Origin of the sequence: Variovorax sp. JS1663 (genome assembly GCF_002157355.1) — a bacterium.
GTDB lineage: Bacteria > Pseudomonadota > Gammaproteobacteria > Burkholderiales > Burkholderiaceae_C > Variovorax.
Map to the genome: position 1 here is coordinate 1 of NZ_LYMK01000001.1, position 221,074 is coordinate 221,074.

Below are 221,074 nucleotides of genomic sequence, written 5' to 3' on the forward strand. Positions count from 1 at the left end.
GAGGGACACGCGCAGTGGGGTCGCCTTTCTTTGGTTACTTTCTTTGGCGAAGCAAAGAAAGTGACTCGCCCGCCGGGGCGAATTCCCGGCTCCTGCACTGAACAAACAGCAAGGCCAAAACAAAGCCCAGACGCTGTCCCCCAAGGAGAGAGGCAATAGACATGCAGATCATCGCCAACCCTTTCCCCTTCGAATTCCAGCTCGATCGAACGGCGCTGGTCATCATCGACATGCAGCGCGACTTCATCGAACCCGGCGGCTTCGGCGAAACGCTGGGCAACGATGTGTCGCTGCTGCAGGCCATCGTTCCTGCCACGCAGGCGGTGCTCCAGGCCTGGCGAAGACGGGGCGGGCTGGTGATCCACACGCGCGAGGCCCATCGCCCCGACCTGGCCGACTGCCCGCCGGCCAAGCGCAACCGCGGCACGCCGGCGCTGCGCATCGGTGACGAGGGCCCCATGGGCCGCATCCTCATCGCCGGCGAGCCCGGCAACCAGATCATCGAGGCGCTGGCGCCCATCGAGGGCGAGATCGTGATCGACAAGCCCGGCAAGGGCGCCTTCTACGCCACCGGCCTGCAGAGCGAGCTGCGGGGGCGCGGCATCCGCAGCCTGGTCTTCATGGGCGTCACCACCGAGGTCTGCGTACAGACCAGCATGCGCGAGGCCAACGACCGCGGCTATGACTGCCTGCTGCTGGAGGACTGCACCGAGAGCTACTTTCCCGCCTTCAAGGCCGCGGCCCTGGAGATGATCCGCGCCCAGGGCGCGATCGTCGGATGGACTGCGCCGAGCGCCAGCTTGCTCGCCGCGCTGGAGGGCTAACATCTTTCCCGTGCCCAACCCCGTCAAGACCCGCCCCGCCGCCGAGGATGCCGCCTTTCGCACCCGCGCGGACGAAGTCTATGCCCAGCTCAAGCGCGACGTGGCCGAGTTCAGCCTGGTGCCGGGCGACCGCTTCACCGAAGGCGAGATCAGCGAGCGCCTGGGCGTCTCGCGCACGCCGGTGCGCCAGGCGCTGTTCCGGCTGCAGCAGGAAGGCTATGTCGAGGTGCTGTTCCGCAGCGGCTGGCGCGTACTGCCCTTCGACTTCGACCAGTTCGAGCAGCTCTACGACCTGCGCATGGTGCTGGAGACCACCGCGGTGCACCGCCTGTGCGAGAGCGACGGCCGCATCGACCGCCGCCTGCTCGACAGCCTGGCCGACACCTGGCTGGTGCCCGCGGCACAGCGCAGCGCCGACGGCGTGCAGGTCGCGCAATGGGACGAGGCCTTCCACTGCGCCCTGGTCGCCGCCGCCGGCAATGCCGAGATGGCGCGCGTACACCGCGACGTGACCGACCGCATCCGCATCATTCGCCGGCTCGACTTCACCCAGCAGCCGCGCATCGACGCCACCTACGACGAGCATGCCAAGATCCTGAAGGCGGTGCGCGCCAACCGCGGCGAGCAGGCGGCGATGCTGCTGCGCGCCCACATCGAGACCAGCCAGGCGGAGGTGCGCAAGATCACGCTGCACCAGGTCCACATGGCCAGAACCGCCAGCCGGCGATAGGGAACCTCACTCTGCGGTGATGTTGCCCCGTTGGACCACGCCGGCCCAGCGCTGCGCGTCTTTCGCGATCAGGTCCTTGAATTCGCCCGGTGCCGAACTCGCCGGCACCATGCCCTGCGCCTCGAAGGCGGTCGCCACCTCCGGCTGCCGGAGGATCGCGCCGATCTCCTTGTTGAGCCGCGCCACCACCGGCGCGGGCGTGCCCTTGGGCGCCAGCACGCCGTACCACATGTCGACGTTGCCGGCCTGGATGCCGGCCTCGGCCAGCGTGGGCACGTCCGGCAGCTGCGGCAGGCGCTTGTCGCTGCCGGTGGCGATGGCGCGCAGCTTGCCGGCCTGGATGTGCTGCAGCGCCACGTGCACCGGCAGGAACATGTAGTCGATGCGCCCGCCCAGCAGGTCGGTCACCGCGCCGGCCGTGCCCTTGTAGGGCACGTGCAGCATCTCGGTGCCGGTGCTCTGCATCAGCAGTGCCATCGACAGGTGGTGCGGCGTGCCCACGCCCGGCGTGGCGTAGGTGAACTTGCCCGGGCTGGCCTTGGCCGCCGCGACCACCTGCGCGACCGAGGTGGTCTTCTGCACGTTCGGGTTGGTCACCAGCAGCAGCGTGCCCCAGGAGGCGAGCGAGACCGGCGTGAAGTCGTTGACCGGGTCGTAGGCCAGCGACTTGTAGAGGCTCTTGTTCATCACCAGCGTGTTCACCTGCACCAGCAGCGTGTAGCCGTCGGGCCTGGCGCGCGCCACCTTCTCGCTGCCGATGTTGCCGCTGGCGCCGGCCACGTTGTCCACCACCACCGGCTGGCCCAGCACGGCCGGCAGCCGCGCCGAGAGCTGGCGCGCGATCAGGTCGATGCCGGTGCCGGGCGTATAGGGCACGACCAGGGTGATGGCCTGGTCGGGCCAGGCCTGGGCGGCCGTCGCGCCGGCGGCCAGCAGCAGGGTGGCGAGGATCTTCTTCAAGGAACGCATGAGGTGGTCTCCTTCTTGTGGGTCTTTTGTCGGTTCAGAGGTACGAAGGCCGTGCCTTCAGGCCGGCCGGGTCGTAGCCGGCCACGCGCTTGTAGTGGTCGGAGATGGCCTGCAGCTCCGCGGTGCTGACGATGTCCTCCAGACTGTCGAAGCGCTGGCCGCCGGAGCGCTGGAAGACCTCGCGCAGGATGGTGTCGGGCGGGTTGCTGCGGTTGGTCAGCACCACGTCGGTGGTCGCCTTCACGCGGACGCGGTCGTAGTCCTCCAGCGCGTCGGTGCCCACGCCGAGCCGGCGCAGGGCGCCCGCGAGATGGCGGGCATCGATGATGGCCTGGCCCGCGCCGTTGGAGCCGCGCGGCACCATCGGGTGCGCGGCGTCTCCCAGCAGCGTGAGGCGGCCATGGGTCCACTTGGGCAGCGGGTCCTGGTCCACCATCGGGTACTCGAGGATGGCGTCGGAAGAGCGGATCAGCGCCGGCACGTCGAGCCAGTCGAAATGCCAGTCCTCGAAGGCGGGCAGGAAGTCCTCCAGCCGACCGGGGCGGCTCCAGTCCTGCAGTGCCGGCTGCGGCGCGTGTATCTCGGCCACCCAGTTGATCAGCTGGTTCCCTTCGGCATCGACGTTGTCGCGGATGGGGTAGATCACCATCTTGCCCTGGTCCAGCCAGCCCGCGCGCACCATGCTCGCGCCGGAGAGGAAGGGCTTGTGCTTCGCGGTGCCGCGCCACATGTTGACGCCCGAGTAGCGCGGCGCACCCTCGTTCGGATAGAGCTGCTTGCGCAGCACCGAGTGGATGCCGTCGCAGCCCACGGCCAGCGCAGCGCGCACCGGGGGCAGGGCCGTGCCGTCGGGTGCGGTGAAGCGGGCGGTGACGCCGTGCTCGTCCTGATCGACGCCGGCACAGCGGTGGCCGCAGACCACGGCATCGGCACCGAGCCGCTCGCGCACCGCGCTCAGCAGCACCGTGTGCAGGTCGCCGCGGTGGATCGAGTACTGGGGCCAGTCGTAGCCGGCCGCGGTGCCCGCCGCCTCGCGGAACACCAGTTGGCCGTGCGCGTTGAAGAACACTGCCTCCCGGGTGCGCACGCCGACGGCATCGAGCGCCGGCAGCAGGCCCAGCTCGGCCAGCTCGCGTGCCGCATGCGGCAGCAGGTTGATGCCCACGCCCAGGGGCTTGAGTTCGGGCACGGCCTCGTACACGCGGCAGGCAATGCCGGCCTGGTGCAGGCTCAGGGCCAGGGTCAGGCCGCCGATGCCGGCGCCCAGGACGATCACTTCGGTGGATGGCTCGCTCATGTCTCGTTGTCTCTCGATTCAGGGGATGGCTCGATTACAGCGGCCTGGCAGTCATATGGGAAATTTAGATGTCATATGGATTTATCATGAATTAAGATGAATTTGTCCATGCGCCAGATGCGCGCCTTCCTGCACGTGGCGCGCATCGGCAACTTCACCCGCGCCGCCGAGCAGGCCCACATGACGCAGGCCGGGCTCAGCACGCTGGTGCGCGAGATGGAGCGCCAACTGGGCACGCGCCTGTTCGACCGCACCACGCGCATGGTGGTGCTCACCGCGGCGGGGCGGCGCCTGTTGCCGGTGGCGCAGCGCGTGCTGGGCGAGCTGGACGAAGTGACGGCGCGCCTGGGCGCCGAGGGCGACGAGGCGCGCCAGACGCTGCGCATCGCGGCCACGCCGCTGGTGTCCTCGCACCTGCTGCCGCAGGTCTTTGCCGGCTTCCGGGACAGCCATCCGCGGATCCGGCTCAAGCTCTTCGACGCCGACCTGCGCGGCGTCGAGGCGATGGTGGCCCAGGACGAGGCCGACATGGGCCTGGGCTTCTTCTTCAAGGCCGCGCCGGGGCTGGAGCGCACGCCGGTGGGCCGCTTCCAGCTGATGCGGGTGGCGCCGAGCGGGGGCGATGATGCGGCGCCGCGGGCGAGCGTGCCCTGGTCCTCGCTGCGCGGGGCGCAACTGCTGGGCCTGCCGCCCGACAACCCGATCCAGAAGCTGATCGACCGGCACCTGGCTGCCATCGGCCCGGCCGATCCCGAGCGGCCAGCCTTCAATTTCTTCGGCACGCTGATCTCGATGGTGGAGGCCGGCTTCGGCAGCGCCGTCATGCCTACCTTCGCGCTTGCCGCCTGCCGGCGCCATCGCGTGGACACGGCGCTGCTGGTCAAGCCCAAGGTCGAGCTGGATTTCTTCCGCGTCACCCGCCGCGGCGTGCAGGAGACCGAGGCCATGCAGGCCTTCTGCGGCACGCTGACCCAGGCGCTGCCGGCACTGTCACGCTAGGGTTTCACCTGGGCTTGTTACTAGTTTTTACAAATCAAAATCCACGCCTTCGAGAGTGCGCCGCATGGCGGGGCGTTCTCATGCCCCTGTCCGGAGAAAAGAGATGAAGGCACGCACCTTGGCCCGCTGGATCCTGGGGGCCACCGTCGGAAGCGCCCTGTGCGCCGGCGCGTTCGCAGCCGAGATCGTGGTCGGCCAGGTGGCGCCGCACACCGGGCTGGAAGCCAAGCAGGGCCTGGGCTATGCCGCCGGGCTGCGGCTGGCCTTCGACAGCATCAACAAGCAGGGCGGCGTGAATGGCAACACCTTCACGCTGGCGCGCCTCGATGACCGCAACGACCCCGCGACCACCGTCGAGCAGACGCGCAAGCTGGTGGCGGAGCAACGCCCGGTCGTGCTGGCCGGCTACTTCGGCAGCCGCAACCTCGCCGAGCTGCTGAACTCCGGCCTCCTGGAGCGGCAGCGCCTGGCGCTGGTGGGCTACCGAACGACCGAGATCCCGCCTGCGAATCCCCTGCTGTTCAGCGTGCGGGCCGATGTCCGCGACGAACTCGTCAAGCTCACCGGCCACCTCGCGACCGTGGGCATCACCCGGCTCGGCCTGCTCCACGAGGCCGGGGCCGACGCCGTGGTCGCTGCGGCCGACGAGGCGGCCGGCCGGGCGAAGGCCTCCTTCGTCGTTCGCGCTTCCTATGCCGAGAACGGCCGGAACACCGGCGCGCTGGTGTCGGCCTTCCTCAAGACACCGCCGCAGGCCATCATCATGGTGGCGAACGGCGCCACCACGGCGGCCTTCATCGAGCGCTACCGCTCGGAGGGCGGCGCGGCGCAACTGTTCGCCTATTCCGGGGCGGACATCGAGCAGCTGTCGCAGCGGCTGGGCGAGGAGCAGATGAAGGGCGTCGTCATCTCGCAGGTCACGCCCAACCCCTACAAGAACACCAGCCGCCTGACGCGGGAGTTCGCCGAGGCCGCCAAGGCCCACAAGCCCGACACGCCGGTCAGCTACGTGATGATGGAGGGCTACATCGCGGGCCGGGTGATCATCGAGGCGGCGCGCCGGCAGGGCCGCGCGCCCACGCGCGAAGGCATGGTGGCGGCGCTGAATGCCATGAGCGACTACGACCTCGGCGGCTACGCCGTCGGCTTCAAGCCCGGCGCGCGGGCCGGCTCGAAATACGTCGAGCTCTCGATCATCAGCAGCGAGGGCAAGATCCAGCAGTAGGGCTCAGAGCGTGAGCTCGTAGTCCACCGTGATCGGCGCATGGTCACTGAATTTGATGGTCTTGAAGATCTGCTCGCTGCGCGCGAGCTTCGCGATCGCCGGCGTGGCCAGGTGGTAGTCCAGGCGCCAGCCCACGTTCTTCGCGTAGGCCTGGCCGCGGTTGCTCCACCAGGTGTAGGCCTCGTCGGTGGTGTCGGGCTTGAGCATGCGGTAGACGTCGACCAGGCCGGCGCCCTCCGCGCCCTCGTCGAGCAGCCGGGTCATCCAGGCGCGCTCCTCGGGCAGAAAGCCGCTGTTCTTCTGGTTGCCGCGCCAGTTCTTGAGGTCGATCTCCTTGTGCGCGATGTTGATGTCGCCGCACAGCACGAATTCGCGCTCGCGCTTGAGTGCCAACAGGTGCGGAAAGAAGCCCTTCAGGAAGCGGAACTTCGCCGCCTGCCGCTCCTCGCCCGAGGAGCCGCTGGGGAAGTAGCAGCTGATGACGGAGAACTTGCGCTTCTTCGTGTCGAAGCGCAGCTCCAGGTAGCGGCCCTCGGCGTCGAACTCCTTGTCGCCCCAGCCGATGACCACCTCGGTCGGCGCGTGCCGGGAGTAGATGGCCGTGCCCGCGTAGCCTTTCTTCTCCGCAAAATGGAAGTGGCCCTTGAGGCCGGCCATGGCCTCGAAGCGCCCCTCGATGTCGCTGGCCTGGACGCGGATTTCCTGCATGCAAATACAATCCGGCGCCAGCTCGGCCACCCAGTCGGCGACGCCCTTGGTCGCCGCCGAGCGCAGGCCGTTGAGGTTGAGGCTGGTGAGTTTGAACACGAGGACGTTCCCGATGGCTGAAGAGGTGGCAATGACAGGAGAAGAGGGTGCACTGGCGCAGGCCTTCGTGCAATTCGCGCTCGAGTCCGGCGTGCTGCGCTTCGGGCAGTTCAAGACCAAGGCCGGGCGCATGAGCCCCTACTTCTTCAACGCGGGCCTGTTCGACGACGGCGCCAAGCTCGCGCGGCTCGCGGGATTTTATGCAGACCGGCTGATCGCCAGCGGGCTGGAGTTCGACATGATCTTCGGGCCCGCCTACAAGGGCATCCCGCTGGGCGCCACGGTCGCCGCCGAGCTGGCCCGGCGCGGGCGCAACGTGCCCTTTGCCTACAACCGCAAGGAAGCCAAGGACCACGGCGAGGGCGGCACCCTGGTCGGTGCACCGCTGCAGGGGCGGGTGCTGATCGTCGACGACGTGATGTCGGCAGGCACCGCGGTGCGCGAGTCGATCGCCGCCATCCGTGGCGCCGGCGCCACGCCGCACGCGGTGGCCATCGCGCTGGACCGCCAGGAGAAGGCGACCGAGAACGGCGTCGACGTGGACCACAGCGCCGTGCAGTATGTCCGCAACCAGCTCGGCATGCAGGTGGTGGCGATCGCGACCCTTGACGACTTGTTACAGTATCTCTCGGGCCGCGCCGATGACGCGTTGAGTGCCCACCGGCAGGGCGTGCTGGATTACCGGGCACGCTACGGCGCCGGGTGAACCTGTCACACGAAGGATCGGCATTGGCCCACACGTTGCTGCAGCAGAAACGCATCGGAAGCCTGACTCTCCTGCTGCTGGCTGCAGCGGGCGCACCGCATGCCGAAGCCCAGTCCACCGCCGGTCCGGGCATCTATACCTGTGTCGATTCCCGCGGCCGCACGATCACGGCAGACCGGCCGATTGCCGACTGTGCCGACCGCGAGCAGCGAGAGCTCGGCCCGAGCGGCACCACGCGGCGCAAGCTCGAGCCCACCTACACGGCGCGCGAGCAGGCCGAGCGCGAGGAGCGCGAGCGCCAGGCGCAGTTGCAGGCGCAGCGCCTGCAGGAGGAGCGCCGGCGTGAGCGGGCGCTGCTGATCCGCTACCCCAATGCCGCCGCGCATGACCGCGAGCGCGCCGAGGCGCTGGTCCAGATCGATGCCGTGATCCAGGCTGCCAGGAAGCGCGTGAGCGAGCTCGCCGAGGAGCGCCGCAGGATCGACGACGAACTTGAGTTCTATGCCAAGGATGTCGGCAAGGCGCCCGATTCCTTGCGCCGCAAGGTCGAGGACAACGGCAAGAGCGCGATGGTGCAGAACCGCTTCATCGCCGACCAGGAAGAAGAGAAGAAGCGCGTGAACGCGCGCTTCGACGAGGAGCGGGCGCGCCTGCGGCCGCTATGGTCCGGCACCGTGCCGGCCACGACCTCGCGTTAGACGACCTCGCGCCAGGCTTCTTCAGCCCAGCTTCGCCTTCAGCAGCGCATTCACCTGCGCCGGGTTGGCCTTGCCCTGGCTGGCCTTCATGACCTGGCCGACCAGCGCGTTGAAGGCCTTGTCCTTGCCGGCGCGGTATTCGTCGATGTTCTTCTGGTTGGCGGCCAGCACCGTGTCGACGATCTTCTCCAGCGCGCCGGTGTCGCTCATCTGCTTCAGGCCCTTGGCTTCGATGAGCTGGTCGACGTCCTGGCCTTCGCCGGTCCACAGTGCCTCGAAGACCTGGCGAGCGGCGTTGTTGGAGACGGTGCCGTCGCCGATGCGCTGGATCAGGGCCGCGAGCTGGGCGGCCGAGACCGGCGCCTGCGTGATGTCGATGTCCTGCAGGTTGAGCCGGCGCGCGATCTCGCCGGTGATCCAGTTGCTCGCCAGCTTGGGCGCGGCGCCGGCGGCCACGGCATCGTCGAAGTAGCGGGCCAGGGCCGGGCTCTGCGTGAGCTGCGCTGCGTCGTAGGCCGACAGGCCGTGCTCGCGCCCGTAACGCTCGGCCATCGCGCGCGGCAGCTCGGGCATGTCGTTGCGCACCCGCTCGATCCACTCCGGCGCGATCGCCAGCGGCGGCAGGTCAGGATCGGGGAAGTAGCGGTAGTCGGCCGCATCCTCCTTGGTGCGCATGGCGCGGGTCTCGCCGGTCTCGGGGTCGAACAGCACGGTGGCCTGCTGGATCGCACGGCCGTCCTCCAGCTCGCCGATCTGCCAGCGGATCTCGTAGTCGATCGCCTGCTGCATGAACTTGAAGCTGTTGAGGTTCTTGATCTCGCGCCGCGTGCCCAGCGGCTGGCCGGGCCTGCGCACCGAGACGTTGGCGTCGCATCGGAAGCTGCCTTCCTGCATGTTGCCGTCGCAGATGCCGATCCAGGTCACGATCTTGTGCAGCTCGCGGGCGTAGGCCACGGCCTCGGCGGTGGAGCGCATGTCGGGCTCGGTCACGATCTCCAGCAGGGGCGTGCCGGCGCGGTTCAGGTCGATGCCCGACTGGCCGACGAAGTCCTCGTGCAGCGACTTGCCGGCATCTTCCTCGAGGTGGGCACGCACCAGGCGCACGGTTTTCTGCTCGTCGCCGAGGAAGAAGCTGACCGAGCCGCCCTGCACCACCGGGATCTCGTACTGGCTGATCTGGTAGCCCTTGGGCAGGTCGGGGTAGAAGTAGTTCTTGCGCGCGAACACGCTGCGCGGCGCGATGTGCGAGCCCAGCGCCAGGCCGAGCTTGATGGCGCGCTCGACCGCGCCCTTGTTCATCACCGGCAGGGTGCCCGGCAGCGCCAGGTCCACGGCGCAGGCCTGGGTGTTGGGCTCGGCGCCGAAGGCGGTGGAGGCGCGGCTGAAGATCTTGCTCGCGGTGGAGAGCTGGGCATGGGTCTCGAAGCCGATGATGACTTCGTAGCCCTGCACCAGCGGGCCGGTGGGGCGGCCTTCCTGCATCTGTTCGAAACTGCTGCTCATCTCAGTATCCCTGGGGGGCACGCTGGTGCCAATCGGTGGCCTGCTGGAAGCGGTGCGCCGCATTCAGCAGCTTCGCCTCGCTGAAGTAGTTGCCGATCAGCTGCAGGCCCACGGGCATGCCGGCGTCGAAGCCCGCCGGCACGCTCATGCCGGGCAGGCCGGCCAGGGAGCCGGGCAGCGTGAAGATGTCGGCGAGGTAGTCCGCCACCGGGTCGCCGCCGTGCTCGCCCAGCTTCCATGCCACCGTCGGGGCCGCGGGGCCGGCGATCAGGTCGCAGTGCGCGAAGGCCTGCCGGAAGTCGTCGGCGATCATGCGCCGCACCTTCTGCGCCTGCAGGTAGTAGGCGTCGTAGTAGCCGTGCGAGAGCACGTAGGTGCCGATCATGATGCGGCGCTTGACCTCGTCGCCGAAGCCTTCCTCCCGGGTCTTGGCGTACATGTCAGCCAGATCGCGGTAGTTCTTCGCACGATGGCCGAACTTGACGCCGTCGAAGCGGCTCAGGTTCGAACTCGACTCGGCCGCGGCGATGATGTAGTAGACGGGGATCGAGAGCTCGGTGCGCGGCAGCGTCACCTCGACGCGCTGGGCGCCCAGCTTCTCGTATTCGGCCAGCGCGGCGTCGATGGCGGCGCGCACGCCGGGGGCCACGCCATCGCCGAGGAATTCGCGCGGCACGCCGATGCGCAAGCCTTCGAGCGAATCGCCCAGGGTGCGCGAGAAATCCTCGGCCGGGCGGTCCAGCGAGGTCGAATCGCGTTCGGGGTCGGGGCCGCACAGGGCCGACAGCATCAGTGCGCAGTCCTCGGCCGAGCGGGCGAAGGGGCCGGCCTGGTCCAGGCTGGAGGCGAAAGCCACCATGCCGTAGCGCGAGGCGCGGCCGTACGTGGGCTTGATGCCGGTGACGCCGCAGAAGGAGGCCGGCTGGCGGATCGAGCCGCCGGTGTCGGTGCCGGTGGCGGCCGGCACCAGGCGCGCGGCCACGGCGACGGCGCTGCCGCCGGAGGAGCCGCCGGGAATGCGGTCGCGGTCCCAGGGGTTGCGCACCGGCACCGCATGGTCGAAGCCGATAGCGGGCACGGCCACGTTCTCGTTGGAGGAACCCATCGCGAACTCGTCGCAGCTGAGCTTGCCCAGCGTCACGGTGCCGGCCTCGGCCAGCTTGCGCACCACGGTCGCGTCGAAGGGCGAGCGGTAGCCGGCCAGGATGCGGGAGCCGGCGGTGGTCGGCAGGTCTGCGGTGACGAAGATGTCCTTGTGCGCGATCGGCACGCCGGCCAGGGCCCGGCCGGTGCCGGCGGCGATCTGCGCATCGGCAGCCCGGGCCTGGGACAGGGCGAAGTCCTCGTCCAGGGCCACGAAGGCGCCGAGGTCCTGGTGTTGCTTGATGCGCCCCAGCTGGTGCTGCGCGGCCTCCACGGCCGAGACCTTGCGTTCGCGCAGGGCGCCCGCCAGCTCGGCGACGCCCATCTGATGCAGATCCCGCGTGCTCATTCGATCACCTTCGGCACCAGGAACAGCCCGCCCTCGACCGCCGGGGCGCTGCGCTGGTTGAGCTCACGCCGGTTCGGCTCGCTGGCCACGTCCTCGGCCAGTCGGAGCGTGACGTCCTCGAAGGCAGCGACCGGATGCGCGAGCGGCTCGACGCCGGTGGTGTCGACCGCGCGCATGCGCTCGACCAGTTCGAAGAAGCCGTTGATCTGGCCGAGCATACGCTCGCTCTCGTCGGGCGCGAGCTCGAGCCTGGCGAGCGATGCGATGCGCGCGATATCTGTGGAGGTGAGGGACATCGGAAGCTGCGAGAAAAAACAAGGCCCTGCGCGCTTACCAAAGGCGTACTTTGCCCCTCGAAGGGGTGCGCCGGAGGCGGGATGCGCAGGGGATTCGGGTATTATCCCGCCTTTGCCGCAACCCCCGCGAACGCGCCGGCATTTGCTGCAAAAACGTCCACCCATCCCGTCTAAAAACGACCCAGCAAGAGGGCGACGACATGCCGACGCGCATGCCGTGCTCCAGAGGATTCCAGAATGTTCGGAGCTTTCCGTCGGTACTTCTCGACCGACCTCGCGATCGACCTCGGCACCGCCAACACCCTGATCTTTGCCCGCAACAAGGGCATCGTGCTCGACGAGCCCTCGGTCGTCGCCATCCGCCACGAAGGCGGCCCGCACGGCAAGAAGGTGATCCAGGCGGTGGGCCGCGAAGCCAAGGCCATGCTCGGCAAGGTGCCCGGCAACATCGAGGCGATCCGGCCCATGAAGGATGGCGTGATCGCCGACTTCGTGATCACCGAACAGATGATCAAGCAGTTCATCAAGATGGTGCACCCGCGCTCGCTGCTCACGCCCAGCCCGCGCATCATCATCTGCGTGCCCTGCGGCTCGACCCAGGTCGAGCGCCGCGCCATCAAGGATGCGGCCGAGGCGGCCGGCGCGACCTCGGTCTACCTGATCGAGGAACCCATGGCCGCCGCCATCGGCGCCGGCCTGCCGGTGTCGGAAGCCAGCGGCTCGATGGTGGTGGACATCGGAGGCGGCACCACCGAAGTGGGCGTGATCTCGCTGGGCGGCATGGTCTACAAGGGCAGCGTGCGGGTGGGCGGCGACCGCTTCGACGAGGCCATCATCAACTACATCCGCCGCAACTACGGCATGCTGATCGGCGAGCCCACGGCCGAAGTCATCAAGAAGAGCATCGGCTCTGCCTTCCCGGGCTCCGAGGTCAAGGAGATGGAGGTCAAGGGCCGCAACCTCAGCGAGGGCGTGCCGCGCAGCTTCACCATCAGCAGCAACGAGGTGCTGGAAGCGCTGACCGATCCGCTCAACAACATCGTCTCGGCCGTCAAGAATGCGCTGGAGCAGACCCCGCCCGAACTGGGCGCCGACATCGCCGAGCGCGGCATGATGCTGACCGGCGGCGGCGCCCTGCTGCGGGACCTGGACCGCCTGCTGGCCGAGGAAACCGGCCTGCCCGTGCTGGTGGCCGAAGACCCGCTGACCTGCGTGGTGCGCGGCTGCGGCATCGCGCTGGAGCGGATGGACCGCCTGGGCAGCATCTTCACCAGCGAATAGTGCACCCTTTGCATATCCGGCCGGCCCGTGTCAGCATCGGCCGGCTTTTTCATATCTAGCTAGAACGCGCCGCTCACACCATGCCCCTGGGCACGCTGGACCGTACCGCGCCGCCCCTGTTCAACCAGGGACCTTCGGCGCTCAGCAAGCTGATCTTCTTCAGCGCGCTGGCGCTGTTCCTGATGGTGGCGGACGCCCGCTTCAACATCGTGCAGCCGCTGCGCGCCGGCATCGGGGCGGTGCTCTATCCGATCCAGTGGCTGGCGCTCAAGCCGGTGCAGCTGGCCATGGGCGGGGGACGCTACCTGGAGGACCTGCAGACCGCGCAGACCAAGGAGGCGGAGGCGCGCAAGGCACTGGCCCTCCAATCCGAGCGTGCCAGCCAGGCCGACACCCTGGCGCAGGAGAACGCGCGCCTGCGCTCCCTCCTGGAGCTGCGCCAGACCACGCAGACGCCCGGCCGCGCGGCCGAGGTGCTGTACGACGCGGCCGATCCCTACACCCGCAAGCTGGTGATCGACCAGGGGCTCACCAACGGCATCGCGCCCGGCTCGCCGGTGATCGACGAGCACGGGGTGGTGGGCCAGGTCACGCAGGTCCAGCCCTTCACCAGCGAGATCACGCTGGTGATCGACCGTGACCTGTCGATCCCGGTGCAGAACGTGCGCACGGGTGCCCGCAGCGTGGCTTTCGGCGACGCCAGCGCGCACGGCGGCGGGCTGGAACTGCGCTTCACCGCCGCCAACGCGGACGTGCAGGAGGGCGACCTGCTCACCACCAGCGGGGTCGATGGCGTTTATCCGCCGGGCCTGCCGGTGGCGAAGATCGACCGCATCGACCGGCGCGCCGATTCGGCCTTCGCCCGTATCCACTGCGCGCCGATGGCCCATGTGACGGCCGCGCGCTACGTGCTGGTGCTCGCGCCGGTCGGGGGGCAGGCGCCCAAGCCCGCGCCGGCGTCTGCTGCGGACGCGACGCCGTCGAAGAAGAAAGGCGACAAGGCCAAGGGCGACAAGCCCGCGAAGGCTGACGCCAAGGCCGACAAGCCGGCAAAGGCTGAAACCAAGAAGGAAGGCCGCACCCCATGATCATGCGCCCCGGCCACCAGCAGCTGCTGCTGCCCGTCAACCCCTTCTTCCTGTGGGCCAGCCTGATTGTCGCGCTGCTGCTCAACATGGTGCCGCTGGGCCGGGCCGCCTGGCTGCCCGACCTGCTGGCGCTGGCGATCGTGTTCTGGAGCGTGCATCAGCCGGCGCGCATCGGCATCGGCGCGGCCTTCGTGTTCGGCCTGCTGATGGACGTGCACCAGACGGCGCTGCTGGGCCAGCATGCGCTGTCCTACACCACGCTGGGCTTCTTCGCGATCATGATCCACCGGCGGCTGCTCTGGTATCCGCTCATCTCGCAGGCGCTGCAGGTGCTTCCGCTGTTCGCGATCTCGCACCTGATCGAGGTGGCGATCCGCCTGATGGGCGGCGGCATCTTCCCCGGCTGGGACTTCCTCATCTCGCCCGCCATCGAGGCCGCCCTCTGGCCGCTGGCGAGCCTGCTTCTGCTGGCGCCGCAGCGGCGCGCACCCGAACCCGATGCCAACCGCCCGCTGTAACAGCCTTCGCTGTGGCTTTTTCGGCTTGTCCGGCCCGCGCGGGCGGCGTAGGCTTGCGCGCGCCTCATGACCGAACTGCGCAACATCGCCGCCGACCTCGCCCGCTTCAGGCGCCGCGTGATCGTGATCGGCCTGGTGGTCCTGGTCGCCTTCAGCCTGTTGTGCGCGCGGCTCTTCTTTCTCCAGGTGGTGCGCCACGAAGACCTGGCGGAGCAGGCCGAGAGCAACCGCACGGCGGTGGTGCCGGTGGTGCCCAACCGCGGCTTGATCCTCGACCGCAACGGCATCGTGCTGGCCTCCAACTACTCGGCCTACACGCTGGAGATCACCCCCTCCAAGGTCGGCAGCCTGGAAGACACCATCGACAGCCTGGGCGAGGTGCTGGAAATCTCGCAGCGCGACCGCCGCCGCTTCAAGCGCCTGCGCGAGGACTCGCGCAGCTTCGACTCCATCCCGATCCGCACCCGCCTGAGCGACGAGGAGGTCGCCCGCTTCGCGGCCCAGCGGTACCGCTTCCCCGGTGTCGAGATCAAGGCGCGCCTGTTCCGCAACTACCCCAACGGCGAACTCGCCGCGCACGTGCTGGGCTACATCGGCCGCATCAACCAGCGCGAGAAGGCCGCGATGGAGGACTGGAGCGAGGAAGACCAGGCCAACTACAAGGGCACCGACTACATCGGCAAGCTGGGCGTCGAGCAGAGTTATGAGAAGACCCTGCACGGCCACACCGGCGTCGAGCAGATGGAGACCTCCGCCGGCGGCCGTGCCGTGCGCCGCCTCGGCAGCCACCCGGCCACGCCGGGCAACACGGTCATGCTCTCACTGGACATCAAGCTGCAGAAGCTGGTGGAGGACATGTTCGGCGAGCGCCGCGGCGCACTGGTGGCCGTCGATCCCACCACCGGCGAGATCCTGGCCTTCGTCTCCAAGCCCACCTTCGACCCGAACCTGTTCGTCGAGGGCATCGACAGCGAGAGCTGGCAGGCGCTCAACGAGTCCATCGACAAGCCGCTGCTGAACCGCGCGCTGCGGGGGACCTACCCGCCGGGCTCCACCTACAAGCCCTTCATGGCCCTGGCCGCGCTGCAGCTGGGCAAGCGCGCGCCCAGCGTGGTGGTCAACGATCCCGGCTTCTATACCTTCGGCGGCCATACCTTCCGCAGCCACGAGGGCGGCCTGGGTGGCGTGGACATGCACCGCGCGATCCAGATGTCGAGCAACACGTACTTCTATTCGCTCGCCGTCGAAATGGGTGTGGACACCATCCACGACTTCATGAAGCCCCTGGGCTTCGGCCAGATCACCGGCATCGACCTCCAGGGCGAGGTGCGCGGCCTGTTGCCCAGCACCACCTGGAAGCGCGAAGCCTACAAGCGCCCCGAGATGAAGAAATGGTTCCCGGGCGAGACCGTCTCCCTGGGCATCGGTCAGGGCTACAACAACTTCACCATGCTGCAACTGGCGGTGGCCGAGGGGATTCTGGCCAACGGCGGCATCAAGTACCGTCCGCACCTCGTCAAGGCCGTCAAGGACACGGTGACTGGCCAGGTGACCGAGGTCGTGCAGCCGCCGGGCGAGAACCTGGGCTATCAGCCCAAGCACGTGGACCTGGTGCGCAATGCGCTGGTGGCCGTGAACAAAGGCGGCACCGGCACCCGGGTATTCGCCGGCGCGCCGTACACGTCGGCCGGCAAGACCGGCACCGCCCAGGCCGTCGCCTGGGGCCAGGGCAAGTACAACGCCAAGGCGCTGGAGGAGCACCAGCGCGACCACTCGCTGTTCGCGGCCTTCGCGCCGGCCGAGGCGCCGAAGATCGCGATTGCCGTGATCGTCGAGAACGCCGGCTTCGGCGCGGCCGCGGCAGCGCCCATCGTGCGCCGGGTGTTCGACTATTGGCTGGCGAACCAGTACCCCAACGAACAGGACCTGGCGGCCGTGCAGGCCGGCAAGGCTGGGGCGCCCATGGGCAAGCCGCGGGTCGCCAGCGAGATGGGCTGGCCGATCGTCAGCGGCGCCGCGACGGCGCCCTGAGGCAGCGCCCCATCCGGGGGCACTTGCCCGGAAGACGGGGGGCAAAAAAAAAAGCGCCGACCAGCGGCGCTTGATTCAAAAAAACGGCATCTCGTGCGGATGCCTCGTGTCTTGTCTGTTCTGGTTCTTCGAGATGTCTCCTCGGTCCCCCGCGCTGCGGGCAGGCCCGTTTGCGAGTGGCGAGACTTTAGGCGGATGCACCGTGCCAGTGCATCGGGGATTACCCGCCACTTGCAACAAGCGGAAACAAGATGACGCCACTCAGGCGCCTGCCGCCTCGCGAATCCAGCCGGCCGCCTTCTCCGCCATCATCAAGGTCGGGCTGTTGGTGTTGCCGCTGGTGATGGTCGGCATGGCGCCGGCATCGACCACGCGCAGCCCGGTGATGCCGCGCACCCGCAGGCGCGCATCGAGCACGGCCGTCGGATCGCCGTCGGCACCCATCCGCGTGGTGCCCACCGGGTGGAAGATGGTCGTGGCGATGTCGCCGGCCAGGCGCGCCAGTTCCTCGTCGCTCTGGTACTGCGGGCCGGGCTTCCATTCCTCGGGCGCGTACTTCGCGAGCGCGGGCTGGGCCGCGATGCGGCGCGTCACCCGCAGCGAGTCGGCCGCCACCTTGCGGTCTTCCTCGGTGCTCAGGTAGCAGGGCGCGATCGCCGGCGCGTCCGTGAAGCGGTGGCTCTTGATGTGCACCGTGCCGCGGCTGGTCGGGTTCAGGTTGCACACGCTGGCGGTGAAGGCCGGGAAGCTGTGCAGCGGCTCGCCGAAGGCGTCGAGCGAGAGCGGCTGCACGTGGTATTCGAGGTTGGGCCAGTCACGCTCGGGCGAACTGCGCGTGAAGGCGCCGAGCTGCGAGGGCGCCATGCTCATGGGGCCGCTGCGCTTGAGCAGGTACTCCAGGCCGATCCGCGCCTTGCCGAAGGAAGACGCGGCCAGCACGTTCAGCGTGGGCGCGTCCTTGATCTTGAAGACCGCGCGGATCTGCAGGTGGTCCTGCAGGTTGGCGCCGACCCCCGGCGCGTCCAGCAGCACGTCGATGCCGTGGCGGCGCAGCAGCTCGGCCGGGCCGATGCCCGAGAGCTGCAGGATCTGCGGCGAGCCGATGCTGCCGGCGCACAGGATCACCTCGCGCGTCGCGTGCGCGACCACCATCTCGTGGCCGTCCCACACCTGCACGCCGTTGCAGTGCCGCCGCCCGTCCGGGGCGGTGTCGAGCAGCAGGCGCGACACCTGCGCGCCCGTCCACAGCTCGAAGTTGGGCCGGCCGTAGCAGGTGGGCCGCAGGAAGGCCTTGGCGGTGTTCCAGCGCCAGCCGTTCTTCTGGTTGACCTGGAAGTAGCCCACGCCCTCGTTGCTGCCGCGGTTGAAGTCCGTCGAATGCGGGATGCCGGCCTGCTGCGCGGCCTGGGCGAAGGCGTCGAGGATGTCCCAGCGCAGGCGCTGCTTCTCCACCCGCCATTCGCCGCCGGCGCCGTGCAGCTCGTCGGCGCCCAGGTAGTAGTCCTCGTGCTGCTTGAAGGCGGGCAGCACGTTCTCCCAGCGCCAGGTGTCGTCGCCGGTCATCGCGGCCCACTGGTCGTAGTCGCGCGACTGGCCGCGCATGTAGATCATGCCGTTGATGGAGGAGGAGCCGCCCAGCGTCTTGCCGCGGGGGTAGCGCAGCGTACGGCCGTTGAGGCCGGCGTCGGGCTCGGTCGTGTAGAGCCAGTCGGTGCGCGGGTTGCCGATGCAGTAGAGGTAGCCCACCGGGATGTGGATCCAGTGGTAGTCGTCCTTTCGGCCGGCCTCGATCAGCAGCACGCGGCGATTCCTGTCGGCGCTCAGGCGGTTGGCGATCAGTGCCCCGGCGGTGCCGGCGCCGACGATGACGTAGTCGAAGGTGGTGTCGCTCATGCGTGTCTGGTCTCTCGCTCCTTGTACGCGGGCCGGCCGCAGCCGAGCCCGGCGCCGGGCAGGCCATTGTGTGGCAAAGGTCCGCCGATTGCGCGACCGCCTACGCCGGCGGGCGGCGATCCGGCCTTGGACTGTCAAGCGCCCCGGTTACGATGTCGCGATCTCCGCCTTGCAGCCGCACCCACCCTCCATGCCGATCGACCCCCTGCCGCCCGCTGACGCGCAAGACGCCGACAGCGTGCGTCCGCGCGTCGAGCAGCGCGAGGAGGCCGGCGGCAGCCGCTGGGTGGTGGCCCGGGGGTGCTGGACCTCGATGGCCATGTCCTCCCGGACCACCTGGGATGCGCTCGAGAAGAGCCTTCAAGGCGCGCCGGCGCAGGACGGCCGCGCCTGGGACCTGCGCCCCATCGACCAACTCGACCACATCGGCGCCCAGCTGCTGTGGAATCACTGGCAGCGCGCCTGGCCCGCGCGGCTGGAAATGGAGTCGCGCCACAAGGCCGTGCTGGACCAGGTGGCGCAATACACCTGCAGCGCGCCGGCCGAGCCGGGCAAGACGCTGTCGGAGCATCTGCGCAGCTTCGCCCACAACGGCCCGCGCATCATGTTCGTGGCGAGGGACTTCCTGCGCCTGATCGGCCAACTCACCCTCGACGTCGGCAAGCTGCTGCGCGCGCCGCACCGCGCGCCCTGGCGCGACTTCTCGGGGCATCTCTATCACTTCGGCGCCACCTCGCTGCCCATCACCGCACTGGTGGGCCTGCTGATCGGGGTGGTGCTGGCCTACCTGACATCGCAGCAGCTGCGCCAGTACGGCGGCGAGGCCTTCATCGTCAACATCCTCGGCCTGTCGCTGATCCGTGAGCTGGGCCCGGTGCTGGCGGCGGTGCTGATCGCGGGCCGCTCGGGCTCGGCGATCACGGCGCAGATCGGCGTGATGCGCGTGACCGAGGAGCTCGACGCCATGCGCGTGATGGGCATCCCGCATGGCTTCCGCCTGGTCATGCCGCGCGTGCTGGCGCTCGCCATCGCGATGCCGCTGATCAGCATGTGGACTTCGATGGCGGCCCTCTTCGGCGGCATGATCGCCGCCGACCTCACGCTGGACATCGGACCGGCCTATTTCATGAGCGCGCTGCCGCGCGCGGTGCCGCTGACCAACCTGTGGCTGGCGATGGGCAAGTCGGCCGTCTTCGGCGTGCTGATCGCGCTGATCGCCTGCTACTACGGACTGAAGGTGAAGCCGAACACCGAAAGCCTCGGGCGCGGCACCACCTCCTCCGTGGTGGCGTCGATCACGATGGTGATCCTGGTCGATGCGTTGTTCGCGGTGCTGTTCAAGGGCGTGGGGTTCCGGGCATGAGCCGCACGGCCGCTCCGAAGGCGAATACCGCAGCCGCAGGCGAAGGTATTCCAGCGAACGGCAGCTGTAACGTGAACGGCGGCGGCAACGGCGAGGCGGTCGTCGAGATCCGCAATCTCTGGACCGTGTTCAAGTCCCCCGAGGGCGAGCAGGTGGTGCACCGCGACCTCGACCTGGCGATCTACCGGGGCGAGGTGCTCTCGCTGGTGGGCGGCTCGGGCACCGGCAAGACAGTGCTGCTGCGCCAGATCCTCGGCCTGGAGCATCCCGCGAAGGGCCGGGTCTCGGTGCTCGGCCACCCGCCCGGGCGGATGACGGCCACCAGCGCGGCCGAGGTCGGCATGCTGTTCCAGCACGGCGCGCTGTTCTCGGCCTTCAGTGTCTTGGACAACATCGCCTTCCCGCTGCGCGAGCTCAAGCTGCTGCCCGAGGATCTGATCCGCGACGCTGCCCTGGTCAAGCTGCAGATGGTCGGCCTCGAGCCGCAGCACGCCACCAAGAGCCCGGCCGACCTCTCGGGCGGCATGATCAAGCGGGTGGCCCTGGCACGCGCGCTGATCATGGACCCGCCGCTGCTGCTGCTCGACGAGCCGACCGCGGGGCTGGACCCGGAGGGCGCCGACGGCTTCTGCGACCTGCTGCGCAGCCTGCACCGCGAGCTGGGGCTCACGGTGGTGATGGTCACGCACGACCTGGACACCCTGTTCGACCTGAGCACGCGCATTGCCGTGCTGGCCGACCAGCGCGTGATCGTGGCCGGCACGGCCCGCGACGTGATCGCCTATCCGCATCCCTTCATCCACGAATACTTCCTCGGCGGCCGCGGCCAGCGCGCCATGGAGGCCCTGCACGAAGGCGCGCCCTCGCCGCTCGTCGCGGGGCGTCCCGGTGCGGGCCCGGTCCCTTCCACTGAAAGGTAGCTGCCATGGAAAACAAGGCCCATGCCTTCGCCGCCGGCGTCTTCGTGCTCGGCCTGATCGCCGCGCTGGTCGCGCTGGTGGTCTGGCTCACCCGCGACAACACGGTGCGCAACATCTACGAGCTCTCCACCCGCGACGCGGTCAGCGGCCTGCAGCCGCAGGCCACGGTGCGCTACCGCGGCATCGCGGTGGGCAAGGTGGCCTCGATCGACTTCGATCCCAAGGTCAAGGGCAACGTGCGGGTGCGCATCACGGTCGACGAACGCGTGCCCCTCACCACGTCGAGCTATGCCTCGCTGGCTTACCAGGGCGTGACCGGGCTGGCCTTCATCGCGCTGGACGACAAGGGCGGATCGCAGACGCCGCTCGTGCCCAACAACGACGACCCGCCGCGCATCCCGCTCAGGCCCTCGGCGCTGGCGCAGCTGCAGGACCGCGGCGAGGCGATCATCAACCAGGTCGAAGAGGTGACGCGGCGCGCCAACGTGCTGCTGGGCGACGACAACCAGAAGCGCATCGCGGATGCGCTGGAAAGCATCGCGCAGGCCACCAACAGCGCCAACCAGCTCACCCGCTCGCTGGACAACACCGTGAAGAACGGGCTCAACCCGGCGCTGGCCGCACTGCCGCCGCTGATCGACCGCACCAAGGACACCATGGGCACGGTGAAGACGGCGGCGGGCGACGTCTCGCGCGTGGCGAACAATCTGAACTCCACCGTGGGCCGGCTCAATGCCAAGGACGGCCCGATCGACCGTCTGAGCGACGGCACCAAATCGCTGGCGCAGGCGGTGGACTCCTTCAACGCTGCCACGCTGCCGCGTGTGAACCGGGTGGCCGACGACACCTCGCGTGCGGTGCGCCGCCTGGGCCGGGCGGCCGACAGCATCAACGACAACCCGCAATCGCTGCTCTTCGGCAACGGCGGCGTGGTGGCCGGGCCGGGCGAGCCGGGCTTCTCGGCGCCGGCCGCGCGTCCCTGATCTGGAAGACCATGCAGAACAACGTACAAGCCCATCCGCGATCGACCCTCCGGCGCCATTTCCTTCTTGCCGTGCCGGCGGCGGCGCTGCTCGCAGCGGGTTGCGGCGCGCTGCCCGACAAGCCCAGCCGCGCGACCCTCTACGACTTCGGGCCCAACCTCGCGGCCGTTGCGCCGGCGCCAGCCGGTGCGGCGCAGATGCCGCCGATCGCGCTGGCCGAGATCGACGCCAGCGCGCGGCTGGAAAGCACGCAGCTTCTCTACCGCCTGGGCTATGCCGATGCGAACGAGCTGCGCCCCTATGGCCAGGCCCGCTGGAGCCTGGCGCCGGCGCAACTGCTGCACCAGCGACTGCGCGACGCGCTCGCGCAGCGGCGGACCGTGCTCGGCGCGGAGGAGGCGGCCATGCTCGCGCGCACCGAGGGCCAGGTGCCGGACACCCTGCGCGTGACGCTCGACGAGTTCAGCCACTACTTCGAGTCGCCTGCCGGCAGCGTGGGCCTGGTGCGGCTGCGCGCGACGCTGATCCGCCGCGGCAGTGGCGGTGACCGGGTGATGGCGCAGCGCAGTTTCGCCGTGCAGCGGCCGGCGCCCAGCGCCGACGCTGCCGGCGGCGTGAAAGGCCTGGCGGCGGCGAGCGACGCTGCGGTGGCCGAGCTCGTCGCCTGGGTGGACCAGCTGCGCTGAGGCGAAGGCCGGCCATGCGCCGCATCGGGCTCATCTCCGACACGCACGGGCTGCTGCGGCCCGAAGCGCTGGCCTTCCTGCAAGGTTGCGAGCACATCGTGCACGCCGGCGACATCGGCGACCCGCGCATCCTCTCCCAGCTCGAGGCCTTGGCGCCCGTGAGCGCCGTGCGGGGCAACAACGACCGCGGGGCCTGGGCCGAGACAGTGCCCGCAACCGCCCTGGCGGCGCTCGAGGGTCTGCGGCTCTACGCCGTGCACGACCTGGCGGACCTGGCGATCGATCCGATCGCCGAAGGTGTGCAGGTCGTGGTCTGCGGCCATTCGCACCGGCCCAGGGCCGAGATGCGAGGTGGCATCTGGTACGTCAATCCCGGCAGCGCCGGGCCGCCGCGCTTTCGGCTGCCGATCTCGGCGGCTGAACTGCAATTGGAGGGCGGCGCCATCACGCCGCGCATCGTCGAGCTCGTGAAGCGCTAATGCGTCCGCGCGAGGGCGGGGAAGAGGGTCGACAGCCCGTCGGCCATCACCTCCACCGCCAATGCCGCGAGGATCAAGCCCATCAGCCGCGTCATGACGTTGATGCCGGTCTTGCCCAGCACCCGCGCGATCGGGTCGGCCAGGGAGAAGACGAGGCCGGTCACCAGCCCCACCACGACGCCATAGGCCACCAGAACGGCGAGCTCCCAGATGTGCTGCGTCTTGTCGGCGTAGATGACCACGGTCGACATCGTGGCCGGGCCGGTCAGCAGCGGAATGGTCAGCGGCACTACCGCGATCGAGGCGCCGAGCGAGGCCTTGACCTCGGCGGCCCGGATCTCTTCCTGGTTGCCCTTCGACTCTGCCGGCTGCGCGTTGAGCATGTTGAGCGAGCTGATCAGGAGCAGCATGCCGCCGCCGACCTGGAAGCTGGCGATCGAGATGCCGAAGAAGGCCAGCAACTGCAGCCCGAGCAGGGCGCTGATCGCGATCACCACGAAGGCGCTGAAGGCCGAGACCCAGGCCGTTCGCTTGCGCTGCGCCTCGGTGTAGCCCTGCGTGTAGTGGATGAAGAAGGGCACGATCGCCAGCGGGTTCACGATGGCTACGAGCGTGATCAGCGGTTTGACCAGGTCCATCGCGGGTGTCGCCATCTCAATGCCCGCCCGGCCGCCCGAAGGGCATTGAGCTCCCCCTCGGGGGGCAGCGAACGAAGTGAGCGTGGGGGCCGTCCATCATCTTCCTCCCGTGATGTCCAGGAAGGTCCCGGTCACATAGCTGGCCTCTTCGGACAGCAGCCACACGATGCCGTTGGCCACTTCCTGCGCCGTGCCGGTCCGCTTCATCGGTACGGTGCCGGCCAGCTGGAAGGCCCGGTCGGGCATGCCGCCGGAAGCGTGGATCTCGGTGTCGATCAGGCCCGGACGCACCGCGTTGACGCGGATGCCTTCGTCCGCCACCTCCTTCGCGAGGCCGACGGTGAAGCTGTCGATCGCGCCCTTGCTGGCCGCATAGTCCACGTACTGGCCGGGTGACCCGAGCCGCGCTGCCGCGCTGGAGAGATTGACGATCGCACCGCCGCTGCCGCCATGCCGGGTGCTCATGCGCCGCACCGCCTCGCGCGCGCAGAGGAAGCTGCCGATCACGTTGATGCGGAACATGCGTTCCAGGCGCAGGGCGCTCATGTCGTCCACGCGGGCCTGCATGTCCACCACGCCGGCGTTGTTGACCAACGCGCCGAGGCGGCCGAACTTGGCGTCGATCTTCTCGAACATGGCCTTCACCTGCGCCTCGTCGCCGACGTCGGCCTGCACGCTCATCGCGCGGCCGCCCCCGTCGCGGATGGTGCGCACCACCTCGTCGGCGGCCAGCGAATTGCTGGCATAGTTGACGGCCACCGCGAAGCCGCGCTGCGCGGCGAGCAGCGCGGCCGCGGCACCGATGCCGCGGCTCGCGCCCGTGATCAAGAGCACCTGGTCCAAATCCCGCCTCCTGCACGAAAGCCGTGCCTCAGTTAAAACCGTTCGCGTCGATTACATCACCGAGGAGAGGCCCGTGACTCGCAGCGTCGACTACTACTTCACCCCTCAGAGTCCCTGGACCTACCTGGGGCACGCGCGTTTCACCGCGCTCGCCAAGGCGGCCGGTGCCACGGTCCGGCTGCGGCCGGTCGACTTCGGCGCCATCTTCCCGGTGTCCGGCGGGCTGCCGCTGGGCAAGCGCGCGCCGCAGCGCCAGGCCTACCGGCTGGTGGAACTGGCGCGCTTCTCGCAGCACCTGGACCTTCCGCTGAATCCGAAGCCGAAGTTCTTTCCGGTCGTCGGCGACGATGCGGCCAAGCTCATCATCGCGGTCGACCTGAACGACGGCACCGAGGCCGCGTTGAAGCTGTGCGGCGCGATCTTCGCTGCGGTCTGGGTGCAGGAGCGCAACATCGCGGACCCGAAGGTGCTGGAGGCGTTGACCGCCGAATGCGGGCTGCCGGCCAAGCGCATCGAGCAGTCGCTGAGCCAGGCCGTGCAGGAGCGCTACGAGGACTACACCCAGCAAGCCATCGACGCCAAGGTCTTCGGCGCGCCCAGCTACGTGATCGGCGGCGAGATCTTCTGGGGCCAGGATCGGCTGGACTTCGTGGCCCGCGCATTGAAACAACCCCAACCCACCATCACAGGAGCATGACCATGGGCCAATTCATCGACCTCACTGCCAAGGACGGCGTCGCCTTCCCCGCCTACGTGGCAGAACCCGCCGGCAAGCCCAAGGGCGCGGTGGTCGTCGTGCAGGAGATCTTCGGCGTCAACTCGCACATCCGCTCGGTGGCCGACGGCTACGCGGCCGAGGGGTACCTTGCGGTGGCGCCGGCGACCTTCCATCGTGTCAAGCCCGGCGTCGAGCTGGGCTACAGCGAAGACGACATGAAGGCCGGTTTTTCGCTCAAGACCGCGGTCGAGGCGCTGCCGGCGCCGGGCGTGCTGCAGGACCTCCAGGCCGCAGTTGACTACGCGGCGCGTGCTGGCAAGGTGGGCATCGTCGGCTATTGCTGGGGCGGCCTTTTGACCTGGCGGGCCTCGGCCAAGGTGTCGGGTCTGTCGGCCGCGGCGCCCTACTACGGCGGCGGGATGACCACGCCGGAGGAAAGCGCGATCACGCCCAAGGTCCCGGTGCTCGCGCATTTCGGCAACAACGACCACTGGATTCCGCTCGACACCATCGAGACCTTCAAGAAGGCGCATCCGGAGGTGGAGGTGCACGTGTACGAGTGCGGCCACGGCTTCAATTGCGACCAGCGCGGTTCCTACAACGCCGAGGCCGCCAAGCTGGCCCGCGAGCGCACGCTGGCCTTCTTCGCCAAGCACCTGGCCTGACGGTCGCGGCATGGGCCGGCGGCATCCGATGCGCTTCGCCGCGGCCCTGCTGGCATTGGCGGCGGCCTGCCCTGGGGCGCAGGCGGCCGACTACAGCGGGCCGCTGTTCGACGCGCATCTGCACTACAACGAGGAAGCCTGGGACGGCGACACCGGGCCCTATCCGCCGGCCGAGGCCTTGGCGCGCATGCAGCGCAACGGGGTGAAGGCCATCATCGCCAACTCGCGGCCCAACGCGGGCACGCAGACCCTGGCCGCGGCGCGCGAGACCCGCGCGGCCGGCGTGACGGTGGTGCCCTTCGTGCGGCTCTATCGCAACCGTGACGACTACAACAACTGGTTCCGCGACGAGAGCATCTACGAGATGGTGCAGTCCGAGCTCGCGCGCGGCACGGCGAGCGGGCCGTACCGCGGGCTGGGCGAATTCCACCTCTACGACAGCGTGAACGCCAACGGCCCGGTGGCCCGCAAGCTGATCGTGCTGGCGGAGCAGAAGAAGCTGGCAGTGCTCGCGCACGTGGACGACACGGCGATCGACCTGCTGATGGCGCATGCGCCGTCCAAGGGGCAGGCGCTGCGCCTCATCTGGGCGCACACCGGCATCGGCGGGCCGTCGGTAGCGCGGGTGCGGGCCTTGCTGGAGCGCTACCCGTTGCTGATGGGCGAGCTGTCCTATCGGCCTGGCCTGACCTGCGAGGGAGGCGCGCTCTGTCCCGAGTGGCGAGAGCTGATCCTCCGCTACCCCGACCGCTTCCTGGTCGGCTCTGACACCTGGGTGAACCAGCGCTGGAGCGCCTACGACGAGATCATGGGCGGCTACCGGCGCTGGCTCGCGGACCTGCCGCCGGAGGTGGCCCAGCGCATTGCCTGGGGCAATGCGGCGGCGCTGTTCGGGCTGCGTTGAGTGGCGGCTTCAGGCCGCCATCGGCTGCCGCTTGCGCCGGCCGGCAGGCTTGGCGGCGACAGCGGCGGGCGCCTCGACCAGGACCGGCGGCTCGTAGGTCTTGCCGTGCGTCTCGAGGAAGTCGAGCAGGGCGCGCAGCGCGGCACTGTTGTGGCGGCGCTGCGAGTAGGCCGCGTACAGCCACAGGTCGCGCGGCATGTATTCCTTGAGCACCGGCACCAGCGCGCCGCGCTCCACGTGGGCCTGCGCCATCATGGCCGGCACGCAGATCGCGCCCAGCCCGGCGAGCGCGGCGCCGATCAGCGGCGCGGCGTCGTTGGCGTCCATGCGGCTGTGCACGGGCACCACATACGGCTTGCCGTCGACCTCGAAGGGCAGGTGCGGGCCGCCTTCCGCCAGCGAATAGGTCAGCACGTCGTGGCGCCGCATGTCGTCCGGCGTCGTCGGCAGGCCGCGCCGCGCCCAGTAGGTGGGTGCGGCGCACAGCACCAGGTCCATCTGGCGCAGGCGCCGCACGATCAGGTTCTCGTCGCGGATGCGGCCCAGGCGCAGGGCGATGTCCACGCCTTCCTCGACCAGGTCGATCACGCGGTTGCTCAGGTGCAGGCTCACGTGCACGTCGGGGTAGGTCTTCATGAACTCGCCCAGGATGCCCGGGAAGGCACTCTGGGCGAAGCCGTGCGGTGCGGTGATCCTCAGGCGCCCCTGTGGGCGGCCCGCGTGCGCCTGCAACTCGTTCTGGGTGAGCTCGACCATCTCCATCAGCGGCTTGCTGCGCTCGAGCAGCAACTGGCCCGCATCGGTCAGGCTGACCGAGCGGGTGGAACGGTTGAGCAGGCGCACGCCGAAGCGCTCTTCCAGTTGCGCGACGTATTTACTCACCGTGGCCTTCGAGGTGCCGAGCACCCGGGCCGCACGGGAGAAGCTGCCGCGCTCGGCGACTTCACGAAACGCTTTCAGCAGATCCAGGCCGTCCATAGGTTTCCATTGTTTCAAATTCATGAACGCGGCGGTTTCAAGGCCCTAGGGTTTTTACTTAGATTCGGCGCACACTGCGTTCGACAGGGCCCTTACCCGCGTTCTCCGGATTGTTTCGATCCGGGAAACGCCGTGTCTCTTTTGTAGGTGGTTTCCCGAGGTTGTTCGACCGGACACTTCCTCGCACAGGCAGCCCTGCGCGAGCCTGGTTTGGAACCACTTCCGACGAAACCCAAGGACCTGACATGAAGACCTCTCGCCTCCTCGCCGCCGCTGCGCTGTCCCTGATCGCCGCCGCTGGCGCCCATGCCGAAACCTACCATGGCGTGCAAGCGCCGGTCTCCGCGCTCAGCCGCGCCGACGTCGAAGCCGAAGCCGCTCGCACGGCCGCCGCGCCGAACCAGAACGTGGTGCGCGGCTCGCGCGGCGCGGAGCCGTTCAAGGCGGTCGCCGACGCCAACGCCGTCTACGCTCAGGCCGTTGCCACCGCCAACGCCCCGGACCAGAACGTGACCAGCGGCTCGCGCGTCAACAGCCGCGTGATCTCGACGATGCCGAACCGCGCTGACGCGCTGCAGCAAGCTCAGAAGCAGGGCACGCCCGCCGCCAAGTAATCCGGCCAGGCTGATCGAAGAGCCGTGCAGCGCGCCCGCGCTGCGCGGCTTTTTTCTATCTGTTCCTCGCCAGGTAGCGCTTGCGCCAGAAGACGAGCACCAGCAGCAGCGCGATCCCGGCCATGGAGGCCATGGCGATCCAGAAGCCGTCGGCCTTGTGCACCAACGGGATGAACTCGAAGTTCATGCCGAAGATGCCGGCGATGAGGTTCAGCGGCAGGAAGACCGCAGTGAGCACCGTGAGCACCCGCATGATGTCGTTGGCGCGGTGACTCTGGACGCTGAAGTGCAGTTGCACCGCGGTCTCCGCGTTCTGCTCGAGCCGCCGTACGTGATGCACCACGCGCTGGATGTGCTCCAGCACGTCGCGGCTGCGCACCATGATGAGCTCGCGCTCTCGCAATTCGGCGGTGCCATCGGGTGAAGGGAGGGTTTCCAAGGCGTCGATCCAGTCCTGAACCGCGGCGCGCTGGTCCTCGCAGATCTCGTCGAGGTGGTGCAGCGACTGGCGCGCCTCCATCAGCGCGCTCCAGTTGGTGAAGCGGCTGCGCGGGTCGATCAGCTCGGCCTGCCAGTGATCCAGCTGGCGGGTCAGGTCGCGGCGCAAGTCCAGGTAGGCGTCGACGATCAGGTTGACCACGCGCAGCATCAGGTCTGCGGGGCTGGTCGGCAGACGGGCGGAGACCGCGCGCACGTCGAGAGCTGGGGCCGCCCCGGCACCACGTGCGTCGGGCGACGCTGCGCTCAGCAGGCGGGCGGCGAAGGCGTCGCGCACCGAGCCGTCTTCCGGATGCACGGACAGCAGCACCCGGTCGAAGACGGCGAAGCCCACCGGCCGCGTGTCGATGCGGCGCAGAACGGGCGGGCCGCTGCCGCGCGGCGGAAGGGGATCGGCGCCGGCCGGCTTCGGGCCGTTGGTGGCGGCAAGACGGCGGAACACCAGCACGTCGTACTGCGAGGTGTAGTCGTAGCGCGAAGGCAACTGGTCGTTGAGCAGGTCGGCCACGTGCAGGTCGACCAGGTGGGTGCCGCAGAGCGATTGCAGCGTGCCCTGCACCTCGGCCAGCGATGCGCGCAGCTCGTCGCGCGTGAGCGACAGCCACAGGTAGCCGGCGCAGGCCCCGGGCACCGACAGCGGCGCCAGGGCGGGATGCTCGACGACGCGGCTGCCGTGGATCTCGAAGATGCGCATGCGGGGCGCCGGCCGCTCAAGGCCTGGGCAGCAGGCGCGCGGCGTCCAGCGCGAAATAGGTGAGCACGCCGTCGGCGCCGGCGCGCTTGAAGGCCAGCAGGCTTTCCAGCATCACGGCGTCATGGTCCAGCCAGCCGTTCTGCGCCGCCGCCTTGAGCATGGCGTACTCGCCGCTGACCTGGTAGGCGAAGGTCGGCACCTGGAATTCGTCCTTCACCCGGCGCACGATGTCCAGGTAGGGCATGCCGGGCTTCACCATCACCATGTCGGCGCCCTCGGCGATGTCGATGCCGACCTCGCGCAGCGCCTCGTCGCTGTTGCCCGGGTCCATCTGGTAAACCTTCTTGTTGCTCTTGCCGAGGTTGGCGGCCGAGCCCACCGCGTCTCGGAAGGGGCCGTAGAAGGCGCTCGCGTACTTGGCGCTGTAGGCCATGATCCGCGTATGGAGGTGGCCAGCCGATTCGAGAGCACTCCGGATCGCGCCGATGCGGCCGTCCATCATGTCGCTGGGCGCCACGATGTCCACGCCCGCCTGGGCCTGGGCCAGGGCCTGCTTGACCAGTACCTCGACGGTCGGATCGTTGAGGATGTAGCCGGTCTCGTCCAGCAGGCCGTCCTGCCCGTGGCTGGTGTAGGGGTCCAGGGCGACGTCGGTCATCACGCCCAGTTCCGGAAAGCGCGACTTGAGCCCGGCCACAACGCGCGGGATCAAGCCCTCGGCATTGAAGGCCTCGTCCCCGGCCGGTGTCTTGAGGCCAGCGTCGATCACCGGGAACAGCGCCATGGCCGGAATGCCGAGCGACAGGCATTGCTCGGCGACCGGCAGCAGCAGGTCCAGGCTGAGCCGCTCGACGCCGGGCATGGAGGGCACCGCGTCGCGCTTCTTGTCGCCTTCCTGCACGAACACCGGATAAATGAGGTCATGAACGCTGAGCGTACGCTCACGTACGAGGTTGCGTGTGAAGGCGTCCCGGCGCAGCCGGCGCGGCCGGCCTGCAGGAAATGGGGCATGAAGGGTCATGCGGAAAATTGTGCCCCAACTGCTTTCAGGCGCCGACGGGTGGGGCCGGCGTGCTACATGACTAGTACCTTAGATCTACATGAGTTATGAAATTCATCAAAATCCTAGAACTGGCTTGATCGCGGTTAATGCCTTTGTTAAATTCCGCGGTGGGCGGCTTGCCGCTCCCCGCTTTTCCTCCCTGAGCGGGTGCCTTGATGTGTGACAGCAAAAGGGCTTCCCAGCCCGGCGTTTTGGCGCCGGGCTTTTTTTTGCCCTGGCGTTGCCCGGCCCTCGACGGGCCCGCCACTAAACTGCCGCCATGCTCTGGGTCAAGTCGCTGCACATCGTTTTCGTCGCGAGCTGGTTCGCTGGGCTGTTCTACCTGCCGCGCATCTTCGTGAACCTGGCGATGGTGCCGCCCGAGTCGGTGGCGGAACGGGAGCGGCTCCTGCTCATGGCCCGCAAGCTGTGGCGCTTCACCACCTTCCTGGCCGTGCCGGCGGTCGGCTTCGGGCTCTGGCTCTGGCTGGGTTATGGCATCGGGCGGGGCCCCGGCAGCGGATGGATGCATGCGAAGCTGGCGTTGGTGCTGGCAGTCATCGGCTACCACCACGGCTGCGGCGTGCTGCTGCGCAAGTTCGTGGCGGGCCAGGACCGGCGCAGCGAGCGCTGGTATCGCTGGTTCAACGAGGCGCCGGTGCTGCTGCTGCTGGTGATCGTGGTGCTGGTGGTGGTCAAGCCTTTCTGAGCGGTGGCCAACCCCCACAAGTCCACGGCCCTGCCTCTCGCGTTCGCCTATGCGGCGCTGATCGTCTACGCCAGTCTCTATCCCTTCGCCGACTGGCGCGACCAGGGCATCGCGCCCTGGTCCTTTCTGGCGGCCCCCTGGCCCAAGTACTGGACCGGCTTCGATTTCGGCATCAACGTGGCTGGCTACATGCCGCTGGGCTTCCTGACGGCCATCGCCGCGCTGCGCACCTGGCCCGGCAGCGGGCCGGTGCGCGCGGTGCTCGTCGCGGCGCTGGCGGGCGTGGCGATCTCCTTTGCCATGGAAACGCTGCAGAGCTACCTGCCGGCGCGAATTCCGTCCAATGTGGACCTGGGCCTCAACAGCGCGGGTGCCCTGGCGGGCGCGGTGCTGGCGGCCGCGCTGGAGCGGCTGGGTGCGGTGGCGCACTGGCACCGGGCGCGCTCCAACTGGTTCGTCGAGGATTCGCGCGGCGCGTTGGTGCTGCTGGCGCTGTGGCCGCTGGCGCTCCTCTTCCCGGCCGCCGTCACCTTCGGGCTGGGCCAGGTGTTCGAGCGGCTGGAGGCGGCGATTTCCGAATGGCTGCTCGACACGCCCTTCATCGACTGGTTGCCCGTGCGTCAGTTCGAGCTGGAGCCCCTGGTGCCGGGCGTCGAACTGCTGTGCGTGATGCTGGGCGCACTTGTGCCTTGCCTGCTGGCCTTCCTGGTGACGCGCCCGGTCGCGCGCCGGGCCGTGCTGCTGCCGCTGGTGCTGCTGGCCGGCGTGGGTGCCTCGGCCTTGTCCGCGGCGCTGAGCTACGGGCCCGAGCACGCCTGGGCTTGGCTGAGCCTGCCGGTGCAGGTCGGCATCGCGGCCGCCTTCTTCCTCGGCGTGGCGCTGCTGCCCGCGCCGCGCCGGTTGTGCGCCGCCCTGTTGCTGGTCGCGCTGGTCGTGCACCTGAGCCTGCTCAATCAGGCGCCGGAGAGCGCCTATTTCGCCCAGACGCTGGCGACCTGGGAGCAAGGGCGCTTCATCCGCTTCCATGGCCTCGCACAGTGGCTGGGCTGGCTCTGGCCCTTCGCCACGCTGGCCTATGTGCTGGCGGCCCTGTCGCGCCGTGCGCGGCCCTGATGGCCACGTGCATGGGGCGTGCTCAATAGAATGAGCCGATGTCCAGTTCCAGCACTGCGCCGCCGCGCGGCTACTACGGCCGCCACATCTTCTTCTGCCTGAACGAACGTACCAACGGCGAGGACTCCTGCTCGCACCACAACGCGCAGGAAGGCTTTGCCCGCTGCAAGGCGCGCGTCAAGGAAGCGGGGCTGGCCGGGCCCGGCAAGGTACGGGTCAACAAGGCGGGCTGCCTGGACCGCTGCGCCGGCGGACCGGTGGCGGTGGTCTACCCGGAGGCTGTCTGGTACACCTTCGTCGACGAGGAGGACATCGACGAGATCGTCGATTCGCACCTCCGCAATGGCCAGGTGGTCGAGCGGCTGCTGTTGCCGCCGGACGTGGGACGCTGATGAAGCCATGAATTCGCAAACCGAGAAACTCGCGCTTCAGGGCGCCGCCGGTACCATCGCCGCGCTGCGGGATGCGGCGGCCCAGGACGTGCCTGCGCGCGGCGTGGCGGTGATCGCCCATCCGCATCCGCTCTTCGGCGGCACCATGGACAACAAGGTGGTGCAGACGCTGGCGCGCGCCTTCGTCGCCTGTGGCTGGACCGCGGTGCGCTTCAATTTCCGCGGCGTGGGCGGCACTGAAGGCGTGCACGACGAGGGCCGCGGCGAACGCGAGGACATGCTGAAGGTCATCGAGCAGGTGGCGCCCGAGGGCCCCCTCGCCATCGCCGGCTTCTCCTTCGGCGCCTTCGTCGCGAGCTGTACGGCCGAGCCCTTGTGGGCGCGGCGCGATATCCGCCAGATGGTGCTGGTCGGCACGGCCGCCTCCCGTTTCTCGGTGGCGGCGCTGCCGCCCGAAGCGCACGAGCGCACCCTGGTCGTGCATGGCGAGCAGGACGACACGGTGCCGCTGGCCGCGGTGCTGGACTGGGCCCGGCCGCAGTCACTTCCTGTTACGGTCGTTCCCGGAGGCGGTCATTTCTTTCACGGACAATTGCCGCTGCTCAAAGGTCTGGTCGTTCGCCATCTGCGCGCCGGCTAGTGTTCGTTTCTTCCCGCATCTCCATGAATCGTCTACTCGGCGCGCTGCGCGCCTTCGCAGCGGCCGCTGCCGCATCCTTCTGCCTGATCGCCGGCGCCCAGGTGCCGCAACCCCCCGAGGTCGCCGCCCGCAGTTACCTGCTGCTGGACGTGACCGCCAACCAGTTGCTCGCACAGAAGGACATCGACACGCCGGTGGAGCCGGCCTCGCTCACCAAGCTGATGTCGGCCTACCTGGTCTTCGATGCGCTCAAGGCGAAGAAGATCACGCTGCAGCAGACCCTGCCGGTCAGCACCCGGGCCTGGAAGATGCCCGGTTCGCGCATGTTCATCGATCCGAAGATGCAGGTGCCGGTCGAAGACCTCATCAAGGGCCTGATCGTGCAATCGGGCAACGACGCCACCGTCGCGCTGGCCGAGGGCGTGGGCGGCACGGTCGAGCATTTCGTCGAGCTCATGAACGAGCAGGCCAAGGCGCTCGGCATGAAGAACACGGCCTACAAGAATCCCGAGGGCCTCACGGCGCCCGGGCACACCACGACGGCACGTGATCTCAGCATTCTGGCGACCCGCCTGATGCGCGATTTTCCCGACTACGTGCACTACTACTCGATCAAGAAGTACCGCTATCCGGGCACGCCCTCGACCAACGACACCAACCGCAACCTGCTGCTGTTTCGTGACCCCACCGTCGACGGGCTGAAGACTGGCCACACCGACGCCGCGGGCTATTGCATGATCGTGACCTCCAAGCGCGACTTTCCGAACCTGAATGGCGGCCGGCGTCTGTTGTCGATCGTGCTTGGGGCGGCCAGCGAGAACGCACGGGCCAACGAGTCCCAGAAACTGCTGAACTGGGGTTACACCGCCTATGACGCGGTCCGCCTGTTCGATGCCAATCAGGCGGTCGCGACGCCGCAGGTCTGGAAGGGCAAGGAGAACACCGTCAAGCTCGGCCGGACGGAGCCGATCGTGGTGGCCGTGCCTGCCGGGTCGGCCAGCAAGATCAAGACGCAGGTCGCTCGCCCCGACCCGCTGGTTGCGCCCTTTGCCCGCAACCAGCAGATCGGCTCGCTCAAGATCACCCTGGCCGAACAGCCGGTGGCGGAAGTGCCCCTGCTCGCCCTGGAGCCGGTCGAGCAGGCTGGCGTCCTCGGTCGTGCCTGGGACGCGGTGCGGCTCTGGATCAAGTAGCCCCCAACCTGGGGGAGTGCTATACTCGCGGGCTTTTCGGAAAAATCCGAAGGGTTTCACGTTTTCGTCATTCCCCGGCTGCCTCATGTCACGATGAGGTCACGGTGAGGCGCCGAGCCGGGGTGTTTTGGGACTAATTCATTCATGCCAACCATCAATCAACTGGTGCGTCAGGGCCGCGAGGTCGAAAAGACCAAGTCGAAGAGCCCTGCCATGCAGAACTCGCCGCAGCGTCGCGGTGTCTGCACCCGGGTCTACACCACGACCCCCAAGAAGCCGAACTCGGCGCTGCGCAAGGTCGCCAAGGTGCGCCTGACCAACGGCTTCGAGGTCATTTCCTACATCGGCGGTGAAGGCCACAATCTGCAGGAACACAGCGTGGTGCTGGTTCGCGGCGGTCGTGTCAAGGATCTGCCCGGCGTGCGCTACCACATCGTGCGCGGCTCGCTGGACCTGCAGGGCGTGAAGGATCGCAAGCAGTCGCGTTCCAAGTACGGCGCGAAGCGCCCCAAGAAGGCCTGATCCTTCCTGTCGTCAATCAACGGTGTTCGGCGCGCCCCTGGCGGGTGCATCGAGCGTAGTGACCCGGTATTGGGTCGAGTAAGTGAGAGCTCTCGTCGGTTCTCGCGGTGCCGGAAACGGTGCCAACTGAAGCAAAGAGGTTAGAAAAATGCCACGTCGTCGCGAAGTCCCCAAACGTGAAATCCTGCCGGATCCCAAGTACGGCAATGTCGAGCTGTCCAAATTCATGAACGTGATCATGGAGGGCGGCAAGAAGGCTGTGGCCGAGCGCATCATCTACGGTGCCCTCGACCAGATCGAGAAGAAGAACCCGGGCAAGGATCCGCTCGAAGCCTTCACCATCGCCATCAACAACGTCAAGCCGATGGTCGAAGTGAAGTCGCGCCGCGTCGGTGGTGCGAATTACCAGGTTCCGGTGGAAGTGCGCCCGGTGCGCCGCCTGGCGCTGTCGATGCGCTGGATCAAGGAAGCCGCCCGCAAGCGCGGCGAGAAGTCGATGGCTCTGCGCCTGGCCAACGAACTCATGGAAGCCACCGAAGGTCGTGGCGGCGCCATGAAGAAGCGCGATGAAGTGCATCGCATGGCCGAAGCGAACAAGGCCTTCAGCCACTTCCGCTTCTAAGAAGACCAAGCCCTATTCAGACAGGCTGGAAGCCCGATCCACCGATTGCGGTGGGCGGGCTTTCATCCGTTAACGGAGTAATTTTCATGTCCCGCAAGACCCCCATCGAGCGCTACCGCAACATCGGTATTTCCGCGCACATCGACGCCGGCAAGACCACGACGACCGAGCGTATCCTGTTCTATACCGGGGTGAACCACAAGATCGGTGAAGTGCACGACGGCGCTGCCACCATGGACTGGATGGAGCAGGAGCAGGAGCGTGGCATCACGATCACCTCGGCCGCCACCACCTGCTTCTGGAAGGGCATGGACATGTCTTTCCCCGAGCATCGCATCAACATCATCGACACCCCCGGCCACGTGGACTTCACCATCGAGGTGGAGCGTTCCATGCGCGTGCTGGACGGCGCGGTGATGGTGTACGACTCGGTGGGCGGCGTGCAGCCCCAGTCGGAGACCGTCTGGCGCCAGGCCAACAAGTACAAAGTGCCCCGTCTCGCGTTCGTCAACAAGATGGACCGCGTCGGCGCTGACTTCTTCCGCGTGCGCCAGATGATGGTGGACCGCCTGAAGGCCAACCCCGTGCCCATCGTCATCCCGATCGGCGCCGAGGACAATTTCAGGGGCGTGGTCGACCTGCGCAAGATGAAGGCCATCATCTGGGACGAAGCCTCCCAGGGCATGAAGTTCACCTTCGAGGACATCCCCGCCGACCTCGTCGCCTCCGCCAAGGAATGGCGCGAGAAGATGGTCGAGTCCGCCGCAGAGGCCTCGGAAGAGCTGATGAACAAGTACCTCGAGGAAGGTGACCTGACCGAGGAAGAGATCACGCTAGGCCTGCGCACGCGCACGATCGCCGGCGAGATCCAGCCGATGCTGTGCGGCACCGCCTTCAAGAACAAGGGTGTGCAGCGCATGCTCGACGCCGTGATCGAGCTGATGCCGTCGCCGCTGGACATCCCGCCGGTGCAGGGCACCGACGAGGACGAGAAGGAAGCCAGCCGCAAGCCAGACGACAACGAGAAATTCTCCGCGCTCGCGTTCAAGCTCATGACCGACCCCTACGTCGGCCAGCTGACCTTCGTGCGTGTCTACTCGGGCGTGCTCTCAAAGGGCGACAGCGTCTTCAACCCGGTCAAGGGCAAGAAGGAGCGTATCGGCCGTATCGTCCAGATGCACGCCAACGAACGCCAGGAAGTGGACGAAATCCGCGCCGGCGACATCGCCGCATGCGTGGGCCTCAAGGACGTGACGACCGGCGAGACGCTGTGCGATCCCGACTCCGTCATCACGCTGGAGCGCATGGAGTTCCCGGAACCCGTGATCGCGCAGGCCGTGGAGCCCAAGACTAAGGCCGACCAGGAAAAGATGGGCATCGCGCTGCAGCGCCTGGCCCAGGAAGACCCGTCGTTCCGCGTGCGGACCGACGAGGAGTCTGGCCAGACCATCATTTCGGGCATGGGCGAACTGCACCTCGAAATCATCGTGGACCGCATGAAGCGTGAGTTCGGCGTGGAAGCCAACGTGGGCAAGCCGCAGGTGGCCTATCGCGAGACGATCCGCAAGACCGTCACCGACGTCGAAGGCAAGTTCGTTCGCCAGTCGGGCGGCAAGGGCCAGTACGGCCACGTCGTGTTCACGATCGAGCCGCAGGAGCCTGGCAAGGGCTTCGAGTTCGTCGACGCCATCAAGGGCGGCGTGGTGCCGCGCGAGTACATCCCGGCGGTCGAGAAGGGCGTGATCGAAGCGCTCAACACCGGCGTGCTGGCCGGGTACCCGGTGGTGGACGTCAAGACGACGCTGACCTTCGGTTCTTACCACGACGTGGACTCGTCCGAGCAGGCCTTCAAGATGGCTGCCATCTTCGGCTTCAAGGAAGGTTGCAAGAAGGCGTCGCCCGTCATCCTCGAGCCGATGATGGCCGTGGAAGTCGAGACGCCCGAGGACTACGCCGGCAACGTGATGGGCGACCTGTCGTCCCGCCGCGGCATGGTGCAGGGCATGGAAGACATGGTCGGCGGTGGCAAGACCATCAAGGCAGAGGTGCCGCTGTCCGAAATGTTCGGCTACTCGACCACGCTGCGCTCGATGTCGCAAGGTCGTGCCACCTACACGATGGAATTCAAGCACTACGCGGAAGCGCCGCGCAACGTGTCGGAAGCCATCGTCGCCGCCCGCGCCAAGTAATTGCATCTGTCTGCGACCGCGTGCCTCTCGTTGCCCGTGGCGAGGGATCCAGCAACGCGGTGCAGACGTTAAACCAACACACGGGCATTGCTCTTTCAAGGATTGAAAAATGGCAAAAGGAAAATTCACCCGCACGAAGCCGCACGTGAACGTCGGCACGATCGGTCACGTGGACCACGGCAAGACCACCCTGACGGCGGCGATCGCCACCGTGTTGTCGGCCAAGTTCGGCGGTGAAGCCAAGGCCTACGACCAGATTGATGCGGCGCCCGAAGAAAAGGCCCGCGGCATCACCATCAACACCGCGCACGTCGAGTACGAGACCGCCAATCGCCACTACGCGCACGTCGACTGCCCCGGTCACGCCGACTACGTCAAGAACATGATCACCGGTGCCGCCCAGATGGACGGCGCCATCCTGGTGTGCTCGGCCGCCGACGGCCCGATGCCCCAGACCCGTGAGCACATCCTGCTGGCCCGCCAGGTCGGCGTCGGCTACATCATCGTCTACTTGAACAAGTGCGACATGGTTGACGACAAGGAGCTGCTCGAGCTCGTCGAGATGGAAGTGCGCGAGCTGCTGGACAAGTATGAATTCCCCGGTGACGCCACCCCCATCATCCATGGCTCGGCCAAGCTGGCCCTGGAAGGCGACAAGGGCGACCTGGGCGAAGGCTCCATCATGAAGCTGGCCGAAGCCCTGGACACCTACATCCCCACGCCTGAGCGCGCGGTGGACGGCACCTTCCTGATGCCCGTGGAAGACGTTTTCTCCATCTCCGGCCGTGGCACCGTGGTGACCGGCGCCGTCGAGCGCGGTGTCATCAAGGTCGGCGAGGAAATCGAGATCGTCGGTATCCGCCCGACCCAGAAGACCACCTGCACTGGCGTGGAAATGTTCCGCAAGCTGCTGGATCAGGGTCAGGCCGGCGACAACGTGGGCGTGCTGCTGCGCGGCACCAAGCGCGAGGAAGTCGAGCGCGGCCAGGTGCTGTGCAAGCCCGGCTCGATCAAGCCGCACACCCACTTCACCGCCGAGGTGTACGTGCTGAGCAAGGACGAGGGTGGCCGTCACACGCCGTTCTTCAACAACTACCGTCCGCAGTTCTACTTCCGCACCACCGACGTCACTGGCGCCATCGAGCTGCCCAAGGACAAGGAAATGGTGATGCCTGGGGACAACGTGTCCATCACGGTGAAGCTGATCAACCCCATCGCCATGGAAGAGGGGCTGCGCTTCGCCATCCGCGAGGGTGGCCGCACCGTGGGTTCGGGCGTGGTGGCGAAGATCCTGGACGTCTAAAGCGATCGCACGAAGGAATCACCATGGCAGCCAAGCAAAAAATCCGCATCCGCCTCAAGGCTTTCGACTACAAGCTGATCGACCAGTCGGCCGCCGAGATCGTGGACACCGCCAAGCGCACCGGCGCCATCGTCAAGGGCCCCGTGCCCCTGCCGACGCGCATGAAGCGTTTCGACATCCTGCGCTCGCCGCACGTCAACAAGTCGAGCCGCGACCAGTTCGAAATCCGCACTCACCAGCGTCTGATGGACATCGTCGACCCGACCGACAAGACCGTGGACGCGCTGATGAAGCTCGACCTGCCAGCTGGCGTGGACGTCGAGATCAAGCTGCAATAAGCCCTGCGGCCTTGTAGGAAAAAGCCCGCGTGCAGAAATGCGCGCGGGCTTATTTTTTGACTTGCGAATGTGGCATCCTTCGGCGACGGCGATCGGCCGGATTGGACGCTCCTGGGGTGAGATCATGAAGACTTGGTTGCTGCGGACCTCGGCACTGATTGCCGTGGCCCTGCTGGGGGCGTGCGGCGGCGGCGGTGGTGGGGTCTTCTTCCCCATCGTGGGGTTGCCCGTCCCTGGCTCTGGGTCTGGCGCGACGACGGTGACATTGACCGGAAACGCGACTTTCGACTCCGTGCCCAACACCACCGGCGGGCTGAACTACGGGGCCATTGCCGCCAAGCCGGTTCGGGGCGCGGTCGTCGAAATCCTGGATGCCAACGCGGCTGTGCTGGCCAGTACGGCCACGGACGGCAGCGGCGCCTATTCCGTATCCGTACCCGCCAACACGACAGTCAGCGTGCGCGTCAAGGCCCAGATGCTGCAGGGCGGCTCCGCAGCGAGCTGGGACGTCAGCGTGCGCGACAACACCCAGGGCGACGCCCTCTACTCGATGGACAGCGGCAGCTTCTCCACTGGGAGCGCGGCGTTGACGCGAAACGTGCATGCGCCCTCCGGCTGGAACGGCTCGAGCTACGCATCGGCCCGCGTCGCCGGACCGTTCGCGGTGCTCGACGCCGTCTACGCGACTCAGGCGAAAGTCCTCTCCGTTGCGCCGAGCACTGCCTTTCCACCGCTGCGTGTGTTCTGGAGCGTCAATAACGTGCCGGCTTCAGGCAATACGGCGCTGGGCCAGATCGGCACGACCTTCTTCACCAACTCGACCGCGGCGGGCGCGACCCGTGCCATCTATGTGCTGGGCAAGGAGAACGTCGATACCGACGAATACGACAGCTCGGTGGTCGCGCACGAATGGGGCCACTACTACCAGTCGGCCTTCAGCCGTGACGATTCGCCCGGTGGCGGCCATTCATTGACCGACCTGCTGGACCGCCGCGTCGCCTTTTCGGAGGGCTGGGGTAATGCCTGGTCCGGCATCGCGCTGGCACGCAGCAACTACACTGATTCGGTGGGCGCGAGCCAGGCCGTCGGATCGAACCTCGACCTGAGCGCGGGCGCAGCGTCACCTGCCGGGTGGTATCGCGAGGCCTCGATCCAGTCGATCCTCTGGAATCTGAACAGTCAGGTCGGCTTCAAGCCGATCCACGACGCCCTCACCGGCGCGTCATTCAAGAGCGGCGTGGCGGTGACCTCGATCCACCCCTTCTCCGTGGCCTTCAATGCCGCGGCGCCCGGCAGCGCCTCAGCCCTCAACACGCTGCTGTCGGGCCAGAGCATCGCCGTTCCCAACGACCCCTTTGCTGGGAACGAGACGAACAATGGCGGCGTCGCGGTTGCGTTGCCGATGTACACGTCCGTTGCGGTGGGGGGCGGGGCCACGCAGGCCTGCGTGACGAACCAGGCGGACGCGGGGGGTGCCGGCAACAAGCTGGGCAGCTACGCCTACCTTCGATTCACCGCGCCCGCGCAGCGCAACTACGCCATCGCTCTTTCGGTCACCGGTGGGACGCCGGGCACCGATCCGGACTTCGTGGTCTATCAGGGCCGACGCGTCGGTCAGGGCCTTTCCATCGTCGCCGGGAGCGAATCGGGTTCCGTCAGCCTGTCGCAGGGCGAGGCCGTTATCGTCGTCAACGACTTCAAAAACGTGTCGACGAACACGTGCTTCAACGTCACCATCAACTAAGGAGCGCAGCCATGCGTGCATCTCGCAGCCTCGGAGCCATCGCCATGGCGGCGCTGGCCATGGGCGTGTCACTGCAGGCTTGTGCGCACAACACAAAGCCCGCGCGCGACATTTCTTCCCAAAAGATGACGACCGCCCCCATGAAGCCCGGCGGCTCCGGCATTGCCGTCCAGTACCGCATCGACGGCACGCCCGAGTCCGGCAGCGCCGTCCCGGTCGTGCTGAGCTTCGACGGCATCACGGACCCGGCCGGCGGCACAGTCAAGCTCAGGCCCGACGGCGGCCTGGCCATCACCGGCTCGTCCGGACCGTACACGCTGCCGGCAGGCAGGACTTCGACGCTGACCGTCCAGGTCGTCCCCGACGCCGACGGCATCGGCTACCTGCATGTGTTCACCACCCAGAACGGGGCGACCAGCGCGACCTCCATCACCGTCCAGGTCGGCAAGGAACCCTCCACCCTCCCCGCCAGCAGCGGGCTGAAGCAGACGCCCGGCGGGGACAAGATCCTCTCCATGCCGGTGAAGTGAGCCCAGCCGGCCTGATCGGCCGGCGCCTTGCGCTCCCAAAGACTTGCGGGCTATAATGTCCGGCTCTGCCCGATTTGCGCCTTGGCGCTTGCCGTACAGAGCTTTATCAACCTTCTTCCGCATACCAAACGCTGTCGCCAATTGAAGTGGCAGCGGCGGGAGTCTTGGAGAAAAAACCATGAGTCTGAGCAACTCCCTCGGGTTGCTGGGCCGCAAGGTGGGGATGATGCGTCTCTTCACCGATGACGGTGACGCCGTTCCCGTCACGGTGGTGGACGTGTCCAACAACCGTGTGACCCAGATCAAAACCCAAGAGACCGATGGCTACGTCGCCCTGCAGGTGACCTTCGGCTCACGCAAGGCATCGCGCGTGACCAAGCCCGAAGCCGGCCATCTCGCCAAGGCTGGCGTCGAAGCCGGCGAAATCATCCAGGAATTCCGCGTCACCGCCGATACGGCCGCCCAGCACAAGGCTGGTGGCGCGATCGCCGCAGCCAGCGTATTCACGGTGGGCCAGAAGGTCGACGTGCAAGGTACCTCGATCGGCAAGGGCTATGCCGGCACCATCAAGCGCCACAACATGGGCTCGCAGCGTGCCTCGCACGGTAACAGCCGTTCGCACAACGTGCCCGGCTCGATCGGCATGGCGCAGGACCCCGGTCGCGTCTTCCCCGGCAAGCGCATGACGGGCCACCTGGGCGACGTCACCGTGACCACCCAGAATCTCGACCTGATCCGCATCGATGAAGCGCGCCAGCTGCTTCTGATCAAGGGTGCGATCCCCGGTGCCAAGGGTGGCTTCGTCACCATTCGCCCGGCCGTCAAGGCCAAGGCGGCGCCCGCGGCCTAAGGAGCAACAGCAATGCAACTCGAACTCCTGAACGAGCAAGGCCAGGCCGCGTCGAAGTACGACGCGCCCGAGACCGTGTTCGGCCGTGACTACAACGAAGACCTGGTGCACCAGATCGTCGTCGCCTACCAGGCCAATGCCCGCCAGGGCACGCGCGCCCAGAAGGACCGCGAGCAGGTCAAGCACTCGACCAAGAAGCCGTTCAAGCAAAAGGGAACGGGCCGCGCCCGTGCCGGTATGACTTCCTCGCCGCTGTGGCGTGGGGGCGGTCGCATCTTCCCGAACATGCCGGACGAGAACTTCACGCAGAAGATCAACAAGAAGATGTACCGCGCCGGCATGGCGTCCATCTTCTCCCAACTGGCGCGCGAAGGTCGCCTGGCTGTGGTCGACTCCATCAAGGTCGACTCGCCCAAGACCAAGGCGCTGGCCGCCAAGTTCAAGGCGATGAACCTCGAGTCCGTGCTCGTGATCGCCGAGGAAGTCGACGAGAACCTGTACTTGGCCTCGCGCAACCTGGTGAACGTGCTCGTGGTGGAGCCGCGTTACGCCGATCCGGTTTCGCTGGTGCACTACAAGAAGGTGCTGGTCACCAAGGGCGCTGTCGACAAGCTCAAGGAGATGTTCGCATGAGCCGCATCAATCCCACTCCCCAGCAGCGTCAGTTCGACGAAGGTCGGCTGATGAACGTGCTGGTCGCCCCGATCGTGTCCGAGAAGGCCACGATGGTTGGCGAGAAGTCGAATGCAGTCACTTTCAAGGTGCTGCAGGACGCCACCAAGCCCGAGATCAAGGCCGCCGTCGAACTGATGTTCAAGGTCGAGGTGAAGGGCGTGTCCGTGGCCAACATCAAGGGCAAGACCAAGCGCTTTGGGAAGTCGGTCGGCCGTCGCGACAACGTTCGCAAGGCCTACGTGACGCTCAAGGCCGGTCAGGAGCTCAACCTGGTTGGGGAAGGCGCTTAAATCATGGCCGTCATCAAGATGAAACCCACTTCGCCGGGCCAGCGTGGCGCGGTGAAGATCTCGCGGGACCACCTGCACAAGGGCGCCGGCTTCGCTCCGCTGCTGGAGCCCCAGTTCCAGAAGTCCGGCCGCAACAACAACGGCCACATCACGACCCGCCACAAGGGCGGTGGCCACAAGCACCACTACCGCGTGGTGGACTTCGTGCGCAACAAGGACGGCATCCCGGCCAAGGTCGAACGCATCGAGTACGACCCGAACCGCACCGCCCACATCGCGCTCGTGTGCTACGCCGATGGCGAGCGCCGCTACATCATCGCCCCGCGCGGCCTGGAAACCGGCGCCACACTGCTGAGCGGCTCGGAAGCCCCGATCCGCGCCGGCAACACGCTGCCGATCCGCAACATCCCGGTGGGTTCGACGATCCACTGCATCGAGCTGCAGCCTGGCAAGGGCGCGCAGATCGCCCGCTCGGCCGGCACCTCGGCGACGCTGCTGGCCCGCGAAGGCGTCTACGCCCAGGTTCGCATGCGCTCGGGCGAAGTGCGCCGCGTGCACGTCGAGTGCCGCGCCACCATCGGTGAAGTCGCCAACGAAGAGCACAGCCTGCGCCAGCTCGGCAAGGCTGGCGTGAAGCGCCACATGGGCATCCGCCCGACCGTGCGCGGCGTGGTGATGAACCCGGTCGACCATCCGCACGGTGGCGGCGAAGGCAAGACCGGCGAAGGCCGCCATCCTGTCGACCCGTGGGGCAATCTCACCAAGGGCTACCGGACCCGCAACAACAAGCGCACGCAGGTCTTCATCGTGTCGCGTCGGAAGAAGTAAGGGACAGCCACATGACTCGCTCTCTCAAGAAAGGTCCCTTCGTCGACCACCATCTGTTGGCCAAGGCCGACAAGGCCGTGACGACCAAGGACAAGAAGCCGATCAAGACCTGGTCGCGCCGCTCGATGGTCCTGCCCGAGTTCATCGGCCTGACCATCGCCGTGCACAACGGCAAGCAGCACGTGCCTGTCTACATCACCGACCAGATGGTCGGCCACAAGCTCGGCGAATTTGCGCTCACTCGCACGTTCAAGGGGCACCCCGCGGACAAGAAAGTCCAGAAGAAGTAAGGAACGACCATGTCTGAAACACGTGCAGTCCTCCGCGGTGTCCGCCTCTCGGTCGACAAGGGCCGACTGGTCGCCGACCTGATCCGCGGCAAGAAGGTCGATCAGGCGCTCAACATCCTGCAGTTCACGCAGAAGAAGGCCGCCGTGATCGTGAAGAAGGTGCTCGAGTCGGCCATCGCCAACGCCGAGCACAACGATGGTGCCGACATCGACGAGCTGAAGGTCAAGACCATCTACGTCGAGCAGGGCGCCACGCTCAAGCGCTTCACGGCGCGCGCCAAGGGTCGCGGCAACCGCATCAGCAAGCCCACGTGCCATGTGTACGTGACGGTGGGCAACTAACAGGCTGGAAGATTTATGGGACAGAAAATCCACCCGACCGGCTTCCGCCTCGCGGTCAGCCGCAACTGGTCCAGCCGCTGGTACGCCAGCAACCGCGACTTCGCCGGCATGCTGGCCGAAGACATCAAGGTGCGCGAGTACCTGAAGAAGAAGCTCAAGAACGCGTCCGTGTCGCGCGTCATGATCGAGCGCCCCGCCAAGAACGCCCGCATCACGATCTACTCGGCTCGTCCGGGCGTCGTGATCGGCAAGAAGGGCGAGGACATCGAGAACCTGAAGCGCGAGCTGGGCAAGCAGCTCGGCGTGCCGGTCGCCGTGAACATCGAGGAAGTGCGCAAGCCCGAAATCGATGCACAGCTGATCGCCGACAGCATCACGCAGCAGCTCGAGAAGCGCATCATGTTCCGCCGCGCCATGAAGCGTGCCATGCAGAACGCCATGCGTCTGGGTGCCCAGGGCATCAAGATCATGTCGGCAGGGCGCCTGAACGGCATCGAAATCGCCCGCACCGAGTGGTACCGTGAAGGCCGCGTGCCGCTGCATACGCTGCGCGCCGACATCGACTATGGCACCTCGGAAGCGAAGACCACCTACGGCGTCATCGGCGTCAAGGTCTGGGTCTACAAGGGCGACACGCTGGGCCGCAACGACCTGCCGGTCGTCGAGACCCCGCGTCCCGAAGAAGAGCGCCGCCCGCGTGGCCCGCGCCGTGATGGCCGTCCTGGTGGCGACCGTCCGGGCTCGGACCGTCGCGGTCCGCGCGCCGGTGCCCGCGGCCCGATCGGCGGCAACGTCGCCCCGGCCGATGGCAGCGACAAGCCCGCAGAAGCCGGCGGTGCAGACTCGAAACCCGCCGTTAAGCGCGTCCGCAAGGCCGCGCCCGCTGCAGCAGCGGACGGTGCCAAGACCGAGTGACATCGGTCTTAGAACTACGGAGTAACTAACATGCTGCAACCTGCACGCAGAAAGTTCCGCAAGGAACAGAAGGGCCGCAACACCGGCATCGCGACCCGCGGCAACGCGGTGTCCTTCGGTGATTTCGGCCTCAAGTCGATCGACCGCGGCCGCCTGACGGCGCGCCAGATCGAAGCCGCCCGCCGCGCGATCTCGCGTCACGTCAAGCGGGGCGGCCGCATCTGGATTCGTGTGTTCCCCGACAAGCCGATCTCCACCAAGCCCGCCGAAGTGCGGATGGGTAACGGCAAGGGCAACCCCGAGTACTACGTCGCCGAGATCCAGCCCGGCAAGGTGATCTACGAGATCGTCGGCGTGCCCGAGGAACTCGCGCGCGAAGCGTTCCGCCTGGCTGCCGCCAAGCTGCCGCTGCGCACCACCTTCGTCGCTCGCCAGCTCGGCGCCTGATCGGGAGGAACACACATGGCAACCCGTAAGAAAAAGGACGCCGCGGCTTCGGCCAAGGTGTCGAAGGCCGCCACGCTGCGCGACAAGGACGTCGCCGGCCTGCAGGCCGAGATCAAGGATCTGCAGAAGGCCCATTTCGGCCTGCGCATGCAGAAGGCCACGCAACAGCTGTCGAACACGGCCACGCTGCGCATCACGCGCCGTGACATCGCCCGTGCGAAGACCATTCTTGCGCAAAAGCAGCAAGAAGCCGCCAAGTAAGGAGTGACCATGACGGAAGCTAAAAAATCCCTCAAGCGCACCCTGATCGGCAAGGTGGTCAGCGACAAGCGCGCGAAAACGGTGACGGTGCTCGTCGAGCGCCGCGTGAAGCACCCGATCTACGACAAGGTCGTGACTCGCTCGAGCAAGTACCACGCCCATGACGAAAAGGGCGAGTACAAGATGGGCGACACCATCGAGATCACCGAGAGCCGCCCGATCTCCAAGACCAAGAACTGGGTGGTGACCCGTCTGGTCGAGAAGGCCGTCACGGTCTGATCGCTGGCGACGCAGCCAATCCCAAAGCGGCCCACAATGTGGGCCGCTTTTATTTTTTCAGGAGCAAACCATGATCAAAGTCGGTGACACCCTTCCTGCCGCAACCCTGCAGGAGTATTCCGAAGTCGAGGGGGAGGGCTGCAGCATCGGCCCGAACCCGGTCGACGTGAACCAGGCCTCGGCGGGCAAGACCATCGCCCTGTTCGCGCTGCCCGGCGCCTTCACGCCGACCTGTTCGGCCAAGCACGTGCCCGGCTATGTGCAGCGCTTCGACGAACTCAAGGCGGCTGGCGTGGACGAGATCTGGTGCGTGAGCGTCAACGATGCCTTCGTGATGGGCGCCTGGGCGCGCGACCAGAAGACCGATGGCAAGGTGCGCATGCTGGCCGACGGCAGCGGCGTGTTCGCGAACGCCACCGGCCTGACGCTCGACCTCACGGCACGCGGTATGGGCGTGCGCAGCAACCGCTACTCGATGCTGGTGAAAGACGGCAAGGTGGCCTCGCTCAACGTGGAGGCGCCTGGCAAGTTCGAGGTCAGCGACGCCGAGACGCTGCTGAAGCAGGCCCGCGGCTGAGCACGCCGGGACGAATCAAAGATCCACCTTGAGGTAGTGCGACCCCGCGATGGGGTTGTGGTAGTAGGGCGGGACTTCGACGAAACCGAGGTCTTCGTAGAGGGCCCGCGCCGACTCCATGTCATCCAGCGTGTCCAGCAGGACACAGGCATACCCGGCACCGCGTGCCGCATCCAGGATGGCTTCTGCCAGTTGGCGGCCGAGGCCGAGTCCTCGGAACTGCGGACGAACGTAGAGCCGTTTCATCTCCGCCGCGTTGGGATAGTCGGCCGCATCCAGTGGACGCAGTGCGCAGCAGCCGGCGACGACAGCCGCGGCGCCGTTGGCGCGCTGCAGCGTCGGCACACCGGCGCGCGCAGCCTCTGCGCCCCCGAGCGCGGGATCGACCAGCGCGAGCAGCAATGCACCGCGTGGCTCCGCATAGTCGCCGGGAAGCCCGGCCAGCTCGGCGTCGAAGTCCTGGAAGCACAGGTCGATGCCCAGCGAGGCCGCGTACTCGAGAAAGATGGTCCGTGTGATGTCGAGCTCGTCGCCCGGATCGGGCGTCACCAGCACGATGTCGGGCGTGCCCGCCAGCGGAAGCGGCCTGGAAACAGAGAAGCTCATGGTCGCAACGACGCGATCCACGCCGCGAAGGTGGCGCAGGCCGCGAACACCATCAGCGCCAACAGGCGGGACGCGGCATCGTCGCGGCTCGCAGCCGCACGGCCGTCCGTGACCAGCTTGTCGCCGGAGATCATCGGCCGCACCAGCCGGTGGCGCTTGACCGCCACGTAGAAAAGCACCGCCAGCACATGCAGGCTCACCAGCGCGATCACGATCCACTTGCCGAACAGGGTGTGCCAGCCCGTGGCAAGGCTCACCGTCGCACCCGAGACGAAACGCGTGAGCGGCCCCGCCGCCATGACTTCGTCGTCGGCCACCAGGCCCGTCGCCACCTGCAACCCCAGGATCGCGAGCAGCGCGAAAACCGAGAATGCGCCGAGCGGCGTGTGACCGATGAGATGGTCTGGATGTGGGCGCCCGCGCAGGTAGTTCATGACCGATCCCGGCGAATAGGCAAAAGCGGCGAAACGCGACCAGCGCCCGCCGATGAAGCCCCAGATCACGCGAAACAACAGCAGCGAAAGCACCGCGTAGCCGATCCGGAAGTGCCACTCCATCGCGCCACCGAAGCCGGTCGCGAGTTGGCCGACCACCGCGACCGCGAGCGCCCAGTGAAACACGCGCGTCGGCAGATCCCAGACACGCGTGCGGATCGCGCTGGCGTCGTCCAGGCTCACAGGGCGCGTGGCGGACTCAGGGGCGGGGGGCATCGAGGGAGGCGGGGCGCGAAGCGTCGGAAGGTGCAGATTAGCAAAGTCGGCGCCATCGCGCCTACGGGTTGTCGCTATGCATGGTGGGCTGTCGCACGCCCCTAAACTGGCCCGCGCCGCCAGTCTGCGGCGCTGCCCCCACAACAAGGAACCCCGATGAATCGCTTTGCCTCGTTGACTCTGGCTGCGGCCGGCGCCGTGCTGTGCCTGCCGGCCCTGGCCCAGTTCGCCAAGACCGAAGACGCCATCAAGTATCGCCAGAGCGCGATGTTCATCCAGAACTACCACATGAGCCGTCTGGGCGCCATGGCCAGCGGCCGCGTGCCCTACGACGCCGCGAGTGCGACGATGAATGCCGAGGTGGTGGCGGAGATCTCGAAACTGCCGTGGATCGGCTTCGGCCCGGGCACCGAAGGCGGCAAGGCCAAGCCGGAGATCTGGAAGGAGCAGGCGAAATTCAAGGAGCTCAGCGACAAGCTGGTCAGCGAGACCGGCAAGCTCCTCGTTGCTTCGAAAGCCGGCAACCTGGACGCACTCAAGGCCGCGGTCTCGTCCGTGGGCCAGACTTGCAAGTCCTGCCACGACACTTTCCAGAGCAATTAGAGGGCAAGGGCGCTGTCGAATGACATCGCCCTGCTTCCAGACTACGCCTCGGCCAGCAGCTTCTCGATGAGCCGGTGCAGCTCGGCGAAGTCTGGTTCGCCCACGTAGCGCTTCACGATCTCGCCGCGCTTGTTCACGATGTAGGTCGTGGGCGTGAGCTTCACGTCGCCCCAGGCCTTGGCCACCGCGCCGGTGTTGTCGATCGCCACCTTGAAGGGCAGCTTGCGGGTCTCGGCGAAATTCACGACGTAGCTGGGTGGGTCGTAGCTCATCGCCACGGCCAGGGTGTCGTAGCCCTGGGCCTTGTACTTGTCGTAGGTGGCGATCACCTTGGGCATCTCGGCCACGCAGGTAACGCAGCTGGTGGCCCAGAAATTGACCAGCGTGACCTTGCCCTTGAGGTCCTCGGTGCTCTTCTTGCTGCCATCCAGCAGCACGAAGGTCGAGGTCGGCGCGGCCGACACGCCGGTATTCAGGTACACGCCCACGCCGGCGGCCAGGGCGATCACGATGGCGGCGGCGGGAATCAGCTTCTTCATGGGACAACGATGGAGGGGGCGCCGCGATTTTAGTTCCGCTCGTCCGATCTCGCCCGCACCGGGGCTGGCCCTGGGGAAAGGAAGGCGGTTCGATAATCGGCATCCGATGCGCTTGACCCTTCGTTCACGACTCGCGGCGCCCGTCGTGGCGGCCTCCCTGCTTGGCGCCTGCAGCCCGGTCTTCAACTGGCGCGAGGTCCCGATCGCGGGCGACGGTCTGGTGGCGCTGCTGCCCTGCAAGCCCGACCGCGCGACCCGCAGCCTGCCGCTCGGCGCCGGCGCCTCGATCGCCGTCGACATGACCGGGTGCGAAGCCGGCGGAGCCACCTTCGCCGTGGCCCACGCGACCGCCGAGGACGCGGCCCAGGCCGAACGCTGGATGGCGGCCTGGCGTGCCGCCACCCGGAGCCAGCTGGCCGGCAGGCCGGCCGCCGAGGCGCCGGCGACATTGCCCCGGGCCGCGGCCATGCCCGAACCGGTGCGGCTGGACGTTCAGGGCGCGGCGGGCGGCCCGGCGCCCGCCCACATGCTCTGGTTCGCCCAGCAGCGGGCCGGAAAGATGGCGCTCTACCAGGCAACTGTGCTCGGGCAGCCGGTCTCGGCCGACGCGCGCGTCACTTTCTTCGAGGGACTGCGTCTGCCATGAGCAGCTTGCTGACGAGCCGCGGCCGCATCGCCGCGGTGTTCCTGGCCTTCGCCTTCGCCTACTTTCTCTCGACGCTCATTCGTGGGATCACCGCCACCCTGTCGCCCGTGCTGACGGCGGAGTTCCGCCTGCACGCCAGCGACCTCGGCCTCCTGGCCGGCGGTTACTTCCTGGGCTTTGCCTTCACCCAGCTGCCCATGGGCGCCTGGCTGGATCGTCACGGTCCCGGGCGCGTGGTCCTGTGCTTCCTGTCGGTCGCGGTAGCCGGCTGCCTATTGTTCTGCGTGGCCACGCAGTTCTGGCTGCTGCTGGCCGCGCGCGTGCTGACCGGTGTCGGCGTCAGCGCCTGCCTGATGGCACCGCTGACCGGCTACCGGCGCTGGTACGACCCGCCGATGCAACTGCGCGCCAACGCCTGGATGCTGATGGTCGGCTCGCTCGGCCTGGTCGGCGCCACGCTGCCGGTGACCTGGCTGATGCCGCTGACCGGCTGGCGGCCGCTGTTCTGGCTGCTCGCTGCCGGGGTGTTCGTGTCCATGCTGCTGATCGCCTGGTCCACCCCGGGCTGGGATCGCGCCACCGGAGAAGGCCCCGCGCTGCCGGCCCGCGGCAGCGGCTACGCCGAAGTCTGGCGCGATCCCTTCTTCCGCAGGCTGATGCCCATCGGCTTCTTCTGCCACGGCGGTTTCGTCGCCATGCTGACCCTCTGGGTTGTCCCCTGGCTCACGCGGGTGGGCGGCTGCACGCCGGGCGAGGCCGCCGATGGGTTGTTTGTGATCAGCAGCGCCATGCTCGTCACCTACTGGGTCTGGGGGGCCGTCAACCCCTGGCTGGCGCGGCGCGGCATTGCCGCCGAGCGCCTGATCGCCTGGGGCACGCCGGTCGGCTTGCTGGCACTGGCCATCATCCTGCTGCTCGGCCCGGACGCCGGCGCGGCCGCGTGGACCGTCTACCTGTGCTGCGCCACCGTCGTCACCCTGGGCCAGCCCGCCGTCGCCATGGCATTGCCGCCGGCACTGGCCGGACGGGCGTTGTCGGCGTACAACCTTGTCGTGTTTGTGGGCGTCTTTCTGATCCAGTGGTGCGTGGGCCTGCTGATCGACCTGTTCGAGCGTGCCGGCCTCGACACGGCGGGCGCCTTCCGTGGTGCGCTGGGGCTGTTCCTGGGATGCTGTTTGTTGTCTTATTTCTACTTCCTCTGGGCGCCCCCGCATAATCGACGGACCCGCCTTCGACCCGCATGAACAGCATCTTCATCATCGCCCATTCGCCGCTCGCCCAGGCGCTGCGGCAATGTGCGCTGCATGTGTTCCCCGACAGCGAGGCTTCGATCGCGGCACTGGACGTGCTGCCCAACGTGTCGCCCGACGAAACCCTGGCGGCGGCGCGAATCACCCTGGCCCAGCTGCAGCGCACGCCCCGCTCGCAGGTGCTGGTGCTGGCCGACGTGTTCGGCGCCACCCCCTGCAACGTCGCGCAGAAGCTGGTGGACGGGGTGCGCTCCCGGCTGGTGGCCGGCGTCAACCTGCCGATGCTGCTGCGTGCCGTAAGCTACCGCAACGAGCCGCTCGAGACGCTGGTCCAGCGCGCGCTCACCGGCGGCACCGCGGGCGTGATGCAGGTGGCGGTGGCGGCACCCCAGAACCAGGCAAGAAGAAAGCACAGTGATCAAGACATCCGTGACCATCAGCAATAAGCTGGGCCTGCATGCACGGGCCTCGGCCAAGCTCACCAAGCTCGCGGGCAGCTACCCTTGCGAGGTCTGGCTCTCGCGCGGCGACCGTCGCGTCAATGCGAAGAGCATCATGGGCGTGATGATGCTGGCCGCCGGCATCGGGGTCACGGTGGAGATCGAGACGAACGGCGAGCGCGAGCAGGAGGCGCTCGACGCCATCGTTGCATTGATGAACGACAAGTTCGGAGAAGGCGAATGACCTTTGCCGTCCATGGGCTGCCCGTCGCCCGTGGCATCGCGATCGGACGCGCCGTGCTCGTGGTGTCCAGCCGGCTGGACGTCGCGCACTACTTCATCAAGCCGGAAGAAGTCGAAGCCGAAATCGATCGCTTGCGCGTCGCCCGCAACGCGGTGGCCGAGGAACTGCAGAAGCTTCAGGCCAGCGTGGCCCTGATGGGCCCGAACGAGGCGCCCCACGAACTCAGCGCACTGCTCGAGGTGCACCTGATGCTGCTCCAGGACGAGGTGCTCACCTCCGGCGTCAAGCACTGGATCGTCGAGCGCCTCTACAACGCCGAGTGGGCGCTGACCACGCAGCTGGAGGTGGTGGCGCGCCAGTTCGACGAGATGGAGGACGAGTACCTGCGCGAGCGCAAGGCCGACCTCGAGCAGGTGGTCGAGCGCCTGCTGCACCGCATGAAGGGCACCGCCGCGGTGCTGGCGCCCACGCCTCCGCGGCGCAAGCGCACCGCCGAGGACGATGACAGCGATCCCACCGCCGGCGACGCCATCGACGCCCCGCTGGTGCTCATCGCGCACGATCTCTCGCCGGCCGACATGCTGCAGTTCAAGAAGAGCGTGTTCGCCGGCTTCGTCACCGACGTGGGCGGGCGCACCTCGCACACCGCCATCGTCGCGCGCAGCATGGACATCCCGGCCGTGGTCGGTGCGCGCAGCGCCAGCCAACTGGTGCGGCAGGACGACTGGGTCATCATCGACGGCGATGCCGGCGTGGTGATCGTCGACCCTTCGCCCATCATCCTGGCCGAGTACGGCTTCAAGCAGCGCCAGGGCGACCTGGAGCGCGGCCGCCTGGCGCGCCTGCGCCACAAGCCCGCCGTCACCCTCGACGGCCAGCGTGTGGACCTGCTTGCCAACATCGAGTTGCCGGAGGACACGCTGGGCGCCGTCAAGGCCGGCGCAGTCGGCGTCGGCCTGTTCCGCAGCGAGTTCCTGTTCATGGGCCGCGAGGCCCAGCGCCTGACGCGGCTGCCCGACGAGGAGGAGCAGTACCAGGCCTACAAGCGCGCGGTCGAGGGCATGCAGGGCATGCCGGTCACCATCCGCACCATCGACGTGGGCGCCGACAAGCCGCTGGACGGCAAGTCGGTTCGCGACGACGCCCACCTCAACCCGGCGCTGGGCCTGCGCGCGATCCGCTGGAGCCTGGCCGACCCGGCCATGTTCCTGACCCAGATCCGCGCCATCCTGCGCGCGGCGGCGCACGGCGAGATCCACCTGCTGATCCCCATGCTCGCGCACGCCACCGAGATCCGCCAGACCCTCTCGCTCATCGACTTCGCGCGCGCCGAGCTCGACAACCGCGGCACGGTGTACGGCAACGTCAAGCTGGGAGCGATGATCGAAGTGCCGGCCGCCGCGCTCACGCTGCGCATCTTCCTCAAGCATTTCGACTTCCTCTCGATCGGCACCAACGACCTGATCCAGTACACGCTGGCCATCGATCGCGCGGACGAGTCGGTCGCCCATCTCTACGACCCGGCCCATCCGGCCGTCCTGCGTCTGGTGGCCGAGACCATCGCCGAGTGCCGACGGCAGGGCAAGGGCGTGAGCGTGTGCGGCGAGATGGCGGGCGACGTCGCCTTCACGCGTCTGCTGCTGGGCATGGGCCTGCGCAGCTTCTCCATGCACCCCTCGCAGATCCTGGCGGTCAAGCAGGAGGTGCTGCGCGCCGACACCAGCAAGCTCTCGGGCTGGGTGCAGCAGGTGCTGGAGGCCGACGATCCGGCCAGCCTACTGACGCCGGCACCGCAATAAAACGAAACACGCCGAAACTGCCGCGAAAGGACGCCGCGGCCGGCGGATCGCACCATCGGGTCTCCCTGATCGATTCAGATCGCACTGAAGGAAGACCCTCATGAAACCCTGGTTCAAACGATCCCTCTTCGGCTTTGCCGGCGCCGCGCTGCTGGCCGGCAGCCTGGCCGGCTGCTCCAGCCATCGCCACGGCTGGGGCGGCGGCTACTCCGAGCAGGACCGCGCCGAGTTCCGCGCCCGCATGGTCGAACGCGTGGGCAGCAAGCTCGAGCTCGATGCTGCCCAGAAGCAGAAGCTCAACGTCCTGGCAGAGAAGATCCAGGCCCAGCGCACAGCGCTGCGCGGCGGCGGCGATCCGCGCGCCGAGTTCCGTTCCCTCTTCGCCGGTGCCAAGCTCGACCAGGAGCGCGCGAAAAAGCTGGTCGATGACAAGACCGCCGCCGTCCAGTCCGGCAGCCCCGAGGTGATCGCCGCAGCGGCCGACTTCTTCGACAACCTGAACCCGACGCAGCAGCAGAAGGTGCGCGAGTTCATGGAGCGCGGCGGCCGCCGCTTTGGCCACCGTGGCTGAGCTGTCCGCGCCGCGCCTCTCGTCCCCGAGGGCATCGGACCCGCCGTGGGTGCGCCAGGGAGCCGAGGAACAACGCCAGCTCCCGGGCGCCACCCGCGGCGGCGTGCGCGCCATGCTGCGGCTGGAAGGCCTGGCCGTGCTGGCTGCGGCGCTCGCCGCCTACCAGTACCTCGGCGCGAGCTGGGGCGCCTTCGCGATGCTGTTCCTGCTGCCCGACCTGTCCTTCCTGGGCTATCTGGCCGGCGCGCGCGTCGGTGCGATCGCGTACAACGCCGCGCATTCGTACGTCGGCCCGGTCGCGCTGCTCGCGCTGGGGCTGGTCGGCGAGATGCCCGCCGTGCTCGCCCTCGGACTGGTCTGGGCGGCCCACATCGGCCTCGACCGCGCGCTGGGCTACGGCCTCAAGTACGGCAGCGAGTTCGGCGCCACCCACCTAGGCCGCATCGGCCGCGCCGATCCGTGGTGAACGCCGGCCCACCCCGCGCGCAATGGCGTCCGGCCTGATCGCGAGCTTCGTTTTCGGCGCCCGTATGCACAATGGTCGCATGCCCCGCATCCTGCTGATCGACGACGACGAGCACCTCGCTGCGCCGCTGGCGAGCTACTTCGCGCGCTTCGACTGCGTGCTGGACAGCGCATCGCGGCCCAGCGAGGGTTTGGCCCGCCTGCGGGCCCAGCCCTACGACGCCGCCATCCTCGACGTGATGCTGCCCGAGATGGACGGCTTCGCCCTGTGCCGCGAGATCCGCAAGGAGAGCGACATCCCGATCGTGATGCTGACCGCGCGCGGCGACGTGATGGATCGCGTGGTCGGCCTCGAGCTGGGCGCCGACGATTACCTGCCCAAGCCCTTCGAGCCGCGCGAGCTGGTGGCGCGGGTACAGACCATCCTGCGCCGCCAGCGCGCCGTGCCCGCCGCGCCGCCCGCGCAGCGCCGCGAGTTCGAGGGCCTGGTGATCGACCTCGACCGGCGCGAGGTGCTGCGTCAGGGCGAGCGGGTGGAGCTCACCGGCACCGAATTCGAGTTGCTGGCGCTGCTGGCCGATTCGCCCGGCAAGGTCTGGAGCCGCGACGACATCCTGAACCGGCTGCGCGGCCACGAGGCCGAGCTCTACACGCGCGCGGTCGACATCGTCGTGAGCCGGCTGCGCAAGAAGCTGGAACCGCTGGACTGCATCAAGACGCTGCGCAACGCAGGCTACACGCTCGCGGTCGGCAAGAGCGGCGGCCCGTGACCCGGCGTCCGCATCCGCATCGGCACTGGCGCCACCGCTGGCGCCATTCGCTGCGCCTGCGGCTGATCACCGTCTTCGTGCTGCTGGCCATGGCCATGGCGGCGGTGTTTCTCGGCGGTATGCAGCGCGCCTTTTCCGACGGCTGGCGCGGCGCCGCCCAGCCGATCGTCGGCGACTACATGGACCGGCTGGTGGCCGAGCTGGGCACGCCGCCCGACGTGGCGCGCGCCGAGGCGCTGGTGAAGCGCCTGCCCATCTCCATTCGCATCGAGGGCCCGGCGGTCAACTGGGACTCGCATCCGCAGCGCCGCTGGCGCGGCTTCGGCCCGGGCAGTGGCCGGGGTGACTGGCTGACGCGCAGCACTGCCGATGGCCACCGCGTGAGTTTCGGGCTGGGCACCTTGCCGTGGCAGCGCGAGCCGCATGGCATCGGCGGCCTGACGCTGGCGCTGCTGCTGCTCCTGATCGTGATCGCCTACGTCTACGTGCGGCGCCTGCTGCGCCCGCTCGACGACATCCGTGCCGGCGCCGAGCGCTTCGGCCGCGGCGCCTTCGACCAGCCGATCCCGCTGCGGCGGCGCGACGAGCTGGGCGACCTGGCGCAGCGCATCAACACCATGGCGCACGACATCCAGGGCATGCTCGATGCCAAGCGCGCGCTGCTGCTGGCGCTGAGCCACGAGCTGCGCTCGCCGCTCACGCGTGCGCGCCTCAACGCCGAGCTGCTGCCCGCCACGCCCGAGGGCGTGGCTGAACGCGCCGCACTGCTGCGCGACCTGGCCGAGATGCGCGACCTGATCAGCGACCTGCTGGAGAGCGAGCGCCTCGCCAGCCCGCACGTGGCCCTGCAGCGCGAGCCGGTCGATCTGCCCGCGCTGGTGCGCGAGGTGGTGGCGGAGCATCCCGAAGGCGGCCGTGTCGTGCTCGACCTGGCCGAAGGTCTGCCTCTGCTCGCGCTGGACCGCCTGCGCATCCGACTGCTGGTGCGCAATCTGCTGGAGAACGCCCTGCGCTACGGCGGCGACGCGGCCGAGCCGCCGCGCATCGCGCTGCGTGCTGTGGCGCCAAGTGGCATCGAGCTGGAAGTGCGCGACTTCGGCCCCGGCGTCGATGCCGCCCAGCTCGAGCGCCTCACCGAGCCCTTCTACCGCACCGACAGCGCGCGCCAGCGCGCCACCGGCGGCGTGGGCCTGGGCATGTACCTGTGCCGCCTGGTGGCCGAGGCGCATGGCGGCACGCTGGCCGTGCGCAACGCGCAGCCCGGCCTGGTGGTCACGGCGCGCCTGATGCCGTAGCCGCAGGCACGGTGTGCCCGCGCCCCTTCGCCGCCTGCCGCACCGCGTCGTCCACGCTCCAGGCCGTGTAGGCCGCGGGCGGCAGGTCCTCGCAATTCACCGAAGATCGCCGCGCGCTCGCGGGGCCGCACTTCGTCGGTCGACAGCAGCAGGGAGGCGGTCATGCGATCCATGTTGTCCGGGCCGCCCCCGGCCGCAGCACTTGCGGGTTAACGTGCGCGCTGGATCAAGCGCATTGTGCGCAGCCGGCACAGCGCGGCGCGCGCGTGCTTCCTACGATCGCACAAGCGGCCCGGCCCGACGGGGCTCGGAGCTGTGCCCGCAGACCCATGCGCTGATCGTGGAGGCAGTAACGAGGCCGGACTGCCGCCGGGCGTGCTCAACTTCGTCGCCAACGCACCCGCTGGTGGTGCTCGACGATGCCGGCATCGAGGCCGCCGTCGGGCGCCTTCGCCAACTCGGGCCAGATCTGCATGTCGACCGAGCGCATCGTGGTGGACCGGCGCGTGGCCGACGAATTCGTCGAGCGCTTCGTGGCCAAGGCGCAGCGCCTGCCGCTGGGCGACCCGCGCGAAGGGCCGGTGGCGCTGGACTCGGTGGTCGACCACGCCGACAGCACGCTGATGCCGGCCACCGTGCTCGATCACCGAACGCCGCGCCGCTACCCCTTCTGACGGCTTGTGAGCTGTCGCCTGCGCTACCCGGGCGCATGGAGCCCGGCGCTACGATGCCAGCCCCCGACCACCGCAGGAGACAGCCCATGAGCAGCACCGTCAGCAACCGCCAGGTCCGCCTCGCCAAGCGCCCCGAGGGCGCCGCCACCCGCGACAACTGGAAGTTCACCACCGAGCCCGTGGGCGAGCCGGCCGAGGGCGGCGTCGTGGTCAAGACCCTGTCGCTCTCGCTCGACCCCGCCATGCGCGGCTGGATGAACGAGGGCAAGAGCTACATCCCGCCGGTGGAGATCGGCGCGGTGATGCGCGCCGGCGGCATCGGCCGCGTGGTCGCCTCGCGCAACCCGGCCTTTGCGGTCGGCGACACCGTCTACGGCACGCTGGGCGTGCAGGAATACATCCTGATTCCCCAGGAAGACATCAAGCGCAATGGCCTCGTGAAGATCGACCTGCGCGCCGGCACCATCACGCAATGGCTCAACGTGCTCGGCATGCCGGGCATGACCGGCTATTTTGGCCTGATGGACATCGGCGAGCCCCAGCCCGGCGAGACGGTCGTGGTCTCCGGCGCTGCCGGCGCGGTCGGCCAGACCGTGGGCCAGCTCGCGAAGATCAAGGGCTGCCGCGCGATCGGCATCGCCGGCGGCCAGGCCAAGTGCGACTGGGTCGTCAATGAGCTGGGCTTCGACGCCTGCATCGACTACAAGGCCGGCCCCTCCGCCGTGCGCGACGGCCTGAAGGCGCACTGCCCCAAGGGCATCGACATCTACTTCGACAACGTCGGCGGCGAGATCCTCGACGCGGCCCTGGCGCGCCTCGCGCGCGGCGCGCGCATCATCATCTGCGGCGCCATCAGCCAGTACAACAATGCCAACAGCGCGCCGGCGCAGGGCCCGAAGAACTACCTGAGCCTGCTGGTGAACCGGGCGCGCATGCAGGGCATGGTGGTGTTCGACTACGCCGACCGCTACCACGTGGCGGTGGCAGAGATGGCCGGCTACCTGAAGGACGGCCGCATGAAGAGCCGCGAAGATGTCGTCGAGGGGCTGGATACTTTCCCCGAGGCGCTGAACAGGCTCTTCAGCGGGCAGAACTTCGGCAAGCTGGTGTTGAAAGTGGCGGACGCGTAGCCTTTCCAGGCGGCGTCAGTGCCTGATGGCGGGGCCACGCATTGTTTCGATGCAGGCAATACGGCGTTGCCGGCAGCCGTCTTGGTTCGCGAAGCAGCCTTCCGTACGATCAGGCCATGAAGCACGAACACCCGCGCGCCGAACACCTGGCCTCGTCCCCTGCAGGCAGTGAGCCTTCGCCCCTGGACGCCGAACCGAATCCTTCGTCCGTCGCGGCGAATGACAAGCATCGCGAGCCTGATTCGAATCCCACGGTCTGGGACGACTGGAAGTCGGTGCGGGACGTCGCCTGAGGCGGCCCGCAGCCGGACCTGAACCTGGGTTTCGCGTAGCTCTCAGGCCCTGACCCGCGTGCCCATCAGGGCCGCCGTGATGATCAGGATCGCCGCCAGCGCAATGGTCCAGCTCATCGGCCGCTGCGTGACCAGCATCAGCAGCGCCGTCGACGCCAGCGGCGTGATGTAGCTCAGGATTCCGATCTGCCGCGCGTCGCCGCGCTTGAGTGCCAGGTCCCAGAGAAAGAAGGCCGCCCCCAGCGGGCCCAGCCCGCACAACGTGACCAGCAGCCAGTCGCGCGCCGACAGCGTGGCCTGCGGCTCCAGCAGGGCGTGGCAGGCGAGGGCCAGGGCGCCCGAGAGCAGGCCGAACAGGCCAATCGCGCTCGTCGGAAAGGCCGCCACCCGTTTCGTCCACAGCGAGTAGCTGGCCCAGATGAAGGCCGAGCCCAGCGCCGGCACGAAGCCCCGGTAGCCGAGATCGACGGCGTCGGCCGATGCACCGCGCGCACCCAGGATCGCGATCGCGGCACCCGCGAAGCCCAGCATGGCCGCCACCAGGTGCAGGGGGCGCAGCGACAGGCCCGGCAGCAGCAGCGGCGCCAGCACCACGATCAGCAGCGGCCACAGGTAGTTGACCAGGTTGACCTCCACCGGGGGCGCGTGCCGCAGCGCGGTGAACAGCAGGAAGTGGAAGCCGAAGAGGCCGTAGATGCCCAGTGCCAGCGTGCGCGGCGGCACGGCCCAGGCCTGGCGGTCGCGCAGCACCCGGGGCCAGCTCATGACGCTGCCGATGATCAGTGCCAGTCCGGTGAGCAGGAAGGGCGGCAGGTGCGAGAGCGCAGTGCCCAGCGAGGCCAGCGTGGCCCACAGGGCGATGGCGGCGAGGGCGTAGAGCGTGGACGACATGGCCACGAGCTTAAGCTGCGCGGCCGTCGTGCGATGCCGGTCGTTCGTCGCGCGGCGACGGTTTGGGTGGGTTTCAGTCGCAGTAGCGGCGCAGCGCGGCGGTCAGCGCCGAGGGCGAGCGATAGCCGCTGCGGCGCGCAGTCTCCGCCACGCTCAGGCCCGCGCTGCGCAGCTGCCGCGCATGCAGCAGCCGTTGCGCGCGCAGCCAGTGCATGGGGCTCATGCCCTGTTCCTCGCGGCAGCGCTGCGCGAATTGGCTGGGGCCGAGGCAGGCGACGGCGGCGAGATCGGCCACGCCCAGCGGCTGGTGCCAGCGCGCCTGGGCCCAGGCAGCCAGTGCAGCCCAGTCGATCGCGCGTCCGCGCAGCTTGGGCGCGGCGGGCCCCCAGGCTTCCAGCAGCAGCGCGGGCGCATGGTGCAGCGCCAGCGGCGACGGTGCAGGCGATGCCAGGCACTCGGCAAGGTAGCGGGCCAGGGGCAGCAGGCGCGGCGCATGAGGGCCCTGGCCGGCAAAAGGCGTCCACAGGGCCAGGGGCGTGTCGAGCACCAGGCAGTGGCTGCCGCCCTGCGATTCGAAGTCGTGCCGGTCGCCGGGTGCCACCACGTGGCCCTCCCCAGCGCCGAGGCGCAGGCCGCGGCCTTCCACCTCCAGCTCGAGCACGCCGTCCAGGCCGACCAGCACCTGGAAGTGCTCGTGCGCATGGCTGCCGCGCGACCCGCCGTAATGGCGCAGCGACAACGGTGGCGGCGGGGCCGTGGGGGCGCGATGGGACATGGCGGTGGCCATTGTCCCTTGCGGGGTCTGCCCCTGTCACGCCGCGGGATGCGGCCGCATCACCCGATCGCCTGCAGCAGGGCCTGCGGATCCACCGGCTTCACCAGGTGCGAGGCGAAGCCGTGCGCCTGGCTGCGCTCCATGTCGCTGCGCTGGCCGTAGCCGGTCATCGCGATCAGGCGGATGGCCCGGTCCGGGTCCAACTTGCGGATCTGCGTGGCCAGCTCGAAGCCGTCCATGACGGGCAGGCCGATGTCCAGCAGTGCGACCTCCACCCGCTGGCGCGCCAGCAACGCCAGCGCGCTCGGGCCGTCATGGGCGATGAAGGGCGTGAAGCCGGAGAGCGCGAGCAGCTCGCCCAGGGCCTGCGCGCCATCGACGTTGTCCTCGACCACCAGCACGCGTTTGTGGCGGATGTCGACGGCCGGCACCGCGGCTGCCTGCGCCTTCGCCGCGGCCGCGAGCGGCAGCCGCAGCGTGAACTCGCTGCCGAGGCCGCGGCCCGGGCTGGCTGCATCGAGGGTGCCTCCATGCAGTCGGGTCAGGTTGCGCGCGATGGTCAGGCCGAGCCCGAGGCCGCCTTGTGGCCGATGGATGCCCTGGACGCCCTGCACGAACAGGTCGAAGACGATGTCCAGCTCCTGCTGCGTCATGCCCGCGCCGTTGTCGCGGACGGTGAGCACCACCTCGTCGTCGCTGCGCATCGCCCGGATCTCGACGCATCCGCCGGTATCGGTGTAGCGCCCCGCGTTGACGAGCAGGTTGGCGATCACCTGGCGCAGCCGCGCCTCGTCGGCGAAGACCGGCAGGCCCTGCGCGGGCACCTCCAGCGCCAGCCGGTGCCGCTTGTTCTCGAGGACGGGGCTGGCGGTCTCGATCGCGCTGTCGACCACCGTGCGCAGCTCCAGCGTCGTGCGCCGCAGCTCGAGGCTGCCGCGGGCGATGCGCGGGATGTCGAGCAGGTCATCGACCAGGCGCGCCATGTGCCGGGCCTGCCGCTCGATGATCGCGCGGTGCGGGGAATCGCCATCGCGCAGCTTCATGATCTGCACGGCGGTGAGGATCGGCGCCAGCGGATTGCGCAGCTCGTGGCCGAGCATGGCGATGAATTCGTCCTTGGCCCGGTTCGCGGCCTCGGCCGCCTCGCGGGCGAGGGTTGCCTGCTGGTGCGCGCGCGCACGCATGATCTGGACCTCCACGCGGGCCAGCAGCTCGGCCGTCGAGAACGGCTTGATCAGGTAATCGTCGGCGCCCTGCTGCAGGCCCGCCACCCGTGCTTCCTCGCCCGCCTGCGCGGACAGCACCAGCACCGGCAGGTCCCGCGTGCGCGTGCCTTCGCGCAGCCGCTGCAGCAGGGCCCGGCCGTCGATGCCGGGCATCATCATGTCGGTCACCACCAGGTCGGGCTGCCGGCGCTCGATGGCGGCGAGCGCCTCCTCGCCGTCGGCGGCGGTCTCGACCTGCCAGTGGGGATCCAGCAACTGGCGGACGTAGTCGCGCATGTCGGGGTTGTCGTCGACCACGAGCACCCGTTCGGGCTTGCGGCGGCTCAGCGACGTCGGCGCCTCGTGCGCGGAGCGCCGCGCGAGCCACGTGGTTTCGGCTCTCAATGCCTCATCGAGGTAGCGCGATCTCTGCGCGGCCTGGGCCGCGGTGTCCGCCTCCACGATGCTCGATGCGGGGAGGTGATCGGCGCCCAGCGGTATCTCCACCGTGAAGCGCGTGCCTTGCCCGGGCGTGCTGTCGACGCCGATGCTGCCGCCGTGCAGCCGCACCAGCTCCTTCACCAGCGCCAGGCCGATGCCGGTGCCCTCGTGGGTGCGGGAACGTGTGCCGTGCACACGGTGGAAGCGGTCGAAGATGTGCGCCAAGGCCGACGGCTCGATGCCCACGCCGGTATCCCGCACCGTCAGCCTGGCGCGGTGGCCCACCTCGGCCACGGCCACCTCGATCTCGCCTTCGAAGGTGAACTTGAAGGCGTTCGAAAGCAGGTTGAAGACCACCTTCTCCCACATCTCGCGGTCCACGTAGGCCGGCAGCGGTCGCTCGCCGCCCTGCACGACCAGGCGCAGGCCGGCCTGCTCGAAGGCGGAGCGGAAGACCGAGGCCAGCTCTGCCGTGTAGCGCGCCAGGTCGGTGGCGGCGTAGCGGGCCTGCACCTGGCCGCCCTCGATGCGGGAGAAGTCGAGCAGGGTGTTGACCAGCTTGCGCAGGCGCAGCCCGTTGCGCTGCACGCGCTCCAGCGGCTCGCGTGCATCGGCGGGCAGCGCCGTGCGGGCCAGGAGGTCGTCGACCGGGCCGAGCATGAGGGTCAGGGGCGTGCGCAGCTCGTGGCTGACATTGCTGAAGAACAGGTTCTTGGCCCGGTCCAGCTCGGCCAGCGCCTCGGCCCGCTGCTGCGCTTCGAGCCGTGTGCGCGTGTCGTTGAGCTGCGAGGCGAACTGGCTGGCCACCAGGCGCAGGAAGCTGCGGTAGGCGTCGTCGAGCCGCCGCCGGGTGCTGATGCCCAGCACGATGGCGCCGACGGGCGCTTCGCCGCCGCGGCCTGCCAGCGGGAGGACCAGGGCCTCCTCGACGGGCTCTGGCCAGGCGCCGCGCAGCTCGCCCCAGAGCGCCTGAACACGGTGCGTGAGTTCCTCGCGGCCGGTGTGCTGCACGCGCAGCGCGACGGCCCGGGCGTCCGCGTCGGTGCCATCGATGGGGCCGACAGGCTGGCGCGGGAGGGGGTGGACACGCCGCATGTCGTCCGCCGCGTCGCCGGCGAGGTACAGCGCGGCGAAGGGCACGTCGTGCAACTCGGTGCCGAGCGCCGCCAGCATCAGCCGGCCCGCCTCATCGAGGCTGCCGGCCTCGCCGTCGGACACGCCGGCCAGATCGTGCAGCAGGGCCAGGCGGCGCGCGCCGAGGACGCGCTCGGTTTCCTCCACCACCACGCACAGCATGCCGGCCACGCGGTCCGATTCGTCGTAGACCGGGCTGTAGGAGAAGGTGTGGAAGGTCTCTTCCTCGTAGCCGCTGCGGCGCAGGAACAGGCGCAGTCCCTCGTCCCAGGTGGCCTCGCCGGTGGCGAGCACGTGCGCGATGCGAGGCCCGGCCGCGTCCCACGCTTCTTCCCACACCCGGTCGGCCCGCGCGCCGAGCACCCAGTCGCGCTTGATGCCCACCGTGGGCAGGTAGGCGTCGTTGCAGAAGAAGATGCCCTCCGGGCCCCAGGCCATCCACATCGCGAAACGGGAGTCCAGCATGGTCCGGATGGTCGTCTTCAGGCTCTGCGGCCAGCCGGCCGGATCGCCCAGGGACGTGCTGCGCCAGTCGAAGTCGCGCATGCGCGCGCCCATCTCTCCGCCGCCTTTCAGAAAATCCGTGGACGCGAGGGACATGGAACGGAGCTGGGTCGTTGGGACCGCCAAATTATGCAAAGGCCTCCGTCCGCGAGCGCCGCCGAAAGGACGATGGCGGCGTTGTCCGTCAGAGCCGCAGCGTGATCGCTGACAGGGCGCAGACCAGCAGGAACGGGATCGCGATGCGGTGGAACTCGCGCAGGCCGTGCGGCACCTTCGCCAGCCGCAGCGCGATCAGGTTGGCCAGCGAGCCCAGCACGCAGCCGAAGCCGCCCACGCTCACGCCCGCGGCCAGCGCCGGCAGGTCGTGCACGTAGCGGTCCAGCAGGATGGTGGCCGGCACGTTGCTGATGAACTGCGAGACGGCGATGGCGGCCAGGTAGGCGCGCCAGCCCTCGTCGATCGGCCACTGCTGCAGCAGGGCGGCGATGGTCGGCAGTTCGGCGAACTGGCGCAGGTCCACGAACATCAGCGCGATGATCAGCAGCAGCGTCCAGTCGATGCCCAGCAGCACGCGTGGGCGCAGCAGCAGGAAGGCGCCGAACACCAGGCCCAGGCCGGCCGGCAGCCAGCGTTGGTCGAGCGCGACCACGAAGGCGACGAAAAGCAGGGCAGACAGTGCCAGCAGCCGCGGCTGTGCGGGCGCGGCCTCGCCGGCCGGCTTGAGCTGGATCTCCACGCGCGGCACCAGGAAGCGCACCGCGGCGAAGAGCCAGAACAGCATCACGGCCACGGTGGGCGCCATCATGCCCATGAAGCCGATGAAGCTCTCGCCCGAGCGGTGCCACAGGTAGAGGTTCTGCGGATTGCCGATCGGCGTGAGGGCCGAGCCCGCGTTGACGGCCAGCGCCTCCAGCACCACCAGCCGCGCCAGCGGCAGATGGGCCTGGGCCGCCAGCACGCGCGTGAGCGGCACCAGCAGGAACAGGCTCACGTCGTTGGTGACCAGGGCCGACAGGCCGGCCGCGGCAGCCACCAGGAAGAAGACCAGATGGCGCAGCTCGGTGGTCTGCGCCAGGAGCCGCGCGGCCACGGATTGCAGCACGCCGCTCTTCTCGACGCCCTGCGTGATGGCCAGCAGGCCGGCCAGCGCGCCGAGCGTCTGCCAGTCGACCAGCTTCAGGTAGTCCAGCGGCGCGCGCGGGCGCATGACGGCGAAGACGATCGCCACGGCCAGCAGCACCCACAGCAGGCCGTTGCCGCCGCCGTGCTCGGCGCCGGCGTCAGGAGGCGTCGCGTTCACGCAGCTCGCGCTTGAGCACCTTGCCGATCGCGCTGCGCGGCAGCTCCTCGATCAGGTGCAGGCGCGCCAGCCGCTGGGTCTTGCCGACCTGCGCATTGGCCCATTGCAGCAACGCCTCGGCCGGCGTGCCGTCGCCCGCACGGCGCACGACAAAGGCGACCGGGGTCTCGCCCCATTGCTCGGAGGGGACGCCGACCACGGCGGCCTCGGCCACCGCGGCGTGGCCGCGCAGCACGGCCTCCAGGTCGCTCGGGTAGATGTTGAAGCCGCCGCTGATGATCATGTCCTTCTTGCGGTCGAACAGCGTGAGGAAGCCGTCCTCGTCGAAGCGGCCGATGTCGCCGGTGCGGATGAAGCGCTTGCCCGTGGCGTCGAACCACTCGGCCTCGCGCGTCTTCTCGGGCTGGCGGTGGTAGCCGACCATCATGCCGGCCGAATGGCCCACCACCTCGCCGGCCTCGCCGCGCGGCACCTCGTGGCCCGATTCGTCGATCAGCCGGATGTCGCTGCCCTCGGCCGGCTGGCCCACGGTGTGCAGCTTGTCCGGGTGCAGGTGGGCTTCCAGGATGCAGGTGCCGCCGCCCTCGGTCATGCCGTAGAACTCGACCAGGCCGCCCGGCCAGCGCTTCAGGACGTCGGCCTTGAGCGCGGCGCCGAAGGGGGCGCTGGTGCTGAACTTGAAGCGGAAGCGCGAGAGGTCGTGGCGGTCGAAGTCCGGGTGTGCCATCAGGCGCTGGTACTGAACCGGCACCAGCATCGTGTGTGTCGCGCGGTACCGCTCGGCCAGGGCGAGGTAGGCGGTTGCGTCGAACTTGGGCATCAGCACCACGCAGCCGCCGTAGGCCAGCGTGGGGAAGAAGACTACCAGCGTGGTGTTGGAGTACAGCGGCGTCGACAGCAGCGTGACCGTCTCGGGGCCGTACTCGTACTTCGCCCCGCGGCGCACGTGGGCCCAGCGCATGCCGTGGCCCTGCACGATGCCCTTGGGCTCGCCGGTGGTGCCGGAGGAATAGATGATGTTGAAGGGCCAGGAGGGCTGCGGCTCGACCGGCAGCGGACGCGTGCCCGCCGGCGCCAGCCAGGCGTCGAAGTCCGATCCGGCCGCACTGCCGTCGATCGCCACGCGCGGGATCACGCCTTCGGCGGGCACGCCGAACAGGCCCGTGGTCGTGGCATCGAGGAAGAGGAGGCGCGCCTGCGCGTCTTCCGTCATCCGTGCCAGGCTGGCTGGCGTGGCACTCGGTGCCAGCGGCGCGACGGCGACGCCGGCACGCAGCGCGCCCAGGAACAGCGCCGCGTAGCGCGTGCCGGAGCCGGCGCAGACCGCGATCGCATCGCCCGCGCGCAGGCCGTCGCGCTGCAGGGCCGCGGCGACGCGGTCCATCAGCGCGTCCAGCGCGCGGTAGTCGAGGCTGTGCTCGGGATCGACCAGCGCTGGGCGCTGCGGGGCTTCCTGCGCATGTAGCCGGATCAGGTCGGCGATCACGCCGAACTCGCAGGCCGTGAGGGCCTCGATGCCGCTCATCACGACCCTCCTTTTTCGGTCAGACGCCGGCAGCGTGCGCCTGCTGGTCCGCGTGGTAGCTGCTGCGCACCATCGCGCCCACCGCGGCGTGGCTGAAGCCCATCTTGTAGGCCTCTTCCTCGAACAACTTGAAGGTGTCGGGGTGCACGTAGCGGCGCACCGGCAGGTGGCTGTTGCTGGGGGAGAGGTACTGGCCGATGGTCAGCATGTCGATGTCGTGCGCGCGCATGTCGCGCATGACCTGAAGGATCTCCTCGTCGGTCTCGCCCAGGCCGACCATGATGCCGCTCTTGGTCGGCACGTTCGGATGCAGGGCCTTGAACTTCTTCAGCAGGCTCAGGCTGAACTGGTAGTCGCTGCCGGGGCGTGCTTCCTTGTAGAGACGGGGGATGGTCTCGAGGTTGTGGTTCATCACGTCCGGCGGGGCGGCCTTGAGGATCTCCAGCGCGCGGTCGTCGCGGCCGCGGAAGTCGGGCACCAGGATCTCGATCTGGGTCTGCGGCGAGAGCTCGCGCGTGTGGCGGATGCAGTCCACGAAGTGCTGGCTGCCGCCGTCGCGCAGGTCGTCGCGGTCCACGCTGGTGATCACCACGTACTTCAGGCGCAGCTTCGCGATGGTCTTCGCAAGGTTGAGCGGCTCGTCCTTGTCCAGCGGGTCGGGGCGGCCATGGCCCACGTCGCAGAAGGGGCAGCGCCGCGTGCACTTGTCGCCCATGATCATGAAGGTGGCGGTGCCCTTGCCAAAGCACTCGCCGATGTTGGGGCAGGAGGCCTCTTCGCAGACCGTGTGCAGGTTGCTCTCGCGCAGGATCTGCTTGATCTCGTAGAAGCGGGTGCTGGGGCTGCCGGCCTTGACGCGGATCCACTCGGGCTTCTTGAGCACCTCGGCCTGCACCACCTTGACCGGGATGCGCGAGAGCTTGGCCGCGGCCTTTTGCTTGGCCAGCGGGTTGTAGGTGTCGGCGCCTTGGGCGTCGCGGACGACTTCGGTGGTGCTCATGGCGGTGCGTGGGTGGTGGTCAGCGGGCGAGGTAGACGGCGAGCTTGGCAGCCAGTACTTGCGCGGCCTCGTCCCAGGTTGTTTGGACGCCGATTGTAGAAAGATCGACGGTTTTCAGGCCAGCGTAGCCGCAGGGGTCGATGCGGGTGAAGGGTTCCAGGTCCATCGCCACGTTGAGCGCGACGCCGTGGTAGGTGCAGTGCCGGCTGATCTTGATGCCCAGCGCGGCGATCTTGCCGAGACCGCGGAAGGGGTCGGCCGGATGGGCCGGGCCGGTCAGCGCCGCGTGCGAGAACGGGTCGTCCAGGCGCACGTAGATGCCGGGGGCGCCGCCCACGCGGTGGCCGGTGACGCCGAAATGCGACAGCGTGCGGATCACCGATTCCTCGATCCGGTAGACGTATTCCTTGACGTAGTAGCCAGCGCGCTTGAGGTCGATCAACGGATAGGCCACCACCTGGCCCGGGCCGTGGTAGGTGACCTGGCCGCCGCGGTCGGTCTGAATCACCGGGATCGCGCCCGGGGCCAGCACGTGGCCTGCGCGGCCGGCCAGGCCCTGGGTGTAGACCGGCGGGTGCTCGCACAGCCACAGCAAGTCGGCCGATTCGGGCGTGCGCCCTTGCGTGAGGCGCTGCATCGCGGCGAAGGTAGGCAGGTAGTCGACCCGGCCGAGCCAGTCGACCTCCAGCGTCACAACACCACCTTGACCATCGGATGCGCGGTCAGCGCCCGGTAGATGTCGTCGAGCTGCTCGCGGCTGGTGGCGGTCACCGTGATGGTCACGCCCAGGTAGTTGCCGGCCGAGCTGGGGCGCAGCTCGACGGTGCTGGCGTCGAAGTCCGGATCGAAGCGCTCGGCGATCTGGGTGATCGCGTGCACGAAGCCGTCCGCCTTCGCGCCCATCACCTTGATCGGGAATTTCGAGGGGTACTCGATCAGCGAATCCTTGCGTGCGTCGATCGGCTTGTCGGTGGGTTGATCGGTGGGCTTGTCCGTGGGCTCGCTCATGCTGTGACTCCTTGTTCCTGTGCGCTGCGTTCCTTGGCGCGCTGATAACCGGCATCGATGGCCTGGAACACCGGCCCCACGCGGCCGCTGCCGATGGGCCGGCCATCGAGTGTGACGACCGGCTGCACCTCCTTGCTGGCCGAGGAGATCAACAGCTCGTCGGCGCCGAAGACCTCCTCGCGCGCGATGCGGCGCAGCGTGAAGGGAATGCCGGCCTCGACGCAGATGCGCTCGATCAGGCCGTAGCGGATGCCGGCGAGCACCATCTCGTCCTTCAGAGGGCCGGACACCGCGCCATCCTTCACCACCCAGACGTTGCTGGACGAGGCTTCGCTCAGCCAGTCGCCGCGGAACATGATGGTCTCGGCCGCGCCGGCCTCCACGCTGATCTGCCGCGCCAGCACCGCGCCCAGCAGGCTGGTGCTCTTGATGTGCGCCTTCTGCCAGCGGAAGTCATGCGCACTGACGCAGGCCACGCCCTTGGCACGCACCGCATCGGGCACCGGCTTCATCGGGTTGAGCATCATGAACACGGTGGGCGTGAGCCCCTTCGGCATCGCATGCTCGCGCGGCGCCACGCCGCGCGTGACCTGGATGTAGATGGCCTGCACGGCCGCGCGCTCGGCCGGCGGGCTGGCCTCGATCAGGCGCATCGCGGTCGCGCGCCATGCGCCATGCGACAGCGGGTTGGGCACGCGCAGCTCGGCCAGCGAGCGGCCCAGCCGGGCCATGTGCTCCTCGAAGCAGAAAGGTGCGCCGCCGTAGACCGGCACCACTTCGTACACGCCGTCGCCGAAGATGAAGCCGCGGTCGAGCACGCTGATCCGCGCATCGCGCAGCGGCGTGTAGTCGCCGTCGAGGTAGCAGAGAGAATCGGGGAGGGCGTCGACGATCGGATGCATGAGGGATTATGGTGGGGGCATGGGCGCGCTTTCCAACGTGCCCATCTTCATCCGCCCCGCGCGCAAGGGCGTTGCGCGAGCTGACTGGAAGCTGGCGGAGGGCCGTGGGTTTCTACTTATAATCAGTGGCTTTGTGAAAATTCTGGGTCGTCATCCGGGCTTCATTACGATATGAAAACAATGGCCCGCGATGACCGAGACAGGGATGTCCATGAGGACGGACAGGACCTGGATGCCGACTTCAAGCCGCTGAGTGCCGAAGAGGCGCAGCGGCTGCGCGAACGGAAGCCGTTGATCTCGCCTTGGCGCGTGATCGCGATCCAGGTCGTGGCGGGGCTGCTGGTGGCTTTGGTCGCCTGGGGCTTGTCGGGGAGGCTGAGTGTGGGATGGTCCGCCGGCTACGGCGCACTGGCGGTGGTGATTCCCTCCGCGGTGTTCGCAAGAGGGCTGACCGGGAGGTTTTCTTCGTTGAATGCGGGCACCGCGGTGTTCGGATTCTTCTTGTGGGAAATGGTCAAGTTGGTCTTGTCGGTGGCGATGCTGCTCGCCGCGCCAAGACTGATAACGGCGCTGAGCTGGCCGGCAATGCTGGTCGGCCTGGTGGTGACAATGAAGGCGGCCTGGGTGGCAGTGATGCTGGCACCCAAGGGCCGGAAAATTTAAAGACGAGTAACGGATGGCTGCTGAAAACGCTGCGGAACATGGGGGTCAGACCGCTGGTGAATACATCGTTCACCACTTGACCCATCTTCAAAGCTCCAAGCCGGCAGGTGTTGCCGATTTCTCGGTTTTCAACTTCGATTCCATCTTCTTCGCGATCCTGCTGGGCGTGATCGGCTGCTGGCTGCTCTGGCTGGGTGCGCGCAAGGCGACCTCGGGCGTGCCAGGGCGCTTCCAGGCCGCCGTGGAGATCCTGGTCGAGGTGGTCGACCAGCAGGCCAAGGGCATCGTGCACAACGCGACCAGCCGCAAGTTCGTCGCTCCGCTCGCGCTCACCGTCTTCGTGTGGATCTTCATGCTCAACGCGATGGATCTCTTGCCGGTCGATCTGCTGCCCTGGATCTTCGGCTTGATCCATGGCGATCCGCATCACGCCTACCTGCGCGTGGTCCCCACGGCTGACCTGTCGGTCGCCATGGGCCTGTCGGTTTCGGTACTGCTGATCTGCCTGTACTACAACATCAAGATCAAGGGCGCCGGCGGCTGGGTGCACGAGTTGTTCACCGCGCCCTTCGGCAACCACTGGGCGCTCTATCCCTTCAATTTCGCGATGCAGCTCATCGAGTTCGTCGCCAAGACGGTCTCGCACGGCATGCGTCTGTTCGGCAACATGTATGCCGGCGAACTGATCTTCCTGCTGATCGCACTGATGGGCGGCGCCTTCACGCTGTCGGCCACCGGCGTCCTCCTTGCGCTGGGCCACATCATCGCCGGCACCGCGTGGGCCATCTTCCACATCCTGATCATCACCCTGCAGGCCTTCGTGTTCATGATGCTCACGCTCGTGTACGTCGGCCAGGCGCACGATGCCCACTGATTGGGCGTTGATCGCGCGCTGATCCCCCGTTTCGTTTTTTCCTTTCTCTTCAACCAAAGTCCTTAGGAGTCATCATGGAAGTTATTAGCTTTGTCGCTCTGGCCGCCGGCCTGATCATCGGTCTCGGCGCCGTGGGTGCCTGTATCGGCATCGGCATCATGGGCAGCAAGTACCTCGAGTCGGCCGCCCGCCAGCCCGAGCTGATGGGTGAACTCCAGACCAAGATGTTCCTGCTGGCCGGTCTGATCGACGCCGCGTTCATCATCGGTACCGGTATCGCGCTGTGGTTCGCCACCGCCAACCCCTTCCTCGCGCAGATCGCCAACCTGCCGAAGTAATCGGCTGAGACTTTCTCGTCGAACCCCTGTCGTTCCCTCGGAGCGGCTTCGGATTCAAACCCAATGAGAGGGTAAAAAGTGAGCATTACCGGTACCCTGATCGTCCAGATGATCGTGTTCCTGATTCTTGTCGGGTTCACGATGAAGTACGTGTGGCCGCCGATCGCCAAGGCGCTGGACGACCGTGCCCAGAAGATCGCCGACGGCCTGGCCGCCGCAGACAAGGCCAAGGCCGCGCTGTCCGAGGCGGACAAGCGGGTGGAAGTCGAACTGGGCAAGGCGCGCAACGAATCCGCGCAGCGTCTTGCCGATGCCGAACGTCGTGCGCAGGCCATCGTTGAAGAGGCCAAGGCCCGCGCCACGGAAGAAGGCAACAAGATCGTCGCCGCCGCCCGCGCCGAAGCAGATCAGCAGGCCGTGAAGGCACGCGAGGCCCTGCGCGAGCAGGTGGCCGTGCTGGCCGTCAAGGGCGCCGAGCAGATCCTGCGCAAGGAAGTCAACCCGGCCGTGCACGCCGACCTGCTGGCCCGCCTGCAGACCGAACTCTGACCGCACGCCATGGCTGAACTCGCTACCATCGCACGCCCCTACGCCGAGGCCCTGTTCAAGGCGTCCTCGTCGGACCTCGCCGGCGCCAGCGCCTGGCTCGAAAGGGTCGCGGCCATCGCCGCCAACCCCGAGCTTCAGCAGTTCGCCGACAACCCCAAGGTGACGCCCGAGCAGGTGCTGGGCGTGATCGCCGGCGCCAACGGCGCGGAGCTTCCGAAGGCTGCCAGCAACTTCCTGATGGCGCTGCTGGACAACGGCCGCTTCACCGCGCTGCCGGAGATCGCCAAGCAGTTCCGCGCCCTCGCGAATGCGCAGAGCGGCTCTTCCGACGCCATCGTCTACAGCGCCTTCCCGATCGACGGCGCGGCCCTCGATGGCGTGGCCGCCGCGCTCGAGAAGCGCTTCGGCCGCAAGCTGCAGGTCAGCGTGCAGCAGGACCCTTCGCTCATCGGCGGCATCCGCGTGGTGGTCGGCGACGAGGTGCTCGACACCTCCGTCAAGGCTCGCCTCGAACAAATGAAAGTTGCGCTGGCAGCCTGAGGCCGCCAGCCCCCTCAACGAAAGAAGGAAAGAGTCATGCAACTCAATCCCGCAGAAATTTCCGAGCTGATCAAGAGCCGCATCGAGGGCCTGGGCGTCAGTGCGAACATCCGCAACGAAGGCACCGTGGTGTCGGTGACCGACGGCATCGTGCGCGTGCACGGCCTGTCGGACGCGATGCAGGGCGAAATGCTCGAGTTCCCGCCCACGGCCGACGGCACCCCCTCGTTCGGCCTGGCGCTGAACCTCGAGCGCGACTCGGTCGGCGCCGTGATTCTGGGCGAGTACGAGCACATCTCCGAAGGCGACACCGTCAAGTGCACGGGCCGCATCCTGGAAGTGCCGGTCGGCCCCGAACTGGTCGGCCGCGTGGTGAACGCCCTGGGCCAGCCCATCGACGGCAAGGGCCCGGTCAACGCCAAGCTGACGGACGTGATCGAAAAGGTCGCCCCCGGCGTGATCGCCCGGAAGTCGGTGGACCAGCCGATGCAGACCGGCCTGAAGTCCATCGACTCCATGGTGCCGATCGGCCGCGGCCAGCGCGAGCTGATCATCGGCGACCGCCAGACCGGCAAGACCGCGGTGGCGATCGACGCGATCATCAACCAGAAGGGTCAGAACATGACCTGCGTCTACGTCGCGATCGGCCAGAAGGCTTCGTCGATCAAGAACGTGGTGCGCGCGCTGGAGCAGGCCGGTGCGATGGACTACACGATCGTGGTGGCGGCTTCCGCTTCCGAATCGGCCGCGATGCAGTACGTGGCCGCCTACTCTGGCTGCACGATGGGCGAGTACTTCCGCGACCGCGGTCAGGACGCACTGATCATCTATGACGACCTGTCCAAGCAGGCCGTGGCCTACCGCCAGGTCTCGCTGCTGCTGCGCCGCCCGCCGGGCCGCGAAGCCTACCCCGGCGACGTGTTCTACCTGCACAGCCGCCTGCTGGAGCGCGCCGCGCGCGTGAACGCCGAGTACGTCGAAGCCTTCACCAAGGGTGAAGTCAAGGGCAAGACCGGCTCGCTCACGGCGCTGCCGATCATCGAGACGCAGGCCGGCGACGTGTCCGCCTTCGTGCCGACCAACGTGATCTCGATCACCGACGGCCAGATCTTCCTGGAAACCAACCTGTTCAACGCCGGCATCCGGCCCGCCATCAACGCGGGTATCTCGGTGTCGCGGGTCGGCTCGTCTGCGCAGACCAAGGTCATCAAGGGCCTGTCGGGCGGTATCCGTACCGACCTCGCGCAGTACCGCGAGCTGGCTGCCTTCGCGCAGTTCGCTTCCGACCTGGACGAAGCCACCCGCAAGCAGCTGGACCGCGGTGCCCGCGTGACCGAACTGCTGAAGCAGGCCCAGTACAGCCCGCTGCCGATCTCGCTGATGGGCGCCTCGCTGTTCGCGGTGAACAAGGGTTTCATGGACGACCTCGAGGTCAAGCAGGTGCTGCCTTTCGAGCACGGCCTGCACCAGTTCCTGAAGTCCAGCCACGGCGCACTGCTCGACAAGATCGAGCAGGCCCGGGCTCTCGACAAGGATTCCGAAGCCGAGCTGACCGCCGCGATCACTTCCTTCAAGAAGTCCTTCGCCTGATCGAGAAGGAGTAGTCCTATGGCAGCCGGCAAGGAAATCCGCGGCAAGATCAAATCGGTGGAGAACACCAAGAAGATCACCAAGGCCATGGAAATGGTGGCCGCGTCGAAGATGCGCAAGGCGCAGGACCGCATGCGCGCCGCCCGGCCGTACAGCGAGAAGATCCGCAACATCGCGGCCAACCTCGGCCAGGCGAACCCGGAGTACACCCACGCCTTCATGAAGACCCACGACGCCAAGGCGGTGGGCTTCATCGTGGTCACCACCGACAAGGGTCTGTGCGGCGGCATGAACACCAACGTGCTGCGTGCCGTGACCACCAAGCTGCGCGAGCAGCAGCAGGCCGGCAACAAGGTCGAGGCGGTGGCGATCGGCAACAAGGGCCTGGGCTTCCTCAACCGCATCGGTGCGCGCGTGGTCTCGCATGTCACCCAGCTGGGCGACACGCCGCACCTCGACAAGCTGATCGGCCCGGTCAAGGTGCTGCTCGACGCCTACGCCGAGGGCAAGCTCAGCGCGGTCTACCTCTGCTACACCAAGTTCATCAACACGATGCGCCAGGAGTCGGTGGTGGAGCAGCTGCTGCCGCTGGCGGCCGACTCGCTGAAGATGGAGAAGGGCCAGCACTCGTGGGACTACATCTACGAGCCCGACGCGCAGAGCGTGATCGACGAGCTGCTGGTGCGCTACGTGGAGTCGCTGGCCTACCAGGCGGTGGCGGAGAACATGGCCTCGGAGCAGTCGGCGCGCATGGTCGCGATGAAGGCGGCCACCGACAACGCGGGCAACGTGATCGACGAGCTCAAGCTGGTCTACAACAAGACCCGTCAGGCCGGCATCACCAAGGAGTTGTCGGAGATCGTGTCGGGCGCCGCGGCGGCCGCGGGCGTTTGAGCGCCTGTTCAAGCGTTCAACTGACGACAACCAGATTCAATTTTTATCGGAGCGAATGATGGCTCAAGAAACAGCAGTTCAAGGCAAGATCGTCCAGTGCATCGGCGCCGTGGTCGACGTGGAGTTCCCGCGCGACCGGATGCCCAAGGTGTACGACGCCCTGAAGTACGAAGAAGGCGGCCTGACGCTCGAAGTGCAGCAGCAGCTGGGCGACGGCGTGGTGCGCACGATTGCGCTGGGCTCGTCCGACGGCCTGCGCCGCGGTATCGTGGTCACCAGCACCGGCGCGCCGATCACGGTGCCCGTGGGCAAGGCCACGCTGGGCCGCATCATGGACGTGCTGGGCCGCCCGATCGACGAGCGCGGCGACGTGGACCAGACGCTCACCGCCTCCATCCACCGCAAGGCGCCCGTGTACGACGAGCTCTCGCCTTCGCAGGACCTGCTCGAGACCGGCATCAAGGTGATCGACCTGGTCTGCCCCTTCGCCAAGGGCGGCAAGGTGGGCCTGTTCGGCGGCGCCGGCGTGGGCAAGACCGTGAACATGATGGAGCTCATCAACAACATCGCCAAGGCGCACTCGGGCCTGTCGGTGTTCGCCGGCGTGGGTGAGCGCACCCGCGAGGGCAACGACTTCTATCACGAGATGGCCGACTCCGGCGTCGTGAACCTGGAGAACCTCGGCGAGTCGAAGGTGGCCATGGTCTACGGCCAGATGAACGAGCCCCCGGGCAACCGCCTGCGCGTGGCACTGACCGGCCTGACCATCGCCGAATCGTTCCGCGACGAAGGCCGCGACGTGCTCTTCTTCGTCGACAACATCTACCGCTACACGCTGGCCGGTACCGAAGTGTCGGCGCTGCTGGGCCGCATGCCTTCCGCCGTGGGCTACCAGCCGACGCTGGCCGAGGAAATGGGCCGCCTGCAGGAGCGCATCACGTCCACCAAGGTGGGCTCGATCACCTCGATCCAGGCCGTGTACGTGCCGGCGGATGACTTGACCGACCCCTCGCCCGCCACGACCTTCGCCCACCTGGACTCCACCGTGGTGCTGTCGCGTGACATCGCCTCGCTTGGCATCTACCCTGCCGTGGACCCGCTGGACTCGACCTCGCGCCAGCTCGACCCGCACGTGGTCGGCGAAGAGCACTACAACGTGGCCCGCGCCGTGCAGGGCACGCTGCAGCGCTACAAGGAACTGCGCGACATCATCGCCATTCTGGGTATGGACGAACTGGCGCCCGACGACAAGCTGGCCGTGGCCCGCGCCCGGAAGATCCAGCGCTTCCTGTCGCAACCCTTCCACGTGGCCGAAGTGTTCACCGGCTCGCCCGGCAAGTACGTGCCGCTGGCCGAGACCATCCGCGGCTTCAAGATGATCGTCAATGGCGAAGCCGACCACCTGCCCGAGCAGGCCTTCTACATGGTCGGCTCGATCGACGAGGCCTTCGAGAAGGCCAAGAAGGTCGCTTAAGGAAAGATCACCATGGCAGGCACCATTCATGTGGACGTGGTCAGCGCCGAGGAGTCCATCTTCTCGGGCGAGGCCAGGTTCGTCGCGCTGCCGGGTGAAGCCGGCGAGCTCGGCATCTATCCGCGCCACACGCCGCTGATCACGCGCATCCGGCCCGGCGCCGTGCGCATCGAGACGGCCGACGGCAACGAGGAGTTCGTCTTCGTGGCCGGCGGCATCCTGGAGGTGCAGCCCAACACCGTCACCGTGCTGTCCGACACCGCCATCCGCGGCAAGGACCTCGACGAGGAAAAGGCCAACAAGTCCAAGGCCGCAGCCGAGGAAGCGCTGAAGAAGGCCAAGAGCGACATCGACATCGCGATGGCCCAGTCCGAGCTGGCCGTGATGGCCGCGCAGATTGCTGCGTTGCGCAAATATCGCCAGAAGAAATAGAGAGGCTGAGCCTCATCGAAAAAGCCGCCCTCGGGCGGCTTTTCCTTTGTTATTCGAACCAAAATAGGCCGAAGTTAAATCTTGTTCGGCTGAAGCGGGCCGCCTAGTATTCGCCTTCGCCCAGCGGCCCCGTGCCGCGGGTCGATGACGACAAGGACGGAGACAAGACGCTTGGCACCCTGGAGCGGCCTCACTGCCGACGAGATGGCGCTGCTGGAGACCACCTTCTGGTCCGCCGGCGGCTCGCGCCATGCCATGGCCGAGCGTCTGGCCTTCTCCAAGAGCAAGGCCAATGCGCTGATCGCCGGCCTGGTGGACCAGGGTCTCCTGGCCGAAGCCGGCCTGCAGCGCTCCTCCGGTGGCCGCCGCGCCGAAAACCTCCAACTGCATGCCGGCCTGGGCGTGCTGGTCGGCGTGGACATCGGCGCCACCAGCCTCGACGTGGCGGTACTGCGGCCGGACCTCTCGGTGCTGGCCCAGCACGCCGAAGCCGCCGATGTTCGCGAAGGCCCGGGCACGGTGCTGGCACGGGTGCGCCAGCTCATGCGCGAGCTGCTTGGGCGCTGCGGCTTCGCGCCCCGGCAGGTGATCGGCATCGGCATCGGCGTGCCGGGCCCGGTCAACTTCGAGATCGGCCAACTGGTCAATCCGCCGCTGATGCCGGCCTGGGACAGTTTCTCCATCCGCGACTACCTGCGCGAGGACTACGCGGCGCCGGTCTTCGTCGACAACGACGTGAACCTGATGGCGCTGGGTGAGCTCTGGCGGCTGAAGCGCTCGCTCTCCAACTTCCTGGTGATCAAGGTCGGCACCGGCATCGGCTGCGGCATCGTCTGCCATGGCGAGGTGTACCGGGGCGCAGCCGGCTCGGCCGGCGACGTGGGCCACATCTGCGTGGACCAGGACGGGCCGCTGTGCCACTGCGGCAACGTGGGCTGCGTCGAGGCGATGGCCGCCGGCCCCGCCATCACGCGCATGGCCGTGCAGGCGGCCGAGGCCGGCGAGAGCAATGCGCTGGCCGAACGGCTGCGCACGCAGGGCCGCATCGATGCGGTGGACGTGGGCCAGGCCAGCCGCGCCGGCGATGCCGCGGCCAACGCCATCGTGCAGAAGGCCGGCCAGCTGATCGGGCAGATGCTGGCCTCCGTCGTCAACTTCTTCAATCCCTCGCATGTGTTCATCGGCGGGGGCATCACCCACATCGGGCCGCTGTTCCTGGCGGCGCTGCGCCAGAGCGTCTACCACCGGTCGCTGGCGCTGTCGACGCGCCACCTCGAGATCCAGTACACGCCATTGGGCGGGCAGGCCGGCCTCGTGGGCGCGGGGGTCCTGGCGATGCACGAGACGCTCAAGGCACGGGGAGTCGCGCCATGAAGCCCGGCGTCGCGGTCGAGTTCGAGCAGGTCGTGAAGGCCTTCGGGCCGGTGCAGGTGTTGCACGGCGTGAGCTTCCCGCTGGCACCCGGCCGCGTCTACGGCCTGCTCGGCGAGAACGGCGCCGGCAAGTCCACCTTGATGAAGATCCTGGCCGGCTACGAGCCCGTCACCGGCGGCGTGGTGCGCGTCAACGGCGAGCCGCAGGTCTTCGCCAGCTCGCGCGAGGCCGAGGCGCTCGGCATCGTGCTGATCCACCAGGAGTTCAACCTGGCCGAAGACCTGAGCGTGGCGCAGAACATCTTCCTCGGCCATGAAAAGAAGAAAGGCTGGCTGCTCGACGACGCCGCGATGGAGCGCGACGCCGCCTCGGCCCTCGCGCAGGTCGGCCTCAAGGTCGATCCGCGCACCAAGGTCCGCCGCCTGATCGTGGCCGAGAAGCAGCTGGTCGAGATCGCCAAGGCCGTCTCGCGTCACGCGCGCCTCCTGATCATGGACGAGCCCACCGCCACCCTCACGCCCGGCGAGACCGAGCGCCTCTTCCGGCTGATCGCCCAGCTGCGCGAGGATGGCGTGACCATCGTCTACATCTCGCACAAGCTGGACGAGGTCGAGCGCGTCACCGACGAGGTGATCGTCATGCGCGACGGCCGCTTCGTCACGCGCGCGCCCACCGCCAAGCTCACGCGCCACCAGATGGCCAACCTGATGGTGGGGCGCGAGCTGGCGGACCTCTACCCGCCACGCGATCCGGTCACGACCGGCCAGGCACCCGCGATGCGGGTGCGTGGCTTCGGCGTGCCCGGCTGGGCGGAGGATGCGGGTTTCGAGGTGCGTCCCGGCGAGATCCTTGGCTTCGCCGGCCTGGTGGGCGCCGGCCGCACCGAGCTCTTCGAGGGCCTGCTGGGCCTGCGGCCCGCGAGCGGCAGCGTGGAGATCGGCGGCCAGGGCGTGCTGCTGCGCAATCCGCGCGACGCGGCGCGCCACGGCTTCACCTACCTCAGCGAGGACCGCAAGGGCAAGGGCCTGCACGTGCACCTGGGCCTGCGCCAGAACCTCACGCTGATGGCGCTGGAGCGCTATGCCGCGCCCTGGCTGAAGCCCGAGGCGGAGCGCGAGGCGCTCGCTGCCGCGGTCAAGGAATACGGCATCCGCACCGGCGACCTCGATGCACGGGCCTCGTCGTTGTCGGGCGGCAACCAGCAGAAGCTCGCGCTCGCCAAGGTGCTGCAGCCGCGGCCGAAGGTGGTCGTCCTAGACGAGCCCACGCGCGGCGTCGACGTCGGCGCCAAGCGCGACATCTATTTCCTGATCCAGCGGCTGGCCCGGGAGGGGCTGGCCGTGATCGTGATCTCTTCCGAGCTGATGGAGCTGATCGGCCTGTGCCATCGCGTGGCGGTGATGCGTGCCGGCCGGATCGTCGCCACGCTCGATGCCGACCAATTGACCGAAGAGGTGTTGATCTCCCATGCCACCGGAACCGCAACAAGCCACGCCTGAGGCCGCGGGCGCGATGCACCGCAGCGAATCGAAGCCGCGGTGGACCGAGCGCCTCCACGGCCTCGGCCCCGTGATCGGACTGGTGCTGCTGTGCATCGCCGGCACGCTGCTCAACAGCGACTTCGCCACGCTCGACAACGTGATGAACGTGCTGACCCGCACGGCCTTCATCGGCATCATCGCGGTGGGCATGTGCTTCGTCATCATCTCGGGCGGCATCGACCTGTCGGTGGGCTCGATGGCGGCGCTCATCGCCGGCTGCGTGATCATGTTCATCAACGCGATGGGGCCGGCGCTGGGCTCGCCGCTCTTGGCGGTGGTGCTCGGCGCGGTGCTGGCGGTGGTGCTCGGCGCCGTCTTCGGGCTGGCGCACGGCCTGCTCATCACCAAAGGCCGCATCGAGCCCTTCATCGTCACACTCGGCACGCTGGGCATCTTCCGCGCCTACCTGACCTACTTCGCCGACGGTGGCGCGCTCACGCTGGACAACGAGCTCTCCGACCTCTACGCGCCGGTCTACTACGCCAGCCTGCTGGGCATCCCGGTGCCGGTGTGGGTGTTCCTGGTGGTTGCCCTGATCGGCGGGCTGATCCTCAACCGCACCGCCTATGGCCGCTACGTGCAGGCCATCGGCTCCAACGAGCAGGTCGCGCGCTACGCGGCCGTGGGCGTGGACAACGTGAAGATCCTCACCTACGTACTGCTGGGCGTGTGCGTGGGCATCGCCACGCTGCTGTACGTGCCGCGCCTGGGCTCGGCCTCGCCCACCACCGGGCTGCTGTGGGAGCTCGAAGCCATCGCCGCGGTGATCGTCGGCGGCACCGCGCTCAAGGGCGGCGCGGGCAGCATCACCGGCACCGTCATCGGCGCGATCCTGCTCTCGGTCATCAGCAACATCCTCAATCTCACGAGCATCATCAGCGTGTACCTCAATGCCGCGGTACAGGGCTTCGTGATCATCGTGGTCGCTTTCCTCCAGCGCGGGCGCCGTTAGCGCGCCCATTTCCAACGACAGCTTTTTCAACAAGGAGACAGCCAGCATGAACCTCATCACCCGACGCCTCGCCCTCACCGCGGTCGCCGCTGCCGCCTTCGCGGCCATGCCGGCCCTGGCGGCCGAGAAAGTGAACCTCGGCGTCTCGATCCCCGCTGCGACGCACAGCTTCATGGGCGGCATCAACTACTGGGCCAACCAGGCGAAGAAGGACCTGGAGAAGGAGCACAAGGACCTCAAGATCACGATCAAGACCGCGGCCAACGCGCCCGAACAGGCCAACCAGCTGCAGGACCTCTCGACCGTGACCAAGATCAACGCGCTGGTGATCTTCCCCTTCGAGTCGGCCGCGCTCACCAAGCCGGTCGCGCAGGTCAAGGCCAAGGGCACCTACGTCACCGTGGTCGACCGCGGCCTGACCGACACCAGCGCGCAGGACGCCTACGTCGCCGGCGACAACACCGCCTTCGGCAGGATCCCGGCCGAGTACATCGCCAAGAAGCTCAACGGCAAGGGCGACATCGTGGCGCTGCGCGGCATCGCCACCACGCTGGACAACGAGCGCATGGATGCCTTCAACGGCGTGCTGAAGAACTACCCAGACATCAAGCTGCTCGACGCCAAGTACGCCAACTGGAACCGCGACGACGCCTTCAAGGTCACGCAGGACTACCTGACCCGCTTCAAGAAGATCGACGCCTTCTGGGCGGCCGATGACGACATGGCCTTCGGTGTGCTCAAGGCCATCGAGCAGGCCAAGCGCGACGACATCAAGGTCATCTTCGGCGGCGCCGGCGCCAAGAGCATGGTCAAGACCATCCTCGACGGCAAGGACCCGCGCATCCAGGCCGACGTGAGCTACTCGCCCAAGTTCATCTACGACGCGATCAAGCTGACGGCCGAAGCGCGGCTCAAGGGCGAGAAGCTGCCGGCGACGACGATCATTCCCTCGGTACTCATCACGAAGGAAAACGCGAAGGACTTCTACCACCCGAATTCCCCCTTCTGAGGCCTCGATGCCGGCAACAAGAAAGTTGCGCTACGCCATGGTCGGCGGCGGGCGCGATGCCTTCATCGGCGCGGTGCACCGCAAGGCGATCGCGCTCGACGGGCAGGCCGAGCTGGTGGCCGGCGCGCTCTCGTCCAGCCCCGAGAAGGCGCGCGAGTCCGGCCGCGCGCTGTGGCTGGCGGAGGACCGCAACCATGGCGACTGGCGGGCGCTGCTGGACGACGAGCTGAAGCGGGCGCCGGACGAGCGCATCGACTTCGTCTCCGTCGTCACGCCCAACCACCTTCACTTCCCGGTGGCGCAGGCCTTCGTCGAGGCGGGCTTCCACGTGGTCTGCGATAAACCCCTTGTGCACACGGGGGCGCAGGCCGATGCGCTGGTGGCGGCCGTGGCGCGCCAGGGCACCGTGTTCGCGGTCACCTACAACTACACCGGCTACCCGATGGTGCGCGAGGCGCGCGAGATCATCCGCAGCGGCCGGCTCGGCGGGATTCGCAAGGTGGTCGTCGAATACAACCAGGGCTGGCTCGCCACGCGCCTCGAAGGCGAGGGCAACAAGCAGGCCGAATGGCGCAGCGATCCGGCGCGCAGTGGCGCGGCCGGTGCGATCGGCGACATCGGCTCGCATGCCGAGAACCTGGTCGCGACCGTGACGGCCCTCGAGATCGAAAGCCTGTGCGCCGACCTGGGCGCGCTGGTGCCCGGCCGCGCACTCGATGATGACGGCAGCGTGCTGCTGCGCTTCAAGGGCGGCGCGCGCGGCGTGCTGATCGCCTCGCAGGTCAACACCGGGCTGGAGAACGACCTGCGCCTGCGCGTTTCTGGCACGCTGGGGACGTTGGTCTGGCGCCAGGAGCAGCCGAGCGAGCTGCTGCACCTGCCGCACGACGGGCCGCGGTGCATGCTCACGCGCGGATCGCCCTGGCTGGGCGAATCGGCGCGGCGGGCCAGCCGGCTGCCCAGCGGACATCCGGAGGGCTTCATCGAGGCCTTCGCCAATGTGTACGGCGGTGTCTTCGCCGACATCCGTGCGCGGCTCGCGGGACGGCCGGCCGAGGCCCTGGAGGCGGACTATCCCCGGGTGGAGGAGGGCGCGCGCGGCGTCCGCTTCATCGAGCGCGTGGTGGCATCGTCCAGGAGCGATGCCAAATGGACGGCGTGGTGATGACGAGCTCGATCGATCGGCCCCGGACCTTCAGCCCTTCGGCGCGTCGGGCCCGGTCCGGTTGATCCGGCCCTTGTGGACGGCCCAGACCTTGCCGTCCGGTGTGCCGACGTACATGGGCTGCCGTGCCCACAGGCTCCAGAAGACATGTGCTTCCGTCGGCGTGGCGTCCATCACGTGCGTCAGGTACAGGCCCGCCGCACGGGGATCCTGTCGCAGCGCCAGGCAGGTCCGCGTGAAGCCGCGCTGGGCGATCACGGCCGGCCCCTCCGTGATCACGCGGTAGGTGCCGCCCATGGGCACCACCCTGTTCGAGGTGGCGGCGGGCAGCAGGTAAACCACCCATCGGTGCGGCGTGTCGATGGCTTCGGCGGGCAGGACGACGGCGTTGTACTGCTCGGCGCAGGGCTCGAATCCAGAGCTCATCGCCAGCTGGCGTGCGCTCGCGGCGCCGGCCTCGAACGGGCTCAGCCGGGACGGCACGTCAAGCGTGGTGACTTCGTGGACCTGGTTGTCCTCGATGGAGACGGTGACCCGGTAGAGCGCCGATGGGGTCCGGTCCACGTAGGTGACCGCGATCAGGTCACCGAGTTCTTCCGTGATCCAGCCCTTGACGCGCGGATCCCTTCGAAAAGCGGGAATCCTGAGGACGGCCTCGGTGGCGGCGGCGATGGCGCGCTCGTGCCGATAGATGGCCACGCCCATGGTTTCGGCGCCCTGGATGCTGTCCGCTTCCTGCGCCGGTGACCGTGGCGGCTCCTGGGGTTCGCCGGCATGCGCGACCAGGCCGCCGAGCGCGAGGGTCAGTGCAATCAGATGGCGCGTCATGGTCCTCGTTGCTCCAGCATCCGGAAGCGGCGGATGCTAGCGATCGCCTGTGGGGACATCGATGCGATGAAACATTTCGCGGAAATTGAAGGGCCGGCCCCGTGAAAGAGGCCCCTCCGCGCTGGCGTACCGGCGGCGCCGCCGAGCGCCGGATGATGACCTCAGGGGACGCCGCTGCGCCCAGCCGAGCAGAGCCGTTGTGCCAGCCGTGCCAGCGCGGCTTCCGCCGATGGCTCGATCGCCGTCGAGCAGCCCAGCATCAGGTTCAGGCGCTGGCCAAGGCCTTCCACCATGACACCGCTGTCGCGCTCTCGGAGCACGCCGTCCGCATCCGGTGCACAGTCCCGGACCGCGCAGACGCGGCTCGCGTAGCTGTCTTCCGGAACGCCGTAGACGACCACCGGCTTTCCCAGCGCCACGGCGAAGCCGACTTCGAATACGGTGCCCGAATCCGGCTCGAGACCGCGAAAGTCGGCCAGATTGGCGATCAGTCCGTCGGCCTCGCGGATCAAGGCGACGTTGCCTTCGTAGATGCGCTGCGCGCGCTCGGCGTCGCTGCCTTCGAAACCCTCGTGCATGCCGCCGTCCGACGGCTCGACGCCCAGCAGCCCATGCCGTTCGCACAGGGCTTTCAGCCGTGCGTAGATCGCCGCGCTGCCGCGAAAGAAGATGTCGGGGCCGGCGAGGTACACGCGGGGCCGCGCGCCGGGCGGCTGATGCGGCGAAGCCGCTGTCTGTTCCATCGTTCTGGGGTTCCTTCCGTTCGCATTGTCCATCGCTCGAGCGGCGCGTAGGTGCCCTCCCACAGCAGTAACGCCCTTGCGCTGCTGACGTCGCCCCGCGGGCGGCGGAGCATTTCTTCACGATTCACCAGTTGAAAGGGAGATGCCGTATGGATGCGATGAACATGCAGGCCGCATGGGCGCTTGGTGCCGTCGTGGTCTTGGTCCTGTTGGCCTTGGGTGCCTATTTCTTCCATCGAAGACGACAGTCGCAAAGGCTCGAGCAACGCTTCGGCTCGGAGTACGGCCGCACGCTCAAGGCGCATGGCAGCCGCGCCAGGGCAGAGGCGGAGCTGCGGGAGCGGGAAGCGCGCGTCGGGAAGCTGCGCATCGTTCCCCTGTCGCCGGAAGACGCGGCGCGCTTCTCCGGCGCATGGAACAAGCTGCAGGCGCAGTTCGTCGACAACCCGGCCGGCGCCGTGGCGCAAGCCGACCAGCTCGTGCGGGAAGTGATGCGCAAGCGCGGCTACCCCATGGAGGACTTCGAGCATCGGGTGGCCGACATCTCCGTGGACCATCCGACGGTGGTGAACAACTACCGCGCCGCGCAGGACGTCCGCGCGCGTAACCTGCGCGGCGAGGTCGAGACGGAGGAATTGCGCAAGGCGGTCGTTCATTACCGCGCGCTCTTCGACGAGCTGCTCGAAGTGCGGGTGGTCGAGCCGGTCGAACCGCGCAGCATGCCGGCGAGGCCGGTGGAGGTGCGGTCATGAACTTCGAATCCGGTCAAAACGATCGCGGCGCGTCGCCCGAGGTGGCGCCCGACGACCTCTCGCAACCGGTGGTGCGCTCCCCTGAAGTGGCGGACCGCGTCGACGAGGAGGCGCTAGCCTCGCTCTTCACGCCCGAGGCGGCGCGGGCGTTCCGCGCCGACTGGGATGCGGTTCAGATCGGCTTCGTGGACAACCCGCAGCAGGCCGTCCAGAAGGCGGACGAACTGGTGCGCCAAGTGCTGGAGAACCTGGGCCAGACCTTCTCGGCGGAGCGGTCCGCGTTCGATGGACGTGGCGACGAGACGGAGCAGGCATCGACCGAGCGGCTGCGCATGGCGCTGCGGCGCTATCGCGCTTTCCTGAACCGGCTTCTGTCACTGTGACGCCGGATGCCCGGGATGCGGCACGGAGCCGGCACTGCGCCAGCGCCCTGCGGCCGAGTGCCTCACTCGGCCCGGATGTCGTTGTCCTTCACCACCTTGCCCAGCAGGTCGTAATAGTTCTTGGTGAGCGCGGCCAGCTGCTCGGGCGTGCCGCCACCGGCATCGTCGCCGCGGTCGGCAATGGTCTTCTGCACGGCCGCGTCCTTCAGCGCCGTGTTCATCGCCGTGTTGACCTTCTTCACGATGTCCGGGCTCAGGCCCGGCGGCCCGTACAGGCCGATGAAGGAGATCACCTCGAAGTTCTTGATGCCCTTCTCCGTGGCCGTCGGTACGTCGGGGAAGGCCGGCACGCGCTTGGGGCCGGTGGCCATCAGCGCCTTGAGCTGGCCGGACTTGAGGAAGGGCGCGACCACCGAAGACGCATCGAACATCGCCGGCACGCGGCCCGCGATCAGGTCGGTCATGGCCGGCGCGCTGCCCTTGTACGGCACGTGGCTCATCTTCGGCTTGCCGATGCGCTCGCGGAACAGTTCCATCGCGGTCTGCACCAGGCTGCCCGGCCCGCCCGAGGCATAGTCGACGGCCTTGCCCTCCTTGTCCTGCTGCTTGACCCAGGCGATGAAGGCATCCACGTCCTTCACCGGCAGGCTGGCCGGCACCACCAGCATCAGCGAGGAGGTCAGCAGCAGGCCGATGGGCGTCATCTTCAGCGGGTCCGCGACTGCCGTGTTGCGGTAGGTGTGCGGGTTGAGCACCATGTTGCTGCCGTTGCCCACCAGCAGGCGGTAGCCGTCCGGCGCCGACTTCAGCACGTAATCGGTGGCGATGTTGCCGTTGACGCCGGCCTTGTTGTCGATCACCACCGGCTGGCCCAGGTTGTTCTGCATGCCGGCGGTGAGGATGCGCCCCGCAAAGTCCGTCTGGCCTCCCGGCGGATAGCCCACCACCAGCGTGACCGATTTGTTGGGCCAGGCTCCTTGGGCGAGGGTCAGGCCGGGCAGCAAGCCGGCCCCGAGACCACCCAGGCCCAGTTGCAGGGCGCTGCGGCGCGACAGAGAGACGGGGGGCGCAATCGGCATCATGGTCTTCTCCCGACCTCGGCAAGGTCAGCCGGGCGATCATAGGAGCCCGGCGCGCGCGCCACAAGCGGGTTCGTCGCCGATGCGTCGGTCCGCTCCTACGCCCGCCGGCCGCTTGTCCGATCCCGGGCGTCGACCTTGGCCGCTCGTGGGAGCTGCGCACAGGCGCGCATCGTCGAACTCCCGACCGTGAAGCCCACAAGGAGATCCTCATGAACAAGCCAACCGACCAGAAGCCCGACATCCAGGGCGAAGGCAACTACGACGCCACCCGCCGCTACGACAAGGCCACCGCCGACTTCGTGCAATCCGGCAAGGTGGATCAGGCCGCGCGCGACGCGCGCCCGATGAGCGAGGCCGAGGCTGAAGATATGCGCCAGGCCGAGCAGGAAGGCAAGTCGCACGCCAAGGGCGAGGACCCGGCGCTGCGCAAGGGCGCCTCGAAGTAGCGAAGGCGCGCAGCGCGCAAGGCCGGTCGTGGCGATCCGGACGGCATCTACCGCCTGAGGCCACAATCCGGCCATGACCGAGCACGAGTTCCACAATCCGTACACCCACGGCTTCGCCCGGCTCGCCGTGGCGGTGCCGCGCAACCGGGTGGCCGACCCGGCCTTCAACACCGCCGAGACGATCCGCATGTACCGCGAGGCTGCTGCCGACGGCGCGGTGTTGGTCGCCTTTCCGGAGCTGGGACTCTCTGCTTACACCTGCGACGATCTGTTCCACCAGGCCGCATTGCTCGATGCCTGCGAGCGCGCGCTGCTTGAAGTCGCCGCCTGCTCGCGCGAGGTCGGCGCCGTGGCGGTGGTGGGGCTGCCGCTGCGGGCGGATCACCGGCTGTTCAATTGCGCGGCGGTGGTGGCCGACGGCCGCGTGCTCGGCGTCCTGCCCAAGACCTACCTGCCCAACTACGGCGAGTTCTACGAAGCCCGCCAGTTCAACGGGGCCGACACCGCGCTGTCGAACGAGATCGTGCTCGGCGGCGAGCGCGTGCCCTTCGGCACCGACCTGCTGTTCCAGTCGCGCCAGATGCCGCTCTTCAAGCTGCACGTGGAGATCTGCGAGGACGTGTGGGTCCCCATTCCGCCCTCGAGCCATGCTGCGCTCGCGGGGGCGACTGTGCTGGTCAACCTCTCGGCCTCCAACATCACCATCGGCAAGTCGGACTACAGGCATCGCTTGGTGAGCCTGCAGTCCGCGCGCTGCCTGGCCGCCTACCTCTACACCTCGGCCGGCATCGGCGAGTCGACCACCGACCTGGCCTGGGACGGACAGGCGCTGATCTACGAATGCGGCGACATGCTCGCCGAGAGCGAGCGCTTCAGCAACCGCTCGCACCGCATCGCGGCCGACGTGGACCTGGAACGCCTGTCGCGCGAGCGCATGCGGCAGAACAGCTTCGGCACCTCGGTGCACAGGCACAAGGCGGCGCTGGCCGGCTGGCGCACCATCGAGTTCGAGCTGCCCGTGCCGGCGCAGGTGCCGCACGGCCTGCTGCGCAGCGTGGCGCGCTTTCCCTATGTGCCCTCGGACGCGGCCACGCGGGACGCGCGCTGCGCGGAGGTCTTCAACATCCAGGTGCAGTCGCTGGTGCAGCGCATCGAGGCGGCGCGCATCGACAAGCTGGTGATCGGCGTCTCCGGTGGCCTCGACTCCACCCATGCCCTGCTCGTGTGCGCCCAGGCCATGGACCGGCTTGGCAAGCCGCGCTCGGACATCCTGGGCTTCACCATGCCCGGCTTCGCCACCACCGGCCGCACCCTGCAGCAGGCGCATCGGCTGATGGCCAGCGTGGGCTGCAGCGCGCGCGAGATCGACATCCGTCCGAGCTGCCTGCAGATGCTGAAGGACCTGGGCCATCCCTTCGCCGAGGGCCGGCCGCAGTACGACATCGCCTTCGAGAACGTGCAGGCCGGCGAGCGCACCAGCCACCTGTTCCGGCTGGCCAACTTCCACAACGGGATCGTGGTGGGCACCGGCGATCTCAGTGAACTCGCGCTCGGCTGGTGCACCTACGGCGTCGGCGACCACATGTCGCACTACAACGTGAACGCGAGCGTGCCCAAGACGCTGATCAAGCACCTCGTGCACTGGGTCGAGACCCGCCGGCTGCTGGGCGACGAAGGCAGCGCGGTGCTGCACGACATCCTGGCCACCGAGGTCAGCCCCGAGCTGATTCCCGCGCCCGAGCCTGCGGCGGGCGGCGACGCTGCAGCGCAGCCGGGTCAGCGCACCGAGGACACCATCGGCCCCTACGAGCTGCAGGATTTCCACCTCTACTACACGCTGCGCTACGGCTTCCGGCCGAGCAAGGTCGCCTTCCTTGCACAGGCGGCCTGGGGTGATCGCACGCGCGGGCGTTGGCCCGACGAGCTGCAGAAGGAGCGCAACGAGTACACGCTGGCCGACATCAAGCGCCATCTCGGCACCTTCCTCTGGCGCTTCTTCAAGACCAGCCAGTTCAAGCGCTCCTGCGTGCCCAATGCGCCCAAGGTGGGCTCGGGCGGCTCGCTCTCGCCGCGCGGCGACTGGCGCGCGCCCAGCGATTCGGAGGCGACGGTCTGGCTGGAGGATCTCGAACGGGTGCCGGGGCGCTGAGGCGCGCTGCGTTCAGGGGCTGCGCGCCGTGCGCAGCGTGATCGAGTAGCGCAGCGCCTGCACCGGCGTCACGCGGTGCTGCCAGCGCCAGCGCGCCGGTCCGCGCATGCAGTAGAGCGAGCGCGGCTCGACCACGAGATCCAGGTGGGGCATCGGTCGTCCCATGGCATCGCGCTGGGGCGGGTAGGGGCGAAATTGCATCAGCCCGGTGCCCATCAGCGAGATGCCGGCGATCTCCTCGAACTCCGGCACGTCGCGGTGCCAACCGAGCGGCGCGCCCGGCTGGTACTCGGCCACCAGCACATGGACCAGCGCCTCGGGCAGCACGCCCATGCGCTGCGCCACCTTGGCGCGCAGCGGCAACAGCGCCGCCGGCAGCTCGGGCGCAGGCCGCAGCCGGTTGGCATCGAAGTCGTAGTGGCCACCGAAGCTGATGCCGCGCCGGCGGGCCTGGTAGTCCTTGTACCGCATCGGCTGCAGCGGCAGCGCCCGCACGACGTGCAGCAGATCCTGCTCTTCCCCCGCGTCGAGGAAGTCGTCCTCGTAGCGCCAGCCCTCCAGCATGAGCGCCGGGTCATCGTCGAACAGCGGTTCCTGGAAGGCGTGGCGTGCGTACATGCGAGGCCTACGCGGATGCGCCCGCCTTGCGGACGCTGGCCAGCGGCGTGCCGCGGCCGGCCTTCAGATGCCATTCGATGTCGCTGGCCCGGCTGCCCACCGCGCGCACCGCTTCTCGCAACTGGTCGTGCGTCACGTCCAGCTGGCGGCACCACTTGTCGAGCGCCCGGTCCGTGCTGATGTCGATGCGTTCGGGGAGGGCCGCGCCCCGGGGCCCATCCGCCGGTGCGGACGGTTTCTTCATGGCTTCGCTCCTGGAGGGGAATGGGTCGTTTCGGGCCGTTTCGCCCGAAGGCACCACCGTAGGAGGGTTGCGGCGCCGGTGCTGTAGGAGATCAGCCAATCCGCGTTGCCCGAGGGGTGGCAGGCCGGCATCCGTCTTTGGTCGCACCCGCGGCTGGCCCTTCCGGTGTATTCGCATCAGTGCGCGCCGCGCCATGCTGCGTCTTGCAGCGCCGCCGCTTCGGCACGAACATGCGGGTCGCCGGTGGCGGTGCGCGAGCGGCGTGCCGGCACCCCCTGCGGCCCGGCCAGGCTGCATCCCTTTCGTTCAACCCCCACAGTACGAGGAAGCTCCATGCCCACCATCAGCACCCGAGACGGCACCCAGATTTACTACAAGGACTGGGGCCAGGGCCAGCCCATCGTCTTCTCGCATGGTTGGCCGCTGTCCGGCGACGACTGGGACGGCCAGATGCTGTTCTTCCTCTCGCAGGGCTATCGCGTGATCGCGCACGATCGCCGCGGCCATGGCCGCTCCTCCCAGACCTGGACCGGCAACGAGATGGACACCTATGCCGACGACCTGGCCGAGCTGACCGAGAAGCTTGACCTGAAGGACGCGGTCCACATCGGCCATTCCACCGGCGGCGGCGAGGTGGCCCGCTACCTGGGGCGCCATGGCTCCAAGCGCGTGGCCAAGGCGGTGCTGATCGGTGCCGTGCCGCCGATCATGCTGAAAACCGAGGCCAATCCGGGCGGCCTGCCGATCGACGTGTTCGACGGCATCCGTGCCGGCGTCGCGAACAACCGCGCCGAGTTCTACCGCGAGATCACGCTGCCTTTCTACGGCTACAACCGGCCGGGCGCGAAGGTCTCCGAGGGCATCCGCCAGCACTGGTGGCTGCAGGGCATGATGGGCGGGATCAAGGCCCACTACGACTGCGTCAAGGCCTTCTCGGAAACCGACTTCACCGAGGATCTGAAGAAGATCGACGTGCCCACCCTGGTCATGCACGGCGACGACGACCAGATCGTGCCCATCGGCGCTTCGGCCATGCTGTCCGCCAAGCTGATCAAGAACGCGGAGCTCAAGGTCTACCCCGGCCTGCCGCACGGGCTGTGCGCCACCCATCCCGAGGTGGTCAACCCCGACCTGCTGGCTTTCATCCGGCGCTGAGCGCCACCGGCCGTCCGGCCTGTCTGCCGCGGTCGGACAGGCCGATCGTGCTATTTCGCGGGCGCTGCGGCCGGGTTAGAAAGCGGCTGGCTTTTTTCATTTCACCATGACTCCAGCACCGAACTTCGCTGGACTACGCCGAAGCCCGATACAGCAGGTTTATCAATAACTTAGGCGAGTTCAACATATGCCGGTGCTTTCCGAAACCTGACCTGGCTTCCCCTCTGCTGGCCCCTACAAGGCTCCTGGGAATCGGGTCTTTTCCGAGGAGTCATCATGGCGAAAATCAAGCTCACCAAGTCCGCAGTCGATGCGGCACAACCCCAAGCGCAGGCCATCGAACTCCGGGACACGCTGGTGCCCGGCTTCCTGTGCAAGGTTACACCAGCGGGCCGCAAGGTGTTCATGCTCCAGTACCGCACGAACGCTGGCGAGCGACGCAAGCCCGCCCTGGGCTTGTATGGGGAACTGACGGTCGAACAGGCCCGCTCGCTGGCCCAAGAATGGCTGGCCGAGGTTCGCCGAGGCGGCGACCCCAGCGCGGCCAAGGCCGCCGCCCGTTCAGCCCCCACGGTCAAGGAGCTGTGCACCAAGTTCATGGAGGACTACTCCAAGCAGCGCAACAAGCCCAGCACCCAGCGCGGGTATCAGGCCGTCATCGACCGCTGCATCGTTCCGATGCTGGGCCGTTTGAAGGTGCAGGACGTGAAGCGGCCGGACGTGGCCACAGCGATGAAGAAGATGGCCCACAAGCCCGCCGAGGCCAACCGTGCTTTCAGCGTGATGCGCAAGATGTTCAACCTGGCCGAGGTGTGGGGCCACCGGCCGGACGGCACCAACCCCTGCCGCCACGTCCCGATGTACCCCAACGGCAAGGCCACGCACCTCATCAGCGACGAGGACATGGGCAAGCTGTTTCGGCGACTGGAGCACATCGAGGCCGAGGGCCTGGAGAACTACGTCATCCCGCTGGCGATCCGCCTGCAATTCGAGTTCGCCGGCCGCCGCTCCGAAATCGTGACGCTCCAATGGGATTGGGTGGACCTGGACAACCGCCGTGTGATCTGGCCCGACAGCAAGACCGGCGGCATGTCCAAGCCCATGAGCGAGGTAGCCTATCGGCTGCTCGCGACGGCGCCGCGGCCGGAAGGCATTCCCTACGTGCTCCCGTCCCCGAGCCATCCGGGCAAGCATCTGACCACGGGCGAGTATTACAACGGCTGGAGCCGCGCCCTCAAGGCGGCGGGCGCCACGCACGTCGGCACGCACGGTATCCGCCACCGCTCGGCGACCGACATTGCCAACTCGGGCATCCCGGTCAAGGTCGGCATGGCGCTGACGGCGCACAAGACCGTGGCGATGTTCATGCGCTACGTCCATACCGAGGATGATCCCGTGCGAAAGGCCGCCGAACTGGTGGCGAACCGGCGCAAGACGATTACTGAGGCGCAACGTCCCGCAGAGGTAGCAGCATGACCAGGAAGACGCATGCGGCGGTGCTAGCCGCACCCGCTGCTTTGCCTGCCGGCTACGCCGGCATCCACAGCGGCATCGTGGATCTGCTTGACGCTGCGCGCCAGGCGGCGGCGCGCAGCGTCAATGCACTGATGACGGCGAGCTATTGGGAGATTGGTCGCCGCATCGTGGAGGCTGAGCAACAGGGCAAGCGGCGTGCGGGTTATGGTGAGCAGTTGATGGAGCGACTGTCCAGCGACCTCACACGGCAGTTCGGCCGCGGGTTCAGTCGCCAGAACCTGCAGCAGATGCGATCGTTCTTTCTGACCCGGCCAATTCGCCAGACAGTGTCTGGCAAATCTTCCCCGAAGCCCATGCGGCCGTGGCGGCTTGACGAGCTGGCACAGGTCTTCACGCTGCCTTGGTCGGCCTACGTGCGGCTGCTGTCGGTCAAGGACGAGCATGCGCGCCAGTTCTATGAAGCTGAGGCCCTGCGCGGCGGATGGAGCGTGCGCCAATTGGATCGGCAGATCGGCAGCCAGTTCTACGAGCGCACGGCGCTGTCGAAAAACAAGGCGGCGATGCTGGCCAAGGGCGCGGTGGCCAAGCCCGAGGATTCCGTCGCGCCCGGCGATGCCATCAAAGACCCGTATGTGCTGGAGTTCCTCGACCTCAAGGACGAGTATTCGGAATCCGATCTGGAAGACGCCTTGATCCGGCGGCTGGAAGACTTCCTGCTGGAGCTGGGAGAGGGATTCACCTTCATCGGGCGGCAGCGCCGGTTGCGTATCGACCAGACCTGGTATCGGGTGGACTTGCTGCTGTTCCATCGCCGGCTGCGCTGCCTGGTCATCGTCGACCTGAAGCTGGGCAGCCTGAGCCATGCGGACGTGGGCCAGATGCACATGTACTGCAACTACGCCAAGGAGCACTGGGCCTACCCCGAGGAGAACCCGCCCGTGGGCCTGATCCTGTGCGCCGACAAAGGCCATGCGCTGGCAAGGTACGCGCTGGAGGGCTTGCCCACCAAGGTGATGGCGGCGAACTACCGCATGGTGCTACCGGATGCCGAGCTGCTGCAGCAAAAGCTGGAGAGCACGCGGCTTTTGCTCGAATCTCGCGCGGCACTTTCCCACAAAGAACGCAAGCCATAGCTGAGCGTCCTCGCGTTCCTCCGTCGGGCTTCGCTGGTTGCGTCCGAGCCTCGTGCCGAGTCACGGCCATTCGCCTTGATTCCTGACGCCTCCGGCCCTTGCCGAACCGCATGCGTTGCCCCAAGTAAGCAAAAGTAATGTACGATTGACGTACATCGTCAATTCTCTCGCGCCAACGCTGATGAATCACGGGAAGCGAGGGGGCGATAGCCTGTTCATTTTGAGGTCAATATGACTGCGGCAGTCCATCAACCGGGTGAAGTTCTCGCACAAAGGCTGGAAGCCATTGGCGTGTCACCGACTGAGTTGGCGCGCCAGCTTAGCGTCCCCGCCAATAGGATTACTCAGATCATCAATGGCAAGCGAGGGATTACTGGCGATTCAGCGTTGCGGCTTGCCCACTGGTTCGGGGACACCCCGCAATTCTGGATGAGCCTGCAAGTGCAATCCGACCTTGAACTGGCGGAAGCTGAGTCGGGGCTAGCCATCAGAGCGCTCCCTACTGGTCCGGTCGTTCGCGGCCATAAGGCCCACAAGCAGGTGAAGACTGCATAGGAAAGGACTTATGACGGGGGAGAACAAAACCTTATCTCACGGTGGTGGGTGTGTTTGTAAGGAGAGCATCGCGTGACCGATGCCGCTACAGACATCACGTTCCACTATCCGCCGGAGCTGTTCAATCTCCTGGTGGATGTTGTCCCATTGCTCAACCGATCCAAACAAGATGTGCTTGTCTTCTTTCGTGGCGCAGGTGTGTCTGACACCACGACTGCGGACATAGCCGCTCATTTGAGAAGCGCGCCAAAGGACGTCAACAAGTACCAAATGGTGCGCACCGTGCTGGAGCGCCTCAACGCGAAGGGGGAAGCCGCTCTTCGCGAGCGACGTGAGGTGCTGCGGCGTGTCGTGGACTTTGCAAACTTCGATTCGTGCTGGCCCGACGATCAGCTCAAGGCCAAGGGCCTTGTCGCCAGCATCCGTGAAGTCGTCAATCAGAAGGATGCCTTCACACGAATGAACAACGCTCGTGAAGAAGAACGGCGAGCGCGCCTCGCTGAGACGCAGCGAATCGCTGCGGAGAAGCGCGAGCGCACTTCCAGGATCGAGAATGCCAAGCAGGGTTTGTATGCGCTGTTTGGTACTTCAGCGACGGCACAGGAACGCGGCAAGATGCTGGAGACCGCTCTCAACAATCTCTTCCAAGCCTATGGCGTTCTCATTCACAAAGCCTTCCATTTGGTCGGCAATGCTGGGGAGGGGATCGTTGAGCAGATCGACGGCGTGATTGAGCTTGGTAGCACCTTGTACTTCGTTGAAATGAAGTGGTATCGCAACCCGGTGGGAAAACCCGAGATATCAGAGCATCTTGTTCGTCTCATGTCGCGCGCAGAGGTTCGAGGCATTTTCATCTCTGCCAGTGACTACACCGATCCCGCGTTTCACACGGTACGTGAGTTCCTGCAACACAAGGTCTTGATTCTTTCGACTCTGCAAGAGCTGGTGCATCTACTCGAACAACAGGACGACCTCGCAGAGTTCTTCACGAAAAAAGTCCAGGCGGCGCAGATACACAAGAACCCGTACTTCCGTCCTCATGATGGCCAAGGAGAAGGTGCGTTATGACGGCGAGTTGGAAAAACATCAACAAGCCGTCGAGTCCCACGACCGCGGTCACCGCAGCGCAGGTGGCGAACGGTCCCGTCATTCCACCACAGCAAAGGCTGTTGACCTACTCGCCAGACGAGTGGGAAGGCTTCGTCGAAGAGTGGGCCTACTACTGTCTCCCGGCGAAGTACAAACATGTCCAACGCTTCTCGGGTGCTGGCGACATGGGAATTGACATTGCCGGATTCGCCGACGACAAGCGCCTCAAGGGTGTATGGGATAACTACCAGTGCAAGCACTATGACCACGCCCTTAGGCCCGGCGATGTCTGGGTTGAGTTCGGCAAGGTCATCTGGTACTCGTACAGCGGTGAGTACGCCGCACCCCGTCATTACTACTTTGTTGCCCCCCGAGGCGCGGGCACATCGCTCAGTCGCCTGTTGGCGAACGCTGCGAAGCTGCGCGAAGAGCTGATTGCCAACTGGGACAAGCACGTAAAGGACGAGATCACGGGCACACAAGCGGTGCCGCTCGATGCAACGCTCCGCGCCTATGTGGATGCCTTCGACTTCTCTATCTTCGACGCCAAGACAGCGCTCCAACTTGTTGACGATCACCGCGCCACGCCGGTTCATACAGCGCGCTTTGGCGGTGGGTTACCAGCGCGGCCTGCTTCCGAAAAGCCGCCCCAGGAAGTCGCCGCCACCGAGAGCCGTTATGTGACGCAATTGCTCGGCGCATATGGCGAGCACACGGGGTCGATCGTGACCCATCCCTCGGCCCTGTCCGTACCAAAGCTCAAGGATCATTTCCGTCGCCAGCGCGAAGCGTTCTATGAGGCGGAGTCGCTGCGCGTCTTTGCCCGCGATAGTGTGCCGCCTGGCACCTTTGAATCCTTGCTCGATGACATCCACGGCGGCGTCATCGACACGCACGACGCGAACCATGCTGATGGCTACGAAAAGGTCTGTGCCGTCACCAAGGCTGCTCGCGATATGCAAATCACGGCGAACGCCCTCATCACCTGTACGAACCCCAAAGATAGAGATGGAATCTGCCATCAACTCGCGAATGAGGATCGCCTGCGGTGGACACGATCATGAGCCTGGAACGCAAGCCGATCACATTCAATGGGCCGCTTGAGGCCGGTATCCGCGCGGTGTCAATTCTGGCAGCCGCCTTTCCGCAGACCTACGACCTTCAGCGACTTGTCGCCCTTGACTACCTTCTTGTCCACACAGGCGATATCAACGGCCCGGACAATTTGCATCCACCGACGCCGATGCACTCGGCTGAATTGCTGGTGCGCCGCAAGCTGGTCGAGCAATCGCTACTTCTCATGATGACCCGAGATCTCGTAGAGCGCGAAGTCACACCCGATGGCATTAAATATGGTGCGGGCGAAAGCGCTGAAACGTTCCTTTCGTCAGTTTCGTCGAGCTATCTGTTGGCCCTGAAGGATCGAGCCACCTGGCTTGTCGAAACCCTCGGCGGCCTCACTGACGAACAATTCAAGGGTGTCATGCGCCGCTTCTTTGACAAGTGGGTCGAGGAATTCCAACAGGTCGAGCGGAGCTTGGGGGGCGAAAAAGCATGACGGCCGCTACTCCCGGCATCCGCTTGCGATTTCTCGGCTTTTTCGGCCCGCAGAAGCCGCCCGCAACCGTGACTTTCGGCCCCGGTCTGAATGTCATATATGGCGCATCGAACACTGGAAAATCTTTCATCGTCGAAGCCATCGACTTCATGCTCGGCGGCAAGCCGCCCTTGCGCGACATTCCTGAGCGTGTCGGTTACGACCTCATTCTTCTGGGTCTTGAGACGCTGGACGGGAAGGCCTTCACGCTCTGGCGCAGCATGGACGGTGGTGGATTTCGACTCTACGAAGACTTACATCAGACGCCACCTGCGGCCGATGTTCGGTACAAGCAGCTTGATGAACAGCACAGCGACAAGAATGACGAAAACCTGTCTTCGTTCTTGTTGGGCTTGTGCGGCCTTGGTGGCAAGCGTGTCCGCAGGAACTCCAAGAACGAAACCAACAGCCTGAGCTTTCGCAATATTGCGCGCCTGATGATCGTCAACGAGACGGAGATCACACAACAAAGCTCACCGCTCTTTGACGGCAATCCCATCGCCAACACGCCGAATCTCGCAACGTTCAAGTTGCTTTTGACTGGCACGGATGACTCTGCGCTGGTCGCCAGCAATAAGCGTGAGCCAGAGGAACTGTCGCGTGAGGCGCAACTGAAACTTCTTGACCAACTGCTCGACGATTACCGTGAGCGGCTCAAGGAATTGACCAAGAGTCCGAAGGAGTTGGAGGAGCAGCTAGAGAAGATTGATGCCTCGCTCCGTCAGCAGGCAGTCCAGGTAAATACCACTGAAGCCGAATTTCAGGAGGCCGCTGGGAAGCGGCGCGAACTGCGCAAGAAGCTGGAAGAAAGCCGTGAGCGACGTGCAGAGGTCGGGGCGATGCTTGAGCGGTTCAGCCTTCTCGATAAGCACTACGCATCCGATATCGAACGGCTGCGCGCTATCGAGGAAGGCGGAACCTTATTCAACGTACTGGGCTCCGGGTACTGCCCCCTCTGCGGTGCGGAGCCCACACATCACCGCACCGACGCTGAATGCAATGGAGACATTGACGCCGTTGTTCAGGCAGCACGACAGGAGATTTACAAAATCGAGGTCTTGCGCGCTGAGCTTGCAGCGACTGTGCATAGCCTTGAACGCGAGAGCGGCAACTTTGACCGCAAGATGCCCAACGTAGTCCAAGAACTGGCATCAATCTCTTCGGCGGTTGAAGAGCTGATCGCACCAAAGCTTTCAACCCTTCGAAAATCCTATTCCGATTTTGCCGACAAGCGCGCCGAGGTGCGCGAGGCGCTGGGACTCTATGCCACGGTGCAAGATATGGAACGACGCCGCGCCGATCTTGAGAAGGGCGCCGACGATGAGAAGGCCGGAACTCTCACCAACGCTGACATCCCCACTACCGTAGCTCATGGCTTTGCCAAGACTGTCGAGAGCATCCTGACGGGCTGGCATTTCCCCGAGGCCGGAGATGTGTACTTCGACTCCAAAACGCGCGATCTTGTCATTGCGGGGAAGTCTCGCAGCGCGTTCGGCAAGGGCCTTCGTGCCATTACACATGCGGCATTCACTCTCGGGTTGTTCGCCTTCTGCCGCGCGCGTCAGACGCCGCACACAGGATTTGTCGTTCTCGACTCTCCCTTGCTTGCGTATCGAGAACCCGATGGAACAGAAGATGATTTGACCGGCACGGACCTTCAGGAGAAGTTCTACGCCTACCTTGAAGCATTGCCCAACGACACACAGGTCATCGTGGTCGAGAACACCGACCCGCCTGATTCGATCATGAAACGCGAGCAATCACTGATGTTCGGTAAGAACCCTCATCATGGTCGGTACGGTTTGTTCCCGCATGCAACGAGCCCTGCACCGTAAGTAATTCGGGGCGCCATGTTTCTGTGCGTCCCCGCGTCGCGGGCCGGGCTTCTCCAGGTTCGCTTTCCGCTCATCCCTAAAGGGACTGGCTTCGCCAGCCTACCGCATCCCTGACGCCTCCGGCCCTTGGGGCCTGCGCGCTGCGCTTGCCTGTCCGTGCCTTCGATGGAGGTCGGTAGGCGGCCTTGCTGTCTCCTTCACCGTATCACGGCGTTCTCGCCGTCAAGGGCGGCGCGCGCCTTGCGCGCTTGCGTCCTGGCGGCCGTCTGCGACCCCTGACTGCTTGCACTGCGCCGTGCTGACGACGGTTCCGGGCAATTCCGCCCGAGCAACCGGAGATCGTCATGAACGACAAATCACACGTTTCGATGGAACAACACGTCTGCCTGGTCTGCGGCGTGGCCTTCGACACCGGCGCCATCCTGCTCGACAAGCGCCTGCGCGCGAGCATGGAGCGCCACACGACGACAGGCTGGGGTCTGTGCGCCGAACACCAGAAGCTGGCCGACGATGATTTCGTCGCGCTGGTCGAATGCGACCCGCAGCGCAGCGGCTCGCCGAATGGCAGCGTGAAGCCCGAGCAGGCTTATCGAACGGGCCGGCTGGCGCACCTGAAGCGTCACGTGTTCTCCAAGATGTTCAACGTCCCGATCGAGGCTAACCAGCCTTGCGTCTTCGTCGAGCCGGGCGTCATCGAGCAGCTTGAAGCGATGGTGTCGCCGGCGGCGAACTGATCGCGCGTTGGCAACCTGGCGCGTCGCCCGAGAGGACGACGCGCCTTTTTCTTTTGCTGCGTCCGATGCCGATGCCTTCGCGCCTGCGGCGCTACGCGCTTCGCTTGCCTCCAGGGGAAAGCCCTGCGGGCTATCCCCGCCGCGCGATGCTTGGCGCCCCTCGAAGACCGCCGAACCGGCTGCGCCGGATCGGCCAGAAACCAACCGCAGTTTCAACAGCAGAGCCAACTCCCTCTATGCCTTGTGCATAAAGTTCGTCCTGGGCGTGGTTTTCATCGAGCATTGAAGTCAGGGCGTCCCCGGCCAACTGGGAGATGGCCGGTCGCGCTGTCGTGCTGCGCATCGAGCCGCCTTCGGCGTCTCGCCCCTATCGGGCTTCCATCGTTCCCTCGCGCTGCTCGACTGACGCCTCCGGCCCGGCTTCCAGATCCGGGCCTGCGCGCTTCGCTTGCCGTGCGGTCGGCACACAAGGATGGCCGTTGCCTTGTTCAGCCGTCTTTCCTGACTCCATCACCTTGCTCGCGACTGTAGCCCGCGGCCATGTGCCGTCAAGGCGCGCAGGGCCGTGTCCTCGGCTGCGCCTGCGGGCCGCACCAACCCTGCGCTTGTCTCCTTGACGGCCCCCGTCCGCGCGCTCCTGACCGTCGCGGGCGATGAACTCAGGAAAGACGGTGGCAACAGGGCCAACCGGGTTCCTCGTGCCGACCGCACCGAACAGCCGAAAGGCTGGGCTCCGAATCTAGGAATCCGGTGTGCGGTTTTCTTCAACAGCCTTTTTGTTCAGGAGAACGACATGCTTGCAACCCGTTTTGCTTCCCACTCCCCCGCGCAGCGCAGCGAAACCCCTCTGTCCGATGACCAGATTCGCAAGGTGGCCCCGTCCATCTTCGCGGATGCCCCGCATGAGAGCCGTTCCGAGCGATACGCCTACATCCCCACGGCTGCCGTGTTGACCGAGCTTCGAAAGGAAGGGTTTCAACCCTTCATGGTGTGCCAGACCCGCGTGCGCAACGAGGGCCGGCGCGAGCACACGAAACACATGCTGCGCCTGCGCCATGCCAACCAGATCAACGCTCGCGAAGCCAACGAAATCATCCTGCTGAACTCGCACGACGGCACGAGCAGCTATCAATTGCTGGGCGGCATGTTCCGCTTCGTGTGCAGCAATGGCCTTGTATGCGGCGACACCGTGGGCGATGTGCGCGTGCCCCACAAAGGCGACGTAGCCGGGCATGTCATCGAGGGAGCCTATCAGGTGCTGGGTGGCTTCGAGCATGCGCAGGAATCGCGCGAATCCATGCAGGCCATCACGCTGGACGCCGGTGAATCGGAAGTGTTCGCCCGCGCCGCGCTGGCCCTCAAGTACGACGACCCGACCAAGCCCGCACCGATCTCGGAATCACAAATCCTGATGCCGCGCCGCTTCGACGACCGCCGCCCCGACCTGTGGAGCGTGTTCAACCGCACGCAGGAGAACTTGACCAAGGGCGGCCTGTCCGGGCGCAGCACCAACGGACGCCGCCAGCAGACCCGCCCCGTGCAGGGCATTGATTCGGACATTCGCCTGAACCGCGCCCTGTGGCTGCTGGCCGATGGCATGCGTGCTCTCAAAGCCTGACCCCCTCTGGCGCTTTTCCCGCCGGAGGGGCGGTTTCCCCTCCATTCCCTTGTTTCACTTGTTTGGAGATTCACCATGAACGCCGTTACCACCACCACCGAAGCCCGCGCCGTCCAGACCGCAGCCAACAGCGCCGCGAACGTGCTGCAAGCCGCCGACCCGAGCAAGCACATGATCCTGGTGCCGCTGTCGCGTCTGGTGCTGCGCCCCACGGGCCGCAACGTGCGCAAGACCCCGCGCATGTCCATCCCTGAACTGGCCGCATCCATCCAGCGCGTGGGCCTGCTGCAAAACCTGATCGTGATTCCCGCCGCCGATGGCCTGCAATACGAGGTGGTGGCCGGTGGCCGTCGCCTCGCAGCTTTGAAGCTGCTGGCGAAGAAACACCGCATCGCCAAGGATTGGCAGGTGCCTTGCCTGCAAGTGGCCGATGGCACGGCCCGCACTGCCAGTCTCACCGAGAACGTGCAGCGTGAAGCCATGCACCCGGCTGACCAGTTCGAGGCGTTCGCCGCGCTGGTGGCCGAAGGCCGTCCCATCGAGGACATTGCAGCGGATTTCTCCGTCACGCCGCTGGTGGTGCAGCGCCGCTTGAAGCTGGCGAATGTCTCGCCGCGCCTGATGGAGGACTATCGCGCCGATGCCGTGAGCCTTGACCAACTGATGGCCCTGGCCGGGACGGATGACCACGCGGCACAGGAAGCCGCCTACTACGACGCCCCACAGTGGCAGCGTCACCCCTCGCACTTGCGCGAGCGTCTGACCGAGCGCGAGATTGACGCCTACCGGCATCCGCTGGTGCGCTTCGTTGGGTTGGACGCCTACGAGCAGGCGGGCGGTGGTATCCGGCGTGACCTGTTCGCGGAAGGAGATGCGGGCGTGTATCTGACCGACGCCGCACTGCTGGAACGGCTGGCGCAAGACAAGCTGACCGGCATCGCCGCCGAGGTGAAGGCCGAGGGCTGGGCTTGGGCCGATGCCACGCCGGGCATGACCCATGCCGACCTGCACGCCTTCCAGCGCGCCCCGAGGGAGCGGCGCGAACCCAACAAGCGCGAAGCGCAGCGCATCGAGAAGCTGCAAGCCAAGATGCAGGAGGTGGCCGAAGCGGTGGATGCCGCGATGGACGCCGACGACGAGGACAAGGCCGATGCCTTGCAGGAGGAAGGCGAAGCCCTGAGCGAGCAGTTGCAGGCACTGGAAGAAGGCTTGCAGGGATACGGCGCGAATGTGAAGGCCGCAGCCGGTGCCATCGTCACCATCGACCGCAACGGCGAGGCCGTGATTCATCGAGGGCTGCTGCGCGAGGCCGAGGCGAAAGCCCTTCGCACGCTGGAGAAGTTGCGCCAAGGCTTTAGCGACCCGGACGCCGCGAACGATGACGAAGGCGAGGAAGACGTGCAGCCCAAGGCCGCAGCGATTTCCGACCGGCTGGCCCAACGCCTGAGCGCGCACCGCACGGCGGCGCTGCAAATCGAGGTAGCCCAGCATCCACAGGTGGCGCTGGCCGTGCTGGTGCATGGCATGGTGCAGACCGTCTTTCAGGGCCGCTACTACGGCCACGATATGCCGCTGGGCGTGAGCCTGAAAATTCAAGACCGGCTGGAAGGCATGGCACCGGACTGGCCCGAGTCTCCCGCCGCCGTAGCGCTCCGCGAATCGCAGCAGACGTGGGGCGGCAAGTTGCCCGAGGACAGCGCCGCACTGTTCGCCGCGCTGCTGGCGATGGGGCAAGGCGAGTTGGTCAAGCTACTGGCCGTGTGCGTGGCATCCACGGTGGATGTGGTGACGCTGCGCGCCACGGCGCAGCAGCCGGGCGAAGAACTGGCGCAGGCCGTGGGCCTCGACATGGCCGCGTGGTGGCAACCGACTGCGGAAGGCTATTTCAAGCATGTCCCGAAGGCGGCCGTTCTGCAAGCCGTGGGCGAATTCGCGCCCGAGAGCGTCAACCGGCTGGCGAAGCTCAAGAAGGCCGACATTGCCCGCGAGGCCGAGCGGCTGGTGAACGGCAAGGGTTGGATGCCCGTCATTTTCAAGATGGATGGCGTGCCCGAGCAAGGCTCGCAGGACGGTGCGGAGGCAGTCACCACCGTGGCGGGTGAACCCGCCGAAGCGTTGGCCGCTTGACCCGTGCCGAAGGCAAGCGCCCCGGCCTAAACCGGGGCGCTTCGCTGCAAGGAGAAATTCCCATGACCCGCACCACCACCAGCCACCCGCGCATGGCGGCGATCTACGCTCCCGGCACGGTGCGCGCCCGCCGCTGGCACGGCGATGGCGACGTGCGCGGCTACCGCCCGCCCTCGGGTTGGACGGCCCATGCCGACCTCACCGACATTCACCCCATCACGGGCCGCGCCTTGCAGCGCGCCGTGTGGTGGATCATCGAAACCAAGGAATGACGCCAGCACCGGCCCCAGCGTTTCGCGCTGGGGCCGGTGGATTCAAAAATCCGGGCACGGCAGTGGCCGCGCCCGGTGTTGAATCCGAACAGCCCATCAAGAACACCACGCCGCCGCCTTCGTTGGCACTCAGGCGGCGGCGTTGAAGGCATCGCTGTACTGCGCGATGCCTTCGGGCATTGGCCCGTGGAAGGCCAGTGCCATGAAATAACCGGGCGGCACGCCCGGCAGTTGCAGGCCCGCATGGGCCTGAAAGCCAAAGCGCGCGTAGTACGTGGGTTCTCCCAAGAGCACGCAGCCTGCGGCCTGCATGTCCCGCAGTTCGGCCAGCGCCTGTTCCATCAGGCCCGCGCCGATGCCTTGTCCTTGCTTTTGCGGTAGCACGGAGATCGGCCCCAGGCCGTACCAGCCTTTGGCCTTGTGGCGGTGGCCGTCGGTGATGGCCACGGGCGACAGTGCGACGTGGCCGATGACCTGGCCATGTTCTTCGGCCACGATGGAAAGCGCCAATTCGTTAGCGTCGCGCAATGCACGCACGATGAATTGCTCCGTGTGGCTGGTGTGTGGTGCATTGGCGAAGGCGGCAATGGTCACGGCCTCGATGGCCGCGATGTCGTCCGGGGTTTCGTGTCGGAGCTGGATGGTCATGGTGTTCTGCGTTCCCTTCTCAGAATATAGAACGGCCTGGGCGTGTCGGCGCATAGCGCCGCCGGGCTCTCGGGCTGCGCCCCGTGCCGACTTCGCTGTCACGGCCATTCGGCTTTGATCCCTCACGCCTTCGCGCCTGCGGCGCTGCGCGCTGTGCTTGCCTCCAGGGGAAAGCCCTACGGGCTATCCCCGCCGCGCGGGCTTGGCGCCCCTCGATACCGTCGAACCGGCTGCGCCGGATCGGCCCGGCCAGCGTCCCGCCGCATGTGCAGTGCTCGGTGGGTGCGCCGTGGCTTGCTGCGGCAAGTTGTGCGAATACGTGCCGTCCTCAACGCTGGCGGTTCTCGCCCATCACGTCACGAAGGACGGTTCACGGACATCCCGCCCGGCATCGCTATGGAGCTTCTGCGCCACGCCCGAAGACCGGCGCCGCAAGGTGCGGCAGGGGCGTTCTCGCTTGTCGTCGGGTGGTTGACCTGGCCTACGTCAGTGGGCGAGCCGGTGCAGCCTTCGTTCGGGGATGCCGAGCCGGCCTGTCTCCTTTCGATGCGGTTCGGCCCAAGGCGTCCTTGTGTTGTTGTGAATCCTGGCGGTGGCGCGGCTGCGCCTCGGGCTTCATGGCTGCAACCGTCCGGCGAAAACAATTTCCCCTCTGCTGCGCAGATTCCTCGCGGGCCAAATTCTTTTCGCCTCCCGGCTCTCCACTGCGTTGCGACCGCAAGCGGTGCAGCCCGCCCGTCCCCCGCCGGCCGGATCACAACAAGGACGCGATGGGCGCGAACCTTGTTCCACCAAAAGGAGATCCATCATGGCCAACATCGGCAGCTTCACCGCAGACAAAGACGGCTACACCGGCACGCTTCGCACCCTGACGCTCAACGTCAAGGTCAAGCTGGTGCCCAACGACAAGGGCGACAACGAGAAGGCCCCGGACTTTCGCCTGCAGGCCGCCAGCCACGACATCGGCGCGGCATGGAAGAAGACCAGCGAGGCCGGGCGGGAATACATCTCCGTGACCCTCGACGATCCTTCATTCCCGGCCACGGTCTATGCCCGCCTGATCGAAGGCGAAGGCGAGGACGGGACACACGACCTGATCTGGTCGCGCAGCAAGCCCCAAGCGGCGTGACGGCTGCCAGCGCCCCGCCCATTGCGGCGGGGCGCTGTGCTGCTTTCGCGGCACTTCAAGGAGGCGACACCACCGCCTGGGCTGCGCCGTGTCGAGTTGCTTCCTGAACGTTGCAGCCTTCGGTTTGCAAGAACGGCCGGGCGTGTCGGTGCCGTGCACCGCCGGGCTTTACGGGCTGCGCCCCGTGCCGACTTCGCCGTCACGGCCATCCGGCTCCAATCCCTCACGCCTTCGCGCCTGCGGCGCTGCGCGCTGCGCTTGCCTCCGGGGGAAAGCCCTGCGGCCTATCCCCGCCGCGCGATGCTTGGCGCCCCTGCAATCCCCCGAACCGGCAGCGCCGGATCGGCCACGCCAGCGACGTCGCACGCTATGGCGTGTCACTCTTCTTCGCCACAGTCTCCAACTCCTGGCGCACCTGCACCAGAAGCTGATCGACCTGCTGCAGATCGTCGCCGGCATAGGCCAGCGTCAGCAGCGTGAGCGGGTGCACCTCCATGACCTCGCACAGCTCGGCCAGCTTGTTCAAGGTGGGGCTTTTGAGGTCGCGCTCCAGCGTGCTCATGTAGGTGCGGCTGGACACGTCGGAGAACGCCTCCTGGCTCAATCCACGCGCTTTCCTGATGGTCTTTAGTGCCTCCGACAATGTATGTTTCGCTGCCAACCCTGGATCTCCCCAAAATCCAAGATGACAGCCGATTGCGCCCTATAGGACTACAATCTATAGTGTTCAACCATGCCCGCCTGCCGCTTTCGTGCTTTTACGGAAATCCGTATCTGCGGCTTCTCACAGAAGCGCAAAGCCGCGTCCGTGCCTTTCCACAAACCCGCCAATGCGGTTTTGCGCTTTCACGCTTCGGCGGTTTTGTGCGAATGAGGGGACGCTCATGAACCAGCTCATCACCGAGGACGAGCGCAGGCTGTTGCTGGAACACGGCCAGGCCCGCGCCGCTGGCCGGGTCATCGACCCGCTGCCCGTGGTGCGGCTGTTCACGCCGGATGCACACGCCACCTGGCTGCTGGTGTCGCTCGACCCCGCCGACGGCGATACGGCCCATGGCCTGATCGACTTGGGGATCGGCATGCCCGAGCTGGGCAAAATCAAGCTGTCCGATCTCGCATCCATCGTCGGGCCGAGCAAACAGCCCGTGATGCGGGACCGGTATTTCCGGGCGGTGCGCCCGTTGTCGGAGTACCTACGGCTGGCCCAGGAGAACGGCTCCATCCTCGATTGAGCCGTTCGCGCCCAGGCCAAGCCGGGCGCATTGAGACTCTTTCGGTCTTGCCCCGGACCCGTCCGGCCTTAGTCCGCACTATTGCAACAAATCGGTGCCATCGTGACGCAAACGGTCATGATGCCGGCCGTGGCATCGGGCACGGTGGATATCGCAGGAGGCGCGTATGTCCTCGCGTGCCACCGTCGCATTCAGACGATCCATGCAACCCATCCGATGCATTTCGTCTTGACACGCAAGTTACTAATCTACCAGCTTATTCACGATTGGATGCTGGTTCGACGCGGTGAAGTTTGCATGTGAAATCTGTGACGGCAGTCCTGCGGTTATATGGGAGCTTGCGTCATGGCCGAGCTGCGCCACTTCGCGCCCTGGTATCCGACTGCCGCCTACCTCTACGTCCTGTGCCTGGACACGCTCGCACTGGCCTGGGAGTACCTGCGCCGCCATCCCGACTACCGGATCGACTGGCTGCGCCGTGCGCGCCGCCCCGACGCTGCGCATCATTGGGGCTTGCGTTTGTTGGAAGACCCGACCCTGGATGCGCGTGACGCGCATCCTGCCTGGCTCCCCGGCCATGAGGCCGTGGTGCAGCTTCACCCGGATGCCGACCCGCCTCCGGAGGCCACCGCCTTCGCGTTCTGGCGCATCCCCGGCCACAAGCAGCTGCTGCACGACGGCAAGGGTCTGGCGCTGATCGCGCGCAGCCCCGGCCTTTGCCAGCGCTATGCGCTGGCGCCTGGCCTCGAGGACGGCATGGCGGTGGCTTACGCCCACCGCGATCGCAGCACCACGCACGCACCCGACACACCTACGCCCATGGCGCGGCCCCGGCCACCGCCTGCGGCGCTGCTGGAGCTGCACACCCTGCAGGCGCTCGACGCCACCCTGGCGGGCGCGTCCTTGCGCGACGTGGCCGAGGGCTTGTTCGGTGCGGACGCCGCGGCCGGCTGGTACAGCGACGGCGGCCTGCGCTCCAAGGTGCGCCGCCTGGTGCGGCGCGGCGATGCGCTGATGCGCGGCGGCTATCGCCGCCTAGCACAGCTCCCGCCGCTTGAGAAGGGTCGTTTTGAAGAGGACGCAAAACGACCCTGAGCAGGATCGCTTCGTTTTCTGAGACTGCCTCCATCCGGTTGCGCTGTGTGGCCGGAGCCCTGCAACCGATGGAGGTTCTCACCATGCGTCCTGCTCCCTTGCGGCCTACCGCCGCACCCGCAGCTACCCCGGCCACTGCTGCACAGCCGCAACGTTATCTCACCAACGACGAGGCTGCCGAGTACCTGCGGCTGTCGCCGCGCACGCTGGAAAAGCAGCGCGTGCTGGGTGGCGGCCCCAAGTTCCGCAAGTTCGGCCGCCGCGTCATGTACGCAGTGGCCGACCTCGATGCCTGGGCCGCCGAGCGCAGCTTCGAGAGCACGTCCGATCCCGAATACGCCGAGCAGCACTCGGCGGACAGCCGTGCGCGCTGATCACTGGCGCGCGGGTGGCCTTCGCCATGTCCAGCCCTGCGCTGCCCATGCGGCAGCGACCGATGCAGGAGCGCGAACAGCTCGACCTGTTCCGCGCCTTGCCGGGCGACATGGCGCCGCGCGACAGCCAGGACTTGATGGCCTTTCCGTTCTTCTCGCTGACGAAGTCGCGGCGCGTCGCGCCGATCGACTTTCGCGCCAGCGGCATCACGATCCGCGTAGAGGGCACGCAGGAGCACGGCATCGCCACGATCTGGGATGCCGACGTGCTGATCTGGGCGGCCAGCCAGATCGTGGAAGCGCGCGACGCGGGCTTGCGCCCGTCGCGGCTAATGCAGGCCACGCCCTACGAGATCCTGCGCTTCATCGGGCGCGGCACGTCGCTGCGCGACTACCAGCGCCTCAAGGCAGCCCTAGATCGCTTGCAATCCACCACGGTGGCCACGTCGATCCGCGAGACGACTGGGCGGCGCCTGCACCGCTTCTCGTGGATCAACGAGTGGAAGGAGCTGGCCGATGCCAAAGGCACGCCCTTGGGGCTGGAGCTGATCCTGCCGGACTGGTTCTATGCGGGCGTGCTCGATGCCGCTCTGGTGCTGACCATCGACCCGGCGTACTTCCGCCTCACGGGCGGGATCGAGCGCTGGCTGTACCGCCTGGTGCGCAAGCACGGCGGCCACCAGCCTGGCGGCTGGCAGTTCGACTTCCGGCACCTGCACCGCAAGTCGGGCAGCACGGCCAAGCCCTACGACTTTGCCTGCGACCTGCGCGCGCTGGTAGCGCGGCAGTCGCTGCCGGGCTACGTCTTGGGGATCGAGCGGCTGGATGGCGCCGAGCTGCTGACCTTCCGTCCCATGCGTCCCGTGCCGCCCACGGCACGGGGATAAACGGTGCGCGTCCTGTGGACGGGCTCGTGCTATCAGGCGTGCCCGGTATCGTGCTATCAGGCGTGGGACTATCGTGCTATCAGGCGTGTCCATCGGCCGCAAAGCCAATGCTGGCGCGGGTTTCGGCTTCCCTTAACTTCCCTAACTTAAATTCTCTAACTGGTAGTAGCAGCGCCGCGTTTCGGTGGACAACCACCCAACCGGCGAACGAGAGCCACGAAAACCAGCAGCGACAGCCAGGTTCTCCAGCAGGGAGGTCCAGGCCATGATCGTCGCGCTGCTCAACCAAAAAGGCGGTGTGGGCAAGACCACGCTCGCCACCCACATCGCCGGCGAGCTGGCGATGCGCGGGCAGTCGGTAATCCTGCTGGATGCCGATCCGCAGGGCTCCGCGCTGGACTGGACACAGCGCCGCAGCCAGCAAGGCTTGCCAAGGCTGTTCAGCGCTGTGGGCCTTGCACGCGAAACCCTGCACCAGGAAGCGCCAGAACTCGCCAGGCGGGCCGATCACGTCGTCATCGACGGGCCACCACGCATCGCGGCGCTGGCGCGCTCCGCGCTGCTGGCGGCCGAGCGCGTGCTGATTCCCGTGCAGCCCAGTCCCTACGACCTGTGGGCCAGTGCCGAGATGGTGGCGCTGATCCGCGAGGCGCAGGTGTTCCGGCCGCTGCTCGGCGCGGCCTTTGTCATCAACCGGCGCGTCAGCACCACCGTGATCGGACGGGAGGCACGCGGCGCGCTGGCCGAGCAGCCGCTTCCTGCGCTGCGCGCGGAAGTGCATCAGCGCATCGTGTTCGCCGACAGCGTGGCCGCTGGCCGGCTCGCACGCGAAACGGCGCCTGGCAGCGTCGCCGCCCGCGAAATCACCGCGTTGGTCGATGAACTGCTGCGGTGGCCGTCATGAGCAGTACCGCCAGCAAACGCTCGGGCAAGCGCATCGGCATCGGTGCGCGTCCGCCCGCGAATCCGCACGCCGAGGCGTGGATTCGCCAGGGCAGCGCCGATGACCTCCAGAAAGGCGACCTCTACACGGCCCGCCTGACCCTCGACATTGCGCCCGCCATGCGGGCGCGCATCAAGGTATCGGCCTTCACGCAAGGCGTGACGGTGGCCGATCTGTTGCGCGCGCTGCTGGAGCGGGAATTTCCGGAGAAGTCTCCATGACCACACCAGTTTCGACAGCATTGCCGCCTTCATCTGCCCCGCCGATCGGCCAAGCCGACGGCGTGCCGCTGACGCGCGTTGCACTCGCCTACATCGACCAACGCTTCGACCTCTATCTGCGCTTCGGCGATCCTGCGCGCATCATCCGGTTCGACCGCTGGCGTCGCTGCGCGGTGTTCACGCCGAACGCGGTTCTCTGCCGCATTCGCTGGCAGGCCAATGACTACGGCACGATCCGCTGGCAGCTCATGGTGATGCAAGCGTGCATGCCGATGGATGGCGCGCAGCGCATCCCCGGTGTGCAGCCGGGCGCGCGCTTGTTGCTGCACATCGAAGGTGAACAGTCGGTGCGCGCCGTGCTGGAGCGCATCGACGGCATCGAGACGCTGGGCATCGCGCCTGCAGGCGCCTCGCCCGCGTACTGGCGCACGCTGGGCAACCGGCTCGCGGCGCGCTTGCCGCTGCCCGAGTACACCGCCGAGCGGCACGCCGCCTGGCTGGCCGGGAGGGCGCTGTCATGACGGTCACAACAGCATCCCTTTCTCGCTCGCCAGCGCACTCACGTTTGCGCGCTCGCCTCGTGCTGGCGGGCCTGTCCGCCTTCGGCCTCGCTGCGCTCGCCTGGGCGTCCTTCAAGCACCCGCTGCCGCGCCTGACTTACAACCCGTCGGACAGCGTAGCGGTCGGCTGGTATCGCGTCGATCCACTCGACCGTCGCACCAGCTCGCCGCTACGTCCGCTGCAACCTCCATTGCACGTGGGCAGCATCGTGCTGGTGCCGCTGCCCGCCGAAGCTGCCGCGCTCGCTGCGCAGCGCGGCTACCTGCCGACGCGCATCCCGCTGCTCAAGCGTGTGGGCGCGATGGCGCCACAAGAGGTGTGCATCACTAGGGGCTTTGTCCGCATCGACGGCGTGCCTTCGGCCGCCGTGCTGCCAGCTGATCGCTGGGGCCGGCCGCTGCTATCCTGGCCGCAGTGCCGCCGCCTTGAGTCCGGCGAGCTGTTCCTGCTCAGCGTCACCAATCCGGCGTCGTTCGACAGCCGGTATTTCGGGCCGGTCAGCGCATCCGCCGTGATCGGCGTTGCGCGCCCGGTCTGGCTGGAGTCGCGCCCATGATGGCCGCCGATTCGCTGCACGTCGCCGTGCATCTCATCGTGCCATCGGGCGTGTCGTTCTGCTGTTTGTCGCCGTGTCGTCGCGCGTGCAGTGCAGTGCAGGTGCCGATTTTGCGTATCCGGCACCGCACTTCGCGCTGCTTCCGGCGCAGCCGTCCCACGTGCAGGCGTCTTGCCTCAAACACGGCTGGCCTGCGGCCACCGCCGTGTTCGCCGGGGCGCTGGCTGCGGGTGCAGCAGCGCCGCCGGGCCGCACGTGCCGGAAGCGAGAGCCTGGGGTGCAAGGGGCGGCAAATGCGGAAGGCAAGACAAAAGGACGCGGCACCGGGCCGCGTCGAAAGCCTGTCTGCACGTGGGGGCGGCGCGGCACGCAGCGGCTTCGCCGCCGTGCTGCTTGTGGCGCGTGGCCCGCGTCGATATGGGCTTGTCCGCGTGCTTCGCACGACGGACTACGCCCCAGCTTTCAGGGAGAGAAGTCATGATCAACCGCCGCGACGACGATTTCCGCATCCGCCCCAGCGCTCCAAAAAACCGCGGCCAGGGCTTCGTTTCCAAGGTGCTCCAGCAGGCCGGCAAGGCCAGTGGCGGCAAGTCCTCGGTGCGCCGTCCGGCATCGGCCATCGGCGGCAAGGCCACCGGCCAGCGGCCCGGCTCACGCCTGGGGCGCGGCCATACGGCGGCGCGGTTTGCGGGCGCGAAGCTCACGCCCATGTCGCGGCGTGTGACTATCAAAACCTTGCTGGTCAACCAGCAGCGGGCCAGCCCGCAATCGCTCGCCAAGCACCTGCGCTACATCGAGCGCGATGGTGTGGGCCGTGATGGCGAGCCAGGCCGGGCCTATGGGCCGCAGACCGACGAAGCCGATCTGGATGCTTTCAAGGAACGCTGCGCCGACGACCGGCACCATTTCCGCTTCATCGTCTCGCCCGAGGACGGGGCCGAACTGGACGACCTGCGCACCTACACGCGGCATCTGATGAACCGCATGGAAGCTGACTTGGGCACGCGGCTGGATTGGGTGGCGGTGGATCACTGGAACACCGACAACCCCCACACGCATTTGATCGTGCGCGGGCGCGACGACACCGGCAAAGACCTCATCATCGCCGGCGACTACATCGCTGATGGATTCCGCCATCGTGCCGCTGAACTGGCGACCGAATGGCTGGGGCCGCGCACCGAACTGGAGATCCAGCAGACCTTGCAACGCGAGGTGGAGCAGGAGCGGTGGACGAGCCTGGATCGCACGCTGCAACGCGAGGCCGGCGAAGACGGCCGGGTGCAGATCGAACGCTTCAACGAACCGAAGCTGCAACGCCAACGCCTGCTGCTGATCGGCCGCCTGCAACGCTTGCAGCGCCTGGGACTGGCCGACGAGGCGCAGCCGGGCACCTGGGCCGTCCATGCCGATGCCGAGAAGACCTTGCGCGCCCTGGGCGAGCGTGGCGACATCATCCGCACCATGCAGCGTGCCATGCGCGGCGAGCCGCGCGAACTGGCGGTGTTCGAGCCGGGCGACGATAGCCGAACCATTCTCGGCCGCGTGGCCGCGAAGGGGCTGGCCGACGAGCTGCGCGACCGCGGCTATCTGGTCATCGACGGGGTGGACGGCAAGGCCCACTACGTCGCGCTCAACACCCGCGACGAGCTGGCGAACTATCCCACCGGCGCCGTGGTGGAGGTGAAGGGATCGGCCGACGTGCGCGCGGCTGACAAGAACATCGCCGTGCTGGCGAGCGATGGCCTGTACCGCACCGACCACCACCTTGCTATCGCGCAGGGCCAGGCCGTACCGGGCCGCGATCCGCAGGAAGTCGTCGCGGCCCACGTCCGGCGCTTGGAAGCCCTGCGCCGGGCAGGCATCGTGGAGCGCGTGGCCGAAGGGCTATGGAAGGTGCCGGGCGACCTGCCCGATCAGGGCCGTCGCTACGACGCGCAGCGCCTGGGCGGCGTGGCCGTGGAGCTGAAATCGCACCTGCCCATCGAGCGGCAGGCCCGCGTGATCGGGGCCACCTGGCTTGACCAGCAGTTGATCGGCGGTGGCTCTGGCCTGGGCGACCTGGGCTTTGGCGGCGAGGCCAAGCAGGCAATGCAACAGCGCACCGACTTCCTGGCCGAACAGGGGCTGGCCGAGCGGCGCGGCCAACGCGTCATCCTGGCGCGCAATCTGCTGGCAATGCTGCGCAGCCGGGATGTAGCGCATGCCGCGAAGGACTTGGCCGCCGAAACTGGCCTGGAGCACCGGCCCGTGGCCGATGGCCAGCGCGTGGCGGGTATCTACCGCCGCAGCGTCATGCTGGCCAGCGGGCGCTACGCCATGCTCGATGATGGCATGGGGTTCAGCCTGGTGCCATGGAGGCCTGTCATCGAACAACGACTCGGTATGCCGATTTCTGCGCAGGTACATGACGGCCGCGTATCCTGGCAAATCCGACGGCAACAGGGCTTATCTGTTATCTGAAGCCAGCAGCATATCGAGCACCCACTGCAAGGATGCGTCTACAAGCGTTCTCGATGTTGACGACCGGAATGCGCCCGATGCCCATGCCGCGCAGCGCCACCTGTCCGGGGATCAGCACCTGGTCGGCCATGACACCAGCAGCGGCGTTGCCCATGTCGGCGGCCTGCAGCTGGGACGGGGTGATGCCTGCATCGGCAATGGCTTCGCCAATCGCCTCGGCGGCGAGCGATTTGAGACCGCAGTCAATGTGCTTGCCGAAACGGGTCATGCCCGTGCCAGCGACGAAGACGGGCTGCATGGAAAGCGTCTAAGACTGGGCGGATGAGGAATTTGCACGCCTGCGCCAGAGGCTGGTGATCCAGCCGCTCAAGCCATTAGGGGCCAGGAAGACCACCGCGAGCAGTGCGAAGCCGAAGATCATCCACGGCGCGGATTGCGACACGCTCTCGGCCAGGTTGGGCGTGAGCACGATGAAGGCAGCCCCCAGGAAGGCGCCCCACAGGCTGCGCACCCCGCCCACGAAGCTGCCCACCAGCAGGGACACCGAGAGCAGGAAGGGAAAGTTCTCGGGCGCGACGAACTGGCCCGCCACCACGCTCAGGGCACCGGCCAGGCCGGTGAACGCCGCGCTGAGGCCGAACATCTGCGTGCGCAGGGCGGTGATGTCGAGTCCGCCCGCCGCCGCCGCGAGCGGCTGGTCGCGCGAGGCGTCCACCAGGCGGCCGAACTGCGAGCCGAGAATCCGCCGCGCCAGCAGGAAGGCGCAGAGCGCGCAGGCCGCAACGCAGGCCATGATGGCCCAGTCCGCCCGGTCGGCCAGCACCCCTGGGAACACAGGTTTTTCCAGGACGATCCCCGCCACGCCACCGGTCAGCCACTCGATCTTTTTCCACTTGAGCGCCTGCGGTGTCACCACCGCCACCGCGAAGGTGGACAGCGCCAGATAAAGCATGGGCAGCCGCAGCGCCGGGAAGCCGAAGAGGAAACCCGCCACGAAGCACAACAGCGCCGCCACCGGCACGCCCACGTAGAACGGCCAGCCCAGGTGATGCGAGAGCACCGCCGCGGTATAGGCACCGATGGCGAAGAAGGCGCTGTGGCCGAGCGAGATCTGGCCCGTGTAGCCGGTGAGCAGGTTCAGGCCCATGATGGCGATGCCATAGATCAGCACCTGCGTCATCACGTACAACGGATAACTTTGCCAACTAAAGGACCAGGCCAGCAGCGCGAGCCCGACCACCGAGGCCGTCCAGCGCAACCAGGTGGGCGATGCCACCGGGCGGATGTTGAGTGGGGCGCTCATGGTACTCATGCTCACACCCTCACCTGGGCCGTCTTGCCGAAGATACCGGCGGGCCGCAAGACCAGCATCGCGATGATCAACAGCATGATGCAGGTCAGTTTCAGGTCGTTGCCGACCACGTAGGCGCCCAGCAGGTTCTCCAGTACCCCGACGGCGAAGCCCCCGGCCACGGCGCCCACAGGGCTGGCGATGCCGCCCAGCAGCGCGCCCGCCAGTGCGTAGATCAGCGGCCCCATCATCATCGACGGCTCCAGGAACACGATGGGCGCGGCCATCAGCCCCGCCACGGCACCGGCCACCGCTGCAAGACCCCAGCCCACGGCCAGCACCTTGTTGGTGCTGATGCCCGACAGTTCCGCCGACGGCGCGTTCACCGCCACCGCACGCATCGCCAGGCCGAACCGGGTGAAGCGGAAGAACGCGAATACCGCCGCCAGTTCGGCCAGGGTGACGAGCAGAACGCCGACCTCGTGGGCCGACAGATAGGGTTCGGCACGGCTGAGGACTCCACCGAACGGCGTGGCGAACTCCAGCATCTCATGCCCGAACAGCCAGCCGACCAGGCTGTTCAAGATGATGAGCAGCGCGATGCTGGCCGCCACGACCGAGAGCACCGGCTTGTGCCGCAGGGGCTGGAAGATGACCCGCTCCAGCGCCAGCCCGAGCAGGAAGGAACCCACGACCACAACGGCGAAGGCCACCCACCATGATGCGCCCGCCTGAACCAACGCCCAGCTCATATAGGTGGAGAACATCGCCAGTTCGCCCTGCGCGAAGTTGACGGACGAAGTGCAGCGATAGATGAGCACGAGCGCGATGGCGAGGCTGGCATAGATGCCGCCCGCCGCCAGGCCCGAAGCTATCTGGTGAAGGAATGCTTGCATGGTGATGAACCTCTTTTTGATCAGTGGCCGAGGTAGCTGCGGCGCACGGCGTCGTCTTCGCGCAGCTCGGCTGCGGTGCCCTGGGCAGTGACGCGCCCGCTTTCGAGCACATAGGCCCGGTTGACTAGGTTCAGCGCGACCTGGGCGTTCTGCTCCACGATGAGCGCCGTGAGGTGCTCGGTTTCGCGCAACTGGTGCAGGAGTTCGTAGATCTCCTGCGTCACGCGCGGCGCGATGCCGAACGAAGGCTCGTCCAGCAGCAGCATCTTGGGGCGCATCATCAGCGCGCGCGCGATGGCCAGCATCTGCTGCTCGCCGCCGCTGAGCGTGCCCGCCGCTTGCTTCGCGCGGCTGGACAGCTTGGGAAACAGCGTCTGCATCCGGGCGATGTCCTGCTCGATGCCGTCCTTGTCGCGGCGGTGGATGGCGCCCACGCGCAGGTTCTCCAGCACCGTCAGGTCGCCAAAGGTGCCGCGCCCTTCGGGCACGTGGGCGATGCCCAGCGAGGCGATGGCGGGCGCGGCCATGTCGATGATGTCCTGGCCCTCGAAGCGCAGCGTGCCCTTGGCAGTCACCTGCTGGTGGCTGATGGCGCGCAGGATGGAGGTCTTGCCCGCGCCGTTGGCGCCGAGCAGCGCCACCATCTCGCCGGCCTGCACGTGCAGGTCGATGCCATGCACCACCGCCGTTCGGCCGTAGGCCACCGCGAGGTTGCGGATTTCAAGCCGTTGGGTCACAGCACACCTCCCAGATAGGCATCGAGCACGGCGTCGTTGTTGGCCACTTCCTCGGGCGAGCCCTGGGCGAGCTTGCGGCCAAAGCTCAGTACCGCGAGGTCGGAGCAGGTCTTCATCACGAAGCGCATGTTGTGCTCCACGACCACCATGGTCAGCTTCAATTCCTCGTGCAGGCGCAGCAGCACGTCGCGCAGTTCATCGACCTCGCCAGCGGTGAGGCCAGCGGCGGGCTCGTCGAGCAGCAGCAGCTTGGGCCGCGTCACCAGCGCCCGCGCGATTTCCACGCGGTGCTGGATGCCCACTGGCAGTTCCGCCACGCCCCGGTCGGCATAGTCAGACAGCCGCAGCGTGGCCAGGGCCGCGTCAGCCGAGTGCGCGATTTCTTCCTCGGCGGCACGGACGGCGCGCGAGCGCAGCGCGGCACCCAGCATCGACACCGGCAGCCGCGCGTGCGCACCCACCATCACGTTTTCGCGCACCGTGAGCGAGGGGTAGAGCGCCACGTTCTGGAAGGTGCGGCTCAGACCCAGCCGTGCCACGCCGTGGCGCGGCAGGCGCGTCAACTCGGCCTGGCCGAAGCGCACGCTGCCGTGGGTGGGCCGGTACAGGCCGCTGATGCAGTTGAAGCAGGTCGTCTTGCCAGCGCCGTTCGGCCCGATCAGGCCGAAGATGCAGCCCTCGGGCACGTCCATCGAGAAGGCGTCCAGCGCGACGACACCGCCGAAGCGGATCGTCAGGTCGCGTACGGAAAGAATGGGTTCCATCGCTGCGCTCGCCCCGTCAGGACGGCATCACCTTCCAGCTCGTGCCGTCGAACTGCTGGATGCGCATGTCCGGTATCGGGTGAGGGCGGGCGTCGCTGGTCTTGACACGCAGGCCCGGCAGCATCATGGGCAAATCCATGTCCAGGCGGCGCGACTGCCGCATGATGTTCTCGCGCGAGAGGTCGTTGCCGCACTGCTTGAGCAACTGCACTGTCACTTGCCCAAGGCAGGCACCGAGCACGGTGAGGTATTCCTTGGCCGCGCCTTTGTTGTATTTGTCCATGAAGGCATGCCAGGCCAGGACACCAGGGTCGTTCTTCCAGGTCGGATCGCTCGGATCCTTGAGGAACGCGGCGCTCATGATGCCCTTGACCTTGTCCAGCCCCACCGGAGTCAGCACCGCGGGCACCGAAGATGCGCTCGGGTTGATGTAGATGGCCGGGCGCCAGCCGATGTCGTGGGTCTTGCGCAGCGACTGGAGGGTGGCTTTGGGCGAACCCCACGCCACCAGCACGTCCGCGCCCGAGGCATGCATGGAGACGATCTGCGAGTCCACCGTCGGATCCGACACCTCATGCGACTCTTCGCTGATGAGCTTCTTCCCGGCGGCAGCCAGAACCTCCTTCACGCCACGCAGCACATCCTTGCCGGCGTCGTCGTTCTGGTAGAACATGGCGATCTTCGCGTTGGGCCGCGTCTGCAGGATGTGCCTGGCCAGGATGCGCCCTTCGTCGGTGTACAGGGGCAGCCAGCCCATGCTCCAGGGGAACTTAGCCGCATCATCCAGCCACGTGGCGGAGCCGGACGAAACGAAGAGTTGCGGTACTTTGGCGTTGTTGAGATAGCTGCGCGACGCCAGCCCAGTGGACGAGCCTATCTGCGCCGCGAGAAAAGCCACCTGATCGCGCTCCACCAGGCGGCGCGATTGCTCCAGGGTTTTCGGCGGGCTGTAGCCATCGTCGGCCAGCACCAGCTTGAGCTGGCGCCCATTCACGCCGCCCTCGGCGTTGACCAGGTCAAACCATGCAGACATGGTCTTGCCGACGATGCCATAGCCTGCGGCCGGGCCGCTGAGCGGTCCGGTCGAGCCGATCTTGATCTCGCGATCCGTCACGCCCGGGGTGCCCGCGCCCTGCGCGCGGACCAGGCCAGAAACGCCGGTCAGCATGGCGCCGGAAAGCATGGTGATGAATTGTCTTTTTTGCATGGTGTCTCCTGTGGTGGTGGTGAGATGAATGGATGGATGGGTGAACCCTGGCCTGCGGCATCAGGCCGCCTTCCCTTGCAAGCGCAGCACGGCTTCGCGGATCAGCGGCATGCGGTCGTTGCCGAAATACATGTCCGTCTTGTCCACGAAGATGGTCGGTGAGCCAAAGCCGCCGCGCGCGACCACCTCATCGGTGTTGGCCCTGAGCTGGTCTTTGATCGCCTGCTCGCCGATGCCTGCAAAGAATTGGGCGGGCTCGATGCCAACGCGCTGGCACACCTGCGCCAGCACCGCGTCCTGCGAGATGTCCTGGTCGTCGCCCCAATAGGCTTCAAATATGGCGCGGGCAAACGGCGCCATGTCGTTGCCGAGCCAGATGCAGCCGCGCATCGCCTTCACGCTGTTGACGGGAAACACCGTCGGCGGCATCTTGATCGCAAGCCCCGTCGAGCGGGCCCAATCCGCTAGGTCCTTTTTCAGGTAGCGGGCCTTCTGCGGCACCGGCGTCTCGCGCGAGGCATAGACGGTGGGATTGATGGTGTTGAAGATGCCGCCGACCAGGATCGGCCGCCATGTGATCTCAACGTCAAGCTCCTTGGCGAGCGGCTGGATGTTATGAAAGGCGAGATAAGTCCAGGGGCTGGAGCAGTCGAAGAAGAATTCGATCATGGTGTTTCCTGTGTTTTTGGGGCGTCACTGGATTCCGGAATCGCGCTACTCGCGCCCCGGAATGGCGCTCCGTTCCGCCAGCTCCCTGGCCTTGTGGCCGAACATGTTCTTTCTCGCTTCGTCGTCCAGCGGCTCTTGCTCGAATTTGCCGACCGCCAGCCCCGCTTGCACCTGGGGCCGGCCGCGCACGCTGGCGTACCAGCGCTTGAGGTGGGGAAAGTCGTCGAGCGTGAAGCCTTGGGCCTTGTGGGTCATGGTCCAGGGAAAGCAAGCGATGTCGGCGATGCCGTACTCGGTGCCAGCGACATAGGCGCCGGTCTTGCCGAGCTGGGTATCGAGCACGCGATACAGCCGTGCCGCTTCGTCGCGGTAACGCTCAATCGCGTAGGCGATCTTTTCCTGCGCATACAGCGCAAAGTGACCATGCTGGCCGAGCATGGGCCCCAGTCCGCTCACCTGCCACATCACCCATTGCATGGTTTGGGTGAAGCCGCGCAGATCCGTGGGCAGGAAGCGGTTGGTTTTCTGGGCCAGATAGACCAGGATGGCGCCGGTCTCGAACACCGAAAGCGGGCCGCCGCCGTCGAGCGGCGCATGGTCCACTATGGCCGGAATGCGGTTGTTCGGGCTGATCGCCAGAAATTCCGGCCTGAATTGCTCGCCAGCGCGGATGTTGACCGGAGTCACCGTATAGGGAAGTCCGAGTTCCTCCAGCAGGATGGAGATCTTCCAGCCGTTGGGTGTCGGTGCGTAATGCAGGTCAATCATGGCGAATGACGCTCCTGCCGAGCTGCGGATCGACATCACGCCATGACTTGCAGGCACCCGTGGCCGACCCCCTGACATTCCAGGCTCCCGTTGCGTGGCTTTCTCGGGTTGACGACATCATGCGCAGCTCTTCGAGGGTTCAAGGCGTCAGCGCGGCGCCATGCGGAGGGCCCCATCCACGCGGATGGACTCAGCGTTCATGTAGCCGCAAGTGACCAGAAACTCGACGGCCTGCGCGAATTCATCGGGGTCGCCCAAACGCTTGGGAAAGGGCACGCTGGCCGCCAGCGCCTGCTTGACGTTGTCCGGCAGGGCCAGCAGCAAGGGGGTGCCGAAGATCCCCGGCAGGATGGTGTTGACGCGAACGCCTTCGTCCATCAGGTCGCGTGCGATCGGCAAGGTCATGCCCATGACGGCGGCCTTGCTGGCGGCATAGCTGGCCTGGCCGACCTGGCCGTCCACCGCAGCGGCCGAAGCGGTGTTGACCACGACGCCGCGGTCGCCGTCGGCCAGCGGTTCCAGCGCCAGCATGCCCGCCGTCGATTTGGCAATGCAGCGGAACGTGCCCACCAGGTTGATCTGCACGATGCGGTTGAAGCGATCCACCGCACTCGGGCGGATCTCGCCCGTTTTCCGGTCGCGACTGACGGTCTTGACGGCGTCGGCCGTGCCGGCGCAGTTGACCAGAATGCGTTCCTGCCCGATCGCGGCACGGGCTTTGGCGAAGGCCGCGTCCACCTGCTCCTCGGACGTCACGTCCACGTTGCAGTAAACACCGCCAAGCTCGCTGGCCAACGCCTGGCCGACGGCTTCGTTCATGTCGAAGATGGCGACCTTGACGCCATGGCTGGCCAAACGCCGGGCCGTGGCGGCCCCCAGGCCGGAAGCCCCCCCGGTGATGACGGCAGAAATGTCGGAATTGAGTTGCATGGTTTTTCCTTGAAGATGACAGACAGGCGTTATTGGCCGGTGAATTTGGGGGTGCGCTTGCCCAGGAATGCCGCTTGCCCTTCGAGGTTGTCGGCCGAACGCAAAGCGACAACGAAATTGCGCTTCTCATGCTCCAGGCCCTGCGCGAGCGGGGTTTCAAAGCTGGCCAGGGCCGCATCTTTCGCCAGCGCCACGGCCAGCGGCGAATTGGCCGCAATCCGGCAGGCCATCGCCAGCGCCGTCGGCAGGGCCTGGCCATCAGCCGTCACTTCGGCGACGATGCCAACGTCGCATGCCTTGCGGGCGTCCATGAAATCGCCGGTCAGCAGCAGCGCCATGGCCTTGGACTTGCCGATGGCGTGAACCAGGCGCTGGGTGCCGCCGGCACCGGGAATGGCGCCCAGCTTGACTTCCGGCACGCCGAACTTGGCGGACTCGCCAGCAATCACGATGTCGCAGGCCAGCGCCAGTTCCATGCCGCCGCCCAGCGCGACCTTTTCCACCGCCGCGATGACGGGCTTGGGGAAGCGCCCCAGCGCCGCAAAAAAGTCCCAGCCCGTTGCCGAGCGGTCGCCCAGCAGCGGCGCGGCACGCAGCACTTCAAAGGCCGTGATGTCGGCGCCCGCGCAAAACACGTCCTCGGCGCCGGTGATGATGACGGCTCGCACGGCATCGTCGTCGCGCAGTTGCGCAAGCTGCGCGCGCAGGCCATCGAATACCGCGCGGTTCAGGCTGTTCTTCGCACGCGGGCGGTTGATGGTCAGGGTGACGACGGCGCCGTCACGGCTCACGAGCACTTCACTGGCTTCGCTCATGGTGGCCCCGCTCATGCAAGCCGCTCGATGATGGTGGTGTTGGCCGTGCCCGAAGCCTCGCAGATGGTCTGCAGGCCATAGCGGCCGCCCCGGCGCTCCAGTTCATACAGCAGGTCGGTGAGCATGCGCGCGCCGGTGGAGCCCAGCGGATGGCCGATGGCCATCGAGCCGCCATTGACGTTGAGGCGGTCGTCCGGGATGCCGAACTCCTGCTGGAACATCAGCGGTACGCCGCCGAAAGCCTCGTTGACCTCGAACAGGTCGATGTCGTTGATGGTCAGGCCCGATTCCTTCAGTGCCTTGCGGGTGGAGTCGAGCACGGCGGTGAACTGGATCACCGGGTCGGCGGCGGCCACTGCCGTGCTGACGAAGCGCGCACGCGGCTTCAGGCCATGCTTCTTGGCATAGGCGCGGCTGGCGATCAGCAGCGCGGCGGCACCATCGCTGACCTGCGACGAGTTGCCGGCGGTGGTGGTGCCGTTGGCGGCAAACACGGCTTTCAGCGTGGCCATCTTTTCGGGGTCGGGGTTGGCGCGCACGCCCTCGTCGGCGGCGACGACCGGACTGTTCGGGTCGGCCGGGTCCTCGGTCAGATGCACCAGTTGGTCCTTGATGCGACCGGCCTGAATCGCCTCGGTGGCGCGCTTATGGCTCCGCACTGCGGAGGCATCCAGGGTTTCACGCGTGAGGCCGAAGCGCGTGTTCAGCAACTCCGACGAAACGCCTTGCGGTATCAGCGGGTTGTCCTGGTAGCGCGCCAGTTCGCGCGGGCTGTATTGCGAACCGAGCGGCGCGCCGGGCTTGAACGACGGCGGCAGTGGCGCCTGCGACATCGACTCCACCCCCCCGCCGATGGCCAACTGGTAGGCACCCGCCTGGATGCCATGCACGGCAAAACTCACCGCCTGCTGGCCCGAGCCGCATTGCCGATCGACCGTCACCGCCGGCACGGATTCGGGCAGCCCCGCCGCCAATACGGCATGTCGGCCCAGGTTGCCGTGCTGCTGGTCCCACTGCAGCACGCAGCCGATGATCACGTCGTCCAGATCGGCGGGGGTGACGCCGGACCGCTCGACCAACTGGCGCAGCGTCTCGGCCATCAGATCGACGGGATGCCACTTGTGCAGGCGCCCGCCGCGCTTGCCCACGGGGGTGCGCAGCGCACCGACGATAACGGGTTCATGGTCATTCATCTGGTTCTCCTGTGTAAGAAACTGGGTGTCACGCAAAGTGGCGTTCAGGCGGCGTAGCGCTCTGCCTGCTCGACGCGGATGCGCTTCTTGTCGATCTTGCCGACGCTGGTCTTGGGGATGGTCTCGACGAACAGGATCTGATCCGGCAACTGCCACTTTGCGAAGGCGCTGGTCAGGTGTTCCTGCAATTGCTCCTGGGTCGCCTGCTGGCCGGGCCTCAGCACCACCAGGGCCAGCGGCCGCTCCTGCCACTTCGGATGCGGAACCCCGACCACCGCGGCGTCGCGCACGGCCGGGTGGCCCATGAGCAGGTTTTCCATGTCGATGGAAGAGATCCATTCGCCACCGCTCTTGATCACGTCCTTGATGCGGTCGGTAACCTTGAGGTAGCCGTTCTCGTCCACCGTGCCGACATCGCCCGAGCGCCACCAGCCGCCCTCCAGGAAGCGATCGCCCGAATCGGGCATGTCGTGGTAACTGGTCGTGATCCAGGGGCCGCGCAGGCAAATCTCGCCGGCCGACTGGCCGTCGTGCGGCAGATCCTGGTCGTTGGCATCGAGGATGCGGATGTCCACGCCGGTCAGGACCAGGCCCTGCTTGCGCTTGAGATTCCACCGCTCGTCCTGAGTCAAGCGCTTCCTCAACGTGGGCTTGAGGCGGTTGACGGTCACCAGCGTCGTGGCTTCGGTGGCGCCGTAGCCGTGCACCACCTCGGCACCCGTGAGTTCGTGGAAGCCGATCATCATCGACAGCGGCGGCTCGCTCGCGCCGGACAGCATGCGCATGCGGCTGAAGTCCGGCTTGACCGGCAGCGTCTCGATGTACTGCAGCATCGGTTGGAAGATGGCCGGTGCGCCGTTGGTGATGGTCACGCCCTCGGCAATCATGGTGTCGACCAGCGGCTTGGTGTCCTCGGCAGCGTAGCGTCCCGGCAGCACGATCTTGTCGGCCAGCAGCGTGGCGGCCTGTGGTAAGCCCCAGCACTGCCCGTGGAACATGGGCGTGATGAGCATGACGCAGTCGTCCAGCGTCATGCCCATGTTGGTGGCCATGCCCGTGGAGTGCAGGTAGATGCCGCGGTGCGAGTAGTACACGCCCTTGGGTTTGCCCGTGGTGCCGGTGGTGTAGCAGGCGCTGTAAGCCGAGGTTTCGTCGATCTCGGGCCAGTCGATCTTGGCATCAGCAGCGGCCAGCAGGTCTTCGTAGTGCAGCAGCGGTTTCAGCGTGGTCTTGATCTGGTCCAGCGGCTTGTCGGTCATCACGATCCAGCCCTTGATCTGGGGCGAGTTCGCTGCGACGGATTCGGCGATCGGCAGCAAGGACTCGTCCACGCAAACGTAAGACACCTTGCTGTGGCCGACCACGTAGCCCAGGTCCTCGGCGCCCAGGCGCAGATTCATCTGCAGCATGACCGCGCCCAGGCCGGGGATGGACCAGTACAGCTCGAAGTGGCGCCGGCTGTTCCAGTCCAGCACACCGACGCGGTCGCCCGGCTCGACACCGAGCGCGCGCAGCGCATTGGCGCTGCGGCAGACGCGCGCGTAGCAGTCGGCATAGGTGTAGCGATCCCAGCCGCCATCGGGTGTGCGGTAGACGATCTCCTGGTCCCCGTGGGTGCGCGCGGCGTGCCGGATCAGCGTCGTGGTGTTGAGCTGGCGTTCGTTGCCCGTGGTGGACGGGCAGCCGCGGATGGGCTGGGTGGTGCTGGTCATTTTCTGGTCTCCTAAGTAATTGCGTTGAGTGCCTGGAACCGTGGGGCCGGGGCCGCCTCGATGGCGCCGGAGGGGGTGGTCTGGTAGATACCCCGTGCCGCGTTGTGCGGATGCCGCGCCGCCTCGGCCAGGCTGAGCACGGGCGCGAAGCAGGCGTCGCTGCCTTCGAGCAACGCGCACCAGTGCGCCCTGGGTTGGCTGCGGATGAGGGCCGCAATGCGCTCCTTCAGCGCTGGCCACGTCGTCGTGTCGTACTGGTCGGCAGGGTTCACGTCCGTCAGGCCCAGCTTCGACAGCAGCAGTGCGTGGAACGCGGGCTCCACCACCGCGAGGCTGATGAAGCCGCCGTCGGCACAGGCGTACACGTCATAGAACGGCGAATCGTGAAACGGGCTCGGCTTCGTGCCGTCGATCTGCCCATTGGCGCGAATCCAATGCACCAGCGTGCCCATCATGGCCACGATGTCGATGATGGCGGCATCCACGACCCGGCCGCGGCCACTGCCCCTACCGTTACCGCGCGCATCGACCAGCGCGCAGGCGACACCGAAGGCCATGCCCAGCGCCCCGGCCGCGTCCCCGAGCACCGAGGGCGGCACGATGGGCATCTGCCCCTTGCGGGCCGACAGCGACAGCAGGCCCGTCAGCGCCACGTAGTTCAGGTCGTGGCCAGCGGCCCGGGAGAGCGGGCCGTCCTGGCCCCAGCCCGTCATCCGGCCATAGACCAGCTTGGGGTTGCGCGCCGCGCATTCGGCGGGGCCGAACCCCAGCCGTTCCATCACGCCGGGGCGAAAGCCTTCGATCAGAACGTCGGACTGGCCGATCAGATCCAGGGCGCGCGCCTTGCCGCCGGGCGACTTCAGGTCGGTGATCTCGACCGTCTTGCCCCGGTGCAGCGGGTTGGCCGCCGCCCCGCCCAGCGGCTGCGCCCCGGCGGCCTGCTCGGCCCGTGTCAGCGCAATCACCTCGGCACCCATGTCGGCCAGCATCATGGCGGCCAGCGGGCCCGGCCCGATCCCTTCGAACTCCACCACACGGACGCCGTGCAGTGGCTTTTGCAGCATGTGCGAGGCGTTCACAGCTTCCTCGCAATCAGTTCTTTCATGACCTCGTTCGCGCCGCCGTAGATCTTCTGCACGCGCGAGGTGGTGTACATGCGCGCGATCGGGTATTCGTACATGTAGCCGTAGCCGCCGAACATCTGCAGGCACTCGTCCACCACGCGGCACTGCTGCTCGCTGCACCACCACTTGGCCATGTACGCGGCTTCGGCGTCGAGCTTTCCGTCCAGCAGCCGCTGGATGCAGTCGTTGACGAAGGTGCGCACCACGTGAGCGGTGGTGGCGATCTCGGCCAGCTTGTGGCGCGTGGTCTGCATCTCGAACAGCGGTGCGCCGAAAATCTTGCGCTCCTTCGTGTATTCGACGGTGAGTTCCAGGGCCCGGTCGATGATGGCCGCCGCAGGCACGGCGATGGTCATGCGTTCGTAGGGCAACTGGCCCATCAACTGCTTGAAACCAAGCCCTTCGACGCCCCCCAGGACTTGATCGACCGGCACGCGCACCCCGTCGAAGAAGAGTTCGGCGGTGTCCGACGCATGCAGGCCGATCTTGTCGAGCAGGCGGCCCACGCGGAACCCTGGCAGGTTCTCGGTCTCCACCACGATCAGCGAAAGGCCTCGGCTGCCCGCCTCGCCGGTGCGTGCGACCACAATCAGCAGATTGCAGGTGTAGCCGTTGGTGATGAAGGTCTTGGCACCGTCGATCACGTAGTGGTCGCCATCACGGCGCGCGCGGGTGGCGATGGCCTTGAGGTCCGTCCCGCAGCCGGGTTCGGTCATCGCAATGCCGAGCAGCATCTCGCCGCTGCTCAGCTTGGGCAGCCAGCGCTGCTTCTGCTCCTCGGTGCCGTAGTCCATGATGTAGTGCGCAGCGATGCTGTTCACCTGGACGTTGTTGGGCATTTCCGCTCTGGTCAACTCATCCTGTACCACCAGCTGGTAGGCAATGCTGGCCCCGGTGCCGCCGTAGGCTTCGGGCATTTCGGGCAGCATGAACCCCATCTCGCCGAAGGGCCGCCAGGTCTCGCGCGGGACGTAGCCCTGTTCGCGCCAAGCGGGCAGGTGCGGAGCCATCTCGGCGGCGATGTAGCGGCGCACCTGGTCGCGAAAGGTCTCGATGTCGCTGTCCATCCAGGGTTGACGGTGCAATTGCGGCAGCATGGGAGCGCTCCTCAGAAGGTTTGTACGATGAAGGTTTGAAAACTTGGCCAGCGATGCGGCCCCGGGTCATGCCCGCATACCCACAACGGGGCGGGCGAAGCGTCGAATCTCTGCGTTCTCAGTCTGTCCAGGGCATATGGTCGGCATTCAGCCCGTGCGCGTCTTGCCCGCCAGTGCATGGCAAGTTGACTTTGCGTGTGCAAGGGAAAGCCCGGCTGACTCGACCGGGCCGATGGCGGAGCCGTGAGCAGTCATGCCGCGTGCATCGCTGGGCGACACTCCAAAGCGTTGTTTGAATGCGCGGCAGAAATGGCTGGTGGAGTTGAAGCCCCAGTGAAAGGCGATCGCCGAGACCTGCAGATGCCGGCAGACCGGGTCAACGAGTGTCCGCCAGCACGCTTGCAATCGGCTTTCCAGGATGTGGCCGACCACCGTGGTATCGCCCTGCGCAAACAGCGCATGAAGGTAACGCAGTGAAATACCGTGCGCCGCGGCGATGCGTGCCGGACTCAGGTCATCCTCTTGAAAATGCTGGGCGATGTAGGCAAGTACTCGTTCGCGCAACGCGGCCATGGCCGTGAATCGAGTGGCGCTCTCCGGCTCTGGCAGCGCAATGTCCAGAAGCCCGATCACCGTGCGGCAAAGGGCGACGTGGGCGGAGGGCGGCACGGCGCCGATCTCCTTTGCCAACCCCATCAGGTGTTGGCTGAGCAGTGAGCCCACGCCTGTGTGACTGTCAATGCGGCAGGCTGCGGGCGGCTGCTTGCGGCCCGGTAGATGCTCGCGCATGAGCTGCCAGGGAATCATCAACGACACGCTGTGGGTTCGTTCCAGCACCTCATAGTCTTGCCGCTGATCGGTACGCCAGAGGAACATGTCGCCCTCGCAGATTGGCGTGTCCCACTGCTGCAACTGTACTCGGCCGCTCAGGTTCAGCTGCAGCCCCAGGCAGAACTCATCGTCGAATGACGAATGTCCAGGAGGAGACTGCTCGACGCAAGCACCGGTCACGGTGCATACCAAGGAGGCTCCGGCGAGTTCGTGTCGCCGCAACTTCGCCTGGAATGCAGCAGGCTTCGCCGGGGAGGAAAGACTCCAGCGCTGGAAGGAGTCCTTGAGGATCGCTTCCGTCGCATCTATCCTGCCCTCGATGGGCGCATGGTCGATGGACCATTCCATGGGTGACTGTTGCAGCACTTGTCGTCTCCTGAATCTGCCCCCAGACGCCGCAGCCCATCGGGACCGGAGCGTCGACACCGTGGCGTGCTTTCGTGCGGCGCTCAGGGTACCCAAGGCATACAGGCAATCGTAGGCAGCGGTGCTTGGCGCGGCAATGACGGATGGTCTCGATCAACTGACAAGGCACCTCTTTCGACGGATGGGGGAGCGAGGCAACCCCGCAGCCGAGCGGCCCTGCGCTAACCTCCCGGCATCGACGGCGAACTGAAGATGCAAGGAGACGATGATGGATCTGGGTGCAATGCTGGCAGGCAAGCGGGTGCTGGTCACGGGGGCCTCGTCGGGCCTGGGCGAGAACTTCGCTCGGCTGGCTGCTGGTTGCAAGGCCAAGGTAGTGATTGGGGCGCGGCGCAAGGCGCGGCTCGACAAACTCGCCCAGGAACTCGAAAAGCTCGGTTCGCCTCAGGTCACGGTGCTGGAAATGGATGTGGCTTCCGAGCAGTCCATCGACGACGCCTTCGCCGAGATAGACGCCTCGGGCACCATCCTCGACGTGGTGGTTAACAACGCCGGGGCTTCCAACGACGCCTTGTCGCTCACGCTGCCTGCGTCCGACTTCGACTCGCTGATGGAGACCAACGTGCGCGGCGTGTGGCTGGTGGCCGCGCGTGCCGCGCAGCGCTGGGTGGATGCGGGGCGGGGAGGCTCAGTCATCAACATCGCATCGATCCTGGGCGAACGCGTGATGCCGGGCGCCATGCTGTATGCCACGTCCAAGGCTGCAGTCGTGCACATGACCAAGAGCCTGGCGCTCGAATGGGCGCGCCACGGCATTCGCGTCAATGCCATCGAGCCGGGCTACATCGACACCGAGATGACCGATGCCATGTGGGATACCGACCATGGCAAGGCGCTTATCAAGCGCATCCCGATGCGCCGCCTGGGTAAGCCGGAGGAGCTCAACGGTCTGTTCCTGCTGTTCGCGACCGAGGCCGGGTCGTGGATGACCGGCGCCTGCGTGCCAGTGGATGGCGGGCATCTGTGCTCGTCGCTTTGAGTGCGACCGCGTCGAAGCAGCGCTACGTTTTTTGGGTGCGCGAACGATAGACGCCTGGCGTGCTGCCGGTCCATGACTTGAAGGCCCGCTGGAAGGCGGTGCCGTCGGCGAACCCCAACTCGGCGGCGATGGCGCTCAGCGCGGCATCGGTGCTGGTCAACCGAACGATCGCCATGTCGCGCCGTAACTCGTCCTTCAGCACCTGAAAGGACTTGCCCTCCACGGCCAGATGCCGCTGCAGTGCGCTGACCGACATGTGCAAGCGCTGCGCGGCGACAGTCAGATCGGGCCACTCCGGGCACGCTTGCTGCAATAGCGCGCGCACCCGCGCGCTGGCTGTCCGCTCGATTAGACGCGGGCCGATCAGGTTGCCCGGTGTGGCACGCAAAAAGGTCTGGAGCGCGGCGGTGTCACGGCGCATCGGCTGCGTGAATGCGGATGCCTCGAACCAGACCGCCGACCGCGCCTGCCCGAACCGCAACGTGCCCGAGAAGATTTGGGCATAGTCTGCGGCACGCGGCGGTGGCTCGAAGGCAAAATCGAGCCCTCTGGGCACCAGTCGGCCGCCGTGCAGCCATACCAGCAGACGCCAGAAAACGCGCAACAGCAGCCCGTGCAGGAAGTCTGAATGTTTGCCCAGGGCGTGGCGCACGTCCAGAGCAGCACCCTTGAGCAAGCCATCAGAGACGGGCACAAGCGCCACGTCGTCCTGCAGCAGGGCGAAGGATGCACTCACGCGCTGCAAGGCGGCTGCCAGCGTCTTGGCCCCGAGCGTAGAGCGAGCCATCAGCGCAAAGCTGCCGCAGCGCAACGGCCGACCGTGTAGATGGCCTAGGCATTCGTCGTCCAAGCTGTTCTTCACGGCACTGAAGAGTGCGATGTATTGCTCTATGGTCACACGCGACTGCTCCAGATGCAGCAGCGACTCGGCGATGCGGGCCTGCGCCAGAACGCCATCCAGCCAGGACTCGGTGGCCAGTCCTTTGCTGCGCGCGCCGTCGAGCAGGCCATGCACGGCAAAAACAGGAACAGTGACGACGGGTTTCAACATGGTCAAAGGGAGCAACGATAGCTGGCGCTGAATCCGAAATTACACCAAGAAAACGGCCCGCTAACGATGTAGCGTCCGGCTGCGGTCAACCGGATTTTGCCTTGTGCATACAAAGTCAACTCGCCATGCACTGGCGGGCAAGACGCGTATGTGCCGAGTGCCCAGAATACCGCTTGGTAGCACACCCAGGGACGACCCGTGGACGTTCGGCATCGATGCATTCGCATGAATGCTTCTTCGGCAACGGCATGTCGGTGTGCTCACCCGAATAGCCCAGCAACCAGGAGAGAGTGAATGTCTGTCTGCGCCGTGCCTTTGCGCAACATGCTGATTGATGCGGTGATGCGCGAACGTCGTTCCGTGCGCGCCTTTCTGCCGACCCCGGTGTCGCAAGAAGCGGTGGCCCAGATTCTGTCGGTGGCAGCCAGCGCGCCCAGTGGCACCAACACCCAGCCGTGGCATGTCATTGCCGTGGCGGGCGAGGCGAGGAAGCGCCTATGCGACCGTGTATTGCACGCCTTTCACCATGAAGAGGGAGAGCACCAGTCCGAATACGACATCTACCCGGCCGAGTTCTTCGAGCCCTACCTGACCAGGCGGCGTCGGTGCGGTTTCGCTCTTTATGCCGCAGTCGGAATCTCCAAGGGAGATACGGATGCCATGCGCGCTCAACATGCACGCAACTTTGCCTTCTTCGATGCGCCGGTCGGTTTGATCTTCACCTTGGACCGGCGCATGGTGCAGAGCAGTTGGGTGGACTACGGGATGTTCTTACAGAACATCATGCTGGCGGCCCGCGCACGAGGCCTGGATACCTGTTCGCAGATGGCGTGGACCCTTTACCCGCGCCTTCTGGCTGAAGCCCTGCAAATCCCGGACGGGCAGATGGTCCTGTGCGGCATGGCACTGGGCTATGCCGACCCGGCGGCCGTGGTGAACCGCGTGCGCACCGAGCGTGAGCCGGTCGAGAACTTCACACGCTTCAGCGGCTTCTAGAAATCTTGTCATACCAACTAATCGCGTCGTAAGCCGCCTGAGAAATTCAGCCGCCCTGAAGCGGTTGATCGACCGGGCCTTGTCCTGGTGGGTAGGGTCATGCATGGATGTATGCCCTATGGGGCAGACGGGTTGAACCCACAAAGAGGAGTAAGCAATGTCTACCTACGCCGCGCCCTTGCGCGACATGCTGTTCACGATGAAGGAAGTCGGAGGCCTGGATGCGATCTGTGCCCAGCCGGGCCATGAAGAAACCACGCCCGACCTGGTCGAGGCCATCCTGCAGGAGGCTGCCCACTACGCCACCGGCGTGCTTGATCCGCTGAACCGCACCGGCGACGTGCAGGGCGCGCGCTGGCACGACGGCCAGGTCACGCCAGCCGATGGCTTTCGCGAAGCCTGGGCCAGCTTCTGCGAGAACGGCTGGAACGGCATGCCCGCTGCCACCGAATGGGGCGGCCAGGGCCTGCCCACGCTGGTGTCCACAGCCGTGCTGGAGATGTGGAAGTCGTCCAACCTCGCGTTCAGCCTGTGCCAGATGCTCACGCTGGGCGCGGTGGAAGCCATTGCGCACCATGGCAGCGACGCACTCAAGCGCCGCTTCCTGGAGCCCATGGTCGCGGGCCGCTGGACCGGCACCATGAACCTCACCGAGCCCCAAGCAGGCTCCGACTTGGCCGCGCTGCGCAGTCGCGCCGTGCCCGAAGGCGACCATTACCGCGTCAGCGGAAACAAGATCTTCATCACCTGGGGCGAGCACGACATGGCCGAGAACATCGTCCACCTCGTGCTGGCGCGCCTGCCCGATGCACCGCCCGGCGTGAAAGGCATCTCGCTGTTCCTGTGCCCGAAGTACCTGGTCAACGACGACGGCTCCCTGGGCGAACGCAACGACCTGGCCTGCACCTCCATCGAGCACAAGATGGGCATCCACGGCAGCCCCACGGCGTCGATGAGCTTTGGCGACTGCGGGGGCGCGATCGGCTACCTGGTCGGCGAGCCGAACCAGGGGCTGGCCTGCATGTTCACGATGATGAACCATGCGCGGCTGAACGTCGGCCTTGAAGGCGTGGGCATCGCCGAGCGCGCCTACCAGCGCGCACGCGCCTACGCGCTGGAGCGGGTGCAGGGCAAGCCACTGCTCAGCGGCAGCACCACCATCGCCGGCCACCCGGACGTGCGGCGCATGCTGATGGACATGAAGGCCCGCACCGAGGCCATGCGCGCATTGGCCTATTTCTGCGCCGGCCAGATGGACCGCGCCGCAGGCCACGCCGACGCGCAAGAGCGCGAGCAGGCGCTGGCCCTGGTCGGCCTGCTGATCCCGGTGGTCAAGGGCTGGTGCACCGACAGCGCACAGGGCATCACGTCCGATGGTGTGCAGGTGCATGGCGGCATGGGTTACGTCGAGGAAACCGGCGCCTCACAGCACTTGCGCGACGCGCGCATCACGACCATCTACGAAGGCACGACGGGCATCCAGGCCAACGACCTGATTGGCCGCAAGCTGGCGCGCGAGGGCGGGCGCACGCTGAAGGCACTGCTGGGCCGCATCGACGGCGATGCGCGCCGGTTGGCCGAGATGCCCGATGCCGCGCTGGCGCAGATCGGCGGCGTGTTAGCGGCTTCGGCGCGTGCGCTGGGGGACGCGGCCGACTGGCTGCTGGCCCACGACGACCAACCCGCGCAGTGCGCGGCGGGCGCCGTGCCCTTCTTGCGGCTGGCGGGCACGGTGATCGGCGGCTGGCTGTCGGCGCGCATGGCCGAAGCCGCCACTGCGCAACTCGCGGCGAGATCTGGCGATGCGGGCTTTCTCGGCGCCAAGCGTGCCACGGCCAGCCACTACGCAGCGCATGTCCTAGTGCAGGCGCCGATGTTGCGCGACATCGTCACGGGCGGCGCCGCCAGCACGCTGGCCCTGGCGGATGATCAACTCTGAATGATCCTGAAAGGAAACCCTCCCATGAAAATCCTGGTTCCCGTCAAGCGGGTGGTTGACTACAACGTCAAGGTCCGCGTCCAGAGCGATGGCAGCGGCGTGGACATCGCCAATGTCAAAATGAGCATGAACCCCTTCGACGAGATTGCCGTCGAAGAGGCTGTGCGGCTCAAGGAGAAAGGCGCGGCAACGGAGATCGTCGCCGTCTCGTGCGGCGTGTCCCAATGCCAGGAGACGCTGCGCACCGCCATGGCCATCGGTGCCGACCGCGGCATCCTGGTCGAGACCAATGAAGAACTGCAGCCGCTGGCCGTGGCTAAGCTGCTCAAGGCCCTGATCGACAATGAACAGCCCGGCCTCGTGATCCTGGGCAAGCAGGCCATCGACGACGACTGCAACCAGACCGGCCAGATGCTGGCGGCGCTGGCCGACCTGCCGCAAGCCACCTTCGCCTCCAAGGTCGAGATCGCCGGCGACAAGGCAGCCGTGACCCGCGAAGTGGACGGCGGCCTGGAAACCCTCAGCCTTACGCTGCCCGCCGTCATCACCGCCGACCTGCGCCTGAACGAGCCGCGCTACGTCACGCTGCCCAACATCATGAAGGCCAAGAAAAAGCCGCTGGACACCGTCAAGCCCGAAGACCTCGGCGTGGACGTGGCCCCGCGCCTGAAGACCTTGAAGGTCAGCGAACCCGCCAAGCGCGGCGCCGGCGTGAAGGTGGCCGACGTGGCCGCCCTGGTCGAGAAACTCAAGAACGAAGCGAAGGTGATCTGACATGACCGTACTCGTAATCGCTGAACACGACAACGCGACCATCAAGGGCGCGACGCTCAACACCGTGACGGCCGCCGCAGCCTGCGGCGGCGACGTGCACGTGCTGGTGGCCGGCCACAACGCCGGCGCTGCCGCACAGCAAGCCAGCCAGATCGCCGGCGTTGCCAAGGTCATCCACGCCGACGGCGCCAGCCTGGCCCACGGCCTCGCCGAGAACGTGGCCGCCCAGGTGCTGGCACTCCATGGCAGTGGTGCCGGCAACTACAGCCACATCCTGTTCCCCGCCACCGCCAGCGGCAAGAACGTGGCCCCGCGCGTGGCTGCCAAGCTCGACGTCGCCCAGATCAGCGACATCACCAAGGTCATCTCCGCCGATACCTTCGAGCGCCCCATCTACGCCGGCAACGCCATCGCCACCGTGCAGTCTGCTGATGCCGTGAAGGTCATCACCGTGCGCACCACCGGCTTTGACGCCGCCGCCGCCACGGGTGGCAGCGCCGCTGTCGAAACCGCTGCTGCGGCCGCCGACGCTGGCAAGAGCAGCTACGTGGGCAGCGAGATCGCCAAGAGCGACCGCCCCGAACTCACCGCCGCCAAGATCATCGTGTCTGGTGGCCGTGCGCTGGGCAGCAAGGAAAAGTTCGACGAAGTCATCACCCCCCTGGCCGACAAGCTGGGCGCTGCCATCGGCGCCAGCCGTGCTGCCGTGGATGCGGGCTACGCCCCCAACGACCTGCAAGTGGGCCAGACGGGCAAGATCGTCGCGCCGCAGTTGTACATTGCCGCCGGCATCTCGGGCGCCATCCAGCACCTGGCCGGCATGAAGGACTCCAAGGTGATCGTGGCGATCAACAAGGACCCCGAGGCCCCGATCTTCAGCGTGGCCGACTACGGGCTGGAGGCGGACCTTTTCGCAGTTGTGCCGGAATTCGTCAAGGCCTTTTAAATTGGATGAGATACACCATGGAGCTTCGGCATTTACGTTGCTTTATAGCGGTGGCCGAAGAACTTCACTTCGGCCGCGCAGCGGAAAAGCTGCACATCGATCAGTCCCCTTTGTCGCGCACCATCAAGGAGATAGAGGAAGAGCTCGGGGCGCAACTGTTCACGCGAACCACGCGAAGCACCCGCCTGACCTTTGCCGGAATGGCATTCCTGGAGCGGGTGCCGCGAATCTTCGAAGCTCTGAAACAGGCGTGTGACGGCGTCAAGTCCGCCGCCAGTGGGTTTCAGCGACAGTTGCGCATCGCTTTGTCCGATGGCATCACGCCCTCGCGAATGCCGACGCTGCTGGCACAGTGCCGAGCGGAAGATCCAGAGATTGATGTTCGGCTATTTGAGGTGCCGTTGGATCAACAGATCAAGGGTCTGCACGATGACCTGTATGACGTCGGCTTTTCGATGGCCGAAGAGGTGGGCGACGGCATTGTGGTCAGGCCTGCATGGGAAGACGAACTGATGGTGGCGGTCCCAGCTCGCCATCCTGTTCTGGCCCACAAGCACGTGCCGTTGGAAGAAGTGTTGCGCTATCCGCTGGCGCTATGCGATCCGGCGATATGCGAAGGCCATGCACGCCAAGTTGATCGCGTTTTGCAGCGCTACGAGCAACAGCCACTGATCGCCCAGCGCGTGGCGTCCTATGAGGTGATGATGACCTTGGTCTCAGCCGGATTGGCGCTCGGTTTGGCGGGCGCCGCGCACATTGCATCCGGCCGTGGGCCAGGTGTTGTGGCCCGGCGCTTGGCGGGCAAGCCGCAGATGCTGGCCACGTATCTGCTGCACCGTGACGTGGAGCCCTCCGAAATGCTGGCCCGGTTCATCGAACGAGTGGCCTCCATTGATTCGGCGGATGGCTCCAGCGCCGCCGAGGACTCCTGATCCACCTGCTGAAAGGACCCAAGCCATGACCCGATTCCTGCCGCTGCTGATGGTTGCCGCACTGACGGGCTGTGGACCATCCCAACCGACGGAAACCGTGGACTTCCTCGTTGCCCATCCCGAGCGCCTCAAAGAAGTCCAGCGCCTGTGCAAGGAAGACCGCGCGAAGGCAGGAGAAGAACTCTGCCGCCGTGCGGCCGAAGCCGCCAACCGGCGTTTCTTCGGCGATCGGCCGGAACAGCAATCCAAATAGCGCCCCGCGCCGTCGCCTGGCCGCGACAGAGTTCTTGCTGTTACCTCATCACGCCGCAGCGCGCTCGCGCATGCGGCATTTTTATTGCCTTCGCCACAGCAAGAAGTCTGGCCATTTTGGCCTGAATCCCCGCTATAACGGTCTTTGACCGACCTGCACGCTCGCCTTGATCCTCGGCACTACGGCATGTCCCTGTGCCGTAGCGGGAGGTTGGCCAATGCAAGGAACGAACGTGCTGTTCGGTCAGATTGCCGTTGTCTTCGGCATCGTGATCGCTGGCGTATGGAGCGCCACGCAATGGACAGCAGCGGCGCTGGGCTACCAGCTACGCCTGGGTTCGCCCTGGTTCGATTTCCTCGGCACGCCGGTCTATCACCCCTGGCGCCTGTTCGAGTGGTGGTTCTTCTTCGACGCCTACGCGCCGCATGTATTCGACGTGGGCGGTGCCATTGCCGCAGGCAGCGGCCTGATCGCGGTGGTGGTTGCCATCGGCATGTCGATCTGGCGCTCGCGCCAGTCCAAGCTGGTCACGACCTACGGCACGGCGCGCTGGGCCAACGCGGAGGACATTCACAAGGCGGGCCTTGACCAGCCTGCAGGCGTGTTCCTCGGCCTGCATCGGCAGCAGTACCTGCGGCACGAGGGCCCGGAACATGTCCTGACCTTCGCGCCCACGCGCTCAGGCAAGGGCGTGGGCCTGGTGGTGCCAACGCTTCTTTCTTGGCCAGCGTCTGCCGTCATCCACGACATCAAGGGCGAGAACTGGAGCATCACCGCAGGTTGGCGTTCGCGCTTCTCGCATTGCCTGCTGTTCAATCCGACGGACAGCAAGTCGGCGGCCTACAACCCGCTGCTGGAAGTCCGGCGCGGCGCGCATGAGGTGCGCGACGTGCAGAACATCGCGGACATCCTGGTCGATCCCGATGGCGCGCTGGAGAAGCGCAACCACTGGGAGAAGACTTCGCACGCATTGCTGGTCGGGGCCATTCTGCATGTGCTCTACGCGGGCGAAGACAAGACGCTGCGCGGTGTCGCCAACTTCCTCAGCGACCCGGCTTGTCCCTTTGAGCTGACGCTGCATCGGATGATGACCACATCGCATCTCGGCGATGGCCCGCATCCGGTCGTTTCCTCGGCGGCGCGCGAAGTGCTCAACAAATCGGACAACGAACGCTCGGGCGTGTTGTCCACGGCCATGTCGTTCCTCGGCCTCTACCGCGACCCGACGGTGGCCGAAGTCACCTCGCGCTGCGACTGGCGCATTGCCGACCTGATCGCGGCCGAGCATCCGGGGTCGCTGTACCTGGTGGTGCCGCCTTCGGACATTTCGCGGACGAAGCCGCTGATCCGCCTGATCCTCAACCAGATCGGCCGGCGCCTCACCGAATCACTCGATGGCAGCGACGGCATCGAGCGTCGTCACAAGCTGCTGCTGATGCTCGATGAGTTTCCGGCACTCGGACGCCTCGACTTCTTCGAGACGGCGTTGGCCTTCATGGCTGGCTATGGCATCCGCAGCTTCCTCATCGCGCAGTCGCTCAACCAGATCGACAAAGCCTACGGCCAGAACCATTCGATCCTGGACAACTGCCATGTGCGCGTGACGTTCGCCACCAACGATGAGCGCACCGCCAAACGGATCTCCGAGACGCTCGGCACTGCGACCGAGCTGCGCGCGCAGCGCAACTACGCGGGCCACCGGCTCGCGCCGTGGCTCGGGCACTTGATGGTGTCGCGCCAGGAAACCGCGCGCCCGCTGTTGACGCCGGGCGAAGTCATGCAGCTTCCGCCCGACGAAGCAGTGGTGATGGTGTCCAGCGTGGCGCCGATCAAGGCCAAGAAGCTGCGCTACTACGCGGACAGCAATTTCAAGCGGCGCGTGTTGCCGCCGCCCGCGCTGGCGAGCGAGCGATACGCCGACGCGCCGCCATCGCGTCCCGACGACTGGAGCGGACTGGCGATTCCCGCCGCACCGGCCGCGGCGTCCGCTGATGGCCTGGAGAACTTGGGTTCGACCGACGACGGTGGTCCGCGCCGTCAGCCCGAGCTTTCCGAAACCGTCGCCTACGACCCCGAGCAGGCCGCACCCGTGGCCGACCTTGGCCTGCTCGATGACGACGACATGCCGCTTCCCCTCCCGCGCCGGTTCGATCCGGCCCTGCAACGCACGGCCCGGCTGGCTTCCCTCGACCCTGACGACGGAATCGACCTATGACCCAGCACCGCCTCAATGTGTTCATTCAGCCGGAGCACAGCAAACGGCTCGACGAACTGGCCGCCACCAAAGGCGTATCGAAGTCCAGCATCGTCGCGGCGGCACTCGCATCGTGGCTGTCGCCCGATGCCGCCGACCAGCGGGAGGCGGCCATTGCCAAACGGTTGGATCGGCTGTCGCGCCACGCCGAGCGCATGGAGCGCGACCAGAACATTCAGATCGAGACGCTGGCGCTGTTCATCCGCTACTTCCTCACGGTCAGCACACCCGTGCCCGAAGCACATCAGGACGCCGCTCGCGCCCAGGGCAAGGCCCGCTTCGAGCAGTTCGTGGAGCAGTTGGGCCGCCACCTGCTGCGTGGGCGCAGTCTGGTGCGCGACGTGGTGGAGGAACTGCATCCCGACCCTTCGCGCATGGGTGAAGTGCAGGAGCGTACGTCATGAGTACCACGCCTTCTTCCTTCACCGCCGTTTCGCTAGATCGCCGCATCCAGATGTTGCGCACAGCGATGGGGCCGCTGATCGCCGCTGCGCTCGAAGACCCGGACGTGGTGGAAATCATGCTCAACCCCGACCGGACGCTCTGGGTGGATCGGCTTTCCACGGGCCGCGCGCCGATGGGCGTGGAGCTGTCCGAAGCGGACGGTGAACGCATTATTCGGCTCGTGGCGGCCCATGTCGGTGCCGAGGTGCATCGGGGCCAGCCGCTGTTGACGGCGGAGCTGCCCGAGACGGGCGAACGCTTCGAGGGCATCTTGCCGCCGGCCGCGCCGGGGCCTGCCTTCGCACTGCGCAAGCGCGCCTTTGGCGTGATCCCGCTGTCGCGCTACATCGAGGATGGAATGATGACCGCCGCGCAGGCGGGCTTGCTGGTGCGTGCAGTGCGCGAGCGCAAGAACATTCTGATCGCAGGTGGCACTAGCACCGGCAAGACCACGCTCGCCAATGCCTTGCTTTCCGAGATCGCCGCCACCGGCGACCGCGTGCTGGTGCTCGAAGACACGGTGGAGCTGCAATGCGCGGCCCGCGACCACGTGCCGCTGCGCACACGCGCGGGCGTGGTGTCCATGACCGAGCTGGTGCGCTCGTCCATGCGCCTTCGGCCGGATCGCGTGATCGTCGGCGAAGTGCGCGGCGCCGAGGCGCTGGATCTCATCAAGGTGTGGGGCACCGGCCATCCGGGCGGCATCGCCACGATCCACGCCGGCTCCGCGCTGGGCGCACTGCTGCGCCTGGAGCAACTGATTCTCGAAGTGGCGGTGAACCCGCCCCGTGCGCTGATCGCGGAAGCGGTCAACGTGGTCATCCACATCGCCGGGCGCGGACGCAAGCGCCGCATCGAGAGCATCGCTCGCGTCGTCGGCTTCGATGGCGTTGGGTATCACCTGGCGGACGCGCTGGAGGCTCCATTCCCGGAGTTGCTGCCGCAGTCCGACTTTTCCCCCCCTGTCCCCTGACCACTCTGGAGAACTGCCATGACGCAGATGATCGTTCCTGCTTTCCGTTTTTCCGCGTATCCGCTTCCTCGGCCACCGCGGCTGGATAGCCTGGCTCGCCCGGCCATGCAGGGCTTGATGCTCGCGGCGCTGATGCTGCTGCTTGCGGGCGCGGCTCAGGCCGCCGGTTCGTCGATGCCGTGGGAAGGCCCGCTGCAATCCATCCTGGAGTCGATCCAGGGACCTGTGGCCCGGATCATCGCGGTCATCATCATCATTGCCACGGGCCTGGCGCTGGCCTTCGGCGATACCTCGGGCGGCTTCCGCAAGCTGATCCAGATCGTCTTTGGCCTATCGATCGCGTTCGCGGCTTCGAGCTTCTTCCTGTCGTTCTTCAGCTTCTCCGGTGGGGCCGTCGTATGAACGGCCCGCACGATGGGATGCCTGGCTTCGAGGTGCCGCTGCATCGGTCTTTGACCGAGCCGATTCTGATGGGCGGTGCCCCGCGCACCGTGGCCATCACCAACGGCACCTTGGCCGCTGCCGTGGGCCTGGGCTTGCAGATGTGGATTCCGGGCGTGGTGCTCTGGATCGTCGGCCATGCGCTGGCGGTCTGGGGCGCTCGTGTCGATCCGCAGTTCATGCAGGTCTTCGCCCGCCACATCAAGCACCGGCCGCTGCTGGACGTGTGAGGTGATGCCATGCTGAACCTTGCCGAATACCGCCAGCGGCCCGCGCTGCTGGCCGACTGGCTACCCTGGGCCGGGCTGATCGCGCCCGGAGTCGTGCTGAACAAGGATGGCTCCTTCCAGCGCACTGCGCGCTTTCGGGGGCCAGACCTCGACAGCGCGACACAGGGCGAACTGATTTCCACGTCGGCGAGGCTGAACAACGCGCTGCGCCGGCTCGGTTCGGGCTGGGCGCTGTTCATCGAGGCCGAACGGCGAGCTGCTGCCGGCTACCCACACTCGGACTTCCCGGAGCCCTTGTCCTGGCTGGTCGATGAAGAACGCCGCGCCGCATTTGAGGACTCGGGCAACCACTTCGAGAGCGGCTACCACCTGACATTGGTGTACCTGCCGCCGGAGGAAGCCCGCGCTCGTGCGGCCGGAATGCTGTACGAGAACCGTCCGACCGAGGGAGTGGACTGGCGTGAGCGCCTGACCGCCTTCGTCGCGGAGACGGATCGGATTTTCGACCTGCTCGATGGCGTGATGCCGGAGATTGCGTGGCTCGATGACAGCCAGACGCTGACCTACCTGCACTCGACCATTTCCCCACGGCGATACCGCGTGGGCGTGCCGGAAGTGCCATTCCACCTCGACGCGCTGCTGGCCGACGCGCCGCTGATCGGTGGTCTGGCGCCGATGCTGGGCGACCAGCACCTGCGCGTGGCGACGGTGCGGGGCTTCCCCACCTCGACCTGGCCGGGGATTCTGGACGACCTCAACCGCCTCAGCTTTGGCTATCGCTGGTCAACCCGGTTCCTTTGCATGGACAAAGCCGATGCGGAAAGAGAGCTTTCTCGCCTGCGCCGCCAATGGTTCGCCAAGCGCAAGAACGTCATCGCGCTATTGCGCGAAACCATCTTCCAGCAGGAATCCCCGCTGGTCGATACCGACGCTAGCAACAAATCGGCCGATGCCGATGCTGCCTTGCAGGAGCTGGGCAGCGACCAGGTGGCCTTTGGCTACCTGACGGCAACCGTCATCGTCATGGACGCGGATGCCGCCGTGGCCGACGAGAAGCTGCGCATGGTGGAGCGTGTCATCCAGGGGCGCGGCTTCGTCACCATTCCCGAAACGCTTAATGCGGTGGATGCGTGGTTGTCATCGATTCCGGGTCATGCCTACGCCAATGTCCGCCAGCCCATCGTCTCGACGCTGAACCTGGCGCATCTGGTGCCGGTGTCCGCCGTATGGGCCGGGCCAGAGAAGAACGCGCATCTCGACGGCCCGCCGCTGATCGTGACCCGCACCGAGGGCGCGACGCCGTTCCGGCTGGTCACGCACATCGGCGATGTGGGCCACACGCTGGTGGCCGGCCCCACGGGCATGGGCAAATCGGTGCTGCTCGCCACCTTGGCGATGCAGTTCCGTCGTTATCGCGGATCGCGCGTCTTCGCCTTCGACATGGGGCGCTCGATGCGCGCCACCATCCTGGGCCTGGGCGGTGAGCACTACGACCTCGGGATGGATGGCGAGATCGCCTTCCAGCCCTTGGCCCGTATCGACCGCGAGGGCTACCGCACTTGGGCGGCCGAATGGATCGAAGGCCGGCTACGGCATGAAGGCGTCGCGGTTGGCCCTGACGAGAAGGCAGCGATCTGGTCGGCGCTCGGCAGTCTCGCCGGTGCGCCCGTGGAGCAGCGCACGATGACAGGGCTTTCCGTCCTGCTGCAATCGAACGCACTGCGGCAGGCCCTCGCGCCCTATGTGCTCGGCGGCGCGCACGGCAAGCTGCTGGATGCCGACCATGACCGGCTGGGCATGGCCGACGTGCAGTGCTTCGAGATGGAGGAGCTGATGCACAGCAAGGCCGCCGTCATGGCGGTGCTGCATTACCTCTTTGCGCGCTTCGACGAACGCTTTGACGGCGCCCCCACGCTGCTGATCCTCGACGAGGCGTGGCTGTTCCTTGACGATCCGGTGTTTGCGGCGCGCATCCGCCAGTGGCTCAAGACGCTGCGCAAGAAGAACGTCAGCGTCATCTTCGCCACGCAGAGCCTCGCCGACATCAAGGATTCGAGCATCGCGCCGGCCATCATCGAGAGCTGCGCAAGCCGCATCTTCCTGCCGAACCCGCAGGCGACCGAGCCGCAGATTCGCACGATCTACGAAGGCTTCGGCCTCAACAGCCGCCAGATCGAGATTGTCGCCACCGCGCAGCCCAAGCGCGACTACTACTACCAATCGCGTCTCGGCAATCGCCTGTTTGACCTCGACCTGGGCGCCGCGACGCTGGCCTTCGCGGGTGCTTCCACGCCGCAAGACCAGCGCGACATCGACGCGGTGCTTGCCGCTGCGCATTCCGATTCCTCTCCCTTCGCAGCCGCGTGGCTGCGCCACCGTGGCCTGCATTGGGCCGCCGACCTGCTGTCCTCGTTCCTGTCCACCCACCCCCAGGAGAACCCATCATGAAAAAGCGTCTTCTCGCCGCCGCCGTCGCGGCCATGCTTTGCACCGCTACCGCCGTGCAGGCGCAATGGGTCGTGATCGACCCCACGAACCTCGTGCAGAACACGCTGACCGCGATCCGCACGCTGGAGCAGATCAACAACCAGATCAAGCAGCTCCAGAACGAGGCGCAGATGCTCATCAACCAGGCGCGCAACCTGGCCAGCCTGCCGTCCAGCGTGGTGGGCCAGTTGCGCGCCAATCTGGCGACCACCCAGCGGCTGATCGCGCAAGCCAAGGGCCTGGCCTATGACGTGACGAATCTGGATCGGGAGTTCCAGCGCCTGTATCCCGAGCAATACGCCGCCACCGTGAGCGGCGACCAGATGTACCGCGATACGCAGGAACGCTGGAAGAACACGCTCAATGGTTTGCAGACCACCATGCAGATGCAGGCCCAGGCCTCACAGAACCTGAGCGACGACGAAGGCGTGCTGGCCGACCTCGTGGGCAAGAGCCAATCGGCAGTGGGTGCCTTGCAGGCGATGCAGGCCATGAACCAGCTCTTGGCCCTGCAAGCCAAGCAGTCCATCCAGACGCAGCGCCTGAGCATCACCCAGGATCGCGCTGCGTCGCTGGAACTGGCACGGCAGGCCGCTGCTGTGGAGCGTGGCCGCGAGGTGAATCGGCGCTTCCTGGGCGAAGGCACGCCGTACACACCGCAGTCCGTCGATTTCTACGGCCGGTGACGGGTGCTGTCATGACCCGCGTGCCTGCTCTCTGCGGTTTCGTGCTCCTGCTGGCCGGCTGCGGCCAGCAGGAGGGGCCTTCGGTCGATGCGCTCTCGGCAGATCCGTCGCGGCTGCACTTGCTCAAGGAGCAATGCCGCGCGGGCCAGCTCGACGACGCGTCTTGCGCGCAGGTGGCCCAGGCCGATTTGCGCCGCTTTCTCTCCGGCAAGACCGGGCCAGATGAGTACCAGACGCTGGCCGATCTGCCGCCGATTCCGCCCAGCTTCGATGAACCCGCAGAGGACAGCAATGCGGTGGCCACGGCCTCGCCTGTGCAGGAGGACTCGCCATGAATGACATTTCGGTCATCGACCATTTTCTCGATGTCTTTTCGCGCTACATCGACTCGGGCTTCGGCCTGCTGCACGGCGAGGTCGCATTCCTCACGGCCACGCTGATCGTCATCGACATGACGCTCGCCGGGCTGTTCTGGGCGATGGGGCACGCGACCGGCCAGGGCGAGGACGTGATTGCCAAGCTGATCCGCAAGGTGCTGTACGTCGGTGCCTTCGCCTACATCATCGGCAACTTCAACATGCTGGCCGGTGTCCTGTTCCGCTCCTTCGCGGGTCTTGGCCTGACAGCCAGCGGCTCGACCTTGAGCATGGGCAACTTCTTGCAACCAGGTCGATTGGCCAAGGCCGGCATCGACACAGCGGCGCCGATCCTCGACCAGATCAGGGAGATGGCGGGCTTCCCCGAGGTGTTCATCCACATCGCGCCCATCGTCGTGCTGTTCCTCGCGTGGCTGGTGGTTATCGTTAGCTTCTTCGTGCTGGCGGTGCAGCTCTTCGTCACCCTGATCGAGTTCAAACTGACCACGCTGGCGGGCTTCGTGCTGGTGCCGTTTGCCCTCTGGAACAAGACAGCGTTTATGGCCGAGAAGGTGCTGGGCAACGTGGTGTCCTCGGGCATCAAGGTGCTGGTGCTCGCCGTCATCGTGGGTATCGGCTCGGGGCTATTCGCCGAATTCAGGATACCGCCCGGTTCCGAGCCGTCCATCGACCAGGCGCTGGTCATCATGCTGGCCTCGTTGTCCCTGCTGGCCCTGGGCATCTTTGGGCCGGGCATTGCGACAGGCTTGGTGTCCGGTGGGCCACAGCTCGGCGCGGGCGCGATGGCCGGTGCTGCCATCGGCGCAGCCGGAACCGCCGTGGCGGTCGGTGCCGCGGCTACCGGCGTCGGAAGCGCAGTGGCGGCCGGGGCACGCATGGCACCCGCCGCCGCCCGCTCGATGGCATCGACCGCCAGCAGCGCCAAGTCGGCGTACCAGGCGGGCTCCACTTCGGCCGGTGGCGGCCTGAAGGGTGCCGCCGCCGGCGTGGGCAATGTTGCCAAGACCGGCGCGCAGGCGGCCGGGCAGAAAGTCGCCGATGGGGCGCGGTCGATGAAGGAGCGCATGGCGGCGGCCTTTCGGCCCGATGACGCCGGATCGGCGTCGGGGGGCGGCGCCGCACAGGCCGCAAGCGAGGCTCCCGCCACAGCCCCATCCACCGAGCAACCCGCCTGGGCCAAGCGCCTGCACCGCAGGCAGCAACTCACCCATGCCGCGACGACCGCCGCCCACACGCTGCGCGGCGGCGACGGCGGCAGCTCCAGCCAGGGGCCAAGCCTGCGTGATTCCGATTCCTGATCTTGAAGGAGAACTTCCATGCGATTCAAAAGACCGCAGGTGCGCTATGCCAACACACCGCAGCCTGCTACCCCGTACCAATCCGCTGCCCAGGCCTGGGACGAGCGCATCGGCTCGGCCCGCGCACAGGCGAAGAACTGGCGGCTCATGGCCTTCGGCTGCCTCACTTTGGCCGTACTGATGGCCGGTGGCCTGGTCTGGCGTTCCGCGCAGTCCATCGTCACCCCCTACGTCATCGAGGTGGACAACTCGGGTCAGGTGCGCGCTGTCGGCGAAGCGGCCACGCCGTACCGGCCCAGCGATGCGCAGATTGCTTACCACCTCGGCCGCTTCATCGGTCTGGTGCGCTCGCTGTCCATCGACCCCATCGTGGTGCGGCAGAACTGGCTCGATGCCTATGACTACACGACCGACAAGGGCGCCGTGGTGCTCAACGAGTACGCCCGCGTGAACGATCCGTTCGCGCGCATTGGCAAGGAGTCGGTGACGGTGCAGGTCAGCAGCGTGACTCGCGCGAGCGATACGTCGTTCAACGTGCGCTGGACGGAGACCCGTTTCGTCAACGGTGCGCTGGACCGCACCGAACGCTGGAACGCTGTCGTGTCCATCGTGCAGCAGACGCCGCGCACCGAGCAGCGTGTGCGCAAGAACCCCCTGGGCATCTACGTCAACGGGCTGTCGTGGAGCCGCGAACTGGAAGCTAACGAAGGAGCAAAACCATGAATGATCTTTTCCGTAAATCCGTCTTGCCGATCATGCTGCTTGCCCTCGCGGGCTGCGCCACGCAGGGCAAGCCGCCGCCGTCCATTTCGCTCGACGAGCCGGTACAGGCGCAGCCGCTACCGGAGCCGCCTGCGCCGGTGGAGGTGGTGGCCATGCCGCAAGTGCTGCCGATGCCGGCTCAGATGAAGCCTGTGCCGGATGCCAAGCCCGCAGCAGAACCTGCCGATGAAACCGTGCGTGTGTCCCGCGCCAACGCCGAGGCGCGTATCGCGCCCACGCGCGAGGGGTACGTCAACGCGATTCAGGTGTGGCCTTTCACCGATGGCGCGCTGTATCAGGTCTATGCGGCCGTGGGTCGCGTGACGGTGATCGCGCTCCAGCCCGGTGAGGAACTGGTAACGGTGGCCGCCGGCGATACCGTGCGCTGGATCGTGGGCGATACATCGAGCGGCAGCGGCGATGCGCTGCGCGTCAATGTGATGGTCAAGCCGATCCGCTCGGGCCTCAAGACCAATCTGGTCATCACGACCAGCCGGCGCACGTACCTGATTGAACTGACTTCGACTGAGAAGACGTGGATGGCGTCGGTGTCCTGGGAGTATCCGAAGGACAAGATGCTGGCCTTGCAGCGCCAGGCGCAGGCGGCCAGCGCCGCCGCGCCGGTCGATGCTGGCCTGTCGCTGGAGAAGATCCGCTTTCGCTATGCGGTCAGTGGCAGCAATCCGCCGTGGAAGCCGCTGCGCGCTTTCGACGATGGCGAGAAGGTCTACATCCAGTTCCCGCCGGGCATCGCGCAGGGCGAGCTGCCGCCGCTGTTCGTGATCGGCGCGCAGGGCGATGGGCAACTGGTGAACTACCGATTCCGTGCGCCGTACTACATCGTGGATCGCCTGTTCGGTGCGGCCGAACTGCGCCTGGGCGGAGACAAGGGCGATGTGGTGCGGATCGAGCGCACCGATGGCGTTTCCGGTGGCACGCGGAGGAACTGACCATGAGCCAGGACGACACTCGCGATCTTGGCACGCCACAGGCGGGCAAGGTCGCGCCCGAGGCGGTGGCGCTGCGCGCCCAGCCGCGCCCGGTCACACGTCTGAATCGGCGCACCTTGGCCATGCTCACGGGCGGCCTGTCGGTCGCCGTGCTAGGGGCCACGATCTGGTCATTGCAGCCACATCGGCGCGGCGCAGGCGAGCAGACCGAGCTTTACAACGTGGATCGAGTCTCGAAGTCCGAGGGGCTGGATGGCCTGCCTTCGGATTACTCCAAGCTGCCGAAGGTGCCGGAGCTGGGGCCGCCGCTGCCGGGCGATCTCGGCCCTGCCATCGTGAAGGCGCAGCAGCCGGTGACACCCACGTATGCGCCACCGGGCCACGACCCGGAGGACGCTCGGCGCAAGGAAGCCGAAGCGGCAGCGGCTTCCTCGGTGTTCTTCCGTTCTGGTACGCCCGGCAAGACCGCAGCGCCAGCGAATGCGCAAGCGGCTGGCCCGGCATCGACCTTGGCGGGCTTCGACCCGCTGGCCGCTGGGCCGGCCTCGACGGCTGCCCTGCCTGCCGACCCGACCGCCGTGCAGAACCGGCAAGACCAGAAAGAGGCTTTCCTGAAAGGCGGTTCTACGGAAACCCGCAATTCCGGCAATCTGCAAATGCCGACCTCGCCGTACCAGGTGATGGCCGGGACGGTGATCGCCGGGGCGCTGGTGACAGGCATCAAGTCTGACCTGCCGGGCGACGTGATTGGCACGGTGACGGAGTCGGTCTACGACTCGGCCACCGGCAAGTTTCTGTTGATCCCTCAGGGCTCGCGCCTCATGGGCAAGTACAACAGCCAGGTGAGCTATGGGCAGAGCCGCGTGCAGTTGGTGTGGAACCGCATCATCTTGCCGGACACGTCTTCGCTGAAGCTCGACAACCTCGCGGGCACCGACCCGGCCGGCTACTCCGGCCTGGAGGATGGCGTCGATTGGCACTGGGATCGCGTCTTTGCCGGTGCGGCGCTGACGACACTGCTGGGCGTGGGCGCGGAGCTGGCCGCGCCGGAGAACCGGCAGAACGGCAACCGCATCGTGATTGCCGGGCGCGACAGCGCGCAGGACAGCATCAATCAGGTCGGCCAGGAGATGACCCGGCGCAACATGAACATTCAGCCGACCTTGACGGGGCGGCCGGGCCTGCCGGTGCGGATCATCGTCAACCGTGACCTGATGCTGCGACCGTACCAGCCGCTTTTCGTCCAGAGAGGAGCGGCGAAATGAACACCTCCAAGAAATTGCGGCTTGGGCCGCTACCCAAGACCGAGAGCACGAAGCTCACGTTTTTGTGCCCGGTCAGCCTAAAAGCTGATCTCGACCGCTATGCCGTGGCGCACTCGCAGGCGTATGGCGAGGCAGTCGATGCCACTACGTTGATTCCTCTTATGCTGGAGGCGTTCATGGCCGGCGACCGGGGATTCAGGAAGGGTGGCGGGAGCAAGGCCATACCCTGAAGTAGGGTTGACGATGTGGACGCATCCGCTACCCCTTCACGATGAAAGCGCAGTCCACTGACTGCGCTTTCGCTTTTGACGGGGCTTGCGGCAGGGCGAGACTATGATGGTGCGATCTTGCCCGCCGCGGCGCCCCCACGCTTACCGCCGCGAAGCGCCTATGCAGCACCTAGCTCGAAAAGCAGCAAGAGCACTCAGCGGCTGAAATCTAGCCTAACCTATTGCCCTGTAAGAGCTTTTTCCCCACTGCATGTCTGAATGAAGGACTTGACAGCGGACATTTTTCATGGCCGGCCGCGGCCGGAGTACCCGATGACCACACGCACCTTCCTGCCTCGAAGCGCCGCCGCAGCCTGCCTCCTGCTGGCAGGGGCGGCGTGGGCGCTGGACTACCCGGCGCGCAAGCCCGGCCTCTGGGAAATGACGATCCAGGGCGACAGCGGCGCCAAGATGCCCGTCATGTCCACCCAGCAATGCATCGACGCCGCCACCGACAAGGCGATGCGCGAGATGGGCGACGGCGCGCAGCAGCAGACCTGCTCGAAGCAGGACATGCGCAACGAGGGCGGCCGCATCGTGATCGAGTCCGTCTGCAGGATCGGCACCAGCACGGCCACCACGCGCGCCGTGGTGACCGGCGACTTCAGCACCGGCTACCGCATGGAAAGCCGCTCCGCCTACAGTCCGCCGATGATGGGTCGCAGCGAGGGCACCGCGGTCATCGAGGCCAAGTGGGTCGGCCCCTGCAAGGCGGGCCAGAAACCGGGCGACATGGTCCTGCCGAACGGCATGAAGATGAACCTGCTCGACATGCCCGCCGCGCGCGGCAAGTAGGCCGGCGCGCGCGCATCACGGCGGACTGAGCCGCGGGCCTACAGCAGGGCAGGAGGAGGTGGGGCTAGCATCAGCTGGCCCATGTCTGCCGAAGACCTCGTCATCGCGCGTCCCGAAGGCTTGTACTGCCGTCCGGGAGATTTCTACATCGACCCCTGGCGGCCGGTGGCGCGCGCCGTCATCACCCACGCGCATTCGGACCATGCGCGCGGGGGCCATGGCCACTACCTCGCGCACGAGCACAGCGCCGGCACTCTGCGCTCGCGGTTGGGCGAGATCACGCTGCAGACGCTGCCTTACGGCGAAGCCATCGTGCATCACGGCGTGCGGCTGTCGCTGCATCCCGCCGGCCATGTGCTGGGCTCGGCGCAGGTGCGGCTGGAACACGCGGGCCGCGTGTGGGTCGCCTCGGGCGACTACAAGACCGAGCCGGACGGCACCTGCGCGCCCTTCGAGCCGGTGGCCTGCGACACCTTCATCACCGAGTCCACCTTCGGCCTCCCGATCTACCGCTGGCCTGTGCAGGCGGCCCTGTTCGAGGAGATCGATGGCTGGTGGCGCGCCAATGCCGCGCAGGGCCGTGCCTCGGTGCTGCTGTGTTATGCCTTCGGCAAGGCGCAGCGCATCCTGCACGGCGTGGACGCCTCCATCGGGCCGATCGTGGTGCATGGCGCGGTGGAGCCGCTGAATGCGGTCTACCGCGCGGCCGGGGTGGCGCTGCCGCCCACCCTGCGCGTGACCGATCCGGGCGTCGATGCCGCGCTGCTGAAGCGCGCGCTGGTGCTGGCGCCGCCCTCGGCCCACGGCACGCCCTGGATGCGCCGCTTCGGCAACTACTCGGACGCTTTCGCCAGCGGCTGGATGCAGCTGCGCGGCACGCGCCGCCGGCGTGGCGTGGACCGCGGCTTCGTGATGTCGGACCACGCGGACTGGCCGGGGCTGCAGCAGGCCATCGCCGGCACTGGCGCCGAGCGCGTGTACGTGACGCACGGCAGCGTGGCGGTGATGGTGCGCTGGTTGTCGGAGAGCGGGCTGGATGCGCGTGCCTTCCATACCGAATATGGCGATGAAGATCTGGAGCCTGGCATGGCGGCAGGCCCCCATCCCGGCCTTCCCCCAGAGGGGGAAGGAGAAAGGGCCGCGCCGTGAAGCAGTTCGCCGCGCTCTACCGCGCGCTCGATGCCAGCACCTCGAGTCTGGCCAAGCAGGCCGCGCTGCAGCGCTATCTGCGCGAAGCCGCGCCGGCCGATGCCGCCTGGGCCGTCTACTTCCTGGCCGGCGGCAAGCCGCGCCAGCTGGTGCCGACCAAGCTGCTGCGGCTGCTCGCGCAGGAGGCGGCCGGTCTGCCGGAATGGCTGTTCGACGAGAGCTACGAGGCGGTCGGCGACCTGGCGGAGACCATCGCGCTGCTGCTGCCGGCGCCCGGCGATGCGCACGACCTCGGGCTGGCGCAATGGATCGAGCAGCACCTGCTGCCCTTGCGTGGCATGCCGCCGGAGCAGCTCGGCGACGCGCTGCGTGCCCAGTGGCGCCGGCTCGCGCCGGAGGAGCGGCTGGTCTACTTCAAGCTCATCACCGGCGCCTTCCGCGTCGGCGTCTCGCGCCTGCAGGTCACGCAGGCGCTCGCGGCCGTGGGCGGGCTGGATCCGAAGCGCGTGGCGCAGCGCCTCATGGGCTACACGCACATCACCGGCCAGCCCAACGCGGCCGCCTTCACCGCCCTGATCGCGCCCGAGAGCGGCGGCGAGCTGGACGGGCAGGCCAGCGGGCAGCCGTATCCCTTTTTCCTGGCCCATCCCTTCGCGCTGCCGCTGGCCGACTTCGATGCCGCGCTGGGCGCGCCCTCGCGGTGGCTGATCGAATGGAAGTGGGACGGCATCCGCGCCCAGCTGGTGTGCCGCGCGGGCAATGTCTGCCTCTGGTCGCGAGGCGAGGAACTGGTGACCGACCGCTTTCCCGAGCTGGCCGAGATGGGCCGCACCCTGCCCGAGGGCACCGTGGTGGACGGCGAGATCGTGGTCTGGCGCGAGGACCGCGTGCAGCCCTTCGCCGAACTGCAGAAGCGCATCGGCCGCAAGTCGCTCACGCCGAAGCTGCTGCGCGAGATCCCGGTGGTGCTACTGGCCTACGACCTGCTGGAGTGGGAAGGCCGCGACCTGCGCGCGCTGCCGCTGCACGAGCGGCGCGCCCTGCTCGACGCGCTGGTCGCCGAGGCGCAGCACCCGTCGCTCATTGCCAGCCCGCTGCTGCATGGCGACAGCTGGGCCGACCTGGCCCGCCAGCGCGAGGCCGCGCGCGCCATGGGCGTCGAAGGCCTCATGCTCAAGCAGCGCGAGGCGCGCTACGGCGTCGGCCGCACCAAGGACGTGGGGCTGTGGTGGAAGTGGAAGATCGACCCGCTCTCGGTCGACGCGGTGCTGGTCTACGCGCAGCGCGGCCATGGCCGGCGCGCCAGCCTCTACACCGACTACACCTTCGCCGTGTGGGACGCACCGCCCGAAGCCGGCGAGCGCAAGCTCGTGCCCTTCGCCAAGGCCTACTCCGGCCTCACCGATGCCGAGATCGCGCGCGTCGACACCGTCATCCGCCGCACCACGGTCGAGAGCTTCGGCCCGGTGCGCAGCGTCACCCCGACGTTGGTCTTCGAGCTGGGCTTCGAGGGCATTGCGCGCAGCACGCGGCACAAGAGCGGCATCGCGGTGCGCTTTCCCCGCATGCTGCGCTGGCGCGAGGACAAGCCGGTGAACGAGGCCGACACGCTGCAGACGCTGGCGGCGCTGCTGCCGGCATCGGCCACGCCATGAGTTGCAATGCCTGCGGGCTTTGCTCCCTCCCCCGCTGGGGGAGGGCAGGGGCGGGGGCACGCGGCGTGTCCGTCGCCGGCGCTGCGTGCCCCCATTCCCACCTTCCCCCACAGGGGGAAGGAGCAAGGCCGTGATGCCGGCCGGCGACTGGTTCGCGTCGCTGGGATGGGAGGCCTTCGGCTTCCAGCGCGAGGTCTGGCAGGCCATCGCCGAAGGCCGCTCCGGCCTGCTGCACGCGACCACCGGCGCGGGCAAGACCTATGCGGTCTGGCTGGGCGCGCTGCAAGCCTTCGCCGCGCCTTTCGCCGAGCGGCATGCACCGCCGCTCACCGTGCTGTGGCTCACGCCCATGCGCGCGCTGGCCGCGGACACCTTGCGTGCGCTGCAGCAGCCGCTTCCCGCCCTGGCGCCAGGCTGGAGCGCCGGCGCGCGCAGCGGCGACACCGGCGCCGCCGAGCGGAGTGCGCAGAACCGGCGGCTGCCGACCGTGCTGGTTACCACGCCCGAGAGCCTGTCGCTGCTGCTGTCGCGCGCCGACGCGAAGGAGGCGCTGGGCACGCTGCGCATGGTGGTGGTTGACGAATGGCACGAGCTCATGGGCAACAAGCGCGGCGTGCAGGTGCAGCTCGCGCTGGCGCGGCTGCGGCGGTGGAATCCGGCGCTGTGCACCTGGGGCATGTCGGCCACGCTCGGCAATCTGCCGCAGGCCCTGCGCACGCTGCTGGCCGGCCGCGAGGGCGTGCTGGTGCAGGGCGCGTTGCCCAAGCAGCTGGTGATCGACTCGCTCCTGCCCGCGCGTGTGGAGCGCTTTCCCTGGGGCGGCCATCTCGGCCTGACCATGCTGCCGCAGGTCGTCGCGGAGATCGCCGCCAGCAGCGGCACGCTGGTCTTCACCAACACGCGCTCGCAATCCGAGATCTGGTACCAGGCGCTGCTGGAAGCGCGGCCCGAATGGGCCGGGCAGATCGCACTGCACCACGGCTCGCTGGACCGCGCGGTGCGCGAATGGGTCGAGCTGGGCCTCAAAAGCGGGACGCTCAAGGCCGTGGTCTGCACGTCCAGCCTGGACCTGGGCGTGGACTTCCTGCCGGTGGAGCGCGTGCTGCAGATAGGCTCGCCCAAGGGCGTGGCGCGGCTGCTCCAGCGCGCGGGCCGCTCGGGCCATGCGCCTGGCCGTTCCTCGCGCATCACGCTGGTGCCCACGCACAGCATCGAGATGGTGGAAGGCGCGGCCGTGCGCGCCGCGGTGGCCGAGGGCCGCGTCGAGGATCGGCATTCGCCTGCCCAGCCGCTGGACGTATTGGTGCAGCACCTGGTCACCGTGGCGATGGGCGGTGGCTTCGAGCCGGAGGCGCTGTATCTGGAAGTGCGTGACACGGCGGCCTATGCGGCGCTCTCGCGCGACAGTTGGCAGTGGTGCCTGGACTTCGTGGCGCAGGGCGGGCCCTCGCTCGCGGTCTATCCCGACTACCGCCGCGCGGTGCCTGATGCCGAGGGCGTGTGGCACGTGCCCGATGTGCGCCTCGCGCGCCGCCATCGCATGAACATCGGCACCATCGTCAGCGATGCCAGCATGGCGGTGCAGTACCTGCGCGGCGCGAAGCTGGGTAGCTGCGAGGAAAGCTTCATCGCGCGCATGAAGCCGGGCGACTGCTTTCTCTTCGGCGGCCGTCTGCTGGAACTGGTGCGTGTGCACGACATGACCGCCTGGGTGCGCCGCGCCACCGGCCGCAAGCCCTCCGTGCCGCGCTGGAATGGTGGGCGCATGCCGCTGTCGAGCACGCTGGCCGATGCGGTGGTGCAGCAGCTCGCGTTCGCGGGAGAAGGGCTCTACGACGCGCCCGAGCTGCAACGCGTGCGACCGCTGCTGGAGATCCAGCAGCGCTGGTCGGCTCTGCCCACGCCGCAGACCCTGCTCGCCGAGCTGCTGAAGACGCGCGAGGGCTGGCATCTTTTCCTCTATCCCTTCGCGGGCCGGCTGGTGCACCTGGGCCTGGCGAGCCTGATCGCCTGGCGCGTCGCGCAGCATCGGCCGCGCACCTTCTCGATCGCGGTGAACGACTACGGATTCGAGCTGCTGTGCGCCGATGAGGTGGACTGGCCTGCGCTGCTGCCGCAGGTGCTGGCGCCGGTGCCCGAGTCGCAGTTGCTGCACGAGGTGCTGGCCTCGCTCAACGCCGGCGAGTTGGCGCGGCGGCGCTTCCGCGAGATCGCGCGCGTCTCGGGCCTGATCTTCCAGGGCTATCCGGGCGAGCGGCGCAGCAGCCGGCAGCTGCAGGCGTCGTCCTCGTTGTTCTACGAGGTGTTCCGCAAATACGACCCGGCCAATCGCCTGCTGCGCCAGGCGGAGGAGGAACTGCTCGCGCAGGAGCTGGAGATCGGGCGCCTGCGTGAAGCGCTGGACCGCATGGCGGGGCAGCGGCTGGTGACACAGGCGTTGCCGCGGCCCACGCCCTTCGCCTTCCCGCTGATGGTGGAGCTGTTCCGCGAGAAGTTGTCGAACGAGGCGGTGGCCGATCGTATTGCTCGCATGGTGGCCCAGTTGGAGAAGGCGGCCGGCGGTCCGGCGGAGACCGGCGACGGCGAACAAGTGCGCCGGGCTCTGGCCTTCGACCGACCGGTGGAGGACGGCGATGCCGGCGCTGCAACGCACGGGCGTACCGAACGAAGGCGTGCAAAAGGTTCCGGCGGCCCGCCGTTTCGCGACAATTAACGAGTTTTGCTGCACGCAGTTTTTGAGAAACTCGTCGCGTGCCTCTCGCCTCCACGTCCTTCCGGCTCGAACTCGCCGGCCAATCCATCGAACTGCTGCCCGAGCGCGCCCTGTGGTGGGCCGCCGGAGGCGCGCTCTTCGTGGCGGATCTTCACCTGGGCAAGGCGGCAGCCTTCCGTGCCCTGGGGCAACCGGTACCGCACGGCACCACCCTCGAAAACCTCCAACGGCTCGACGCCCTGATCGAGCAACACGGACCGCGCGAGCTCGTGGTGCTCGGCGACTTCCTGCACGACGCTTCAGGACGCACGCCGCATGTGCTGGCGAGCCTGTCGGCCTGGCGCCATCGCCATGCGGCACTGCGTTGTGTCGTGGTGAGGGGCAACCACGACAGCCGTGCCGGCGATCCACCCGCCGAGCTCGGCATCGAGATCGTCGACGAGCCCCATCTCACCGGCCCCTTCGCTGCCTGCCATCACCCGCAGGCGCACGCGACGCACTTCGTCCTCGCCGGTCATCTTCACCCGGTCTGCCGGCTTCAGGGCCGCGGACGCGACAGCCTGCGGATGCCCTGCTTCGTGCAGGAGGCGCATCGGCTGGTTCTGCCGGCCTTCGGTGAATTCACCGGCGGCTGGCCGGTGGAAGCCGCCGCCGGCCGGCGCTTCTTCGGCATCGGCGGCGACGCCGTGTGGCCGCTTCCGAACTGAACATCGTCTCTTCATGCCGTCAAGCCCGCAGGCTCCTCGCAGCACCGATCTCCGCGAACTTGCCGTCGACCTCATGCAGCAGGCGGCGTCCGTCGCCGGCATGACCCGTGCCGAAGCGGAGGTCGTGGTCGACGCCATGAAGCCCCTGCACCTGCTGGCCGACACCCTGTTGTTCGAGGAGGGCGACGCCGCCGACAACGATTACATGGTGCTGGTGCTGGAGGGCCAGCTGCGGGCGGTGAGCAGCGCCAGCATTCCCGATGGCGAGGTGGTGATCTCCGTGGTCGGCCCCGGCAACCTGCTGGGCGAGATGGGCGTGATCGACGGCGGCCCGCGTTCGGCCAGCTGCACCGCGCTGACCGACGTCAAGCTCGGCTTGCTCTCGCGCGAGGCGTTGATGGGCCTGATCGAGCAGCACCCGACGGTGGGCGCGCGCCTGATGCTGGGCGTGTCCCGGATCATCACCGGCCGGCTGCGCGAGGGCAATCGCAGGCTGCGCACGCTGTCGCAAGTGTCGCGTGCGCTGCAGCTGGAGCTGGATGCGGTCCATTCGGTCAATCGCCGGCTGCTGGAAGAGCAGGTCGGGCGCGTCGGCTGAGCGCGCAGGGGCCTGTCAACAGGCCTACATCACCACCGGCGCATCGGGCAACTCGTTGCGATCGGCCTCGCCTTCTGCCAGCGGAAAATGCGCCACCAGCAGCGCCGAGACTTCCTCCAGCGCCTGCGTGATCCCGTCCTCGAAGCGCCCCTCGCGGAAGGCCGCGCCCATGCGCCGGGCCATCGCCACCCATTCATCGGCGCTCACGTGCGCGTCGATGCCGCGGTCGGCCACGATCTCGATCGCGTGCTCGGCCAGCAGCAGGTAGATCAGCACGCCGTTGTTGTGCGCGGTGTCCCACACGCGCAGCTTGCCGAACATCGTGATCGCCCGCTCGCGCGCCGGCGCGCCGCGCCGGATGTAGGACCACGGGAGCCCGGCCTCGATGCAGATGCGTATCTCGCCGCTGTGCCGGCGCTCACTGGCCGCCACTCGGGCGCCCAGCCGCTCCAGGGCATCGGGCGGCAGCGCACGCCGCACGTCGGCGGCATCGATCCAGCGATGGCGCCACAGGCGCGCAAGCTTGGAGAAGAAGGTATGCGTGGCCATGGCTACCAGTCTCCCGAGGCGCCGCCGCCGCCGAAATCACCGCCCCCGCCGGAGCTGAAGCCGCCGCCACTGTCGGAGGACCCTCCGCCCCAGCTACCGCCACCGCCGCCCCAGTTGCCCGGCACCGGCGTGAAGCCGCCGCCGCGCCCGCGCCCGCCCAGCCGGCCCGCGCCGGCGCCGAAGGCGCTCGACAGCAGCGTGAAGAGCAGGGCGCCCAGGCCCGCCAGCACCGCGACGACCACGCTGGCGGTCAGCACCATCACGACCGCGCCCGTCACCCCGCCCAGCGCGAGCGGACCCAGCACCTTGCCGAGCAGGGCGCGCGCGATGGGGCCGCCGATCAGCACGCCGAAGAACAGGAAGATCGCGAGGTCGCCCCAGTCGAAGCCGCGGTCTTCGCGCTGGCCGCCGCTGAAGTCGCCGCTCTTCGCATCGACCTCCGGCAGTGCCTCGCCGTTGATGCGCGCGATCAGCTGGTCGGCCGCCGCGTCCAGCCCGCCGGCGAAGTCGTTCTCGCGAAAGCGCGGCTTCATCGCGAAGTCGATGATGCGCGCCGCCGCGATGTCGGGCACCGCGCCCTCGAGTGTCTTCGCGACCTCGATGCGCATCTTGCGGTCGTTCTTGGCCACGACGACGAGGATGCCGTCGCCTACCTCCCTGCGGCCGATCCGCCAGGCATTGCCGACGCGGTTGGCGTAGCTCGCGATGTCCTCGGGTGCGGTGCTCGCCACCATCAGCATCACGATCTGCGCGCCCTTCTGTTGCTCGAAGGCGGCCAGCTTGGCCTCCAGCGCCTGGCGCTGGCCGGCGTCGAGCGTACCGGTCTGGTCGATCACCCGCGCGCTGAGCACCGGCACCGGCAGCAGGTCCTGGGCTTGCGCGCCGACCAGCGCGCAGGCCATCAGGAAGAGGGCTGCCAGCGCGCGCGGGATGCGGGCGGCCGTCATCGTCAAGGGCCTGCCTGCCCTACTTCTTCTGCGTGCCGAAATCGACGGTCGGTGGCGTCGAGATCTGGGCCTCGTTCTGGACGCTGAAGTTGGGCTTGGGCTCGTAGCTGAAGATCTTGGCGGTGATGTTGGTGGGGAAGCTGCGCGCCAGCACGTTGTACTCCTGCACCGTCTGGATGTAGCGGTTGCGCGCCACGGTGATGCGGTTCTCGGTGCCTTCCAGTGTCACGCGCAGGTCCCGGAAGGCCTGGTTGGCCTTGAGGTTGGGGTACTGCTCGGCCACCACCATCAGGCGCGACAACGCACTGGACAGCTCGCCCTGCGCCTGCTGGAACTTGTTGAAGGCCTCGGGGTTGTTGAGCGTCTCGGGCGTGACCTGGATCGAGGTGGCCTTGGCGCGCGCCTCGATCACCTTGGTCAGCGTTTCCTGCTCGAAGTTGGCCTCGCCCTTGACGGTGGCGACGATGTTGGGCACCAGGTCGGCTCGGCGCTGGTACTGATTGAGCACCTCGCTCCAGGCCGACTTGCTGACCTCGTCGAGGCGCTGGAAGTCGTTGTAGCCGCAGCCGCTGAGCGAGAGCGCCCCGAGCGTCGCGAGGAGGACCAGGAGCCAGCGTTTCATGATCACCATGTCGAAGCCTCTCTTCGTTCTTGCCGTTCTTGCGAAAGGGCGAAGGTAGCATAGCCCGATGGCAGTCGATCCCTTTCAGGCATTGCAGGCGGCGAGCCGCCCGGCTCCGGTCCAGCGCCTGGACGACGAAGGCACGCTGCTGATCGCCGGTGCCACCGGCGCGCTGGGGCAGGAGCTGGTGCGCCGGATGGCAGGCCGGCATCGCTTCGCGCATACGCGGGTGCTGGCGCGCGAGCCCATCCGCGACGCGGTGCAGGGCGTCGAGACGCTGCTCGCGCCGGGGCCCGAGATCGATCGATGGCCCCACGTCGCCGCCGATACCGCCGTGGTCCTGTTCGAGCCGCCGCGCCTCTACTACGACCGCGAGCGCGCGCTGTGGACGCCGGAGCCGGCCCAACTGCCCGCGCTCGCGGCCTGGTTGCGGGCCTGCGGCGTGCGCACGCTGGCGGTGGTGCAGCCGCACGACCAGGGCCGGCTGCCGGATGCGCTCAAGCGCGGCCTGGCCAGCCTCGACGAACAGGCGGTGGTGGCGCAGGGCTTCGAGCGCGTGCTCATCGTGCGCTCGGCGCGCAAGCCGGCGGCGCTGCGCCTGGCCCATCCGGCCGAGCGGCTGGCGGCCTGGATGCTGTCCGTCGCCCGCTTCATGGTGCCCAGCAGCGAGCAGCCGGTGCGCGCGACCAAGGTGGCGGAACTGGTCGACGTGGCGCTGCGCATCGCGCCGCCGGGCGTGCACGTGGCCGCGCCCGAGCTGGTCTGGCAGGCGGCGCAGGGCGAGCTCGAGTCGGTGGCGCGCGGCTGGCTGCGGCCGGTGCCGGGCTGAAGACCCGATGCCCGTCACCGGGCCGAGGCAAAATCGGCATCTCCAGCCGCAGTCGACGACGTCATGTCCACCAAGACCAAACTCCGCGCCGCCACCGTCGGTGGCACCGCCGACGACGTGGAGGCCGCCTTCTACGAGGCCCTGCAGCGCGGCGACATCGATGCGCTGATGGCCTGCTGGGCCGACGAGGACGAGGTGTTCTGCGTGCACCCGGGCGGGCCGCGCCTGGTGGGGACCGCCGCGATCCGCGGCGCCTTCGAGCAGATGTTCGCCAACGGCGCGATCCATGCGACGCCGGCGCGCGTGCGCAAGGTGGAGTCGCTCGCCAGCGCCGTGCACAACGTGCTGGAGCGCATCGAAGTACTCACCGCGGAGGGGCCGCGCCATGCCTTCGTGCTGGCGACCAACGTCTATCACAAGACGGCCGAGGGCTGGCGCATGGTGGCGCACCACGCGAGTCCCGGCTCCGTGCATGCGCCCGACGAAGCGGACGAGATGCCGCAGACGCTGCACTGATGACGCCTTCCTACGCCGCGCCGCGGTGGCTGCCGGGCGGCCACCTGCAGACCATCTGGCCCGCGCTCTGGGCGCGCCGCGTCGAGACGCCCTTGCCGCCCTTTCGCCGCGAGCGCTGGACCACGCCGGACGGCGATTTCGTCGACGTGGACTTCCTGGCGGACAACCAGCCAGGGCCGAAGCCGCTCCTGGTGCTTTTCCATGGGCTGGAGGGTTCCTCGAGGAGCCACTATGCCGAGGCCTTCGCGGCCCAGGCGCTGGCGCGCGGCTGGGCCTTCGCGGTGCCGCATTTCCGCGGCTGCAGCGGCGAGATCAACCTGGCGCCGCGGGCCTACCACTCGGGGGATTTCGAGGAGGTAGGCTGGATCCTGGCGCGCCTGCGTGAGCGCCACGTGGGGCCGATGTTGGCTGCGGGCGTCTCGCTGGGCGGCAACGCCTTGATGCGCTGGGTCGAGGAAGCGGGTGACGAGGCGGGAAAGACGGTCCGCGCCGCCGCATCCGTCTGCGCGCCGCTGGACTTGGCGGCCGGCGGCGCGGCCATCGGGCGCGGCTTCAACCGCCTCGTCTACACGCGCATGTTCCTGTCGACGATGAAGCCCAAGGCCCTGGCCAAGCTGGCCCAGCACCCGGGCCTGTTCGATCGCGAGGCACTGATGGCGGCCCGCGATCTCTACACCTTCGACAACGTGTTCACCGCGCCGCTGCACGGTTTCCGCGACACGCAGGACTATTGGGCGCGTGCCTCGGCCAAGCCGCACCTGGCGGCGATCCGCATTCCCGCGCTCGTGCTGAACGCCACCAACGATCCCTTCGTGCCGGCCGCCAGCCTGCCGCGCCCGCAGGACGTGGGCCGCCACGTCACGCTGTGGCAGCCTGCCCATGGTGGCCACGTGGGCTTTCCGCTGGGGCTGCCGCCGGGGCATGTGCGCGGCATGCCGGAAGGCGTGGCCGGCTGGCTGGCGCAGCATCTCTGAATCGGCTTTGTCCGATGGCGGTGCAGGCCGATCGGCGCCAGAATCGCCGCATGGACGACATCGTCAAGCAGGCGCTCGCCAAGTGGCCCAACGTGCCGCATTGCTATGGCTGGCTGGGGCTGGACGCGCGCGGCAACTGGTACCTGCGCGATGACCGCGTGCAGGCCGCGGGACCCTTTCCGGCATCGAAGGGGTCGCTGCTCAGGCACGAGAAGCTGATCGACTTCATCCAGCGCAACTACGAGCACGACCACCGCGGCCAGTGGTTCTTCCAGAACGGGCCGCAGCGCGTGTACGTGGAGCTCGAGGCCGCGCCCTGGGTCTGGCGCGTGGGCGAGGATTTCTCGGTGCGCTCGCATGCCGGCGAGCCGGTCGAGCCCTCGGCCTGCCTGGTCGATGAGGAAGGGCTGCTCTACCTCGTCACGCCGCTGGGACTGGGCCTGGTGCACACGCAGGACATGGGCCTGGCGGCCGAGGCGGTGGAGCAGGGGCGCTGGGTGCCGCAGGACGTGCATGCCGCGGAGCTGCCCGCGCGCTTCGGCCACGTGATGAGCCCGGCATCCGGCAGGCCGCCGCAGAAGGCCGAACACTGAAACAAGAGACGACAAAAAAGAGCCCGCATGGCGGGCTCTTTTTTTTGGGAGATCCGAGGATCGGTTACTTGGCGGGCTCGGAGGCCGGTGCCGCGGCAGCGGAGGCCGCACCTTCGGGCGCGGCGGCTGCAGGCCGGTCCGGCACGGGGAACTTGGCGCCGCCCGCGTTGGCCAGGTAGACCACGGCGCGGCCGATCTCGACGTCCTCGAAGTCGCCGCCGCCCTGGGCCGGCATCGCGCCCTTGCCCTTGAGCGCATGCTCCAGCAGCGTCGCGTAGCCCTGACCGATGCGCGGGCCCCAGGCCGCGGCGTCGTTCAGGTGCGGTGCGCCCGGGATGCCCGGGGCGCCGTGGCAGGCCACGCACTGCGCCTTGAACACGGCCTCGCCGGCGGCCAGCGGCCGGTTGGCGTCGCGGATCTCGATCGAGCCGATCTTCTTGAGGCGCTCGGCGATGTCGCGGTCGCGCGCATCCTTCGACACGCCGTAGAGCGACATGCCCTCGCCCTTGACCTCCCCCGAGGGGTGGTTGGCGGAAGTCACGTACGAGACGAGCCCGACGATGATCAGGATCGGCGCAATGAAGGAGAAGAAGACCGCCAGCAGCAGTTGTTTGGGGTTCTTGATCGGGCCCGTGTGGGCATCTTCTGTGGCCTGGTAGTGCGCGTCGTCGCTCATTGGGTCCTCAGTGTGGGGCTCTTCGGGGGCTTTTAGGGTCAACCGGCGATTATAGAGAGGCGCCCGAGGGCACCCCGGGGGCATCCAAGTTGCTCCACCGCGCGTTCCACAAGGCGTGCAACACGCAGGCCGCGAAGCCGGCCCGTTCGGGGGCGCCCGCGGAACCGGCCCTGCCGGGCCGCCGGGTGCGCCCCCGGTGAGGGGGGTGGCGGACCGCACGAAGTGGGGGAGCCTGGGGGAGAGCTCATTTCGTGGCCCAGCCACCGCCCAGCGTCTTGTACAGCACGACCTGGTTCTGCAGCTGCGCGAGGTGGATCTGTACCGCGGCCTGCTGCGCCCCGTAGAGCGAGCGCTGCGCGTCCAGCAGGTCCAGTGCGCTGGCGATGCCGTTGCGGTAGCGCAGGTCGGACAGCCTGAAGCGCACCGACTCCGCCTCGGACTGCGCGCGCAGGGCGCGCAGCTGCTCGCCCAGGGTGGCGCGGCCCGCAAGCGCGTCGGCGACCTCGCGGAAGCCCGTCTGGATCGCCTTCTCGTACTGCGCCACGGCGATGTCGCGCCCGGCGCGGGCCGAGCCCAGCCCGGCCTGGTTGCGGCCGGCGTCGAAGATCGGCAGCGTCAGCTGCGGCGCGAAGGTCCAGGCCTTGGTGCCGCGGTCGAACAGGTTCGAGAACTCGCTGCTGGTGGTGCCGATCGAGGAGGTCAGCGTGATGCGCGGGAAGAAGGCCGCCCGCGCGGCGCCGATGTTGGCGTTGGCCGCGATCAGCTGCTGCTCGGCGGCCCGGATGTCGGGCCGTTCCCCCAACAGGTCGGACGGCATGCCGGCCGGCAGCTCGGGCATCGCCGCGACGCCGTCCAGGCCGCGCGCGCCGCCTTCGGTGGCCTCCGGCGGCACCGGCGCGCCCAGCAGCAGGGCCAGCGCGTTCTCGTCCTGCATGCGCAGCCGCTGCTGCTCCGCGTAGGAGGCGCGTGCGCTCTCGGCCAGCGAATCGGCCAGCCGCAGGTCGAGCTCCGAGGACACGCCGTTGTCGAAGCGCATGCGGGTGAGCTTCTGCGATTCCTCGCGGGTGGTCAGCGTCTGCCGCGTGATCGCGAGCAACTCGTCGTCGGCGATCAGCGTGAGCCAGCCGCTGGCCACGGCCGAGACCAGGCTGATCTGCGTGGCCTTGCGCGATTCCTCGGTGGCGAGGAACTGCGCCAGCGCCTGCTCCTTCAGGCTGGCGACGCGGCCGAAGAAGTCGAGCTCCCAGGCCGTGATGCCGAGGCCGACCGAATAGCTCGATGCCACGCTGCCGCCCAGGCCGGCGGCTGCCAGCGGGTTCGGGCTCGAGCGCGAGCCGCTGGCCGTGAGGTCGAGCGCAGGGAACTGGGCCGCGCGCTGGATCTGGAACTGTGCGCGCGCCTGCTCGATGTTGCCCACCGCCACGCGCAGGTCGCGGTTGTTGGCCAGGGCGGTCTCGATCAGCTTCGCCAGGCGCGGATCGGTGAAGTAGTCCTGCCAGGCCAGCGTGGAGGCCGGCGAGCTGGTGCCGGCCGCGGGCTGCGCGCCCGGATAAGTGGCCGGCACCGGCGCCGCCGGGCGCTCGTAGGTCGGGATCAGGGAACAGCCGGCCAGCGCCAGGGCCGCAGCCCCGGCGAGTGCGGTACGGATCAGTGCTTTCATGTCAATGGTTCGGTGCATGGGGGGCTTCCTCGATGCCGGCAGCCTCGGCATGGCGCCGGTCGACCTCGTGCTGGCGTTCGCTGCCCTTGAACAGGCTGCGCACCACGACGAAGAACACCGGCACGAAGATCACCGCGAGCAGCGTGCCCGTGACCATGCCGCCGATCACGCCGGTGCCGATCGCGCGCTGGCTGGCCGAGCCGGCACCGCTGGCGATGACCAGCGGCACCACGCCCAGGCCGAAGGCCAGCGAGGTCATGATGATGGGCCGGAACCGCAGGTGCGCGGCGGCCAGCGCCGACTCGACCACGCCCCGCCCCTGCGCCTGCAGGTCCTTGGCGAACTCGATGATCAGGATCGCGTTCTTCGCCGACAGGCCGATGATGGTGATCAGCCCGACCTGGAAGTACACGTCGTTCGCATAGGCGCGCAGCATCGTCGCGAGCAGCACGCCCAGCACGCCCAGCGGCACCACCAGGATCACGGCCAGCGGGATGGTCCAGCTCTCGTACAGCGCGGCCAGGCAGAGGAACACCGCCAGGATCGAGAAGGCATAGAGGATGACGGCCTGTGCGCCGGCGAGCTTTTCCTCGCGCGACTGGCCGGTCCATTCATAGCCGAAGCCCTGGGGCAGCTGCGCGGCGAGCTTCTCCATCTCGGCCATCGCCGCGCCCGAGCTGTAGCCGGCCGCGGCCGAGCCCGAGATGCGGATCGCCGGGTAGCCGTTGTAGCGCACCGTCTGCTGCGCGCCGGTGACCCAGCGCGTGCTCGCGAAGGACGACAGCGGCACCGGCTCGCCCTTCGTATTGGGCGCGTTGAGCCGCAACAGGTCCTCCGGCTGCATGCGCGCCGGCGCGTCGGCCTGCACCACCACCCGCTGCAGGCGTCCCTGGTTCGGGAAGTCGTTCACGTAGGTGGAGCCCAGCGCGGTGGACAGCGTGCTGTTGATGGCGTCGAAGCCCACGCCCAGCGCGTTCGCCTTGTCGCGGTCGATGTCGATCTGCAGCTGCGGCGCGTCCTCCAGGCCGTCCGGCCGCACCTGCGTGAGGATCGGGTTCTTGCCGGCCATGCCCAGCAGCTGATTGCGCGCATTGACGAGCGCCTCGTGGCCCGCGCCGCCGCGGTCCTGCAGCCGGAAGCTGAAGCCGCTGGCGTTGCCCAGCTCGGGAATCGGCGGCGGCGACAGCGGGTAGATGAAGGCGTCGCGGATGCTCGACAGCGCCCCGAAGGCCCGACCGGCCACCGCCTCGGCCGAGTGGCTCGGATCATGCCGCTCCTCCCACGGCTTCAGCGTGACGAAGGCGAGGCCCGCGTTCTGGCCCTGGCCCGAGAAGCTGAAGCCCAGCACGCCGACCATGCTTTCCACCTCGGGCTGCTTGAGGATGTACTTCTCGACGTCCTGCATCACCGACAGCATGCGCTCCTGCGTCGCGCCCGGCGGCAGCTGCACGTTGACGATGATGTAGCCCTGGTCTTCCTGCGGCAGGAAGGAGGTCGGCAACTGCCGGTACACCAGCACCACCGCGCCGATGATCGCCGCGTAGATCACCAGATAGCGCGCCGCCCGCTTGAGGATGCGCGCCACGAGGCCCTCGTAGCCCTTGGCGGTGCGCGAGAAGGCGCGGTTGAACCAGCCGAAGAAGCCGCGCTTTTCGTGGTGATGCCCGGCTTCCACGGGCTTGAGCAGGGTGGCGCACAGCGCCGGCGTGAGCGACAGCGCCATGAAGGCCGAGAAGGCGATCGAGACCACCATCACCGCCGAGAACTGGCGATAGATGTTGCCGGTGGAGCCGGCGAAGAAGGCCAGCGGCACGAACACCGAAATCAACACCACCGTCACGCCGACGATGGCGCCGGAGATCTGGCGCATCGCCTTGCGCGTGGCTTCCAGCGGAGAGAGGCCCTCCTCGCTCATGATCCGCTCGACGTTCTCCACCACCACGATGGCATCGTCCACCACGATGCCGATCACCAGCACCATGCCGAACATGGTGAGCACGTTGATCGAGAAGCCCAGCGCCAGCAGCATGCCGAAGGTGCCCAGGAGCGCGATCGGCACCACGACGGTCGGGATCAGGGTGTAGCGCCAGTTCTGCAGGAACAGGAACATCACCAGGAACACCAGCGCCACCGCCTCGAACAGCGTCTTCACCACCTCGGTGATGGAGATGCTCACGAAGCGCGAGCTGTCGTAGGGGATGGTCCACGACACCCCCTGCGGAAAGAAGCGCTCCAGCTCGGTCATCTTGGCGCGGATCGCCTTGGCCGATTGCAGGGCATTGCCGCTCGGCGCGAGCTGCACGCCGATGCCCACCGCCTGCTGGCCGTTCAGCCGCGCCGAGGTGGCATAGCCCTGGCCGCCCAGCTCGATGCGCGCCACGTCCTTGAGGCGCACCGCGGAGCCGTCGGTGTTGGCGCGCAGCACGATGTCGCCGAACTGCGCGGTGCTCGTGAGCTGCCCGTTGACCACCACCGTCGCCGCGATGGCCTGGCCCGGCACGTTCGGCAGATCGCCGATGGTGCCGGAGGACACCTGCGCGTTCTGCGCGCGGATCGCCGCATTGACGTCGGCCGCCGACAGGTTGTAGCCCTGCAGCTTGGCCGGCTCGATCCAGATGCGCATGGCGCGCTCGGTGCCGAACAGCTGGGCCTGGCCGATGCCGGCCACGCGCTGCAGCTCGGGCACCACGTTGCGCGAGGCGTAGTCGCCCAGCGCCGTGGTGTCGATCGCCGGGTTGGTGGACGACAGCATCGTGAACAGCAGGAAGTTGTTGCGCGACTTGTCCACGCGCACGCCCTGCTGGGTCACGGCCGCCGGCAGCCGCGGCGTGGCGCGCGAGAGGCGGTTCTGCACGTCCACCTGTGCCAGGTCGGGGTTGGTGCCGGTCTCGAAGGTGATCGTGATGGTGCCGGTGCCGTCCGCCTGCGCCACCGATTCCATGTAGATGAGGCCGGGCGATCCGTTCATCTCGCGCTCGATGACCGAGAGCACGCTGTCCTCCAGCGTCTGCGCGGAGGCCCCGGGGTAGGCGGTGTTGATGACGATCGCCGGCGGTGCCACCGGCGGGTACTGCGCGATCGGCAACTGCGTGATGGACACGGCACCGAGCACGATGATGAACAGCGCGATCACCCACGCGAAGATGGGCCGGTCGATGAAGAACTTTGCCATGCGGGCGCGCTCCTCAGGGCTTCGTGGCCGGAGCCGAGGCGGCGGCCGCGGGTGCCGGGGCGGTCGCGGCGGCGGCCGGCGTTGGCGGCTTCCACGGCACCGCCTTCACCGCGGAGCCCGGCGGCATCATCATCAGCTTCTGGAAGCCATCGACCATGACCTGCTCGCCGGCCTTCAGGCCGTCAAGCACGATCCACTGGTTGTTCTGGGCCGCGCTGATCTTCACCTCGCGCTTGTGCATCTTGCCCTCCGCGTCGACCACGGTCAGCGTGTCGCCCTGCTGCGTGCGCGTGACCGCCTGCTGCGGCACGGTGATTGCGTTGGTGGCCTGCGCCTGCTCCACCCGCACCCGCACGTACAGGCCGGGCAGCAGCTCCCCCTTCGGGTTGGGCACCTCGGCGCGCAGCGTGACCTGGCCCGTGGTCGAGTCGACCGTGAGATCCGAGAACAGCAGCTTGCCCGGCAGCGCGTATTCGTTGCCGCCTTCCAGCACCACGCGCACGCTGGCTGCGTCCGTGCCGCTGGCACGCTTGAACTGGCCGGCTTCCATGGCGCGGCGCAGCTTGAGCACGTCGTTGGCCGACTGGGTGAAGTTCACGTAGATCGGGTCGATCTGCTGCACCACCGCCAGCGGCGTCGCGTCGCCCTGGCCCACCAGCGCGCCCTCGGTCACCAGCGCGCGGCCGATGCGGCCGGAGATGGGGGAGGTCACGCTGGCATAGCCGAGGTTGATCTTCGCCGTCTGCACCGAGGCGCGGCTCACCGCGATGTCGGCCTCGGCGGTCTTGGCGGCGGCCACGGCATTCAGGTATTCCTGCTTGCTCACCGCATTGGCTTCCACCAGCGGCTTGTAACGCTCGGCCAGGGCCTTGGCCTGCACCGCGTTCGCCTCGGCGCGCGCCAGGCTCGCCTGGGCGCTCTGAGCGGCGGCGACATAGGGCGCGGGATCGATGTTGAACAGCAGCTGGCCCGCCTTCACGTCGCTGCCCTCGCGGAACACCCGCTTCTGCAGGATGCCGGCAGCGCGGGCCCGCACCTCGGCCACGCGGGACGCTTCCAGTCGCCCGGGCAACTCGGTCACCAGGCCGACATCGCCCGGCGTCGCAACCACCACGCCGACTTCGGGCGGCGGCGGCGCGCCCCCGCCGGCCCCTGCGCCATGCGCGCCGCCGGCCGGGGCCTCACTCTTGCCGCAGCCGGCGAGCACCAGCACCGCGGCGGCTGCGACGGCGGCCAGGGCAGGGCGGCGCGACGAGAACAACAACGAATGACGAGGCCGACCTCTTCAACGCGATGATGGAGCGGGTCACCTTGCCGCTGGAGGCCGCCAAGCGCGAGGCCGGCAGCGATGGGGCCGATCCGCTGGCGGCGATCGAGCGGGTGATGATGCTGGCGCTGGACCTGATGGTCACCGACCCGCAGGTGCGCCGCGTGTTCGAGATCGCCACGCTCAAGGTCGAATACACGCAGGAGATGGACGCCGTTCTGCAGCGCCACCGCGCCGCGCGCAACGAGTTCCTGGACGATTTTGCCAACGCCCTGGAGCATGCTGCCCGCAAGGCCGGCATCGAGCTGCCGATGCCGGTCAAGACGGCGGCCTTCGGCCTGCATGCCGCCTTCTCCGGATTGATCCAGGACTGGCTGCTGGAGCCCGGCCTGTTCGACCTGGTGGCGGCCGGCCGCCACGTCTTCCGCGTCTATCTCGCGGGCCTGGGCTTCGAGTGCAGCGCCGAGCCGGCCGGGGTGGACTGCAAGAGCGCCGCGTGATCGGAGATAATGGCGGGCTTCGGCGCTTGGCCGGAGCCCCATCTCGCTGTATTTCAATGGATAGAATTCGGCCCTCCGAAGGCTGAGATCCAGGTTCGATTCCTGGCGGCGGGACCAGATACCAAGCCGGACACATCCAAAGGTGTCCGGCTTTTTTGTTCCTCTTCTGAAAATCATCAGAGCCCTGTCCGCAATGGTTCGACAGTGGCCGTCCTCATCCGGGGGGCATGTGGGGGCATATGCGGGGGCACAAGTTTTCAAAGCGCGAGCGCATTCGCGCACGGATGACTATGGACGATGGGTCGACCCCCCCATCGTGCAAAATGGCGCGAATGAGCATGCTCGGCACAGGCCTGTACACCCTAGGACAAGCCGCCCGCCTTACCGGGGCGGATCGCCGTGCCGTGCGCCGTTGGATGCTTGGCTATGAGCGCCAAGAGCATGGTGAACGCCGGTTTTCGCCCCCACTGTGGAGAACCCAACTCGCCGATGCCGACCTACCGGACCCGGTGATCGGCTTTCATGATCTGCTGGAGCTGCGGTTGGTGAATGCATTCGTGCGGCACGGCGTGACCATTCCGGTGATCCGTGCCACCGTTGATGCGGCGCGGGAGCAGTTCGGCATCGACTACCCGCTGACTGCCAAGCGCTTTCGCACCGATGGGAAGCGCATCTTCATCGAAGCGATCGCCAAGAGCGGCGAGGAAAAGATGCTCGACCCGCTCAAGCGACAGTTTGTCTTCTCGGAGATCATCAGGCCGTCGCTTTATGCCGGCATCGAATACGACGGCAGCAGCGCGCGCCGCTGGTTTCCACTAGGCAACGACCAAAAGGCCATCGTCCTTGATCCTGCTCGGCAGTTCGGTTCGCCTATCGTCAGCGATGCGAACATTCCGACCGACACCCTCTACGCGTCTTATCTGGCCGAGCGGTGCGACAGTAAGGCGGTAGCCCGCATCTTTGACATCTCGCCACGCATGGTTGATGCAGCGGTGCGTTTCGAGAAGTCGTTCGGAACTTGAAGTTCTTCTTCGACAACAATCTTTCTCCGCACATGGCGCGCGGGATTGATGGCATGTCGGGCGTGGTCGCGGATGTTTCTGAGGTTAGGCACTTGAGTGACCTTTTTCCACGCAATACACCTGACGTGGTTTGGATTGAGCGCCTCAACGAGACGGGACCATGGTGCATTCTCTCGATTGATCGCTTCAAGAAGGCTCATGATGCCGAACGAGAGGCGTTGCGTCGATCCGGCCATACGGTGTTCGTGCTTGATCCCCAATGGGCGAAGCAAAGCTATTGGTTGCAATGCGAACGTCTCGTGCGTTGGTGGCCTCAAATTCTTGAGCAATCACGGCTCGTGTCGGCTGGTGCGTTCAGAGTGCCATGGTCTCACGTGGGGAGTTCCAAGTTTCACGCGATCAAGCTGTAGTAGCCGCATCAGGATCTCTTCCCGCGGTTTGTCGGGTTGACTCTCAGCCGGCCATTGCGGTTGCCTGCGCCAACGTCGGCCCGCGCCACGCCAGAACACGAATGCTGCCGCTCACCTGAGCCGGGGAATCAGCGCGTTTCAACCAGCTCCGATGACCTGTCGAAGGCCATCGAAATGCTTGCGCAGGTCCAGCAGTTGCTGGAAGGACAGGCCGGCAAGAGTACGAAGCAGTCCGGCTTGTTCGGAGAACAAGAAGCGCTCAGACCCTCGAAAGCCAAGCGAGGCAACCCGCTGCTGGCGCTGGTGGCCACCATGGGCTACAGCCGCGCAAGCTTCGTGAAGTTCGTTGAGTGTTCCGGCGAGAACGTCAGCACCCTGTGCGCCGGCCTTCGCGAAGCCTTCGACTACTTCGGCGGGGTGCCCGAGCATGTCCTGTTCGACAACACCAAGGCCGTGGTGATCGAGCGCGATGCCTACGGCGAAGGCCTGCACCGCTGGAACAGCGAGTTGAGGGACCTGGCAGAAGCTTGCGGCTTCACGCCCCGGCTGTGTCGCCCCTACCGGGCGAAGACCAAGGGCAAGGTCGAGCGATTCAATTCGTACCTGAAGGGCAGCTTCCTGGTGCCGCTAGTTGCCACGTTGGAAGCAAGCGGCCTGCGCCTGGATGCCAACCTGGCCAACTTGCACGTGCGTCGTTGGCTCGACGAGGTCGCCAACGCACGCGTGCACGCCACCACCAAGGCAGTTCCGGCCCAGCGCCTGGCCGAAGAGCGAGCGGTCATGCTGAGCGCGCCGGCGCTGAAGGCGCCGCAGCCCACCTGCCAGCGTGTTGCCCTGCCAGTAGAGAGCCTGCAGCATCCGCTGTCGGTGTACGACGCCCTGCTGGAGGTGGCGTGATGAGCTTGCAGCACGAGCGCATTGCCGAGCTGTGCGAACGACTCAAGTTCGCTCGGCTGGGTGCTGACTGGCCGGCCCTGGCGCAGGAAGCAGCGCGCGACGGAACCAGCTTCGCCGACTTCCTCGAGAAGGTCCTGACCAGCGAACTCGTGGCGCGTGAGGAGCGCAAGCGCGTCACCATGCTTCGCCTGGCGACGATGCCCTCCGTCAAGACGCTGGAGCAGTTCGATTGGGCACAGGCAGGCGGCGCGCCCAAGGCCCAGATCGTGGAGCTTGGCCATCTGGCGTTCGTCGAGCGTGCCGAGAACGTGGTGCTGCTCGGCCCGAGCGGGGTAGGCAAGACCCACATCGCCCTGGCGCTATGCCACCGCGCGGTGATGGCGGGCCACAAGGCCCGCTTCATCACCGCGGCCGATCTCATGCTGCAACTGGCGGCTGCGAAGGCCCAGAGTCGGTTGAAGGAGTACTTCAACCGGGCGGTGCTCGGTCCGAAGCTGCTGGTGATCGACGAGATCGGCTACCTGCCATTCGGCCGCGACGAAGCCAATCTGTTCTTCAACGTGGTGGCCAAGCGCTATGAGCGAGGCTCGATGGTGCTCACGAGCAACCTGCCGTTCACGCAGTGGGCGAGCGCCTTCGCGGACGACCAGACGCTGACGGCCGCGATGCTGGACCGCCTGCTGCACCACGCTCACATCGTGCAGATCACGGGCGAGAGCTTCCGATTGAAAGACAAGCGCAAGGCCGGCCAGGCGGCAAGGAGGGCCACGTCGGTGAGCTGACCGGCGCCGCGCGCTGCTCGGCCGCTTCGGGCTACGCCCTACGCGTCCGAGCAGCGCATCGAACGTGACCCGGGTGGGTCAGATTTACTTCGGCGATCACGCTGGAAGTGGGTCAGATTTAAATCGGCGTTGACACATTTGAATACGACGGCTGAGCCACCATCGCCCAGTTGCGCGCCCACGGTGCCGCCTCCTCGGCGAGCAACGTACTGCTCGCCGAGCAAGCGCGCAGCTGCAATGCCATCTGCGTTCACTAGATTCCCTCCTACGTTGGAATTCTTGCCGCGCCACATCCGAGCGCCGGCCCGCAGTGTCCCAGATATCAAGCGAATCAGCCTGAGGAAAATTCGAGTGTCCTAGCGATGGATGCGGGGGTCCCCTCCAGCTGCCAGCAGGGCCTCGCATGGACAGAGGGGGGGCCGTTGCTCCGCCACGCATCGGAGTCTGGAAACAGCTTCGCGCGCCTCGCACCTCGCCGAGTCGAACGGCCGTGAGCCTCAATAGGCGAAGCGCGTGCAGCGTGTGCGGGTCGCCTTCATGCTGGCCAGCTTCGCAAGGAACTCGGGTAAATCGCAATCGGCCAGCGCCGGCCGGTGCTGCACCTTGCGAGGCTTCAAATATCTCCGAGGGAGCCGCGCCGGATGCAAGGCGTCGCAGGCGATGCGGTCGTCCTCGCGCCGCACGGTGCCGACCATGCGGTGCCCGGCCTGCAGCGCCGCTTCCGCGAAGGCGCGGCCGAGGCCGCTGCCGGCGCCGGTGATCAGGAACATCTTCGGCGGGTTCTTCATGACGGCTCCTCGTGGGTGTGGGTGCCGGCCGTGCCGTCTACCTGCCGCCCTGCATGCCGGGCTTCGCGCCTGCTGGCTGCTACTGCGCCGCCTCCTTGCGCAGCTCGGTGGTGGTGCGGCCGCCGAAGCCCCAGTTGTCGGTGTCGACCTCCTCGATCGCGATGTGCGTCCATTCAGGCGGCTTGTGCAGCACGCGTTCGAGGGTGTCGGTCACTTCGCGGATGACCTGCGCCTTCTGCGCGGCGGTCGTTCCTTCGCGGGTGATGCGGATGCTGACGAAAGGCATGATGGGCTCCTGGCTTATCGGCCGGCGCTGAAGCCGCCGTCCACCGGCAGCACGGTGCCCGTCACGAAATCGGCGCGGGCGAGGTACAGCACAGCCGCGTTGATGTCGCTGGCCGTCCCGATGCGCCCCAGCGGATGCAGCCCGGCCAACGTCGCATGGTGCTCGGGGCTGTGCATCGGCGTGTCGATGATGCCGGGCGCCACCGCATTGACCGTCACGCCGTGCGGCGCCAGCTCGAGCGCCAGCGCGCGGGTGGCCTGGTTGATGCCGCCCTTCAGGGCCACGGCCAGCAGCGCTGGCACACCACTGAGCGGCTGGATGCCCAGGGCCGCGGTGATGTTGATGATCTTGCCGCGCTTGCGCTCGCTCATGTGCCTGGCCGCTTCCTGCGAGGCATACAGCACGCCCTTCAGGTTGGTGGAGATGTTCTCCTCGATCTCTTCGGGCGTGAACTGGACGAAGGGCTTGGCGGTGAAGATGCCGGCGTTGTTCACCAGCACATCGACCTGGCCGTAGCGGGCGGTGGCCTGTGCGAAGACGTCGCGGGCGACCTCGGGCCGGCCCACGTCGCCGGTAACGCCGAGGAAGCGCCCTCCGGCGTTCAGCCGCTCGGCCGTGGCCTGCAGGCGCGCGGTGGAGCGGCCGGTGCCGACGACGTTCCAGCCCTCCTGGATGAAGGCCTCGGCCAGGCCGAGGCCGATGCCGCTGGTGGCGCCGGTGATGACGATGGTGTTGTCTGATTTGCTCATGGTGGTCCTCAACAGGTTTCGGGTTCAGGGGAAGCCGGCGTCGGGGTTCAAAGCGCTCACCGGTTGAGATGAACTGTATTGATGTCATGAAAAGCAAAAAAGATGGATTGGTACACTTCTTTCATTACATGGGGTAAAGAATATGCACCGGCAATTCGACGACATCCTGCTGGGCAGCATCGAGCTGTTCTGCCTGGCTGCCGAGGCGGGCAGCTTCACAGCGGCGGCGAACACCGCAGGGGTCACGCCGGCGGCGGTCAGCCGCTCCATCTCCCGCCTGGAGGCCAGGCTGGGCGTGCGCCTGTTCGTCCGCTCCACGCGCAACAGCCGGTTGACCGAAGGCGGCAGGGAGTACTTCGAGCAGTGCCGCGCCGCGCTCAACCAGCTGGTCGAAGCCGAGCGCAAGGTCACCGGCGAGCAGGTGCAGCCCTCCGGCACGATCCGCATCAGCGCGCCCACCACCTATGGGCACTACCGCCTGCTGCCGCTGCTGCCGGCCTTTCGCGCGAACTACCCGCTGATCAAGATCGAAGCACACATCAGCAATCGCAACATCGATTTCCACGAGGAGAACTTCGACGTCGCGATCCGCTTCCGCGCGCAACCCGATTCGACGATGGTCGCGCGCCATCTCGAGGACGCCGGGCTGGTCGTCGTCGCCAGCCCCGCCTACCTGCGGCGATCGGGTCGGCCGAAGACGCTGGCCGACCTGGAGCAGCACGAGTGCATCCAGTTCGATCTGCCGAGCAGCGGCCGGCAGATCCCGTGGCTGTTCAGGGAGCATGGCCACGAGAAGGAGATCTTCAGGACCGGTCACTACGTCTGCGCGGAGGACGTGCTCGCCGGCGTGACGCTGGCCAAGGCGGACGCCGGCCTGTTCCAGACCTACCGGTTCGTCGTGGAGCAGGATCTGGCGGAAGGGCGGTTGGTGGAGGTGCTGGAAGCCTTCGGCGGCCGCTCGCGCCCCGTCAGCCTGATGTACCCGCACGGCCGCATGCTGCCGTCGCGCGTGCGGGCCTTCGTCGACTTCATGGCGCAGCAGGTCCCGTCACTTTCGCCGGCGCGGGACGGCAGCCTCGCGGCCCGGCGAAAGCGAGCGGCGTAGGTGGTGCTACAAACTGAGTTGATGGCACTGCCACAAGATCCCTCGCGCAAGACCATGCAGAACCGAATCGGCGTGATCTTCGTGTCCCGGCGCGACACCCTGCGCAGTGTGCTTGCGAAGGCCTGCCTTTCACACATCGACGACCGCCGCTTCCGGGTCGAGTCGTGCGGCCATCCGCGAGAGACGGGTTCCTCACCTCACCCGGCGGCCCTCGCCGCACTGCGCGAGGCTGGCATGGCGATGCCCGGCAGGGCGCCGCGCAACTGGCTCGACTTCGTGCCGTCCCGCGGCTTCCAGGCCGAGTTCGTCATCACGCTGGACGCCGATGTCCTGTCCTCGCAGCCGAACTGGCCGGGCCAGCCCAATACCGCCTTGTGGTCCTATCCGGATGCCGCCGCGATCAAGGATCCGGAGCAGGCGCGCCGCACGGCGGTCCAGATCCTCTATTCGCTGCGCCGCCGCCTCGAACTGCTCTCGAGCCTGCCGCTGGGCGGTGCCGACAGGGAAGCGCTGCGTTCCGATCTGCGCGACCTCGGCCACATGGGCTGAGATGCCGTGAACGAGCCTGCCGCGCCCGCTCATCCCGCGGGGGGATGACCGATGCGCAGTCATGGGTCCCAATCGTGAAGCGTCGCCCGCGCGGCGTCTGGGCGTTCCCAGAGATCAGGAACGCGGGAAAGGCACCGGGCGATGGACGAAAGCGAAGTGGCCAGGCACTGGGAATCCAACGCGAATGCCTGGACGCAGCAGGCGCGGCGGGGTGCCGACGTCTTTCGCGATGCCCTCAACAGTCCCGCCTTCTTCGCCATGCTGCCGCCGGTGCGCGGCCTGCGCGGCCTGGACGTGGGCTGCGGCGAGGGCGCCAACACCCGCAGCCTCGCCAGGCTGGGCGCGCGCATGTCGGCGGTGGACATCGCGCCGACCTTCATCCGCCATGCGCGCTCGTTCGGCGAGGACGGGGCGCCCGGCATCGACTACCGGGTGGCCGACGGCATGGCGCTGCCCTTCGATGCGGCGTCGTTCGACTTCGTCACCGCCTTCATGTCGCTGATGGACATGCCGGATCCCGCCCGTGCGCTGCGCGAGGCCGGGCGGGTCCTTCGTGCCGGCGGCTTCCTGCAGTTCTCGATCCTCCATCCCTGCTTCGCGACCCCGCATCGCAGGATCGTCCGCGACCAGGAAGGCAGGGCGCGCGCGATCGAGATCGGAGGCTACTTCGAGGGCACCGAAGGCCGGGTCGACCGATGGTGGTTCTCGACCCTGACCGAGCAGGAACGCACCGGCGTCCAGCCCTTCAGCACCCCCATCTTCCACCGCACGATCAGCCAATGGCTCGATGCCGTCACCGGTGCGGGCCTGGTCATCGACAAGCTGGGTGAACCGACCGCCGGCGCGGACATCGCCCGCCTCGCGCCGGCGCTGGACGAGACGCGGATCGCCCCGCTGTCGCTGCACGTGCGCGCCACCAAGCCCGCCGGCGCACGCGCCTGAGGGCATACAAAAGGATTCACGCCGCCACGGGTCGGCGATAACATCCGCCCTCAGAAAGAACCCCGGATGTGTCCTGCGACCGGCAGGGCCTGGAGGCGGAGATTGCGATGAGCGACACGCACTTTGACGCGGGGCCGAGCGCGCCCGGTCGGCGCTATGTCGCGCTGCTGTTTGCCGACCTTTCGCATTCGACCGAGCTGGCCGGCGCGATGGAGGCCGAGGACTATGCGGCGCTGCTCGCGGCGCTGCGCAACGTCTACCAGGAAGCGATCCCGAAGCACGGCGGCGTGGTCGTGCGGGTCCAGGGCGACGGCCTTCTGGCCATGTTCGGCTATCCGCACACCCGCGAGGACGACGGGCGCCGCGCGGTGGATGCGGCACTGGACCTGCACCAGAGCGTGCGCGAGCTGCGCCTCGCGCTGCCCGCCGGCCGCTCGCTCAGCCTGCACAGCGGTGTCCATTCGGGGCTGGTGCTGATCGGCGCGGGCGACATCGAGCGCGGCCGCTTCGAGTTGCTCGGGCCCGTGCCCCACATTGCGGCGCGGCTGTCGGAGGCGGCCGGGCCGCACGAGATCCTGGTCAGCGAGGAGACTCTGGGGCCGGCGAGCCGCTTCTTCAGCACCGGCCCGCCGCGCCAGTTGCAGATGAAGGGCCGGGACGCGCCCCTGCTGGCCCATCCCGTGGCTGCCCGCGCCGACGATGCCGTGCGCGCCGAGGCCCGCGCGCGGCACGGCATGTCGCCCTTCGTCGGCCGCGCGGCCGAGCTCGACCTGCTGGAGCAGCGGCTGGCCGAAGCGATGTCCGGCAAGCCCCGCTCGGTCGCCATCGCCGCGGCCGCGGGGATGGGCAAGACGCGGCTGATCGAGCAGTTCCTGCGCCGGGCCGCGGCGCGGGGCTGCCGGATCCTGCGCGGTTATTGCGAAAGCGATCTCGGCGCCGTGCCACTCCAGCCCTTTCGCCAGATGCTGCAATCGACGGGTGCCGAGGCGCCGCCCGAGGCGGCCGAGGACTTCACGCGCTGGATCGCCCGCCTGGCAGAGACGCAGCCCACGGTGGTGTTCGTCGACGATTGGCACTGGGCCGACGATGCGTCGAAGCAGGTGCTCGCCGCATTGCGCCGGCTCGCCGGCCGCCGCCTGCTGGTGATGCTTTCCACGCGCCTCGCCGCGCACGACGAGGCGATCGCGGCGGCGGCGCAGACGATCCCGCTCGCGCCGCTCACCCCGGATGAGGCGGCCCAGGCCATCGCCGCCCGCCTGCCCGGCACGGATCCCTTCGTCGCCGCGGAGATCGCCCGTCACGCGGGCGGCAACCCGCTGTTCATCGAGGAGCTGTGCCATTCGGCGGCGCTGGGCGGCAGCGGCCTGCGTCCGGGCCGCCTGCACGGGGGCGCAGGTTGGCTGGACCAGTTGGTCGAGTCGCGCGTCCAGCGCCTGCCGCCGGCGCAGATCGAGCTGGTGCGCGTGGCCGCAGTGATCGGCAACGTCGTCCCCGCGTGGCTGCTCTCGTCGATCACCGGCCATGGCGAGGACAGCCCGGCGGTCCGGGGCCTGGCCGAGCAGGACTTCGTGTTTCCCGGCGAGCATGCCGGCACGCTGCGCTTCAAGCACGGCATCACGCGCGACATCATCTACGAGTCCGTCGGGCTGCATGCGAGGCAACAGCTGCATCGGCGCATCGCCCAGGCGATCCAGCAGCAGAGTGCGGCCGCGGCGCAGGAGGAGGCGCTGGCCTGTCACTTCGATGCCGGCGGCGATGCCGCGCAGGCCGCGCACTACGCCGAACTCGCGGGCGACAAGGCCCTGGCGGCATCGGCGCTGGACCGCGCCCGCGCGCAGTACCGCGCCGCCCTGGCCGCGCTCGACCGGCTGCCGCCGTCGGCCGAGGGCGCGCGGCGCTGGGTCGCCATCGTGCAGCGGCTCGGCCTGGTGTGCGTCTACGACCCGCTGCGCAGCGAGCTCGCGCTGTCCCGTCGCGCGCTTCATCTGGCCGAGCAGTTCGGCGACGCCGCGACCGTCGCGCGGGCGCGCTACTGGCACGCCTACATCAGCTACTCCCTCGGCGAGGCGCGCGCGGCCATCGCCCATGGTGAGCGCGCGCTGGCCGAGGCCGAGGCCGCCGGCGAGGCGCGTCTGGCGACCCAGATCGTCGCCACCCTGGGCGAAACCCATGCCACGGCCGCGCAGTACGGCCCGGCGCTCGAATTGCTCGACCGGGCCATCGCCATCAAGCGCAGCCATCGCAGCGGCCGGCACACCAACGTCGGCCTGGCCTTCTCGCTGGTCTGCCGGGCCTACGTGCTCGGCGACCGCGGCCTGTTCGCGCAGGCGCACGAATGCTTCGACGAGGCGCTGGCCTGCATCGGCGACGTCACGCACGAGATCGCCGCCACCACGCACGGATGGCGCAGCGCCGTGCTGCTGTGGCAGGGCCGCTGGCGCGAGGCGCGCGAGGCGGCGCGCGAATCCGGCCGCATCGCCGAAGCCACGCGCAGCCTGTCGCAGCTGTCGATCGCGCGTGCGATCGGCGCCCATGCAGACTGGATGCTCGAGCGCGACCCGCGTGCGGTGCAGGCGATCGTCGAGGCCACGGCCTGGCTCGCGCCGCGCGAAAGCGGCCTGTTCCGCTCGCTCAACTACGGCTGGCTGGCCGAGGGTCTGATCGGGGTCGGCCGCCGGGACGAAGGCCGCCACAACGCAGCACTGGCATTGCGGCGCGCCCGCGAGCGCGACCTGCTCGGCGTGGCCATGACCTACCGCGCGCTGGCGCGGGACGCCGCGGCGCGCCGGCCCGATGCCGCGCGCCGCTACATCGAACGGGCCTACGCGACGGCCCGCGCGCGCGACTCGGCGCACGAGCTCGCCGTCACGCAGCTGTGCGAGGCGGAGATCGCGCTGCAGCAGGGGCAGGCCCCGCGCGCCTTCGCGCTGCTCGACAAGGCGGCCGCCGCCTTCGACGCGATGTTCATGGCGTGGCACCTCCGGGAGGCGGTCGGCTTGCGCGATCGAGCCAGTCGGCGCGCGGGGTGAGCATCAGCAGCACCGGCGACCCGGTCGGCCGCAGCGTGCCGGCCTGGAGCAGGCCGGCGATCAGGCCCAGCATCACGCCGACGCCCATGCCGTAGCCGGGGCAGGCGTGCTCGGTCTTGATGGGACTCTCCGGGTCCCGGCTGCCGCCGAACATCATCTCGTCGGGCGTCGCGCTGTCGGTCAGGGCCGAGGCGATGCCGAGGATCAGGCGCTGGTCGTCGCCCGGCTCGCCCTCTTCGGCGCCGACCACCTGGCCGCCCTCGACCGGGCAGCGCCACAGCATCTCCGGCACCGGACGCTTGCGCATCGTCGCCATCAGCGGCCCGCGCAGCGCTGCGCGGGCGCGCAGGTACGGGTCGTTGCCGTCGACCCGCACATCGGCCAGCCGGCGCTGGCAGGTCCACAGCGTCTTGTCGTCGACCCAGCTGTCCATGGTGCGCAGGAAGTTGCCGTACACCGTCGGCGGGAAGCCGAGCAGCACGCCGGCGATGCTGTTGGCGACGATGTCGTCGAGTTTCGCCGGGTCGATGTCCTTCACCTGCGTCAGGTCGTCCCTGATCTTCGTTGCCAGGGGGCCGAGCTCGCGGCCGGAGCGCAGCCAGTCCTGGACGGCTCGAAGGGCGACCGGGCCCTGGGTCCGGCCCGCCTCGGCCACCTGTTCCCTGGGATGCGGCGTGAAGACGTAAGGGGAGGCCGACAGCGGATTGCCGGGGCAGCGCGGAGGTTGAGGATTGCCCTCGACGCGGCCGCCGGCGACCATGAAGGCGGTTCCACCCGATTGGCGCAGCACCGCGTCGGGTTCGGGCAGCCCGACCCACTTCGTGCACAGGCCGGCCAGCACCCTTTCAGCGAGCGCGATCAGGTCCACCGACACCCGGATGGAGCCGTCCGGGTTGCGCTGCTGCAGTGGCAGGACCTTGCGCAGCGCGTCCATCACCAGCGGCATGGTGGCCTCGAAGGCCTCCCGCTCGCCGATGGCATCGATGGCCGCATTGACCGCGGGCGACTGGACCGCATGGCCGCCGTGCCTGTCCATGCCGAGGTAGTTGTGGCCGATCGATTTCTGCATCCGAAGGCCGTAGCCTTGCGCGGAGTAGAGCCCGTCCTTGTTCTGCAGCACATCCAGCACGCCCGGCGCACCCGGCACACCCTCCTGCCTGCCGATCAGCACACCGTAGGAAGGTGCGGGCAGCCGGCCGTCCGGCTGGCTGCGCACATAGGCCCAGAGCGCGCGCGCCGGCGAGCGCTCGCGGTCGGTGTCCTCGAGCAGCCGCCGCCAGCCCTCGCGCTCGCTCGGCAAGGGTGCCGGTGCGCCGGGTGCGATGGCGGATGCGGGGACCGGCGCGCAGAACTCGGTCAACATGCCCAGCGCCTTCAGCGACGGGACGAACAGGTACATGCCCCATTCGAGCGTGACGAAGGGCGCATCGCCCAGGTCCACGCGGGCCACCCGGTTCTGCGCGTCGATGTAGCGGAAGGTCCGCTTCTCGCCCGGCTGCGGCACGGCCAGGAAGGGATCGGCCTGCGACGAGGACACGCCGGAGCTGTTGCCGCCGGCGATCCAGCGCTGGAGGATCTCGAACTGCTCGGCCAGGTTGGCGCAGTAGGCCATGAAGACGATGCCGCGCTCGCTGCCCGCATCGGTGCCGCGCGGTCCGTAGGACATGCCGCGGCGCAGGATGCGCGGCATGCCGGGCCGTCCGTCGCGCGGATTGACGCGGCGCGCATGCGAATGGAAGGGGCACTGCAGGCCCTCGCCGTCGCCGGCATAGTCGAAGTCGTTGCGCGTCGGGCCGCCGTCGGTCGAAACCAAGGGCGTGCCGTTCTGGTGCCGGCCCATCATGCGCGCGAGCAGTGCCCTCTTCTTCGCTTCCGCCGTGTCGCCGGCCAGCCCCGCCTGGCCGAAATGCCTGTCCAGGGCCGCCGTCAGCCGATCGACATGCTGGCGCAGCTTGCGAACGACGAGGAAGCTGCCGTTGAAGATCAGCGGGTTCTCCGAGTCTTCCCAGGTCCCGTCGTCCTGGCTGCTGGGGTAACCCAGGCACAGGTCACCCGGCGGGATCTCGTCGCGCTGCAGCAGGGTGGGCGTAACGCCCTTGATGCCGGGCTGGCTGAACCCGTCGAGGAAGCCGAAGTGCTCGCGTGGCATCTGGCCTTCGCGGTGGCTGCGCATCGGCTGCACGGCCACCACCTGCAGGCCGCACGTCTCCGGGTCCAGCTTCTCCACTTCGGCGGCGAGCACGGGATGCAGCCCGGGGCCGGCCTGCGCGGGATCCGTATCCGTCATCCGCAGCATGAGCACCACGTGCACCGTGTTCAGGTCGACCCGGTCGGCCTTGTCGACCTCCAGCTTCTCGTTGCACCGTTCGGGACGGGGCCAGTAGTCCGGGTGGTTGCTGCGCACGTCGCCGAGCAGTCCGGCCCGGGCTTCCATGCCGTCCATGAATTCCTGCGGCAAGGCGTCGAGCCGTTCGGCCGGAATCCCCAGCGCGCGCAAGCCGGGATAGCTGAAGGCCAGCGTGCGGCGGATCCCGCCTGCGGCCCCCGCGCCGTGGGCGCTGACGGGAAGGGCCTGCAACCAGGCCGCCGCCTGTCCGGGTCGGCCCACCACCTGCATCAGCACCAGGCAGCCATGCGTCACCGTAGTGTCGCTCTCGACGATGCCGGCCTGCAGTCCGGCCGGGTCGAGCTTCTTTTCTTCCGGCGCCGCATCGTCTGCGAGCGCTTCCTTGCTGGTGAACCAGGCCAGCTCGTCCTGCGCCGCTCCGGCAATGGGCTTCCAGCGTGGCGAATCCTTGAGCCCCAGGTCCAGCAACGCGGCGAAGTCCTGGAGGATCTCCCGCGTGAAGCGCAGCAGGATCCGCTTCTCTTCGCCGGGGAAGAGCGCCGACAGTCGATACAGGCCCTTGAGCGCGCGCATCGAGGTGGACACCGCCGGCCCCGGGTCGCGTGCCGCCGCCGCGAGTGCATCCTTGACCTGCGCCTTGAGCGGCGCGACCGCGAAGGCGGCGATGCGCCGGTCCGCCTCGACCGGGTCCGCCGTCTCGCGCTGGATGCGCTCGATGCGCTCGTGGTACTGCTGGTCGCCCAGGGTCAGCGTCGTGTCGGCATAGAGCAGGCCGGCCGATTGCTCGTTGTCGCGCACCCAGCGGCAATAGGTGTCGAAGCTCGACCTGCGCGAATATGGGTAGCCATCGCAGTGGCAGAACAGGGTGTCCAGCAGCGGGCCCAGGTCGCGGTAGATGACCCGCATGTAGGGCTCCCATCCGCCATCGAAGGTCACGTTCAGCGACAGGCGGTACCCGCCGCCGGGGCTGGCCGTTGCCCCGCCGGATTTCTCCGGCGGAACGACCACGTAGCGGAAGCTGCGGATGATGCCGAAGCGCCCGATGGCGTCGGGGAACGGCGGCTGAAACAGCGTCGCCTCGCGCAGGTTCTGGCGCGCTTCGTTCAGCGCGTCGAGCAGCCGGTGCAGCCGATCCACGTAGGTCATGGTCTCGAAGCCCGGGACGAAGCCCGGCTTGACCGGTGCCAGCACGGCGAGGTTGGTGACGCCGCCGAGTTCAGCGCCCTTGATCTTGGTTCGCATGGGGTGGCCCTTTCTCCTCCAGTGGGACCGGACCGGCCGAAGCGCCGGCCGGCTGCTACAGCTTCTGGCTTGCCGCGATGCCGGCGCCGCCGCGTCTTCCGCCGATGCCGGGCGGTGTGCCGTCCGCCGCGGGTGCCGCGCGCCGCTGAATGGCGTGCGCCGCGGCATCCGCGGGGTTCGTCTCCAGCTGGGACAGCGAGAGCTCACGGCTCTTGATGGCCCAATAGATCCCGAAGGTGACGATGCCGGCCGCTTCGACGAAGAAGACCCAGTGCGTCGCCTTTCCCAGCAGGAGCGCCGCCAGGAAGCCCGGGATGGGGAACACCACCATCCCGATCGCCACGAGCCGGTAGAGGCGTCGATACTTCGCCGCGTCCTGGCCGACGGGGAGGTAGTCCAGGGTCTTCGAGGCGCAGAACCACGCGACCACGGCCAGCAGCATGAACAGGGTGATGGCCGCGATGTAGTGCACCGGCCAGGGCGGGGCGGCGGCCCATGCATGGATCGCCGGGCACATCTTGAACAGTGCCGCAACCCGCTCGTCCGTCAACGCCTCCGCGTGCGTGAGGCGCTCGGGATAGATCGCCACGAGCGCGGCGCAGATGCCGGCCGCGTTCAGCAGGTAGTTCTCCAGCGTGGTGATGCCCTTGTACAGGTACAGCCCGACGCCGATGGCGAAGAGGAAGCCGACGAAGAGGGTGCGCATCGGGAAGGACGCGCATTGCTCCACGGCCCCGGCCGCCCAGAAGTAGGCGCTCATCGAAGGCTGCAGGTCCAGGCCGTGGCGCAGCTTGCCGTAGACATACAGGACCAGCGGGAACGCGAACGCCAGCACGGCGAGGCCCATGCGCAGCGAGAAGTAGGTTTGCGAAAAGTGCTTGAGGAGCTCTCGGGGGTCCTTGGGAGGCTGCACGTTCATCGGGCTCTCCTGACGCGGGTGGGGTGCGACAGACTGCCGCAAGAGGGCCCTGGCCGCCATCCCCCATCTGATGGATGCACCGGGGGAAGCCGGTTTGCGCCCCGCGCCTTCAGCCGTGCAGCGTCCCGAAGCGCCAGGCGATGCGCATCCGCATGCCTTGTCCCTGCGCCAGCGTGTGCAGCCCCGGCCGGCCTTCGAGGTGGAAGGCATCGATGGGCTGCGTGATCGGCTCGAAGCAGAAGGCCGGCCCTTCGGCCGGGCGGTACATCAGGCAGTAGTGCGCCGCCGCGCCGCCGTCCTTGTCGAAGTCCGGCATGTCCATCTGCAACTGCAACCCTTGCTCGGGCCATTCGATGCGCGCCTGCCCGCCCCAGCCTGTGTAGGCGTTGTCGACGAGGCTGCCGAAGGCCGGCGCGCCCCGTGCCAGGTCCCAATCCTCCGGGATGTGCTCGGTATGGCCGGTCGGCAACGGGTCGGCGCCGCTGAGCCATACGCCTCGCACCGGCGCGACGATGCGCGTGCCGGCCGTGCGCGGGAACCAGGGATGCACGCCGAGTCCATAGGGCAACGGTGCCGGGCCCAGATGCTGCACCTCGAGCGTCTGCTCGAGCCCGTCGTCGACCAGGCGGAAGTGCTGGGCCGCGCGGTACGCGTAGGGGTTGCCGTCGAAGTGCCGCGATTCGAGCATCATCGTCGCCGCGTCCTCGGCGTGGCGCGCCAGCTGCCAGGCCTGCAGCCACCCGTCGCCGTGGATCGGGTAGGGCTCGCCGGCGCGGTTGGGGCGCACCGGGTGGAATTCGCCCGCCTCCACGAAGCCGCCGCCGCTGATGCGGTTCGACCACGGCACCATGGGGAAGGAGGCCGTGCGATAGAGATCGCTGCTGCCGTCCCAGGGACGCCACAGATCGAGCGGCCCTTCGGCGCGCGCCAGCTGCCAGGCCGCCACGCTGCCGCCGAGCGTGGGCACCAGGCCCAGGCGCTGCGTGCCGCGCTGCAGCCAGACGGTCCGGTGGGCCGATGAGGTCGTCATCTCAACCGGCGAAGCGGAAGGCCGGCAGGCCGGGGCTGTCGACCTCGACCGCGAACAGCCCGCCAGCGAGCGGCTCGGCCGCCAACTGGGTTTCGTCCAGCCCGACCTTCGCCGAGCTGATGTAGAGCGTGCGCAGCTCGGGACCGCCGAAGGCGCAGTTCGTGACCTGGCTCACGGGCAGTTCGATGCGGGCCAGTTCTTCGCCGCTCGACGGATCGTGGCAGCTCACGCAGCTCCCGGCCCAGTGCGCGACCCAGATGCGGCCGGCGGCATCGGTCGTCATGCCGTCGGGCAGCCCGTCGCCGCGCGCGAAGCGCAGCCACAGCCTGCGATGCGCGAGCGTGCCCTGCCCGGGATCGAAGTCGTAGGCATGGATCGCACCCTTCACCGTGTCGTTGAAGTACAGGGTGCGGCCATCGAGCGACCAGGTCGGTCCGTTCGTCACGGCGAAGCCGCTGTCGTGCCGGCTGCAGCGGCCGTCGGGGTCGAGGCGGTACAGCGAACCGGTCGGGGCGATGCAGTCGAAGTCCATCGTGCCGGCCCAGAAGCGTCCCTTCGCGTCGCACTTGCCGTCGTTGAAGCGGTTGGCGGGCTGGTCCGGCTCGGGCTGCTGCAGCCATTGCGGTCGGGCGTTCGGTGTGGCCGGGTCGAAGAAGGCGAAGCCGCGGCGCAGCGTCACCGCCAGGCCGGGCGCCGACGCCCGTTCAGCCAGCGCCGAGATCTCCTCCTCGAACTGCCATTCGGCCTGCGCGCCGGTGGCGGGGTCGAGGCGGTACAGCCGCTTTTCCAGGATGTCGACCCAGTACAGCGCCTGCTCGCGCACCGACCACATCAGCCCTTCGCCCAAGCTGGCGCCCGCAGGCCGGATGCAGCGGGGCAGGCCCTCGACGCGCGGGGCGGGAATGCTCGAAGAGGGGTTCAAGGTGGTCTCCGATCCAGGCTGGCAGGCCGCTGCGGGCCCTTGACGCGTCGCATCGTAGCAAGGCATATTGATAAACAAAAGTGCGCAAATTCTTATTGATCGATATGCAAATTGCAATGCTTCAGAGCACCCTCATCAGGAGACTTCCGTGACCGCCACCGCACCCCGCGCCGACGCGCCGCCCGCCTTTTCCACTTACCCGAGCCTGCACGGCAAGGCCGTCTTCGTGACCGGCGGGGGCAGCGGCATCGGCGCCGCCATCGTGGCGGCCTTCGCCGAACAGGGCGCGCGGGTGGCCTTCATCGACATCGCGCAGGAGGCCAGCGCCGCGCTCGCGAAGCAGATCGCCGAGGCCGGGCATGCGGCCCCCTGGTGGCGCGCCTGCGACGTGCGCGACGTGGCCGCTTTGCAGGCGGCGATCACGGACGCGGGCCGCGAGTTGGGCGGCGACTTCCACGTGCTGGTCAACAACGTTGCGAGCGACGATCGCCACACGCTCGAATCGGTCACGCCGGCCTACTACGACGAGCGCATCGCGATCAACGAGCGCCCGGCGCTCTTCGCCATCCAGTCGGTGGTGCCGGGCATGAAGCGCCAGGGCGGCGGCTCGATCGTCAACCTGGGCTCGACCGGCTGGCAGGGCAAGGGTGAGGGCTACCCCTGCTATGCCATTGCCAAGTCCTCGGTCAACGGGCTCACGCGCGGTCTGGCCAAGACGCTGGGGCGCGACCGCATCCGCATCAACACGGTGTCGCCCGGCTGGGTGATGACCGAGCGCCAGATCCGGCTGTGGCTCGACGAGGAGGGCGAGAAGGCGCTCGATCGCAACCAGTGCCTGCCCGACCGCTTGCAGCCGCACGACATCGCGCGCATGGTGCTGTTCCTGGCCTCGGACGATGCGGCGATGTGCACGGCGCAGGAGTTCACGGTCGATGCAGGCTGGACCTGAATTGGGTTTTGAAGACCCACCCTGCGGCGTTGCTTTACATGTGGCTATGGAGGCTAACCTTTCACAACCGCCACCGTGAAGCGTGTCGCAATTCCCACGCGCTTCAACGAGCGGCAGATAGATCCACCGCTCAACCCGATCGGGTCAGGCTGCGTATAGCGCCCGATGTCCATCAGGCTGCGGAAGTAGTTGTACCGCAGCCCTGACTCCACATCGAAATACTGACCCGTACCGCGCAGGTTGAACACGAACTCAGCAAAGCTCGTGGTGCCCGGATTCGGATTGATGTCCAGGTTCGCGAATCTGTACTTCGCAATCGTCGGCTTCTCATCCCCGAATGCACTGTAGGCCCATTGCCAGACGGCTTGGCCGGTTGAGTCCGTCAGGCGCCTGGGCGTGTTGAGGTGATCACTGCTTACGGCATACAGCTGCCCATTGATCACCGCTGCGATCGGGATCGGCCCGTTGGCCGTAGGCAGGTAGATGTGCTGCGTGCTGCCCGTGCTGTTGGCGCCGCCCGTGCCCGTCTCGGCCAGCAGGCTGCCGTCCTCGTCGTACATGAAGGCAAAGCCCTGCTTCTCCGCCTCCGTGGTATTCGGCCCCCACAGCTTGGTGAAGTAATGGTGCTTCAGTGCGTGTACTCACGTAAGACATGCTCGGCTTGCTTGAATCCCTTGTCGGCCGCACGCTTGAGCAAGGCAATCGCCTTCTCGGTGATCCTGCCGCCCTTGAATTCGCGCAATGCGAACGTGTAGAGCGTCTCGGGATGCTCCTGCTGGAATGCTCGCTGATACCACTGCTCGGCGGCTTGCTTGTCCTGCGCGTAGCCATACTGACCGGTCTCCAGATACCACGCCAGATGGTGTTGCGCATCGCCATGACCACCTTCAGCCGCGGTCTCCAGCCAATGGTTGGCTTGGGCGATATCGATCGATATCAAGTTCCCCCACCGAAACTTGCAACTCAATTCCCATTGCGCTTCGTTGTCTCCGCCTTGGGCCAACAATTCGAGCCGACGCATCAACTCGTTGCTACGCTTCAAATCAACCTTTGCACCTTCGCCATTGCGATACCACAAGGCCGCAAGGTAGCAAGCGACAGGGTCGCCATGCTCGGCACAGTTTTCCATCAACCGCAATGCCTCCTCGTTGCGGTCTTCGTCGTAGGCGTTCATGGCAGCCATGAACTGCGCAGATCGGCTCATCACTCGTTTCCTCTCCCCCCACTTCCACCGCCGCCGGGGCGCATGGGGATCAAACGCAAAAGCTGATTGCTTGTTGGCACACCGCGATGGAAGATCTCTCGGTTGACGCGATCGAAGAATTTCTTCTGGCCGCCTGTCAAGTTGTCGCATGCCCGCTGCATTTGCTTGCTGCTGTCAAAGATGCGTTGGTCGCCGGGCGTGAGCGGCTTCCATGTTTCCGAGGATAAGCGCGCTTCTCGCCCTGCGCTATCCCGCAAATGCATGTGATAGCTCTCGCCGGGGCCTTGCCTTGCGTGCTCGATACCGCCGGCTTGTGGACCAGGGTACGAATGGAAAGTGACGCCATCACCTTCGTAGATCTTCATCAACCCATCCGGATCGATGAAGCTCAGTGGATTCGCATCCACATACCCGAACCCATTCCATCCTCCGGCGAGCCCTATGGGGTCGAACTGCGTGTACCGCCCAGTCCTTGGGTCGAGGCTGCGGAAGTAGTTGTACAAGAGCCCGCTTTCCTTGTCGTAGTACTGACCTGGCCAACGCAGGTTGAACACGAATTCAGCAAAGCTCGTGACGCCCGGATTCGGATTGATCTCTAGGTTCGCAAACCGGTACTTCGCGATGGTGGGCTTCTCATCCCCGAAGGCCGAGTAGCTCCACTGCCAGACCGGCTGGCCGTTGCTGTCGGTCAGGCGCCTCGGCGTGTTGAGGTGGTCGCTGTGAACGGCGTAAAGGTTGCCGTTGATCACCGCCGCGATTGGCATCGGCCCTCTGGCCGTGGGCAGGTAGATGTACTGCGTGCTGCCCGTGCTGTTGGCCCCGCCCGTGCCCGTCTCCGCGAGTAGGCTCCCGTCCTCGTCGTACATGAACGCAAAGCCCTGCTTCTCCCACTCGCTGGTGTTCGGCCCCCACATCCTGGTGAAGAACCCCATCAGGCTCTGGAAGAAGCCAGGATCGTTCTCGTCACCCTCGCTCGGCGGATACAACGGCTCTGTCTTGAAGACCCGTTGTCCCAGCGCGTTGTGCGCATAGCGCGTGGTCGGACTGGTGTCGGTGGCCCCGGTCGTGACGGCGCTCAGCCGTCCTTCGGCGTCGTAGCTGTAGGTCCTCAGCCCATCGCCGGTCAGATCGCCGTTGGCGTTGTAGTTGTACTGCACTGTCGTGACCGTGCCGCCAGTGGCCTGGCTGAAGGCGCGGTGCTGGTTGCTGCCGGCCTCCAGCCTGTAGCGCCGGCCGGTGGCCTGTCCGTTGATCGTCCTGTTGCTCGCGCTGCGATTGCCGTTGGCGTCATACGCGAAACTCGTCTGGCTTGCCGTGGTATTGAATCCGGTGATGCGCCCCACTGCGTCATAGCTCACGTTCCAGGTGGTGTCGGCCGCAGTGATGCTGCTGTGGGTCGGATCGCTGTCTCCCGGCTGCAGCAGCTTCTGCGTCAGGCTGGTGATGCGCCCGGCTGCGTCGTGAACGTAGCTGCTGAACTCGGTGGCAGTGAGTCGCCCAGCCGTGTCATAGCTGCGATTCGCGGTGAGATTGCCCGCAAAGGCCCAGTTCCAGGCCGTGGGCTGGCCCATCGGATTCCAGGCCAGACCTGCGACGAGCGGGTTGCCATTCCTGTTGATCTGGATGATGCGGCCGGTGGCATCGTACTGGTAGTCCAGTTGCGATCCATCGGGATAGGTGATGCCGGAGAGCTGGCCGGCAGGGGTGTAGCCATAGACGACCCGCTGGCTCAGGCCGTTGGCCAAGGTCTGGATCTGGATGCGGATCCGGCCGAACACATCCCGCGTGTAGGTGGTGGTACCGCTGCGGTCTGTGAAGGACGTGAGGTAGCCCTTGGAGCCCTTGGCCTTGTCGTAGACCAGGGTGGTGGTCTTGCCGTCGGCGAAGGTGATCGAGGTCGGGCGGCCCAGGAGATCGCGCTGGATCCGGGTGGCCTGGCCCATCGCATCGGTGATGGTGCTCGGCAGGCCCAGGGTGTCGTACTGGGTGCTCTGGCTGCCGATGTCGGGGCTGGTCTCCGACATGGCGTTGCCCAGGGCATCGCGGGCGTATGTGGTCGTCACGCCCTTGAAGTCGCTGGCCCGGGTGACGGCATCGAGGGCGTTGTAGCCGAGGGTGGCCGTGGCGTTGGCTGCGTTGGTGATGGCCGTCACGCGGCGCAGCGGATCCAGGCCGTACCGGGCGCTCTGGTTCAGGCCATTGGTCTCGGAGACCCGCTCACCGTTGGCGTCGTACGCGAAGCTGCGGGTCTGGTTGGAGCCGTCGGTGCTGGCGGCGAGGCGGTTGAGGTTGTTGATGCTGCGCGCCACCGTCCAGGCCACCGCGCTGGCGCTGTTCCTGACCTGCTCGCCCACTCGATTGCCCATCGCATCGAGGGTGTAGCTGCCGCGCTCGCCGCGGTTGTTGCTCCAGCCGGTCAAGCGGTGGGCAGCGTCGTAGGTGTAAGAGAGCGACAAGCCATCGGGCTGGGTCAGGGTATCGAGCAGGCCCGTGGGCTGGTAGGTCAACGTGGTGGGCAGCTGGTTGCCGACGGTCCTGGTGAGGAGGCGATCCCGGGTGTCCCAGGTGTAGGTGGCGACCAGGCCGTTGGGGGCGACGGTGCTGGTGAGGCGGTTGGCGCTGTCGTAGGCGTACTGGGTGATGTGGCCCAGGGCGTTGGTGGACTTCACCAGGTTGCCTCGGGTGTCGTACTCGAAGGTGGTGAGGGCGCCGTTGGGTGCGGTCTCGGTGGCGACCAGGCCCTGGGCGTTCCAGGTCCAGCGCCAGGTGCGGGTGGTGTTGGGCGAAGAGGCGGTGTCGGTGATGGCCTGCGAGAGGGTGTTGCCCTTGTCGTCGTACGTGTAGGCGGTGGTGCGGCCAGCCTCGGTGACCAGCACGGGCAAGGAGAAGGAGGGATGCCACTGCGTGGTGACGGTCTGCGCTTCGGGCGTGCCGGCGGCGCGTGTGACCGAGATGGGCAGGCGGCGGGCCACATCCCAGGTGGTGGTGGTGACGACCCCCTTGAAGTCGGCCTCGCTGATGATCAGGCCGTTGGCGTCCTGCACGCGGCTGGACGCATCCGAGTCTCCAGTACCGGAAGGAAGAGAGGCAGCGGTAACTGCCAGCTTGGCCTTGGCGGTGCCGTAGCTATAGCTCCGGCTGGTTCCCAGGGGATCGACAACAGTTGCTGTGCCGGCAGACGGATAGCTGACCTGGTAGCGCTCGGCCGAGCCGGCCAACTCGGTGCTGATCGCCCGGCCCTGTGCGTCATAGGCGAAGGTGCTCCAGCGTGCGCCGGTTTCGTCCAGGATGCCGGTGAGCGCCTGAGGGAAGGTGGGGGCCTCGTAGAGGAAGGTGCGGGTCTTGCCATCCGGATAGGTCACTGCAGAAAGGCGCGCCTGGCTGTCGTAGGCGTAGCCAATGACGCGGCCATCGGGGGTGGTGACGGTGGTGAGCTGGCCATTGGCGTTGTACGCCAATGCCAGGCTGCGGCCGAAGCCGTTGCCGATGGTGGCGAGCTGGCCGGCGGCGTTGTACGCATAGGTGGTACCCCAGCCGTTGCGCTGAAATTTCGCTTGCAGCCTGCCGGTGCTGTCGAAGGTCCAGCTCGTGTCGTCATCGGCCCGCCGGTAGGTCCATGTGTCGCCAGGGCCCTGCTCCAGGCGATCGGCATGGTCGTTGGCGATCCAGACCGAGGCGCCCGCTGGCTTGGCAAAGGTTCGACGGCTGCCGTCGGGCATGGCAATGGCGACTTCAGTTGGCACCAGCGCCGGTGTTGCGCTCAGGCGAGCGCCGTGGTTGTGGGTCCAGACGGCGCCCAGGCCAGGGTCGGTCTGGGCGACATGGCTGGCCCGGTTGCTGCGGTAGGTGCGCTGCAGATTGAGCGGGGAAGGACCGGAGTCTGTCCAGTCGATTTCCGAGCGGTACTTCTCGGCGGTGGCGGGGAGGATGGGGTTGCCGGAGAACAAGCCGTCTGCTCGGCACGCTCGATCCGCAGGGGGCTCGGGCGGCGAGTTCTCGATGCACGCTTCTGCGGGGACACGTGCCTGAGGATTCGGTTTGTATCCCGGATTGCATTGACACGACGCGGGATGGGGAGAGGGCTCCTCTCGCGGGCGCGAGTTTGGATCTTCGCAGTTGATGATTTCAACGGTGAATGAGCCAATGGATTGCCCGGACGACGAGTTGAAATACTCGCAACTCCCCTCTCGGTTTGGAGGAATTATGTGGGACAGGAAGAAGTGGCCAGGGGGAGTCCACGCGGTGCAGAATTCTTCGATGGACTCGTAAAACGGCAGGGGTCGGTCGAACCAGCGGTTGTAGTACCAGAGCTTCGCATGCACCTGGCCCGAAAAACACGCAAGCATGATGAGCGCGACGTGCCATAGTCTTTTGTTGATCATTCCGCTCCCTGGGTTGTTGCTGCCCGAACATGGGCGGCGAGACCCTAAAGCACGCTGATGGAAATACGCGCTCGCTGCAACAAAGTGCGAGAAATAGTCTTGCAGTGATGGGGCTCAGCCCGCCGCTTCCAGCCGCCGCCCATAGACCTCCAGGCTCGCCTCCTTCAGCGCCCGCAGCATCACCTTCGCCGCCGGCGAGAGCAGCCGGTCGGTGTGGGTGATGATGCCGAAGGCATCCATGTGGCAGGGCACCGACACCGGCAGCACCACGCCCATGCCATGCGCGGCGTAGTAGCGCGCCACGTCGGTCGCCAGCACCGCCAGCATGTCGCTCTGCTGCAGCATGCGCGTGAGGAAGAGCAGGGCGGCGGTCTCGATCACGTTGATCGGCGGCGCCAGCCCCTCCTCCCGGAACATCAGCTCGAAGCGGTGCCGCAGCACGCTGCCGGCCGGCGGCACGATCCAGCCCGCGCCCACCAGGTCGCGCAGCGTGAGGCCGCTGATCGCCAGCAGCGGGTGGCCGGGGCGCACCAGCGCCGACACCGGCTCCTCGGTCAGCGGCTCGTAGCGCAGCTTGGCCTTGTCGTGCTCGGCGGACAGCCGCGCCACCAGGATGTCGAGCTTGCCCTGCTCGAAGCGCTCCATCAGCACCGCGCTGGTCTCGATCTCCAGCGCCACGCGCAGTTGGGGCTGGTCGCGCTTGACCAGGGCGATGGCCGGCGGCATCAGCGTCAGCCCCGGCGCGGTGATGGTGCCCACGCTGACCTGGCCGAAGCGCCCGGCCTTGAGCGCGGTGAGCTCGTCGTGCGCCTCGTTCAGGCTGGCCAGCGCCATGCGGGCGTGGCGGATCATGCTCTCGCCGTACCAGGTCGGCCGCATGCCGCGCGGCAGGCGCTCGAACAGCGGCACCTCCAGCACGTCCTCCAGGTCCTTCAGCAGTTTCGAGGCGGCGGGCTGCGTCATGTTCAGCACCTGCGCCGCGCGGTGGATGTTGCCTTCTTCCGCCAGCGCGACCAGCAGCAGCAGCTGCCGCGTCTTGAGTCGCGCGCGGATGAACCAGTGGGTGTAGTTCGTCATCGGGTTTTCGCCAATCCTGTTTCTGGCATCGATTCGATCCAAATCTTGATTGGAAAGATATCGGTGCCATTCCTAAACTGCGCCGCACTCCCATCCATTGGAATCACGACGTTGAAGCGCAGTCCCGAGGTCCCGCACAGCGTGCGCCACTACATCAATGGCCGCTGGGAGACGGGCGTGACCACCGGGCGCAGCACCAACCCCTCGGACCTGCGCGAGACGGTGGCCGAATACGCACGGGCCGACCGCAGCCAGACCGAGCAGGCGGTCCGCGCCGCCGCCGATGCCCTGCGGGCCTGGAGCATGACCACGCCGCAGCGCCGCGCCGATGCGCTGGACCAGATCGGCAGCGAGATCCTGGCGCGCCGCGACGAGCTGGGCCTGCTGCTGGCGCGCGAGGAGGGCAAGACCCTGCCGGAGGCCGTGGCCGAGGCCGCGCGCGCCGGCCAGATCTTCAAGTTCTTCGCCGGCGAGGCCTTGCGCGTGGGGGGCGAGAGCATCGCCTCGCTGCGCCCCGGCGTGCACGTGGACGTGTCGCGTGAGCCGGTGGGCGTGGTCGCCCTGATCGCACCCTGGAACCTGCCCCTGGCGATCCCGGCCTGGAAGATCGCGCCGGCGCTGGCCTGCGGCAACGCGGTGGTGTTCAAGCCCTCCGAGCTGGTGCCGGCCTGCGGCTGGGCCCTGGCCGAGATCATCAGCCGCGCCGCGCTGCCGGCGGGCACCTTCAACCTGGTGATGGGCAGCGGCCGCGAGGTGGGGCAGGCGCTGGCGGAGCATCCGCTGGTCGATGCCGTCAGCTTCACCGGCTCGGCCGCGAACGGCGAGCGCGTGCTGCAGGCTACCGCCGCGCGCCGCGCCAAGGTGCAGCTGGAGATGGGCGGCAAGAACCCCCTGGTCGTGCTGGCCGATGCCGACCTGGAGCTGGCCGTGGATTGCGCGGTGCAGGGCGCCTACTTCTCCACCGGCCAGCGTTGCACCGCGTCGAGCCGCCTGATCGTCGAGGCGGCGGTCCACGATGCCTTCGTCGCACGGCTGAAGCAGCGCATCGCCGCGCTGAAGGTCGGCCATGCGCTGGAGCCCGGCGTGGACATCGGCCCGGTGGCCGACCGCAGGCAGCTCGAGCAGAACATCGCCGCCATCGAGGTCGCGCGCGAAGAGGGGGCCGAGCATGTCTGGGGCGGCGAGCTGCTGCAGCGCCCCAGCGAAGGCCACTACCTGAGCCCCGCGCTCTTCCTCGCGAAACCCGCGCACCGCATCGCCCGCGAGGAGGTCTTCGGCCCCGTGGCCTGCGTGCTGCGCGCCGACGACGCCGATCACGCGCTGGCGCTGGCCAACGACACGCCCTTCGGCCTGTGCGCCGGCATCTGCACCAACTCGCTGCGCCATGCGATGCACTTCCGCCGCCATGCGCGCGTGGGCATGACCATGGTCAACCTGCCGACCGCCGGCGTCGACTACCACGTGCCCTTCGGCGGACGCAAGGCGTCCGGCTACGGCGCGCGCGAGCAGGGCCGCCATGCCGCCGGCTTCTACACCACGGTGAAGACCGGCTACATCCGAGCCTGAACGAGTTCAACCAGAGCAACCAGGAGACATGAGATGAAACTGACCCGCCGCACATTGACCCTTGCCATGGCTGCCGCCTCGCTCGGCGCGCTCCTGCCGGCCACCGCGCTGGCGCAGAAGAAGATCGTCCTGGGCTTCAGCCAGGTCGGCGCCGAGAGCGAGTGGCGCACCGCCAACACCGAGTCCATCAAGTCGGCCGCCAAGGAGGCCGGCATCGAGCTCAAGTTCTCCGACGCGCAGCAGAAGCAGGAGAACCAGATCAAGGCCATCCGCTCCTTCATCGCGCAGAAGGTGGACGTGATCGCCTTCTCGCCGGTGGTGGAGTCGGGCTGGGAGACTGTGCTGCGCGAAGCCAAGGCCGCCAAGATCCCGGTGGTGCTGACCGACCGCTCCGTCAACACCAAGGACGACTCGCTCTACGTGAGCTTCATGGGCTCCGACTTCGTCGAGGAAGGCCGCAAGGCCGGGCGCTGGCTGGTCGAGAAGATGAAAGACCAGAAGGGCGAGGTCAACATCGTCGAGCTGCAGGGCACCGTGGGCTCGGCGCCGGCGATCGACCGCAAGAAGGGCTTCGAGGAAATCATCAAGGCCGACCCGAAGTTCAAGATCATCCGTTCGCAGACCGGCGACTTCACCCGCGCCAAGGGCAAGGAGGTGATGGAGGCCTTCCTCAAGGCCGACGGCAAGAAGATCAACGTGCTCTACGCGCACAACGACGACATGGCCATCGGCGCCATCCAGGCGATCGAGGAGGCGGGGCTGAAGCCGGCCAAGGACATCACCATCATTTCGATCGATGCGGTCAAGGGTGCCTTCGAGGCCATGATCGCCGGCAAGCTGAACGTCTCGGTCGAATGCAGCCCGCTGCTGGGGCCGCAGCTCATGTCCGCCGTCAAGGACATCAAGGCGGGCAAGGCGCTGCCCAAGCGCATCGTGACGGAGGAGACCATCTTCCCGATGGAAGTCGCCGCCAAGGAATTCCCGAAGCGAAAGTACTGAGCCCTCCCCCAGGCTCATCCAGTTCGAAGGAGACAAGCCCAAAATGAAACGCAACTTCCTCCAGTCGGCCCTCGCCCTCGCGGCCCTCGCCATTGCCGGCGCGGCAGGCCTTCCCTCGCTGGCGCAGGCCCAGGACAAGGGCCTGATCGCGATCTCGATGCCCACCAAGTCCTCGGCGCGCTGGATCGCGGACGGCTCCAACATGGTCAAGTACTTCAAGGAGAAGGGCTACAAGACGGACCTGCAGTACGCCGACGACGACATCCCCAACCAGCTCGCGCAGATCGAGAACATGGTGACCAAGGGCTCGAAGGTACTGGTCATCGCCGCCATCGACGGCACCACCCTGTCGGACGTGCTGCAGAAGGCGGCCGACAAGGGCGTGAAGATCATCGCCTACGATCGGCTCATCAAGGGCTCGAAGAACGTCGACTACTACGCCACCTTCGACAACTTCCAGGTCGGCGTGCTGCAGGCGCAGTCGATCGAGGCGGGGCTGGGCCTGAAGAGCGGCAAGGGCCCCTTCAACATCGAGCTCTTCGGCGGTTCGCCCGACGACAACAACGCCTTCTTCTTCTACAACGGCGCGCTGTCCGTGCTCAAGCCCTACATCGACAGCGGCAAGCTGGTGGTGCGCAGCAAGCAGATGGGCATGGACAAGGTGGGCACGCTGCGCTGGGACGGCGCGGTGGCGCAGGCGCGCATGGACAACCTGCTGTCGGCCTACTACGGCAAGGAGCGGGTGGACGCGGTGCTCTCGCCGTACGACGGCCTGTCGATCGGCATCCTGTCCTCGCTCAAGGGCGTGGGCTACGGCACGCCGCAGCAGCCGATGCCGGTGGTCTCGGGCCAGGACGCGGAGGTGCCATCGGTCAAGTCCATCCTGCGCAAGGAGCAGACTTCGACGGTATTCAAGGACACGCGCGAGCTGGCCAAGGTCACGGTCGCGATGGTGGACGCCATGCTGGCCGGCAAGACGCCGGAGGTGAACGACACCAAGACCTACAACAACGGCGTGAAGGTGGTGCCCTCCTACCTGCTCAAGCCGGTGAGCGTCGACGCCTCGAACTGGAAGCCGGTGCTGGTCGACAGCGGCTACTACAAGGAAAGCCAGATCAAGTGAGTGCGCGGCACGGCGGGCGGGCACGCCCGTCCGGTGCGGCCAAGGAGACCGATTGAGCGACGACGCCATTCTTCTGGAGATGCGCGGCATCACCAAGACCTTCCCCGGCGTGAACGCCCTGGACAACGTCAACCTCGCCGTGCGCGCGGCCGAGATCCATGCGGTGGTGGGCGAGAACGGTGCGGGCAAGTCCACGCTGATGAAGGTGCTCAGCGGCGTGTACCCCTGCGATTCCTACGCCGGCGAGATCCGCTTCGACGGCGAGCCCCGGCGCTTCCGCGGCATCGCCGACAGCGAGGCCCTGGGCATCATCATCATCCACCAGGAGCTCGCGCTGGTGCCGCTGCTGTCGATCGCCGAGAACATCTTCCTCGGCAACGAGACGGCGCGCCGGGGCATCGTCGACTGGGGCGAGGCCTGGCGCCGCACCGGCGAGCTGCTGGCGAAGGTGGGGCTGAAGGCCCGGCCGACCACCCTGGTCACGGACCTGGGCGTGGGCCAGCAGCAACTGGTGGAGATCGCCAAGGCGCTGTCGAAGAAGGTGCGGCTGCTGATCCTCGACGAGCCCACCGCCAGCCTCAACGAGAGTGACAGCGACGCGCTGCTGGCGCTCCTGCTGGAGCTCAAGGCGCAGGGCATCGCCTCGATCCTGATCTCGCACAAGCTCAATGAGATCGCCAAGGTGGCCGATGCGATCACCGTGCTGCGCGACGGCAGCACGGTCGAGACCATGGACTGCCGCGCCGCGCCGATCAGCGAGGACCGCATCATCCGCGGCATGGTCGGGCGCGACATGGCACACCGCTACCCCGAGCGCTCGCCTCGCATCGGCGAGCGCGTGCTGGAGGTGAGCGACTGGCGCGTGCACCACGCGCAGCACGCCGACCGCGAGCAGATCAAGGGCGTGGACCTGCACGTGTGCCGCGGCGAGATCGTCGGCATCGCGGGCCTGATGGGCGCGGGCCGCACCGAGTTCGCGATGAGCCTGTTCGGCCGCTCCTACGGCCAGCGCATCAGCGGCACGGTGCGCATGCACGGCAGGGAGGTCGACGTCAGCACCATCCGCAAGGCGATCGATCACGGCATCGCCTACGTCACCGAGGACCGCAAGGGCGCCGGCCTGGTGCTGGAGGAGGACATCCGCACCAACATCAGCCTGGCCAACCTCGAGGCCGTGTCGAGCGCGATGGTGATCGACGAGGGCCGCGAGTACCAGGTCGCGAGCGACTACCGCCGCGCGCTGCGCATCCGCAGCGCCGACGTCTACCAGCAGGTGGTCAACCTCTCGGGCGGCAACCAGCAGAAGGTGGTGCTGAGCAAGTGGCTCTTCGCCAACCCCGAGCTGTTGATCCTCGACGAGCCGACGCGCGGCATCGACGTGGGCGCCAAGTACGAGATCTACACCATCGTCGACCGCCTCGCGAGCGAGGGCAAGGGCATCCTGATGATCTCGTCCGAGATGCCGGAGCTGCTGGGCATGTGCGACCGGATCTACGTGATGAACGAGGGCCGCTTCGTCGCCGAATACCCGGCGGCAGAGGCCTCGCAGGAGCGCATCATGCGCGCGATCGTGAACTCGGGAGGTGGCGTCCATGGCCAATGAACTGCAGGCGGCCGAGGCCGCGCCGGGGAGCGCCACCAAGGCCACCCTCCACCCGGGATTTCTCAAGAACAACCTGCGCGAATACGGCATGCTGATCTCGCTGGTCGCGATCATGGTGCTGTTCCAGGTGCTCACCGACGGCACGCTGCTGCAGCCGCTCAACCTCACCAACCTGGTGCTGCAGAACAGCTACATCGTAATCATGGCGCTGGGCATGCTGCTGGTGATCGTGTCCGGCCACATCGACCTGTCGGTGGGCTCGGTCTGCGGCTTCATCGGCGCGCTGGCGGCGGTGCTGATGGTGGAGTACGAATGGCATTTCGTGCCGACCTTCATCGCCTGCCTGATCGCCGGCGGCGTGATCGGCGCGGCGCAGGGCTGGTTCGTCGCCTACTTCCGCGTGCCGTCCTTCATCGTCACGCTGGCCGGCATGCTGGTGTTCAAGGGGCTGGCACTGGCGCTGCTGGCGGGGCAGTCGGTGGGGCCCTTCCCGGTCGCCTTCCAGCGCCTGAGCTCGGGCTTCATCCCCGAGGCCCTGGCCGCCGACGGCCTGCGGCTGACCTCGCTCGCGCTCGGCGCGCTGGCGGCCGCGGCGCTGCTGTTCTTCAAGCTGCGCGGCCGGGCGCAGCTGGCGCGGCACGGCATGGAGACGGAGCCCTTCGCCTTCTTCCTGGTGAAGAACGTCGTCTTCGCCGCCATCATCGTTTTCTTCAGCTGGCTGCTGGCCTCGTACAAGGGCCTGCCCAACGTGCTGATCGTGATGGCGGTGCTGATCGTGGCCTACGACTTCGTCACCACCCGCACCACCGTCGGCCGGCGCATCTACGCGCTGGGCGGCAACGAGAAGGCGGCGCGGCTCTCGGGCATCCCGACGCAGCGCCTGGCCTTCCTCGCCTTCGTCAACATGGGCGTGCTGGCCGCGCTCGCGGGGCTGGTCTTCGCCGCGCGCCTGAACACCGCCACGCCCAAGGCGGGGCTGGGCTTCGAGCTCGACGTGATCGCCGCCTGCTTCATCGGCGGCGCCTCGGCCTCGGGCGGCGTGGGCAAGGTCATGGGCGCGGTGATCGGGGCCTTCGTGATGGGCGTGATGAACAACGGCATGTCCATCCTCGGCGTCGGCATCGACTACCAGCAGGTCATCAAGGGCCTGGTGCTGCTGGCGGCGGTGCTCGTGGACGTGTACAACAAGAACAAGTGAGGCCGTCGGGGAAGACCATGGAACCGGTCCTGGAGCTCACGGGCATTCGCAAGCAATTCGCCGGCGTGGATGCGCTGCGCGACGTGCAGCTGCGCCTCTACCCCGGCGAGATCCATGCGCTGATGGGGCAGAACGGTGCGGGCAAGTCCACGCTGATCAAGGTGCTGACCGGCGCGCTCAGCTCCGGCGGCGGCAGCATGCGGCTGGGCGGCGAGCCGATCCAGCCGGCTTCGCCGCTGGAAGCGCAGAAGCTGGGCATCAGCACCGTCTACCAGGAAGTCAACCTCTGTCCCAACCTCTCGGTGGCCGAGAACGTGTTCGCCGGCCGCTATCCGCGGCACGGCGCGGCGCAGGGCTTGCGCATCGACTGGTCGGCGGTGAACCGCCGCGCGCGCGAGCTGCTGGCGCGCATCGGGCTGGACATCGACGTCTCGCGGCTGCTGTCGAGCTACCCGGTGGCGGTGCAGCAGATGGTGGCGATCGCGCGGGCGCTGGGCGTGTCCTCGAAGGTGCTGATCCTCGACGAGCCGACCTCCAGCCTGGACGAGGACGAGGTGCGCAAGCTCTTCGAGGTGCTGCGCAGGCTGCGCGACGAAGGCCTGGCGATCGTCTTCGTGACCCATTTCCTGAATCAGGTCTATGCGGTGTCGGACCGCATCACCGTGCTGCGCAACGGCGCCTGGGTGGGCGAGTGGCGCGCCGCCGAACTGGGCCCGCAGGCGCTCATCGCCGCGATGCTGGGCCGCGAGCTGGCGGCGCAGTCCGGGCGCGCGGCGGGGCTTCCGCCCGTCGGCATCGACGCGCCCGCGCTGCTGGAGGCGCAGGGATTGGCGCAGGCCGGGCAACTGCAGCCGGTGGACCTGCGCGTGCGCGCGGGCGAGATCGTGGGCCTGGCCGGCCTGCTGGGCGCGGGCCGCACCGAGCTGGCGCGGCTGCTCTTCGGGCTGGAGGCGCCGGACCGCGGCCAGCTGCGCATCGACGGCGAGGTGGTGCGCTTCGCGAGCCCCGCCGATGCGATCCGCCACGGCCTCGCGCTGTGCCCCGAGGAGCGCAAGACCGACGGCATCGTCGCCGAGCTGTCGCTGCGCGAGAACATCGCGCTGGCGCTGCAGGCGCGGCGGGGCATGCGCCGCTTTCTCTCGCGCGCCGAGCAGGCGGCGCTGGCCGAGCGCTACGTGCAGGCGCTGGACATCAAGACCGCCAGCGTGGACACGCCCATCGGCCTGCTCTCCGGCGGCAACCAGCAGAAGGCCATCATCGCGCGATGGCTCGCCACCGAGCCGCGCCTCCTGATCCTGGACGAGCCCACGCGCGGCATCGACGTCGCGGCCAAGCAGGAGATCATGGCGCAGATCGTGCGCCTGGCGCAGGCCGGGATGGCGGTGCTCTTCATCTCTTCGGAGATGAGCGAGGTGGTGCGCGTGGCGCATCGCATCGTGGTGCTGCGCGACCGCGCCAAGGTGGGCGAGCTGCCGGCCGGCAGCACCGAGGACGAGGTCTGCGAACTGATTGCGGCGACCCATGAGTGAGGCTCCCTCTTCCAACCCCGTGGCCGCGGCGCTGCGCCATCGGCTGGCCTGGCCGCTCCTGACGCTGGTGCTGCTGCTCGCGCTCAACGCGGCCTTCAACCCGGGCTTCCTGCACCTCGAGTGGCGCGACGGCCATCTCTACGGCAGCCTGATCGACATCCTCAACCGCGCGGCGCCGCTGGTGCTGGTCTCGCTGGGCATGACGCTGGTCATCGCCACCCGCGGCATCGACATCTCGGTGGGCGCGGTGGTCGCCATCGCGGCGGCCACGGCGGCCTGGATGATCGGCGGCTCGGTCTCGGGCAACGTCAGCCGCTTCCCGATGCCGGTGGCGATCGCGGCGGCCGTCGGCATCGCGCTCGCGTGCGGCCTGTGGAACGGGCTGCTGGTCGCGCGGGTGGGCATGCAGCCCATCATCGCCACGCTGATCCTCATGGTGGCCGGGCGCGGCATCGCGCAGCTGATCACCGGCGGGCAGATCATCACCATCTACTACCAGCCCTTCTTCTTCCTCGGCAGCGGCTACCTGCTGGGGCTGCCCTTCTCGCTCTTCGTGGTGGGGCTGGTGTTCGTGCTGCTGTACCTGGCGATCACGCGCACGGCGCTGGGTCTCTTCATCCAGGCGGTGGGCATCAACCCCACGGCGGCGCGCGTGGCCGGCGTGCAGGCACGGCGGCTGGTGGTGGGCGCCTATGCCTTCTGCGGCGCCTGCGCCGGCGTCGCGGGCCTCCTGATCAGCTCCAACGTGAAGAGCGCGGACGGCAACAACGCCGGCCAGCTGCTCGAGCTGGATGCGATCCTGGCCGTCACCCTGGGCGGTACCGCGCTGACCGGCGGGCGCTTCAGCCTGGTGGGCAGCGTGATCGGCGCGCTGATCATCCAGACGCTGACCTACGCGATCTACTCGCTGGGCGTGCCGCCGGAGATCAACCTCGTGGTGAAGGCGGTGGTGGTGTTCGCGGTGATGCTGCTGCAGTCGCCGGAGTTCCGCGCCACCATCGGCGCGCTGGCACGGCGAGCGCCGCTGGAAGGAGCGCAGCGATGAGCGCGGTGATGGACAAGCGGGAAGCGCCGGTCGTCGCCGCCGCGCCGGGGGCCGGCCGTCGCACGCGCTTCAACCCCAAGTACCTGCCGCTGGCTGCCACCATCTCGCTCTTCGTCGCCATGGGCGCGCTGGGCTCGGTGCTCTACGACGGCTTCTTCTCGGCCCAGGTCTTCCTCAACCTGCTGATCGACAACGCCTTCCTGATCGTGGTGGCGGTGGGCATGACCTTCGTGATCCTCTCCGGCGGCATCGACCTGTCGGTGGGTTCGGTGATCGCGCTCACCACCATGGTGTCGGCCTCGCTGGTGGAGAAGCACGGCTGGAACCCGGTGGCCGTGATCCCGCTGGTGCTGCTGATGGGCACGGCCTTCGGCGGCGTGATGGGCGTGCTGATCGAGCGCTTCCGGCTGCAGCCCTTCATCGTCACGCTGGCCGGCATGTTCCTCGCGCGGGGGCTGTGCTACCTGATCAGCATCGATTCGATCAGCATCACCAACGAGTTCTATTCCTCGGTGTCGCAGCTGCGCATCCCGGTGGGCGGTGACGCCTCCCTGTCGATCAGCGCGGTGATCGCGCTGCTCGTGCTGCTGGCGGCGGTGTTCGTCGCGCACTGCACGCCCTTCGGCCGCACCGTTTACGCCATCGGCGGCAGCGAGCACTCGGCCATGCTGATGGGCTTGCCGGTGCGCTCTACGCTGGTGGGCGTGTATGCGCTCTCGGGCTTCTGCTCGGCGCTGGCCGGCGTGATCTTCACCTTCTACATGCTCTCGGGCTACGGCCTGCATGCGATGGGCCTGGAGCTGGACGCCATCGCGGCCGTGGTGATCGGCGGCACGTTGCTGACCGGCGGCGTGGGCTACGTGGCCGGCACGCTGTTCGGCGTGCTCACGCTGGGAATCATCCAGACCCTGATCGCCTTCGACGGCACGCTGAGCTCCTGGTGGACGCGCATCGTCGTGGGCGCGCTGCTGTTCTTTTTCTGCCTGCTGCAGCGCTTCTTCACCGCGCGGGCGCCGCGGCGCTGAGACCCGTCTTTCCTCTCTGTTCCCAACGAGGCCCTTTCGATGCCGGATGCCCCCAAGAAACTACGTTCCGCCCAATGGTTCGGCCCGGCCGACAAGAACGGCTTCATGTACCGCAGCTGGATGAAGAACCAGGGCATCCCCGACCACGAATTCGACGGCCGCCCGATCGTGGGCATCTGCAACACCTGGTCCGAGCTCACGCCCTGCAACGCGCACTTCCGCAAGCTCGCCGAGCACGTGAAGCGCGGCATCTCGGAGGCCGGTGGCTTTCCCGTGGAGTTTCCGGTGTTCTCCAACGGCGAGTCGAATCTGCGGCCGACCGCGATGCTCACCCGCAACCTGGCCAGCATGGACGTGGAGGAGGCGATCCGCGGCAACCCCATCGACGCGGTGGTGCTGCTGGCCGGCTGCGACAAGACCACGCCCGCGCTGCTGATGGGCGCGGCCAGCTGCGACGTTCCGGCCATCGTGGTGAGCGGCGGGCCCATGCTCAACGGGAAGCTCGAGGGGCGCGACATCGGCTCGGGCACCGCGGTGTGGCAACTGCACGAATCGCTCAAGGCCGGCGAGATCGACCTGCACCAGTTCCTCGCCGCCGAGGGCGGCATGTCGCGCTCGGCCGGCACCTGCAACACCATGGGCACGGCCTCCACCATGGCCTGCATGGCCGAGGCGCTGGGCGTCGCGCTCCCGCACAACGCCGCGATCCCCGCGGTGGATGCGCGCCGCTACGTGCTGGCGCAGATGTCGGGTGCGCGAGTGGTGGCGATGGCCAAGGAGGGCCTCACGCTGTCGAAGATCCTCACGCGCGAAGCCTTCGAGAACGCGATCCGCGTGAACGCGGCCATCGGCGGCTCGACCAATGCGGTGATTCACCTGAAGGCGATCGCCGGCCGCATCGGCGTCGACCTGGCGCTGGAGGACTGGACGCGCATCGGCCGCGGCACGCCTACCCTGGTCGACCTGCTGCCCTCGGGCCGCTTCCTGATGGAGGAGTTCTACTACGCCGGCGGCCTGCCCGCGGTGCTGCGCCGCCTCGGCGAGGCCGGCCTGCTGCCGCACCCGGACGCGCCGACCGTCAATGGCCGCTCGCTGTGGGACAACGTACGCGACGCGCCCAGCTACAACGACGAGGTGATCCGCCCGCTCGACAAGCCGCTCCTGGACGATGGCGGCATCTGCATCCTGCGCGGCAACCTGGCGCCGCGGGGAGCGGTGCTCAAGCCCTCGGCGGCCACGCCGGAGCTGCTGAAGCACCGCGGTCGCGCGGTGGTGTTCGAGGACTTCGACGACTACAAGCGGCGCATCGGCGACGAGTCGCTGGAAGTCGATGCGAGCTCCGTGCTGGTGATGAAGAACTGCGGACCGCGCGGCTACCCCGGTATGGCCGAGGTCGGCAACATGGGCCTGCCGCCCAAGCTGCTGCGCCAGGGCATCAAGGACATGGTGCGCATCTCCGACGCGCGCATGAGCGGCACGGCCTACGGCACGGTGGTGCTGCACGTGGCGCCCGAGGCCGCGGCGGGCGGACCGCTGGCGGCGGTGCGCGACGGCGACTGGATCGAGCTGGACTGCGAGGCCGGCCGCCTGCACCTGGACGTCGGCGACGAGGAACTCGCCGCGCGGCTGGCGGCACGGGCGAGTGCGCAACCGGCGGCGCCGCCGGCCGCGCGCGGCGGCTACGCCCGCCTCTACGTCGACCACGTGCTGCAGGCCGACGAGGGCTGCGACTTCGATTTCCTGGTCGGCTGCCGCGGCGCCGAGGTGCCGCGCCACTCGCATTGAACTTCCTTCTCCTGGAGCTCGCATGACCCTGGATTCACCGCGCCACCGCGGCATCTTCCCGGTGGTACCCACCACCTTCACCGACACGGGCGAGCTCGACCTCGACAGCCAGCGGCGCTGCATCGACTTCATGATCGATGCCGGCTCGGACGGGCTCTGCATCCTGGCCAACTTCTCCGAGCAGTTCCTGCTGGCCGACGAGGAGCGCGAGCTGCTCACGCGCACGGCGCTCGAGCACGTGAAGGGCCGCGTGCCGGTGATCGTCACCACCACGCACACCAGCACGCAGGTGTGCGCCGCGCGCAGCCGGCGCGCGCAGGACATGGGCGCTGCCATGGTGATGGTGATGCCGCCCTATCACGGCGCCACCTTCCGCTTCGCGGAGCCGCAGATCCACGCCTTCTACGCGCGGCTCTCGGATGCCATCGGCATCCCCATCATGATCCAGGACGCGCCGGCGAGCGGTACGCCGCTGTCCGCGGCCTTCCTCGCGCGGATGGCCATGGAGATCGAGCACGTCGCCTACTTCAAGATCGAGACCGCGGGTGCCGCGTCGAAGCTGCGCGAGCTGATCCGGCTCGGCGGCCAGGCCATCGAGGGGCCGTGGGACGGCGAGGAAGCGATCACGCTGCTGCCCGACCTCGACGCCGGCGCCACCGGCTCGATGACCGGCGGCGGCTACCCGGACGGCATCCGCCCCATCATCGAAGCCCATCGCAACGGCGACCGCGAAAAGGCGCTGGCGCTGTACGAGCGCTGGCTGCCCCTGATCAACTACGAGAACCGCCAGGCCGGTTTCCTGGCCGCGAAGGCGCTGATGAAGGAGGGCGGCGTGATCGCCTGCGAGGCGCCGCGCCATCCGTGGCCGGGCCTGCATCCGCAGACGCGCAAGGGCTTGGTCGAGGTGGCCCGGCGGCTCGATCCGCTGGTGCTGCGCTGGGGGCGTTGAGCGGGTGCCGCGCGATGCCCGCTCTTACGGCGTCTCCAGCGGGATCGTCCAGGCGTCGTAGCCGTACACCCAGTCGGCGTTGCCGCCGGCCTTGAGCCACTCGTTGCCGCGCGAGCCGAGCTGGATCCTGCCGGCGCGCTCGATGCGAATGGCCTCGTAGCGCGCGAGGGCAGCCTGCACGTCCTGCGGGCCCTGCACGGCGGCGAGGTTGCGCGCGAGCACCACGGCATCCTCGATCGCCATGCCGGCGCCCTGCGCCATGAAGGGCATCATCGGGTGGCAGGCGTCGCCCAGCAGCGTCATGGGCCCGATCGACCAGCGGGGCAGCGGGTCGCGCTCGTACAGCGCCGTCTTCAGCACGCTGTCGCAGGCGTCGAGCAGCGCCCGCGCATCGGGATGGAAGTCGGCGTAGAAGCCGCGCAGCTCGTCGACGCTGCCGGCCGTCGTCCACGACTCGTCGTGCCACGATGCCTGCGCGGTGGTGGCGAAAACGAAAGTGTCGCGCCCCTGGTTGAGCGGGAAGGTCACGATCTGGCTCTGCGGCGTGGGGCCCCACCACTTGGTGAAGGCCGCGATGTTCGGCACATGCCGCACCCGCTCGGTCGGCACCACGGCGCGGAAGGCCACCACGCCGGTGAAGCGCGGCTTCTCCGCGCCGAACATCGCGGTGCGCACGGCCGAGTGGATGCCGTCGGCGCCGACCAGCACGTCGAAGGTCGTGGCCTTGTCCTGGTCCTCCTGGCCCTCGAAGCGGATGCTCGCGCCTTCGGCGGTCGCGGCAATGGACGCGGCGCGGCACCCGAAGCGGACCCGCTCCGCCGGGAAGGCGTCGGCCAGCGCGGCCAGCAGGTCCGCGCGGTGGATCGTCAACTGCGGCGCGCCGTACTTGCGTTCGGCCTCGTCGCCCATGGGCAGGCGCGAGGTCTCCTCGCCGGTGTCCCACAGGCGGCTGATGCGATGGGTGGGGCGCGCGCCCGATTCCCGCGCGGCCCTGGCGATGCCTTCGCCCAGGCCGTCGAGCGCGCGCACCGCATTGGGCGTGAGATTGATGTCCGCGCCGACGCGGAAGAATTGCCTGGCCTGCTCGAACACCGTGACGTCGTGGCCTGCACGGTGCAAGGCGTTCGCCGCGGCGAGGCCGCCGATCCCGGCGCCGACGACGCCGATCTTCAAAGTACCCATGGTTGTCCTTTCCTGCGGGCGATGTGCGCCAAACGGGGGGCAGCCCGGCGCCGTTGTGTCAAGATGTCCTCTCGATGGGACATGAGCTCGATTGTTCGGAAACGGTGTCCTGCCCTCAACCGCCGGGCGTCCACAAAGAGGCACGATTCGTCCCGCCCGCCGCGATGCATTGCAGGAGCGAGGGGCGATGGATGTCCTGAGCGAGGTGCTCGCGATCTGCCGTTCGGAGCGTGCGGTGACGGCGCGCTTCTCCCTGAGTGCGCCGTGGGGCCTGCATTCGGCCGGCGTGCCCGGCGCGATGATCCGGCTGTCGCGTGGCGCCCCCTACTGGATCGAACTGGAAGGCAGCGCGCCGGTGCGGGTGGAGACGGGCGACCTGGTCATGCTGCCGCTGGGCGCGCCGCACACGATCGCCTCGGTGCCCGGCGTGGCGGCGACGCCTTTCGCCGATCTCATCGCGCAACATGCCGACGGCCCCAAGGACGAGAACCCCCTGGTCTTCAGCCACGGCGGCGGAGGCGAGGGCACCGAGATGTTCTCCGCGCTGCTGTGGTTCTCCGCGTACTGCCGCCACTCAGTGTTCCGGATGCTGCCACCCCTCATCCACATCCGCGAGAGCGAGATGCCGATGGCCGGCTGCCTGGCCACGACCATGCAGTCGCTCATCCTGGAGACACTGCAGCGCCGTCCCGGCTGGCGCCTGTCGGCGGGTCGCATGGGCGAGCTGCTCCTGGTCAACATCCTGCGCGAGCGGCTGGGGCGCCAGGCGGCGCTCGACCCGGGCTGGCTGCGCGGGCTGACCGACCCGGCGATCGCGCGCGCGATCATGGGCATCCATCGCGCACCCCAGGAGGCATGGAGCGTCGAGCAGCTGGCTGGGGAGGCCGCCATGTCGCGTTCGCGCTTCTGCGCCAGGTTCAAGGCACTGGTCGGTGAGACGCCGATCGGCTACCTGACGGCCCATCGCATGGCCTTGGCGGCCGAGAAGCTCGAAGCGGGAGGGCTTGCCGCGAGCCGCATTGCCGAAGAGGCGGGCTACGAATCGGAGAAGGTCTTCGCGCGCGCCTTCAGCCGCTGGTCGGGCGTGACGCCGGGCGCCTACGTGAGGCGCGAGCGGGAGCGCCGCAAACAGCTGGCGGAATTCGCCGACGGCGCGGATGCCCAGCCGGCGCGGACAATGCGCTCATGAGCCGCACGGCCGCTCCGAAGGCGAATGCCGCAGCCGAAGGCGAAGGAACTCCAATGACCTACCAGCTCCACTACTGGCCCACGATCCAGGGCCGCGGCGAATTTGTCCGGCTCGCGCTGGAGGCCGCCGGTGCCGAGTACGTCGACGTGGCGCGCGCGCCGTCCGGCAAGGGCGGCGGCGAGGCTGCGCTGGCCGGGCGGCTGCGCGACCCCGGCAATCCGCGTGCCTCCTTTGCGCCGCCCTTCCTGGTCGACGGCGACGTGGTGGTCGGCCAGACGGCCGCCATCCTGCTGTACCTGGGGCCGCGGCTGGGCCTCGCCGGCATCGGCGAGACCGACGCACTGTGGACGCACCAGCTGCAGCTCACCGTCGCCGATGCGGTGGCCGAGGCGCACGACACGCACCACCCGATCTCCACCGGCGCCTACTACGAAGACCAGCGCGAGGCGGCGCGCGCGCGCGCCAAGGCCTTTCGCGAGGAGCGCATTCCGAAGTTCCTCGACTGGTTCGAGCGCGTGCTGCAGCTCAATCCCTCGGGCGACCGGCATCTGGTGGGGGACAGCCTGACCTATGCCGATCTGTCGCTGTTCCAGCTGGTGGCCGGGCTGCGCTACGCGTTCCCGAAGGCCACGGCGCGCGCGCTTGCGAACGCGCCGGCGGTGGTCAAGCTGCATGCCAGCATCGCGCGCCGGCAACGGGTGCACGACTACCTGAAGAGCCCACGGCGCATCCCGTTCAATGAAGAGGGCATCTTCCGTTGCTATCCGGAACTCGACGGGTGAGATGACGCTCTCCCCCAGGCTCCCCCACTTCGTGTGGTCCGCCAACCCCCTCACCGGGGGCGACACCAGCGGCCCGGCAAAGCCGGTTCCGCGGTGTCTCCCGAATGGGCCTGGCTTTGCCGGCCGCGTGCAACGAGATCCGTTTCAGTCGATTCGCTTTTCGCGCAGGCGCAGCGCCAGGTCGTAGAGCGCATTGCGCGGCGCGCCGCTGATCTCGGCGGCGAGCCGCACCGCGCTCTTGAGCGGCAGCTCGGCGAGCAGCAGGCGCAGCACCCGCTCGCCCTCGGCGCCGTCGTCCTGCGCGGCGGGCCGGGGATGCAGCACCAGTGCGAACTCGCCGCGCGTGCGGTCGCGGCCGGCTGCCAGCCACGCGGGCAGGGCGGCGGCCGTGGTGGTGGCGATCTCCTCGAACTGCTTGGTGAGCTCACGTCCCAGCGTCACGCGCCGTTCGCCGAGGACGGCCAGCGCGCGCGCCAGGGCCTCGATGCGGTGCGGCGCTTCCAGCAGTACCACGCTGCGCGGCTCGGCGGCCAGCGCCTGCACTGCGGCATCGCGCTCGCCGGCCTTGCTGGGCAGGAAGCCGGCGAAGACGAAGGCGCCTTCTTCCGCGCCGCCTACCAGCCCGGCGGCTGCGATCAGGGTGGTCACGCTGCTGGCGCCGGGCAGCGGCAGCACGCGCAGGCCGGCTTCGTGCACCGCGGCTGCGAGGCGCGCACCCGGGTCGCTGACACCGGGCGTGCCCGCATCGCTGACATAGGCGATGCGCTCGCCGGCCGCGAGGCGCGCCACCACGGCCTGGGCGGCCTCGGCCTCGTTGTGCTGGTGCAGCGCCAGCAGCTGCGCCGACGGGCGCTCGATGCCGTAGGCGCGCAGCAGGCCCTGCGTGTGGCGCGTGTCCTCGCAGGCCACCGCGTCGACGAACTGCAGCACCTGCAGCGCGCGCAGCGTGATGTCCGCCAGGTTGCCGATCGGCGTCGCGACCATGTAGAGCGTGCCTTCGGGATAATGCTGGGCGCCCGCGGCATCGCGCGCGGCCTGCAGGGCAGCGCCGAAGGAGGCGGGGGCGAGGGAGGTCAAGGGTGTTTCTCCAGAACAAGAAGGTGGCGGGCGCCACCACCAAGCAGCGCGGCGATGCGGCGGAAGAGGCCGCGCTCGCGCATCTGCAGGCAGCCGGCCTCGCGCTGGTTGCGCGCAATTATCGAACTCCGGGCCGCGGCGGCGGCGAGATCGACCTGGTCATGCGCGACCCGCGCGACGGCACGCTGGTCTTCGTCGAGGTGCGCCAGCGCGCGGGCGCCAGCCATGGCGGCGCCGCGGGCAGCATCACGGCCACCAAGCGCCGGCGCATCGTGTTCGCCGCGCGGCACTACCTGAGCCGGCTGCGTGTGTGGCCGCCCTGCCGCTTCGACGTGGTGCTGGTGGAGGGGCGCATCGAATGGGTCCGCGCGGCCTTCGATGCCGACTGAAATCATGTGGCCCTCACATCGACGGAACCCTTCGCGCGCATGGCACTCAACGCCTGCAATAACCTTTTGTTTCGCGACCCGCAGTTATCATCCCGGCCCATGCTCGAGCAACGGATCCAGCAGCATTTCATCGACAGCGCCGACCTCAAGTACCAGGCAGGCCCGCTTCTCAGCAAACCGATCTCCCAGGCGATGCAGGCGCTGCTCGCCTGTGTCACCAGCGGGGGCAAGATCCTGGCCTGCGGCGCCGGCGTCTCGGGCCTGCTGGCCTCGCAGTTCGCAGCGCAGTTCGTCGGCCGCTTCGAGCGCGAGCGCCCGGGGCTGGGGGCCATCGCGCTGCCGTTCGACGACACCACCGACCCCGCCGCGGACACCGAGGCGGCCGCCGACCCCGATCGCTTCGCGCGCCAGGTGCGCGCGCTGGGGCAGGCCGGCGACGTGCTGCTGGCCCTGAGCGCGAGCGGCCAGTCGGCCGCCGTCCTGGCCGCGGTCGAGGCGGCGCATGCGCGCGACATGAGCGTGATCGCCCTGCTCGGCAATGCGGCGGGCGGTGGCGCGAGCAGCAGCCCCGGCGGCGCCGTCGGGCGCGCGCTGCGCGAAACCGATGTCCAGGTCTGCGTGCCGCACGAACGCGCGGCGCGCATCCATGAAGTCCACCTGCTTGCGCTGCACTGCCTGTGCGACGGCGTGGATGCCCAGTTACTCGGAGAACAGGAAGGTTCCTTATGACGTTGACATCCATCCATCGCCTCGTGCTGGGCGCGGCCGCCGCTGCCGCGCTGGCCGCGAGCCTGTCCGCCTGCGTGCCGCTGGTGGTCGGCGGCGCCGCGGTGGTCGGCGCGGGCATGGTGGCCACCGATCGCCGCAGCTCCGGCGCCCAGCTCGACGACCAGGGCATCGAACTGCGTGCAGCCGCGCGGGTGCGCGAGATCGCCAACGACCAGATGTACGTCAGCGTCACCAGCTTCAACCGCCAGGTGCTGCTGACCGGCGCCGTGGGCAACGAGGCCGACAAGCGCCGGGTAGAAGAGCTGGTGCGCCGCGTGGACAACGTGCGCTCGGTGGTCAACGAGCTCACCATCGGGCCGCCGAGCACCTTCCAGCAACGCTCCAACGACACCCTCATCGTCGGCAAGATCAAGGCCTCGCTGCTCGATGCCAAGGACGTCTTCGCCAACTCGTTCAAGGTGGTGGTCGATCGCGGCACCGTCTACCTGATGGGCCTGGCCACGCGGCGCGAGACCGACCGGGCCACCGACATCGCGCGCGGCGTGTCCGGCGTGGAGAAGGTCGTGCGAGTGGTCGAGGTCGTGAGCGAGGCGGAATTGGCCGGACAGCAGCCTGGCGGCACCGGCAGCCCGTCGCCTGCATCGCGCTCCAACGTGCCCTTGCCACCGATGGAGCCGCTGCCGCCGGCCAATTCGCCGGCGCCTTCGGGCGGGGCGGGTGCGGTGGCAACACCCGTGCGCTGAGACGCTACTTGAGTCGAGTGATCAGGCTGGAGGTGTCCCAGCGCCGCCCGCCGGCCTGCTGCACGTCGGCATAGAACTGGTCCACCAGCGCGGTCACCGGCAGTTGCGCGCCGTTGCGCCTGGCCTCGTCGAGCACCAGGCCCAGGTCCTTGCGCATCCAGTCGACGGCGAAGCCAAAGTCGAATTGGCCCTCGACCATGGTCTTGCCGCGGTTGTCCATCTGCCAGCTCTGCGCGGCCCCCTTGCCGATCACGGCCAGCACCTCGTTCATGTCGAGCCCGGCGCGCTGGCCGAAGGCGATGGCTTCCGCGAGGCCCTGCACCAGGCCGGCGATGGCGATCTGGTTGACCATCTTCGCGAGCTGGCCCGCACCGCTTTCTCCCAGGCGGGTGACGGCGCGCGCGAAGGCCGCGATCACCGGCTTCGCGCGCTCGAAGGCCGCGGCGTCGCCGCCGCACATCACCGTGAGCATGCCGTTCTGCGCGCCGGCCTGGCCGCCGGAGACGGGGGCGTCGATGAACTGCAGCCCGCGCTCGAGCGCGGCCTTCGACAGCTCGCGCGCCACGTCGGCCGAGGCGGTCGTGTGGTCGACGAAGACCGTGCCTTTCGCCATGCCGGCGTAGGCGCCGTCCTCGCCCAGCACCACCGAGCGCAGGTCGTCGTCGTTGCCGACGCAGCAGAACACGATGTCGGCTTCGGCGGCGGCTTCGCGCGGCGTGGGCGCGTGGCGCACGCGGCCCTTGGCCTGGGTGGCGAACTCCTGCTGCCAGGCGGCCGACTTCGCGGCCGTGCGGTTGTAGACCGCCACGTCATGGCCCGCCAGGGCGAGATGGCCAGCCATGGGGTGGCCCATCACGCCGAGGCCGAGAAAGGCGACGCTGTGCGCCGCGACGGGGTCGTAACTCTTGGGGATGAGATTGCTCATGGGAGCCGAGCTTAGTTCGCTTTTCGGCGCCCTCCGGTCAATCCGCCTTGATGTCCGAGCGCGCGGCTGCGGCACGCATCCGGGGCAACTCGGTCTCGATGCGCGCCTTCAGCGCTGCGCCGTTGCCCCAGGCGTGGGTCAGGCCGAGCTCGGCCAGCTTCTTCTTCATCTCCGGCGTGTTCGCGACCTCGGCCAGGGCCTGCTCGAGCTTCTGCTGGACCGCGGGCGGCAGGCCGGCCGGGCCGAGCAGGGCGAACCAGGTGCCCATCTCGAAGCCCGGATAGCCGCTCTCGGCCACCGTCGGCACCTGCGGCAGCAAGGGCAGGCGCTGTGCCGAGAGCACGGCGATGGGCCTGATCTTGCCGGCCTTGATCAGCGGCGCCGTGGCCACCAGCGTGTCCACCGCCACCTGCACCTGGCCGCCCATCAGCGCGGTGAGGCTGGGCGCGCTGCCGTTGAAGGGCACGTGCACCATGCCGATACCGGCCGCCGACTTGAGCATCTCGCCGCCGAAGTGCACCGAGGAGCCGGTGCCGAAGGACCCGTAGGAGAGCTTGTCCGGCTCCGCCTTGGCCTGCGCCACGATGTCCTTCAGCGTCTTGCCGGGTGTGGCCTCGCCGGCCACCAGGACCAGGCTCATGTCGGCCACCATGCCGATCGGGGTGAAGCTGCGCAACGGGTCGTAGGGCAGGGAGGGGCGGATCGCCGGGTTGATCGTGAGCGTGCTGCTGGAGCCCAGCAGCAGCGTGTAGCCGTCCGGCGGCGCCTTGGCGACGAGCGAGGCGCCGATCACGGTGCTGGCGCCGGGCTTGTTCTCCACCACCACCGGCTGGCGCAGCTTCTCGCCGAGCCCGCTCGCCAGCAGGCGGCCCAGCACGTCAGTGGCACCGCCCGGCGCGAAGGGGATCAGCAGCTTGACCGGCCGGGTGGGGTAGTCGGCCTGGGCGAGGCTGCCGGTGGAGGCGGCGGCCAGCGTGCAGGCGGCCAGGAGGCCGCGGAGGAAATGGCGCAAAGATTTCTTGCTCATGGCGAGCTCCTGTCGATCAAAGAAAGAGACGCCCTCAGCCCAGCAGCGGGCTGGCCACGCGCGCACAGGCGCTGGCCTGGTCGTAGGCATGACCGACCTGCAGCACGGCCCAGTCGGCTTGGGCCGGGCCGATGATCTGGATGCCCGCGGGCAGCCCGCCGGGGCCGAAGCCGGCGGGCGCGGCCAGGGCCGGCAGCCCGGCCATGGTGGCGGGCACTACGGCCTGCATCCAGCGGTGGTAGGTATCCATGGCCCGGCCGTCGATGGCGTGCGGCCAGTCGAGATCGGCATCGAAGGGGAAGACCTGGGCCGCGGGCATCACGAGGAAGTCGAAGCGCTCGAACAGGCCGCGCAGCGCCTGGTACCAGGCTGAGCGCGTGCGGGCGGCGTGATAGACCTCCTGGCCCGAGAGCCGCAGGCCGCGCTCGATCTCCCACACCGCTTCGGGCTTGAGCAGGGCGCGCTGGGCCGGGTCCTCGTAGAGCGGCGCGTTGGCGCCGGTGAAGGTGAAGCTGCGCAGATCGATCCAGGCGCGCCACAGGGCCTCGAGGTCGAAGTCGGGCCGCACCGGGTCGACCGTGCAGCCGAGGGTCTCGAAATGGCGCAGCGTCTGCGTGCAGGTGGCCAGCAGGCCGGGCTCGGTCGGCAGGTGGCCGCCCAGGTCGCCGAGCCAGCCGATGCGGGTGCCGCGGAAGTCGCGCGCCAGCCTCTGGGTGAACACGGCGGGATCGTCCTGCCGGCGGGTCAGCGGCAGGCGCGGGTCGAAGCCGGCCAGGACGGACAGCAGCAGCGCCAGGTCCGGGATGTTGCGCGCCATCGGGCCGGCAACGCTGAACTGCTGGAAGAAGAGCTCGTCGGTCGGGCCGTGCGGCACGCAGCCGAAGGAGGTGCGCAGGCCGTAGACGTTGTTGAAGGCCGCGGGCGTGCGCAGCGAGCCCATCATGTCCGAGCCGTCGGCCAGGGGCAGCATGCGCAGCGCCACGGCCACGCCGGCGCCGCCGCTGCTGCCGCCGGCGGAGCGCGCCGGGTCGAACGCGTTGCGGGTGGTGCCGTAGACGGGGTTGTAGGTGTGGCCGCCGAGGCCGAACTCGGGCGAATTGCTGCGGCCGACGAAGATCGCACCGCCACGGCGCATACGCTCGAACACCACGGCGTCGGTGCGCGAGACCTGCCCCTGGAAGATTGGCGAGCCGCGCGTCGTGACCATGCCGGCGACCGGCATGATGTCCTTCGGCGCCTGCGGGAAGCCGTGCAGCGGGCCCAGGGACTCGCCGCGCGCGAGTCGCTCGTCGCAGGCCGCGGCCTGCAGGCGCAGCGCCTCGGGATCCGGCCGCGCGACCAGGGCATTGACGACCGGGTTGAGCCGGTCGATCTGCGCGAGGTAGGCGTCGAGCACCTCGGCGCAGGACAGGGTGCGGGCGTGAATGGCGCGGGACAGGGCCGTGGCGTCGAGCGCCACGATGTCGTCGCCCGGCGTGGGAGGGCTCAGGCTCAAGGGCATGGGTCGGTGACAGCAAATGGGGAAGCTGCGCGCAGGATAGGCAAGGTACGGCTTGAGGACAATCGCCGTTTTTTCCAGCTATCTTTGCGATTTACGCAAACCGGAGCCGCTGTGCCGATGCTGTCTCACCGCTTGCAGGAGACCTCGCTGCGCTACTTCCTCGAGGTGGTGCGCTGCGGCTCCCTCACCGAGGCGGGGGTACGCCTGAACGTGACCGCCTCGGCCGTCAGCCGCCAGGTCGCGATGCTGGAGGCCGTGCTGGGCGTGCCGCTGTTCGACCGCCGTCCGCGCGGCATGGCGCCGAGCGCGGCCGGCGAGTTGCTGGCGGCGCACGCGCGGCGCGTGGCCCTGGAGGCGGACCGGGTGGTGTCGGACATCCAGGGCCTGCAGGGGCTGCGGCGCGGGCGGGTGCGTGTCGCCAGCTCGGCGGGCTTCGCCATCGAGTTCCTGCCGCGTGCCATTGCGGCCTTCCGCGAGCGCTTCCCAGGCATCCAGTTCCACCTGCGGGTGGCGAGCCCGATGGAAGTGACCACGGCGGTGCTGCACGGCGATGCCGATATCGGCCTGACCTACAGCCGCACCGCCGAGCAGGGCATCCGCGTCGAACTCCGGCAGCCGGCCCCGGTGCTGGCCATCATGCGCATCGACCATCCGTTGGCGCGGCTGCGCAGCGTGACGCTGGCACAGATGCGGGCCTATCCGATCGCGCTGCCCGAGGCCGACAACACGGTGCGCCAGCTCTTCGACATTGGCTGCAGCGAACGCCGCATGGTGTTCGAGCCGGTGCTGGTCAGCAACCATTTCGAGGCGCTCACCAACTTCGTTCTGTACGGCGGTGGCCTCTCGATCTCGGGCGAGGTCACGGTGCGCGAGAGGGTGCGGCGCGGCGAACTGCATGCCGCCGAGATCCGCGAGCGCGGCATGCGCGGTCGCGCGATCGAGCTGCAGACGCTGGCCGATCGCACGCTGCCGGAGGTGGTGCGGACCTTCCTGGGCTTCCTGCGCGAGCAGTTGCCAGCGCCCGACTGAGCGCCGGGTTCAGACGATCGCGAAGTGCTCGGTGCCGGCCGAGAGATCGGTCGTGCGCGCGCGCTGGCTGTTGAGCTTGATCTGCAGCCGCAGGTCGTTGGCCGAGTCGGCGTTGCGCAGTGCGTCCTCGAAGGAAATCATGTGCGTCTCGAACAGGTCGAACAGCGCCTGGTCGAAGGTCTGCATGCCGAGGTTGCGGCTCTTCTTCATGATGTCCTTGATCTCGCCCACCTCGCCCTTGAAGATCATGTCGCCGATCAGCGGGGTGTTCAGCAGGATCTCCACCGCAGCCACGCGGCCGTGGCCGTCTTCGGTCGGGATCAGGCGCTGCGAGATCAGCGAGCGCAGGTTGAGCGACAGGTCCATCAGCAGCTGGGCCCGGCGCTCCTCGGGGAAGAAGTTGATGATCCGGTCCAGTGCCTGGTTTGCGCTGTTGGCGTGCAGCGTGGCCATGCACAGGTGGCCGGTCTCGGCGAAGGCCACCGCGTGCTCCATGGTCTCGCGGTCGCGGATCTCGCCCATCAGAATCACGTCGGGCGCCTGTCGCAGCGTGTTTTTGAGTGCGGCCTCCCAGCTGTCGGTGTCGATGCCCACCTCGCGCTGGGTCACCACGCAGTTCTTGTGCGGGTGGACGAATTCCACCGGATCCTCCACCGTCACGATGTGGCCGTAGGAGTTCTCGTTGCGCCAGTCGATCATCGCGGCCAGCGTGGTCGACTTGCCCGAGCCGGTGGCGCCCACCAGGATGCACAGGCCGCGCTTGGTCATTGCCACGTCCTTGAGGATCTGCGGCATGTTCAGGCCGTCGATGGTGGGCAGTGTGGCCGGGATGGTCCGCAGCACCATGCCCACCTTTCCCTGCTGCACGAATGCGTTGACCCGGAAGCGGCCGATACCGGTCGGGGAGATCGCGAAGTTGCACTCCTTGGTGCGCTCGAACTCGGCCGTCTGCCGGTCGTTCATGATCGAGCGCGTCAGCGCCAGCGTGTGCTGCGCGCCCAGGGCCTGCTGTGAGACCTTGGTGACCTTGCCGTCGACCTTGATCGCTGGCGGGAAGTCGGCGGTGATGAACAGGTCGCTGCCGTTGCGGCTGACCATCAGCTTGAGCAGTTCGTTGATGAACTGGCTGGCTTGATCGCGTTCCATGAGGATGCAGCTCCTAGTTGAATGACGTTGGTCCGTAAGCGATGCGGCCGACCGCCGGGCCGCTGCAAGGCGGCCGCACCTCCCCCTCGGGGGGTGGAGTTGCACGCGCGCGGCGCGTGAAAAGCCGGGGGGCCATGGTGCTAGCCCGGGAAGTTTTCGGGGATCTTGGCCTTGCTGCGCGCTTCGGCCGGCGAAATGACGTTGCGCCGCACGAGGTCCGTCAGACACTGGTCGAGCGTCTGCATGCCCTGGTTGATGCCGGTCTGGATCGTCGAGTACATCTGCGCGACCTTGTTCTCGCGGATCAGGTTGCGGATGGCCGGTGTGCCCAGCATGATCTCGTGCCCCGCGACCCGGCCCTGGCCGTCCTTGGTCTTGCACAGGGTCTGGGAGATCACGGCCTGCAGCGACTCGGACAGCATGGCGCGGATCATTTCCTTCTCCTCGCCGGGGAACACGTCGATGATCCGGTCGATGGTCTTGGCCGCCGAGGAGGTGTGCAGGGTGCCGAACACGAGGTGGCCGGTCTCGGCCGCGGTCATGGCCAGGCGGATGGTTTCCAGGTCGCGCATTTCGCCCACGAGGATGGCGTCCGGGTCCTCGCGCAGCGCCGAGCGCAGCGCGTTGGCGAAGGACAGCGTCATCGGCCCCACCTCGCGCTGGTTGATCAGGCACTTCTTGGAGTCGTGCACGAACTCGATCGGGTCCTCCACCGTCAGGATGTGGCCGTATTCGGTTTCGTTGAGGTAGTTGACCATCGCCGCCAGCGTGGTCGATTTGCCGGAGCCCGTGGGGCCGGTCACCAGCACCAGGCCGCGCGGCTTGAGCGCCAGGTCGCCGAAAATCTTGGGCGCGTTCAGCTGCTCCAGAGTGAGGATCTTCGAGGGGATGGTCCGGAACACGGCCGCCGCGCCCCGGGCCTGGTTGAAGGCGTTCACGCGGAAGCGCGCGAGGCCGTCGATCTCGAAGGAAAAATCGACCTCGAGGAATTCTTCGTAGTGCTTGCGGTGCGTGTCGCTCATGATGTCGTACACCATGGCGTGCACCGCCTTGTGGTCGAGTGCGTCGACGTTGATGCGCCGCACGTCGCCGTGAACCCGGATCATCGGGGGCAGGCCGGACGACAGGTGCAAGTCCGATGCCTTGTTCTTGACGCTGAAGGCCAGCAGTTGGGTGATGTCCACGAAGTTCCTCGGTGACGTTTTGATACGTTTGAACGATTATGACGATGATTGGTGACAAGCTCCAGCAGGTTCGAGCCCGGATCGTGACAGCGTGCACGGCTTGCGGCCGCGATCCGGCGAGCGTGCGCTTGCTTGCGGTATCCAAGACCTTCCCCGCCGAAGCGGTGCGGGAAGCCCGTTCCGCCGGCCAGATTGCCTTCGGCGAGAACTATGTGCAAGAGGGGGTGGCCAAGATCGAGGCGCTGTCCGACCTGCGCGGCGGCCTCGAATGGCACTGCATCGGCCCCCTGCAGAGCAACAAGACGCGGCCGGTGGCGGCGCATTTCGACTGGGTGCACAGCATCGACCGGCTCAAGATCGCCGAGCGGCTGGCCGAACAGCGCCCTGCGGAACTGCCGCCGCTGCAGGTCTGCCTGCAGGTCAATGTGGACAGCGGCGCCAACAAGTCCGGCGTGACGCCCGAGGAGGCCTTGCCACTGGCCCGGGCTGTGGCGGCGTTGCCACGTCTGCGGCTGCGCGGGCTGATGGCGATCCCCGAGCCGGCGCCGGATTTCGAGGCGCAGCGGGCTGTGTTCCTGCGCGCCGCGGCGGTGCTCGGCGAATTGCGCGGCGCGGGGCTGGACGTGGACACGCTGTCGCTGGGCATGTCGGCCGACCTCGAGGCGGCCATCGCGGCCGGCAGCACGATGGTCCGGATCGGCACGGCCATCTTCGGGTCGCGCTGAACGGCCCGGTTGCCGCAAGCGCATAAGGCCCAACGCATCGCGCATAGACCATGGCGCGGGCCGGTGCGCAGGACTATCGTGCGCGGCTTCGCAACAACGCAAAGAGCCATGAGCGCCGATCTGTCCTACGTTCAACCGACCGCCAACAGCCCCTGGGGCACCTACCTGTCGCAGGTCGACCGCGTCGTGCCCTACCTGGGCAATCTGGCCCGCTGGGTCGAGACCCTCAAGCGGCCCAAGCGCGCGCTGATCGTCGACGTGCCGATCGAGATGGACGACGGCACCATCGCCCACTTCGAGGGCTATCGCGTGCAGCACAACATGTCGCGCGGCCCGGGCAAGGGCGGCGTGCGCTTCCACCCCGACGTGACACTGGAAGAGGTGATGGCCCTGTCGGCCTGGATGACGGTCAAGACCGCCGCGGTGAACCTGCCCTACGGCGGCGCCAAGGGCGGCATCCGCGTCGATCCGAAGAAGCTCTCGCGGCAGGAGCTGGAGAAGGTGACCCGCCGCTACACGAGCGAGATCGGCATCATCATCGGCCCGCAGCAAGACATCCCCGCGCCCGACGTCAACACCAACGCCCAGATCATGGCGTGGATGATGGACACCTACTCGATGAACGTCGGCGGCACCTCCACCGGCGTGGTCACGGGCAAGCCGCTGCACCTGGGCGGCTCGCTGGGCCGGGTGAAGGCCACCGGCCGCGGCGTATTCGTCACCGGCCGCGAGGCAGCGCGGCGTCTGGGCCTGGACCTGCGCGGCGCGCGCATCGCGGTGCAGGGCTTCGGCAACGTGGGCTCGGTGGCGGCGGAAC

Annotated in this window: 222 protein-coding genes, 1 tRNA gene and 3 pseudogenes (1 of these 226 cut by a window edge); 154 read left to right on the plus strand and 72 right to left on the minus strand. The window is 67.7% G+C overall.

Features of this window, described 5'->3' with window-relative positions:
- The first annotated feature begins 161 nt into the window (after window positions 1-161).
- A complete protein-coding gene (locus tag A8M77_RS00005; protein ID WP_086919584.1) occupies window positions 162-824 on the plus strand; it encodes a cysteine hydrolase family protein in 663 nt (220 codons plus the stop codon).
- Between the two features lie 10 nt (window positions 825-834).
- Window positions 835-1,554 carry a GntR family transcriptional regulator gene (locus A8M77_RS00010; RefSeq protein WP_192871524.1) on the plus strand — a complete coding sequence of 240 codons (720 nt, stop codon included), beginning with the start codon at window positions 835-837 and terminating at the stop codon, window positions 1,552-1,554.
- A 6-nt stretch (window positions 1,555-1,560) separates the two neighbouring features.
- On the opposite strand, the gene A8M77_RS00015 is transcribed toward A8M77_RS00010, so the two are convergent.
- Window positions 1,561-2,523 carry a tripartite tricarboxylate transporter substrate binding protein gene (locus A8M77_RS00015; protein WP_086919586.1) on the minus strand — a complete coding sequence of 321 codons (963 nt, stop codon included), beginning with the start codon at window positions 2,521-2,523 and terminating at the stop codon, window positions 1,561-1,563.
- Window positions 2,524-2,557: 34 nt separating this feature from the next.
- The gene (locus tag A8M77_RS00020) at window positions 2,558-3,820 is read right to left on the minus strand and encodes a flavin-dependent oxidoreductase (RefSeq protein WP_086919587.1); all 1,263 of its coding nucleotides are present in this window, start codon (window positions 3,818-3,820) and stop codon (window positions 2,558-2,560) included.
- Between the two features lie 96 nt (window positions 3,821-3,916).
- Between A8M77_RS00020 and A8M77_RS00025 the strand changes: the two genes are divergently transcribed.
- Both A8M77_RS00025 and A8M77_RS00030 read left to right on the plus strand, forming a co-directional pair.
- Window positions 3,917-4,819 carry a LysR family transcriptional regulator gene (locus tag A8M77_RS00025; RefSeq protein ID WP_086919588.1) on the plus strand — a complete coding sequence of 301 codons (903 nt, stop codon included), beginning with the start codon at window positions 3,917-3,919 and terminating at the stop codon, window positions 4,817-4,819.
- A 103-nt stretch (window positions 4,820-4,922) separates the two neighbouring features.
- A complete protein-coding gene (locus tag A8M77_RS00030) occupies window positions 4,923-6,044 on the plus strand; it encodes an ABC transporter substrate-binding protein (protein ID WP_086919589.1) in 1,122 nt (373 codons plus the stop codon).
- A 3-nt stretch (window positions 6,045-6,047) separates the two neighbouring features.
- Here the strand turns inward: A8M77_RS00030 and A8M77_RS00035 are convergent, their stop codons facing one another.
- Complete coding sequence (locus A8M77_RS00035; protein ID WP_086919590.1) at window positions 6,048-6,851, minus strand: exodeoxyribonuclease III; 804 nt, start codon at window positions 6,849-6,851, stop codon at window positions 6,048-6,050.
- A gap of 31 nt (window positions 6,852-6,882) precedes the next feature.
- Here A8M77_RS00035 and pyrE point away from each other — a divergent pair, with 31 nt between their 5' ends.
- Together pyrE and A8M77_RS00045 are read left to right on the plus strand one after the other, a co-directional pair.
- Window positions 6,883-7,557, plus strand: a complete 675-nt coding sequence (gene pyrE, locus A8M77_RS00040) for an orotate phosphoribosyltransferase (protein WP_238136659.1) — start codon at window positions 6,883-6,885, stop codon at window positions 7,555-7,557.
- A gap of 23 nt (window positions 7,558-7,580) precedes the next feature.
- A complete protein-coding gene (locus tag A8M77_RS00045) occupies window positions 7,581-8,255 on the plus strand; it encodes a DUF4124 domain-containing protein (protein WP_086919592.1) in 675 nt (224 codons plus the stop codon).
- Window positions 8,256-8,276: 21 nt separating this feature from the next.
- On the opposite strand, the gene gatB is transcribed toward A8M77_RS00045, so the two are convergent.
- From gatB to gatC, 3 genes are read right to left on the minus strand one after another with little or no spacing between them, the layout of a single operon-like run.
- Window positions 8,277-9,758 carry an Asp-tRNA(Asn)/Glu-tRNA(Gln) amidotransferase subunit GatB gene (gene gatB / locus A8M77_RS00050; RefSeq protein ID WP_086919593.1) on the minus strand — a complete coding sequence of 494 codons (1,482 nt, stop codon included), beginning with the start codon at window positions 9,756-9,758 and terminating at the stop codon, window positions 8,277-8,279.
- Between the two features lies 1 nt (window position 9,759).
- Entirely contained in the window at window positions 9,760-11,250 is a 1,491-nt protein-coding gene (gene gatA / locus A8M77_RS00055; protein ID WP_086919594.1) for an Asp-tRNA(Asn)/Glu-tRNA(Gln) amidotransferase subunit GatA, read from the minus strand.
- Window positions 11,247-11,546 (minus strand): Asp-tRNA(Asn)/Glu-tRNA(Gln) amidotransferase subunit GatC, encoded by a 300-nt coding sequence (gene gatC / locus A8M77_RS00060; protein WP_086919595.1) that lies wholly within the window; start codon window positions 11,544-11,546, stop codon window positions 11,247-11,249. Before gatC ends, gatA begins: the two co-directional genes overlap by 4 nt.
- Before the next feature lie 237 nt (window positions 11,547-11,783).
- On the opposite strand from gatC, the gene A8M77_RS00065 reads away from it, so the two are divergent.
- From A8M77_RS00065 to mrdA, 4 genes are all read left to right on the plus strand, one after another.
- Window positions 11,784-12,827: a rod shape-determining protein gene (locus A8M77_RS00065; protein ID WP_028249609.1), complete on the plus strand. Its 1,044-nt coding sequence runs from the start codon at window positions 11,784-11,786 to the stop codon at window positions 12,825-12,827.
- Window positions 12,828-12,907: 80 nt separating this feature from the next.
- Window positions 12,908-13,915, plus strand: a complete 1,008-nt coding sequence (gene mreC, locus A8M77_RS00070) for a rod shape-determining protein MreC (RefSeq protein ID WP_086919596.1) — start codon at window positions 12,908-12,910, stop codon at window positions 13,913-13,915.
- Entirely contained in the window at window positions 13,912-14,433 is a 522-nt protein-coding gene (mreD, locus tag A8M77_RS00075; protein WP_086919597.1) for a rod shape-determining protein MreD, read from the plus strand. Before mreC ends, mreD begins: the two co-directional genes overlap by 4 nt.
- Window positions 14,434-14,499: 66 nt before the next feature.
- Entirely contained in the window at window positions 14,500-16,464 is a 1,965-nt protein-coding gene (gene mrdA / locus A8M77_RS00080; RefSeq protein WP_086919598.1) for a penicillin-binding protein 2, read from the plus strand.
- Between the two features lie 261 nt (window positions 16,465-16,725).
- Here the strand turns inward: mrdA and A8M77_RS00085 are convergent, their stop codons facing one another.
- Window positions 16,726-18,357: a GMC family oxidoreductase gene (locus tag A8M77_RS00085; RefSeq protein ID WP_086919599.1), complete on the minus strand. Its 1,632-nt coding sequence runs from the start codon at window positions 18,355-18,357 to the stop codon at window positions 16,726-16,728.
- 190 nt (window positions 18,358-18,547) lie between these two features.
- Here A8M77_RS00085 and A8M77_RS00090 point away from each other — a divergent pair, with 190 nt between their 5' ends.
- From A8M77_RS00090 to A8M77_RS00110, 5 genes are read left to right on the plus strand one after another with little or no spacing between them, the layout of a single operon-like run.
- Window positions 18,548-19,720 carry an MlaE family ABC transporter permease gene (locus A8M77_RS00090; protein WP_192871525.1) on the plus strand — a complete coding sequence of 391 codons (1,173 nt, stop codon included), beginning with the start codon at window positions 18,548-18,550 and terminating at the stop codon, window positions 19,718-19,720.
- Window positions 19,717-20,640 (plus strand): ABC transporter ATP-binding protein, encoded by a 924-nt coding sequence (locus tag A8M77_RS00095; protein ID WP_086919600.1) that lies wholly within the window; start codon window positions 19,717-19,719, stop codon window positions 20,638-20,640. Before A8M77_RS00090 ends, A8M77_RS00095 begins: the two co-directional genes overlap by 4 nt.
- Window positions 20,641-20,645: 5 nt before the next feature.
- A complete protein-coding gene (locus A8M77_RS00100; RefSeq protein ID WP_086919601.1) occupies window positions 20,646-21,623 on the plus strand; it encodes an MlaD family protein in 978 nt (325 codons plus the stop codon).
- Between the two features lie 11 nt (window positions 21,624-21,634).
- Window positions 21,635-22,309, plus strand: coding sequence for an ABC-type transport auxiliary lipoprotein family protein (locus A8M77_RS00105; RefSeq protein ID WP_086919602.1), 675 nt, complete (start codon window positions 21,635-21,637; stop codon window positions 22,307-22,309).
- 14 nt (window positions 22,310-22,323) lie between these two features.
- Entirely contained in the window at window positions 22,324-22,788 is a 465-nt protein-coding gene (locus tag A8M77_RS00110) for a metallophosphoesterase family protein (protein WP_086919603.1), read from the plus strand.
- Here A8M77_RS00110 and A8M77_RS00115 read toward each other — a convergent pair.
- Window positions 22,785-23,426, minus strand: coding sequence for a MarC family protein (locus A8M77_RS00115; protein ID WP_238136660.1), 642 nt, complete (start codon window positions 23,424-23,426; stop codon window positions 22,785-22,787). The genes A8M77_RS00110 and A8M77_RS00115 overlap by 4 nt on opposite strands.
- 96 nt (window positions 23,427-23,522) lie before the next feature.
- Window positions 23,523-24,269 (minus strand): SDR family oxidoreductase, encoded by a 747-nt coding sequence (locus A8M77_RS00120; protein ID WP_086919605.1) that lies wholly within the window; start codon window positions 24,267-24,269, stop codon window positions 23,523-23,525.
- A 73-nt stretch (window positions 24,270-24,342) separates the two neighbouring features.
- On the opposite strand from A8M77_RS00120, the gene A8M77_RS00125 reads away from it, so the two are divergent.
- Genes A8M77_RS00125 through A8M77_RS00135 form a run of 3 tightly spaced genes read left to right on the plus strand, consistent with a single transcriptional unit; the run spans window position 24,343 to window position 26,556 of the window.
- Window positions 24,343-24,966 (plus strand): 2-hydroxychromene-2-carboxylate isomerase, encoded by a 624-nt coding sequence (locus A8M77_RS00125; RefSeq protein WP_086919606.1) that lies wholly within the window; start codon window positions 24,343-24,345, stop codon window positions 24,964-24,966.
- A gap of 2 nt (window positions 24,967-24,968) precedes the next feature.
- Window positions 24,969-25,652: a dienelactone hydrolase family protein gene (locus A8M77_RS00130; protein ID WP_086919607.1), complete on the plus strand. Its 684-nt coding sequence runs from the start codon at window positions 24,969-24,971 to the stop codon at window positions 25,650-25,652.
- Window positions 25,653-25,680: 28 nt separating this feature from the next.
- The gene (locus tag A8M77_RS00135) at window positions 25,681-26,556 is read left to right on the plus strand and encodes an amidohydrolase family protein (RefSeq protein WP_086919608.1); all 876 of its coding nucleotides are present in this window, start codon (window positions 25,681-25,683) and stop codon (window positions 26,554-26,556) included.
- Window positions 26,557-26,565: 9 nt separating this feature from the next.
- Here A8M77_RS00135 and A8M77_RS00140 read toward each other — a convergent pair whose 3' ends face one another.
- Window positions 26,566-27,534, minus strand: coding sequence for a LysR family transcriptional regulator (locus A8M77_RS00140; RefSeq protein WP_086919609.1), 969 nt, complete (start codon window positions 27,532-27,534; stop codon window positions 26,566-26,568).
- Between the two features lie 245 nt (window positions 27,535-27,779).
- On the opposite strand from A8M77_RS00140, the gene A8M77_RS00145 reads away from it, so the two are divergent.
- Window positions 27,780-28,148, plus strand: coding sequence for a DUF4148 domain-containing protein (locus A8M77_RS00145; protein WP_086919610.1), 369 nt, complete (start codon window positions 27,780-27,782; stop codon window positions 28,146-28,148).
- A gap of 55 nt (window positions 28,149-28,203) precedes the next feature.
- Here the strand turns inward: A8M77_RS00145 and A8M77_RS00150 are convergent, their stop codons facing one another.
- Complete coding sequence (locus A8M77_RS00150; protein WP_086919611.1) at window positions 28,204-29,340, minus strand: magnesium transporter CorA family protein; 1,137 nt, start codon at window positions 29,338-29,340, stop codon at window positions 28,204-28,206.
- A gap of 16 nt (window positions 29,341-29,356) precedes the next feature.
- The gene (gene hemB / locus A8M77_RS00155) at window positions 29,357-30,361 is read right to left on the minus strand and encodes a porphobilinogen synthase (RefSeq protein WP_086919612.1); all 1,005 of its coding nucleotides are present in this window, start codon (window positions 30,359-30,361) and stop codon (window positions 29,357-29,359) included.
- Window positions 30,362-30,662: 301 nt separating this feature from the next.
- Between hemB and A8M77_RS00160 the strand changes: the two genes are divergently transcribed.
- The 23 genes from A8M77_RS00160 (at window position 30,663) to A8M77_RS00270 (ending at window position 47,431) form a co-directional block, all read left to right on the plus strand.
- Complete coding sequence (locus tag A8M77_RS00160; protein ID WP_086919613.1) at window positions 30,663-31,091, plus strand: CopD family protein; 429 nt, start codon at window positions 30,663-30,665, stop codon at window positions 31,089-31,091.
- A gap of 3 nt (window positions 31,092-31,094) precedes the next feature.
- Entirely contained in the window at window positions 31,095-32,204 is a 1,110-nt protein-coding gene (locus tag A8M77_RS00165) for a VanZ family protein (protein ID WP_086919614.1), read from the plus strand.
- A gap of 38 nt (window positions 32,205-32,242) precedes the next feature.
- Complete coding sequence (locus A8M77_RS00170) at window positions 32,243-32,596, plus strand: (2Fe-2S) ferredoxin domain-containing protein (RefSeq protein WP_086919615.1); 354 nt, start codon at window positions 32,243-32,245, stop codon at window positions 32,594-32,596.
- Window positions 32,597-32,603: 7 nt separating this feature from the next.
- A complete protein-coding gene (locus tag A8M77_RS00175) occupies window positions 32,604-33,236 on the plus strand; it encodes an alpha/beta hydrolase (RefSeq protein WP_086919616.1) in 633 nt (210 codons plus the stop codon).
- A 23-nt stretch (window positions 33,237-33,259) separates the two neighbouring features.
- The gene (locus A8M77_RS00180; RefSeq protein WP_086919903.1) at window positions 33,260-34,429 is read left to right on the plus strand and encodes a D-alanyl-D-alanine carboxypeptidase family protein; all 1,170 of its coding nucleotides are present in this window, start codon (window positions 33,260-33,262) and stop codon (window positions 34,427-34,429) included.
- A gap of 144 nt (window positions 34,430-34,573) precedes the next feature.
- Window positions 34,574-34,951 (plus strand): 30S ribosomal protein S12, encoded by a 378-nt coding sequence (rpsL, locus tag A8M77_RS00185; protein WP_017759704.1) that lies wholly within the window; start codon window positions 34,574-34,576, stop codon window positions 34,949-34,951.
- A 148-nt stretch (window positions 34,952-35,099) separates the two neighbouring features.
- Complete coding sequence (rpsG, locus tag A8M77_RS00190) at window positions 35,100-35,573, plus strand: 30S ribosomal protein S7 (protein ID WP_077002363.1); 474 nt, start codon at window positions 35,100-35,102, stop codon at window positions 35,571-35,573.
- Between the two features lie 86 nt (window positions 35,574-35,659).
- Complete coding sequence (gene fusA / locus A8M77_RS00195) at window positions 35,660-37,762, plus strand: elongation factor G (protein WP_086919617.1); 2,103 nt, start codon at window positions 35,660-35,662, stop codon at window positions 37,760-37,762.
- 109 nt (window positions 37,763-37,871) lie between these two features.
- Window positions 37,872-39,065, plus strand: coding sequence for an elongation factor Tu (gene tuf, locus A8M77_RS00200; RefSeq protein ID WP_086919618.1), 1,194 nt, complete (start codon window positions 37,872-37,874; stop codon window positions 39,063-39,065).
- Between the two features lie 23 nt (window positions 39,066-39,088).
- Entirely contained in the window at window positions 39,089-39,403 is a 315-nt protein-coding gene (rpsJ, locus tag A8M77_RS00205) for a 30S ribosomal protein S10 (protein WP_086919619.1), read from the plus strand.
- Between the two features lie 124 nt (window positions 39,404-39,527).
- A complete protein-coding gene (locus A8M77_RS00210) occupies window positions 39,528-41,147 on the plus strand; it encodes a hypothetical protein (RefSeq protein ID WP_086919904.1) in 1,620 nt (539 codons plus the stop codon).
- An 11-nt stretch (window positions 41,148-41,158) separates the two neighbouring features.
- Complete coding sequence (locus A8M77_RS00215; RefSeq protein ID WP_086919620.1) at window positions 41,159-41,677, plus strand: hypothetical protein; 519 nt, start codon at window positions 41,159-41,161, stop codon at window positions 41,675-41,677.
- Between the two features lie 178 nt (window positions 41,678-41,855).
- A complete protein-coding gene (gene rplC / locus A8M77_RS00220) occupies window positions 41,856-42,527 on the plus strand; it encodes a 50S ribosomal protein L3 (RefSeq protein ID WP_086919621.1) in 672 nt (223 codons plus the stop codon).
- A gap of 12 nt (window positions 42,528-42,539) precedes the next feature.
- The gene (rplD, locus tag A8M77_RS00225) at window positions 42,540-43,160 is read left to right on the plus strand and encodes a 50S ribosomal protein L4 (RefSeq protein WP_086919622.1); all 621 of its coding nucleotides are present in this window, start codon (window positions 42,540-42,542) and stop codon (window positions 43,158-43,160) included.
- A complete protein-coding gene (gene rplW / locus A8M77_RS00230) occupies window positions 43,157-43,492 on the plus strand; it encodes a 50S ribosomal protein L23 (protein WP_086919623.1) in 336 nt (111 codons plus the stop codon). The genes rplD and rplW overlap by 4 nt, the downstream gene beginning before the upstream one ends.
- Window positions 43,493-43,495: 3 nt before the next feature.
- Entirely contained in the window at window positions 43,496-44,320 is an 825-nt protein-coding gene (rplB, locus tag A8M77_RS00235) for a 50S ribosomal protein L2 (RefSeq protein WP_086919624.1), read from the plus strand.
- A gap of 11 nt (window positions 44,321-44,331) precedes the next feature.
- Entirely contained in the window at window positions 44,332-44,610 is a 279-nt protein-coding gene (rpsS, locus tag A8M77_RS00240) for a 30S ribosomal protein S19 (protein WP_068640579.1), read from the plus strand.
- Window positions 44,611-44,619: 9 nt separating this feature from the next.
- A complete protein-coding gene (gene rplV, locus A8M77_RS00245; protein ID WP_019657678.1) occupies window positions 44,620-44,952 on the plus strand; it encodes a 50S ribosomal protein L22 in 333 nt (110 codons plus the stop codon).
- Between the two features lie 15 nt (window positions 44,953-44,967).
- A complete protein-coding gene (rpsC, locus tag A8M77_RS00250; protein WP_086919625.1) occupies window positions 44,968-45,867 on the plus strand; it encodes a 30S ribosomal protein S3 in 900 nt (299 codons plus the stop codon).
- Window positions 45,868-45,897: 30 nt separating this feature from the next.
- Window positions 45,898-46,314 carry a 50S ribosomal protein L16 gene (rplP, locus tag A8M77_RS00255; RefSeq protein WP_068674864.1) on the plus strand — a complete coding sequence of 139 codons (417 nt, stop codon included), beginning with the start codon at window positions 45,898-45,900 and terminating at the stop codon, window positions 46,312-46,314.
- Window positions 46,315-46,371: 57 nt separating this feature from the next.
- Window positions 46,372-46,575 carry a 50S ribosomal protein L29 gene (rpmC, locus tag A8M77_RS00260; RefSeq protein ID WP_086919905.1) on the plus strand — a complete coding sequence of 68 codons (204 nt, stop codon included), beginning with the start codon at window positions 46,372-46,374 and terminating at the stop codon, window positions 46,573-46,575.
- A 9-nt stretch (window positions 46,576-46,584) separates the two neighbouring features.
- On the plus strand, window positions 46,585-46,854 hold the full coding sequence (gene rpsQ, locus A8M77_RS00265) for a 30S ribosomal protein S17 (RefSeq protein ID WP_086919626.1): 270 nt from the start codon (window positions 46,585-46,587) through the stop codon (window positions 46,852-46,854).
- A gap of 70 nt (window positions 46,855-46,924) precedes the next feature.
- The gene (locus tag A8M77_RS00270; RefSeq protein WP_086919627.1) at window positions 46,925-47,431 is read left to right on the plus strand and encodes a peroxiredoxin; all 507 of its coding nucleotides are present in this window, start codon (window positions 46,925-46,927) and stop codon (window positions 47,429-47,431) included.
- A 15-nt stretch (window positions 47,432-47,446) separates the two neighbouring features.
- Here the strand turns inward: A8M77_RS00270 and A8M77_RS00275 are convergent, their stop codons facing one another.
- Window positions 47,447-48,037, minus strand: a complete 591-nt coding sequence (locus tag A8M77_RS00275; RefSeq protein WP_086919628.1) for a GNAT family N-acetyltransferase — start codon at window positions 48,035-48,037, stop codon at window positions 47,447-47,449.
- Window positions 48,034-48,708 (minus strand): cytochrome b/b6 domain-containing protein, encoded by a 675-nt coding sequence (locus tag A8M77_RS00280; protein WP_443269943.1) that lies wholly within the window; start codon window positions 48,706-48,708, stop codon window positions 48,034-48,036. The genes A8M77_RS00275 and A8M77_RS00280 overlap by 4 nt, the downstream gene beginning before the upstream one ends.
- Window positions 48,709-48,903: 195 nt before the next feature.
- Between A8M77_RS00280 and A8M77_RS00285 the strand changes: the two genes are divergently transcribed.
- Window positions 48,904-49,350, plus strand: coding sequence for a c-type cytochrome (locus A8M77_RS00285; RefSeq protein WP_086919630.1), 447 nt, complete (start codon window positions 48,904-48,906; stop codon window positions 49,348-49,350).
- Between the two features lie 41 nt (window positions 49,351-49,391).
- On the opposite strand, the gene A8M77_RS00290 is transcribed toward A8M77_RS00285, so the two are convergent.
- Window positions 49,392-49,889, minus strand: a complete 498-nt coding sequence (locus tag A8M77_RS00290) for a TlpA disulfide reductase family protein (RefSeq protein ID WP_086919631.1) — start codon at window positions 49,887-49,889, stop codon at window positions 49,392-49,394.
- Window positions 49,890-49,995: 106 nt separating this feature from the next.
- On the opposite strand from A8M77_RS00290, the gene A8M77_RS00295 reads away from it, so the two are divergent.
- The 12 genes and pseudogenes from A8M77_RS00295 (at window position 49,996) to A8M77_RS35980 (ending at window position 59,466) form a co-directional block, all read left to right on the plus strand.
- Entirely contained in the window at window positions 49,996-50,535 is a 540-nt protein-coding gene (locus tag A8M77_RS00295) for a hypothetical protein (protein ID WP_086919632.1), read from the plus strand.
- Window positions 50,532-51,779, plus strand: coding sequence for an MFS transporter (locus tag A8M77_RS00300; protein WP_086919633.1), 1,248 nt, complete (start codon window positions 50,532-50,534; stop codon window positions 51,777-51,779). The genes A8M77_RS00295 and A8M77_RS00300 overlap by 4 nt, the downstream gene beginning before the upstream one ends.
- On the plus strand, window positions 51,776-52,231 hold the full coding sequence (locus tag A8M77_RS00305) for a PTS sugar transporter subunit IIA (RefSeq protein ID WP_086919634.1): 456 nt from the start codon (window positions 51,776-51,778) through the stop codon (window positions 52,229-52,231). The genes A8M77_RS00300 and A8M77_RS00305 overlap by 4 nt, the downstream gene beginning before the upstream one ends.
- Entirely contained in the window at window positions 52,200-52,469 is a 270-nt protein-coding gene (locus A8M77_RS00310) for an HPr family phosphocarrier protein (protein ID WP_086919635.1), read from the plus strand. Before A8M77_RS00305 ends, A8M77_RS00310 begins: the two co-directional genes overlap by 32 nt.
- On the plus strand, window positions 52,466-54,268 hold the full coding sequence (ptsP, locus tag A8M77_RS00315) for a phosphoenolpyruvate--protein phosphotransferase (RefSeq protein WP_086919636.1): 1,803 nt from the start codon (window positions 52,466-52,468) through the stop codon (window positions 54,266-54,268). The genes A8M77_RS00310 and ptsP overlap by 4 nt, the downstream gene beginning before the upstream one ends.
- Window positions 54,269-54,368: 100 nt before the next feature.
- Window positions 54,369-54,839 (plus strand): Spy/CpxP family protein refolding chaperone, encoded by a 471-nt coding sequence (locus tag A8M77_RS00320; RefSeq protein WP_086919637.1) that lies wholly within the window; start codon window positions 54,369-54,371, stop codon window positions 54,837-54,839.
- Window positions 54,832-55,305, plus strand: coding sequence for a DUF4260 domain-containing protein (locus tag A8M77_RS00325; protein ID WP_238136662.1), 474 nt, complete (start codon window positions 54,832-54,834; stop codon window positions 55,303-55,305). The genes A8M77_RS00320 and A8M77_RS00325 overlap by 8 nt, the downstream gene beginning before the upstream one ends.
- A gap of 79 nt (window positions 55,306-55,384) precedes the next feature.
- Window positions 55,385-56,074 (plus strand): response regulator transcription factor, encoded by a 690-nt coding sequence (locus A8M77_RS00330; RefSeq protein ID WP_086919907.1) that lies wholly within the window; start codon window positions 55,385-55,387, stop codon window positions 56,072-56,074.
- Window positions 56,071-57,369 (plus strand): HAMP domain-containing sensor histidine kinase, encoded by a 1,299-nt coding sequence (locus tag A8M77_RS00335; RefSeq protein ID WP_238136663.1) that lies wholly within the window; start codon window positions 56,071-56,073, stop codon window positions 57,367-57,369. The genes A8M77_RS00330 and A8M77_RS00335 overlap by 4 nt, the downstream gene beginning before the upstream one ends.
- A gap of 301 nt (window positions 57,370-57,670) precedes the next feature.
- Window positions 57,671-58,025, plus strand: a pseudogene (locus A8M77_RS36710) (aldehyde dehydrogenase family protein); the annotation flags it as partial.
- Between the two features lie 104 nt (window positions 58,026-58,129).
- A complete protein-coding gene (locus A8M77_RS00345; protein WP_086919638.1) occupies window positions 58,130-59,173 on the plus strand; it encodes an NADP-dependent oxidoreductase in 1,044 nt (347 codons plus the stop codon).
- 116 nt (window positions 59,174-59,289) lie between these two features.
- Window positions 59,290-59,466 (plus strand): hypothetical protein, encoded by a 177-nt coding sequence (locus A8M77_RS35980; protein ID WP_158100856.1) that lies wholly within the window; start codon window positions 59,290-59,292, stop codon window positions 59,464-59,466.
- 42 nt (window positions 59,467-59,508) lie between these two features.
- Here the strand turns inward: A8M77_RS35980 and A8M77_RS00350 are convergent, their stop codons facing one another.
- From A8M77_RS00350 to A8M77_RS00390, 9 genes are all read right to left on the minus strand, one after another.
- Window positions 59,509-60,357: a DMT family transporter gene (locus A8M77_RS00350; RefSeq protein ID WP_086919639.1), complete on the minus strand. Its 849-nt coding sequence runs from the start codon at window positions 60,355-60,357 to the stop codon at window positions 59,509-59,511.
- A 73-nt stretch (window positions 60,358-60,430) separates the two neighbouring features.
- Entirely contained in the window at window positions 60,431-61,132 is a 702-nt protein-coding gene (locus A8M77_RS00355; RefSeq protein ID WP_086919909.1) for an AraC family transcriptional regulator, read from the minus strand.
- A 59-nt stretch (window positions 61,133-61,191) separates the two neighbouring features.
- Complete coding sequence (locus A8M77_RS00360) at window positions 61,192-64,512, minus strand: ATP-binding protein (RefSeq protein ID WP_143694504.1); 3,321 nt, start codon at window positions 64,510-64,512, stop codon at window positions 61,192-61,194.
- Between the two features lie 88 nt (window positions 64,513-64,600).
- Window positions 64,601-65,716 (minus strand): SLC13 family permease, encoded by a 1,116-nt coding sequence (locus A8M77_RS00365; RefSeq protein WP_086919641.1) that lies wholly within the window; start codon window positions 65,714-65,716, stop codon window positions 64,601-64,603.
- Window positions 65,697-67,241 (minus strand): class I adenylate-forming enzyme family protein, encoded by a 1,545-nt coding sequence (locus tag A8M77_RS00370; RefSeq protein WP_086919642.1) that lies wholly within the window; start codon window positions 67,239-67,241, stop codon window positions 65,697-65,699. Before A8M77_RS00370 ends, A8M77_RS00365 begins: the two co-directional genes overlap by 20 nt.
- A gap of 19 nt (window positions 67,242-67,260) precedes the next feature.
- Window positions 67,261-68,241 carry a lipoyl synthase gene (gene lipA, locus A8M77_RS00375; protein WP_086919643.1) on the minus strand — a complete coding sequence of 327 codons (981 nt, stop codon included), beginning with the start codon at window positions 68,239-68,241 and terminating at the stop codon, window positions 67,261-67,263.
- Window positions 68,242-68,260: 19 nt separating this feature from the next.
- A complete protein-coding gene (gene lipB / locus A8M77_RS00380) occupies window positions 68,261-68,935 on the minus strand; it encodes a lipoyl(octanoyl) transferase LipB (protein WP_086919644.1) in 675 nt (224 codons plus the stop codon).
- Window positions 68,932-69,249 (minus strand): YbeD family protein, encoded by a 318-nt coding sequence (locus A8M77_RS00385; RefSeq protein WP_086919645.1) that lies wholly within the window; start codon window positions 69,247-69,249, stop codon window positions 68,932-68,934. Before A8M77_RS00385 ends, lipB begins: the two co-directional genes overlap by 4 nt.
- Complete coding sequence (locus tag A8M77_RS00390; protein ID WP_086919646.1) at window positions 69,246-70,151, minus strand: aminotransferase class IV; 906 nt, start codon at window positions 70,149-70,151, stop codon at window positions 69,246-69,248. Before A8M77_RS00390 ends, A8M77_RS00385 begins: the two co-directional genes overlap by 4 nt.
- A gap of 171 nt (window positions 70,152-70,322) precedes the next feature.
- Between A8M77_RS00390 and A8M77_RS00395 the strand changes: the two genes are divergently transcribed.
- The 14 genes from A8M77_RS00395 to A8M77_RS00460 all read left to right on the plus strand — a co-directional run bounded on the left by A8M77_RS00395 (window position 70,323) and on the right by A8M77_RS00460 (window position 83,546).
- A complete protein-coding gene (locus tag A8M77_RS00395) occupies window positions 70,323-70,814 on the plus strand; it encodes an ATP synthase subunit I (RefSeq protein ID WP_086919647.1) in 492 nt (163 codons plus the stop codon).
- Between the two features lie 13 nt (window positions 70,815-70,827).
- Complete coding sequence (gene atpB / locus A8M77_RS00400) at window positions 70,828-71,688, plus strand: F0F1 ATP synthase subunit A (RefSeq protein WP_086919648.1); 861 nt, start codon at window positions 70,828-70,830, stop codon at window positions 71,686-71,688.
- Window positions 71,689-71,762: 74 nt separating this feature from the next.
- Window positions 71,763-72,026: a F0F1 ATP synthase subunit C gene (atpE, locus tag A8M77_RS00405; protein ID WP_007830191.1), complete on the plus strand. Its 264-nt coding sequence runs from the start codon at window positions 71,763-71,765 to the stop codon at window positions 72,024-72,026.
- Between the two features lie 78 nt (window positions 72,027-72,104).
- Window positions 72,105-72,575 carry a F0F1 ATP synthase subunit B gene (locus A8M77_RS00410; protein ID WP_086919649.1) on the plus strand — a complete coding sequence of 157 codons (471 nt, stop codon included), beginning with the start codon at window positions 72,105-72,107 and terminating at the stop codon, window positions 72,573-72,575.
- 9 nt (window positions 72,576-72,584) lie between these two features.
- On the plus strand, window positions 72,585-73,115 hold the full coding sequence (locus A8M77_RS00415; RefSeq protein ID WP_086919650.1) for a F0F1 ATP synthase subunit delta: 531 nt from the start codon (window positions 72,585-72,587) through the stop codon (window positions 73,113-73,115).
- 36 nt (window positions 73,116-73,151) lie between these two features.
- Entirely contained in the window at window positions 73,152-74,705 is a 1,554-nt protein-coding gene (gene atpA / locus A8M77_RS00420; RefSeq protein ID WP_086919651.1) for a F0F1 ATP synthase subunit alpha, read from the plus strand.
- Window positions 74,706-74,723: 18 nt separating this feature from the next.
- Entirely contained in the window at window positions 74,724-75,599 is an 876-nt protein-coding gene (gene atpG, locus A8M77_RS00425) for a F0F1 ATP synthase subunit gamma (RefSeq protein ID WP_086919652.1), read from the plus strand.
- A gap of 58 nt (window positions 75,600-75,657) precedes the next feature.
- Window positions 75,658-77,073, plus strand: a complete 1,416-nt coding sequence (gene atpD, locus A8M77_RS00430) for a F0F1 ATP synthase subunit beta (protein ID WP_086919910.1) — start codon at window positions 75,658-75,660, stop codon at window positions 77,071-77,073.
- 12 nt (window positions 77,074-77,085) lie between these two features.
- Window positions 77,086-77,505, plus strand: coding sequence for a F0F1 ATP synthase subunit epsilon (locus A8M77_RS00435; protein WP_086919653.1), 420 nt, complete (start codon window positions 77,086-77,088; stop codon window positions 77,503-77,505).
- 204 nt (window positions 77,506-77,709) lie between these two features.
- Window positions 77,710-78,879 carry an ROK family protein gene (locus A8M77_RS00440; RefSeq protein ID WP_086919911.1) on the plus strand — a complete coding sequence of 390 codons (1,170 nt, stop codon included), beginning with the start codon at window positions 77,710-77,712 and terminating at the stop codon, window positions 78,877-78,879.
- Window positions 78,876-80,378 carry a sugar ABC transporter ATP-binding protein gene (locus A8M77_RS00445; protein WP_086919654.1) on the plus strand — a complete coding sequence of 501 codons (1,503 nt, stop codon included), beginning with the start codon at window positions 78,876-78,878 and terminating at the stop codon, window positions 80,376-80,378. The genes A8M77_RS00440 and A8M77_RS00445 overlap by 4 nt, the downstream gene beginning before the upstream one ends.
- Window positions 80,347-81,372: an ABC transporter permease gene (locus tag A8M77_RS00450; RefSeq protein WP_192871526.1), complete on the plus strand. Its 1,026-nt coding sequence runs from the start codon at window positions 80,347-80,349 to the stop codon at window positions 81,370-81,372. The genes A8M77_RS00445 and A8M77_RS00450 overlap by 32 nt, the downstream gene beginning before the upstream one ends.
- 106 nt (window positions 81,373-81,478) lie before the next feature.
- Window positions 81,479-82,381, plus strand: a complete 903-nt coding sequence (locus tag A8M77_RS00455) for a substrate-binding domain-containing protein (RefSeq protein ID WP_443269947.1) — start codon at window positions 81,479-81,481, stop codon at window positions 82,379-82,381.
- A 7-nt stretch (window positions 82,382-82,388) separates the two neighbouring features.
- Window positions 82,389-83,546 (plus strand): Gfo/Idh/MocA family protein, encoded by a 1,158-nt coding sequence (locus tag A8M77_RS00460; RefSeq protein ID WP_086919657.1) that lies wholly within the window; start codon window positions 82,389-82,391, stop codon window positions 83,544-83,546.
- Window positions 83,547-83,576: 30 nt separating this feature from the next.
- Here the strand turns inward: A8M77_RS00460 and A8M77_RS00465 are convergent, their stop codons facing one another.
- Both A8M77_RS00465 and A8M77_RS00470 read right to left on the minus strand, forming a co-directional pair.
- Window positions 83,577-84,374 carry a hypothetical protein gene (locus tag A8M77_RS00465; protein WP_086919658.1) on the minus strand — a complete coding sequence of 266 codons (798 nt, stop codon included), beginning with the start codon at window positions 84,372-84,374 and terminating at the stop codon, window positions 83,577-83,579.
- Between the two features lie 161 nt (window positions 84,375-84,535).
- On the minus strand, window positions 84,536-85,117 hold the full coding sequence (locus tag A8M77_RS00470; RefSeq protein ID WP_086919659.1) for a nucleoside 2-deoxyribosyltransferase: 582 nt from the start codon (window positions 85,115-85,117) through the stop codon (window positions 84,536-84,538).
- A gap of 149 nt (window positions 85,118-85,266) precedes the next feature.
- Here A8M77_RS00470 and A8M77_RS00475 point away from each other — a divergent pair, with 149 nt between their 5' ends.
- Together A8M77_RS00475 and A8M77_RS00480 are read left to right on the plus strand one after the other, a co-directional pair.
- Window positions 85,267-85,869 (plus strand): hypothetical protein, encoded by a 603-nt coding sequence (locus tag A8M77_RS00475; RefSeq protein ID WP_202820589.1) that lies wholly within the window; start codon window positions 85,267-85,269, stop codon window positions 85,867-85,869.
- Complete coding sequence (locus tag A8M77_RS00480; protein ID WP_086919660.1) at window positions 85,866-86,252, plus strand: hypothetical protein; 387 nt, start codon at window positions 85,866-85,868, stop codon at window positions 86,250-86,252. Before A8M77_RS00475 ends, A8M77_RS00480 begins: the two co-directional genes overlap by 4 nt.
- 62 nt (window positions 86,253-86,314) lie before the next feature.
- Here A8M77_RS00480 and A8M77_RS00485 read toward each other — a convergent pair whose 3' ends face one another.
- On the minus strand, window positions 86,315-87,331 hold the full coding sequence (locus A8M77_RS00485) for a Bug family tripartite tricarboxylate transporter substrate binding protein (protein ID WP_238136664.1): 1,017 nt from the start codon (window positions 87,329-87,331) through the stop codon (window positions 86,315-86,317).
- Between the two features lie 212 nt (window positions 87,332-87,543).
- Between A8M77_RS00485 and A8M77_RS00490 the strand changes: the two genes are divergently transcribed.
- Both A8M77_RS00490 and A8M77_RS00495 read left to right on the plus strand, forming a co-directional pair.
- A complete protein-coding gene (locus A8M77_RS00490) occupies window positions 87,544-87,780 on the plus strand; it encodes a hypothetical protein (protein ID WP_086919662.1) in 237 nt (78 codons plus the stop codon).
- A gap of 73 nt (window positions 87,781-87,853) precedes the next feature.
- Window positions 87,854-89,929 carry an NAD(+) synthase gene (locus A8M77_RS00495; protein ID WP_086919663.1) on the plus strand — a complete coding sequence of 692 codons (2,076 nt, stop codon included), beginning with the start codon at window positions 87,854-87,856 and terminating at the stop codon, window positions 89,927-89,929.
- A 12-nt stretch (window positions 89,930-89,941) separates the two neighbouring features.
- Here the strand turns inward: A8M77_RS00495 and A8M77_RS00500 are convergent, their stop codons facing one another.
- Both A8M77_RS00500 and A8M77_RS00505 read right to left on the minus strand, forming a co-directional pair.
- Window positions 89,942-90,547 (minus strand): alpha-ketoglutarate-dependent dioxygenase AlkB, encoded by a 606-nt coding sequence (locus A8M77_RS00500; protein WP_086919664.1) that lies wholly within the window; start codon window positions 90,545-90,547, stop codon window positions 89,942-89,944.
- Between the two features lie 7 nt (window positions 90,548-90,554).
- Window positions 90,555-90,791, minus strand: a complete 237-nt coding sequence (locus tag A8M77_RS00505) for a DUF3606 domain-containing protein (protein ID WP_086919665.1) — start codon at window positions 90,789-90,791, stop codon at window positions 90,555-90,557.
- A gap of 333 nt (window positions 90,792-91,124) precedes the next feature.
- Between A8M77_RS00505 and A8M77_RS00510 the strand changes: the two genes are divergently transcribed.
- From A8M77_RS00510 to A8M77_RS00570, 12 genes are all read left to right on the plus strand, one after another.
- Window positions 91,125-91,946 (plus strand): alpha/beta fold hydrolase, encoded by an 822-nt coding sequence (locus A8M77_RS00510; protein WP_086919666.1) that lies wholly within the window; start codon window positions 91,125-91,127, stop codon window positions 91,944-91,946.
- Window positions 91,947-92,222: 276 nt separating this feature from the next.
- Window positions 92,223-93,422: a tyrosine-type recombinase/integrase gene (locus A8M77_RS00520; protein WP_035884635.1), complete on the plus strand. Its 1,200-nt coding sequence runs from the start codon at window positions 92,223-92,225 to the stop codon at window positions 93,420-93,422.
- A complete protein-coding gene (locus A8M77_RS00525) occupies window positions 93,419-94,555 on the plus strand; it encodes a PDDEXK nuclease domain-containing protein (RefSeq protein ID WP_026062901.1) in 1,137 nt (378 codons plus the stop codon). The genes A8M77_RS00520 and A8M77_RS00525 overlap by 4 nt, the downstream gene beginning before the upstream one ends.
- Window positions 94,556-94,786: 231 nt before the next feature.
- A complete protein-coding gene (locus A8M77_RS00530; RefSeq protein WP_043855156.1) occupies window positions 94,787-95,110 on the plus strand; it encodes a HigA family addiction module antitoxin in 324 nt (107 codons plus the stop codon).
- Window positions 95,111-95,182: 72 nt separating this feature from the next.
- Entirely contained in the window at window positions 95,183-96,178 is a 996-nt protein-coding gene (locus tag A8M77_RS00535; protein WP_017407438.1) for a restriction endonuclease, read from the plus strand.
- Complete coding sequence (locus A8M77_RS00540) at window positions 96,175-97,263, plus strand: ABC-three component system protein (RefSeq protein WP_017407439.1); 1,089 nt, start codon at window positions 96,175-96,177, stop codon at window positions 97,261-97,263. Before A8M77_RS00535 ends, A8M77_RS00540 begins: the two co-directional genes overlap by 4 nt.
- Window positions 97,260-97,757, plus strand: a complete 498-nt coding sequence (locus A8M77_RS00545) for an ABC-three component system middle component 2 (RefSeq protein ID WP_026062902.1) — start codon at window positions 97,260-97,262, stop codon at window positions 97,755-97,757. The genes A8M77_RS00540 and A8M77_RS00545 overlap by 4 nt, the downstream gene beginning before the upstream one ends.
- The gene (locus tag A8M77_RS00550) at window positions 97,754-99,631 is read left to right on the plus strand and encodes an ATP-binding protein (protein WP_017407441.1); all 1,878 of its coding nucleotides are present in this window, start codon (window positions 97,754-97,756) and stop codon (window positions 99,629-99,631) included. Before A8M77_RS00545 ends, A8M77_RS00550 begins: the two co-directional genes overlap by 4 nt.
- 344 nt (window positions 99,632-99,975) lie before the next feature.
- Complete coding sequence (locus A8M77_RS00555) at window positions 99,976-100,365, plus strand: hypothetical protein (RefSeq protein ID WP_017407442.1); 390 nt, start codon at window positions 99,976-99,978, stop codon at window positions 100,363-100,365.
- 793 nt (window positions 100,366-101,158) lie between these two features.
- The gene (locus tag A8M77_RS00560) at window positions 101,159-101,983 is read left to right on the plus strand and encodes a DUF932 domain-containing protein (RefSeq protein WP_035884634.1); all 825 of its coding nucleotides are present in this window, start codon (window positions 101,159-101,161) and stop codon (window positions 101,981-101,983) included.
- A 75-nt stretch (window positions 101,984-102,058) separates the two neighbouring features.
- Entirely contained in the window at window positions 102,059-104,110 is a 2,052-nt protein-coding gene (locus A8M77_RS00565; RefSeq protein WP_035884633.1) for a ParB/RepB/Spo0J family partition protein, read from the plus strand.
- 62 nt (window positions 104,111-104,172) lie between these two features.
- Window positions 104,173-104,382 carry a hypothetical protein gene (locus A8M77_RS00570; RefSeq protein ID WP_017407760.1) on the plus strand — a complete coding sequence of 70 codons (210 nt, stop codon included), beginning with the start codon at window positions 104,173-104,175 and terminating at the stop codon, window positions 104,380-104,382.
- Between the two features lie 129 nt (window positions 104,383-104,511).
- Here A8M77_RS00570 and A8M77_RS00575 read toward each other — a convergent pair whose 3' ends face one another.
- Entirely contained in the window at window positions 104,512-105,030 is a 519-nt protein-coding gene (locus A8M77_RS00575; protein ID WP_017407759.1) for a GNAT family N-acetyltransferase, read from the minus strand.
- Window positions 105,031-105,838: 808 nt separating this feature from the next.
- Here A8M77_RS00575 and A8M77_RS00590 point away from each other — a divergent pair.
- Entirely contained in the window at window positions 105,839-106,159 is a 321-nt protein-coding gene (locus A8M77_RS00590; RefSeq protein ID WP_017407758.1) for a DUF736 domain-containing protein, read from the plus strand.
- A 367-nt stretch (window positions 106,160-106,526) separates the two neighbouring features.
- Here A8M77_RS00590 and A8M77_RS00600 read toward each other — a convergent pair whose 3' ends face one another.
- A complete protein-coding gene (locus A8M77_RS00600; RefSeq protein WP_016452551.1) occupies window positions 106,527-106,820 on the minus strand; it encodes a helix-turn-helix domain-containing protein in 294 nt (97 codons plus the stop codon).
- Between the two features lie 223 nt (window positions 106,821-107,043).
- Here A8M77_RS00600 and A8M77_RS00605 point away from each other — a divergent pair, with 223 nt between their 5' ends.
- From A8M77_RS00605 to A8M77_RS00655, 9 genes are all read left to right on the plus strand, one after another.
- A complete protein-coding gene (locus A8M77_RS00605) occupies window positions 107,044-107,391 on the plus strand; it encodes a DUF2958 domain-containing protein (protein ID WP_017407756.1) in 348 nt (115 codons plus the stop codon).
- A 345-nt stretch (window positions 107,392-107,736) separates the two neighbouring features.
- Window positions 107,737-108,486: a DUF2285 domain-containing protein gene (locus tag A8M77_RS00610; protein WP_035884631.1), complete on the plus strand. Its 750-nt coding sequence runs from the start codon at window positions 107,737-107,739 to the stop codon at window positions 108,484-108,486.
- Between the two features lie 83 nt (window positions 108,487-108,569).
- Window positions 108,570-108,860 (plus strand): helix-turn-helix transcriptional regulator, encoded by a 291-nt coding sequence (locus A8M77_RS00615; RefSeq protein ID WP_026063033.1) that lies wholly within the window; start codon window positions 108,570-108,572, stop codon window positions 108,858-108,860.
- Window positions 108,861-108,886: 26 nt separating this feature from the next.
- Window positions 108,887-109,747, plus strand: a complete 861-nt coding sequence (locus tag A8M77_RS00620; protein ID WP_017407915.1) for a replication initiator protein A — start codon at window positions 108,887-108,889, stop codon at window positions 109,745-109,747.
- Window positions 109,748-110,012: 265 nt separating this feature from the next.
- Complete coding sequence (parA, locus tag A8M77_RS00630) at window positions 110,013-110,651, plus strand: ParA family partition ATPase (RefSeq protein ID WP_035884630.1); 639 nt, start codon at window positions 110,013-110,015, stop codon at window positions 110,649-110,651.
- The gene (locus A8M77_RS00635) at window positions 110,648-110,911 is read left to right on the plus strand and encodes a hypothetical protein (protein ID WP_035884638.1); all 264 of its coding nucleotides are present in this window, start codon (window positions 110,648-110,650) and stop codon (window positions 110,909-110,911) included. The genes parA and A8M77_RS00635 overlap by 4 nt, the downstream gene beginning before the upstream one ends.
- The gene (locus tag A8M77_RS00640) at window positions 110,908-111,432 is read left to right on the plus strand and encodes a DUF2840 domain-containing protein (protein WP_026063021.1); all 525 of its coding nucleotides are present in this window, start codon (window positions 110,908-110,910) and stop codon (window positions 111,430-111,432) included. The genes A8M77_RS00635 and A8M77_RS00640 overlap by 4 nt, the downstream gene beginning before the upstream one ends.
- Complete coding sequence (locus tag A8M77_RS00645; RefSeq protein ID WP_035884629.1) at window positions 111,429-112,028, plus strand: S26 family signal peptidase; 600 nt, start codon at window positions 111,429-111,431, stop codon at window positions 112,026-112,028. Before A8M77_RS00640 ends, A8M77_RS00645 begins: the two co-directional genes overlap by 4 nt.
- Window positions 112,029-112,505: 477 nt before the next feature.
- A complete protein-coding gene (locus A8M77_RS00655) occupies window positions 112,506-114,488 on the plus strand; it encodes a relaxase/mobilization nuclease domain-containing protein (protein WP_035884628.1) in 1,983 nt (660 codons plus the stop codon).
- Here A8M77_RS00655 and A8M77_RS00660 read toward each other — a convergent pair.
- The 15 genes from A8M77_RS00660 to A8M77_RS00730 form a co-directional block, all read right to left on the minus strand.
- On the minus strand, window positions 114,481-114,786 hold the full coding sequence (locus tag A8M77_RS00660; RefSeq protein WP_017405997.1) for a hypothetical protein: 306 nt from the start codon (window positions 114,784-114,786) through the stop codon (window positions 114,481-114,483). The two genes, A8M77_RS00655 and A8M77_RS00660, sit on opposite strands and share 8 nt — an antisense overlap.
- A gap of 9 nt (window positions 114,787-114,795) precedes the next feature.
- Window positions 114,796-115,791, minus strand: a complete 996-nt coding sequence (locus A8M77_RS00665; protein WP_227472656.1) for a branched-chain amino acid ABC transporter permease — start codon at window positions 115,789-115,791, stop codon at window positions 114,796-114,798.
- A gap of 11 nt (window positions 115,792-115,802) precedes the next feature.
- A complete protein-coding gene (locus A8M77_RS00670) occupies window positions 115,803-116,675 on the minus strand; it encodes a branched-chain amino acid ABC transporter permease (protein WP_016452539.1) in 873 nt (290 codons plus the stop codon).
- Between the two features lie 20 nt (window positions 116,676-116,695).
- Window positions 116,696-117,412, minus strand: a complete 717-nt coding sequence (locus A8M77_RS00675; RefSeq protein WP_026062538.1) for an ABC transporter ATP-binding protein — start codon at window positions 117,410-117,412, stop codon at window positions 116,696-116,698.
- Window positions 117,409-118,176, minus strand: a complete 768-nt coding sequence (locus A8M77_RS00680) for an ABC transporter ATP-binding protein (RefSeq protein WP_017405994.1) — start codon at window positions 118,174-118,176, stop codon at window positions 117,409-117,411. The genes A8M77_RS00675 and A8M77_RS00680 overlap by 4 nt, the downstream gene beginning before the upstream one ends.
- A gap of 16 nt (window positions 118,177-118,192) precedes the next feature.
- Window positions 118,193-119,383 (minus strand): ABC transporter substrate-binding protein, encoded by a 1,191-nt coding sequence (locus A8M77_RS00685; protein WP_017405993.1) that lies wholly within the window; start codon window positions 119,381-119,383, stop codon window positions 118,193-118,195.
- Window positions 119,384-119,443: 60 nt separating this feature from the next.
- Window positions 119,444-120,052, minus strand: a complete 609-nt coding sequence (locus A8M77_RS00690; RefSeq protein WP_017405992.1) for a 2-hydroxychromene-2-carboxylate isomerase — start codon at window positions 120,050-120,052, stop codon at window positions 119,444-119,446.
- Between the two features lie 45 nt (window positions 120,053-120,097).
- Window positions 120,098-120,820: a glutathione binding-like protein gene (locus A8M77_RS00695; RefSeq protein ID WP_017405991.1), complete on the minus strand. Its 723-nt coding sequence runs from the start codon at window positions 120,818-120,820 to the stop codon at window positions 120,098-120,100.
- Window positions 120,821-120,967: 147 nt separating this feature from the next.
- Window positions 120,968-121,750 (minus strand): SDR family NAD(P)-dependent oxidoreductase, encoded by a 783-nt coding sequence (locus tag A8M77_RS00700; RefSeq protein ID WP_026062537.1) that lies wholly within the window; start codon window positions 121,748-121,750, stop codon window positions 120,968-120,970.
- A gap of 29 nt (window positions 121,751-121,779) precedes the next feature.
- Window positions 121,780-122,580 carry an enoyl-CoA hydratase/isomerase family protein gene (locus A8M77_RS00705; RefSeq protein WP_017405989.1) on the minus strand — a complete coding sequence of 267 codons (801 nt, stop codon included), beginning with the start codon at window positions 122,578-122,580 and terminating at the stop codon, window positions 121,780-121,782.
- Complete coding sequence (locus A8M77_RS00710) at window positions 122,577-123,758, minus strand: thiolase family protein (protein ID WP_086919668.1); 1,182 nt, start codon at window positions 123,756-123,758, stop codon at window positions 122,577-122,579. The genes A8M77_RS00705 and A8M77_RS00710 overlap by 4 nt, the downstream gene beginning before the upstream one ends.
- Before the next feature lie 44 nt (window positions 123,759-123,802).
- Entirely contained in the window at window positions 123,803-125,470 is a 1,668-nt protein-coding gene (locus A8M77_RS00715) for a long-chain fatty acid--CoA ligase (protein WP_017405987.1), read from the minus strand.
- Between the two features lie 11 nt (window positions 125,471-125,481).
- A complete protein-coding gene (locus tag A8M77_RS00720) occupies window positions 125,482-126,534 on the minus strand; it encodes a CaiB/BaiF CoA transferase family protein (RefSeq protein WP_035884637.1) in 1,053 nt (350 codons plus the stop codon).
- 11 nt (window positions 126,535-126,545) lie between these two features.
- Window positions 126,546-127,691: an acyl-CoA dehydrogenase family protein gene (locus A8M77_RS00725; RefSeq protein ID WP_016452528.1), complete on the minus strand. Its 1,146-nt coding sequence runs from the start codon at window positions 127,689-127,691 to the stop codon at window positions 126,546-126,548.
- Between the two features lie 147 nt (window positions 127,692-127,838).
- Window positions 127,839-128,870, minus strand: a complete 1,032-nt coding sequence (locus A8M77_RS00730; protein WP_017405984.1) for a helix-turn-helix domain-containing protein — start codon at window positions 128,868-128,870, stop codon at window positions 127,839-127,841.
- 283 nt (window positions 128,871-129,153) lie between these two features.
- On the opposite strand from A8M77_RS00730, the gene A8M77_RS00735 reads away from it, so the two are divergent.
- Window positions 129,154-129,927, plus strand: a complete 774-nt coding sequence (locus A8M77_RS00735; RefSeq protein ID WP_017405983.1) for an SDR family NAD(P)-dependent oxidoreductase — start codon at window positions 129,154-129,156, stop codon at window positions 129,925-129,927.
- Window positions 129,928-129,949: 22 nt separating this feature from the next.
- On the opposite strand, the gene A8M77_RS00740 is transcribed toward A8M77_RS00735, so the two are convergent.
- Window positions 129,950-130,978 (minus strand): AraC family transcriptional regulator, encoded by a 1,029-nt coding sequence (locus A8M77_RS00740; protein WP_016452525.1) that lies wholly within the window; start codon window positions 130,976-130,978, stop codon window positions 129,950-129,952.
- 294 nt (window positions 130,979-131,272) lie between these two features.
- Between A8M77_RS00740 and A8M77_RS00745 the strand changes: the two genes are divergently transcribed.
- From A8M77_RS00745 to A8M77_RS00865, 25 genes and pseudogenes are all read left to right on the plus strand, one after another.
- A complete protein-coding gene (locus tag A8M77_RS00745; RefSeq protein WP_016452524.1) occupies window positions 131,273-131,974 on the plus strand; it encodes a nitroreductase in 702 nt (233 codons plus the stop codon).
- A gap of 157 nt (window positions 131,975-132,131) precedes the next feature.
- Window positions 132,132-133,913, plus strand: a complete 1,782-nt coding sequence (locus A8M77_RS00750; protein WP_016452523.1) for an acyl-CoA dehydrogenase — start codon at window positions 132,132-132,134, stop codon at window positions 133,911-133,913.
- Between the two features lie 24 nt (window positions 133,914-133,937).
- Window positions 133,938-134,687 (plus strand): electron transfer flavoprotein subunit beta/FixA family protein, encoded by a 750-nt coding sequence (locus A8M77_RS00755; protein WP_035884627.1) that lies wholly within the window; start codon window positions 133,938-133,940, stop codon window positions 134,685-134,687.
- A 1-nt stretch (window position 134,688) separates the two neighbouring features.
- Window positions 134,689-135,633: an electron transfer flavoprotein subunit alpha/FixB family protein gene (locus tag A8M77_RS00760; protein ID WP_026382503.1), complete on the plus strand. Its 945-nt coding sequence runs from the start codon at window positions 134,689-134,691 to the stop codon at window positions 135,631-135,633.
- Window positions 135,634-135,650: 17 nt separating this feature from the next.
- Window positions 135,651-136,565: a LysR family transcriptional regulator gene (locus tag A8M77_RS00765; RefSeq protein ID WP_016452520.1), complete on the plus strand. Its 915-nt coding sequence runs from the start codon at window positions 135,651-135,653 to the stop codon at window positions 136,563-136,565.
- A 25-nt stretch (window positions 136,566-136,590) separates the two neighbouring features.
- Entirely contained in the window at window positions 136,591-136,818 is a 228-nt protein-coding gene (locus A8M77_RS00770; protein WP_016452519.1) for an EexN family lipoprotein, read from the plus strand.
- A gap of 217 nt (window positions 136,819-137,035) precedes the next feature.
- On the plus strand, window positions 137,036-139,033 hold the full coding sequence (locus tag A8M77_RS00775) for a conjugal transfer protein TraG (RefSeq protein ID WP_035884626.1): 1,998 nt from the start codon (window positions 137,036-137,038) through the stop codon (window positions 139,031-139,033).
- The gene (locus A8M77_RS00780; protein ID WP_017407929.1) at window positions 139,030-139,476 is read left to right on the plus strand and encodes a CopG family transcriptional regulator; all 447 of its coding nucleotides are present in this window, start codon (window positions 139,030-139,032) and stop codon (window positions 139,474-139,476) included. Before A8M77_RS00775 ends, A8M77_RS00780 begins: the two co-directional genes overlap by 4 nt.
- A pseudogene (gene trbB / locus A8M77_RS00785) lies at window positions 139,473-140,511 on the plus strand (P-type conjugative transfer ATPase TrbB). Before A8M77_RS00780 ends, trbB begins: the two are co-directional and overlap by 4 nt.
- Window positions 140,508-140,891 (plus strand): TrbC/VirB2 family protein, encoded by a 384-nt coding sequence (locus tag A8M77_RS00790; RefSeq protein WP_035884625.1) that lies wholly within the window; start codon window positions 140,508-140,510, stop codon window positions 140,889-140,891. Before trbB ends, A8M77_RS00790 begins: the two are co-directional and overlap by 4 nt.
- The gene (locus A8M77_RS00795; RefSeq protein WP_017407881.1) at window positions 140,888-141,160 is read left to right on the plus strand and encodes a VirB3 family type IV secretion system protein; all 273 of its coding nucleotides are present in this window, start codon (window positions 140,888-140,890) and stop codon (window positions 141,158-141,160) included. The genes A8M77_RS00790 and A8M77_RS00795 overlap by 4 nt, the downstream gene beginning before the upstream one ends.
- Before the next feature lie 9 nt (window positions 141,161-141,169).
- A complete protein-coding gene (gene trbE, locus A8M77_RS00800) occupies window positions 141,170-143,608 on the plus strand; it encodes a conjugal transfer protein TrbE (protein WP_035884624.1) in 2,439 nt (812 codons plus the stop codon).
- Window positions 143,605-144,333 (plus strand): P-type conjugative transfer protein TrbJ, encoded by a 729-nt coding sequence (gene trbJ / locus A8M77_RS00805; protein WP_035884623.1) that lies wholly within the window; start codon window positions 143,605-143,607, stop codon window positions 144,331-144,333. Before trbE ends, trbJ begins: the two co-directional genes overlap by 4 nt.
- Window positions 144,334-144,344: 11 nt before the next feature.
- Window positions 144,345-144,668, plus strand: a complete 324-nt coding sequence (locus A8M77_RS00810; protein WP_017407589.1) for an EexN family lipoprotein — start codon at window positions 144,345-144,347, stop codon at window positions 144,666-144,668.
- A complete protein-coding gene (gene trbL, locus A8M77_RS00815; protein WP_035884622.1) occupies window positions 144,665-146,008 on the plus strand; it encodes a P-type conjugative transfer protein TrbL in 1,344 nt (447 codons plus the stop codon). Before A8M77_RS00810 ends, trbL begins: the two co-directional genes overlap by 4 nt.
- Before the next feature lie 18 nt (window positions 146,009-146,026).
- Window positions 146,027-146,731: a conjugal transfer protein TrbF gene (trbF, locus tag A8M77_RS00820; protein WP_035884621.1), complete on the plus strand. Its 705-nt coding sequence runs from the start codon at window positions 146,027-146,029 to the stop codon at window positions 146,729-146,731.
- The gene (gene trbG, locus A8M77_RS00825; RefSeq protein ID WP_035884620.1) at window positions 146,728-147,720 is read left to right on the plus strand and encodes a P-type conjugative transfer protein TrbG; all 993 of its coding nucleotides are present in this window, start codon (window positions 146,728-146,730) and stop codon (window positions 147,718-147,720) included. Before trbF ends, trbG begins: the two co-directional genes overlap by 4 nt.
- A 2-nt stretch (window positions 147,721-147,722) precedes the next feature.
- Window positions 147,723-148,985, plus strand: a complete 1,263-nt coding sequence (locus A8M77_RS00830) for a TrbI/VirB10 family protein (protein WP_017407700.1) — start codon at window positions 147,723-147,725, stop codon at window positions 148,983-148,985.
- Window positions 148,982-149,215 carry a DUF2274 domain-containing protein gene (locus tag A8M77_RS00835; RefSeq protein ID WP_017407699.1) on the plus strand — a complete coding sequence of 78 codons (234 nt, stop codon included), beginning with the start codon at window positions 148,982-148,984 and terminating at the stop codon, window positions 149,213-149,215. The genes A8M77_RS00830 and A8M77_RS00835 overlap by 4 nt, the downstream gene beginning before the upstream one ends.
- Before the next feature lie 312 nt (window positions 149,216-149,527).
- Complete coding sequence (locus A8M77_RS00840) at window positions 149,528-150,049, plus strand: DUF3617 domain-containing protein (protein WP_086919670.1); 522 nt, start codon at window positions 149,528-149,530, stop codon at window positions 150,047-150,049.
- A gap of 81 nt (window positions 150,050-150,130) precedes the next feature.
- Window positions 150,131-151,198 carry a ligase-associated DNA damage response exonuclease gene (locus A8M77_RS00845; RefSeq protein WP_086919671.1) on the plus strand — a complete coding sequence of 356 codons (1,068 nt, stop codon included), beginning with the start codon at window positions 150,131-150,133 and terminating at the stop codon, window positions 151,196-151,198.
- A complete protein-coding gene (locus A8M77_RS00850) occupies window positions 151,195-152,853 on the plus strand; it encodes an ATP-dependent DNA ligase (RefSeq protein ID WP_086919672.1) in 1,659 nt (552 codons plus the stop codon). The genes A8M77_RS00845 and A8M77_RS00850 overlap by 4 nt, the downstream gene beginning before the upstream one ends.
- A 133-nt stretch (window positions 152,854-152,986) precedes the next feature.
- On the plus strand, window positions 152,987-155,566 hold the full coding sequence (locus A8M77_RS00855) for a ligase-associated DNA damage response DEXH box helicase (protein ID WP_086919673.1): 2,580 nt from the start codon (window positions 152,987-152,989) through the stop codon (window positions 155,564-155,566).
- Between the two features lie 38 nt (window positions 155,567-155,604).
- A complete protein-coding gene (gene pdeM / locus A8M77_RS00860) occupies window positions 155,605-156,273 on the plus strand; it encodes a ligase-associated DNA damage response endonuclease PdeM (protein WP_086919674.1) in 669 nt (222 codons plus the stop codon).
- Between the two features lie 100 nt (window positions 156,274-156,373).
- Window positions 156,374-156,871, plus strand: coding sequence for a Crp/Fnr family transcriptional regulator (locus tag A8M77_RS00865; protein WP_158100857.1), 498 nt, complete (start codon window positions 156,374-156,376; stop codon window positions 156,869-156,871).
- Between the two features lie 24 nt (window positions 156,872-156,895).
- On the opposite strand, the gene A8M77_RS00870 is transcribed toward A8M77_RS00865, so the two are convergent.
- The 3 genes from A8M77_RS00870 to A8M77_RS00880 are packed head-to-tail and all read right to left on the minus strand — an operon-like array spanning window position 156,896 to window position 158,998.
- Window positions 156,896-157,420, minus strand: a complete 525-nt coding sequence (locus A8M77_RS00870) for a TPM domain-containing protein (protein ID WP_086919676.1) — start codon at window positions 157,418-157,420, stop codon at window positions 156,896-156,898.
- Window positions 157,421-157,422: 2 nt separating this feature from the next.
- Complete coding sequence (locus A8M77_RS00875; protein ID WP_086919677.1) at window positions 157,423-158,367, minus strand: TPM domain-containing protein; 945 nt, start codon at window positions 158,365-158,367, stop codon at window positions 157,423-157,425.
- Window positions 158,368-158,386: 19 nt separating this feature from the next.
- Window positions 158,387-158,998 carry a LemA family protein gene (locus A8M77_RS00880; protein WP_443269833.1) on the minus strand — a complete coding sequence of 204 codons (612 nt, stop codon included), beginning with the start codon at window positions 158,996-158,998 and terminating at the stop codon, window positions 158,387-158,389.
- A gap of 58 nt (window positions 158,999-159,056) precedes the next feature.
- On the opposite strand from A8M77_RS00880, the gene A8M77_RS00885 reads away from it, so the two are divergent.
- The 4 genes from A8M77_RS00885 (at window position 159,057) to A8M77_RS00900 (ending at window position 161,901) form a co-directional block, all read left to right on the plus strand.
- Entirely contained in the window at window positions 159,057-159,818 is a 762-nt protein-coding gene (locus A8M77_RS00885) for a hypothetical protein (protein WP_086919678.1), read from the plus strand.
- A gap of 63 nt (window positions 159,819-159,881) precedes the next feature.
- Complete coding sequence (locus A8M77_RS00890; protein WP_086919679.1) at window positions 159,882-160,334, plus strand: YybH family protein; 453 nt, start codon at window positions 159,882-159,884, stop codon at window positions 160,332-160,334.
- On the plus strand, window positions 160,334-161,308 hold the full coding sequence (locus tag A8M77_RS00895) for a YheT family hydrolase (RefSeq protein WP_086919680.1): 975 nt from the start codon (window positions 160,334-160,336) through the stop codon (window positions 161,306-161,308). The genes A8M77_RS00890 and A8M77_RS00895 overlap by 1 nt, the downstream gene beginning before the upstream one ends.
- A gap of 50 nt (window positions 161,309-161,358) precedes the next feature.
- Window positions 161,359-161,901, plus strand: a complete 543-nt coding sequence (locus A8M77_RS00900; RefSeq protein WP_086919913.1) for a DUF2946 family protein — start codon at window positions 161,359-161,361, stop codon at window positions 161,899-161,901.
- 64 nt (window positions 161,902-161,965) lie between these two features.
- Here A8M77_RS00900 and A8M77_RS00905 read toward each other — a convergent pair whose 3' ends face one another.
- The 4 genes from A8M77_RS00905 to A8M77_RS00920 form a co-directional block, all read right to left on the minus strand.
- The gene (locus tag A8M77_RS00905; RefSeq protein ID WP_086919681.1) at window positions 161,966-162,577 is read right to left on the minus strand and encodes a c-type cytochrome; all 612 of its coding nucleotides are present in this window, start codon (window positions 162,575-162,577) and stop codon (window positions 161,966-161,968) included.
- Window positions 162,578-162,821: 244 nt separating this feature from the next.
- On the minus strand, window positions 162,822-164,255 hold the full coding sequence (locus tag A8M77_RS00910) for an efflux transporter outer membrane subunit (protein ID WP_443269837.1): 1,434 nt from the start codon (window positions 164,253-164,255) through the stop codon (window positions 162,822-162,824).
- Complete coding sequence (locus tag A8M77_RS00915; RefSeq protein ID WP_086919683.1) at window positions 164,239-167,409, minus strand: efflux RND transporter permease subunit; 3,171 nt, start codon at window positions 167,407-167,409, stop codon at window positions 164,239-164,241. The genes A8M77_RS00910 and A8M77_RS00915 overlap by 17 nt, the downstream gene beginning before the upstream one ends.
- Before the next feature lie 13 nt (window positions 167,410-167,422).
- On the minus strand, window positions 167,423-168,673 hold the full coding sequence (locus A8M77_RS00920; protein WP_086919684.1) for an efflux RND transporter periplasmic adaptor subunit: 1,251 nt from the start codon (window positions 168,671-168,673) through the stop codon (window positions 167,423-167,425).
- Between the two features lie 29 nt (window positions 168,674-168,702).
- Between A8M77_RS00920 and A8M77_RS00925 the strand changes: the two genes are divergently transcribed.
- From A8M77_RS00925 to istB, 6 genes and pseudogenes are all read left to right on the plus strand, one after another.
- Complete coding sequence (locus A8M77_RS00925; RefSeq protein WP_086919685.1) at window positions 168,703-169,176, plus strand: hypothetical protein; 474 nt, start codon at window positions 168,703-168,705, stop codon at window positions 169,174-169,176.
- 42 nt (window positions 169,177-169,218) lie between these two features.
- A tRNA-Arg gene (locus A8M77_RS00930) sits at window positions 169,219-169,293 on the plus strand.
- Window positions 169,294-169,508: 215 nt separating this feature from the next.
- The gene (locus A8M77_RS00935) at window positions 169,509-170,198 is read left to right on the plus strand and encodes a helix-turn-helix domain-containing protein (protein WP_086919686.1); all 690 of its coding nucleotides are present in this window, start codon (window positions 169,509-169,511) and stop codon (window positions 170,196-170,198) included.
- Window positions 170,195-170,608, plus strand: a complete 414-nt coding sequence (locus tag A8M77_RS00940) for a hypothetical protein (protein ID WP_086919687.1) — start codon at window positions 170,195-170,197, stop codon at window positions 170,606-170,608. The genes A8M77_RS00935 and A8M77_RS00940 overlap by 4 nt, the downstream gene beginning before the upstream one ends.
- A gap of 279 nt (window positions 170,609-170,887) precedes the next feature.
- Window positions 170,888-171,505, plus strand: a pseudogene (gene istA, locus A8M77_RS00945) (IS21 family transposase); the annotation flags it as partial.
- A complete protein-coding gene (gene istB, locus A8M77_RS00950; RefSeq protein ID WP_086919688.1) occupies window positions 171,505-172,287 on the plus strand; it encodes an IS21-like element helper ATPase IstB in 783 nt (260 codons plus the stop codon). The pseudogene istA and the gene istB, both read left to right, overlap by 1 nt.
- A 497-nt stretch (window positions 172,288-172,784) precedes the next feature.
- On the opposite strand, the gene A8M77_RS37400 is transcribed toward istB, so the two are convergent.
- The 3 genes from A8M77_RS37400 to A8M77_RS00965 form a co-directional block, all read right to left on the minus strand.
- Complete coding sequence (locus A8M77_RS37400) at window positions 172,785-173,075, minus strand: hypothetical protein (protein WP_086919689.1); 291 nt, start codon at window positions 173,073-173,075, stop codon at window positions 172,785-172,787.
- Window positions 173,076-173,154: 79 nt separating this feature from the next.
- Complete coding sequence (locus A8M77_RS00960; RefSeq protein ID WP_086919690.1) at window positions 173,155-173,361, minus strand: tautomerase family protein; 207 nt, start codon at window positions 173,359-173,361, stop codon at window positions 173,155-173,157.
- Between the two features lie 14 nt (window positions 173,362-173,375).
- Window positions 173,376-174,110: an SDR family NAD(P)-dependent oxidoreductase gene (locus A8M77_RS00965; protein WP_086919691.1), complete on the minus strand. Its 735-nt coding sequence runs from the start codon at window positions 174,108-174,110 to the stop codon at window positions 173,376-173,378.
- A gap of 142 nt (window positions 174,111-174,252) precedes the next feature.
- Here A8M77_RS00965 and A8M77_RS00970 point away from each other — a divergent pair, with 142 nt between their 5' ends.
- The 4 genes from A8M77_RS00970 (at window position 174,253) to A8M77_RS00985 (ending at window position 179,735) form a co-directional block, all read left to right on the plus strand.
- Window positions 174,253-175,215: a LysR family transcriptional regulator gene (locus A8M77_RS00970; protein WP_086919692.1), complete on the plus strand. Its 963-nt coding sequence runs from the start codon at window positions 174,253-174,255 to the stop codon at window positions 175,213-175,215.
- Window positions 175,216-175,236: 21 nt separating this feature from the next.
- The gene (locus A8M77_RS00975) at window positions 175,237-175,764 is read left to right on the plus strand and encodes an arsenate-mycothiol transferase ArsC (protein WP_238136665.1); all 528 of its coding nucleotides are present in this window, start codon (window positions 175,237-175,239) and stop codon (window positions 175,762-175,764) included.
- 141 nt (window positions 175,765-175,905) lie between these two features.
- Window positions 175,906-176,706 (plus strand): class I SAM-dependent methyltransferase, encoded by an 801-nt coding sequence (locus A8M77_RS00980; RefSeq protein WP_086919693.1) that lies wholly within the window; start codon window positions 175,906-175,908, stop codon window positions 176,704-176,706.
- A 107-nt stretch (window positions 176,707-176,813) separates the two neighbouring features.
- Window positions 176,814-179,735 (plus strand): ATP-binding protein, encoded by a 2,922-nt coding sequence (locus A8M77_RS00985; RefSeq protein ID WP_086919694.1) that lies wholly within the window; start codon window positions 176,814-176,816, stop codon window positions 179,733-179,735.
- Here A8M77_RS00985 and A8M77_RS00990 read toward each other — a convergent pair.
- The 4 genes from A8M77_RS00990 to A8M77_RS01000 all read right to left on the minus strand — a co-directional run bounded on the left by A8M77_RS00990 (window position 179,671) and on the right by A8M77_RS01000 (window position 186,195).
- Window positions 179,671-183,324: a Dyp-type peroxidase gene (locus A8M77_RS00990; RefSeq protein ID WP_158100858.1), complete on the minus strand. Its 3,654-nt coding sequence runs from the start codon at window positions 183,322-183,324 to the stop codon at window positions 179,671-179,673. The two genes, A8M77_RS00985 and A8M77_RS00990, sit on opposite strands and share 65 nt — an antisense overlap.
- A gap of 55 nt (window positions 183,325-183,379) precedes the next feature.
- Window positions 183,380-184,243: a hypothetical protein gene (locus A8M77_RS35010; protein ID WP_143694506.1), complete on the minus strand. Its 864-nt coding sequence runs from the start codon at window positions 184,241-184,243 to the stop codon at window positions 183,380-183,382.
- Window positions 184,244-184,352: 109 nt separating this feature from the next.
- On the minus strand, window positions 184,353-185,273 hold the full coding sequence (locus tag A8M77_RS00995; RefSeq protein ID WP_086919696.1) for an aldose 1-epimerase: 921 nt from the start codon (window positions 185,271-185,273) through the stop codon (window positions 184,353-184,355).
- A gap of 1 nt (window position 185,274) precedes the next feature.
- Window positions 185,275-186,195: an SMP-30/gluconolactonase/LRE family protein gene (locus A8M77_RS01000; RefSeq protein ID WP_238136666.1), complete on the minus strand. Its 921-nt coding sequence runs from the start codon at window positions 186,193-186,195 to the stop codon at window positions 185,275-185,277.
- Between the two features lie 148 nt (window positions 186,196-186,343).
- On the opposite strand from A8M77_RS01000, the gene A8M77_RS01005 reads away from it, so the two are divergent.
- Window positions 186,344-187,144 carry an SDR family NAD(P)-dependent oxidoreductase gene (locus A8M77_RS01005; protein WP_086919698.1) on the plus strand — a complete coding sequence of 267 codons (801 nt, stop codon included), beginning with the start codon at window positions 186,344-186,346 and terminating at the stop codon, window positions 187,142-187,144.
- A 53-nt stretch (window positions 187,145-187,197) separates the two neighbouring features.
- On the opposite strand, the gene A8M77_RS01010 is transcribed toward A8M77_RS01005, so the two are convergent.
- From A8M77_RS01010 to A8M77_RS01025, 4 genes are all read right to left on the minus strand, one after another.
- A complete protein-coding gene (locus A8M77_RS01010; RefSeq protein WP_086919699.1) occupies window positions 187,198-187,704 on the minus strand; it encodes an RHS repeat domain-containing protein in 507 nt (168 codons plus the stop codon).
- A gap of 68 nt (window positions 187,705-187,772) precedes the next feature.
- The gene (locus A8M77_RS01015; RefSeq protein ID WP_158100859.1) at window positions 187,773-188,348 is read right to left on the minus strand and encodes a tetratricopeptide repeat protein; all 576 of its coding nucleotides are present in this window, start codon (window positions 188,346-188,348) and stop codon (window positions 187,773-187,775) included.
- Window positions 188,348-192,295: an RHS repeat-associated core domain-containing protein gene (locus A8M77_RS01020; RefSeq protein ID WP_158100860.1), complete on the minus strand. Its 3,948-nt coding sequence runs from the start codon at window positions 192,293-192,295 to the stop codon at window positions 188,348-188,350. Before A8M77_RS01020 ends, A8M77_RS01015 begins: the two co-directional genes overlap by 1 nt.
- A gap of 549 nt (window positions 192,296-192,844) precedes the next feature.
- Entirely contained in the window at window positions 192,845-193,807 is a 963-nt protein-coding gene (locus A8M77_RS01025; protein ID WP_086919702.1) for a LysR family transcriptional regulator, read from the minus strand.
- Between the two features lie 111 nt (window positions 193,808-193,918).
- On the opposite strand from A8M77_RS01025, the gene A8M77_RS01030 reads away from it, so the two are divergent.
- The 10 genes from A8M77_RS01030 (at window position 193,919) to A8M77_RS01075 (ending at window position 206,629) form a co-directional block, all read left to right on the plus strand.
- On the plus strand, window positions 193,919-195,373 hold the full coding sequence (locus A8M77_RS01030; protein WP_086919703.1) for an aldehyde dehydrogenase family protein: 1,455 nt from the start codon (window positions 193,919-193,921) through the stop codon (window positions 195,371-195,373).
- Between the two features lie 33 nt (window positions 195,374-195,406).
- Window positions 195,407-196,372, plus strand: coding sequence for an ABC transporter substrate-binding protein (locus A8M77_RS01035; RefSeq protein WP_086919704.1), 966 nt, complete (start codon window positions 195,407-195,409; stop codon window positions 196,370-196,372).
- Between the two features lie 43 nt (window positions 196,373-196,415).
- Window positions 196,416-197,495, plus strand: coding sequence for a multiple monosaccharide ABC transporter substrate-binding protein (gene chvE / locus A8M77_RS01040; protein ID WP_086919705.1), 1,080 nt, complete (start codon window positions 196,416-196,418; stop codon window positions 197,493-197,495).
- Window positions 197,496-197,574: 79 nt separating this feature from the next.
- Window positions 197,575-199,098 (plus strand): multiple monosaccharide ABC transporter ATP-binding protein, encoded by a 1,524-nt coding sequence (gene mmsA, locus A8M77_RS01045; protein ID WP_086919915.1) that lies wholly within the window; start codon window positions 197,575-197,577, stop codon window positions 199,096-199,098.
- Entirely contained in the window at window positions 199,088-200,296 is a 1,209-nt protein-coding gene (gene mmsB / locus A8M77_RS01050; RefSeq protein ID WP_086919916.1) for a multiple monosaccharide ABC transporter permease, read from the plus strand. Before mmsA ends, mmsB begins: the two co-directional genes overlap by 11 nt.
- A gap of 17 nt (window positions 200,297-200,313) precedes the next feature.
- Complete coding sequence (locus tag A8M77_RS01055; RefSeq protein WP_086919706.1) at window positions 200,314-201,825, plus strand: sugar ABC transporter ATP-binding protein; 1,512 nt, start codon at window positions 200,314-200,316, stop codon at window positions 201,823-201,825.
- A complete protein-coding gene (locus A8M77_RS01060; protein WP_086919707.1) occupies window positions 201,818-202,870 on the plus strand; it encodes an ABC transporter permease in 1,053 nt (350 codons plus the stop codon). Before A8M77_RS01055 ends, A8M77_RS01060 begins: the two co-directional genes overlap by 8 nt.
- Entirely contained in the window at window positions 202,867-203,895 is a 1,029-nt protein-coding gene (gene yjfF / locus A8M77_RS01065) for a galactofuranose ABC transporter, permease protein YjfF (RefSeq protein WP_086919708.1), read from the plus strand. Before A8M77_RS01060 ends, yjfF begins: the two co-directional genes overlap by 4 nt.
- Window positions 203,896-203,934: 39 nt before the next feature.
- A complete protein-coding gene (locus A8M77_RS01070) occupies window positions 203,935-205,680 on the plus strand; it encodes an IlvD/Edd family dehydratase (protein WP_086919709.1) in 1,746 nt (581 codons plus the stop codon).
- A 22-nt stretch (window positions 205,681-205,702) separates the two neighbouring features.
- Complete coding sequence (locus A8M77_RS01075; RefSeq protein ID WP_086919710.1) at window positions 205,703-206,629, plus strand: dihydrodipicolinate synthase family protein; 927 nt, start codon at window positions 205,703-205,705, stop codon at window positions 206,627-206,629.
- A 24-nt stretch (window positions 206,630-206,653) separates the two neighbouring features.
- Here the strand turns inward: A8M77_RS01075 and A8M77_RS01080 are convergent, their stop codons facing one another.
- The gene (locus A8M77_RS01080) at window positions 206,654-207,811 is read right to left on the minus strand and encodes an FAD-dependent monooxygenase (RefSeq protein WP_086919711.1); all 1,158 of its coding nucleotides are present in this window, start codon (window positions 207,809-207,811) and stop codon (window positions 206,654-206,656) included.
- 187 nt (window positions 207,812-207,998) lie between these two features.
- Between A8M77_RS01080 and A8M77_RS01085 the strand changes: the two genes are divergently transcribed.
- Together A8M77_RS01085 and A8M77_RS01090 are read left to right on the plus strand one after the other, a co-directional pair.
- Window positions 207,999-209,000: an AraC family transcriptional regulator gene (locus tag A8M77_RS01085; protein ID WP_086919712.1), complete on the plus strand. Its 1,002-nt coding sequence runs from the start codon at window positions 207,999-208,001 to the stop codon at window positions 208,998-209,000.
- A gap of 53 nt (window positions 209,001-209,053) precedes the next feature.
- Window positions 209,054-209,782: a glutathione S-transferase gene (locus A8M77_RS01090; RefSeq protein ID WP_086919713.1), complete on the plus strand. Its 729-nt coding sequence runs from the start codon at window positions 209,054-209,056 to the stop codon at window positions 209,780-209,782.
- A 144-nt stretch (window positions 209,783-209,926) separates the two neighbouring features.
- Here A8M77_RS01090 and rsmI read toward each other — a convergent pair whose 3' ends face one another.
- Entirely contained in the window at window positions 209,927-210,859 is a 933-nt protein-coding gene (gene rsmI, locus A8M77_RS01095; protein WP_086919714.1) for a 16S rRNA (cytidine(1402)-2'-O)-methyltransferase, read from the minus strand.
- Window positions 210,860-210,861: 2 nt separating this feature from the next.
- Between rsmI and A8M77_RS01100 the strand changes: the two genes are divergently transcribed.
- The 3 genes from A8M77_RS01100 to A8M77_RS01110 all read left to right on the plus strand — a co-directional run bounded on the left by A8M77_RS01100 (window position 210,862) and on the right by A8M77_RS01110 (window position 212,720).
- On the plus strand, window positions 210,862-211,248 hold the full coding sequence (locus A8M77_RS01100; protein WP_443269852.1) for a YraN family protein: 387 nt from the start codon (window positions 210,862-210,864) through the stop codon (window positions 211,246-211,248).
- A gap of 99 nt (window positions 211,249-211,347) precedes the next feature.
- Window positions 211,348-211,977, plus strand: a complete 630-nt coding sequence (locus A8M77_RS01105; protein ID WP_086919715.1) for an SIS domain-containing protein — start codon at window positions 211,348-211,350, stop codon at window positions 211,975-211,977.
- The gene (locus A8M77_RS01110; protein ID WP_086919716.1) at window positions 211,974-212,720 is read left to right on the plus strand and encodes a BON domain-containing protein; all 747 of its coding nucleotides are present in this window, start codon (window positions 211,974-211,976) and stop codon (window positions 212,718-212,720) included. Before A8M77_RS01105 ends, A8M77_RS01110 begins: the two co-directional genes overlap by 4 nt.
- 4 nt (window positions 212,721-212,724) lie before the next feature.
- On the opposite strand, the gene A8M77_RS01115 is transcribed toward A8M77_RS01110, so the two are convergent.
- The 3 genes from A8M77_RS01115 to A8M77_RS01125 are packed head-to-tail and all read right to left on the minus strand — an operon-like array spanning window position 212,725 to window position 216,167.
- Entirely contained in the window at window positions 212,725-213,645 is a 921-nt protein-coding gene (locus A8M77_RS01115; RefSeq protein WP_086919717.1) for an NAD(P)-dependent oxidoreductase, read from the minus strand.
- Between the two features lie 37 nt (window positions 213,646-213,682).
- Complete coding sequence (locus A8M77_RS01120; RefSeq protein ID WP_086919718.1) at window positions 213,683-214,672, minus strand: Bug family tripartite tricarboxylate transporter substrate binding protein; 990 nt, start codon at window positions 214,670-214,672, stop codon at window positions 213,683-213,685.
- 34 nt (window positions 214,673-214,706) lie between these two features.
- Complete coding sequence (locus A8M77_RS01125; RefSeq protein ID WP_443269855.1) at window positions 214,707-216,167, minus strand: amidase; 1,461 nt, start codon at window positions 216,165-216,167, stop codon at window positions 214,707-214,709.
- Window positions 216,168-216,290: 123 nt separating this feature from the next.
- Between A8M77_RS01125 and A8M77_RS01130 the strand changes: the two genes are divergently transcribed.
- On the plus strand, window positions 216,291-217,202 hold the full coding sequence (locus A8M77_RS01130) for a LysR family transcriptional regulator (RefSeq protein WP_086919720.1): 912 nt from the start codon (window positions 216,291-216,293) through the stop codon (window positions 217,200-217,202).
- A gap of 9 nt (window positions 217,203-217,211) precedes the next feature.
- On the opposite strand, the gene A8M77_RS01135 is transcribed toward A8M77_RS01130, so the two are convergent.
- Both A8M77_RS01135 and A8M77_RS01140 read right to left on the minus strand, forming a co-directional pair.
- Window positions 217,212-218,348 (minus strand): PilT/PilU family type 4a pilus ATPase, encoded by a 1,137-nt coding sequence (locus A8M77_RS01135; protein ID WP_086919721.1) that lies wholly within the window; start codon window positions 218,346-218,348, stop codon window positions 217,212-217,214.
- 140 nt (window positions 218,349-218,488) lie between these two features.
- Window positions 218,489-219,532, minus strand: a complete 1,044-nt coding sequence (locus A8M77_RS01140) for a type IV pilus twitching motility protein PilT (protein ID WP_086919722.1) — start codon at window positions 219,530-219,532, stop codon at window positions 218,489-218,491.
- Window positions 219,533-219,570: 38 nt separating this feature from the next.
- Here A8M77_RS01140 and A8M77_RS01145 point away from each other — a divergent pair, with 38 nt between their 5' ends.
- Window positions 219,571-220,257: a YggS family pyridoxal phosphate-dependent enzyme gene (locus tag A8M77_RS01145; RefSeq protein ID WP_086919723.1), complete on the plus strand. Its 687-nt coding sequence runs from the start codon at window positions 219,571-219,573 to the stop codon at window positions 220,255-220,257.
- 108 nt (window positions 220,258-220,365) lie between these two features.
- Window positions 220,366-221,074, plus strand: the 5' portion of a protein-coding gene (locus A8M77_RS01150) for a Glu/Leu/Phe/Val family dehydrogenase (RefSeq protein ID WP_086919724.1). Its footprint extends 563 nt past the window's final position; the window shows 709 of its 1,272 coding nt (coding positions 1-709); its start codon is at window positions 220,366-220,368; its stop codon lies beyond the right edge, outside the window.

What these genes read in the sequence shown, in the direction of transcription:
- A8M77_RS00005 (WP_086919584.1), top strand. Translation starts at nt 162, where the DNA reads ATGCAGATCATCGCCAACCCTTTCCCCTTCGAATTCCAGCTCGATCGA.
- A8M77_RS00015 (WP_086919586.1), bottom strand. Translation starts at nt 2,523, where the DNA reads ATGCGTTCCTTGAAGAAGATCCTCGCCACCCTGCTGCTGGCCGCCGGC.
- A8M77_RS00020 (WP_086919587.1), bottom strand. Translation starts at nt 3,820, where the DNA reads ATGAGCGAGCCATCCACCGAAGTGATCGTCCTGGGCGCCGGCATCGGC.
- A8M77_RS00025 (WP_086919588.1), top strand. Translation starts at nt 3,917, where the DNA reads ATGAATTTGTCCATGCGCCAGATGCGCGCCTTCCTGCACGTGGCGCGC.
- A8M77_RS00030 (WP_086919589.1), top strand. Translation starts at nt 4,923, where the DNA reads ATGAAGGCACGCACCTTGGCCCGCTGGATCCTGGGGGCCACCGTCGGA.
- pyrE (WP_238136659.1), top strand. Translation starts at nt 6,883, where the DNA reads ATGACAGGAGAAGAGGGTGCACTGGCGCAGGCCTTCGTGCAATTCGCG.
- gatB (WP_086919593.1), bottom strand. Translation starts at nt 9,758, where the DNA reads ATGAGCAGCAGTTTCGAACAGATGCAGGAAGGCCGCCCCACCGGCCCG.
- gatA (WP_086919594.1), bottom strand. Translation starts at nt 11,250, where the DNA reads ATGAGCACGCGGGATCTGCATCAGATGGGCGTCGCCGAGCTGGCGGGC.
- gatC (WP_086919595.1), bottom strand. Translation starts at nt 11,546, where the DNA reads ATGTCCCTCACCTCCACAGATATCGCGCGCATCGCATCGCTCGCCAGG.
- A8M77_RS00065 (WP_028249609.1), top strand. Translation starts at nt 11,784, where the DNA reads ATGTTCGGAGCTTTCCGTCGGTACTTCTCGACCGACCTCGCGATCGAC.
- mreC (WP_086919596.1), top strand. Translation starts at nt 12,908, where the DNA reads ATGCCCCTGGGCACGCTGGACCGTACCGCGCCGCCCCTGTTCAACCAG.
- mreD (WP_086919597.1), top strand. Translation starts at nt 13,912, where the DNA reads ATGATCATGCGCCCCGGCCACCAGCAGCTGCTGCTGCCCGTCAACCCC.
- mrdA (WP_086919598.1), top strand. Translation starts at nt 14,500, where the DNA reads ATGACCGAACTGCGCAACATCGCCGCCGACCTCGCCCGCTTCAGGCGC.
- A8M77_RS00085 (WP_086919599.1), bottom strand. Translation starts at nt 18,357, where the DNA reads ATGAGCGACACCACCTTCGACTACGTCATCGTCGGCGCCGGCACCGCC.
- A8M77_RS00090 (WP_192871525.1), top strand. Translation starts at nt 18,548, where the DNA reads ATGCCGATCGACCCCCTGCCGCCCGCTGACGCGCAAGACGCCGACAGC.
- A8M77_RS00095 (WP_086919600.1), top strand. Translation starts at nt 19,717, where the DNA reads ATGAGCCGCACGGCCGCTCCGAAGGCGAATACCGCAGCCGCAGGCGAA.
- A8M77_RS00100 (WP_086919601.1), top strand. Translation starts at nt 20,646, where the DNA reads ATGGAAAACAAGGCCCATGCCTTCGCCGCCGGCGTCTTCGTGCTCGGC.
- A8M77_RS00105 (WP_086919602.1), top strand. Translation starts at nt 21,635, where the DNA reads ATGCAGAACAACGTACAAGCCCATCCGCGATCGACCCTCCGGCGCCAT.
- A8M77_RS00110 (WP_086919603.1), top strand. Translation starts at nt 22,324, where the DNA reads ATGCGCCGCATCGGGCTCATCTCCGACACGCACGGGCTGCTGCGGCCC.
- A8M77_RS00115 (WP_238136660.1), bottom strand. Translation starts at nt 23,426, where the DNA reads ATGGACCTGGTCAAACCGCTGATCACGCTCGTAGCCATCGTGAACCCG.
- A8M77_RS00130 (WP_086919607.1), top strand. Translation starts at nt 24,969, where the DNA reads ATGGGCCAATTCATCGACCTCACTGCCAAGGACGGCGTCGCCTTCCCC.
- A8M77_RS00135 (WP_086919608.1), top strand. Translation starts at nt 25,681, where the DNA reads ATGCGCTTCGCCGCGGCCCTGCTGGCATTGGCGGCGGCCTGCCCTGGG.
- A8M77_RS00140 (WP_086919609.1), bottom strand. Translation starts at nt 27,534, where the DNA reads ATGGACGGCCTGGATCTGCTGAAAGCGTTTCGTGAAGTCGCCGAGCGC.
- A8M77_RS00145 (WP_086919610.1), top strand. Translation starts at nt 27,780, where the DNA reads ATGAAGACCTCTCGCCTCCTCGCCGCCGCTGCGCTGTCCCTGATCGCC.
- A8M77_RS00150 (WP_086919611.1), bottom strand. Translation starts at nt 29,340, where the DNA reads ATGCGCATCTTCGAGATCCACGGCAGCCGCGTCGTCGAGCATCCCGCC.
- hemB (WP_086919612.1), bottom strand. Translation starts at nt 30,361, where the DNA reads ATGACCCTTCATGCCCCATTTCCTGCAGGCCGGCCGCGCCGGCTGCGC.
- A8M77_RS00160 (WP_086919613.1), top strand. Translation starts at nt 30,663, where the DNA reads ATGCTCTGGGTCAAGTCGCTGCACATCGTTTTCGTCGCGAGCTGGTTC.
- A8M77_RS00170 (WP_086919615.1), top strand. Translation starts at nt 32,243, where the DNA reads ATGTCCAGTTCCAGCACTGCGCCGCCGCGCGGCTACTACGGCCGCCAC.
- A8M77_RS00175 (WP_086919616.1), top strand. Translation starts at nt 32,604, where the DNA reads ATGAATTCGCAAACCGAGAAACTCGCGCTTCAGGGCGCCGCCGGTACC.
- A8M77_RS00180 (WP_086919903.1), top strand. Translation starts at nt 33,260, where the DNA reads ATGAATCGTCTACTCGGCGCGCTGCGCGCCTTCGCAGCGGCCGCTGCC.
- rpsL (WP_017759704.1), top strand. Translation starts at nt 34,574, where the DNA reads ATGCCAACCATCAATCAACTGGTGCGTCAGGGCCGCGAGGTCGAAAAG.
- rpsG (WP_077002363.1), top strand. Translation starts at nt 35,100, where the DNA reads ATGCCACGTCGTCGCGAAGTCCCCAAACGTGAAATCCTGCCGGATCCC.
- fusA (WP_086919617.1), top strand. Translation starts at nt 35,660, where the DNA reads ATGTCCCGCAAGACCCCCATCGAGCGCTACCGCAACATCGGTATTTCC.
- tuf (WP_086919618.1), top strand. Translation starts at nt 37,872, where the DNA reads ATGGCAAAAGGAAAATTCACCCGCACGAAGCCGCACGTGAACGTCGGC.
- rpsJ (WP_086919619.1), top strand. Translation starts at nt 39,089, where the DNA reads ATGGCAGCCAAGCAAAAAATCCGCATCCGCCTCAAGGCTTTCGACTAC.
- A8M77_RS00210 (WP_086919904.1), top strand. Translation starts at nt 39,528, where the DNA reads ATGAAGACTTGGTTGCTGCGGACCTCGGCACTGATTGCCGTGGCCCTG.
- A8M77_RS00215 (WP_086919620.1), top strand. Translation starts at nt 41,159, where the DNA reads ATGCGTGCATCTCGCAGCCTCGGAGCCATCGCCATGGCGGCGCTGGCC.
- rplC (WP_086919621.1), top strand. Translation starts at nt 41,856, where the DNA reads ATGAGTCTGAGCAACTCCCTCGGGTTGCTGGGCCGCAAGGTGGGGATG.
- rplD (WP_086919622.1), top strand. Translation starts at nt 42,540, where the DNA reads ATGCAACTCGAACTCCTGAACGAGCAAGGCCAGGCCGCGTCGAAGTAC.
- rplW (WP_086919623.1), top strand. Translation starts at nt 43,157, where the DNA reads ATGAGCCGCATCAATCCCACTCCCCAGCAGCGTCAGTTCGACGAAGGT.
- rplB (WP_086919624.1), top strand. Translation starts at nt 43,496, where the DNA reads ATGGCCGTCATCAAGATGAAACCCACTTCGCCGGGCCAGCGTGGCGCG.
- rpsS (WP_068640579.1), top strand. Translation starts at nt 44,332, where the DNA reads ATGACTCGCTCTCTCAAGAAAGGTCCCTTCGTCGACCACCATCTGTTG.
- rplV (WP_019657678.1), top strand. Translation starts at nt 44,620, where the DNA reads ATGTCTGAAACACGTGCAGTCCTCCGCGGTGTCCGCCTCTCGGTCGAC.
- rpsC (WP_086919625.1), top strand. Translation starts at nt 44,968, where the DNA reads ATGGGACAGAAAATCCACCCGACCGGCTTCCGCCTCGCGGTCAGCCGC.
- rplP (WP_068674864.1), top strand. Translation starts at nt 45,898, where the DNA reads ATGCTGCAACCTGCACGCAGAAAGTTCCGCAAGGAACAGAAGGGCCGC.
- rpsQ (WP_086919626.1), top strand. Translation starts at nt 46,585, where the DNA reads ATGACGGAAGCTAAAAAATCCCTCAAGCGCACCCTGATCGGCAAGGTG.
- A8M77_RS00270 (WP_086919627.1), top strand. Translation starts at nt 46,925, where the DNA reads ATGATCAAAGTCGGTGACACCCTTCCTGCCGCAACCCTGCAGGAGTAT.
- A8M77_RS00275 (WP_086919628.1), bottom strand. Translation starts at nt 48,037, where the DNA reads ATGAGCTTCTCTGTTTCCAGGCCGCTTCCGCTGGCGGGCACGCCCGAC.
- A8M77_RS00285 (WP_086919630.1), top strand. Translation starts at nt 48,904, where the DNA reads ATGAATCGCTTTGCCTCGTTGACTCTGGCTGCGGCCGGCGCCGTGCTG.
- A8M77_RS00290 (WP_086919631.1), bottom strand. Translation starts at nt 49,889, where the DNA reads ATGAAGAAGCTGATTCCCGCCGCCGCCATCGTGATCGCCCTGGCCGCC.
- A8M77_RS00295 (WP_086919632.1), top strand. Translation starts at nt 49,996, where the DNA reads ATGCGCTTGACCCTTCGTTCACGACTCGCGGCGCCCGTCGTGGCGGCC.
- A8M77_RS00300 (WP_086919633.1), top strand. Translation starts at nt 50,532, where the DNA reads ATGAGCAGCTTGCTGACGAGCCGCGGCCGCATCGCCGCGGTGTTCCTG.
- A8M77_RS00305 (WP_086919634.1), top strand. Translation starts at nt 51,776, where the DNA reads ATGAACAGCATCTTCATCATCGCCCATTCGCCGCTCGCCCAGGCGCTG.
- ptsP (WP_086919636.1), top strand. Translation starts at nt 52,466, where the DNA reads ATGACCTTTGCCGTCCATGGGCTGCCCGTCGCCCGTGGCATCGCGATC.
- A8M77_RS00320 (WP_086919637.1), top strand. Translation starts at nt 54,369, where the DNA reads ATGAAACCCTGGTTCAAACGATCCCTCTTCGGCTTTGCCGGCGCCGCG.
- A8M77_RS00330 (WP_086919907.1), top strand. Translation starts at nt 55,385, where the DNA reads ATGCCCCGCATCCTGCTGATCGACGACGACGAGCACCTCGCTGCGCCG.
- A8M77_RS00345 (WP_086919638.1), top strand. Translation starts at nt 58,130, where the DNA reads ATGAGCAGCACCGTCAGCAACCGCCAGGTCCGCCTCGCCAAGCGCCCC.
- A8M77_RS35980 (WP_158100856.1), top strand. Translation starts at nt 59,290, where the DNA reads ATGAAGCACGAACACCCGCGCGCCGAACACCTGGCCTCGTCCCCTGCA.
- A8M77_RS00350 (WP_086919639.1), bottom strand. Translation starts at nt 60,357, where the DNA reads ATGTCGTCCACGCTCTACGCCCTCGCCGCCATCGCCCTGTGGGCCACG.
- A8M77_RS00355 (WP_086919909.1), bottom strand. Translation starts at nt 61,132, where the DNA reads ATGTCCCATCGCGCCCCCACGGCCCCGCCGCCACCGTTGTCGCTGCGC.
- A8M77_RS00360 (WP_143694504.1), bottom strand. Translation starts at nt 64,512, where the DNA reads ATGTCCCTCGCGTCCACGGATTTTCTGAAAGGCGGCGGAGAGATGGGC.
- A8M77_RS00370 (WP_086919642.1), bottom strand. Translation starts at nt 67,241, where the DNA reads ATGAGCGGCATCGAGGCCCTCACGGCCTGCGAGTTCGGCGTGATCGCC.
- lipA (WP_086919643.1), bottom strand. Translation starts at nt 68,241, where the DNA reads ATGAGCACCACCGAAGTCGTCCGCGACGCCCAAGGCGCCGACACCTAC.
- A8M77_RS00385 (WP_086919645.1), bottom strand. Translation starts at nt 69,249, where the DNA reads ATGAGCGAGCCCACGGACAAGCCCACCGATCAACCCACCGACAAGCCG.
- A8M77_RS00390 (WP_086919646.1), bottom strand. Translation starts at nt 70,151, where the DNA reads ATGCATCCGATCGTCGACGCCCTCCCCGATTCTCTCTGCTACCTCGAC.
- A8M77_RS00395 (WP_086919647.1), top strand. Translation starts at nt 70,323, where the DNA reads ATGAAAACAATGGCCCGCGATGACCGAGACAGGGATGTCCATGAGGAC.
- atpB (WP_086919648.1), top strand. Translation starts at nt 70,828, where the DNA reads ATGGCTGCTGAAAACGCTGCGGAACATGGGGGTCAGACCGCTGGTGAA.
- atpE (WP_007830191.1), top strand. Translation starts at nt 71,763, where the DNA reads ATGGAAGTTATTAGCTTTGTCGCTCTGGCCGCCGGCCTGATCATCGGT.
- A8M77_RS00415 (WP_086919650.1), top strand. Translation starts at nt 72,585, where the DNA reads ATGGCTGAACTCGCTACCATCGCACGCCCCTACGCCGAGGCCCTGTTC.
- atpA (WP_086919651.1), top strand. Translation starts at nt 73,152, where the DNA reads ATGCAACTCAATCCCGCAGAAATTTCCGAGCTGATCAAGAGCCGCATC.
- atpG (WP_086919652.1), top strand. Translation starts at nt 74,724, where the DNA reads ATGGCAGCCGGCAAGGAAATCCGCGGCAAGATCAAATCGGTGGAGAAC.
- atpD (WP_086919910.1), top strand. Translation starts at nt 75,658, where the DNA reads ATGGCTCAAGAAACAGCAGTTCAAGGCAAGATCGTCCAGTGCATCGGC.
- A8M77_RS00435 (WP_086919653.1), top strand. Translation starts at nt 77,086, where the DNA reads ATGGCAGGCACCATTCATGTGGACGTGGTCAGCGCCGAGGAGTCCATC.
- A8M77_RS00440 (WP_086919911.1), top strand. Translation starts at nt 77,710, where the DNA reads ATGGCGCTGCTGGAGACCACCTTCTGGTCCGCCGGCGGCTCGCGCCAT.
- A8M77_RS00445 (WP_086919654.1), top strand. Translation starts at nt 78,876, where the DNA reads ATGAAGCCCGGCGTCGCGGTCGAGTTCGAGCAGGTCGTGAAGGCCTTC.
- A8M77_RS00450 (WP_192871526.1), top strand. Translation starts at nt 80,347, where the DNA reads ATGCCACCGGAACCGCAACAAGCCACGCCTGAGGCCGCGGGCGCGATG.
- A8M77_RS00455 (WP_443269947.1), top strand. Translation starts at nt 81,479, where the DNA reads ATGCCGGCCCTGGCGGCCGAGAAAGTGAACCTCGGCGTCTCGATCCCC.
- A8M77_RS00460 (WP_086919657.1), top strand. Translation starts at nt 82,389, where the DNA reads ATGCCGGCAACAAGAAAGTTGCGCTACGCCATGGTCGGCGGCGGGCGC.
- A8M77_RS00465 (WP_086919658.1), bottom strand. Translation starts at nt 84,374, where the DNA reads ATGACGCGCCATCTGATTGCACTGACCCTCGCGCTCGGCGGCCTGGTC.
- A8M77_RS00470 (WP_086919659.1), bottom strand. Translation starts at nt 85,117, where the DNA reads ATGGAACAGACAGCGGCTTCGCCGCATCAGCCGCCCGGCGCGCGGCCC.
- A8M77_RS00475 (WP_202820589.1), top strand. Translation starts at nt 85,267, where the DNA reads ATGGATGCGATGAACATGCAGGCCGCATGGGCGCTTGGTGCCGTCGTG.
- A8M77_RS00480 (WP_086919660.1), top strand. Translation starts at nt 85,866, where the DNA reads ATGAACTTCGAATCCGGTCAAAACGATCGCGGCGCGTCGCCCGAGGTG.
- A8M77_RS00485 (WP_238136664.1), bottom strand. Translation starts at nt 87,331, where the DNA reads ATGCCGATTGCGCCCCCCGTCTCTCTGTCGCGCCGCAGCGCCCTGCAA.
- A8M77_RS00490 (WP_086919662.1), top strand. Translation starts at nt 87,544, where the DNA reads ATGAACAAGCCAACCGACCAGAAGCCCGACATCCAGGGCGAAGGCAAC.
- A8M77_RS00495 (WP_086919663.1), top strand. Translation starts at nt 87,854, where the DNA reads ATGACCGAGCACGAGTTCCACAATCCGTACACCCACGGCTTCGCCCGG.
- A8M77_RS00500 (WP_086919664.1), bottom strand. Translation starts at nt 90,547, where the DNA reads ATGTACGCACGCCACGCCTTCCAGGAACCGCTGTTCGACGATGACCCG.
- A8M77_RS00505 (WP_086919665.1), bottom strand. Translation starts at nt 90,791, where the DNA reads ATGAAGAAACCGTCCGCACCGGCGGATGGGCCCCGGGGCGCGGCCCTC.
- A8M77_RS00510 (WP_086919666.1), top strand. Translation starts at nt 91,125, where the DNA reads ATGCCCACCATCAGCACCCGAGACGGCACCCAGATTTACTACAAGGAC.
- A8M77_RS00520 (WP_035884635.1), top strand. Translation starts at nt 92,223, where the DNA reads ATGGCGAAAATCAAGCTCACCAAGTCCGCAGTCGATGCGGCACAACCC.
- A8M77_RS00525 (WP_026062901.1), top strand. Translation starts at nt 93,419, where the DNA reads ATGACCAGGAAGACGCATGCGGCGGTGCTAGCCGCACCCGCTGCTTTG.
- A8M77_RS00530 (WP_043855156.1), top strand. Translation starts at nt 94,787, where the DNA reads ATGACTGCGGCAGTCCATCAACCGGGTGAAGTTCTCGCACAAAGGCTG.
- A8M77_RS00540 (WP_017407439.1), top strand. Translation starts at nt 96,175, where the DNA reads ATGACGGCGAGTTGGAAAAACATCAACAAGCCGTCGAGTCCCACGACC.
- A8M77_RS00545 (WP_026062902.1), top strand. Translation starts at nt 97,260, where the DNA reads ATGAGCCTGGAACGCAAGCCGATCACATTCAATGGGCCGCTTGAGGCC.
- A8M77_RS00550 (WP_017407441.1), top strand. Translation starts at nt 97,754, where the DNA reads ATGACGGCCGCTACTCCCGGCATCCGCTTGCGATTTCTCGGCTTTTTC.
- A8M77_RS00555 (WP_017407442.1), top strand. Translation starts at nt 99,976, where the DNA reads ATGAACGACAAATCACACGTTTCGATGGAACAACACGTCTGCCTGGTC.
- A8M77_RS00560 (WP_035884634.1), top strand. Translation starts at nt 101,159, where the DNA reads ATGCTTGCAACCCGTTTTGCTTCCCACTCCCCCGCGCAGCGCAGCGAA.
- A8M77_RS00565 (WP_035884633.1), top strand. Translation starts at nt 102,059, where the DNA reads ATGAACGCCGTTACCACCACCACCGAAGCCCGCGCCGTCCAGACCGCA.
- A8M77_RS00570 (WP_017407760.1), top strand. Translation starts at nt 104,173, where the DNA reads ATGACCCGCACCACCACCAGCCACCCGCGCATGGCGGCGATCTACGCT.
- A8M77_RS00575 (WP_017407759.1), bottom strand. Translation starts at nt 105,030, where the DNA reads ATGACCATCCAGCTCCGACACGAAACCCCGGACGACATCGCGGCCATC.
- A8M77_RS00590 (WP_017407758.1), top strand. Translation starts at nt 105,839, where the DNA reads ATGGCCAACATCGGCAGCTTCACCGCAGACAAAGACGGCTACACCGGC.
- A8M77_RS00605 (WP_017407756.1), top strand. Translation starts at nt 107,044, where the DNA reads ATGAACCAGCTCATCACCGAGGACGAGCGCAGGCTGTTGCTGGAACAC.
- A8M77_RS00610 (WP_035884631.1), top strand. Translation starts at nt 107,737, where the DNA reads ATGGCCGAGCTGCGCCACTTCGCGCCCTGGTATCCGACTGCCGCCTAC.
- A8M77_RS00615 (WP_026063033.1), top strand. Translation starts at nt 108,570, where the DNA reads ATGCGTCCTGCTCCCTTGCGGCCTACCGCCGCACCCGCAGCTACCCCG.
- A8M77_RS00620 (WP_017407915.1), top strand. Translation starts at nt 108,887, where the DNA reads ATGTCCAGCCCTGCGCTGCCCATGCGGCAGCGACCGATGCAGGAGCGC.
- parA (WP_035884630.1), top strand. Translation starts at nt 110,013, where the DNA reads ATGATCGTCGCGCTGCTCAACCAAAAAGGCGGTGTGGGCAAGACCACG.
- A8M77_RS00635 (WP_035884638.1), top strand. Translation starts at nt 110,648, where the DNA reads ATGAGCAGTACCGCCAGCAAACGCTCGGGCAAGCGCATCGGCATCGGT.
- A8M77_RS00640 (WP_026063021.1), top strand. Translation starts at nt 110,908, where the DNA reads ATGACCACACCAGTTTCGACAGCATTGCCGCCTTCATCTGCCCCGCCG.
- A8M77_RS00645 (WP_035884629.1), top strand. Translation starts at nt 111,429, where the DNA reads ATGACGGTCACAACAGCATCCCTTTCTCGCTCGCCAGCGCACTCACGT.
- A8M77_RS00655 (WP_035884628.1), top strand. Translation starts at nt 112,506, where the DNA reads ATGATCAACCGCCGCGACGACGATTTCCGCATCCGCCCCAGCGCTCCA.
- A8M77_RS00660 (WP_017405997.1), bottom strand. Translation starts at nt 114,786, where the DNA reads ATGCAGCCCGTCTTCGTCGCTGGCACGGGCATGACCCGTTTCGGCAAG.
- A8M77_RS00665 (WP_227472656.1), bottom strand. Translation starts at nt 115,791, where the DNA reads ATGAGCGCCCCACTCAACATCCGCCCGGTGGCATCGCCCACCTGGTTG.
- A8M77_RS00670 (WP_016452539.1), bottom strand. Translation starts at nt 116,675, where the DNA reads ATGCAAGCATTCCTTCACCAGATAGCTTCGGGCCTGGCGGCGGGCGGC.
- A8M77_RS00680 (WP_017405994.1), bottom strand. Translation starts at nt 118,176, where the DNA reads ATGGAACCCATTCTTTCCGTACGCGACCTGACGATCCGCTTCGGCGGT.
- A8M77_RS00685 (WP_017405993.1), bottom strand. Translation starts at nt 119,383, where the DNA reads ATGCAAAAAAGACAATTCATCACCATGCTTTCCGGCGCCATGCTGACC.
- A8M77_RS00690 (WP_017405992.1), bottom strand. Translation starts at nt 120,052, where the DNA reads ATGATCGAATTCTTCTTCGACTGCTCCAGCCCCTGGACTTATCTCGCC.
- A8M77_RS00695 (WP_017405991.1), bottom strand. Translation starts at nt 120,820, where the DNA reads ATGATTGACCTGCATTACGCACCGACACCCAACGGCTGGAAGATCTCC.
- A8M77_RS00700 (WP_026062537.1), bottom strand. Translation starts at nt 121,750, where the DNA reads ATGCAACTCAATTCCGACATTTCTGCCGTCATCACCGGGGGGGCTTCC.
- A8M77_RS00705 (WP_017405989.1), bottom strand. Translation starts at nt 122,580, where the DNA reads ATGAGCGGGGCCACCATGAGCGAAGCCAGTGAAGTGCTCGTGAGCCGT.
- A8M77_RS00710 (WP_086919668.1), bottom strand. Translation starts at nt 123,758, where the DNA reads ATGAATGACCATGAACCCGTTATCGTCGGTGCGCTGCGCACCCCCGTG.
- A8M77_RS00715 (WP_017405987.1), bottom strand. Translation starts at nt 125,470, where the DNA reads ATGACCAGCACCACCCAGCCCATCCGCGGCTGCCCGTCCACCACGGGC.
- A8M77_RS00720 (WP_035884637.1), bottom strand. Translation starts at nt 126,534, where the DNA reads ATGCTGCAAAAGCCACTGCACGGCGTCCGTGTGGTGGAGTTCGAAGGG.
- A8M77_RS00725 (WP_016452528.1), bottom strand. Translation starts at nt 127,691, where the DNA reads ATGCTGCCGCAATTGCACCGTCAACCCTGGATGGACAGCGACATCGAG.
- A8M77_RS00730 (WP_017405984.1), bottom strand. Translation starts at nt 128,870, where the DNA reads ATGGAATGGTCCATCGACCATGCGCCCATCGAGGGCAGGATAGATGCG.
- A8M77_RS00735 (WP_017405983.1), top strand. Translation starts at nt 129,154, where the DNA reads ATGATGGATCTGGGTGCAATGCTGGCAGGCAAGCGGGTGCTGGTCACG.
- A8M77_RS00740 (WP_016452525.1), bottom strand. Translation starts at nt 130,978, where the DNA reads ATGTTGAAACCCGTCGTCACTGTTCCTGTTTTTGCCGTGCATGGCCTG.
- A8M77_RS00745 (WP_016452524.1), top strand. Translation starts at nt 131,273, where the DNA reads ATGTCTGTCTGCGCCGTGCCTTTGCGCAACATGCTGATTGATGCGGTG.
- A8M77_RS00750 (WP_016452523.1), top strand. Translation starts at nt 132,132, where the DNA reads ATGTCTACCTACGCCGCGCCCTTGCGCGACATGCTGTTCACGATGAAG.
- A8M77_RS00755 (WP_035884627.1), top strand. Translation starts at nt 133,938, where the DNA reads ATGAAAATCCTGGTTCCCGTCAAGCGGGTGGTTGACTACAACGTCAAG.
- A8M77_RS00760 (WP_026382503.1), top strand. Translation starts at nt 134,689, where the DNA reads ATGACCGTACTCGTAATCGCTGAACACGACAACGCGACCATCAAGGGC.
- A8M77_RS00765 (WP_016452520.1), top strand. Translation starts at nt 135,651, where the DNA reads ATGGAGCTTCGGCATTTACGTTGCTTTATAGCGGTGGCCGAAGAACTT.
- A8M77_RS00770 (WP_016452519.1), top strand. Translation starts at nt 136,591, where the DNA reads ATGACCCGATTCCTGCCGCTGCTGATGGTTGCCGCACTGACGGGCTGT.
- A8M77_RS00775 (WP_035884626.1), top strand. Translation starts at nt 137,036, where the DNA reads ATGCAAGGAACGAACGTGCTGTTCGGTCAGATTGCCGTTGTCTTCGGC.
- A8M77_RS00780 (WP_017407929.1), top strand. Translation starts at nt 139,030, where the DNA reads ATGACCCAGCACCGCCTCAATGTGTTCATTCAGCCGGAGCACAGCAAA.
- A8M77_RS00790 (WP_035884625.1), top strand. Translation starts at nt 140,508, where the DNA reads ATGACGCAGATGATCGTTCCTGCTTTCCGTTTTTCCGCGTATCCGCTT.
- A8M77_RS00795 (WP_017407881.1), top strand. Translation starts at nt 140,888, where the DNA reads ATGAACGGCCCGCACGATGGGATGCCTGGCTTCGAGGTGCCGCTGCAT.
- trbE (WP_035884624.1), top strand. Translation starts at nt 141,170, where the DNA reads ATGCTGAACCTTGCCGAATACCGCCAGCGGCCCGCGCTGCTGGCCGAC.
- trbJ (WP_035884623.1), top strand. Translation starts at nt 143,605, where the DNA reads ATGAAAAAGCGTCTTCTCGCCGCCGCCGTCGCGGCCATGCTTTGCACC.
- A8M77_RS00810 (WP_017407589.1), top strand. Translation starts at nt 144,345, where the DNA reads ATGACCCGCGTGCCTGCTCTCTGCGGTTTCGTGCTCCTGCTGGCCGGC.
- trbL (WP_035884622.1), top strand. Translation starts at nt 144,665, where the DNA reads ATGAATGACATTTCGGTCATCGACCATTTTCTCGATGTCTTTTCGCGC.
- trbF (WP_035884621.1), top strand. Translation starts at nt 146,027, where the DNA reads ATGCGATTCAAAAGACCGCAGGTGCGCTATGCCAACACACCGCAGCCT.
- trbG (WP_035884620.1), top strand. Translation starts at nt 146,728, where the DNA reads ATGAATGATCTTTTCCGTAAATCCGTCTTGCCGATCATGCTGCTTGCC.
- A8M77_RS00830 (WP_017407700.1), top strand. Translation starts at nt 147,723, where the DNA reads ATGAGCCAGGACGACACTCGCGATCTTGGCACGCCACAGGCGGGCAAG.
- A8M77_RS00835 (WP_017407699.1), top strand. Translation starts at nt 148,982, where the DNA reads ATGAACACCTCCAAGAAATTGCGGCTTGGGCCGCTACCCAAGACCGAG.
- A8M77_RS00840 (WP_086919670.1), top strand. Translation starts at nt 149,528, where the DNA reads ATGACCACACGCACCTTCCTGCCTCGAAGCGCCGCCGCAGCCTGCCTC.
- A8M77_RS00845 (WP_086919671.1), top strand. Translation starts at nt 150,131, where the DNA reads ATGTCTGCCGAAGACCTCGTCATCGCGCGTCCCGAAGGCTTGTACTGC.
- A8M77_RS00855 (WP_086919673.1), top strand. Translation starts at nt 152,987, where the DNA reads ATGCCGGCCGGCGACTGGTTCGCGTCGCTGGGATGGGAGGCCTTCGGC.
- A8M77_RS00865 (WP_158100857.1), top strand. Translation starts at nt 156,374, where the DNA reads ATGACCCGTGCCGAAGCGGAGGTCGTGGTCGACGCCATGAAGCCCCTG.
- A8M77_RS00870 (WP_086919676.1), bottom strand. Translation starts at nt 157,420, where the DNA reads ATGGCCACGCATACCTTCTTCTCCAAGCTTGCGCGCCTGTGGCGCCAT.
- A8M77_RS00875 (WP_086919677.1), bottom strand. Translation starts at nt 158,367, where the DNA reads ATGACGGCCGCCCGCATCCCGCGCGCGCTGGCAGCCCTCTTCCTGATG.
- A8M77_RS00880 (WP_443269833.1), bottom strand. Translation starts at nt 158,998, where the DNA reads ATGGTGATCATGAAACGCTGGCTCCTGGTCCTCCTCGCGACGCTCGGG.
- A8M77_RS00885 (WP_086919678.1), top strand. Translation starts at nt 159,057, where the DNA reads ATGGCAGTCGATCCCTTTCAGGCATTGCAGGCGGCGAGCCGCCCGGCT.
- A8M77_RS00890 (WP_086919679.1), top strand. Translation starts at nt 159,882, where the DNA reads ATGTCCACCAAGACCAAACTCCGCGCCGCCACCGTCGGTGGCACCGCC.
- A8M77_RS00895 (WP_086919680.1), top strand. Translation starts at nt 160,334, where the DNA reads ATGACGCCTTCCTACGCCGCGCCGCGGTGGCTGCCGGGCGGCCACCTG.
- A8M77_RS00900 (WP_086919913.1), top strand. Translation starts at nt 161,359, where the DNA reads ATGGACGACATCGTCAAGCAGGCGCTCGCCAAGTGGCCCAACGTGCCG.
- A8M77_RS00905 (WP_086919681.1), bottom strand. Translation starts at nt 162,577, where the DNA reads ATGAGCGACGACGCGCACTACCAGGCCACAGAAGATGCCCACACGGGC.
- A8M77_RS00910 (WP_443269837.1), bottom strand. Translation starts at nt 164,255, where the DNA reads ATGCACCGAACCATTGACATGAAAGCACTGATCCGTACCGCACTCGCC.
- A8M77_RS00915 (WP_086919683.1), bottom strand. Translation starts at nt 167,409, where the DNA reads ATGGCAAAGTTCTTCATCGACCGGCCCATCTTCGCGTGGGTGATCGCG.
- A8M77_RS00925 (WP_086919685.1), top strand. Translation starts at nt 168,703, where the DNA reads ATGATGGAGCGGGTCACCTTGCCGCTGGAGGCCGCCAAGCGCGAGGCC.
- A8M77_RS00935 (WP_086919686.1), top strand. Translation starts at nt 169,509, where the DNA reads ATGAGCATGCTCGGCACAGGCCTGTACACCCTAGGACAAGCCGCCCGC.
- istB (WP_086919688.1), top strand. Translation starts at nt 171,505, where the DNA reads ATGAGCTTGCAGCACGAGCGCATTGCCGAGCTGTGCGAACGACTCAAG.
- A8M77_RS37400 (WP_086919689.1), bottom strand. Translation starts at nt 173,075, where the DNA reads ATGAAGAACCCGCCGAAGATGTTCCTGATCACCGGCGCCGGCAGCGGC.
- A8M77_RS00960 (WP_086919690.1), bottom strand. Translation starts at nt 173,361, where the DNA reads ATGCCTTTCGTCAGCATCCGCATCACCCGCGAAGGAACGACCGCCGCG.
- A8M77_RS00965 (WP_086919691.1), bottom strand. Translation starts at nt 174,110, where the DNA reads ATGAGCAAATCAGACAACACCATCGTCATCACCGGCGCCACCAGCGGC.
- A8M77_RS00970 (WP_086919692.1), top strand. Translation starts at nt 174,253, where the DNA reads ATGCACCGGCAATTCGACGACATCCTGCTGGGCAGCATCGAGCTGTTC.
- A8M77_RS00975 (WP_238136665.1), top strand. Translation starts at nt 175,237, where the DNA reads ATGGCACTGCCACAAGATCCCTCGCGCAAGACCATGCAGAACCGAATC.
- A8M77_RS00980 (WP_086919693.1), top strand. Translation starts at nt 175,906, where the DNA reads ATGGACGAAAGCGAAGTGGCCAGGCACTGGGAATCCAACGCGAATGCC.
- A8M77_RS00985 (WP_086919694.1), top strand. Translation starts at nt 176,814, where the DNA reads ATGAGCGACACGCACTTTGACGCGGGGCCGAGCGCGCCCGGTCGGCGC.
- A8M77_RS00990 (WP_158100858.1), bottom strand. Translation starts at nt 183,324, where the DNA reads ATGCGAACCAAGATCAAGGGCGCTGAACTCGGCGGCGTCACCAACCTC.
- A8M77_RS35010 (WP_143694506.1), bottom strand. Translation starts at nt 184,243, where the DNA reads ATGAACGTGCAGCCTCCCAAGGACCCCCGAGAGCTCCTCAAGCACTTT.
- A8M77_RS00995 (WP_086919696.1), bottom strand. Translation starts at nt 185,273, where the DNA reads ATGACGACCTCATCGGCCCACCGGACCGTCTGGCTGCAGCGCGGCACG.
- A8M77_RS01010 (WP_086919699.1), bottom strand. Translation starts at nt 187,704, where the DNA reads ATGTACGACGAGGACGGCAGCCTGCTGGCCGAGACGGGCACGGGCGGC.
- A8M77_RS01015 (WP_158100859.1), bottom strand. Translation starts at nt 188,348, where the DNA reads ATGAGCCGATCTGCGCAGTTCATGGCTGCCATGAACGCCTACGACGAA.
- A8M77_RS01025 (WP_086919702.1), bottom strand. Translation starts at nt 193,807, where the DNA reads ATGACGAACTACACCCACTGGTTCATCCGCGCGCGACTCAAGACGCGG.
- A8M77_RS01035 (WP_086919704.1), top strand. Translation starts at nt 195,407, where the DNA reads ATGAAACTGACCCGCCGCACATTGACCCTTGCCATGGCTGCCGCCTCG.
- chvE (WP_086919705.1), top strand. Translation starts at nt 196,416, where the DNA reads ATGAAACGCAACTTCCTCCAGTCGGCCCTCGCCCTCGCGGCCCTCGCC.
- mmsA (WP_086919915.1), top strand. Translation starts at nt 197,575, where the DNA reads ATGCGCGGCATCACCAAGACCTTCCCCGGCGTGAACGCCCTGGACAAC.
- mmsB (WP_086919916.1), top strand. Translation starts at nt 199,088, where the DNA reads ATGGCCAATGAACTGCAGGCGGCCGAGGCCGCGCCGGGGAGCGCCACC.
- A8M77_RS01055 (WP_086919706.1), top strand. Translation starts at nt 200,314, where the DNA reads ATGGAACCGGTCCTGGAGCTCACGGGCATTCGCAAGCAATTCGCCGGC.
- A8M77_RS01060 (WP_086919707.1), top strand. Translation starts at nt 201,818, where the DNA reads ATGAGTGAGGCTCCCTCTTCCAACCCCGTGGCCGCGGCGCTGCGCCAT.
- yjfF (WP_086919708.1), top strand. Translation starts at nt 202,867, where the DNA reads ATGAGCGCGGTGATGGACAAGCGGGAAGCGCCGGTCGTCGCCGCCGCG.
- A8M77_RS01070 (WP_086919709.1), top strand. Translation starts at nt 203,935, where the DNA reads ATGCCGGATGCCCCCAAGAAACTACGTTCCGCCCAATGGTTCGGCCCG.
- A8M77_RS01075 (WP_086919710.1), top strand. Translation starts at nt 205,703, where the DNA reads ATGACCCTGGATTCACCGCGCCACCGCGGCATCTTCCCGGTGGTACCC.
- A8M77_RS01080 (WP_086919711.1), bottom strand. Translation starts at nt 207,811, where the DNA reads ATGGGTACTTTGAAGATCGGCGTCGTCGGCGCCGGGATCGGCGGCCTC.
- A8M77_RS01085 (WP_086919712.1), top strand. Translation starts at nt 207,999, where the DNA reads ATGGATGTCCTGAGCGAGGTGCTCGCGATCTGCCGTTCGGAGCGTGCG.
- A8M77_RS01090 (WP_086919713.1), top strand. Translation starts at nt 209,054, where the DNA reads ATGACCTACCAGCTCCACTACTGGCCCACGATCCAGGGCCGCGGCGAA.
- A8M77_RS01105 (WP_086919715.1), top strand. Translation starts at nt 211,348, where the DNA reads ATGCTCGAGCAACGGATCCAGCAGCATTTCATCGACAGCGCCGACCTC.
- A8M77_RS01110 (WP_086919716.1), top strand. Translation starts at nt 211,974, where the DNA reads ATGACGTTGACATCCATCCATCGCCTCGTGCTGGGCGCGGCCGCCGCT.
- A8M77_RS01115 (WP_086919717.1), bottom strand. Translation starts at nt 213,645, where the DNA reads ATGAGCAATCTCATCCCCAAGAGTTACGACCCCGTCGCGGCGCACAGC.
- A8M77_RS01120 (WP_086919718.1), bottom strand. Translation starts at nt 214,672, where the DNA reads ATGAGCAAGAAATCTTTGCGCCATTTCCTCCGCGGCCTCCTGGCCGCC.
- A8M77_RS01130 (WP_086919720.1), top strand. Translation starts at nt 216,291, where the DNA reads ATGCTGTCTCACCGCTTGCAGGAGACCTCGCTGCGCTACTTCCTCGAG.
- A8M77_RS01135 (WP_086919721.1), bottom strand. Translation starts at nt 218,348, where the DNA reads ATGGAACGCGATCAAGCCAGCCAGTTCATCAACGAACTGCTCAAGCTG.
- A8M77_RS01145 (WP_086919723.1), top strand. Translation starts at nt 219,571, where the DNA reads ATGACGATGATTGGTGACAAGCTCCAGCAGGTTCGAGCCCGGATCGTG.